At 63.8% G+C, this 225,327-nt stretch carries 214 protein-coding genes and 2 tRNA genes (2 of these 216 cut by a window edge); 101 read left to right on the top strand and 115 right to left on the bottom strand.

The features are described 5' to 3' along the window. Positions 1 to 972, top strand: partial view of a trypsin-like serine peptidase gene (locus D3242_RS17345; RefSeq protein ID WP_038649740.1) — the 3' portion only. Its footprint begins 123 nt before the window's first position; the window shows 972 of its 1,095 coding nt (coding positions 124-1,095); its start codon lies off the left edge, out of view; the stop codon is at positions 970 to 972. A gap of 169 nt (positions 973 to 1,141) precedes the next feature. Then, the gene (locus D3242_RS17340) at positions 1,142 to 2,950 is read left to right on the top strand and encodes an MORN repeat-containing protein (protein WP_223217856.1); all 1,809 of its coding nucleotides are present in this window, start codon (positions 1,142 to 1,144) and stop codon (positions 2,948 to 2,950) included. A 197-nt stretch (positions 2,951 to 3,147) separates the two neighbouring features. Here the strand turns inward: D3242_RS17340 and amrB are convergent, their stop codons facing one another. The 5 genes from amrB to D3242_RS17315 form a co-directional block, all read right to left on the bottom strand. Continuing rightward, positions 3,148 to 4,833 (bottom strand): AmmeMemoRadiSam system protein B, encoded by a 1,686-nt coding sequence (gene amrB / locus D3242_RS17335; protein ID WP_064980904.1) that lies wholly within the window; start codon positions 4,831 to 4,833, stop codon positions 3,148 to 3,150. Then, positions 4,830 to 7,862, bottom strand: a complete 3,033-nt coding sequence (locus D3242_RS17330) for a caspase family protein (protein ID WP_223217857.1) — start codon at positions 7,860 to 7,862, stop codon at positions 4,830 to 4,832. The genes amrB and D3242_RS17330 overlap by 4 nt, the downstream gene beginning before the upstream one ends. 2 nt (positions 7,863 to 7,864) lie before the next feature. Continuing rightward, positions 7,865 to 8,572: a DUF4760 domain-containing protein gene (locus D3242_RS17325; RefSeq protein ID WP_019861242.1), complete on the bottom strand. Its 708-nt coding sequence runs from the start codon at positions 8,570 to 8,572 to the stop codon at positions 7,865 to 7,867. Next, positions 8,569 to 8,949 (bottom strand): hypothetical protein, encoded by a 381-nt coding sequence (locus tag D3242_RS17320; protein WP_019861241.1) that lies wholly within the window; start codon positions 8,947 to 8,949, stop codon positions 8,569 to 8,571. Before D3242_RS17320 ends, D3242_RS17325 begins: the two co-directional genes overlap by 4 nt. 119 nt (positions 8,950 to 9,068) lie before the next feature. Continuing rightward, on the bottom strand, positions 9,069 to 11,270 hold the full coding sequence (locus D3242_RS17315; RefSeq protein WP_171880353.1) for a caspase family protein: 2,202 nt from the start codon (positions 11,268 to 11,270) through the stop codon (positions 9,069 to 9,071). A 245-nt stretch (positions 11,271 to 11,515) separates the two neighbouring features. Between D3242_RS17315 and D3242_RS17310 the strand changes: the two genes are divergently transcribed. Further along, entirely contained in the window at positions 11,516 to 11,920 is a 405-nt protein-coding gene (locus D3242_RS17310) for a Fur family transcriptional regulator (RefSeq protein ID WP_027047405.1), read from the top strand. A gap of 33 nt (positions 11,921 to 11,953) precedes the next feature. Here D3242_RS17310 and polA read toward each other — a convergent pair whose 3' ends face one another. After that, positions 11,954 to 14,917, bottom strand: coding sequence for a DNA polymerase I (gene polA / locus D3242_RS17305; protein ID WP_064980899.1), 2,964 nt, complete (start codon positions 14,915 to 14,917; stop codon positions 11,954 to 11,956). 444 nt (positions 14,918 to 15,361) lie between these two features. Here polA and D3242_RS17300 point away from each other — a divergent pair, with 444 nt between their 5' ends. The 8 genes from D3242_RS17300 to D3242_RS17265 all read left to right on the top strand — a co-directional run bounded on the left by D3242_RS17300 (position 15,362) and on the right by D3242_RS17265 (position 22,446). Further along, a complete protein-coding gene (locus D3242_RS17300; protein ID WP_064980898.1) occupies positions 15,362 to 16,747 on the top strand; it encodes a M20/M25/M40 family metallo-hydrolase in 1,386 nt (461 codons plus the stop codon). A gap of 77 nt (positions 16,748 to 16,824) precedes the next feature. Continuing rightward, positions 16,825 to 17,445: a ribonuclease D gene (locus tag D3242_RS17295; protein WP_019861235.1), complete on the top strand. Its 621-nt coding sequence runs from the start codon at positions 16,825 to 16,827 to the stop codon at positions 17,443 to 17,445. Between the two features lie 93 nt (positions 17,446 to 17,538). Then, positions 17,539 to 17,742 (top strand): hypothetical protein, encoded by a 204-nt coding sequence (locus D3242_RS17290; protein WP_064980897.1) that lies wholly within the window; start codon positions 17,539 to 17,541, stop codon positions 17,740 to 17,742. 108 nt (positions 17,743 to 17,850) lie between these two features. Next, positions 17,851 to 18,105, top strand: coding sequence for a GlsB/YeaQ/YmgE family stress response membrane protein (locus tag D3242_RS17285; RefSeq protein ID WP_019861233.1), 255 nt, complete (start codon positions 17,851 to 17,853; stop codon positions 18,103 to 18,105). Positions 18,106 to 18,130: 25 nt separating this feature from the next. Continuing rightward, a complete protein-coding gene (locus D3242_RS17280; RefSeq protein ID WP_019861232.1) occupies positions 18,131 to 18,277 on the top strand; it encodes a hypothetical protein in 147 nt (48 codons plus the stop codon). A gap of 320 nt (positions 18,278 to 18,597) precedes the next feature. Further along, entirely contained in the window at positions 18,598 to 18,978 is a 381-nt protein-coding gene (locus D3242_RS17275; protein WP_019861231.1) for a hypothetical protein, read from the top strand. A 355-nt stretch (positions 18,979 to 19,333) separates the two neighbouring features. Beyond that, positions 19,334 to 21,604 carry a transglycosylase domain-containing protein gene (locus D3242_RS17270; RefSeq protein ID WP_064980896.1) on the top strand — a complete coding sequence of 757 codons (2,271 nt, stop codon included), beginning with the start codon at positions 19,334 to 19,336 and terminating at the stop codon, positions 21,602 to 21,604. 89 nt (positions 21,605 to 21,693) lie between these two features. Continuing rightward, complete coding sequence (locus tag D3242_RS17265; protein ID WP_019861229.1) at positions 21,694 to 22,446, top strand: SDR family NAD(P)-dependent oxidoreductase; 753 nt, start codon at positions 21,694 to 21,696, stop codon at positions 22,444 to 22,446. A gap of 23 nt (positions 22,447 to 22,469) precedes the next feature. Here the strand turns inward: D3242_RS17265 and D3242_RS17260 are convergent, their stop codons facing one another. After that, positions 22,470 to 23,390, bottom strand: a complete 921-nt coding sequence (locus D3242_RS17260) for a zinc-binding dehydrogenase (RefSeq protein ID WP_064980895.1) — start codon at positions 23,388 to 23,390, stop codon at positions 22,470 to 22,472. A gap of 102 nt (positions 23,391 to 23,492) precedes the next feature. On the opposite strand from D3242_RS17260, the gene D3242_RS17255 reads away from it, so the two are divergent. Continuing rightward, positions 23,493 to 24,299, top strand: coding sequence for an AraC family transcriptional regulator (locus D3242_RS17255; protein WP_064980894.1), 807 nt, complete (start codon positions 23,493 to 23,495; stop codon positions 24,297 to 24,299). Here the strand turns inward: D3242_RS17255 and D3242_RS17250 are convergent, their stop codons facing one another. Next, positions 24,300 to 26,084 (bottom strand): cation:proton antiporter domain-containing protein, encoded by a 1,785-nt coding sequence (locus tag D3242_RS17250; protein ID WP_064980893.1) that lies wholly within the window; start codon positions 26,082 to 26,084, stop codon positions 24,300 to 24,302. A gap of 213 nt (positions 26,085 to 26,297) precedes the next feature. Then, on the bottom strand, positions 26,298 to 26,747 hold the full coding sequence (locus tag D3242_RS17245; protein ID WP_019861223.1) for a baeRF12 domain-containing protein: 450 nt from the start codon (positions 26,745 to 26,747) through the stop codon (positions 26,298 to 26,300). A 384-nt stretch (positions 26,748 to 27,131) separates the two neighbouring features. On the opposite strand from D3242_RS17245, the gene cysG reads away from it, so the two are divergent. From cysG to D3242_RS17210, 7 genes are all read left to right on the top strand, one after another. After that, a complete protein-coding gene (cysG, locus tag D3242_RS17240; RefSeq protein ID WP_019861222.1) occupies positions 27,132 to 28,583 on the top strand; it encodes a siroheme synthase CysG in 1,452 nt (483 codons plus the stop codon). Beyond that, complete coding sequence (locus D3242_RS17235) at positions 28,580 to 28,873, top strand: DUF2849 domain-containing protein (protein ID WP_019861221.1); 294 nt, start codon at positions 28,580 to 28,582, stop codon at positions 28,871 to 28,873. The genes cysG and D3242_RS17235 overlap by 4 nt, the downstream gene beginning before the upstream one ends. A 45-nt stretch (positions 28,874 to 28,918) precedes the next feature. Further along, a complete protein-coding gene (locus D3242_RS17230; protein WP_019861220.1) occupies positions 28,919 to 30,589 on the top strand; it encodes a nitrite/sulfite reductase in 1,671 nt (556 codons plus the stop codon). After that, positions 30,564 to 31,328: a phosphoadenylyl-sulfate reductase gene (locus D3242_RS17225; RefSeq protein WP_064980892.1), complete on the top strand. Its 765-nt coding sequence runs from the start codon at positions 30,564 to 30,566 to the stop codon at positions 31,326 to 31,328. Before D3242_RS17230 ends, D3242_RS17225 begins: the two co-directional genes overlap by 26 nt. 170 nt (positions 31,329 to 31,498) lie before the next feature. Next, complete coding sequence (locus D3242_RS17220; RefSeq protein WP_019861217.1) at positions 31,499 to 32,029, top strand: DUF934 domain-containing protein; 531 nt, start codon at positions 31,499 to 31,501, stop codon at positions 32,027 to 32,029. A 96-nt stretch (positions 32,030 to 32,125) separates the two neighbouring features. Beyond that, a complete protein-coding gene (locus tag D3242_RS17215) occupies positions 32,126 to 33,733 on the top strand; it encodes a GMC family oxidoreductase (protein WP_019861215.1) in 1,608 nt (535 codons plus the stop codon). A gap of 184 nt (positions 33,734 to 33,917) precedes the next feature. Continuing rightward, complete coding sequence (locus D3242_RS17210; RefSeq protein ID WP_010911510.1) at positions 33,918 to 34,538, top strand: DJ-1/PfpI family protein; 621 nt, start codon at positions 33,918 to 33,920, stop codon at positions 34,536 to 34,538. 169 nt (positions 34,539 to 34,707) lie between these two features. Here D3242_RS17210 and D3242_RS17205 read toward each other — a convergent pair whose 3' ends face one another. Continuing rightward, entirely contained in the window at positions 34,708 to 35,730 is a 1,023-nt protein-coding gene (locus D3242_RS17205; protein WP_027047402.1) for a fatty acid desaturase, read from the bottom strand. A gap of 89 nt (positions 35,731 to 35,819) precedes the next feature. Continuing rightward, positions 35,820 to 36,020 (bottom strand): hypothetical protein, encoded by a 201-nt coding sequence (locus tag D3242_RS33950; RefSeq protein WP_019861213.1) that lies wholly within the window; start codon positions 36,018 to 36,020, stop codon positions 35,820 to 35,822. 238 nt (positions 36,021 to 36,258) lie between these two features. Here D3242_RS33950 and grpE point away from each other — a divergent pair, with 238 nt between their 5' ends. Together grpE and D3242_RS17190 are read left to right on the top strand one after the other, a co-directional pair. Continuing rightward, positions 36,259 to 36,891, top strand: a complete 633-nt coding sequence (grpE, locus tag D3242_RS17195) for a nucleotide exchange factor GrpE (protein WP_019861212.1) — start codon at positions 36,259 to 36,261, stop codon at positions 36,889 to 36,891. A gap of 117 nt (positions 36,892 to 37,008) precedes the next feature. Further along, positions 37,009 to 37,641 (top strand): trimeric intracellular cation channel family protein, encoded by a 633-nt coding sequence (locus tag D3242_RS17190; protein WP_019861210.1) that lies wholly within the window; start codon positions 37,009 to 37,011, stop codon positions 37,639 to 37,641. A gap of 71 nt (positions 37,642 to 37,712) precedes the next feature. On the opposite strand, the gene olsB is transcribed toward D3242_RS17190, so the two are convergent. From olsB to D3242_RS17160, 6 genes are all read right to left on the bottom strand, one after another. Then, on the bottom strand, positions 37,713 to 38,588 hold the full coding sequence (gene olsB, locus D3242_RS17185; protein ID WP_010911504.1) for a l-ornithine N(alpha)-acyltransferase: 876 nt from the start codon (positions 38,586 to 38,588) through the stop codon (positions 37,713 to 37,715). A 285-nt stretch (positions 38,589 to 38,873) separates the two neighbouring features. Then, positions 38,874 to 41,162, bottom strand: coding sequence for a PAS domain-containing hybrid sensor histidine kinase/response regulator (locus D3242_RS17180; protein ID WP_019861209.1), 2,289 nt, complete (start codon positions 41,160 to 41,162; stop codon positions 38,874 to 38,876). 142 nt (positions 41,163 to 41,304) lie between these two features. After that, positions 41,305 to 42,294 carry an acrylyl-CoA reductase (NADPH) gene (gene acuI, locus D3242_RS17175; protein ID WP_064980891.1) on the bottom strand — a complete coding sequence of 330 codons (990 nt, stop codon included), beginning with the start codon at positions 42,292 to 42,294 and terminating at the stop codon, positions 41,305 to 41,307. Positions 42,295 to 42,351: 57 nt separating this feature from the next. Beyond that, positions 42,352 to 42,843 (bottom strand): signal peptidase II, encoded by a 492-nt coding sequence (lspA, locus tag D3242_RS17170; protein WP_064980890.1) that lies wholly within the window; start codon positions 42,841 to 42,843, stop codon positions 42,352 to 42,354. 13 nt (positions 42,844 to 42,856) lie between these two features. Then, complete coding sequence (locus D3242_RS17165) at positions 42,857 to 43,714, bottom strand: TrmH family RNA methyltransferase (protein WP_064980889.1); 858 nt, start codon at positions 43,712 to 43,714, stop codon at positions 42,857 to 42,859. After that, positions 43,715 to 44,794 (bottom strand): RsmD family RNA methyltransferase, encoded by a 1,080-nt coding sequence (locus tag D3242_RS17160; RefSeq protein ID WP_038649694.1) that lies wholly within the window; start codon positions 44,792 to 44,794, stop codon positions 43,715 to 43,717. A gap of 135 nt (positions 44,795 to 44,929) precedes the next feature. Here D3242_RS17160 and D3242_RS17155 point away from each other — a divergent pair, with 135 nt between their 5' ends. From D3242_RS17155 to D3242_RS17145, 3 genes are all read left to right on the top strand, one after another. Next, positions 44,930 to 45,619, top strand: a complete 690-nt coding sequence (locus D3242_RS17155; protein ID WP_019861204.1) for a helix-turn-helix transcriptional regulator — start codon at positions 44,930 to 44,932, stop codon at positions 45,617 to 45,619. Between the two features lie 77 nt (positions 45,620 to 45,696). Further along, the gene (locus D3242_RS17150; RefSeq protein WP_064980888.1) at positions 45,697 to 46,092 is read left to right on the top strand and encodes a VOC family protein; all 396 of its coding nucleotides are present in this window, start codon (positions 45,697 to 45,699) and stop codon (positions 46,090 to 46,092) included. After that, positions 46,089 to 46,526: an EVE domain-containing protein gene (locus tag D3242_RS17145; RefSeq protein WP_064980887.1), complete on the top strand. Its 438-nt coding sequence runs from the start codon at positions 46,089 to 46,091 to the stop codon at positions 46,524 to 46,526. The genes D3242_RS17150 and D3242_RS17145 overlap by 4 nt, the downstream gene beginning before the upstream one ends. On the opposite strand, the gene lhpI is transcribed toward D3242_RS17145, so the two are convergent. The 4 genes from lhpI to sppA form a co-directional block, all read right to left on the bottom strand. After that, complete coding sequence (gene lhpI, locus D3242_RS17140; protein ID WP_064980886.1) at positions 46,523 to 47,488, bottom strand: bifunctional Delta(1)-pyrroline-2-carboxylate/Delta(1)-piperideine-2-carboxylate reductase; 966 nt, start codon at positions 47,486 to 47,488, stop codon at positions 46,523 to 46,525. The genes D3242_RS17145 and lhpI overlap by 4 nt on opposite strands. A gap of 37 nt (positions 47,489 to 47,525) precedes the next feature. Further along, positions 47,526 to 47,882, bottom strand: coding sequence for a DUF1049 domain-containing protein (locus D3242_RS17135; RefSeq protein ID WP_019861201.1), 357 nt, complete (start codon positions 47,880 to 47,882; stop codon positions 47,526 to 47,528). Between the two features lie 36 nt (positions 47,883 to 47,918). Further along, positions 47,919 to 48,203, bottom strand: a complete 285-nt coding sequence (locus tag D3242_RS17130; RefSeq protein ID WP_006200394.1) for an integration host factor subunit beta — start codon at positions 48,201 to 48,203, stop codon at positions 47,919 to 47,921. An 80-nt stretch (positions 48,204 to 48,283) separates the two neighbouring features. Continuing rightward, positions 48,284 to 49,240, bottom strand: a complete 957-nt coding sequence (gene sppA, locus D3242_RS17125) for a signal peptide peptidase SppA (RefSeq protein WP_038653367.1) — start codon at positions 49,238 to 49,240, stop codon at positions 48,284 to 48,286. Between the two features lie 358 nt (positions 49,241 to 49,598). Between sppA and lptC the strand changes: the two genes are divergently transcribed. The 6 genes from lptC (at position 49,599) to ptsN (ending at position 54,867) form a co-directional block, all read left to right on the top strand. Beyond that, positions 49,599 to 50,312, top strand: a complete 714-nt coding sequence (gene lptC / locus D3242_RS17120) for an LPS export ABC transporter periplasmic protein LptC (RefSeq protein ID WP_019861199.1) — start codon at positions 49,599 to 49,601, stop codon at positions 50,310 to 50,312. After that, positions 50,299 to 50,895, top strand: a complete 597-nt coding sequence (locus D3242_RS17115; protein ID WP_019861198.1) for an LptA/OstA family protein — start codon at positions 50,299 to 50,301, stop codon at positions 50,893 to 50,895. Before lptC ends, D3242_RS17115 begins: the two co-directional genes overlap by 14 nt. Next, positions 50,895 to 51,713 (top strand): LPS export ABC transporter ATP-binding protein, encoded by an 819-nt coding sequence (gene lptB, locus D3242_RS17110; protein WP_019861197.1) that lies wholly within the window; start codon positions 50,895 to 50,897, stop codon positions 51,711 to 51,713. The genes D3242_RS17115 and lptB overlap by 1 nt, the downstream gene beginning before the upstream one ends. A gap of 252 nt (positions 51,714 to 51,965) precedes the next feature. Beyond that, a complete protein-coding gene (gene rpoN, locus D3242_RS17105) occupies positions 51,966 to 53,492 on the top strand; it encodes an RNA polymerase factor sigma-54 (protein WP_064980885.1) in 1,527 nt (508 codons plus the stop codon). Positions 53,493 to 53,758: 266 nt separating this feature from the next. Next, a complete protein-coding gene (gene hpf, locus D3242_RS17100) occupies positions 53,759 to 54,343 on the top strand; it encodes a ribosome hibernation-promoting factor, HPF/YfiA family (RefSeq protein WP_019861195.1) in 585 nt (194 codons plus the stop codon). Positions 54,344 to 54,402: 59 nt separating this feature from the next. Next, complete coding sequence (ptsN, locus tag D3242_RS17095) at positions 54,403 to 54,867, top strand: PTS IIA-like nitrogen regulatory protein PtsN (protein ID WP_019861194.1); 465 nt, start codon at positions 54,403 to 54,405, stop codon at positions 54,865 to 54,867. Positions 54,868 to 54,938: 71 nt separating this feature from the next. On the opposite strand, the gene D3242_RS17090 is transcribed toward ptsN, so the two are convergent. Both D3242_RS17090 and D3242_RS17085 read right to left on the bottom strand, forming a co-directional pair. Further along, on the bottom strand, positions 54,939 to 55,196 hold the full coding sequence (locus D3242_RS17090) for a BQ00720 family protein (protein ID WP_032920755.1): 258 nt from the start codon (positions 55,194 to 55,196) through the stop codon (positions 54,939 to 54,941). A gap of 64 nt (positions 55,197 to 55,260) precedes the next feature. Further along, positions 55,261 to 55,686, bottom strand: coding sequence for an Hsp20 family protein (locus D3242_RS17085; protein ID WP_013893014.1), 426 nt, complete (start codon positions 55,684 to 55,686; stop codon positions 55,261 to 55,263). Positions 55,687 to 55,942: 256 nt separating this feature from the next. Between D3242_RS17085 and D3242_RS17080 the strand changes: the two genes are divergently transcribed. Next, positions 55,943 to 56,884 (top strand): nucleoside hydrolase, encoded by a 942-nt coding sequence (locus tag D3242_RS17080; RefSeq protein WP_019861192.1) that lies wholly within the window; start codon positions 55,943 to 55,945, stop codon positions 56,882 to 56,884. 174 nt (positions 56,885 to 57,058) lie between these two features. Here the strand turns inward: D3242_RS17080 and D3242_RS17075 are convergent, their stop codons facing one another. The 8 genes from D3242_RS17075 to D3242_RS17040 form a co-directional block, all read right to left on the bottom strand. Then, positions 57,059 to 57,673 (bottom strand): LysE family translocator, encoded by a 615-nt coding sequence (locus D3242_RS17075; RefSeq protein ID WP_019861191.1) that lies wholly within the window; start codon positions 57,671 to 57,673, stop codon positions 57,059 to 57,061. Positions 57,674 to 57,780: 107 nt separating this feature from the next. Continuing rightward, on the bottom strand, positions 57,781 to 59,226 hold the full coding sequence (locus D3242_RS17070) for an amidase (RefSeq protein WP_064980883.1): 1,446 nt from the start codon (positions 59,224 to 59,226) through the stop codon (positions 57,781 to 57,783). A 1-nt stretch (position 59,227) separates the two neighbouring features. Continuing rightward, on the bottom strand, positions 59,228 to 60,133 hold the full coding sequence (locus tag D3242_RS17065) for a ribokinase (protein ID WP_027047399.1): 906 nt from the start codon (positions 60,131 to 60,133) through the stop codon (positions 59,228 to 59,230). Positions 60,134 to 60,337: 204 nt separating this feature from the next. Next, on the bottom strand, positions 60,338 to 60,820 hold the full coding sequence (locus D3242_RS17060; protein ID WP_064980881.1) for a hypothetical protein: 483 nt from the start codon (positions 60,818 to 60,820) through the stop codon (positions 60,338 to 60,340). Then, complete coding sequence (locus D3242_RS17055; RefSeq protein WP_064980880.1) at positions 60,795 to 61,316, bottom strand: hypothetical protein; 522 nt, start codon at positions 61,314 to 61,316, stop codon at positions 60,795 to 60,797. Before D3242_RS17055 ends, D3242_RS17060 begins: the two co-directional genes overlap by 26 nt. Further along, positions 61,283 to 61,675, bottom strand: a complete 393-nt coding sequence (locus tag D3242_RS17050) for a hypothetical protein (protein ID WP_019861186.1) — start codon at positions 61,673 to 61,675, stop codon at positions 61,283 to 61,285. Before D3242_RS17050 ends, D3242_RS17055 begins: the two co-directional genes overlap by 34 nt. A 20-nt stretch (positions 61,676 to 61,695) precedes the next feature. Next, entirely contained in the window at positions 61,696 to 62,166 is a 471-nt protein-coding gene (locus D3242_RS17045) for a hypothetical protein (RefSeq protein ID WP_038649659.1), read from the bottom strand. A 218-nt stretch (positions 62,167 to 62,384) separates the two neighbouring features. Next, the gene (locus D3242_RS17040) at positions 62,385 to 63,263 is read right to left on the bottom strand and encodes a methylated-DNA--[protein]-cysteine S-methyltransferase (RefSeq protein WP_064980878.1); all 879 of its coding nucleotides are present in this window, start codon (positions 63,261 to 63,263) and stop codon (positions 62,385 to 62,387) included. Positions 63,264 to 63,478: 215 nt separating this feature from the next. On the opposite strand from D3242_RS17040, the gene D3242_RS17035 reads away from it, so the two are divergent. After that, positions 63,479 to 64,294 (top strand): class I SAM-dependent methyltransferase, encoded by an 816-nt coding sequence (locus D3242_RS17035; RefSeq protein ID WP_064980877.1) that lies wholly within the window; start codon positions 63,479 to 63,481, stop codon positions 64,292 to 64,294. A gap of 86 nt (positions 64,295 to 64,380) precedes the next feature. Here the strand turns inward: D3242_RS17035 and D3242_RS17030 are convergent, their stop codons facing one another. After that, a complete protein-coding gene (locus tag D3242_RS17030; RefSeq protein ID WP_064980876.1) occupies positions 64,381 to 64,875 on the bottom strand; it encodes a DUF2244 domain-containing protein in 495 nt (164 codons plus the stop codon). Positions 64,876 to 64,897: 22 nt separating this feature from the next. On the opposite strand from D3242_RS17030, the gene nth reads away from it, so the two are divergent. Further along, positions 64,898 to 65,710, top strand: coding sequence for an endonuclease III (gene nth, locus D3242_RS17025; protein WP_064980875.1), 813 nt, complete (start codon positions 64,898 to 64,900; stop codon positions 65,708 to 65,710). A gap of 12 nt (positions 65,711 to 65,722) precedes the next feature. On the opposite strand, the gene D3242_RS17020 is transcribed toward nth, so the two are convergent. The 4 genes from D3242_RS17020 to D3242_RS17005 all read right to left on the bottom strand — a co-directional run bounded on the left by D3242_RS17020 (position 65,723) and on the right by D3242_RS17005 (position 69,492). Beyond that, entirely contained in the window at positions 65,723 to 67,231 is a 1,509-nt protein-coding gene (locus tag D3242_RS17020) for a tripartite tricarboxylate transporter permease (protein ID WP_038649644.1), read from the bottom strand. 9 nt (positions 67,232 to 67,240) lie between these two features. After that, the gene (locus D3242_RS17015; RefSeq protein WP_019861180.1) at positions 67,241 to 67,714 is read right to left on the bottom strand and encodes a tripartite tricarboxylate transporter TctB family protein; all 474 of its coding nucleotides are present in this window, start codon (positions 67,712 to 67,714) and stop codon (positions 67,241 to 67,243) included. A 90-nt stretch (positions 67,715 to 67,804) separates the two neighbouring features. Next, the gene (locus D3242_RS17010; protein ID WP_038649638.1) at positions 67,805 to 68,782 is read right to left on the bottom strand and encodes a tripartite tricarboxylate transporter substrate-binding protein; all 978 of its coding nucleotides are present in this window, start codon (positions 68,780 to 68,782) and stop codon (positions 67,805 to 67,807) included. Positions 68,783 to 69,033: 251 nt separating this feature from the next. After that, on the bottom strand, positions 69,034 to 69,492 hold the full coding sequence (locus tag D3242_RS17005; RefSeq protein ID WP_064980874.1) for a DUF2214 family protein: 459 nt from the start codon (positions 69,490 to 69,492) through the stop codon (positions 69,034 to 69,036). Between the two features lie 317 nt (positions 69,493 to 69,809). Between D3242_RS17005 and D3242_RS17000 the strand changes: the two genes are divergently transcribed. Beyond that, positions 69,810 to 70,349, top strand: a complete 540-nt coding sequence (locus D3242_RS17000) for a GNAT family N-acetyltransferase (protein ID WP_019861178.1) — start codon at positions 69,810 to 69,812, stop codon at positions 70,347 to 70,349. 22 nt (positions 70,350 to 70,371) lie between these two features. On the opposite strand, the gene D3242_RS16995 is transcribed toward D3242_RS17000, so the two are convergent. Both D3242_RS16995 and D3242_RS16990 read right to left on the bottom strand, forming a co-directional pair. Continuing rightward, entirely contained in the window at positions 70,372 to 72,846 is a 2,475-nt protein-coding gene (locus D3242_RS16995) for an EAL domain-containing protein (protein ID WP_038649632.1), read from the bottom strand. A 280-nt stretch (positions 72,847 to 73,126) separates the two neighbouring features. Continuing rightward, on the bottom strand, positions 73,127 to 73,897 hold the full coding sequence (locus D3242_RS16990; RefSeq protein ID WP_038649629.1) for an IclR family transcriptional regulator: 771 nt from the start codon (positions 73,895 to 73,897) through the stop codon (positions 73,127 to 73,129). Positions 73,898 to 74,078: 181 nt separating this feature from the next. Here D3242_RS16990 and D3242_RS16985 point away from each other — a divergent pair, with 181 nt between their 5' ends. The 5 genes from D3242_RS16985 to D3242_RS16965 all read left to right on the top strand — a co-directional run bounded on the left by D3242_RS16985 (position 74,079) and on the right by D3242_RS16965 (position 79,306). After that, on the top strand, positions 74,079 to 75,056 hold the full coding sequence (locus D3242_RS16985) for a Bug family tripartite tricarboxylate transporter substrate binding protein (protein WP_064980873.1): 978 nt from the start codon (positions 74,079 to 74,081) through the stop codon (positions 75,054 to 75,056). 137 nt (positions 75,057 to 75,193) lie between these two features. Beyond that, positions 75,194 to 75,730 (top strand): tripartite tricarboxylate transporter TctB family protein, encoded by a 537-nt coding sequence (locus D3242_RS16980; RefSeq protein WP_038649623.1) that lies wholly within the window; start codon positions 75,194 to 75,196, stop codon positions 75,728 to 75,730. Positions 75,731 to 75,734: 4 nt separating this feature from the next. After that, positions 75,735 to 77,258: a tripartite tricarboxylate transporter permease gene (locus tag D3242_RS16975; protein ID WP_064980872.1), complete on the top strand. Its 1,524-nt coding sequence runs from the start codon at positions 75,735 to 75,737 to the stop codon at positions 77,256 to 77,258. A 15-nt stretch (positions 77,259 to 77,273) separates the two neighbouring features. Next, the gene (locus D3242_RS16970) at positions 77,274 to 78,458 is read left to right on the top strand and encodes a CaiB/BaiF CoA transferase family protein (protein WP_064980871.1); all 1,185 of its coding nucleotides are present in this window, start codon (positions 77,274 to 77,276) and stop codon (positions 78,456 to 78,458) included. Further along, positions 78,455 to 79,306 carry a citryl-CoA lyase gene (locus D3242_RS16965; protein WP_064980870.1) on the top strand — a complete coding sequence of 284 codons (852 nt, stop codon included), beginning with the start codon at positions 78,455 to 78,457 and terminating at the stop codon, positions 79,304 to 79,306. The genes D3242_RS16970 and D3242_RS16965 overlap by 4 nt, the downstream gene beginning before the upstream one ends. 89 nt (positions 79,307 to 79,395) lie before the next feature. Here D3242_RS16965 and D3242_RS16960 read toward each other — a convergent pair whose 3' ends face one another. Both D3242_RS16960 and D3242_RS16955 read right to left on the bottom strand, forming a co-directional pair. Then, positions 79,396 to 79,872: an NUDIX hydrolase gene (locus D3242_RS16960; protein WP_064980868.1), complete on the bottom strand. Its 477-nt coding sequence runs from the start codon at positions 79,870 to 79,872 to the stop codon at positions 79,396 to 79,398. A gap of 125 nt (positions 79,873 to 79,997) precedes the next feature. Next, positions 79,998 to 80,336 (bottom strand): hypothetical protein, encoded by a 339-nt coding sequence (locus D3242_RS16955; protein WP_019861167.1) that lies wholly within the window; start codon positions 80,334 to 80,336, stop codon positions 79,998 to 80,000. A 444-nt stretch (positions 80,337 to 80,780) separates the two neighbouring features. Here D3242_RS16955 and D3242_RS16950 point away from each other — a divergent pair, with 444 nt between their 5' ends. After that, positions 80,781 to 81,359, top strand: coding sequence for an invasion associated locus B family protein (locus D3242_RS16950; RefSeq protein ID WP_027047394.1), 579 nt, complete (start codon positions 80,781 to 80,783; stop codon positions 81,357 to 81,359). Between the two features lie 115 nt (positions 81,360 to 81,474). On the opposite strand, the gene coaBC is transcribed toward D3242_RS16950, so the two are convergent. The 3 genes from coaBC to ubiE form a co-directional block, all read right to left on the bottom strand. After that, positions 81,475 to 82,944, bottom strand: a complete 1,470-nt coding sequence (coaBC, locus tag D3242_RS16945) for a bifunctional phosphopantothenoylcysteine decarboxylase/phosphopantothenate--cysteine ligase CoaBC (RefSeq protein ID WP_064980867.1) — start codon at positions 82,942 to 82,944, stop codon at positions 81,475 to 81,477. A 91-nt stretch (positions 82,945 to 83,035) separates the two neighbouring features. Next, positions 83,036 to 84,610 (bottom strand): 2-polyprenylphenol 6-hydroxylase, encoded by a 1,575-nt coding sequence (gene ubiB, locus D3242_RS16940; protein WP_064981679.1) that lies wholly within the window; start codon positions 84,608 to 84,610, stop codon positions 83,036 to 83,038. 67 nt (positions 84,611 to 84,677) lie between these two features. Next, positions 84,678 to 85,454: a bifunctional demethylmenaquinone methyltransferase/2-methoxy-6-polyprenyl-1,4-benzoquinol methylase UbiE gene (gene ubiE, locus D3242_RS16935; RefSeq protein ID WP_019861163.1), complete on the bottom strand. Its 777-nt coding sequence runs from the start codon at positions 85,452 to 85,454 to the stop codon at positions 84,678 to 84,680. Positions 85,455 to 85,588: 134 nt separating this feature from the next. Between ubiE and D3242_RS16930 the strand changes: the two genes are divergently transcribed. The 3 genes from D3242_RS16930 (at position 85,589) to D3242_RS16920 (ending at position 87,998) form a co-directional block, all read left to right on the top strand. Further along, on the top strand, positions 85,589 to 86,563 hold the full coding sequence (locus D3242_RS16930; protein WP_064980866.1) for an adenosine deaminase: 975 nt from the start codon (positions 85,589 to 85,591) through the stop codon (positions 86,561 to 86,563). A 125-nt stretch (positions 86,564 to 86,688) separates the two neighbouring features. Continuing rightward, positions 86,689 to 87,318 carry a uracil phosphoribosyltransferase gene (gene upp / locus D3242_RS16925; protein WP_010911460.1) on the top strand — a complete coding sequence of 210 codons (630 nt, stop codon included), beginning with the start codon at positions 86,689 to 86,691 and terminating at the stop codon, positions 87,316 to 87,318. A 116-nt stretch (positions 87,319 to 87,434) separates the two neighbouring features. Next, positions 87,435 to 87,998 carry a TIGR02281 family clan AA aspartic protease gene (locus D3242_RS16920; protein WP_064980865.1) on the top strand — a complete coding sequence of 188 codons (564 nt, stop codon included), beginning with the start codon at positions 87,435 to 87,437 and terminating at the stop codon, positions 87,996 to 87,998. Here D3242_RS16920 and deoA read toward each other — a convergent pair whose 3' ends face one another. From deoA to D3242_RS16890, 6 genes are all read right to left on the bottom strand, one after another. Next, positions 87,999 to 89,318 carry a thymidine phosphorylase gene (gene deoA, locus D3242_RS16915; protein ID WP_064980863.1) on the bottom strand — a complete coding sequence of 440 codons (1,320 nt, stop codon included), beginning with the start codon at positions 89,316 to 89,318 and terminating at the stop codon, positions 87,999 to 88,001. Then, positions 89,318 to 90,127 carry a purine-nucleoside phosphorylase gene (locus D3242_RS16910; RefSeq protein WP_064980861.1) on the bottom strand — a complete coding sequence of 270 codons (810 nt, stop codon included), beginning with the start codon at positions 90,125 to 90,127 and terminating at the stop codon, positions 89,318 to 89,320. Before D3242_RS16910 ends, deoA begins: the two co-directional genes overlap by 1 nt. A 30-nt stretch (positions 90,128 to 90,157) precedes the next feature. Next, positions 90,158 to 90,550: a cytidine deaminase gene (gene cdd, locus D3242_RS16905; RefSeq protein ID WP_010911456.1), complete on the bottom strand. Its 393-nt coding sequence runs from the start codon at positions 90,548 to 90,550 to the stop codon at positions 90,158 to 90,160. Positions 90,551 to 90,718: 168 nt separating this feature from the next. Then, positions 90,719 to 91,690 carry an ABC transporter permease gene (locus tag D3242_RS16900; protein WP_010911455.1) on the bottom strand — a complete coding sequence of 324 codons (972 nt, stop codon included), beginning with the start codon at positions 91,688 to 91,690 and terminating at the stop codon, positions 90,719 to 90,721. 1 nt (position 91,691) lies between these two features. Next, on the bottom strand, positions 91,692 to 92,831 hold the full coding sequence (locus tag D3242_RS16895; RefSeq protein WP_019861158.1) for an ABC transporter permease: 1,140 nt from the start codon (positions 92,829 to 92,831) through the stop codon (positions 91,692 to 91,694). Then, entirely contained in the window at positions 92,828 to 94,360 is a 1,533-nt protein-coding gene (locus D3242_RS16890) for an ABC transporter ATP-binding protein (protein WP_010911453.1), read from the bottom strand. Before D3242_RS16890 ends, D3242_RS16895 begins: the two co-directional genes overlap by 4 nt. 218 nt (positions 94,361 to 94,578) lie before the next feature. Here D3242_RS16890 and D3242_RS16885 point away from each other — a divergent pair, with 218 nt between their 5' ends. Both D3242_RS16885 and D3242_RS16880 read left to right on the top strand, forming a co-directional pair. Beyond that, positions 94,579 to 94,785 carry a SlyX family protein gene (locus D3242_RS16885; RefSeq protein ID WP_169627215.1) on the top strand — a complete coding sequence of 69 codons (207 nt, stop codon included), beginning with the start codon at positions 94,579 to 94,581 and terminating at the stop codon, positions 94,783 to 94,785. A gap of 22 nt (positions 94,786 to 94,807) precedes the next feature. Next, positions 94,808 to 95,206, top strand: coding sequence for a hypothetical protein (locus tag D3242_RS16880; RefSeq protein ID WP_064980860.1), 399 nt, complete (start codon positions 94,808 to 94,810; stop codon positions 95,204 to 95,206). 56 nt (positions 95,207 to 95,262) lie between these two features. Here the strand turns inward: D3242_RS16880 and D3242_RS16875 are convergent, their stop codons facing one another. From D3242_RS16875 to D3242_RS16865, 3 genes are all read right to left on the bottom strand, one after another. Beyond that, the gene (locus tag D3242_RS16875; protein WP_010911449.1) at positions 95,263 to 96,252 is read right to left on the bottom strand and encodes a BMP family lipoprotein; all 990 of its coding nucleotides are present in this window, start codon (positions 96,250 to 96,252) and stop codon (positions 95,263 to 95,265) included. A gap of 219 nt (positions 96,253 to 96,471) precedes the next feature. After that, positions 96,472 to 96,795, bottom strand: a complete 324-nt coding sequence (locus tag D3242_RS16870; protein WP_038649588.1) for a hypothetical protein — start codon at positions 96,793 to 96,795, stop codon at positions 96,472 to 96,474. A 133-nt stretch (positions 96,796 to 96,928) separates the two neighbouring features. After that, positions 96,929 to 97,648 (bottom strand): hypothetical protein, encoded by a 720-nt coding sequence (locus tag D3242_RS16865; protein WP_223217858.1) that lies wholly within the window; start codon positions 97,646 to 97,648, stop codon positions 96,929 to 96,931. Between the two features lie 367 nt (positions 97,649 to 98,015). Between D3242_RS16865 and D3242_RS16860 the strand changes: the two genes are divergently transcribed. From D3242_RS16860 to D3242_RS16845, 4 genes are all read left to right on the top strand, one after another. Further along, positions 98,016 to 98,105: transfer RNA gene (locus D3242_RS16860), tRNA-Ser, on the top strand. 116 nt (positions 98,106 to 98,221) lie between these two features. Continuing rightward, positions 98,222 to 98,476 (top strand): hypothetical protein, encoded by a 255-nt coding sequence (locus D3242_RS16855; RefSeq protein ID WP_038649551.1) that lies wholly within the window; start codon positions 98,222 to 98,224, stop codon positions 98,474 to 98,476. A 336-nt stretch (positions 98,477 to 98,812) separates the two neighbouring features. Beyond that, positions 98,813 to 100,072, top strand: coding sequence for an acyltransferase family protein (locus D3242_RS16850; protein ID WP_038649548.1), 1,260 nt, complete (start codon positions 98,813 to 98,815; stop codon positions 100,070 to 100,072). 210 nt (positions 100,073 to 100,282) lie between these two features. Continuing rightward, positions 100,283 to 100,585 (top strand): DUF982 domain-containing protein, encoded by a 303-nt coding sequence (locus D3242_RS16845; RefSeq protein WP_038649545.1) that lies wholly within the window; start codon positions 100,283 to 100,285, stop codon positions 100,583 to 100,585. Between the two features lie 147 nt (positions 100,586 to 100,732). Here the strand turns inward: D3242_RS16845 and D3242_RS16840 are convergent, their stop codons facing one another. Together D3242_RS16840 and D3242_RS16835 are read right to left on the bottom strand one after the other, a co-directional pair. Then, on the bottom strand, positions 100,733 to 100,930 hold the full coding sequence (locus D3242_RS16840; RefSeq protein WP_064980856.1) for a hypothetical protein: 198 nt from the start codon (positions 100,928 to 100,930) through the stop codon (positions 100,733 to 100,735). A gap of 155 nt (positions 100,931 to 101,085) precedes the next feature. After that, positions 101,086 to 101,322, bottom strand: a complete 237-nt coding sequence (locus D3242_RS16835; protein ID WP_019861147.1) for a DUF6894 family protein — start codon at positions 101,320 to 101,322, stop codon at positions 101,086 to 101,088. Positions 101,323 to 101,543: 221 nt separating this feature from the next. Between D3242_RS16835 and D3242_RS16830 the strand changes: the two genes are divergently transcribed. After that, positions 101,544 to 102,263, top strand: coding sequence for a Crp/Fnr family transcriptional regulator (locus D3242_RS16830; protein WP_027047391.1), 720 nt, complete (start codon positions 101,544 to 101,546; stop codon positions 102,261 to 102,263). Between the two features lie 175 nt (positions 102,264 to 102,438). Here D3242_RS16830 and D3242_RS16825 read toward each other — a convergent pair whose 3' ends face one another. Beyond that, on the bottom strand, positions 102,439 to 102,936 hold the full coding sequence (locus tag D3242_RS16825; protein ID WP_027047390.1) for a YciE/YciF ferroxidase family protein: 498 nt from the start codon (positions 102,934 to 102,936) through the stop codon (positions 102,439 to 102,441). A gap of 432 nt (positions 102,937 to 103,368) precedes the next feature. Between D3242_RS16825 and kdpF the strand changes: the two genes are divergently transcribed. The 7 genes from kdpF to D3242_RS16790 are packed head-to-tail and all read left to right on the top strand — an operon-like array spanning position 103,369 to position 111,537. Continuing rightward, positions 103,369 to 103,458: a K(+)-transporting ATPase subunit F gene (gene kdpF / locus D3242_RS16820; protein WP_019861144.1), complete on the top strand. Its 90-nt coding sequence runs from the start codon at positions 103,369 to 103,371 to the stop codon at positions 103,456 to 103,458. Positions 103,459 to 103,478: 20 nt separating this feature from the next. Further along, a complete protein-coding gene (kdpA, locus tag D3242_RS16815) occupies positions 103,479 to 105,182 on the top strand; it encodes a potassium-transporting ATPase subunit KdpA (RefSeq protein ID WP_064980854.1) in 1,704 nt (567 codons plus the stop codon). Between the two features lie 7 nt (positions 105,183 to 105,189). After that, a complete protein-coding gene (locus D3242_RS16810; protein WP_064980853.1) occupies positions 105,190 to 105,399 on the top strand; it encodes a hypothetical protein in 210 nt (69 codons plus the stop codon). After that, positions 105,396 to 107,489, top strand: coding sequence for a potassium-transporting ATPase subunit KdpB (kdpB, locus tag D3242_RS16805; protein ID WP_064980851.1), 2,094 nt, complete (start codon positions 105,396 to 105,398; stop codon positions 107,487 to 107,489). Before D3242_RS16810 ends, kdpB begins: the two co-directional genes overlap by 4 nt. Before the next feature lie 11 nt (positions 107,490 to 107,500). After that, positions 107,501 to 108,064 carry a potassium-transporting ATPase subunit KdpC gene (kdpC, locus tag D3242_RS16800; protein ID WP_019861140.1) on the top strand — a complete coding sequence of 188 codons (564 nt, stop codon included), beginning with the start codon at positions 107,501 to 107,503 and terminating at the stop codon, positions 108,062 to 108,064. Between the two features lie 57 nt (positions 108,065 to 108,121). Further along, positions 108,122 to 110,851, top strand: a complete 2,730-nt coding sequence (locus D3242_RS16795; protein WP_038649535.1) for a sensor histidine kinase — start codon at positions 108,122 to 108,124, stop codon at positions 110,849 to 110,851. Then, positions 110,848 to 111,537: a response regulator transcription factor gene (locus tag D3242_RS16790; protein WP_038649532.1), complete on the top strand. Its 690-nt coding sequence runs from the start codon at positions 110,848 to 110,850 to the stop codon at positions 111,535 to 111,537. The genes D3242_RS16795 and D3242_RS16790 overlap by 4 nt, the downstream gene beginning before the upstream one ends. A gap of 22 nt (positions 111,538 to 111,559) precedes the next feature. Here D3242_RS16790 and D3242_RS16785 read toward each other — a convergent pair whose 3' ends face one another. The 8 genes from D3242_RS16785 to D3242_RS16750 all read right to left on the bottom strand — a co-directional run bounded on the left by D3242_RS16785 (position 111,560) and on the right by D3242_RS16750 (position 117,785). Then, a complete protein-coding gene (locus D3242_RS16785; protein WP_064980850.1) occupies positions 111,560 to 112,996 on the bottom strand; it encodes an MFS transporter in 1,437 nt (478 codons plus the stop codon). A 368-nt stretch (positions 112,997 to 113,364) separates the two neighbouring features. After that, positions 113,365 to 113,850 carry a DUF992 domain-containing protein gene (locus D3242_RS16780; RefSeq protein WP_032920750.1) on the bottom strand — a complete coding sequence of 162 codons (486 nt, stop codon included), beginning with the start codon at positions 113,848 to 113,850 and terminating at the stop codon, positions 113,365 to 113,367. Between the two features lie 87 nt (positions 113,851 to 113,937). Beyond that, positions 113,938 to 114,414, bottom strand: coding sequence for a DUF992 domain-containing protein (locus tag D3242_RS16775; protein ID WP_019861134.1), 477 nt, complete (start codon positions 114,412 to 114,414; stop codon positions 113,938 to 113,940). A gap of 208 nt (positions 114,415 to 114,622) precedes the next feature. Then, positions 114,623 to 115,465 carry a tetratricopeptide repeat protein gene (locus tag D3242_RS16770; protein ID WP_019861133.1) on the bottom strand — a complete coding sequence of 281 codons (843 nt, stop codon included), beginning with the start codon at positions 115,463 to 115,465 and terminating at the stop codon, positions 114,623 to 114,625. A 144-nt stretch (positions 115,466 to 115,609) separates the two neighbouring features. Beyond that, positions 115,610 to 115,876, bottom strand: coding sequence for a 30S ribosomal protein S21 (gene rpsU / locus D3242_RS16765; protein ID WP_010911429.1), 267 nt, complete (start codon positions 115,874 to 115,876; stop codon positions 115,610 to 115,612). Positions 115,877 to 116,052: 176 nt separating this feature from the next. Beyond that, complete coding sequence (locus D3242_RS16760; protein ID WP_064981678.1) at positions 116,053 to 116,439, bottom strand: SET domain-containing protein; 387 nt, start codon at positions 116,437 to 116,439, stop codon at positions 116,053 to 116,055. 111 nt (positions 116,440 to 116,550) lie between these two features. Next, complete coding sequence (locus D3242_RS16755; RefSeq protein ID WP_027047388.1) at positions 116,551 to 117,309, bottom strand: SDR family oxidoreductase; 759 nt, start codon at positions 117,307 to 117,309, stop codon at positions 116,551 to 116,553. Positions 117,310 to 117,416: 107 nt separating this feature from the next. Continuing rightward, on the bottom strand, positions 117,417 to 117,785 hold the full coding sequence (locus tag D3242_RS16750; RefSeq protein ID WP_064980848.1) for a YrdB family protein: 369 nt from the start codon (positions 117,783 to 117,785) through the stop codon (positions 117,417 to 117,419). Positions 117,786 to 118,000: 215 nt separating this feature from the next. Here D3242_RS16750 and D3242_RS16745 point away from each other — a divergent pair, with 215 nt between their 5' ends. From D3242_RS16745 to D3242_RS16710, 8 genes are all read left to right on the top strand, one after another. Continuing rightward, complete coding sequence (locus D3242_RS16745; protein ID WP_032931625.1) at positions 118,001 to 119,254, top strand: sarcosine oxidase subunit beta; 1,254 nt, start codon at positions 118,001 to 118,003, stop codon at positions 119,252 to 119,254. A 2-nt stretch (positions 119,255 to 119,256) separates the two neighbouring features. Further along, positions 119,257 to 119,679 (top strand): hypothetical protein, encoded by a 423-nt coding sequence (locus D3242_RS16740; RefSeq protein ID WP_064981676.1) that lies wholly within the window; start codon positions 119,257 to 119,259, stop codon positions 119,677 to 119,679. Between the two features lie 11 nt (positions 119,680 to 119,690). Continuing rightward, the gene (locus D3242_RS16735) at positions 119,691 to 119,987 is read left to right on the top strand and encodes a sarcosine oxidase subunit delta (protein WP_019861127.1); all 297 of its coding nucleotides are present in this window, start codon (positions 119,691 to 119,693) and stop codon (positions 119,985 to 119,987) included. Further along, positions 119,984 to 122,977, top strand: coding sequence for a sarcosine oxidase subunit alpha (locus D3242_RS16730; protein ID WP_064980847.1), 2,994 nt, complete (start codon positions 119,984 to 119,986; stop codon positions 122,975 to 122,977). Before D3242_RS16735 ends, D3242_RS16730 begins: the two co-directional genes overlap by 4 nt. Continuing rightward, positions 122,970 to 123,554, top strand: a complete 585-nt coding sequence (locus D3242_RS16725) for a sarcosine oxidase subunit gamma (RefSeq protein ID WP_019861125.1) — start codon at positions 122,970 to 122,972, stop codon at positions 123,552 to 123,554. The genes D3242_RS16730 and D3242_RS16725 overlap by 8 nt, the downstream gene beginning before the upstream one ends. Positions 123,555 to 123,613: 59 nt before the next feature. Next, positions 123,614 to 123,844: a hypothetical protein gene (locus D3242_RS16720; protein ID WP_027047386.1), complete on the top strand. Its 231-nt coding sequence runs from the start codon at positions 123,614 to 123,616 to the stop codon at positions 123,842 to 123,844. Between the two features lie 78 nt (positions 123,845 to 123,922). Beyond that, positions 123,923 to 124,708, top strand: a complete 786-nt coding sequence (locus D3242_RS16715) for a ThuA domain-containing protein (RefSeq protein ID WP_019861121.1) — start codon at positions 123,923 to 123,925, stop codon at positions 124,706 to 124,708. A gap of 16 nt (positions 124,709 to 124,724) precedes the next feature. After that, complete coding sequence (locus D3242_RS16710) at positions 124,725 to 125,774, top strand: Gfo/Idh/MocA family protein (RefSeq protein ID WP_019861120.1); 1,050 nt, start codon at positions 124,725 to 124,727, stop codon at positions 125,772 to 125,774. Positions 125,775 to 125,816: 42 nt separating this feature from the next. Here D3242_RS16710 and D3242_RS16705 read toward each other — a convergent pair whose 3' ends face one another. Continuing rightward, positions 125,817 to 126,665: an SDR family oxidoreductase gene (locus tag D3242_RS16705; RefSeq protein ID WP_064980846.1), complete on the bottom strand. Its 849-nt coding sequence runs from the start codon at positions 126,663 to 126,665 to the stop codon at positions 125,817 to 125,819. 94 nt (positions 126,666 to 126,759) lie between these two features. On the opposite strand from D3242_RS16705, the gene D3242_RS16700 reads away from it, so the two are divergent. After that, positions 126,760 to 127,683, top strand: a complete 924-nt coding sequence (locus D3242_RS16700) for an AraC family transcriptional regulator (protein WP_064980845.1) — start codon at positions 126,760 to 126,762, stop codon at positions 127,681 to 127,683. A gap of 48 nt (positions 127,684 to 127,731) precedes the next feature. Here the strand turns inward: D3242_RS16700 and D3242_RS16695 are convergent, their stop codons facing one another. The 6 genes from D3242_RS16695 to D3242_RS16670 form a co-directional block, all read right to left on the bottom strand. Continuing rightward, on the bottom strand, positions 127,732 to 127,980 hold the full coding sequence (locus D3242_RS16695; RefSeq protein WP_064980844.1) for a DUF680 domain-containing protein: 249 nt from the start codon (positions 127,978 to 127,980) through the stop codon (positions 127,732 to 127,734). Between the two features lie 188 nt (positions 127,981 to 128,168). Beyond that, a complete protein-coding gene (locus tag D3242_RS16690) occupies positions 128,169 to 128,813 on the bottom strand; it encodes a TetR/AcrR family transcriptional regulator (RefSeq protein ID WP_019861116.1) in 645 nt (214 codons plus the stop codon). Between the two features lie 103 nt (positions 128,814 to 128,916). Further along, complete coding sequence (locus tag D3242_RS16685; protein ID WP_064980843.1) at positions 128,917 to 129,693, bottom strand: SDR family NAD(P)-dependent oxidoreductase; 777 nt, start codon at positions 129,691 to 129,693, stop codon at positions 128,917 to 128,919. Between the two features lie 12 nt (positions 129,694 to 129,705). Next, positions 129,706 to 130,740 carry a phosphotransferase gene (locus D3242_RS16680; protein WP_064980840.1) on the bottom strand — a complete coding sequence of 345 codons (1,035 nt, stop codon included), beginning with the start codon at positions 130,738 to 130,740 and terminating at the stop codon, positions 129,706 to 129,708. Next, positions 130,737 to 131,222 carry a MaoC family dehydratase gene (locus D3242_RS16675; RefSeq protein ID WP_019861112.1) on the bottom strand — a complete coding sequence of 162 codons (486 nt, stop codon included), beginning with the start codon at positions 131,220 to 131,222 and terminating at the stop codon, positions 130,737 to 130,739. Before D3242_RS16675 ends, D3242_RS16680 begins: the two co-directional genes overlap by 4 nt. A 38-nt stretch (positions 131,223 to 131,260) precedes the next feature. After that, positions 131,261 to 132,076 carry an SDR family oxidoreductase gene (locus D3242_RS16670; RefSeq protein ID WP_064980838.1) on the bottom strand — a complete coding sequence of 272 codons (816 nt, stop codon included), beginning with the start codon at positions 132,074 to 132,076 and terminating at the stop codon, positions 131,261 to 131,263. 114 nt (positions 132,077 to 132,190) lie between these two features. Between D3242_RS16670 and D3242_RS16665 the strand changes: the two genes are divergently transcribed. The 6 genes from D3242_RS16665 (at position 132,191) to D3242_RS16640 (ending at position 138,101) form a co-directional block, all read left to right on the top strand. Further along, on the top strand, positions 132,191 to 133,432 hold the full coding sequence (locus tag D3242_RS16665; RefSeq protein ID WP_064980836.1) for an acyl-CoA dehydrogenase family protein: 1,242 nt from the start codon (positions 132,191 to 132,193) through the stop codon (positions 133,430 to 133,432). A gap of 52 nt (positions 133,433 to 133,484) precedes the next feature. Then, positions 133,485 to 134,522 (top strand): zinc-binding dehydrogenase, encoded by a 1,038-nt coding sequence (locus D3242_RS16660; protein ID WP_064980835.1) that lies wholly within the window; start codon positions 133,485 to 133,487, stop codon positions 134,520 to 134,522. A gap of 217 nt (positions 134,523 to 134,739) precedes the next feature. Continuing rightward, the gene (locus D3242_RS16655) at positions 134,740 to 135,906 is read left to right on the top strand and encodes a glycosyltransferase family 87 protein (RefSeq protein ID WP_064980833.1); all 1,167 of its coding nucleotides are present in this window, start codon (positions 134,740 to 134,742) and stop codon (positions 135,904 to 135,906) included. Beyond that, positions 135,899 to 136,879 (top strand): glycosyltransferase family 2 protein, encoded by a 981-nt coding sequence (locus D3242_RS16650; protein WP_064980832.1) that lies wholly within the window; start codon positions 135,899 to 135,901, stop codon positions 136,877 to 136,879. Before D3242_RS16655 ends, D3242_RS16650 begins: the two co-directional genes overlap by 8 nt. Continuing rightward, positions 136,876 to 137,694, top strand: a complete 819-nt coding sequence (locus D3242_RS16645) for a ChbG/HpnK family deacetylase (RefSeq protein WP_038649500.1) — start codon at positions 136,876 to 136,878, stop codon at positions 137,692 to 137,694. Before D3242_RS16650 ends, D3242_RS16645 begins: the two co-directional genes overlap by 4 nt. After that, positions 137,691 to 138,101, top strand: coding sequence for a GtrA family protein (locus D3242_RS16640; RefSeq protein WP_064980830.1), 411 nt, complete (start codon positions 137,691 to 137,693; stop codon positions 138,099 to 138,101). The genes D3242_RS16645 and D3242_RS16640 overlap by 4 nt, the downstream gene beginning before the upstream one ends. A gap of 3 nt (positions 138,102 to 138,104) precedes the next feature. Here the strand turns inward: D3242_RS16640 and D3242_RS16635 are convergent, their stop codons facing one another. The 3 genes from D3242_RS16635 to D3242_RS16625 all read right to left on the bottom strand — a co-directional run bounded on the left by D3242_RS16635 (position 138,105) and on the right by D3242_RS16625 (position 143,423). Continuing rightward, complete coding sequence (locus D3242_RS16635) at positions 138,105 to 141,236, bottom strand: efflux RND transporter permease subunit (RefSeq protein ID WP_064980829.1); 3,132 nt, start codon at positions 141,234 to 141,236, stop codon at positions 138,105 to 138,107. After that, positions 141,233 to 142,393 carry an efflux RND transporter periplasmic adaptor subunit gene (locus D3242_RS16630; RefSeq protein WP_064980827.1) on the bottom strand — a complete coding sequence of 387 codons (1,161 nt, stop codon included), beginning with the start codon at positions 142,391 to 142,393 and terminating at the stop codon, positions 141,233 to 141,235. Before D3242_RS16630 ends, D3242_RS16635 begins: the two co-directional genes overlap by 4 nt. A 202-nt stretch (positions 142,394 to 142,595) precedes the next feature. Then, positions 142,596 to 143,423 (bottom strand): MurR/RpiR family transcriptional regulator, encoded by an 828-nt coding sequence (locus tag D3242_RS16625; protein WP_020629035.1) that lies wholly within the window; start codon positions 143,421 to 143,423, stop codon positions 142,596 to 142,598. A gap of 136 nt (positions 143,424 to 143,559) precedes the next feature. Here D3242_RS16625 and D3242_RS16620 point away from each other — a divergent pair, with 136 nt between their 5' ends. From D3242_RS16620 to D3242_RS16565, 12 genes are all read left to right on the top strand, one after another. Beyond that, complete coding sequence (locus D3242_RS16620; RefSeq protein WP_038649489.1) at positions 143,560 to 144,378, top strand: N-formylglutamate amidohydrolase; 819 nt, start codon at positions 143,560 to 143,562, stop codon at positions 144,376 to 144,378. Between the two features lie 21 nt (positions 144,379 to 144,399). Next, positions 144,400 to 145,956, top strand: coding sequence for an amino acid permease (locus D3242_RS16615; protein WP_019861096.1), 1,557 nt, complete (start codon positions 144,400 to 144,402; stop codon positions 145,954 to 145,956). 86 nt (positions 145,957 to 146,042) lie between these two features. Further along, positions 146,043 to 147,413, top strand: coding sequence for a glutamine synthetase family protein (locus D3242_RS16610; RefSeq protein WP_064980825.1), 1,371 nt, complete (start codon positions 146,043 to 146,045; stop codon positions 147,411 to 147,413). 84 nt (positions 147,414 to 147,497) lie between these two features. Beyond that, positions 147,498 to 148,886, top strand: coding sequence for an aldehyde dehydrogenase family protein (locus D3242_RS16605; protein WP_064980823.1), 1,389 nt, complete (start codon positions 147,498 to 147,500; stop codon positions 148,884 to 148,886). 17 nt (positions 148,887 to 148,903) lie between these two features. Beyond that, positions 148,904 to 150,076 (top strand): iron-containing alcohol dehydrogenase, encoded by a 1,173-nt coding sequence (locus D3242_RS16600; RefSeq protein WP_019861093.1) that lies wholly within the window; start codon positions 148,904 to 148,906, stop codon positions 150,074 to 150,076. A 242-nt stretch (positions 150,077 to 150,318) separates the two neighbouring features. After that, a complete protein-coding gene (locus D3242_RS16595; protein WP_019861092.1) occupies positions 150,319 to 151,425 on the top strand; it encodes an ABC transporter substrate-binding protein in 1,107 nt (368 codons plus the stop codon). Between the two features lie 64 nt (positions 151,426 to 151,489). Then, positions 151,490 to 152,407 (top strand): ABC transporter permease, encoded by a 918-nt coding sequence (locus D3242_RS16590; RefSeq protein ID WP_019861091.1) that lies wholly within the window; start codon positions 151,490 to 151,492, stop codon positions 152,405 to 152,407. Then, positions 152,404 to 153,195, top strand: coding sequence for an ABC transporter permease (locus tag D3242_RS16585; protein WP_027047382.1), 792 nt, complete (start codon positions 152,404 to 152,406; stop codon positions 153,193 to 153,195). The genes D3242_RS16590 and D3242_RS16585 overlap by 4 nt, the downstream gene beginning before the upstream one ends. 15 nt (positions 153,196 to 153,210) lie before the next feature. Continuing rightward, complete coding sequence (locus tag D3242_RS16580) at positions 153,211 to 154,275, top strand: ABC transporter ATP-binding protein (RefSeq protein ID WP_019861088.1); 1,065 nt, start codon at positions 153,211 to 153,213, stop codon at positions 154,273 to 154,275. 227 nt (positions 154,276 to 154,502) lie between these two features. Further along, the gene (locus D3242_RS16575; RefSeq protein WP_064980822.1) at positions 154,503 to 156,056 is read left to right on the top strand and encodes a cation:proton antiporter; all 1,554 of its coding nucleotides are present in this window, start codon (positions 154,503 to 154,505) and stop codon (positions 156,054 to 156,056) included. 215 nt (positions 156,057 to 156,271) lie between these two features. After that, on the top strand, positions 156,272 to 157,180 hold the full coding sequence (locus tag D3242_RS16570; RefSeq protein ID WP_064980820.1) for an endonuclease/exonuclease/phosphatase family protein: 909 nt from the start codon (positions 156,272 to 156,274) through the stop codon (positions 157,178 to 157,180). Positions 157,181 to 157,186: 6 nt separating this feature from the next. Further along, positions 157,187 to 158,032 (top strand): EamA family transporter, encoded by an 846-nt coding sequence (locus D3242_RS16565; RefSeq protein ID WP_019861084.1) that lies wholly within the window; start codon positions 157,187 to 157,189, stop codon positions 158,030 to 158,032. Between the two features lie 7 nt (positions 158,033 to 158,039). On the opposite strand, the gene D3242_RS16560 is transcribed toward D3242_RS16565, so the two are convergent. From D3242_RS16560 to D3242_RS16495, 14 genes are all read right to left on the bottom strand, one after another. Beyond that, on the bottom strand, positions 158,040 to 159,257 hold the full coding sequence (locus tag D3242_RS16560) for an MFS transporter (protein ID WP_064980818.1): 1,218 nt from the start codon (positions 159,255 to 159,257) through the stop codon (positions 158,040 to 158,042). A 90-nt stretch (positions 159,258 to 159,347) separates the two neighbouring features. Beyond that, a complete protein-coding gene (locus D3242_RS16555) occupies positions 159,348 to 159,665 on the bottom strand; it encodes a Dabb family protein (protein ID WP_038649472.1) in 318 nt (105 codons plus the stop codon). Positions 159,666 to 159,678: 13 nt separating this feature from the next. Then, a complete protein-coding gene (locus D3242_RS16550; RefSeq protein ID WP_038649470.1) occupies positions 159,679 to 161,307 on the bottom strand; it encodes a GMC family oxidoreductase in 1,629 nt (542 codons plus the stop codon). An 11-nt stretch (positions 161,308 to 161,318) separates the two neighbouring features. Beyond that, positions 161,319 to 162,080: a 3-ketoacyl-ACP reductase gene (locus D3242_RS16545; protein WP_064980817.1), complete on the bottom strand. Its 762-nt coding sequence runs from the start codon at positions 162,078 to 162,080 to the stop codon at positions 161,319 to 161,321. Beyond that, complete coding sequence (locus D3242_RS16540; RefSeq protein WP_064980815.1) at positions 162,077 to 163,579, bottom strand: GMC oxidoreductase; 1,503 nt, start codon at positions 163,577 to 163,579, stop codon at positions 162,077 to 162,079. The genes D3242_RS16545 and D3242_RS16540 overlap by 4 nt, the downstream gene beginning before the upstream one ends. A gap of 5 nt (positions 163,580 to 163,584) precedes the next feature. Beyond that, positions 163,585 to 164,700 carry an ABC transporter ATP-binding protein gene (locus tag D3242_RS16535; RefSeq protein WP_019861075.1) on the bottom strand — a complete coding sequence of 372 codons (1,116 nt, stop codon included), beginning with the start codon at positions 164,698 to 164,700 and terminating at the stop codon, positions 163,585 to 163,587. Positions 164,701 to 164,720: 20 nt separating this feature from the next. Beyond that, entirely contained in the window at positions 164,721 to 165,665 is a 945-nt protein-coding gene (locus D3242_RS16530; protein ID WP_064980812.1) for a carbohydrate ABC transporter permease, read from the bottom strand. Next, positions 165,662 to 166,612, bottom strand: coding sequence for a carbohydrate ABC transporter permease (locus tag D3242_RS16525; protein ID WP_027047381.1), 951 nt, complete (start codon positions 166,610 to 166,612; stop codon positions 165,662 to 165,664). Before D3242_RS16525 ends, D3242_RS16530 begins: the two co-directional genes overlap by 4 nt. 153 nt (positions 166,613 to 166,765) lie before the next feature. Continuing rightward, positions 166,766 to 168,019: an ABC transporter substrate-binding protein gene (locus D3242_RS16520; RefSeq protein ID WP_064980810.1), complete on the bottom strand. Its 1,254-nt coding sequence runs from the start codon at positions 168,017 to 168,019 to the stop codon at positions 166,766 to 166,768. A gap of 58 nt (positions 168,020 to 168,077) precedes the next feature. After that, on the bottom strand, positions 168,078 to 169,589 hold the full coding sequence (locus D3242_RS16515) for an aldehyde dehydrogenase family protein (RefSeq protein WP_064980808.1): 1,512 nt from the start codon (positions 169,587 to 169,589) through the stop codon (positions 168,078 to 168,080). A 14-nt stretch (positions 169,590 to 169,603) separates the two neighbouring features. Continuing rightward, a complete protein-coding gene (locus D3242_RS16510; protein WP_064981672.1) occupies positions 169,604 to 170,380 on the bottom strand; it encodes an enoyl-CoA hydratase/isomerase family protein in 777 nt (258 codons plus the stop codon). After that, positions 170,373 to 171,974: an acyl CoA:acetate/3-ketoacid CoA transferase gene (locus D3242_RS16505; RefSeq protein WP_019861070.1), complete on the bottom strand. Its 1,602-nt coding sequence runs from the start codon at positions 171,972 to 171,974 to the stop codon at positions 170,373 to 170,375. The genes D3242_RS16510 and D3242_RS16505 overlap by 8 nt, the downstream gene beginning before the upstream one ends. After that, positions 171,971 to 172,987, bottom strand: coding sequence for a Gfo/Idh/MocA family protein (locus tag D3242_RS16500; protein ID WP_081295876.1), 1,017 nt, complete (start codon positions 172,985 to 172,987; stop codon positions 171,971 to 171,973). Before D3242_RS16500 ends, D3242_RS16505 begins: the two co-directional genes overlap by 4 nt. Further along, a complete protein-coding gene (locus tag D3242_RS16495) occupies positions 172,984 to 174,042 on the bottom strand; it encodes a LacI family DNA-binding transcriptional regulator (RefSeq protein WP_019861068.1) in 1,059 nt (352 codons plus the stop codon). Before D3242_RS16495 ends, D3242_RS16500 begins: the two co-directional genes overlap by 4 nt. 242 nt (positions 174,043 to 174,284) lie before the next feature. On the opposite strand from D3242_RS16495, the gene D3242_RS16490 reads away from it, so the two are divergent. After that, positions 174,285 to 175,439: a dihydrodipicolinate synthase family protein gene (locus tag D3242_RS16490; protein WP_064980807.1), complete on the top strand. Its 1,155-nt coding sequence runs from the start codon at positions 174,285 to 174,287 to the stop codon at positions 175,437 to 175,439. A gap of 102 nt (positions 175,440 to 175,541) precedes the next feature. Here the strand turns inward: D3242_RS16490 and D3242_RS16485 are convergent. Together D3242_RS16485 and cpdR are read right to left on the bottom strand one after the other, a co-directional pair. Continuing rightward, positions 175,542 to 175,616 (bottom strand) — tRNA-Val (locus tag D3242_RS16485). A 116-nt stretch (positions 175,617 to 175,732) separates the two neighbouring features. Next, on the bottom strand, positions 175,733 to 176,095 hold the full coding sequence (cpdR, locus tag D3242_RS16480) for a cell cycle two-component system response regulator CpdR (protein WP_006199474.1): 363 nt from the start codon (positions 176,093 to 176,095) through the stop codon (positions 175,733 to 175,735). Between the two features lie 163 nt (positions 176,096 to 176,258). On the opposite strand from cpdR, the gene D3242_RS16475 reads away from it, so the two are divergent. Both D3242_RS16475 and hisN read left to right on the top strand, forming a co-directional pair. Further along, positions 176,259 to 177,200, top strand: coding sequence for an N-formylglutamate amidohydrolase (locus D3242_RS16475; protein WP_027047377.1), 942 nt, complete (start codon positions 176,259 to 176,261; stop codon positions 177,198 to 177,200). 314 nt (positions 177,201 to 177,514) lie between these two features. Then, positions 177,515 to 178,288 carry a histidinol-phosphatase gene (hisN, locus tag D3242_RS16470; protein ID WP_064980805.1) on the top strand — a complete coding sequence of 258 codons (774 nt, stop codon included), beginning with the start codon at positions 177,515 to 177,517 and terminating at the stop codon, positions 178,286 to 178,288. Positions 178,289 to 178,318: 30 nt separating this feature from the next. On the opposite strand, the gene D3242_RS16465 is transcribed toward hisN, so the two are convergent. From D3242_RS16465 to D3242_RS16455, 4 genes are all read right to left on the bottom strand, one after another. Beyond that, a complete protein-coding gene (locus tag D3242_RS16465; protein ID WP_064980803.1) occupies positions 178,319 to 179,149 on the bottom strand; it encodes a helix-turn-helix transcriptional regulator in 831 nt (276 codons plus the stop codon). A 108-nt stretch (positions 179,150 to 179,257) separates the two neighbouring features. After that, complete coding sequence (locus D3242_RS16460; protein ID WP_064980801.1) at positions 179,258 to 179,503, bottom strand: DUF1127 domain-containing protein; 246 nt, start codon at positions 179,501 to 179,503, stop codon at positions 179,258 to 179,260. 3 nt (positions 179,504 to 179,506) lie between these two features. Beyond that, positions 179,507 to 179,662, bottom strand: coding sequence for a hypothetical protein (locus D3242_RS33545; RefSeq protein WP_019861062.1), 156 nt, complete (start codon positions 179,660 to 179,662; stop codon positions 179,507 to 179,509). Positions 179,663 to 179,827: 165 nt separating this feature from the next. Beyond that, positions 179,828 to 180,805 carry an alpha/beta fold hydrolase gene (locus D3242_RS16455; RefSeq protein ID WP_027047374.1) on the bottom strand — a complete coding sequence of 326 codons (978 nt, stop codon included), beginning with the start codon at positions 180,803 to 180,805 and terminating at the stop codon, positions 179,828 to 179,830. A 481-nt stretch (positions 180,806 to 181,286) separates the two neighbouring features. Here D3242_RS16455 and D3242_RS16450 point away from each other — a divergent pair, with 481 nt between their 5' ends. Then, on the top strand, positions 181,287 to 181,754 hold the full coding sequence (locus tag D3242_RS16450) for an Hsp20 family protein (protein ID WP_010911365.1): 468 nt from the start codon (positions 181,287 to 181,289) through the stop codon (positions 181,752 to 181,754). An 85-nt stretch (positions 181,755 to 181,839) separates the two neighbouring features. Here D3242_RS16450 and D3242_RS16445 read toward each other — a convergent pair whose 3' ends face one another. Further along, positions 181,840 to 182,892, bottom strand: a complete 1,053-nt coding sequence (locus D3242_RS16445) for a threonine aldolase family protein (RefSeq protein ID WP_019861060.1) — start codon at positions 182,890 to 182,892, stop codon at positions 181,840 to 181,842. 494 nt (positions 182,893 to 183,386) lie between these two features. On the opposite strand from D3242_RS16445, the gene gltB reads away from it, so the two are divergent. Together gltB and D3242_RS16435 are read left to right on the top strand one after the other, a co-directional pair. Continuing rightward, positions 183,387 to 188,132 (top strand): glutamate synthase large subunit, encoded by a 4,746-nt coding sequence (gene gltB / locus D3242_RS16440; protein ID WP_064980799.1) that lies wholly within the window; start codon positions 183,387 to 183,389, stop codon positions 188,130 to 188,132. A gap of 143 nt (positions 188,133 to 188,275) precedes the next feature. Continuing rightward, positions 188,276 to 189,730: a glutamate synthase subunit beta gene (locus D3242_RS16435; RefSeq protein WP_019861058.1), complete on the top strand. Its 1,455-nt coding sequence runs from the start codon at positions 188,276 to 188,278 to the stop codon at positions 189,728 to 189,730. A gap of 29 nt (positions 189,731 to 189,759) precedes the next feature. Here the strand turns inward: D3242_RS16435 and D3242_RS16430 are convergent, their stop codons facing one another. Together D3242_RS16430 and D3242_RS16425 are read right to left on the bottom strand one after the other, a co-directional pair. Continuing rightward, a complete protein-coding gene (locus tag D3242_RS16430) occupies positions 189,760 to 190,989 on the bottom strand; it encodes an SGNH/GDSL hydrolase family protein (protein ID WP_064980797.1) in 1,230 nt (409 codons plus the stop codon). Between the two features lie 124 nt (positions 190,990 to 191,113). Further along, complete coding sequence (locus tag D3242_RS16425) at positions 191,114 to 192,337, bottom strand: lytic murein transglycosylase (RefSeq protein WP_064981670.1); 1,224 nt, start codon at positions 192,335 to 192,337, stop codon at positions 191,114 to 191,116. A gap of 212 nt (positions 192,338 to 192,549) precedes the next feature. Here D3242_RS16425 and galU point away from each other — a divergent pair, with 212 nt between their 5' ends. Continuing rightward, entirely contained in the window at positions 192,550 to 193,455 is a 906-nt protein-coding gene (galU, locus tag D3242_RS16420) for a UTP--glucose-1-phosphate uridylyltransferase GalU (protein WP_010911358.1), read from the top strand. A gap of 55 nt (positions 193,456 to 193,510) precedes the next feature. On the opposite strand, the gene D3242_RS16415 is transcribed toward galU, so the two are convergent. Then, positions 193,511 to 195,295: an outer membrane beta-barrel protein gene (locus D3242_RS16415; RefSeq protein WP_064980795.1), complete on the bottom strand. Its 1,785-nt coding sequence runs from the start codon at positions 195,293 to 195,295 to the stop codon at positions 193,511 to 193,513. A gap of 207 nt (positions 195,296 to 195,502) precedes the next feature. On the opposite strand from D3242_RS16415, the gene D3242_RS16410 reads away from it, so the two are divergent. Next, positions 195,503 to 196,504 carry a KpsF/GutQ family sugar-phosphate isomerase gene (locus D3242_RS16410; RefSeq protein ID WP_064980792.1) on the top strand — a complete coding sequence of 334 codons (1,002 nt, stop codon included), beginning with the start codon at positions 195,503 to 195,505 and terminating at the stop codon, positions 196,502 to 196,504. 216 nt (positions 196,505 to 196,720) lie between these two features. On the opposite strand, the gene D3242_RS16405 is transcribed toward D3242_RS16410, so the two are convergent. The 8 genes from D3242_RS16405 to D3242_RS16370 form a co-directional block, all read right to left on the bottom strand. After that, the gene (locus D3242_RS16405) at positions 196,721 to 197,185 is read right to left on the bottom strand and encodes an NfeD family protein (protein ID WP_019861052.1); all 465 of its coding nucleotides are present in this window, start codon (positions 197,183 to 197,185) and stop codon (positions 196,721 to 196,723) included. A 20-nt stretch (positions 197,186 to 197,205) separates the two neighbouring features. Next, the gene (locus D3242_RS16400) at positions 197,206 to 198,156 is read right to left on the bottom strand and encodes an SPFH domain-containing protein (RefSeq protein ID WP_019861051.1); all 951 of its coding nucleotides are present in this window, start codon (positions 198,154 to 198,156) and stop codon (positions 197,206 to 197,208) included. A gap of 121 nt (positions 198,157 to 198,277) precedes the next feature. After that, positions 198,278 to 199,489: an NAD(P)/FAD-dependent oxidoreductase gene (locus D3242_RS16395; RefSeq protein WP_064980790.1), complete on the bottom strand. Its 1,212-nt coding sequence runs from the start codon at positions 199,487 to 199,489 to the stop codon at positions 198,278 to 198,280. Between the two features lie 154 nt (positions 199,490 to 199,643). Beyond that, entirely contained in the window at positions 199,644 to 200,708 is a 1,065-nt protein-coding gene (hemH, locus tag D3242_RS16390; protein ID WP_038649425.1) for a ferrochelatase, read from the bottom strand. 146 nt (positions 200,709 to 200,854) lie between these two features. Next, positions 200,855 to 202,972, bottom strand: coding sequence for a bifunctional metallophosphatase/5'-nucleotidase (locus D3242_RS16385; RefSeq protein ID WP_064980788.1), 2,118 nt, complete (start codon positions 202,970 to 202,972; stop codon positions 200,855 to 200,857). Between the two features lie 190 nt (positions 202,973 to 203,162). Further along, positions 203,163 to 203,540, bottom strand: a complete 378-nt coding sequence (gene omp10 / locus D3242_RS16380) for an outer membrane lipoprotein Omp10 (RefSeq protein ID WP_027047370.1) — start codon at positions 203,538 to 203,540, stop codon at positions 203,163 to 203,165. A gap of 182 nt (positions 203,541 to 203,722) precedes the next feature. Next, on the bottom strand, positions 203,723 to 205,168 hold the full coding sequence (locus D3242_RS16375) for a homospermidine synthase (protein WP_064980786.1): 1,446 nt from the start codon (positions 205,166 to 205,168) through the stop codon (positions 203,723 to 203,725). A 185-nt stretch (positions 205,169 to 205,353) separates the two neighbouring features. Next, on the bottom strand, positions 205,354 to 206,100 hold the full coding sequence (locus tag D3242_RS16370) for an SDR family NAD(P)-dependent oxidoreductase (protein ID WP_064980783.1): 747 nt from the start codon (positions 206,098 to 206,100) through the stop codon (positions 205,354 to 205,356). A 108-nt stretch (positions 206,101 to 206,208) separates the two neighbouring features. Here D3242_RS16370 and D3242_RS16365 point away from each other — a divergent pair, with 108 nt between their 5' ends. Continuing rightward, positions 206,209 to 207,087 (top strand): LysR family transcriptional regulator, encoded by an 879-nt coding sequence (locus tag D3242_RS16365; protein WP_019861044.1) that lies wholly within the window; start codon positions 206,209 to 206,211, stop codon positions 207,085 to 207,087. Between the two features lie 4 nt (positions 207,088 to 207,091). Here the strand turns inward: D3242_RS16365 and D3242_RS16360 are convergent, their stop codons facing one another. The 6 genes from D3242_RS16360 to D3242_RS16335 all read right to left on the bottom strand — a co-directional run bounded on the left by D3242_RS16360 (position 207,092) and on the right by D3242_RS16335 (position 213,215). Then, positions 207,092 to 208,024, bottom strand: a complete 933-nt coding sequence (locus D3242_RS16360) for a heme-dependent oxidative N-demethylase family protein (RefSeq protein WP_064980781.1) — start codon at positions 208,022 to 208,024, stop codon at positions 207,092 to 207,094. Beyond that, complete coding sequence (locus tag D3242_RS16355) at positions 208,021 to 208,308, bottom strand: YciI family protein (RefSeq protein ID WP_064981668.1); 288 nt, start codon at positions 208,306 to 208,308, stop codon at positions 208,021 to 208,023. The genes D3242_RS16360 and D3242_RS16355 overlap by 4 nt, the downstream gene beginning before the upstream one ends. A gap of 14 nt (positions 208,309 to 208,322) precedes the next feature. After that, positions 208,323 to 208,985, bottom strand: coding sequence for an aminotransferase class IV family protein (locus tag D3242_RS16350; protein WP_064980779.1), 663 nt, complete (start codon positions 208,983 to 208,985; stop codon positions 208,323 to 208,325). Further along, entirely contained in the window at positions 208,934 to 210,091 is a 1,158-nt protein-coding gene (locus tag D3242_RS16345; RefSeq protein WP_394811852.1) for an aminodeoxychorismate synthase component I, read from the bottom strand. Before D3242_RS16345 ends, D3242_RS16350 begins: the two co-directional genes overlap by 52 nt. A gap of 157 nt (positions 210,092 to 210,248) precedes the next feature. Next, a complete protein-coding gene (locus D3242_RS16340; protein ID WP_064980775.1) occupies positions 210,249 to 211,016 on the bottom strand; it encodes an NADH dehydrogenase in 768 nt (255 codons plus the stop codon). A 360-nt stretch (positions 211,017 to 211,376) separates the two neighbouring features. Beyond that, positions 211,377 to 213,215 (bottom strand): M3 family oligoendopeptidase, encoded by a 1,839-nt coding sequence (locus tag D3242_RS16335; RefSeq protein ID WP_064980773.1) that lies wholly within the window; start codon positions 213,213 to 213,215, stop codon positions 211,377 to 211,379. Between the two features lie 159 nt (positions 213,216 to 213,374). Between D3242_RS16335 and D3242_RS16330 the strand changes: the two genes are divergently transcribed. Both D3242_RS16330 and D3242_RS16325 read left to right on the top strand, forming a co-directional pair. Beyond that, positions 213,375 to 214,910: a sigma-54-dependent transcriptional regulator gene (locus tag D3242_RS16330; RefSeq protein ID WP_064981666.1), complete on the top strand. Its 1,536-nt coding sequence runs from the start codon at positions 213,375 to 213,377 to the stop codon at positions 214,908 to 214,910. A 606-nt stretch (positions 214,911 to 215,516) separates the two neighbouring features. Beyond that, positions 215,517 to 217,355, top strand: coding sequence for a peptidoglycan L,D-endopeptidase MepK (locus D3242_RS16325; RefSeq protein WP_223217859.1), 1,839 nt, complete (start codon positions 215,517 to 215,519; stop codon positions 217,353 to 217,355). Between the two features lie 454 nt (positions 217,356 to 217,809). Here D3242_RS16325 and D3242_RS16320 read toward each other — a convergent pair whose 3' ends face one another. Then, positions 217,810 to 218,703, bottom strand: coding sequence for an AraC family transcriptional regulator (locus D3242_RS16320; RefSeq protein ID WP_064980769.1), 894 nt, complete (start codon positions 218,701 to 218,703; stop codon positions 217,810 to 217,812). 130 nt (positions 218,704 to 218,833) lie between these two features. Between D3242_RS16320 and D3242_RS16315 the strand changes: the two genes are divergently transcribed. Continuing rightward, positions 218,834 to 219,583, top strand: coding sequence for an SDR family NAD(P)-dependent oxidoreductase (locus D3242_RS16315; RefSeq protein WP_019861030.1), 750 nt, complete (start codon positions 218,834 to 218,836; stop codon positions 219,581 to 219,583). A 12-nt stretch (positions 219,584 to 219,595) separates the two neighbouring features. Here D3242_RS16315 and D3242_RS16310 read toward each other — a convergent pair whose 3' ends face one another. Next, on the bottom strand, positions 219,596 to 220,234 hold the full coding sequence (locus tag D3242_RS16310; RefSeq protein ID WP_027047366.1) for a 2-dehydro-3-deoxy-phosphogluconate aldolase: 639 nt from the start codon (positions 220,232 to 220,234) through the stop codon (positions 219,596 to 219,598). Positions 220,235 to 220,425: 191 nt separating this feature from the next. Here D3242_RS16310 and trhO point away from each other — a divergent pair, with 191 nt between their 5' ends. The 4 genes from trhO to D3242_RS16295 all read left to right on the top strand — a co-directional run bounded on the left by trhO (position 220,426) and on the right by D3242_RS16295 (position 223,269). Beyond that, positions 220,426 to 221,355, top strand: a complete 930-nt coding sequence (gene trhO / locus D3242_RS16305) for an oxygen-dependent tRNA uridine(34) hydroxylase TrhO (RefSeq protein ID WP_019861028.1) — start codon at positions 220,426 to 220,428, stop codon at positions 221,353 to 221,355. Between the two features lie 117 nt (positions 221,356 to 221,472). Then, positions 221,473 to 222,213 carry a tellurite resistance TerB family protein gene (locus D3242_RS16300; protein ID WP_019861027.1) on the top strand — a complete coding sequence of 247 codons (741 nt, stop codon included), beginning with the start codon at positions 221,473 to 221,475 and terminating at the stop codon, positions 222,211 to 222,213. Positions 222,214 to 222,337: 124 nt separating this feature from the next. Further along, positions 222,338 to 222,517 (top strand): hypothetical protein, encoded by a 180-nt coding sequence (locus D3242_RS33300; RefSeq protein ID WP_147377466.1) that lies wholly within the window; start codon positions 222,338 to 222,340, stop codon positions 222,515 to 222,517. Then, complete coding sequence (locus tag D3242_RS16295; protein WP_019861025.1) at positions 222,514 to 223,269, top strand: SDR family oxidoreductase; 756 nt, start codon at positions 222,514 to 222,516, stop codon at positions 223,267 to 223,269. Before D3242_RS33300 ends, D3242_RS16295 begins: the two co-directional genes overlap by 4 nt. 21 nt (positions 223,270 to 223,290) lie before the next feature. Here the strand turns inward: D3242_RS16295 and D3242_RS16290 are convergent, their stop codons facing one another. Beyond that, positions 223,291 to 223,665: a YciI family protein gene (locus tag D3242_RS16290; RefSeq protein ID WP_019861024.1), complete on the bottom strand. Its 375-nt coding sequence runs from the start codon at positions 223,663 to 223,665 to the stop codon at positions 223,291 to 223,293. A 149-nt stretch (positions 223,666 to 223,814) separates the two neighbouring features. Continuing rightward, positions 223,815 to 224,999, bottom strand: a complete 1,185-nt coding sequence (locus D3242_RS16285; RefSeq protein WP_064980762.1) for a pyridoxal phosphate-dependent aminotransferase — start codon at positions 224,997 to 224,999, stop codon at positions 223,815 to 223,817. Between the two features lie 83 nt (positions 225,000 to 225,082). Between D3242_RS16285 and D3242_RS16280 the strand changes: the two genes are divergently transcribed. Then, positions 225,083 to 225,327, top strand: partial view of a GNAT family N-acetyltransferase gene (locus D3242_RS16280; RefSeq protein WP_027047365.1) — the 5' portion only. 442 nt of this gene lie beyond the right edge of the window; only the first 245 of its 687 coding nucleotides appear in the window; the start codon lies at positions 225,083 to 225,085; the stop codon falls past the right edge of the window.

Genomic DNA, 225,327 nt, shown 5'->3' with positions numbered 1-225,327 from the left:
GTTACTTCAGGCGACTTCAAGGCCGGCCGGGCAAAGCCGATCACGACACCAAAGCTTACTGATGAAGACAGCCGTGCCGCGCCGCTCACCGACGAGAAGGCGGCAGTCAAATCCTATGGCATCGTCGGGCGTTCCGCCGATGGCAAGGAGATCAAGATCGAGCCGAGCGAAGCACTGCGCGAGCTCATCATCAAGGAACTGAATGCGCCGGCCAATGGCGCGGACGGGGCTGAGCGCAAGACCGAGGACCCTGGGCTCGGCGAAGGCGAAGCCGGGCGTCAGGTTTTCGGTCCCGACGATCGCGAGCAGGTCAGGAACACCAAGACCTATCCGTTCTCGGCCATCGGCTATCTCGAAGCCAAATCTCCGAAGACGGGCAGCTATGGCAGCTGCTCGGCAACGCTGATCGGCCCGCGCACGGTGCTCACCGCGGCACATTGCCTCTACAGCCATGAGGACAAGGACTGGCTCTCGGAATATCTGTTCGTGCCAGGCCTCAACGGCAGCACTGCCGACGACGCACCGTTCGGCGCCTTCGCCTATGAAAGCGCCTATGTGCTGCAGGGCTTCATCGACAACTACCAGGGTTACTACGGCTCGGTGATCCCGTGGGATCTCGGCATCATCACGCTGAAGCAGGATGTCGGCACCAACCTCGGCTGGCTGGGCTACGCCAATTATGACGATCTCGGCGACTTCACCGCCAACCTCGTCGGCTATCCCGGCGACAAGCCGATGGGCACGATGTGGAAGGCGAGCTGCGAAGTGCATGCCGAGAACATCGCGCCGGAATATTTCCAGTATGATTGCGATACGTTCCCAGGGTCGAGCGGCAGCTCGGTCTATGCCTACGACACCAAGTCCAAGCAGCGCATCATCACCGGCGTCAACGTGGCGGAAAGCCCCGAGGCGAACACCGCGGTGCGCCTGAACGCCGCTAACGTCCAGTGGATCAACAGCCTGTACAAATAGGCACTGCGCGTTCGCGGTGAAGGCAAAGGCGGCGGGTCGATCCTGCCGCCTTTTTCGTGCCGATTCTTCCCTCATGGCTTCCCTTGCACGAGGCCGGCGCCCCGACTACGCTTGGCTTGCCAAGGGGCGAGGCGTCCAGGGGGCTTGAGGGATGGGGCGGACAAGGGCAGTGTTCGGGGTCGCGGCCGCATCGATGCTGGGCGCGATGATGCTTTCACCGGCTTTTGCCGATCCCGCCCGTGTCGGCGGCGCCTGGGCGGAGCGCGTGCAGATCCTCTATCAGGCCGACACACGCTCGGTGCTGCGCAGGACCGTGCGTGTGTGGGATTTCCATCCCGAGAAGAACCTCGACTTCGTCTGGGAGCCGGCCGCGGGCCGCTCGCCTGATAAGACGATCGCCGAGGACGGCACCGTCAACGGTAAGGGCAGGCTGGTGTGGCGGGTGCGCGGCTCGGCGAGCTATGACCCGAAGACCGTCTACTCCAGCTATTTCGGTGATGTCAGGAACGGCCGGCCCGACGGGCAAGGCCGGCTCGAATTGCGCTCAGGCGAGGTTTTCGACGGGCATTGGCTTGGCGGAGAACTCAACGGCGAAGGTATCCATGTCGATGCCGAAGGCAACCGCTATGAGGGGCAGTTCGTAGACGGCATTCCGAATGGCGAGGGCCGGTTGCTGTCGAAGACAGGCGAGATCTTTGCCGGCTCTTTTGTCGGCGGGTTGAAGAACGGCAAAGGCACCACGCGGCTCCCCGGCGGCACGGTCTATGAATCGCAGTGGGTGATGGGCAAGGAGGTCGGCGGCACGCGTCCAGACGTTCTGGCCGATGCCAAGGTCGGAGGCCTCCTCAAGGCGCAGGCCAGCGGCGGCGATGCAGGCAAAGTCGAGATCGGCGTCATCGTTGACCAGCGCATGACCCAGCAGGCCGACATGAAATACCAGCACCTGGTGCGCGACGAGGACATCGCGATCTATCCGGAAGACACCCTCTACAACGACGCCTGGAACGGCACCGGAACGGTCAATACCACCAATGTCTATGAAGGTGCGACCTGGGAGGACACGCCGGCCTTTGCCGAGGTCGACCTGACGACGACGGACGAGTTCAGGGTCAAGCTCGACAGCCTGGAAATGAAGGTCGCTGCCAGCGACGCCTACCGCAAACCGATGTTGTCGATCTCGGAGCATTTCGGCTGCATCGGCTTCCGGCCCGATTTCTCCATCGTCAACAATGGCTGGGGCGACGCCAAGGACATGAAGATGTCGGTCCAGTTCACCACGGTGGACGAAGAAGGCAATCCGACCGGGCAGCCAAGCCGCATGTTCACCAAAGACATCGGCGGTTTCAGCGATGGCGTCGACGTGTCGATCAAGAGCGTGCTCGACGAGGCCGGCGTCGACACGGCAAGCCTTGAGACCGGGCGTTTCCCCTGTCCCTCGGTCGATAGCCTCAATGTCTGCCGCAGCCAGCTCACCAACAAGATCAAGTTCGGTGAGGTCGGCGACTATCTTGGCAATTTCAACCAGGCGATGACGCTGAACGCGATCGGCAAGTTGGACTATTCCTGGGCGGACGATCAGGGCAATGTCTACCAGCAGAGCGAGCCCTTCCGCGCCCAGATGACCATGGCGGTCTTCGAGACTCCCGAATCGATGGCCGAATGCGGCGATGGCGGTGGCGGCAGCCCGGAAGCGATGCGCTACCAGAACATCGAATTCCCGATCGGCAAGCACGACTACACGATCGCCATGCCGGTGCGCGGCAACAAGACTGTCAGCGCCTATACGGCGCGGCTGAAGATGTGGTCGGCGATGTCGTCGATCCACAGTTTCAGCATCGCCGCGCATTTCGCCGACGGCAGCGTGCGCGAGAGCAAGCCGGTGACCTTCTTCTATTTCCGGCCGAAGCAATCGCTGTTCGAGACCAGGACCGAACCGGCGGCGTGCTATCTACCCCGCCAGATGATGGGCTGCGGCTAAGGTATGTCGATATTCAGGTGAGGCCGGTCTGCAAACGGCTGATACCTGCGCTTCCCCGTTATACTGCGTCGCAGTAGAACTGTGCTCACGTACGAAAAGTACGCTCCGCTCCGGTTCTCGGTGTCAGCCGTTTTCGACTCGGCCTGACCTGAATCTCAACACACATTCAGGTTCTTCACGTCGAAAACGGCAGTCGCCTATTTGCGACCCATCTCGAAATAGTTGGGCAGTGGGATGAGCCTGGCAAAGATCGTGCCTTGGGAAAAGACACGCAATTCCAGCATCGAACCTGAGGAGCGTTGCGCACTCTGGTCGAACAGGAAATTGCCGAGCGAATAGACCTCTGCCACATCGCCGCCGGCAACCGGGACGATCGCCTCACTCGAGACATGCGGATGGCCGCCGACAATGGCCGAGACGCCGCGCAGCCGCATCCCATCGGCAAGCATCTCTTCGCGCGCCGACGGTTCGGTCTTGTACTCGCGGCCCCAATGGACGAAGGCGACGACCGGGCGCTGCGCATTTTCGTGCAGCAGCCGGTCGAGCAAGGCGGAGGTGAGCAGGTCGGTGTTCTTCGAACCGTTGGTGTCGATGTCGGTCAGGCCGACAAGGTCGACATCGGCCAGCGCCAGCGTCTCGCCCTGGCCGAAATGCGGGATGCCGGCTTCGTCCAGCGCGCGCAGCGTCTCGGCATAGCCGGACGGGCCGAGATCATAGGCGTGATTGTTGGCGAGACTGACGCCGGCGACATGCAACCGCTTCAGCATGCTGACGGCGAGGTCTTCCGGCATGGCCAGCGTCATGTCGTCAATCGCTTCCGGCACGTTGGGCAGGATGACGCCTTCGAGATTGACGATCAGCGGCCGCGCTCCGGTCAGCGAAAGGATGCTGTCGACGATCTTGTCGGCAACGCCGTCGCGGACCAGGATCTTCTTCATGGCACGACCGAAATTCACGTCACCAGCGAGATAATAAATCCTGTCCTTTGGCCGCGCCGGGTTGTTGAAGCCGGGACCGAAGGCGCCGAACAGCGCCACGACATAGCTGGTGGTGCGCTCGACATAGTCGGACGTGTGTTCCTGCGAGTTCTCGTTGGCGACCACCAGCGGCTGGGCGCCGAACAATTCGCGCTGCAGCCGGGTCTGGATGTAGAGCGCGCCGACGGAATCGGCATGATCGGGCTGACGCAGGGCCGCTATGCCGTCGAGCGATCCGGCGGCCAGCATGTTCAGCGTCTGCTGGTCGAAACGCCTGGAATCATGCTGGGGCAGATAGTGCGAGAAGTCAGTGGATTCGACGATCAGCGTGTCCTGGTCGACGAGCGGTTTCAGCGCCTCGGCCAGCCGGTCCCAGTCGCCGCGCTTCGCCTTCACCGACATCGCCACCGGCACGATCTTCGCCTCGGGGAAGTAGTGATGCAGGAAGGGCAGCATGGCGCGTACGCCATGTTCCTTGTCGAACAGGCAGGATTCCTCGAGCATGTCGCCGTGGGCTTCCAGAAGGCGCACGGCATCGGTGTCGGCGGCCACCGGACCAAGCACGGTGTCGAAGCCGCGCGCCGTGGTGGCGTAGAGCTTGTGCGTCTTGTGGAAATGGTCCGGCGACAGGATGACGATGCGCTTGTAGCGAAAGCCGGACGCTGCATGAAAACCCAGTGCCACGAGGTCGGCGGCCAGCAGGTGATGCGGCACGGTGATGCCGGTCAGCCGCTGGTTGGAGGGCCGGACAGCAGCGACGCTGGCGATGGCGTCCTTGAACAGCGTGGCGTCGTCGTAGAACGTCCGGAAGTTTTCGGTTCCGGGCGGGCAGGCGATCGGGGCGGCCTGTGCCGTGCCGCCGAGAACCAGGGCGAACATGATGACCGTCAGCAGGCGGGCTATCACGGCTCGGCCAACACGATGTTCTCCACGCCGCCGACATAGTAGAACGGCTTCTGCTTCGACGCCGTCAGCCGCACCACTTCGTGCGAAATGAAATCGGCGAGCCCGAACAGCGTGACGCCGCCATCCGAGGTCTTCGCCTTGCCGCGCAGGCCTTCGAGGATCGAATAGGTGAAGACGCCGTGCCCGAGCTCCGGCAATTCGGCGGCGGTGTTGTTGGCCGCGGTCGCCGAAAACACGACGATGCGCGCGTCCTGCGCGTCCTTTTCCAGGCGCGGATTGAAGGCGTTGGCGGCATGGCAGGTGTCGAGCAGCATGAAGCGCATGCCCTTGGCCCGCTCGACCGATTTCTGGACGTCACCCCAGTCGACAAGCGAAGAGCGCTTCCAGCGGTCGGCATCCTGTTTGCGGCCATCGGTCGGGATGAAATAGTAATCCTCGTCGATGTTGATGCCATGGCCGGCGACGAAAACAATGGTGGTGTCGTGTTCGCCAGGCCTGTCGAGGAAATCGGCAAGCTGGTCGTCGATCGTGTGCGAGTCCGGCTCCATGATGTTGTCGGCGCTGGCGACGGTGTAGGTCTGTTGCGCCTTGTCGGGGCTTTCGTCGAGCGCCTCGCGGTTGACCAGAACCAGCGTCTCCATCGACGAGAACAAAGGTGCCGATTTCTGCGCAACCACCTTGAGGAACTCGGTGGCGTCGTCGACGGGGTAGCGCAAATCGCAGGCATGGCCGGAACAGGCGTCGGTCAGGAACGGATATTTGTCGACGCCGATCACCGCGACATAGAGCTTGCCCTTGGCCTCGGCCTTTTCAGTCTTCCTTGCCAGCGCCGTCACGCTGCGCTCGGTCAGATAGCCATATTCGTTGATGCCGGTGATGCGGATAGTGTTTTGACCATCCTCGACCGGCACCTCGACTGTTGTCTTGTTGCCGTCGACCGAGCGCGTCGCGATGTCGCCGACATTGCGGCTGTTCGACAGGATCGAGAAGCCGGCGACATCGGCTCCGGCTTCCTTGGTGCCTGTGATTTCGACGGCGACATAACCGTCGCGGACCTTGCTCTGGTCGTCGGCGAGGCGAATGCCGAATTCCGGCGGCTTGCGCTGCAAGAGCTTCTGCAACTCGTTGTCGACGCCCGGCCGCATCTCCTGGACTGCCTGTTTGGCGCTGCGCAGGATGATGGCGCGGCGCACCATTTCCGGGCTCCAGAGGTATTTCTTCAACTGGCCGGCGCGGATGAAGCGGCCTTCATGGTCACGGTCCTGGTTGACGTGCCAGCCGATCAGCTTGTCTCCCTCGTCGGAGGAATAATAGTAGCCTTGCGGCATCCAGGCGATCCATTGTGAGCCGGCAAAGAACATCGACACGATCAGCTCGTGCGTCTTCAGGTTCCACAGCCTCACGGTCTGGTCGGCGCTGCCGGTGACCAGCAGGCCGGCTTTCTCCGAGGCGACCATGGCGTTGATTTCGCCGGTGTGGCCGGTGAATTCGCCGGAGACCCTGGCGGTCGCGGCCTTGTATTCCAGCAGCGTGCCGTCATTGCCGCCGGTGATCAGGCCAAGCCCGTTGTCGATCAGCGTGAAGGCGGAATGGGCAAAGCCGTTGGTGGCGTCGTTCTCGATCGAGCGCACCACCTTGCCGCCATTGGCGATCTCCAGCACCGCGTTCTCCAGCGCGTCCTTGCCGCCCACCGTGGCGTGCAGGGACCACTCGCCATCGCTCAGCGCGGCGCGGGCAAACGAGGCCGGCTCGGTCAGCGGCTGCGGGTCATCGAAGAACCGCTCGGTTGTGGGCAACTCCAGCCTCTTGTCCAATGCGCCCAATTGTTCCGGGCAAGCCACGCGCTCGGGGCAGGGGTTGGCGTTGCCCCAGGCGATGATGCCGTTTGCCGGATCGATGCCGATAGCGGTCACCGGTTCGCCCACTCCTTGGAGCAAGGCCTTGCGTTCGCCGGTCGCCGGGTCCCAGACTTGGATGGCGTTGCGGGTGCCGCCGGCCGTCGCCACCAGCGAGCCGCCGGCATTGGCGGCGCTGGCATAGACCGTGCCGTCATGGCCGCTGTAGTCGAGCAGCTTCTCGCCGCTGTCGGTGTTCCAGACGACGGAGCGGTGCTTGTCGGCGCAGCGATAGCCGCAGGAGGCGACCAGCCGCGATCCCTTGGCGAAGGTCAGCGAGCCGATGAGGAAATCCTGCTTGGGCATGGCGCGCACCAGCGTCCCGTCGGCCGCGCGCCAGAGCTGGACCTGGCCGTCCTTGCTGCCGGTGGCAAACAGGCTGCCGTCCTGCGAGATCGCCAGCGCCAGCACACTGACGTCCCGCAACGGCTCTGTGTCAGCGGGCAAGGCGATCTCGTCGCCCTTGGCGACATCCCACAACCGGATGCCATTGTCGGTCGTGGTCGCCGCCAGCCGGGTTCCCGCGGCGGCGAAAGCCAGCTTGTCGATGTGCCAGGAATCGGCGTCGAGCTTCTTGTCCAGCGTCCAGCCCGTCGCTGATTTGTCGTCGAGCCGCCAGAGATAGACTATGCCGTCGCCGCCGCCGGCAGCCAGTATCTTGCCATCTGGAGAGAAGGCGAGGTCGTAGGTCGCGTAGTCGGCGGCCTTGAGAACGGCCTTCATCTTGCCGGTGGCGAAGTCGAACAGCCTGATGTCGCCATAGGGCGGCTTGTCGCCGAGACCGGCGCCGAAATAGCCGCCGGCGGCGATCGTCTTGCCGTCCGGCGAGACCGTGACCGCGAAGATCTTGCCGTCGCTGCCATTGCCGAGATAGCCGCGAATGGTGCGTAGCGTCACGCCGCTCTGCCAGTCCCAGATGCGGATGGTCTTGTCATCGGATGCCGAGACAACGTCCTCGCCATCGGGGGTGAAGGCGAGGTCGGCAATCCGTGCGGTATGGCCTCCGGTGTCGAGGTCGAGATGGAAATCCGGGGCGTCCTCGGCGCGGGCGGCAGAGGACGTGATCAAGGCTCCAGCCATGGCCAGCCAGCGGCAGGCACGCATGAGGCGCAAGGTGATTCCGGGTTTCCCCATCGCTATTTGGCTTCGCCCGCTGGTTGCCCGTTGCCAACATAGGCCTCGATCGCCGTGGCAAAAGTCGGCGAACCCGCCTTGCGCTGCTTGTCGACATAGCCGGCAAAATAGCTCCAGAAGGAGACGGCGTAGTCGCGGAAATAGGCATCGGTCACCTTGCGTGAGCACAGGTCGCCGTCGACGCAGAAGGACAGCCGGTTGAGGAAATAGACAATGCGGTCGAAATTCTCGCTGAAGTCGGCGAGCGGCATGTCGCCGCCGGAGGCGCTCATCGCCTCGATGCCGATGCGCTGGCGGAACACCTGTTCCTCGGTCGGCGAAGGATTGGCGCTGAGCAGATTGTCGTATTTGGCGTTGAGGGCGGCAAGGCGATCCTTCAACGCCCGTTGTGCCTGCTGATAGTCCTTGGTTTCCCAGAGCTCGACCAGGGACATGGTCTGCTCGACGCGCTTCTGCTCCTGGTTCGCCAGGAATTGATAGACCGAGAATGCCAGGGTGAAGATGATGGCGAAACGCACCAGCATGCCCGACCAGGCATAGACCAGCATGCGCCAGTCGCGATCGGTGAAGGGATTGCTCTCCTTCTTGATCTCATGGCTGCTCGGCCAAGGAAAACCTTCGGTGGTTTCCGGCAGCGTCTCCTTCGCCGCCGGCGCCTTTGCGGGCGCGGCCACCGGTGTCTGCTTTGTCGTGCCCCCCGGCTTCTTCATTTGCAGCTGTCCAGTTCGATGGTGGCGGAGGGATCAAGCACCACGCCCGGCGCTTCAAGCTGCTTTTTCAGACATGCCAGCTGCGGGCGCGAAACAATGAACTGCATGTCCGGCTCCGCCGGCGCCTTGTTCGGCGACGGCAAGGCCTCGACCACGCCGCGCGAGGCGCAGCTCGAGAGGTCGACCACCACCGCGTCACTGCTGGTCTTGGCGAACTGGTCGTACTGATCGAGGAAGCACGTCGCCAGTTCCGAATTGATGACCACCTGCTTGGCGCAAAGGCCGCATGTGTCCTGCGCAGACGCGTTGACGATCAGCAACAGGCCGCCGGCAAGTCCGGCAACCGTCGTGCGCCAGGAGAAAAAAGACTTCTTCACAATCGATCCTATCTGCTTCGTCAGTCGCTGAACCCTTGGCCGCGGCTGGGGATGTTCTCATATCGCGCCGATCGCGCAAGAGCCCGATATACCAGGCCGTGCGGCCTTGGAGCCGGAGTTCAGGCGCGCGGCACCGTCTCCATCGGGAAGATCATCACCGCCCCCTTCGGGCCGCTCTTGTCGGCAAGCCGCATCACCGAGCGGGTCGGCGGCGCCAAGCCGATATCGGCGAGCATGTCGGAGAAGCTGGCGGGGCCGAGGCCGCGCGTCATCGCCGCGACGCCGTCCTGCGCCAGGAAGCTCAAATCCTCCTTCTCGCTTTCCGGCGGCGCCTCGGTCAGCACCGCGATCATCCGTTCCATGCCGAAGCTGGTGTCGGTGAAGGCGAGCAGCCCTTCCTCCAGCGTGGCCTGCGGTGCCAGGCGTTCGGCGACGATGTGGGTGATCGAATAGTCGCTGCCGACATAGAGCACGTTGATGTCGACCAGCTGGTCCGAGCTGTTCTTGGCCAGCACATGCACCTCGTCGCCCGGCGAGACACGCGGCACCGCGGAAGCCTGCAGGGGCTCGAGACCATCCTTGTCGCGGCGCTTGACCTGGAACTGGACGTCGACATCCTCGGGCTTGTAGTCGGAGGCGGCCGCCAGACGCGACAGCCCGGTGGCGCGGAAGATGGTGCGCAAATTCCTGGTCGTGGCGTCGACCAGCTTCTGGCGGTCATCTGGATGGATAATGATCAGCGGCGGCTTGCTGCCGTCCTTCAGCGTCACGTCACCCGACGCCGGCAGGAACCACAGCGCCGGCTTGTCTGACGCGTCCTTGCCGGCGCCGGCAATGGCATTCTCGCGCATCACGGCAAAGCGCAGCTCGGCGCTCTTGCCTGGGTCGACCAGTTCGATGTTGAAGCCGGTTTCCTTGGCCGTGGCCAGTTCGTCGAGAACCGAATTGACGAGCTCGGCTTCTTTCTCCAGCCCCTTGGTCGGGGTCGGCCGCGCAACACTGAGCCTGTAGTCGACGGCGATCTCCGCCACCCGCGCATAGGCGTTGGCAGGAATATCGGCGAGTTTGAGTGCCGGCTTTTTCTCGAACTCGACCGGCTTGACGCGGCTTTCCAGGTTCTTGGCCGACTGCACCTCGACGTAGCCGACCGCGTCGGATAGCGACGACAGCGCCGACGGCAGGATGGCAAGCTTGCTGCCAGGCGTGAGGCGATGCAGCAGGCCCGCACCGATCGTCGCCTCGCCGTCCTTGACGACGATGGGCCACTGCATGACGGCGTCGGTCTTGTCGGTGCCGAAGACGCGGGCGTCGAGTTCGCCCTCGAACAGCGGCGTTGGCCGGGTGCGGCTGTCGGCTGAATATTGCTGCAGCACGGCCTGGCCGAGCTGGCGATAGGTAATGTTGGGGTTTTCGGCGAGCTTCGACAGGATGGTGAAGGTGAAGAGGCCGAAGCGCGGCGCATCCGCCGTGCCCTTGGGCAGCGGCATCTCCGGCGTCGTCTCCACCGTCTGGGCCGCATAGAAGGCGACCAGCTTGCCCTTGGTGATGGGTTCGCCGCCGGTCGGCGTCAGGTTGAAGGCGGGCTTGCGCGCGCCATTCTCGTCGAGGCCGCGCGAGGCGCTTGCGACCGTGTCCTCATAGGCCTTGAGGGTCGCCGCCCTTGCAGCCTCGTCGCCGCCCACCAGGTCGGCGAATTCGACCTTGCGCTCCAGTTCGTCGTCGACTTCGACGGCGCGCGTCGCGGTGCCGGAATGGCAGCAGTCGAAGACCGCCCAGACAAAGGCGCCTTTGTTGCGGATCGCGTCGAGCGCGTCGCCGATCTCATTGTCGACCAGCGCGTTCGGCACGCCGGCATCGCGATTGATCCATTTCTCGATGTCGACGGGCAGGAAGATCTCGTCTAGCCCGTCGGTCTCGTCGCCCTTGACCCTTTCGGGCTGCTGGGCGCCGTGGCCGGACAGATGCAGATAGACGAAATCGTCGCGCTGAACCTTGGCGGCAAGGTCGGCGAGTGCCGCCTTGATCGCCGCATGGGTCGGCAAGCCTTTGGCACCGGGCACGTCCTTGGCGAGCAGCGTGACGTTTTCGGGCGCGAAGCGTACCGGGTCGGGTACGTTCTTCAGCAGGTATTCGTGCACCAGGCCGGCATCGTTCTTCGGCCCGATCAGCCAGTTCCTTTGCGGCAGGGCAGGATATTCGGTGCAGGCGACCAGCAGCGCGTGATAGGTGCGCGATGCCGCCAGCGCCCGGAACGAGAGCGTACCGGCCGCCACGAGCGCGGACGTGCCGACAAGCAGCGTCCGGCGTGTCAATTTGATCATATTGCTTCCCCAAGCCCGATCGAATTTCCCAAGCGAAACCACCCTCGTCGAGGATTTTGTCAGTATTTTGAACGTCGCTGCGCCATCAAACCTGCCGTCGTCAAATGCGCCGGCACGTTATCGATCGGTCAGGGACAACAACAGAAGAGTAGCAAAGACGACGGTTCGTCGCTATCTGAATGGGATCAGGCGGTTTGCGCGGGCAAACAGCCTGGAGATGGCGCAGGACAAGTTGGAACCGGACCATGGCGGCAAGGGATGTGCTGACGAAGAACCAGTTGTGCGTGCTCGAGAAGCTCGAGACCGCCAGCGGACCGCTCAGCGCCTACACCTTGCTCGACCAGTTGCGCGAACGCGGTTTTCGCGCGCCGCTGCAGGTGTATCGCGCGCTCGACACGCTGGTGAAGTCCGGCTTCGTGCACCGGCTGGAAAGCATCAACTCCTTCGTTGCCTGCGCCGAGCCGCATGATCACAGCCATTCGATGACCGCCTTCGCCATCTGCGACACATGTGGGCAGGTGACCGAGATGTCGGACCATGATGTCGACCACCGGCTGAACGAATGGGTCCATTCGACCGGCTTCGCCGCCAAGAAGGCGGTCATAGAATTTCGCGGGACGTGCGCGAAGTGCCGGGCTGTGGCCGCTTAGGTCTTCTCTTCGTAGGATGACGAAGCGTTGGCGCTAATGCGCCTCATCCCAGTTGTTCGCGGCTCGCGCGTCGACATGGAGCGGCACCGACATTGAGACCGCCGGCATCGCCGCGTTTTCCATGACGTGGCGCACGACTGGGATCGTCGCTTCGACTTCGGCCTCGACCGTCTCGAAGATCAACTCGTCGTGCACCTGCAGCAGCATGCGGGCCGACAGTTTCGCCTTGTCCAGCGCTTCCTCCATGCGCACCATGGCGCGGCGGATGATGTCGGCGGCGGTGCCTTGCAGGCGGGCGTTGATCGAGGCGCGCTCGTTGAACGCGCGCAGCGACGGGTTCGAGGAGCGGATATCCGGGTAGTGGATGCGGCGGCCGAAGATGGTTTCGACAAAGCCATTCTCGCGGGCATAGGCCTTGGTCTCTTCGATGTAGTCGCGGATGCCGGGGAAGCGCTCGAAGTATTTCTTGATGTAATTGCTCGCTTCCTCGCGCGGGATCGACAGCTGGTTGGCAAGGCCGAAGGCGGAAATGCCATAGATGATGCCGAAATTGATCGCCTTGGCGCGACGGCGGACTTCCGAAGGCATGCCCTCCACGGGGACGTTGAACATTTCCGACGCGGTGATGGCGTGGATGTCGGCGCCGTCGGCGAAAGCCTGCCGCAGTTGCGGAATCTCGGCGACATGGGCGAGCACGCGCAGTTCGATCTGGCTGTAGTCGGCCGAGACCAGCCGGTTGCCCTTGTCGGCGATGAAGGCGGTCCTGATCTTGCGGCCTTCGGCGGTGCGCACCGGAATGTTCTGCAGGTTCGGGTCGGAGGACGACAGCCGGCCTGTCGTCGTCGCGGCCAGCGCGTAGGAGGTGTGCACGCGCCTGGTGTCGGGATGGATGAAGCCGGGCAGCGCATCGGTGTAGGTCGATTTCAGCTTGGTCAACTGGCGCCAGTCGACGATCTTGCGCGGCAGTTCGTGGCCTTCGGCGGCGAGGTCTTCCAAAAGCTGTGCCGAGGTCGACCATTGGCCGGTCTTGGTCTTGGAGCCGCCGGGCAGGCCCATACGGCCGAACAGGATATCGCCGAGTTGCTTGGGCGAGCCGATGTTGATGCGCTCGCCGATGAGCTGGTAGATCTCCTCTTCCAGCCGGGCGGCACCCTGCGCGAGTTCGCCCGAAAGCCTGGACAGGATCTGCCGGTCGACCGAAATGCCGCGCTGTTCCATGCGCGCCAGAACCGGCACCAGCGGCCGTTCCAGCCGCTCATAGACCGAGACCAGGCCCTTGGCGGCAAGCCGTGGCTTCAGCACCAGCCACAGACGCAACGTGATATCGGCGTCTTCGGCGGCGTGCGCCGTCGCCTTGTCGATGTCGACCTGGTCGAAACCGACCGAGCTCTTGCCGGAGCCGGTTACGTCCTTGAGCTGGAGCGGGGTATGGCCAAGCCATTTCTCGGCAAGCTGGTCCATGCCGTGACCGTGCGGGGTACCGGCATCGAGCACGTAGGAGATCAGCATGGTGTCGTCGAAGGGCGCGACATCGATGCCGTAACGGCTCATGATGACGAGATCGTATTTCAGGTTCTGCGCGATCTTGAGGACGGATTTGTCCTCGAGCAGCGGTTTCAGCACCGCCAGCGCCTCGCGGAGAGGTATCTGGTTTTCGAGCGCGCCGCCGCCGAGCAGGTCGCCACTGCCGCTCTTGTGGGCAAAGGGAATATAGCCGGCGCGGCCGGGCGCCGTGGCTATCGCCATGCCGATCAGTTCGGCCTGCATCGGATCGCCGGATGTCGCCCTGACGTCGAAGGCGGTGACGCCAGCCTCCCGCGCCTCGGCGACCCAGACTTTCAAGGTCGCGATATCGCGAATGCAGAGATAGGCCGCCGTGTCGATCCTGCCAGTCGCCGCGCGCTCCAGCCGCATGGCCGAGAGCAGGGAAGGGGTATCGCCTTGCTTGGCGGCGTCCACCGTCGGTGTAGTGGTCGCATCACCGTTGGCCTGGCCTGCCTCGGCACCGCTGCGGACCACAACCGGCGCTCCGGCGCCGACATCGGGGCCGTGGGCATGGTCGGCGCGCTCGACGATCACCGCGACGGCCTGGACGTCGCTGGCCTCGGTGCTCGTGGCTTCCGCCACGCGGCGGGTCAGCGAGGTGAATTCCATGGTCTTCAAGAAGCCGATCAGCTTCGGCCCGTCCGGGGCATGCAGGACGAAGTCGTCCAGCCCCTCGGCCACCGGCACGTCGTTCTTCAGCGTCACCAGCTGGCGCGAGATCAGCGCCTTGTCGGTGTTGGCGATGATCGATTCGCGCCTCTTGTCCTGCTTGATCTCGCCGGCGCGGGCGAGCAGCCCGTCAAGGTCGCCAAATTGCTCCAGCAGTTGCGCCGCCGTCTTCGGGCCGATGCCGGGCACGCCGGGCACATTGTCGACGGAATCGCCGGTCAGCGCCTGCAGATCGACCATCTTCTCCGGCGGCACGCCCCATTTCTCGATGACCTCGGGAATGCCGATCTGGCGGTCCTTCATCGGGTCGTACATGCCGACCGTATCGCCGACCAGCTGCATCAGATCCTTGTCGGAGGAGATGATGGTGGTGTCGCCGCCGGCTTCGCGGGCCAGCCGGCAATAGGTGGCGATGAGATCGTCGGCCTCGAAGCCTTCCATCTCGATGCAAGGCAGGTTGAAGGCCTTGGTCGCCTGTCGGATCAGGCCGAATTGCGGGATCAGGTCTTCAGGCGGCGCCGAACGGTTGGCCTTGTATTCGGGGTAGAGGTCGTTGCGGAAAGTTTTCGAGGAATAGTCGAAGATGACCGCGAAATGCGTCGGCACAATGCCTACATCGGTATTGCGGGCATCCTGCATCAGCTTCCACAGCATGTTGCAGAAACCGGAAACAGCACCGACAGGCAGGCCGTCGGATTTGCGCGTCAGCGGCGGCAGTGCGTGATAGGCCCGGAAGATGTAGCCCGAGCCGTCGATGAGGAAGAGATGATCGCCTTTTTTCATGCCGGCAGGGATAGCGCGGCGCGGTGGCTTGGTCCATGCCAAACACATCGCCAGATATCGGTTCCGTCAACACCCTGACAGATCGGGGCGTGCAAGCCCGATCACGGGCACGTTACAAAAGTGTAACGTTGGTGCCCTTGAATCGCCACGTTCAGAGACCCAAATACATGCCATCGGCAGTTTTCGCCGAAGTCCGGAGCAAGGCCCGTCCCCCGCCTATCCCGGACAACTGCGGCAGCCTATCCCCCCTCTCCGGGCTGCCGCATCGTTTCGAGTATGAGGCCGCCGTGGTTCCCCCTCCACCACGGCGGTCTTTTTTTGGCCCGCGGCAGCGGACTTTTTTGGCCTGCGGCGGCCGACTGGCGCCGTGGTCCAACACTCCCGGGCTTTTCGTTTCGCCGCTCTGCCTTTACGGTTCCGGCACTGAATCGAAAGGCTTCACAAATGTCCGCAGTTTCCTCCGTCCTCGACCGTCTCGACCAGAATCTCGACCAGAGCCTGGAGCGCCTGTTCGGCCTGCTCAGGATCAAGTCGATCTCCACCGATCCGGCCTATGCCGCCGACTGCCGCAAGGCGGCGGAATGGCTGGTGGCGGAGCTGAAGCTGATCGGCTTCGATGCCAGCGTGCGCGACACGCCGGGCCACCCGATGGTGGTTGCGCATCATGAGGGGCCGGCAGGCGCCCCACATGTGCTGTTCTATGGCCATTACGACGTGCAGCCGGTCGACCCGATCGAATTGTGGGAAAACGATCCGTTCGCACCAGCGGTGAAGGAGGTTGGGTCTGACCACAAGGTGATCACCGGGCGTGGCTCTGCCGACGACAAGGGTCAGCTGATGACATTCGTCGAGGCTTGCCGCGCCTGGAAGCAGGTGCATGGCAATTTGCCGTGCCGAGTCACCATCCTGTTCGAAGGCGAGGAGGAGTCCGGCTCGCCTTCGCTGAAGCCGTTCCTCGAGGCCAATGCCGCCGAGCTCAGTACCGATTTCGCGCTTGTCTGCGATACCGGTATGTGGGACCGCGAGACGCCGTCCATCTGCGTTTCGCTGCGCGGGATGGTTGGCGAAGAGGTGACGGTCAAGGCGGCTGACCGCGACCTGCATTCGGGGCTTTATGGAGGTGCCGCCGCCAATCCGATCCGTATTCTGGCCAAGGTGCTGGCTGACATCCACGACAAGGATGGCCACATCACCATTCCCGGCTTTTATGACGGTGTCGAGGAAACACCAACACAGGTGCTGAAGTCTTGGGAAAGTCTCGGCGAGACGGCCGAGACTTTTCTCGGCCCTGTCGGCTTGTCGATCCCTTCGGGCGAAAAAGGCCGCTCGGTGCTGGAACTGACCTGGGCACGGCCGACCGCCGAGTTCAACGGCATCATCGGCGGCTACACTGGAAAAGGCTTCAAGACGGTGATCGCGGCGGAAGCCTCGGCCAAGGTGTCGTTCCGCCTCGTTCACAAGCAGGATCCAAAGAAAATCCGCGCTGCCTTCCAGAAATTCGTCAAGGAGCGCATTCCGGCCGACTGTTCCGTCGAATTTCACCCGCATGGCGGCTCGCCGGCAATCCAGCTTTCCTATGACTCGCCGTTCCTGGCCAAGGCCAAGGACGCGCTGTCGGACGAATGGGAGAAACAGGCGGTCACGACCGGCAGTGGCGGATCAATCCCGGTTGTCGGCGATTTCCAGACCTATCTCGGTATCGAGTCCCTGCTGGTCGGCTTCGGCCTCGACGACGACCGCATCCACTCTCCCAACGAGAAATACGAGCTGTCGTCGTTCCACAAGGGCCAGCGCTCCTGGGCGCGCATTCTCGATGCGCTGACACGCTGAGCGGCGGAAAGTCGTTTTCCTGTTGATTTTTCACCGGATCGCGGCGAGGACGGGGAACGCCGCGACCGGAGAAGACCATGGCCGACATCCGTTTCCACAAGCATGATTTGCCCGACCTTTCGCATTACAACGTCGGGGCGGTAGCCATCGACACCGAGACGCTGGGTCTGAACCCGCATCGCGACCGGTTGTGCGTGGTGCAGATATCGCCTGGCGACGGCAGCGCCGACGTCATCCAGATCGCACCGGGCCAGAAGAAGGCGCCGAACCTCGTCAGCCTGCTGAAGAACCGCAACGTGACGAAGCTGTTCCATTTCGGACGCTTCGACATTGCCGTGCTCTACAACGCCTTCGGGGTGATGCCCGAGCCGGTGTTCTGCACCAAGATCGCTTCGCGGCTGACCCGCACCTATACCGACCGGCACGGGTTGAAGGACATCTGCTTCGAGCTTCTCGGCGTCGGTCTGTCCAAGGCGCAGCAATCATCGGACTGGGCGGCCGAAACGCTGTCGCCCGAGCAGCTCGAATATGCCGCCTCCGACGTGCTCTATCTGCACCGGCTGCGGGATGTGCTGGCCGGGCGGCTGGCGCGCGAGGGGCGGACCAAGGAGGCCGATGCCTGCTTCCGCTTCCTGCCGACGAGGGCCAAGCTTGACCTGATGGGCTGGGACGAAGAGGATATCTTCGCGCACAGCTGACGACTTGAGAGCCTGCTGGCCGGTGGCCGACTGGAACCAGACGCTGACCGCCGCGTTTTGTCGGCGCAGTTCAACGGCTAAATGGGGGATAGGATGGCCGACCGAAAGCCGATATCGACAGCTCCGACCGATGGCTCCAAGGTCTCCATCATGTGGCAGGACGGCGACGGCGTCATCAACGAATCCATCGGGCAATACCGTGATGATGGCTGGTGGGTCTACACCGACAGCCACACGCAAAAGAAGGTCGAGCCGACCAGCTGGCGGCCCGCTTCCAGCGACGACGACGATCAATGAGCGCCGCTGGCGGGGCCAGCTGCTTTCGAATAGCCTGAAGCCGTTGATATCGGGGCCGATTCGGAGCCTTCCGCTCCGCGCTCGCCCCCTTGCTCGGAGGAAATCGGCATGGGCGTAGAAAGCCTTCTCGTCTTCATCATCATCGGTGCCATCGCCGGCTGGCTTGCCGGTCTCATCGTTTCCGGTTTCGGCTTCGGCCTGATCGGCAACATCATCGTCGGCATCGTCGGCGCGTTCATCGCCGGCTGGCTGTTGCCGCGGATCGGCTTCTCCATCGGCGGCGGCATCATTGCTTCCATCATCCACGCCACGATCGGCGCCATCATCCTTCTGGTGCTGGTCAAGGTACTGAAACGAGCCTGAGGCTCCAAACGACAAAGGGCGCGCCATGAAGCAGAATACGCTCTATCTCATCATTGGCGCGCTCGTCGTCGTGGTCATCGCGCTCGGCGTCTATGTCTACCGCGAGCAGACCAAGCCGAAGGGTGTCGAGCTCAAGATTGACGACAAGGGCATTTCGATCCAGCAGAATTGAGCCTGCCGTCGACCGGCGGCGCGGCGCCGGCCGTCCTGTGCGGCAGGCCAGTCCTGCGGAAGTCGGCCCGAAGGCCTTGATATCGACCGGTCGAACAGCATCGTGGCGGTGACCTGCGAGGACCAGACGCTGGCCCTTTTGGCGCTGTCGTCGATACTCGGAGGAGTTGGAAATTGCCGGCAGGACGGGGCCATTGCATCGGCGTAGTGCGGGACGAGCGATTGTCCCGGCATGGAATTAGAATGACGGATCGGCGCTCCGGCGCTATAATGTCGACACAGGGCGTTTGGGATCAACCAACCTATTGCTAGGAGGTTGTCATGAAACACCAAACACTAGACCAACTGCATGCAGTGGCCGAGGTCAACATACAGCCGGTGATGAGCCGAACCCAACGTCTGATGCGTTGGGCCGAGCTTCTTGAACGTGAGCCCAGCCGGCTCCTGACCGCGCTTGCCGGGACTGAATACCGTGCGCCGGCGGAACGCGATGTCATGCGAGGCGATGGCTCGCCGATAGCGGTTGCCTTCACAGACCCCATATTGCACGACGAGGGTCTGAAAGACGACAGCTATGGCGAAGCCAAGCGCTTCTTCGAGCTGACCGACCATCAACTGCACGAGATCGTCTGCTACTGCCATGTCGGCGAGGTCATGCAATCGTCGAGGGCAGCGCTCTCGGTTCGTGCGGCGATCGGCTGACGCGTGCCCACCAGGTGATCGCCTGGTGACGAGTGATTTGGGACGCGGTCGAACGCGAGGCTGCGACCATTTGCGATCGCGCCCCAACACGGAACATGTCCGCGACCGCCTGGGTCGCGGCGAGGAATGGCTGGGCCTTGGCGCCCGGACAAAATGCTAGGCGAGGATTGTTCCATCGCGGCGGGCGCGACCGTTTGCTGGCGCCAAAATCAGGGCTCGAATAGCGCGATCACTGCCGGACCCCAGGCATTTGATTATCAATCGCTTTGAATTTTTCCGACTTAACCCGCCCTTAAATCGCCGCATCTACTCTGCAACCGGAGCGCCATAGGCACCGGGGACAGCAAGCGCAGGCATGGCGAACCGCAAAGATAGCCGCATCGAGCCCAGTTTCGAGGGACCGCCACAGGCGCGATCCCAGCCTGGTCTTTCGGTGAGCGAGGAGGACCGCGTCGTGCCGAGCAACCGCAAAGCCTCCGCAAGGCGCAAATCGTCGAAGGCGAAATCGTCGCGCGGCGGGCGTGGCAGGAGCCGGCGCGGCCTGTTCGGCGTGCTCGGCCGCCTGTTCTACTGGTGCTTCGTGCTTGCCATCTGGGGCGGCATCGCGGTGGCGGGCGTCGTCGTCTATTACGGTGCCAAGATGCCGGCGGCCACCACCTGGTCGATCCCCGACCGCGCCCCCAACATCAAGATCGTCTCGGCCGATGGCCAGTTGCTCGCCAATCGCGGCATGAGTGGCGGCGAAGCCGTCGGCCTGCACGAAATGTCGCCTTACATTCCCGAAGCCGTCATCGCCATCGAGGACCGCCGGTTCTATTCGCATTTCGGCGTCGATCCGATCGGCCTGTCACGCGCCATGGTGACCAACCTCATCGGCGGGCATTTCTCGCAGGGCGGTTCGACGCTGACGCAGCAATTGGCCAAGAATCTGTTCCTGAAGCCTGACCGCACGCTGGAGCGCAAGGTGCAGGAGGTGCTGCTGGCGCTGTGGCTGGAGCACAAGCACACCAAGGACCAGATTCTCGAAATGTACCTCAACCGGGTCTATTTCGGCTCCGGCGCCTTTGGTGTCGAGGCGGCTTCGCGGCGTTATTTCGGCAAGAGCGCGCGTGACGTCACGCTCTCGGAAGCAGCGCTGCTTGCGGGCTTGCTGAAAGCGCCGTCGCGGCTGTCGCCGGCGCGCGACCCAAAGGCCGCGGAGGAGCGTTCACAGCTCGTGCTCGCGGCCATGCGTGAAGAAGGCAAGATCAGCGACAAGGAGCTGAAGACAGCGCTCAGCGCGCCAGCGACGCGCGCGCCGTCCTACTGGACCGGCTCGGAAAACTATGTCGCCGACACGATCATGGAAGAACTGCCCGACCTGATCGGCGACGTGCGCGGCGACATCGTCATCGACTCCACCGTCGACCTGAACCTGCAGAAGCTCGCCGAGCAGTCGATCCGCCGGCTGATCGACGAAAGCGGCAAGAAGCTCAACGTCACCCAGGGCGCGCTGGTGTCGATCGACGATTCCGGCGCGGTGCGCGCCATGGTCGGCGGCTACGACTATTCGACCAGCCAGTTCGACCGCGCTTCCGAAGCGCGCCGGCAGCCGGGCTCGGCGTTCAAGCCGTTCGTTTATATGGCGGCACTGGAAGCCGGCCGCACGCCAGACAGCATCCGCAACGACGCGCCGATCAAGATCGGCAACTGGACGCCCGACAATTACGGCGGCAAGTATTTTGGCAAGGTCACGCTGGCGACGGCGCTGGCCAAGTCGCTGAACTCGGTCGCCGCGCAGCTGACCATGGAGGTCGGGCCGAACGCGGTGGTGGAAGCGGCGCACCGCATGGGCATCCAGTCCGAACTGCAGGCCAACACCTCGATCGCGCTCGGCACCTCGGAAGTGACGCCGCTGGAGCTGACGTCGGCCTATGTGCCGTTCGCCAATGGCGGCTACAAGCCCGATATCCACTTCATCCGCCGCATCACGACCGCCGAGGGCAAGGTGCTCTACGACAGCGGTGGCGGCAGCGCGCCGCGTGTGGTGAAACCCGAGATCGTCGGCATGATGAATTCGATGATGACCGGAACCGTCGAGGTCGGCACGGCCAAGAAGGCGGCCTTCGCTTGGCCGTCGGCCGGCAAGACCGGCACCAGCCAGAATTCGCGCGATGCTTGGTTCGTCGGCTACACCGCCAATCTCACCACTGGTGTGTGGTTCGGCAATGATGACGGCACGGGGATGAAGAAGGTCACCGGTGGAGCGCTGCCGGCGCAGGCCTGGCACGAATTCATGGTCGCCGCACACGAGGGCGTGCCGGTGCGGCCGCTGCCCGGCACCTGGAAGTCGACGCCGGCCGACACGATCGTGCCCGACGACATACCTTCGGCCGACAACAACCAGCCAGCGCCGGTCCCGTCCGCGTCGGTTGGCCAGCAGGCGCCGTCGGCACAGCCGACCCAGGCGGCAGCGCCGGCCCGCGTGGCGCGGCCTGCCCAGACCGTCGATGCCGATGGCTTCAACATGCCGGCGGACGACGGCACCACCGCTTCGGTCGGCCATCCGGTGCCGCCGGGCAATGTTGGCGGTCCGCTGAAGAAGAGGAAGCAGACCTCGATCCTGGATATTCTGGGCGGCGGCTGAGGCGGACGCTCCGGCAGTTCGCAGCGGCGTCAATCCGCCTCTCGCCAGCGCCACGGTGTTCGGCTACACCTCCGGCCGGAGACCGCGACATGGCTGAACTCGACACCCGAAAAACCATCGTGCTGACCGGCGCCAGCCGCGGCATCGGCCATGCCACGGTCAAGCGCTTTTCACGCGAGGGCTGGCGCGTCATCACCTGTTCGCGCCAGGCTTTCGCCGAGGATTGCCCGTGGCCGGCCGGCCCGGAAGACCATATCAAGGTCGATCTTGCCGATCAGGAAGATGTCGGCATCGCCGTCTCGGAAATCCGCCATCGGCTCGAAGCACATGGCGGCCAGCTCAATGCGCTGGTCAACAATGCCGGCATTTCGCCCAAGCTCAAGGACGGCAACAGCCGCATGAACTCGATCGACACGCCGATGCATGTCTGGCGCGACGTGTTCCAGGTCAATTTCTTCGCGCCAATCATGCTGGCGCGCGGCCTGTTCAAGGAGCTGGCGACGGCCAAGGGCTCGATCGTCAACGTCACCTCGATCGCCGGCACCCGCGTGCATCCCTTCGCCGGCACCGCCTATGCGACATCGAAGGCGGCTCTCGGCTCGCTGACGCGCGAGATGGCGCATGACTTTGGTCCGCATGGCATCCGGGTCAACGCCATCGCGCCAGGCGAAATCGACACGGCGATCCTGTCGCCGGGCACGGAAAAGATCGTCGAGACGATCCCGCTCAGGCGCCTCGGTACCACCGCCGAGGTCGCCGACATCATCTTCTTCCTGTGCTCGCAGCAGGCCTCCTATGTGACCGGCTCGGAAATCCACATCAACGGCGGCCAGCACGTGTGAGTGAGGACTTCGGCGGGGGTTGCTCATCCGGCGACCGTGAGAACAGCCTTGCCGCTGAAGCTGCGCTGCCGCAGGGAGTCCAGGGCCTGGGCGATGTCCGTCCATGGCACGGTCAAGGCGACGCGGGTTTCCAGCCGGCCGGCCGCGACCAGGGCGAGCAGCGCGGCAATGTCGGCGCCAATGCCTGAGCCGGACGTGTAGTAGGCGAAGGTCTGAAGCCTCGCTCCCTCATGGCCCGGAACGAACTGGCGGAAGCCAATGGGCGTGAGCTCGCCACTGCTTGAACCGAACATGACGATGGTCCCGCCGGGCGCGACGTGTTCGATCGCGCGGGCGAGGCTTTCGCCGCCGACCGACTCGGTGATCAGCGAAAATGGTCCCTCGGCCAGCTCGATCGCCTCGACCACCTGCTCGGCTCCGAGATCGCGGAGATCCCCGGCATGCCGGGCGGCGGCGACCGCGGTCACCAAGGCACCTTGTTCGCGGGCGATCTGGATCTGGAAACGGCCGACTGCGCCGCTCGCGCCGGTGATCAGCACCTTTTGGCCAGCCAGGTCACCGCCATGGCGCAACGTCCTCATCGCCGTCGTGCCCGCCACGGGGAGCGTGGCGGCGGAAACGAAGCCGACCTCATCCGGCAGGACGGCGAGACGGGCGGTCGGAACGGCGACGCGTTCGGCCCAGCCGGCCTCGTCGACCAAAGCCACGACCCGCGCGCCCTGGGCTGGCCCGGAGCCATCCGCTGCCGCCCGTTCGACGATCCCGACAATGTCCTGGCCGGGTATCCAGCCGTCCGCACGTATGGTGAGCAGGCGCAGTTCGCCGCGGTTCAACGAGGTTGCGCGGACGGCGACCAGAGCCTCGTTCGCGCAAGGCTGTGGCTCGTCCACCTCGGCGAGTTTCAGTCTGACGGCATTGTCGGAAGAGATGGTGAGCGCGAGCATGGAGTACACCTTTGCCAATTGGCGAGAACGGCTCGAGCCTACCGATTTATGCTGACGAATAATCTAGATATAAAGGCAATTCATCGCTAAAATCTGTCAATCATGAGACAGCCGCTCCGTTACCCATGGCTCGATTTCGACGTCGATGACATCGTTGCTCCGGCGATTGCCGTGCGCGTCGACGTCACCGAGACCAAGGCCGAGGTGTCGCAGCATTGGCACCGCAAAGGGCAACTCGTCTTCGCGCTCAGCGGCGGCGTCACCTGCCGCGTTCCCAGCGGCCTCTGGATGGTGCCGCCGCATTGCGGCGTGTGGGTGCCGAGCCGCATGCAGCACAGCAACATCGCGACGGCCAATGCGCGGATTTTCTTCGTCTACATCGAGCCGGGCGCGGCTGCGCTGCCGGATCGGTGCTGCACGCTTTCGATCTCGCCGCTGCTGCGCGAGCTTATCATCGAACTGTCGGACTGCGCGCCTGTTGACGCGCGGTGCGCTTTCCTGGGAAGCGTCCTGCTTGCCGAACTGCCTGATATGCCTCTCCAGCAATTGCATCTGCCGTTCTCCTCCGAGCCGCGCCTGAAGCGGATCGCCGAATCGCTGGCGAACGATCCTGCCGACCGCAGCACGTTGGCCGAATGGGGAAAACGCGTGGCGCTCAGCGAGAGCAGTCTTGCTCGTCTCGTCGTCAAGGAAACCGGCTTGAGCTTCGGCCGCTGGCGCCAGCAATTGCACTTGATCGTTGCGATAAGGGAACTGGCTTCGGGTGCCACCGTTCAGCGGGTTTCGGGTGATCTCGGCTATGAGTCCGTCACGGCCTTCATCACCATGTTCAAGAAGGCGCTCGGCAAGCCTCCCGCGCAATATCTCAGCAGCATCGCACGCAATGGCGGTTCTGCCTTCGTGGCGTGATCACGCGGCGGACGGTTCGGTCGCAGATGGCTTGTGACCGAGCACCTCCTCGACGATGCCGCGCGCGATTTCGCGCTCGCCCATGATCACCGCGTCGGCGCCGAGCCCCTTGAGATGCTCGACCTCGGCATCGGAATGGGCGCGGGCGACGACGTTGATGCCGGGATTGGCGGTGCGCGCCCTGAGCACGATCTGGCCGGCTTCGAACGCATTGGGGATGGCGAGGATCAGCCGGCTGGCGCCTTCGGGATTGGCGGCGGCGAACACTTCGGCGTTGGCGGCATTGCCGGCGACGCTCTCGACGCCATCGGCCTTCAGCTTGGCCAGTGTCTTGTCTGCGTCCTCGATGACGAGGAAGGGCAGCGCTGCTTCTTTCAGCGCCGCGCCGACAAGGCCGCCGACACGGCCATAACCGATCAGGATGGCATGGCCGGTAAGCGCCGTCTTCGGCGGCGGGCCGTCTTCCTTTCTGGCTGTTGCGGCGACCGAGGCGACCTGGCCCGGTTCGGTCGCCGGACCGACCGGCTTGGCGTCGGCCGGCGGCGCCGTCCTGGCGGCACGGGCCTCCAGCCATGGCTTCATCCAGTCGATGACCAGGAACATCAGTGGGTTGAGCACGATCGACAAGATGGCGCCGGCCAGGATCAGGTCGCGGCCCTGTTCTGGCAGAAGTTTCAGCCCGACGCCGAGTTCGGCCAGGATGAAGGAGAATTCGCCGATCTGGGCAAGGCTGGCCGAAATCATGAGGGCGGTCGCCAGGGGATAGCCGAAGGCGACGACGATGACGAACGCCGCCAGCGACTTGCCGATGACGATGATGGCCAGTGTCGCCAGGATCGGCAGGCCGTTGCTGAGCAGGCTGAACGGGTCGAACAGCATGCCGACCGAGACGAAGAACAGCACCGAGAAGGCGTCGCGCAGCGGCAGCGATTCTTCGGCCGCGCGATGGCTAAGCTCGGATTCGCTCATGATCATGCCGGCGAAGAAGGCGCCGAGCGCCAGCGAGACGCCGAACAGTTTCGCCGCGCCGAAGGCGACGCCGAGCGCAATGGCGAGCACCGAGAGACGAAACAGTTCGCGTGACCCGGTATGGGCGACGTAGTGCAGAATCCACGGAATGACCCGGCGGCCGACCACCAGCATGACGACGACGAAGGCGGCGACCTTGGCGAGCGTGATGCCGACGACGCCCCAGATGCCGTAGCTGGCCGGCAGCGACAGCAGGCCGCTCGAATGCACATCCGCCTGTTCCTGGCCACCCAGCACGCCGGCAAGGGCTGGCAGCAGCACCAGCGCCAGCACCATGGCCAGATCCTCGACGATCAGCCAGCCGACGGCGATGCGGCCGCGTTCGGTCTCGATCAGCCGGCGTTCCTGAAGCGCGCGCAGCAGCACCACGGTCGAGGCGACCGACAGCGCCAGGCCGAACACCAGCCCCGCGCCCATCGACCAGCCGAGCATCCAGGACAGTCCGGCGCCGAGTGCCGTGGCAAAGCCGATCTGGACGATGGCGCCGGGCACGGCGATGGCGCGGACCGACAGCAGGTCCTTCAGCGAGAAATGCAGGCCGACGCCGAACATCAAGAGGATGACGCCGATTTCGGCCAGTTCGTTGGCCAGGCCGGCATCTGCGACGAAACCGGGCGTATTCGGCCCGACCAGGACGCCGGCTACGAGATAGCCGACCAGCGGCGGAATGCGGAAACGGTTGGCGAGAGCCCCGAAGACGAAAGCCAGCCCCAGACCGGCGACGATGGTGGCGATAAGGGGCGTGTCATGCGGCATTGTCTATGGAGCGCCTTTCAAGTTTGCGATGTCGGATGTGCGCCGCCCTGAGCCGCCGCCTGTTTTGCAATATGGTGGAAGGGGTGACGGTGATGCAACCCGCAGGGTGCGAAAATCGACGGTGCGGCGGCAAAATGCTCGACCGGCGGCAGAGAGGCCGGCGGTCCGTTTCGCGCTCACTGTGGCATTGGCTTTGGGATCCATCGCCTGCGGTCAGGCTGCCTGCAGCATGGCCTCGATCTCGGAGATGGCGTGGTTGGTCATGGTTTTTGGAATTTCAGCCGTCACCTTGTCACCGACCGCCTTGTGCAGCTTCTTGCGCATGGCGCCGAGCATCACCGGCGGGGCGACAAGCACGATGCTGTCGAACTCACCACCATGGGCGAGTTTGTACAGGCGGGCCGCGATCTCTTCCGCGAAGCGTTCCTTGCCGATACGGTGCCAGTCGGTATCCTCGACAGCGCTGCGGTGCACGGACGGGCCGTCATTATACCGGCCGGGGCTGTCGCTTCCCTGTTCACGGGTGGGCGGGTTCTCCTGTTCCATCACCTGCACGACTTCGAGATTTGGAAACTTGTTGTCGCCGGCATTCTTGAGCAAGAGCGCTTTTTCACCGTCGGCCACCAGGACCCAGATGCCGTGCCTCAGTTTGATTGTGTCCATGAAAGCGCTCCTTTTTGATGAATGGCTACGCTGCGGAACGCGTATCAACCCGGCAACGTTCCAACCCCTCTCCCGCAAAGCGACGGCGGCGCCGCCGGCGGTTGAACGGGCGATCGGTAAGCGGGCGACATTAATCTACTGAGTTGGTAGAAATTAGAAAAAACTGTTTTGCCAGATAGGGGGCAGGTGGCTAAAAAGACCTGAAATCAAGGCTCGCTTCAGCGGCTTGAATCCGCCCGCACCCCAGATGTGGAATATTTTTCTCCTGCCTTTCGCAGTTGCGAAAAAGCGATTGCCTGCCATCACAGGATGCGCGAGTGCTTTGCTTCTGGTTTTTCGCGCCCGGGCGTAAAACTGCGACACTGTTCTCGGATTGCTTTTCCCATGCCGCAGGCCAATGCCAAGCTCAATGCCTTCCCCGTCTTCGTGCGGGTCGAGGGCGAAGCCGTGGCCATTGTCGGCGGTGGCGACGAAGCCCTGGCCAAGGCGCGGTTGATCGGACAGTCGAGCGCGGTGCTGCGCATCATCGCTCAAAATGCCGAGCCGGAGCTGCTTGCCTTCATCGCTCAGTCCGGCGCCAGCCATGTCGCGGCAGCTTATGACGCCTCGCAGCTGGAAGGCGCGGTCATGGTGTTTGCCGCCAGCGGCGATGAGACGCTCGACCGCCGCGTCGCGGCGGACGCGCGCGAGCTGGGCATTCCGGTCAATGCCGTCGACCGGCCGGAACTCTGCGACTTCTTCACCCCGGCGCTGGTCAACCGCGCGCCGGTCGCCATTGCCATCGGAACCGAAGGTGCCGGCCCGGTGCTGGCCCAGATGCTGCGGGGCCGCATCGATCAGATGCTGTCGCCATCGCTCGGTTCGCTGGCGACGCTCGCCGCTTCGCTGCGTGGGGCAGCCGAGAAATTGCTGCCGAAAGGCAATGCCCGCCGCCGCTTCTGGAACAGTTTTTTCCAAGGTGCGCCTGCCCATGCCGTGGAAGCCGGCCAGCTGTCGCAGGCCCATGACGCTGCCGTGGATCTGCTGTTGTCGAACGCACCCGCTTCGGGCCACATCGCGTTGGTTGGCGCTGGTCCGGGCGCCGAGGATCTGCTGACGTTGCGTGCGCATCGCCTGCTGATGGAAGCCGACGTCATCGTCCATGACGCGCTGGTGCCGGAGGCGGTCGTCGCCATGGGCCGCCGCGATGCCGAGCGTCTGCCGGTTGGCAAACGCAAGGGCTGCCACAGCAAGAGCCAGGCCGAAATCAACGCGCTGCTGGTGGAGCTTGGTCAGCAGGGCAAGCGCGTGGTGCGGCTGAAGTCGGGCGATCCGCTGGTGTTCGGCCGCGCCGGCGAGGAAATGGCGGCACTGCGTGATGCCGGTATCGCCTATGAGGTGGTTCCGGGCGTCACCGCGGCCTTTGCCGCGGCGGCCGATTTCGAACTGCCGCTGACCTTGCGCGGCGTCTCCTCATCCATGGTGTTCACCACCGGCCACGACCTCAAGGGCAATTCATTGCCCGACTGGGCCAAGCTCGCGATTTCCGGCGCCACCGTCGCCGTCTATATGGGCCGCTCGGTGGCGGCCGAAGTCGCCGGCCGGCTGATCGAAGCAGGCCTGTCGCCGGACACGGCGGTGGCCGTGGTCGAGAATGCCAGCCTGGCCAACCGGCGCCGTTTCCACGGCACGCTGGCTGACCTGCCGTCGCTGGAAGCGCGTGGCGATCTTTCCGGGCCGGTCATGACCATTATCGGCGATGCTGTCGCCGGCGCCAATTTTGAACGGTCCGAGCCGCTTGCGGCACATAGGAATGAAGGCGCGGCCAAAGCCGCCGCAGAGAGAGTTCAGCCATGAAGATACTGACCGCCAACCGCCTGACGGATGGCATCGCCGTCTGGTACGCCGATGGCGGCTGGGTTGAGACGGTGGGCCAGGCCGATCTTGCCCATGACAAGGCGGCCGAGGATCGCCTTGAGGCGATCGGCGCCAAGGCCTATGCCGACAATGAAGTGGTCGACGTCAATCTGATCGACGCGGAAGTCGTCGACGGTGTCGTCGAGCCGGTGCGGCTGCGTGAAAAGATCCGCGCCGCCGGCCCGACCATCCGCGGCGATCTCGGCAAGCAGGCCGAGCGGGCGGCGTAGCCAGGTTTTGAGTGAAACGGGCGGACGCGCCCTGAAAGACGAAGCATGTACCGTTACGATGAGTTCGACCACGATTTTGTCCAGGCCCGCGTCGCCGAGTTCAGCGACCAGGTCCAGCGCCGGCTGTCCGGCGAGATATCGGAGGACCAGTTCCGGCCGCTGAGGCTGATGAACGGCGTCTATTTGCAGCTGCACGCCTATATGCTGCGCATCGCGGTGCCCTACGGCACGCTGAACGGCAAGCAGCTGCGCATGCTCGGCCATATCGCCCGCAAATACGACAAGGGCTACGGCCATTTCACCACGCGCCAGAACATCCAGTTCAACTGGCCGGCGCTGTCGGACATTCCGGCGATCCTGGCCGATCTGGCAAGTGTGGAGATGCACGCCATCCAGACCAGCGGCAACTGCATCCGCAACGTCACCGCCGACCACTTTGCCGGTGCCGCCGCCGACGAGGTCGCCGATCCGCGTCCCTATGCGGAGATCCTGCGGCAATGGTCCTCGGTGCATCCGGAATTCTCGTTCCTGCCCAGGAAATTCAAGATCGCGGTGACCGGGGCAGAGCGCGACCGCGCTGCTATCCAGACGCACGATATCGGCCTGCACCTGAAGAAGAACGCCGCGGGCGAGCTTGGCTTTGCCGTCTATGTCGGCGGCGGCCAGGGCCGTACGCCGATGGTGGCACGAAAGATCCGCGATTTCCTGCCGGAAGCCGATCTTCTGTCCTACTGCACGGCGATCCTGCGCGTTTACAACCTCTATGGCCGCCGCGACAACAAGTACAAGGCGCGCATCAAGATCCTGGTGCACGAGACCGGCGTCGAGGAAATCACCCGCCAGGTCGAGGCCGAGTGGCAGGAATTGAAGGACGCCGAGCTGAGGCTGCCGGATGCCGATATCCGGGCCATCCAAGCCTATTTCGCGCCGCCGGCGCTCACTGATCGGCCGGAAGGCGACCAGGCGGTCAAGCTGGCGCGTCTCGATTCCAAAGGCTTCTCGGAGTGGCTCGACCAGAATGTGGTGACGCATCGCCATCCCGACTACGCGGCGGTGACGATTTCGCTCAAGGGCATCGGCGAGGTGCCGGGCGATGCTTCCGACAGCCAGATGGAGGCGGTCGCCGACATCGCCGAGACATACGCTTTCGACGAGCTGCGTGTCAGCCATGAGCAGAACTTGATCCTGCCGCATGTGGCGCGCGCCGACCTCAAGGCGGTCTATGACGCGCTGGTCGATATCGGGCTGGCGACGGCCAACTCCAATTTGATATCGGACATCATCTCGTGCCCCGGCCTCGACTATTGCGCGCTGGCCACCGCACGCTCGATCCCGATCGCGCAGGAAATCTCGCAACGCTTCGCCTCGCTGGAGCGGCAGCGCGAGATCGGCGAACTGAAGCTGAAGATCTCCGGCTGCATCAATGCCTGCGGCCATCACCATGTCGGCCATATCGGCATCCTCGGCGTCGAGAAAAAGGGCTCCGAGCTCTATCAGGTGACGCTGGGCGGTTCGGCCGACGAGAACACCTCGGTCGGCGAAATCATCGGCCGCGGCTTCTCGTCGGAAGAGATCACCGACGCCATCGAGCAGATCGTCGAGACCTATCTCGGCCTTCGGCTCAACCCTCAAGAAAAATTCATCGACGCCTACCGCCGTGTCGGTCCCGCGCCGTTCAAGGAGGCGCTCTATGCTGGCGAAACCAAGGCCGCTTGACCACATCGCCGATGCCGATGACGGCGTCGCCGCCAAGGCGGCGGGATTTGACGCGCTCTATGGCCATCTGAAGCCGATCGAGATCATCGAGCGCTCGGCCCGCGAACTGTTTCACGACGAGATCGCTGCCGTGTCGTCCTTCGGGGCGGATTCGGCGGTGCTGCTGCACATGATCGCGGAGATCGACCGCACGCTGCCGGTCATCTTCCTCGACACCGGCAAACATTTCGAGGAGACGCTCGGCTATCGCGACGCGCTTGTCGCCGATTTCGGCCTGACCAACATCCAGGTCATCAAACCCGAGGAAGCGGCGCTCGCGCGGATCGATCCGACGGGCAATCTGCACCAAAGCAACACCGATGCCTGCTGCGACGTGCGCAAGGTAGAGCCGCTGGCGCGTGGCGTGGCGCCGTTTCGTGCCTGGTTCACCGGCCGCAAGCGCTTCCAGGCCTCGACACGGGCAGCGCTGCCGGTGTTCGAGGCGGTCGGCGCGCGCATCCGCATCAATCCGCTGGCGCACTGGACGACATCGGACCAGGCCGACTACATGCGGGCGCACGCGCTGCGCGAGAATCCGCTGGTCGCCTATGGCTATCTGTCGATCGGCTGTTTCCCCTGCACCCAACCGGTGCAGCCGGGCGAGGATGCGCGCAGCGGCCGCTGGGCCGGTCATGCCAAGACCGAGTGCGGCATTCACCTGTCGGGGCTGGAAGTGTCGCTGACCGACGCATCACTATAGGATGTGCTGATATTCAGGTGAGGCTGGCCTGCAAACGGCAGCTTCCTGCGCTTCCGGTGCTCACGTACTTCAAGTACGCTCCGCTCCGGTTCTCGGAAGCCGCCATTTTAGGCGCAGCCTGACCTGAATCTCAACACATCCTTGGCTCGTTTGAATATTTAGGAATTTTGATGACCGAAACGACGACACCGGAGACCCGGCTCTGGACCCCGCAGGGTTTTCGCGAGGACGAGTGGGCTCATGCCGAAAGTGCCGACGCGCTGTCCGGCAATGGCCGCTTCATCCTGCCGCTGCAGGCGTTCCTCGACCTTGATCCGGAGGTGCGCCGGTCCGCCAAAGAGCGGCTCGGCGTGGTGCTGCAGCCCGGCGATCAACTCGAGAAGATAGCCGACCTTCTCGACCAGCTGTCGCTGGTGGCGCTGGTCTTCCCGGCCTTCAGCGATGGGCGCTCCTTCTCCAAGGCCGAACTGCTGCGCAGCCGCTACCACTTCGAGGGTGCCGTTCGCGCCACCGGCCAGGTGCTGGTCGATCCGTTGCCGCACATGCTGCGTCTCGGCTTCGACGAGTTCGAGATTTCCAACCCGGTGCTGCTGAAGCGCCTGGAAGAGGACCGCACCGGCGGCTTGGGGCTTTACTATCAGCCAGCCGCCGTGCCGGAGCCCAAGGGCCCGAAGTATTCCTGGCGGCGCGTTCGCAGCTGACGTAGGGGTAATTCCACCCATCTTTACATAGGCCGAAATCGAGCCTTCTCTTGGTCATCCGGACGGAAACATCCGCCGGGTACGAGGGAGGAAGTCATGGATTTCGACTATGTCATCGCCGGTGGCGGGTCCGCCGGCTGCACGCTTGCCGCGCGGCTGTCCGAAGATCCATCGAAAACAGTCTGCCTGATCGAAGCCGGCGGCGCGGGCAGCAACCTGCTTATCCGCGCGCCGGCAGGCATCATCGCACTGTTGCCGGGTCGGCCGAAGATCAACAACTGGGCGTTCGAGACTGTGCCGCAGCAGGGTCTTGGCGGCCGCAAGGGCTACCAGCCGCGCGGCAAGGCGCTGGGCGGATCCAGCGCCATCAACGCCATGCTCTACACGCGCGGGCACCGCGGCGACTATGACGAATGGGCCGATCTCGGCTGCGACGGCTGGTCATGGGACGAGGTGCTGCCCTATTTCCGGCGGGCGGAAGGCAATCAACGCGGCGCCGATGCCCTGCATGGCGGTGACGGGCCGCTGCGGGTTGCCGAGCAGCAAGAGCCACGTCCGCTCTCCCGGGCCTTTGTCGAGGCCTGCGGCGAAAACCAGATCCGCCGCAACGATGATTTCAACGGCGTCGAACAGGAGGGTGCCGGGCTTTATCAGGTGACGCAATTCTGGGGCGAACGCCGCAATGGCGAGCGCTGCTCGGCGGCCGCTGCCTATCTGCAACCGGCCATGAACAGGTCGAACCTTACCGTCATCACCGGAGCGCATGCCACGGCGGTCATCCTCGATGGCAAGCGCGCCACCGGCGTGCGGTATCGCGCGGGGAAGGGCGAAGCCGTCGCGAAAGCCAGGCGCGAGGTGATCGTCTGTGGTGGCGCCTTCGGTTCGCCTCAGCTCCTGTTGCTGTCAGGCATTGGCCCGGCTGCCGAGCTCGCCGTGCATGGCATTCCGGTCAGGCATGAACTGCCCGGTGTTGGCAAGAACCTGCAAGATCACCTCGATTTCATCATGGGCTGGACGTCTAGGGATGCCGACATGATGGGCATCGGCCTGCGCGGCCTACCTGGCCTGCTGCGGCACATGCTGCGCTGGCGGAAAGATGGCGGCGGCATGATCGCCACGCCCTATGCCGAAGGCGGTGCCTTCCTCAAATCCGATCCGGCGATCGAACGGCCCGACCTGCAACTGCATTTCTGCATCGCGATCGTGGATGATCATGGCCGGAAGCTGCATATGGGATATGGCTTTTCCTGCCATGTATGCGTGCTGCGGCCGCATTCGCGCGGCGAGGTCGGGTTGTCGACTCATGATCCCATGGCACCGCCGCGCATCGATCCGCGCTTTCTTTCGGACGAACGCGATGCCGGGCTTTTGCTCAAGGGGGTCAGGATGATGCGCGGTATCCTGGAGGCGCCGGCGCTGGCCAGATATCGCCACAAGGAGATCTACACCGCCGGTGTTTCGAGCGACGCGGAACTGATGTCCCACATCCGTGCCCGCGCCGACACTATCTATCACCCGGCCGGCACCTGCAAAATGGGCGTCGACGAGCTGGCGGTGGTCGATCCGCAACTGCGGGTGCACGGGCTCAAGGCCTTGCGGGTCGTCGACGCCTCGGTGATGCCTACGCTGATCGGCGGCAACACCAACGCTCCGACCATCATGATTGCCGAGAAGGCGGCGGACATGATCAAGGCGGCGGCCTGACTGCGGCTCTGGTCGAACCAGCGAAGCTATTTTCGTCTGCCGAGAAGCGCCTTCTGTCGAGAAGGCGGAAAACTGGTCATACCAATTTGGCGATTTGCGCTTTCCCTTTGACCCTGCTGTCCTTAGAATAGGCAATATTATTTCACGACCCGAAATAAATATGGCCGCAAGGGAGGAACCGGGAATGGCTGGCAAGAAGATATTGATGCTCGTTGGCGAGTTCAGCGAGGAGTATGAGATTTTCGTCTTTGAACAGGCCATGCATGCCGTCGGCCACACCGTGCATGTCGTCTGCCCGGACAAGAAGGCCGGCGATGTCCTCAAGACATCTCTGCACGACTTTGAAGGCCACCAGACCTACACGGAAAAGCTCGGCCACGACTACATCCTCAACAAGACGTTTTCCGAGGTGGACCCGGCCAAGTATGACGCCGTCTACGCGGCGGGCGGGCGCGGTCCCGAATACATCCGCATCGACAAGCGGGTGCAGGCGCTGGTGCGGCATTTCCACGAGGCCGGCAAGCCGATCTTCACCATCTGCCATGGCGTGCAGATCCTGATCGCGGTCGATGGTGTCGTGCGGGGCAGGGAAGTGGCGGCACTCCACTATTGCGAGCCGGAAGTGACGTTGGCCGGCGGCATCTACATCGACGTCGCGCCGACCGGCGCCCATGTCGATGGCAATCTGGTGTCAGCCAAGGGCTGGCCGGGCCTGTCCAACTTCATCCGTGAGTGCCTGAAGGTGCTTGGCACCGAAATCCGGCATGGCGAGATCCTGATGCGCGAAGAGCGCCAAGCCGCCTGAACAGGGTTTGCTTCCGCCGCCGCCCCACGGCGCGGCGGTCGTCTTTCTAGGGCGTTTCCCCGTTTCACGGAAACGGCGAACCGCTCTAACTCTATGTTTTGACGCAATTCCCAAGGGAAAGCGCCATGCGCTTCTCCCGGGAAACCGCTCACACTTTTCCTGGAATGCTCTACATCGTCGCCCGTGCCTCGCGGAACGACACCAGCTTGCGGCGGTTCTCGTCCCACAATGCCAGTTTGACGCAGCGCAGGCTGTCGAGCAGCGTGACGCGACCGATGCCGCGCAGTTCCGGATAATCGCGCAGCACTTCCTGCAGCCGGTAGCCCGGCACCTTGGCGGAGAGGTGGTGGACATGATGGACGCCGATATTGCCGGTGAACCAGTTCAGCACCGGCGGCAGGTCGTAATAGGACGAGCCGTGCAAGGCGGCATGCTGGAACTCCCAGTCGTCATCCTTTGCCCACTCCGTCTCCTCGAACTGGTGCTGGACGTAGAACAGCCAGATGCCTGCCGAGCCGGCGAGAATGACGATCGGCAGATGGACGACCAGGAACGCACCGGGACCGACGGTCCAGATAAGCAGGGCCGCCGCAAGCGCGATGGCGAGATTGGTGGTCATCGACGACACCCACGGCGTCAGGCCGCCGCGCATCATGCCGATGGGCAGCCTTTGCGAGAAGATGAACAGCCAGATCGGCCCAAGCCCAAACATCACCAGCGGATGGCGATAGAGCCGATAGGCGAGGCGCCCGCGCCAGGACAATTGCCGGTATTCGGCAACGGTCAGCGTCGTGATGTCGCCCATGCCGCGCTCGTCGAGATTGCCGGCGCTGGCATGATGTGTCGCGTGGGCGCGCCGCCAGCAATCGTAGGGCGTCAGCGTCAGGACGCCGAGCGCGCGGCCGATCCAGTCGTCGGCATAGCGGTTGGCGAAGAAGGAGCCATGGCCGCAATCATGCTGGATCATGAAGATGCGCACCAGGAACCCGGCGGCCGGGAGGATCAGGATCAGCCCCCACCAATGGCCATAGGCATAGGCGGCCGAGGAGAGCGCCCACAGCGTGGCGAAGGGAATGAGGGTGATGGCGAGTTCGACGGCGCTGCGTCGCCGGTCCGGCTTCTTGTAGCGCGCCAAGATCTTCAACCAGGCACGCTTGCTATTGGCGGCCGCATCGGGGGAAATCATGTTCATCAGGAAGCATAGGCGCGGCATGTGGCTACCGCAAGGCAGCCATCACGCAAAATTACTGTGCGTAATTGTCGCGTAAAGAGCGGCGAGAGCTATTGCCGCCGCAATCTGGTACCGCCATCCTCGACCCGATCGAGGCGGTCGAGCAATTGCCTGAAGCGGTCGTGAGTATCGGTTTCGATGCGGAAAGCCGGCAAGGTACGCAGAAAACGCGTCATCGCCTCGGCACCGAACTGGCGCCGGACTTCTGCGGCGAGCCTTTCTCCCTTTTCAGCCTTGTTGCGGGTCATCATTTCAAATCCTGTGTCGGCTCCGAAACTCCTGCAGTAGGGGAATGGTTCCCGCATCACGTTTCCGTGGCAAGCCAAGCCGGCAAGTACAGTAAACTTTGAATTAAAATATAAGCATCGCCATTGATCACCGCCCAGGTCCGGCCAAAGGCTCAATGGTCGCTTACCCCTTGATTTTTGGCTGCCAAACCTCGATATCGGGCACAAAATCCATACCATTCGAGATTGACGGGAAACGGCGATGAGCGACCAGGCAAAAGACGAACGCGCGCCCAGTGAAGCCGAGGCGGTCGAGGCCAATGCCGAGCGCACGGAAGGCAGCATTGACGGCGACTACGAAGCGCTTGTGCGACTGCTGAAGGAAAATGAAGAGCTGAAGGACCGCGCGCTGCGCGTTGCGGCCGAGATGGAGAACCTGCGCCGCCGCACCGCGCGCGACGTGCATGACGCGCGTACCTATGCGGTTGCGAATTTCGCCCGCGACATGCTGTCGGTGTCGGACAATCTGCGCCGCGCGCTGGACGCCATTCCGGCGGAGGCCAAGGCCTCGGGCGACGCCGGCTTCAAGGCGCTGATCGAAGGCGTCGACCTGACCGAGCGCGCCATGCTGTCGGCGCTGGAAAGGCATGGGGTCAAGAAGCTCGCGCCGGAAGGCGAGAAGTTCGATCCCAATTTCCATCAGGCCATGTTCGAAGTGCCCAATCCCGATGTCCCGGCCAACACCGTGGTCCAGGTCGTCCAGCCGGGCTATTCGATCGGCGAGCGCGTGCTGCGTCCGGCCATGGTCGGCGTCGCCAAGGGCGGCCCGAAGATTGCCGCCGAGGCGCCGGTCGAGCCGGGGCCGGTGAATGAGCAGGCGGAGAAGGATGCGTAGCTAGGGGTTAGGCAGTAGGGCAGTAGGGCAGTAGGGAATAAGGCAGCCGTATCAATCGTGCGGCTTCGTGCTATTCATGCGCAGTCCCTAATCCCTACTGCATACTCCCTTACCGCCATGAATCCCATCGCCCTTCTCGATTATGCCGGCGTCGCCGTCTTTGCGGCGACCGGGGCGTTGGCTGCTTCGCGAAAGCAACTCGACATTATCGGTTTCCTGTTCCTGGCCAGCGTCACCGGCATCGGCGGCGGCACGTTTCGCGACCTCATCCTCAATGTGCCGGTCTTCTGGGTGGGAAACCGCGACTATGTGCTGATCTGCGCCGTGGTGGCGGTCCTGGTCTTCTTCACCGCGCATCGCGTCGAATCCCGCTACAAGCTGTTGCTGTGGCTCGACGCCATCGGGCTGGCGGCCTTTTCGGTGATGGGCGCGGCCAAGGGGCTGGCCATCACCGGTTCGCCGGTGGTTTCGATCATCACCGGCATGCTGACCGCGACCTTCGGCGGCATATTGCGCGATCTGCTTGCCGGCGAACCATCGGTGCTGCTGAGGCCGGAGATCTACGTCACGGCCGCTCTGGCGGGCGCCGCCATCTTCACATTGGGTGACGTCGCCGGATTGCCGCAGATCGTCTCGGGGTTGGCCGGCTTCGTCGTGGCGCTCGCCGTACGCGGCGGCGCGCTGCGTTTCGGCTGGTCGTTTCCGTCGTACAGGAGCCGGCCGGGAAGGCGGCCGGAGGATATTCCGTAAGGAGGGGGATAGGGAATAGTCAGTAGTGAGTGGTCAGCGAAGCGTGTATCGTAGCGTCTTGCCTACTGCCCTTACGCCGCAAAGCGTTGCGCTTCCCCGCCATAGTAGTTGACGTAGCGGGCGCCGATCTCCTTGACCGGCATCACCACGAAGACGTCGACGGTCGAGAATTCGCGGTCGATGACGCAGCCGTCGCCGATGCGGGCGCCGACCCTCAGATAGCCCTTCACCAGAGGCGGCATCGCCGCGATCGCCGCCTTGGTGTTGACCGCCTCGATCGGCATCAGGTCCATGGAGCAATAGCGCCCGGACACCGCGCGCACATCCCAGGCCGAATTCGTGCGGCAGTGATGGGCGAGATAGGTGAGCGCCTCGGCATGCGCCGCCGGCACAGTGCCGTGGAAGGAAGCGCAGCCGGTCATCACGCCGATTTCGTAGTGATTGATGTAGGCCCAGATGCCTTGCCACAGCGCCTCGATGGTGCGCTTCGAGCGGTATTCCGGCAGAACGCAGGATCGGCCGAGCTCAAGGAAACGCTGGCCGGGATGGCGGGCGATGAGCTTGGTCAGCTCGAATTCGCCTTCGGAATAGAAGCCCCCGGCGGCGGCCGCGATTTCTTGCCGCAGCAGCCGGTAAGTGCCGACGATGCGGCGGTGTTCGGGGCCGGAAATCGAATTGTCGAAGACGAGCAGATGATCGCAGAGCGGATCGAACCGGTCGGCGTCGCGGCGGTCCTGCACCTGGAACAGGTCCTTGCGGGCGCCAAGCTCGTCGTAGAATACGCGGTAGCGCACTTCCTGCGCGGCCGCGATCTCGGCCTCGTTGCGCGCGAGCCGCACTTCGAGATTGCCGATACGGCCGAGTGCCGCGCCCTTTATGACGGAATCGACATTACGCCCGGCGAGCAAGGCGCTGCTGGCGTTCGGCCGAGTGTCACATTCCGGCATAACTGTATGCACGAGTGATTCTCCTTCGAGCCATCCCTCTTGGCACGGGGATACGGTGTAGGTGCAACAGGATTGTGACAGTACCGTGATAAGGCGTCGCGGGCAATACTTCGTCGGCTGGCGAAAACGGTCAACCGGCTACGTTAGGGGAGGAGAGGCGAGGTGCGTCTCGCGTGCACGGATCAAGTCGCCGCGCCTCAAACCCTTGTTTTCATGGATGTCGCCCTCGGGAAATCGGGGCCACTTTGGGTTGGCATGCATCAGCCGCGGCTGGAAAAAAGCAGATCAAGCAGCAACCTGGCCCTCGACGGCGTTGACAAGCGCATCCGGGTCGAGCGGCTTGGTGACGAAGCCGCTGGCGCCGTGGGCAAGCACCGCATGGCGGGTCTTTTCCTGGCTGTCGGCCGACAGCACCATGATCGGCACGGGCGGCGCCGATGTCTCTTCCTCATGGCGGCGGATCGCGGCAATGGCGTCCAGCCCGTCCATGACCGGCATATGCAGGTCCATCAGCACCACGTCGAAGCGGTGCTTGTGTCCGGCGCTGGTGACGGCCTCGACCGCGGCCTTGCCATTGCCGACTACCTTGACGCGGTGTCCCGCCTTCAACAGCGTGGCGCGGGCCAGCATGGCATTGATGTCGTTGTCCTCGGCGATCAGCACGGACAAGCCCAACTGGCGGTCGCTTGAAGCGCGCAGCGCCGGGGTGCGGCGCTTTTCCGGCTGCGGCTGGGCAAGAGCCGGCGCATGGCTGGTCAAAAGAACACGCAAAAGTGTTCCACCGCGCACCGGCCGGGCCAGGAAGGTCGCGTAGCCGCTGGCGCGGAACTCGCCAAGCATGCCTCGGTCGGTCGGCGCGATCAGCGTGATGGCTTCGCAATCGGAAAAGCCGCCTTGGCGCAACCGCTTGAGCACTCTCCCATCGCTCTCCTCCATGGCCGCGTCGACGAGAAGCACGTCGCAGCCCTCGGCCAGGGGCACGGCCTGAGCCACGGTCGTGGCGATACCGGCCGTGCCGCCATTGGCGCGGATGGTGCGGGCGATGGCGTCGGCCTCGACGGCGTTTCTGGACAGGATCACCGCGCGCCTGCCGGCAAGCACGTTCTGCCGGCCCTGAGGCGCCTCGGTGGCCTCCGTCGCCGGGATTTCGAAGACGAAGTCCGACCCTTGGCCAAGCCGGCTGGAGACCGAAATCGTGCCGCCCATGGCAGTCACCAGCCGCTTGGAGATAGCAAGTCCGAGCCCCGCTCCGCCATGTGCGCGTGTCGAGGTGCCGTCGGCCTGTTCGAACTCCTCGAAGATACGCTCCATGTCCTCTTCGCGCAGGCCGGGACCGGTGTCGGTGATGGTGAAGCAGATGCGATCGCTGGTCTCGGTGCGGGCGCGCGCGATGCTGACCAGCACGCCGCCGCCGTCGGTGAACTTGATGGCGTTGCCGATCAGATTGAGCAGCACCTGCCTGACCCGGCCTGGATCGGCTGTGATCAATTGCGGTACATCCGGTTCGACGTGGCAGCCGAGCCCAATACCCTTCGCGAAGGCGCGCGCGGCGAGCAATTCGATAATGTTGTCGGCGATCTCGCGCACCGACATGGGCTGCGGTTCCGGATCGAAGCGACCGGCCTCGATCTTGGAATAGTCGAGCAGGTCCTCGATCAGGGCGAGCAGGGCGCTGGCCGAGGTCGAGATGGCGCCGACATAGGTCTGCTGTTCCGGCGACAGGCTGGTATCGGCGAGCAGCCTGGCCATGCCCATGATGCCGTTCATCGGCGTGCGGATTTCATGGCTGACCGTGGCGAGGAAGCGCGATTTGGCCTGGCTTGCGTATTCGGCGCGCTCACGCGCGGTGATGAGCGAGGATTCGGCGCGCTTGCGGGCAGTGATGTCGCGGGCGATGGCGCGATGCGATGCCGTGCCGCTGTCTTTGTCGCGCACCGACAGTTCGATCCAGGAGAACCAGCGCGGGCCGCTTGGCGTGCGGATGGCGACGTCGGTGGAACTGAGGCACTCATGGTCGGAAAAGGCGGCATCGGGGACGATGCCGACCTCGATGCCAAGTTCGGCCAGGGTCTTGCCGGCAAGATCGCGCTGATCGGCTTCGACCAGATCGGCGAACACCTTGTTGGCATAGACAATGTGGCCGTCGCGATCGCGATGGATGACGAGGTCGCCCAGCGCATCGATGAGACCGCGAAAGCGCTCCTCGCTTTCCTGCATTTCCCACATGCGGTCGGCCAGCGTCTCGATCTCGGCGCGGCTTCGGGCGGTGGTCTCGTCCAGCAGTACCACGGTACGGTGGACGCTGCGTCTGGCATGGAAATGCATGGCCAGGCCGGCGAGGCCGGTTGCCAGCAAGGCGAGGCTGATGAAGATCGGCGCCCCCGTCAGATGCGCGAGGCCCGCCAGGACCAGGATGGCAACGAAGGTGAGCAGCGGCAGGCCTTCCCGCCTGACCAATTGCTGCTCGGGCACCAGCGGCGGCGCGGCGATGAACCGCCGCGCCGCCGCTGGCGCCGCAACCGCATCGACATCGTCGCCCTTGTTCGCCTGTTGGCTGTCGGATTCCGCGATCATGCGAAACCCTTGCCAGACAGAGATTATGGAAAATTGCGGCGGATCGTTCGAATTTTAGTGGATAGGCGTTTTTGTCCCGACAGCAGCGGATTCGCCACCGGATTAGGCGATCCGTCCGCTGGCTGGAGCCCGCGAGGCGGGCTTACATGTCGACGACGACGCGACCGCGGATCTTGCCGTCGACGATGTCGCGCGCGGCATCCATGATGTTGTCGAAGCCGATGGTCGTGGACAGGCTGGCGAGCTTTTGCAGGTCGAGATCGGCGCCGATGCGCCGCCAGGCCTCGAGGCGCACGGCCTTCGGCGCCATCACCGAATCGATGCCGAGCAGCGAGACGCCGCGCAGGATGAAGGGGGCGACGCTCGACGGCAGGTCCATGCCGCCGGCCAGGCCGCAAGCCGCGACGGCGCCGCCATAGGAAGTCATCGACAGCACATTGGCCAGCGTGTGGCTGCCGACCGAATCGATGCCGCCGGCCCAGCGTTCCTTGGCCAGCGGCTTGGCGGGCTGGCTGAGCTCGTCGCGCGAGATCACCTCGGCGGCGCCGAGATCGATCAGATAGGGGCTTTCGGCATTGCGTCCGGTCGACGCAATGACGTGGTAACCCAGGCTGGACAGGATGGAGACCGCGACCGAACCGACGCCGCCGGCGGCACCTGTCACCACCACCGGGCCGCGATCGGACAGGATGCCGTGCCGCTCCAGCGCCATGACGCAGAGCATGGCGGTATAGCCGGCGGTGCCGACCGCCATCGCGTCATGAGCGCTGATGCCTTCCGGCAGCGGCACCAACCAATCGCCCTTGACTCGGGCGCGCCCGGCATAGGCGCCGAAATGCGTTTCACCGACACCCCAGCCATTCAGGATGACCTTGTCTCCCTTGCGCCAGTCGGGATTGGAGGACGAGATGACCGTGCCGGCGAAGTCGATGCCCGGAACCAGCGGCCAGCGGCGGATCACCGGCGCCTTGCCGGTAATGGCCAGCCCATCCTTGTAGTTCACCGTCGTCGCCTCGACCGCGACGGTGACGTCACCCTCCATCAGGTCGGCCTCGGTGAGGTCCGTCATGGCGACCGACTGTTTCTTGTCGGCGTCGCGCGAGACGAGGATGGCTTTGAATGTTTCGGACATCTTTTTCTCCGCGCGCTTGCTTGGCGTCCTGGATTGTGCGGCGATGGCCGCGTCGGGTCAATCTTTGGAAGGCTTGGTGTTCGAAGGCTCGCGGCGCCAGCCGATGAGTTCGTCGAAGACGACCAGTGCCGCGCCCACGGAAATGAAGGCGTCGGCGAGGTTGAAGACGGCAAAGGACCAGACCGGCGTGTGGAACAGGATGTAGTCGATGACGTGGCCGTAGACGGCGCGATCGATCAGATTGCCCAGCGCGCCGCCGATGATCAGGGCAAAGCCGGTGCGGGCGACGACATGGCCCGATGGCGTGCGGGTGGCGAGGTAGAGCACGAAAGCCACGACCAGAACGGCGATGACCACCAGGCCGGTATCGCCGAAGGAGGAGAACATCGAGAAGGCGATGCCGGTGTTGTAGGTGCGAAACAGCGCCAGGAAGGGCACCAGATCGAGCTTTTCCTGGAATGGCAGGCCGGTCTCGACCAGATGCTTGATCCACTGATCGAGCGCGATGGCCGCGACGACGAGCAGCGCGTAGGGGGACCATGATCTCACGGGCGGGCAACCTTCATTGCTGGTCGGCGATTGGCTCGAGCTTCAGCGCGCCGCGCCGGATCTCGAACAGCATGATGCCCGTGGCGACGGCGAGATTGAGCGAATCTGCGCGGCCCGCTTGCGGGATCCTGAGCAGACGGTCGCAACTCGCCGCCAGGCTTTCGGGCAGTCCCTGTTGCTCATTGCCCATCATCAGCAGCACGGGCCCACGGGAAAAATCGACCGAGCGATAGTCGACCGCACCTTTCAGATGCGTGCCGGCGACAAGGCCAGAAAAGCCGCCGCGCCAGGCAAGGAAGGCCTCGGCCGTTGCCTTCGCCACCGGCACGGCGAAGATCGAACCCATGGTGGCCCGCACCGTCTCCACGGAAAATGGATCCGTCGTGTCGCCGACCAGGATGACACCCTTGGCGCCGACGGCATCGACGGTGCGGATGACGGTGCCGAGATTGCCGGGGTCGCGCACCCGATCGAGCGCCACCCAGACATCGCCATTGTCGGCGCGGATATCCCTGAGGGCGAGGAATCTCTGCGAAAAAACGCCGACCACCATTTGCGGATTGTCGCGGCGGGTGATGGCGACAAGCACCTTTTCCGACACTTCGAGCACCGTGCCGCCGGCGGCAACCGTGCGCGCCGCGACCTTTTCCACCGCAGGGTTGCCGCGCCCGGCCTTGGCGAACACAAGCGTCCTGATCTGCCAGCCCAGGTCGAGCGCATCGATGACCAGCTTCAGCCCCTCCGCCATGAAGGCGTTCTGCTGGTCGCGGAATTTCTTCAGAGCGAGTGCCTTGATGTCCTTGATCAGCGGATTGGCGAGGCTGGTGACTTCCTTCACCTGGCCTGGTGCGCCCACATGCCGTTCGTTCATTCAGGCCACCCAACGCGAAAACAATGAGGTCGAAAGCGCCCTGCCGGCGGACTTTTCGCGGATGATCAGCTCACCCGATTCAACCCTGCCGCCCATGCCGGCGAAGGTGTCGCGCATCAACGCGTGGATGGCGAAGAAGGAGGCGCGGATCGAATAGGCGGTCAACACCACGGCAAGCGGCTTCGGCGTCAGGATCGCGCGGCAGAGATCGGTCAGGGCAGGCAAATCCTCGAACAATTGCCAGACCTCGCCCTTGGGGCCGCGGCCATAGGCCGGCGGGTCGAACAGGATGATGTCGTAGCGGCTGCCGCGGCGTTCCTCGCGCTCGGCGAATTTCACCGCATCGTCGACGATCCAGCGGATCGGCTTGCTGCCCAGCCCGGCCATCTCCTGGTTCTCGCGAGCCCAACCGATCGCCTTCTTCGAGGCGTCGACATGGGTGACCTCGGCGCCGGCGCGGGCCGCCACCAGCGAGGCGAGACCGGTATAGCCGAACAGATTCAATACTTTGACCGGCCGTTTGGCGGCTGCGATCAGCCCGGCCATGTGGTCCCAGTGCGAGGCCTGCTCGGGAAAGACGCCGACATGGCGAAACGAGGTGAAACGGCCGAGATAATCGATGCCGTCATGCTTCATCGGCCAGGTCTCGCCGAGCGGCATCTTCGGGAAACGCCAGCGGCCGATGCCCTCTTCGTCGGTGTCGCCGGTGAAGATGGCGTCGGCACGCTCCCAGTCCCTCGCCGGCAAGGCCTTCTGCCAGATCGCCTGGCCCTCGGGCCGCACGATGCGATAGGGGCCGTATTGTTCGAGTTTCTGGCCGGCGCCGCTGTCGAGCAGCGCATAATCGGCATTCGGCGCCACTTCTAGAATCAGCGGAAGCTGCTCGGCGGGCAGGGCGCCGTCACGGCGGGCAAGGATGCGCGGGGCTGAATTCGGTGCGGACTGGCTGTCCGGTTTCGCGTCACGCGGTTCGCGCGGCCTGGGGTCTGGCCGACCACGCGTCTCGTGCGGACGCACCTCTCCGGTTCCGCTTTTCGCGGTCGGGCGGTTGTCGCGGCGTTTGTCGCGAAAAGACTTCAAGCGGGAGCATCTCCGAGCGGCGTGCCGCTTTTGGCATGAGGACAGCGGCGGTGCAACCAAGTCTGCCACAGCCACCGCTGCTGTTCATGTCGGCCAGCGATGGACCAATGTCAAAGAAACAGGCAAATCTGCCGCATGTCCCGCTCCGAACGCCTGCTCGACCTCATACAGTGCCTGCGCAGGCACCGCCGGCCGGTGAGCGGACGGGTGCTGGCCGATGAGCTCGGGGTCTCGATCCGCACGCTCTACCGCGACATTGCCACGCTGCAGGGGCAGGGCGCGCCGATCGAGGGCGAGGCAGGGCTGGGCTATGTGCTGAAACCCGGCTTCATGCTGCCGCCGCTGATGTTCACCGACGAGGAGATCGAAGCCATTGTGCTCGGTTCGCGCTGGGTTGCCAAGCAGCCGGACCAGCGTCTCTCAGTCGCTGCCGCCAATGCGCTTGCCAAGATCGCGGCCGTGCTGCCGGACGATCTGCGCGAGGATCTCGATGCCTCGACCCTGCTGGTCGGGCCGCCGATGACGGCGATTGAAGGCATAGACCTCGGCGTCGTGCGGCAAGCCATCCGCAACGAGCGCAAACTCGGCTTTCTTTATCGCGATGCCGGGGGTGCTGCTTCGCAACGTGTGGTCTGGCCGTTCGCGCTCGGCTTCTTCGACAAGGTGCGGGTGGTGGTGGCGTGGTGCGAGATGCGGCAGGATTTCCGGCATTTTCGCACCGATCGCATATCCGGCCTCGACGCCATCGATGCGCGCTATCCGCGTCGCCGCCAGGCGCTGCTCAAGGAGTGGCGGGCGACGCTCGACAAGCCACGCGGCCCATGAAGGCTACTGCCAAAATCTGACAGTAGCCTATTCTATATCAGCCAAGTCGAAACGTCGAAACAGCTTGGAGAACAGATATGGCCACCCCGAATTTCGTCATCCTCTATGTCGACCAGCCGCTCAAGAGCGGCGCCTTCTACAGCGCGCTGCTGGGTCGCGAGCCGGTCGAAAGCGCGCCGACCTTCGTGCTGTTCGTGCTCGACAACGGCTTCAAGCTCGGCCTCTGGTCGCGCCATACGGTCGAGCCGGCGGCGGCTGCGTCCGGTGGCGGCGGCGAGATCGTGTTTGCGCTGGAGACGCCGGACGCGGTCGACGCTACCCATGCCGACTGGTCAAGGCGCGGTTTGAAGATCCTGCAGACGCCGACCGACCTGGATTTCGGCCGCACTTTCGTTGCGCTCGATCCCGACAACCACCGCCTGCGCGTCTACTGGCTGTCCGACGGACAACAGGCCGATGGAGAACAAAAATGAGCGCCTATTGGATCGCCGTGGCGTCGGCCGAACATGTCCGGCGCGGCCGCAAGGACGGTTTCATGCAGGTCAACCACGGCAAGGCGGCGCCGCTGCGTCGCGTCAAACCCGGCGACGGCATCGTCTACTATTCGCCGACCACAATCTTGCGCGAAAAAGACGGCCTGCAGGCGTTCACGGCAATCGGCACGGTGCGGGACGGCGAACCCTATCAAGGCGAAATGGGCGGCGGCTTCACGCCGTTCCGGCGCGATGTCGAATGGGCGACGGCTGAAGAAGCGCCGATCAAGCCGTTGCTCGAACGGCTGGACTTCACCGCCGGCAAGTCGAATTGGGGATATCAGCTGCGCTTCGGCCTGTTCGAAATCACCGATCACGATTTTCGTCTGATCGGGGAGGCAATGGGTGCCGAAACGCAGGGCGCAGTGAGCTAGGCCTTCAGCGCGTTATAAACGGCAATGCCGGCGGCGAGGTCCTCGAGTGCCGCGCCGACCGACTTGAACAGCGTGATCTCATCAGCGCTTCGGCGACCTTCGCCCTGGCCGCGCGCCAGTTCGTGCAAATCGGCGACGATGGCGTCCGGCTTCAGCACGCCGGAGGCCAGCGGCTGGACGATGTCGCCGGCTTCCTTGGTGGCGCCGGAGCGGGTGTCGACATAGACGCGGGCGCGGGCGATGGCATCGTCATCACTTTCACGCATCGTCGGGGTGAAGCCGCCGACCAGGTCGACATGGGTGCCTGGCCGCAACAGAGCGCCCTTGATCAGCGGCGTGGTGGTGATCGTCGCCGAGGAAACGATATCGGCCTCGCCAAGTTCGGCATCGAAGTCGGTCGCGGCACTGGCCGCAAAGCCGTCGGCGCGCAAATCGGCCGCGACCTTCTCGGCGTTTGCCGGGGTGCGGTTCCAGATGCGGATGGTTTTGATCGGCCGCACGGCCGAATGCGCCTTGGCCAGGAACGGCGACAGGGCGCCCGCGCCGACCACAAGCAGCCGCGAGGCGTCATCGCGGGCAAGGTAGGACGCCGCCAGTGCCGAGGCGCAGGCGGTGCGCCACTGCGTCAGCCGCTGGCCGTCGATCAGGGCTTCCGGTTCGCCGGTTGCGCCATCGAGCAGCAGATAGAGCCCCATTACGGCGGGCTTGCCGATGGCGTTGTTGTCGGGCGAGACGGTGACGATCTTGACGCCGATATGGCCACCGGAAGACGTGCCGGCGGCGTTGAAATCGGTCCATGCCGGCATCAGCAGCAAGGTCGAGGCCGCACCATCGGGTCGTTCGACCGCGTGATGATGCCTGACCGGCTGCACCGCACCCTCGCGGAATGCCGTGCGCAAGGTCTCGACCAGTCCAGGAAAGGTCAGTGCATGATCGACCTCGGCGGCCGAAATGGTCAGCATGAAAGGCTCCGTGGAACGAAAGGCACCGGGGGACGGCTTAATTGGTCGGCTTTGGCAATGCCGATCCTTGGGCCGATCCCTGGGTTGATCCTTGCGGCACTGATGGCGCGCGGCTGACCGCCTGGCGCAGGTTTTCCGCCTCGACGCCGCGCTGGCGCGCCAGTTTGCGGTAGCGGCCCTGCTTGACCCAGGTCGCCAGGCTGCCGACGATCATGCCGATGGCAAGCGCCAGGAACAGGAAAATGAACAGCGGCAAGGTGAGCGTCAGCTTCGGATTGCCGGGATTGAACGGGTCCAGCGTGAAGGCGACGAGTTCGCGGTTGGCGACGGCCAGCGCGATCAGAATGATCGCCAGGGGCACGAAGACCACGATGAGCATGAAACGATTGAGCATTGTGTTTTCCGTCGGCAGCTGGCGCTGTAGCCGCGCCTACTTGCCGCCGTTCAGCCTTTCGCGCAGTTCCTTGCCGGTCTTGAAGAACGGCACCCACTTCTCCTCGACCTCGACGGATTCGCCTGTGCGCGGGTTGCGGCCGGTGCGGGCGGGGCGGTTTTTCACCGAAAAGGCACCGAATCCGCGCAACTCGACCCGGTTGCCTTCAGCGAGAGCGTCGGTGATCTCGTCGAAGATCGCGCCGACGATGTTTTCGACGTCGCGCAGGAAAAGATGCGGATTGCGCGTGGCAATAATCTGCACAAGTTCGGACTTGATCATCAGACGGGTCCCCGTGAAAGCAGTTCGGTCAAAATTATGAGGATGATTTTATTGGCTTTTTCAGCTGTTCCAAACGGCGCTCAAGGGTGCCAGACAGAAACGAGGCCGTCAAGAAACAAGCGGTCGGCGCCAAGTTCGTGGATGACATCACTGCTGTAGTCCGGCAGGCCGAGTGCGCTGCCGAGCGTTTTCACCATGGCTTTTGACCACAGGAAGCTGCCGCGCCGCTCCGTGTCCTTCCATTCGACCACCTTGAGCTTGGCGTCAACGCCCTTGGTCGCCAGCCAGTCGATCGCCTCGGTTTCGCCGCCGACGGCGTCGATCAGCCCGTTGGCGACACCCTGGCGGCCGGTGAAGATCGATCCGTCGGCAAGCGCCAGCGCCTGTTCGTGGGTCATCTTGCGGCGTTCGGCGACGATGCCGACAAACCAGTCGTAGCTGTCGAGGATGAGCTTGCGGACCATGGCGCGCTCGTCGTCATTGGTCGGCTTGAAAGGAGAGGGCGAAGCCTTGAGCGGCGAGGATTTCACTTCCTCCAGCTTGATGCCGAGCTTGTCCATCAGGCCGCTGACGTCGGGATACTGGATCAGCACGCCGATCGAACCGACGATCGAGGTCTTGCGGGCGACAATGTGGTCGGCCGCGCTTGCGATCATATAGCCCGCCGATGCGGCGAGCGTGCCGACTTCGGCCACAACCGGCTTGTCGGCTGCCACCTTGCGCACTTCCTCGTAGATCGATTCACCGCCGACGGTGGTGCCGCCGGGTGAATCGATCGCCAGGATCACGCCCTTCACCTTCGACGACTTGCGGATGTCTTCCAGACGCTTGATCAGTTCCTCGTCCTCGGTGATCGTGCCTTCGATCCTGACCTTGGCGATATGGTCGACAGCCGAGCCGCCGAGATCGTCGCGATAGAACCAGGCCGACAGCGCGATCACTCCGAGGGCGACGATGCCGATGGCCGCAACACGCCAGAATGTCAGCTTGCGCCGCAAACGGCGGCGGTCGATCAGGTCGTCGGCTCTCAATGCCATGGTCAGCCTCACAGTCGGCGGGAAGAGACGCTTTTAGACCATGATGTCTTCATCGGGAAGCAGTTCCGTCTTGCCTATGGCGCGGCAATCCGCCCGCGGTGACTCCAACACTGTCCTTTTTGTGACTGGCCTGTGCAAGGGGCGCGAGGTAAAGGGGAGGAGCAGCGGTGATGAAAAAAGGCGCAGGCGCGCCCATTTCTGCTATGAAGTACCGGCTGTTGTGCCGACCTCGTTTTCGTTTGTACAACTACAGTTGTCACATTTTTGCGGTTTTCGTGGGCTTGTGCTTGCTTGAGAGTGCCGGCCCCCCACCTATAGGCGGTGTTCCTTGGCGGGCAGGGTCTAGAAGAAAGCAGTCATGTTAGCGCGATCGAATGAATCGACCAGCCCCGAGACGGCGTTGGCTCCCCCGGCGGATGGCTGGACGCGGGGCGACGCGTTCGACCGCGCCCAGCGTCATTCGCGCCGCGTGCGCGTGCTCAAATTTGCCGTGCCCCTGGCCGCGGCGCTGATCGCCGTCGCCTTCCCGATCTATTCCTATCTGGCCGCCCCCGTCTCGGTCGCGGTGCAGTCGGAAGGTGCGGCCTTTTCCAATGGCAAGCTGGTGATGGCCAATCCCAAGCTCAACGGTTTCACCAAGCAGAAGCAGCCCTATTCGATGACAGCCCTGCGGGCGATCCAGGATGTCAATACGCAAGGCATCATCGAGCTCGAAGGCATAGACGCCAAGGTGCCGGTCGGGCCGGACAATGTCGCTGCCATCAAAGCCTCGCACGGTATCTACGATCGCGACGGCAATACGATGAAAATGACCAGCGACGTCATGATCACCACGACAGACGGCATGCAAGCCAAGTTCAAATCGGTCTTCCTCGACATGGGCAAAGGCACTATGAAGACGGACGACCCCGTCGACGTCAGCAGTGGCGGGTCGCAGATCACAGCGGATTCCCTGTCGGTCCAGGACAATGGCAAGATCCTGGTGTTCGAGAAGAGGGTGCGCGTCAACATCGACCCCGCCAGCGTGAAGGCGGCTGAGGCAAAGGGCGAAGAATCGAATGTGGCACAATAGTTCGACACGGCTTGCGGCCGCAACTTCGGCGCTGCTTCTGCTGGGCCTTGTGCCGTCGCTGGCGCAGTCGGGTGCCAGCAGCCAGTCCGGGCTCAAATTGTCCGGCGACAAGCCAATCCAGATCGAAAGCGACAAGCTGGAGGTGCGGCAGGCCGAGAACGTCGCCGTGTTCACCGGCAACGTCACCGTCGTCCAGGGGCCAACCCTGCTCAAGGCCGGCAAGATGACGGTCTATTATGTCAAGGATCCCAACGCGGCCGCCAAGGGCACCGAAGCGGCGGGTGCCGCAATGACCGGCTCCGCCAACATCGATCACCTCGAAGTCAGCAGCAAGGTCTACATCAAGTCGGATGATCAGGTTGCGACGGGCGACAATGGCACCTTCGACATGAAGACGCAGGTGCTGGTCCTGTCCGGCAAGGAAGTGGTGCTGTCGCAAGGCCCCAACGTGCTCAAGGGCTGCAAGCTGACCGTGCAAATGAAGACTGGCCTAGCCAACGTCGACGGTTGCGGGGGACGTGTCATCATGTCGATGACGCCGCCGAAATCGGATGCGCCAAAGGCGGGAGCGACGAACCCCTGATGGCCAGCCTGTCATCGCTGACGGCGCGTCTTCCGGGACGCGCCGCAGCCAAGGTTTCGGCTCCGGCCACGATCACCGTCGACAAGGCGAAGTTCAAGGGAACCTTGATCGCCAAGGGCCTGACCAAGAGCTACAAGGGCCGCAAGGTGGTCAGCGGGGTCACGCTCGGCGTGCGCGCCGGCGAGGCCGTCGGGCTGCTCGGCCCCAACGGCGCCGGCAAGACGACCTGTTTCTACATGGTCACCGGCCTCGTGCCGGTGGATGAAGGCACGATCGAGATCGACGGCTTCGACGTCACCTCGATGCCGATGTATCGTCGCGCCCGCCTCGGCATCGGCTATCTGCCGCAGGAGGCGTCGATCTTCCGAGGCCTCAACGTCGAGCAGAATATCCGCGCGGTGCTCGAAGTGGTCGAAAAGGACCGCAAGGTGCGCGAGCGCAATCTCGACGAACTGCTCGAGGAATTCCACATCAGCCATCTGCGCAAGGCGCCATCCATGTCGCTCTCCGGCGGCGAGCGGCGGCGCCTGGAAATCGCACGCGCGCTGGCGACACGCCCGGCCTACATGCTGCTCGACGAGCCCTTTGCCGGCATCGATCCGATCGCCGTCGCCGATATCCAGCAGCTGGTGCGCCATTTGACGGCGCGCGGCATCGGCGTCCTCATCACCGACCACAATGTGCGCGAGACGCTCGGGTTGATCGACCGTGCCTACATCATCCATGCCGGCCAGGTGCTGACCCATGGCCGTGCCGACGAGGTGGTGGCGAACCCGGATGTGCGGCGGCTTTACCTCGGCGAGGGCTTTACGCTCTGACCTTTTTCTCATGCAATTCCGGGCGGACCATCGTTTCCGGAGATTTGCCTTAGGCGTGAAATTTGTTTCCTGACACGATTTTTTGCGTGTCGCGGGCTGATTTTTCGCGATTTTGCTCCGAGATAACGCTCCGGTAAGCGGCTTTTGCTAGGCTTTGCCTTGACAAGCAAAAGCCGGGCCAGTTTCTATGGCCGGCTGCCGAATTCATTTCGGGAGGCGCGGACGCGTAGAGGAGGCGTTTGAAACCGAACCATGGCGTTGGCGGCGAAACTACAGCTCAGACAGTCCCAGTCGCTGGTGATGACGCCGCAGCTGATGCAGTCGATTCGGCTGCTGCAGTTCACCCATGTCGAGCTTGAGCACTTCATCGACGAGGAGATCGAGCGCAACCCGCTTCTGGAGCGCGCCGAGCCGCAGGATGACGCCGCGAGCGACCAGATGCAGAAGATCGAGGCCGAGCCGCAAGCGGCCGCCGAGGGCGACTGGTTCGAGAACGAGGCTGGGTGGAGCGCCGAGGCGATCTCGGAAAAACTCGATACGTCGCTGGAGAACCTGTTTCCTGACGATCCCGGCACCAGCGAGCGGCTCGGACCCGACCTGACGGCGCAATGGAAATCGGCTTCCGGCAATGGCGGCGGCGCTTCATCCGAGGGGCTCGACGCCGGCGATATGGCGGCGAGCGCCATCACCTTGCGCGACCATGTCGGCGAGCAGATCGCCCTCGCCTTCGTCGATCCCGCGGCGCGGCTGATCGCAGGCGAACTCGCCGATGGCCTCGACGAGACCGGCTATGTCAGGGCCGATCTCGAGGAGATCGCCATGCGTCTGGGCACCGATGCGGCGAGCGTGGCCAAGGTGCTGGCGGTGTGCCAGACTTTCGAACCGACCGGCCTGTTCGCCCGCGACCTTGCCGAATGTGTTTCGCTGCAGCTTGCGGCGCGCGACCGTCTCGACCCGGCGATGAAGGCTCTGGTCGCCAATCTCGAGCTTTTGGCGCGGCGTGATTTCCAGACGCTGAAGCGGATCTGCGGCGTCGACGAGGAGGATCTGCTCGACATGCTGGCCGAAATCCGGGCACTCGATCCGCGCCCGGGCATGGCGTTTTCGGGTGGCGCCAGCGACGCCATCGTCGCCGATGTCGAGGTGCGCGCCGCCAATGACGGCAGCTGGACCGTCGAACTCAACGCCGAAACGCTGCCGCGCGTGCTGGTCGACCATATCTATTTCGCCCAGGTGTCGCCGCATGCGAAGAACCAGGCGGAAAAGGATTTCCTGGCCGAATGCCTGCAGAACGCCAACTGGCTGACGCGCAGCCTCGACCAGCGGGCAAAGACCATCCTCAAAGTGGCCTCGGAAATCGTGCGCCAGCAGGATGCGTTCCTGGTCCACGGCGTGCGCCAGCTGAAGCCGCTCAATTTGCGCACGGTGGCCGACGCCATCGGCATGCACGAATCGACCGTCAGCCGCGTCACCGCCAACAAATACATGCTGACCCCGCGCGGCGTGTTCGAACTGCGCTATTTCTTCACCGCCTCGATCGCCGCATCGGGCGGCGGCGACGCGCATTCCTCGGAAGCGGTGCGTGACCGCATCAAGCAGATGATCGACGAGGAGAAACCCGTCGATGTCCTTTCGGATGACGCGATCGTCGACATGCTCAAGGAGAGCGGCGTCGATATTGCCCGGCGCACGGTCGCCAAGTATCGGGAAGGCATGAATATTCCGTCGTCGGTGCAGCGCCGGCGCGAGAAGCGGGCGCTCGCCAGCGCCGGGCGTTAGGCGCCTACGATTTTCCACAGCTTTCGAGCTTCATTGACAAGCCGCGGGGAAGTGGCTAGAAGCCCGCCCGCATGAGACGGGCCCGATGCCCGCTAGCGGATGGTCCGTCACGACAATGGCCTCGGGACGGTCAAAAAGGCGGCTTGTGATCAACCGGAAAGTTCGGATTTAAATCGGCGCGAGTGACGCCGCAAAGCTTGTGCGCACGGATCACGAGTATAAACTCGGGCCAGTTTGAAGCCTGAGCAAGGAAGGTCAGTTTTCAGATGAATCTGCGCATATCGGGAAAACACATGGATATCGGCGATGCGTTCCGCACACGCATCAACGATCGTGTCGGCGAAGCGATCGGCAAATATTTCGATCGCGGCTTTGCGGGGCACGTCACCGTCATCAAATCGGGCTCGCGCTATTCGGCGGATTGCATGATCCGGCTGGATTCCGGCGCCTCGCTGCAGGCCACGGGCGATGCCCAGGATCCGACGCTGGCCTTCGAGGCCGCGGCCGATCGGCTGGAGACCCGGCTTCGGCGCTACAAGCGCCGTCTCAAATCGCACAATTCGGGCAACGCCAATGGCGAACTGACCGACATCGCCTATACGGTGATGGCGCCGCTCGCCGATGACGACGAGGAGATCCCGGAGGATTTCGCGCCGGCCATCGTCGCCGAATCAACCATGACGCTGAAGACCATGTCTGTGGCCTCCGCGGTCATCGAGCTCGATACCAAGGACAGTCCGGTGTTCGTTTTCCGCAACGCCGGAACCGATCATCTCAATATCGTCTATCGCCGGCCCGACGGAAACATTGGCTGGATCGACCCGTCCACGACCAAGGTCGCACAGGGATAAAAGCCAGCCGCACGAGGGGTGGGGACTGGCCACGGCAGGCGAACAAGGGATTTTCAAGCATGGATCTGAGCGATCTTATCAGCGTTCCGGCGATTTTGCCGGCGTTGAAGGCGAACTCCAAGAAGCAGCTTCTGCAATTGCTTTCCGAACGGGCGGCGGCGATTTCGGGTATTCCGGAGAGGGAAGTGTTCGACACCATCCTGCAGCGTGAGCGGCTGGGCTCGACGGGCGTCGGCAATGGCATCGCCATTCCGCACGGCAAGCTCGCCGGCGTGAAGCGCATCGCCGGTGTTTTCGCCCGGCTGGAAACGCCAGTCGATTTTGAGTCGCTGGACGACCAGCCTGTCGATCTGGTGTTTCTGCTGCTGGCGCCGGAAGGGGCGGGCGCCGATCATCTGAAGGCCTTGTCGCGCATCGCACGCGTGCTGCGCGACGCCGACACGGTGGCCAAGATCAGGGGGACGCGCGATGCCGCGGCGATCCACGCGCTGTTGTCTGACACGCAGGCCTCGCACGCCGCCTGAATCTGGATTTTGAAAAAGGCTGCCAAGGGCCGCCGCGAGCGGCCCTTTTCGTTTCAGCCAACCGGTCGCTCTTAGTGGATGGCGACGGTGGTCAGGTCGTTTTCCATGGCGCCGGCCAGTGCGCGGTCACGCGCGTCGGAAAGCAGGATCGGCTGGCCATTGGCGGCAAACAGCGCCCATAGTTCCAGGCCGGGCGCAATTTCGCCGATGTTGGGGAAGCGGCCGAGCAATTCATCGCTTGAGACCTTGCGCAGATAAGCGACCGAGCCTTCGCCGAGATGGGCGAATTCACCGCTGGTCATGGTGATATTCTCGTCAGTTCTGGTCATTTCAAGCCTCCTTGGCGCGAGGACGCCGCTCAAGGCCATCCCGCATGAGAGCCATCGGTGAAGATCAGTCTTTCACCGATATATTTATTTTCCGTACCAGCCGTTCGGACTCCGGGCGATCGAGGTCGATCGACAAAAGGCCGTTCTTCAGCTCTGCCGCGATCACGCGCATGCCGTCGGCCAGCACGAAACAGCGCTGGAACTGGCGCGCGGCTATGCCGCGATGAAGGAATTCGCGCTCGGTGTCGTCGGTCTGACGGCCGCGCACGACCAGCTGGTTTTCCTCCGTTGTCACATCGAGATCGCTTTCGGCGAAACCGGCGACGGCGAGCGTTATGCGCAGCCTTTCGGCCTTGCCGTCGGCACCGCTGAGGCGCTCGATGTTGTAGGGAGGGTAGCTGTCACCGGACTTCGCCAGACGCTCCAAGGTCTTTTCCATGGCGTCGAAACCAAGGAGAAGCGGGCTGGAGAAAGGCGTCATTCGGCTCATGTTACACTGTCCTCTCAAGAGCGACATAAACTGGAAAAACCCGGATGGCATTTTTCCCGATGGCCTTGATATGGTCCGCCCCGCGACCAAGTTCAAGCCATCACAAGACCCGCCCAAAAAGACCAAGCCTTGGACTCACAGGAATAATCGACATGGCGCTTGAAACGACGCGCGGATGCAAAGAGAAGCGCTGCGGTCGTCCTTCAGGCGTGCGATCGATCCGGTGAGCTCACGGCCTCCCAAACAAGGAATTGAAATGCCCCAATCCCGCAAGATCATCATCGACACCGATCCCGGCCAGGACGATGCCGTCGCCATTCTCTTGGCGCTCGGCAGCAGCGAACTGGAGATCGTCGGCATATCAGCCGTTGCCGGCAACGTGCCGCTGAAGCTTACCGAGAAGAATGCCCGCAAGATCTGCGAACTGGCCGGCCGCCCGGAGGTCAAGGTCTATGCCGGCGCCATCCGTCCTTTGGCGCGCACACTGGTCACCGCCGAGGAAGTGCATGGCAAAACCGGCCTCAACGGCCCGCAATTGCCCGAACCGACGATGAAATTGCAGGAGCAGTATGCCGTCGATTTCATCGTCGAGACGCTGATGAAGGAAGAGAGCGGCACCATCACGCTCTGCCCGCTGGGGCCGTTGACCAACATCGCCCTGGCGCTGATCCGCGAACCGCGGATCGCGCCGCGCATCAAGGAAATCGTGCTGATGGGCGGCGGCTTCTTCGAGGGCGGCAACGTCACGCCCGCGGCCGAATTCAACATCTATGTCGATCCGCAGGCCGCCGATCTGGTGTTCAAGTCCGGCATCCCGATCGTGATGATGCCGCTCGACGTCACCCACAAGGCGCTGACCACCACCAAGCGCATCCAGGCTTTCCGCGCGCTCGGCACCAAGGTCGGCATCGCGACCGCCGAGATGCTGGAATTCTTCGAGCGTTACGACGAGGGCAAATACGGCACCGATGGCGGCCCGCTGCACGACCCCTGCGTCATCGCCTACCTCCTGAAGCCGGAGCTGTTCAAGGGCCGTAACTGCAACGTCAGCGTGGAGACCGCCTCGGAACTGACCATGGGCATGACCGTGATCGACTGGTGGGGCGTCACCAAGCGGGAAAAGAACGCCATGGTGATGCGCGACATCGACCATGACGGCTTCTTCGCGCTGCTGGTCGAGCGGCTGGGGCGGCTTTAAAAAAGCTCCCTTCTCCCCGTTCACGGGGAGAAGGCCCCGGCAGGGGGATCAGGGGCGGCGCAGACGTTGATATTTTACCCGCGCTGCCCTCACCCGATCAGTTCGCGACCACCATACCGGGGCGAGCCGCCTGTCTCGCCCGTCCCCCGTGATCGGGGCGAGGGAAGGGAGTTTCTACTTCGACCTCGAAAACGCCAGCCACAGGCCGCCGCCGACCAGAAAACTGCCGCTGATCCTGGACATGAGCTTGATGCGGCTGGCCGACAGCAGGCGCCCGGCGCGGCCGGCGGCGAGTGCGTAGGTCGAATCCGACATGGCGGCGAAGATCATGGCGGTCAGGCCCATGACGATGATCTGCAGCGAGTAGTTGCCTTGCGGCGCGATGAACTGCGGAAAGAAGGCGCCGAAGAACACCAGCGTCTTGGGATTGCTCAGCGCCACCAGCAGGCCTTGCAGGAAGAAGCCGCCGCGCGGTTTTCTCGCCGTTCCGTCGGCGTTCAGCGTGCCCTTGGAGCGGAACATCTGCACGCCCATCCAGATCAGGTAGGCGGCGCCGATCAGCCTGACCCATTCGAACCAGTGGCCCATGCCCGCGATCAGCGTGTTGAGGCCGATGCCGACAATGGCGATCATGATGGCAAGCCCGGCCTGCGTGCCGGCGACGTTGGCCAGACCGGCGCGGGTTCCATGGCGGATGCTGTTGGCGATGATCAGCGTGACCGTCGGTCCCGGCACCAGGATGATGACGATGCAGGCGAGAACATAGGCGGCGTAGAGTTCCAGCGACATGGATTTTTCCCTCGGAGTGCCGCCGACGCGGCGCGACTGGGACAATCAATGCATGGCCGCAGCCTCCACGCAAGACGTCCGAGAAGCACCTCGCCGTCGTATGCGCGTCAGGCGCCGGCAGGCCAAGGCAGTGTCGCCTCATAGGCGGCCGCCGCCCTCAGCACAGCGAGATCGCCACGCGGCCGGCCTATCAGCTGCATGCCCATTGGCCGACCCTTGTCGTCGAAGCCGACCGGCACGTTGACCGCCGGGCAGCCGCCAAGCGTGGCGAAGGCTGAAACCTGCATCCAGCGGTGATAGCTGTCCATCGGCCGTCCCGCGACCTCACTGGGCCAGTGCATGCCGACGTCGAAGGGGAAGACCTGCGCGGTGGGCAGGGCGATGAGGTCGAATCGGTCGAAGATCGACAGCAGCATCCGATGCCAGGAGGTGCGCACGACCGAGGCCGCGCGGATCTGCGGCGCCGTCAGCCGCATGGCGTTCTCGATTTCCCATATGGCTTCCGGCTTCAGCAAGCCTCGTCTGGATGGATCGTCATAGTGGACCTTGAGGGCGCAACCGCTGCTGGCCTGGCGCAGCGTCACGAAGGCCTGCCAGAGCGCCTCGAAGTCGAAATCCGGCAGCAAGGGCTCCGCTGGGAAGGATGCATCCGCGAACCGGCCGAGAGCCGCCTCGCACAGATCGAGAATGCCCGCCTCGATCGGCAGATGGCCGCCGAGGTCGCCGAACCAGGCGACGCGGCCGCCCGTCGAGGGCGGTGCAAGCCCTTCGAGGAACGAACCCGGTTTCTCATAAGACAGGGGCGCCTGCGGATGGTAGCCCGCCTGCACGTCGAGCAGCAGCGCCATGTCGGCGACGTTGCGGCCCATCGGGCCTTCGACACCCATCTGCGCGTGGAAGACCTCAAGATCGGGTCCGGCGGGAACAAGCCCTTGCGACGGCCGGAAACCGTAGACATTGTTCCAGCCTGCCGGATTGCGCAGCGAGCCGCCGAAGTCGCTGCCATCGGCGACGGGCACCATGTCGAGCGCCAGCGCCACCGCCGCGCCGCCGCTCGAGCCGCCGGCGGTGAGCGCGGGATCGAAGGCGTTCAGCGTCGGCCCGAAGACATTGTTGTAGGTGTTGGAGCCGAGCCCGAATTCGGGGACATTGGTCTTGCCGATGATGATGGCGCCGGCGTTGCGGATGCGCTCGACGAAGAAATCGTCTTCCTGCGGCACGAAATCGGCGAAGATCGGCGAGCCGAAGGAGGTTCTGAGGCCAGTCGTCGAGGCGAGGTCCTTGATGGCGATCGGCAGGCCGAAGAGTGTCCCGGTTTCGCTCGCCTGCCTGGCATCGGCTGCATCGGCCTCGCGCAGGATATCGCCGCGATCGCGCAACGAGACGATGGCGTTGACCTGCGGGCTAACCGCTTCGATGCGGTCGAGGAAGGCCGTCACCACCTCGCGTACGGACAGTTTCTTGCGACGGATGGCGCCGGCAAGCTCGATAGCGGACAGGCGGCAGATATCGCCGGCCGGCGGCACAGCGTGTTTCGTCTCAGGGCGCATCATTTCAGCTGACGTCCTGCAAGGCTTGATCGACATCCCTGGCCAGCGGGATCGACGGCTGGGCGCCGGGCTTGAGACATGCGAGCGAGCCCGCCGCACCGGCTCGCGCCAGCGCCTTGTCGAGCGCAAGGCCGGACGACAGGCCGGCAGCGAAGTAGCCGCAGAAGGTGTCGCCGGCGGCGACTGTGTCGACAGGCGTGATCTTCATGGCCGCAACGGTGAGGAAATCGCTCGGCGTCGCCGCCATGACGCCATCGCCGCCGAGGGTGACGACGATGGTGCGGCCGGTTTTCGCGGCAAAGTCGCGCATGCGTGCCGCACGGTCGCGGCCGTTCAGCGCCAGCGCCTCGCCATAGAGGTCGAACTCGGTCTCGTTGGCGACGGCATAATCGGCCTTGCCGAGGAAAGCCGCCGCGTCGCCCTGGAAAGGAGCGGTGTTGAGCACGGTGATGGCGCCGGCGGCCCGTGCCTGTTCGAGTGCCGCATCGACGGTCGCCAGCGGGATCTCGTGCTGGAGCAGCACGACATCGCCCTTTTTCAGGAAGGCCTTGGAGAGGTCGCCGGGCACCACGGAAGCATTGGCGCCGGGAACCACGGCGATGATGTTCTCGCCATCGGCACCGACCATGATCAGTGCCGTTCCGGTCGAGGCAAAGGTTTCGCCCACGCCCGACAGGTCGACCATGGCCTCGCGCAGCAATGCCAGCGCCTCGCCGGCGAAACTGTCCTTGCCGACGGCGCCGACCATGCGCACCGGGACACCGGCGCGCGCGGCGGCAAGCGCCTGGTTGGCGCCCTTGCCGCCGGGCGCCGTGGCGAAACCGGAACCGCTCACCGTTTCGCCGGGGCTCGGCAAGCGGTCAACTTTGGCGATAAGGTCGAGATTGATCGAGCCGATGACGACTATCAAGAAAGTGCCTCCCTGCCAGCGCTGGCCGGAAATCAGGATCGACTTTCGGAAAGCACGATGTGGATCGAGATCCACAATGTGGATCGAGATGGCGAGGTGCGCCGGTGCATCCGTATCTATGCGCCGTCACCCCGGTGCGGGGAAGCTAGCGCGTCATGCGATGAGTTGCCAGACCATGTGGATGTCAAAAAGCGATTTGTCGCCTCACTCGCAGCGCACGGTGACGGTGCCCTGATAGCTGCCGGCGGGAAAGATGCCGCTCGACTTGGTGGCGGTGAGATCGACCTGCAGGGCGTGGGTACCGTTGGTGACCCTTTGCGGCACGCTTCCGTTGATGTCGACCCCCGAGCCATCGAGCCGGAAGACAGAGGCGAAAGTGACGTTGGTGCCGCCGCCGCTCGGCGCGGACGAGAATGCGGCAGGCGCCGGCGCCGAAACCGAATAGCAGTCGAGCAAGTTGAGGATGGAGCACAATAGGGAGCTCGCCACCACGGTGGCGCTGGCGCTCGATCCGCCTGCCTGTTTGGAGCTCAGTATGCTGATGGCCGGATTTGCGGTCATCGTCCCCGATGCCCCGACCATGATTGTGCAGGTGCCGATGATCACAGCTTGCGCGGGAAGGCAGAAGCCGGCAAGGGCTGCCATCGTAAGCAGCGCGCGACTATTTCTTTTTCTTTTTCTTGCCATCGCTGTTTCCGGTCCTGATGGTCCAGCCTTCGTTGGCCCATCCAGGTGACGCGGCCGCGGTGGCGGGAGCGCTGGTGGCCACGCTTCCCGTCGGGCCGTCGCCGCCGAGGCCCATTTTGAGCAGTTTCAGCTCCAGTTGCAGGCGCTGGACTTCCAGTTCGTAGAGGCGGCTGCAATCGAGGCGTTTCGGTGTGCGCCCGATCGGGATCACCACCCGGCCATAGGTCGCGACGCCATTGTCCGTCTGGTTGTTGCCTCTGATCACGCCGAGATCGACATAGGCACCGGAACCGGAAACGGCGGAACGGCAAGTGGTGCCGTCCGAGGCATGGACCTCGTCCTGGCCCTGGGGCAAGGTGACGCCGGGCAAATTGAAGCCGTTCTCGTTCTGGTTGAGATTGTAGATCTGGTCCTGGGCCTGGGTTGGAGCGGTGCCTGCCACAGCAGCCGCGAGTGCCAGCGTCAGGACTTGCGGTGCCCAAAAAACTTTCCGCATATCTGCGCCCTTATCTGCGTCTGCTGGTTGGGGAAGGGGATGCTTTCGGTACAGATACGCACTTTACGCTCGGCAGCGCCGCCGAAGGGCACGACCACAAGGACCGGACGGGAAGCCTGGGCACCGAGCTGGAAGGCAGCCGGTGATATCCTGGCGTCCACCGGCTGAAAATCCTGATCGTAGACGTGGATTTCGATCTTGATCTTCTGGTCGTATGGATTGGCCGGGAAGACACGAACCGCGAAGACGTCGGTGAAACTGTTGACCTCGCCGCGCATCGGCGACATCGACTGGGCCGCAGCGGCAGCGGGGATCAGGCCGACGGCCAGCGCCGTCGCCAGGGGTCCAAAAAATTTCAAGGATGCCTCCTTCCCGGGCGCTACTCGCAGCGCAGCGTTACCGTTGCCTGATAGTTGCCGTTGGCGAAGCGGTTGCTGCCGCCCTTCGTGCCGGCGAGATGGACCGAAACGAGGTCGGCGCCGGGTGTGCTGATGGCGGTCGCGGAACCGGTCTCGACGATGGAGTGCGCACCGGCGGAAGAGTAGGTTGGTGTCCAGGTGGTCGATGTCGTGTCGGCCGACGGCACCGTCGTGGCGGTAACCGGATCGACGCTCACCGACACGCCGCCTGTCGTCGTCAGCGTGACGGTTCCGGCAGAGCCGCCGCTGTTGTGGGAACTGAGTGTCTGGAGGTCGGGACTGACCGTCATCGTGCCGTTGGTGGCAATGACAAGCGTGCAGGTCGGGGTGATCGTGCCATTGAAAATGACATTTTGCGTCGCAGCCAATGCAGGCTGGCCCAGACACGCGACCAGCAAGGTTGCACCGAAGGCGGTGCGAAACAACTTCATCGAGACCTCCTATTAAGTCGGATCGCCCGAATTAACAGGAGTCATGATCGCTTTATCGTGGTTAATTTAGCGTAAACTAAAATAATTCGCGGAAATAACATCTTATAAAAACCGAAGGTTGTCCCCGGTTGTATCGTGAATTTCCGATAGAGCCCAAGTAATACTTTCCGCTTTCCAAGATCTGTAAATTTCTTCGCCGAAAACTGGAAAAACGATATTTATGATGACACTTGACCTGCCTCCCAGCCAAGGATGGCGCGCTTGCGGGTCAGGCCCCAGTGGTAGCCGGTGAGGTCGCCGGACTTGCCGATGGCGCGATGGCAAGGCACCACGAAGGAGAGCGGGTTGGCGCCATTGGCGGCGCCGACCGCGCGGCTGGCGCTTGGCGCGCCGATGCTGGCGGCGATCGAGGAATAGGTGCGAGCCTTGCCCATCGGGATCTGCAGCAGCGCCTCCCAGACGCGAACCTGGAAGTCGGTGCCGATCATGACGACATGCAGCGGCTGGTTGGGGCGCCACAGCGTCGGGTCGAAGATGCGCGCGGCGTAAGGACCGGTCGCGGCCAGGTCCTCGACATAGATGGCGTTCGGCCAGCGGCTGGACATGTCGGCGAAGGCGGCGCGCTCCTCGCCGGGGTCGCTGAAGGCGAGGCCGGCAAGCCCGCGGTCGGTGGCCATGATCAGGGCGGTGCCGAAGGGCGAGGGATGGTAGCCGTAGCGGATGGTGAGGCCGGCGCCGCGCGTCTTGTAGTCGCCCGGCGACATTGCCTCATGGGTGACGAACAGGTCATGCAGGCGGCCAGGGCCGGACATGCCCAGTTCGAACGAGGTTTCGAGCAGCGGCATGCCGGAATCGAGCAACCGGCGGGCGTGGTCGAGCGTCACCGCCTGCAGGAAGGCTTTGGGCGACAGGCCGGCCCAGCGGGTGAAGAGTTTTTGCAGGCCGGTTGGCGTCTCGCCGACTTCCTCGGCAAGCTCCTCGAGCGAAGGCTGATCGCGATAGTCGAGGCTGATCTTCTCGATGGCGCGGCGCACGATCTCGTAGTCGCTGCCTTGCGGCGTGATGTCCTTTTTGAGGACGGCTGTCTGTGTGGTCATCGAACTGTCTCCTTGGCCAGGAATATCGCCCCTTGGGGCGGCGATCGCCACCCGAAACTTGCCTTCTTGCCGCGCATACCCAGATAGACTCGGGGTTTCGAGAGCCTGTTCCATCCCGATGGGTCGGGATGGGGCTCTCTCTTTGTGTTCGAGCATGATGTTTTCCGAAAACCGGTATCCACTTTTCGGGATCATGCTCCTGCCAGGAGTCGCTCATGGCTGGCGAGAAAGTGCATCTGACCGGGGCAAAGGAAACCTTGCTGATGACGCTGTACGGCAAGGCGCTGGAGAGCCGGTTGCCCCATTCGCTGCTTGGGGATCATTTCGCCGACGAGGCGGTGCGCAAGATCGACTATGACTTCTCCAGGCTCAAGGTCGACGAGAATCTCGGCATCGGCCTGGCGATCCGGGCCAAGACACTGGACGTTCGTGTAGAGGATTTTCTGGCCAGAAATCCCGGCGCCATCGTGCTGCATCTGGGCTGCGGGCTCGATACGCGCATCTTCCGTGTCGATCCGCCACCAGGCGTGGACTGGTTCGATGTCGACTATCCCCAGGTCATCGAACTCAGGCGAAGACTTTACCCGTCACGCGACCGTCATCATCTCATCGCTTCGTCGGTGACCGAGCCCGGCTGGCTGGCCGAAGTGCCCCGCAACCGCCCGGCCATCGTGGTGGCGGAAGGGCTGACGCCCTATCTTCCCGCCGATGAGGGGCTGCGCCTGGTTTCGCGGCTTGTCTCGCATCTTGCCGGCGGCGAGCTGATGTTCGACGCCTACAGCCGTTTCGGCCTGACGCTGCTTCGTCTCAATCCCACCATCAAGGCGACTGGCGCCGAGGTTCACTGGGCGATCGATGATCCGCACGAGCTGGAGCTGGCGGTTCCGAAACTGCGGTTCGTCGAGGATATTTCCGCCTACATGCCCGAACACGCCGCCCGCATGGGCTGGCCCGCCAAACTCTTCGTTCGCCTTTGGAAACACATTCCGGCGCTGCGCAAGGTCGGCAGGCTTCTGCGCTATCGGTTCTAGAGCAATTCCAGGAAAAGTGTGAACGGTTTTCCCGGGAAAAGCGCGTAGCGCTTTCCCTAGGGAATTGCGTCAAAACAAAGAGCCGTTTAGCGCGCCTTGGCGGTCGCCAGCGCGCGCGAAAAGGCTGTCGCAAAGCTCTCGCGGGACTCGGGGTCGAGAAAGCCGCCGATCGGCACGTTCTGGCCTTGGCCTTCAACCGTCATTTTGGTGATGCCGATCTCGGCGTGACGGGCGACCGAAAACCGGGCCCAGAACGGGTTGAAGCGGTGGGCTTCCGATTTTCCCGAAGGGGCCGTCTTGCGGATGTCGAGGGTGGTACGCGAGACCGATACCTCCTCGCGGGCGCGGGCGGCGCGGTAGTTGACGCGGAAGGCGATGTAGACGGCGACCACGTCGAGACCGAAGAAGCCGAATACCGGCCAGGCGCCGCGCGACAGGAAGAACGCGCCGGTCGCCAGCCAGCCGAACGACAAAGCGCCCATCAGGACCAGGAAGCCTGTCCTGCCAAGCGACCGGTGTGGGGTCAGCAATGCGTGAAAGAAGGGCTCGTCGGCCTGGAACGAGGCGTTTGTGTCGCTCATGACAGGATATTATAGGAGGGAAATGGCGAGCCCCAAGTCCAAAGATTCTTCCATGCCCGAAAAAGAATTGCCGCCAGGACGGCGCGATGGTTCCAATGCCAAGCCGCGCCCACGGCCGGTGCGGCGGACGTCGCGCTACGGTCCGGCGGAAGTGCACGAGATCTTCCGCCGGTTTTCCGTCCAGCGGCCGGAGCCGAAGGGTGAGCTCGAACATGTCAACGCGTTTACGCTCTTGGTGGCGGTGGTGCTTTCGGCGCAGGCGACCGATGCCGGCGTCAACAAAGCGACAAGGGCCTTGTTCAAAGCCGCCGACACGCCGCGGAAGATGCTGGCGCTGGGCGAGGCCAAGGTCGGCGACTATATCAGGACCATCGGTCTGTGGCGCAACAAGGCCAAGAACGTCATCGCGCTGTCGGAAGCGCTGATCCGCGACCACGGCGGGGAAGTGCCCGACAACCGCGACCAGCTGGTCAAGCTGCCAGGCGTCGGGCGCAAGACCGCCAATGTCGTGCTCAACATGGCCTTCGGCCAGCATACGATGGCGGTCGACACGCATATTTTCCGGATTGGCAACCGGCTTGGCCTGGCGCCCGGCAAGACGCCCGAACAGGTCGAGCAAGGGCTGCTGAAAATCATCCCGGACGAATATATGCGCCATGCGCATCACTGGCTGATCCTGCATGGGCGCTATGTCTGCAAGGCGCGCAAGCCGGATTGCCCGGCCTGCGTCATCGCCGATATCTGCAAGGCTGAGGAGAAGACGACCAGCATTCCGGCGCCCTTGGTGCCGATCGCTCCGCTCGATCCGGTGGACGAGGTTCAGAGCCAAGGCTGACTGGCCCGGGCTTCAACTCTCCTCCACGAACACCTCTTCGCGCTTCTTCTTGACCGAGGGCAGGAAGACGATGACGAGCACGGCCAGCGCCACCAGCAGCAGGCCGGCGCTGATCGGCCGCGTCAGGAAGGTTGAGGCGTCGCCGCGCGACAGGATCATGGCGCGGCGCAGGTTTTCCTCGAGCAGCGGGCCGAGCACGAAGCCGAGCAGCAGGGGTGCCGGTTCGCAGCGCAGCTTGGTGAGGACATAGCCGAGCAGGCCGAAGAAGGCGACGGCATAGAGATCGAAAGCATTGGTGTTGACGCTGTAAACGCCGATCGAGCAGAACGCCATGATGATCGGGAAGAGCACGTAATAGGGGATCGTCAGCAGCTTCACCCAAAGGCCGATCAGCGGCAGGTTGAGGATGATCAGCATCAGATTGCCGATCCACATCGATGCGATGATGCCCCAGAACAGCGCCGGCTGCTCGGTGGCGACATTGGGGCCGGGCACGATGCCCTGGATGATCATGGCGCCGATCATCAGCGCCATGACAGGATTGGCCGGAATGCCCAGCGTCAGCATCGGGATGAAGGAGGTCTGGGCGCCGGCATTGTTGGCCGATTCCGGTCCGGCGACGCCGGCGATGGCGCCCTTGCCGAATTCCTGCGGGGTTTTCGACACGCGTTTCTCGACCGAATAGGAGGCAAAGGCCGCAAGCACCGCACCACCGCCGGGCAGAATGCCGAGCGCCGAACCGATGATGGTTCCGCGCACGATGGGTGCTGCCATACGCTTGAAGTCGTCGCGGGTCGGCATCAGACCGGAGACCTTGCTGATCAGCACCGAGCGCTCATGCTCGTTTTCAAGGTTGCGCAGGATCTCGGCGACGCCGAAGACGCCGACCGCCACGGCGACGAAATTCAGTCCGTCGGCATATTCGCGGATGCCAAGGGTGAAGCGCGGCGCGCCGGTGTAGATGTCGGTGCCGACGATGCCAAGCAGCAGGCCGAGCACGACCATCGCCAGCGCCTTGACGATCGAGCCATGGGCGAGCGCGATGGACGAGACGAGGCCGACGATCATCAACGAAAAATACTCCGCCGCGCCGAACTGCAGGGCTATCGCCGTCAACGGCGGGGCAAAGACGGCGACGAGGAAGGTCGACACCGTGCCGGCGAAGAACGAGCCGATCGCGGCGATCGCCAATGCCGCCCCGGCGCGGCCCTGGCGGGCCATCTGATAGCCGTCGATGGCGGTGACGGCCGACGAGGATTCACCGGGCATGTTGATGAGAATGGCGGTGGTCGAGCCGCCATACTGGGCGCCGTAGTAGATGCCGGCAAGCATGATTAGGGAAGAAACCGGGTCGCCGATCTGGAAGGTGATCGGCAACAGCATGGCGATGGTTGCGGTGGCGCCGATGCCGGGCAGGACGCCGATCAGCGTGCCGAGCAGGACGCCGATCAGGCAGAAGCCGAGATTGGCCGGCGTCGAGGCGGTCGAAAAGCCGAGCGCGAGATTGTTGAGCAAGTCCATGTCAGCGTCTCACAATGCCAGCCATGAGGGCAGCCAGGGGCCGAAGCGCTGGAACGGCAGGCCGAGCGCGTAGCTGAAGACGAGGACCGAGAACAGCGTCAGGCCAGCCGACAACACGAGCGCGGTGAGCGGCTTCATGCGGCCGCTGGCGAAGGCGGCGATCAGCGCCGTCAGGAAGATCGACGGCACGAAGCCGAGGCCGCGCACCGTCAGGCCGAAGAAGATCGGCGCCGGCAGGATGAACAACATGCCGCGCCACGCCACTGGGCCGATCGGCTCGCCCTCGACGCGTATCGCCTGGACGAGGATGATGGCGCCTAGCAGGATCAGCACGATCGCCAGGACCAGCGGGAAATAGCCCGGCCCCATGCGCAACGCCGTGCCGATTTCGAGGCTGAGCGACTGCAGCGCGAAGAACGCACCGAAAAAGATGAACAGCGCGGCGCACAGGCCGTTGGTCCTGTCGATTGCGAAAGGTTTCATGACGGTCCTCCCAGGCGCTGGAGCCTGCCGTTGCAAATGGGAAATCGGATCGAAGCGAACGGGGCGCCGCGGGCGCCCCGTTTCAAGCCATCAGTCGGCGTACTGGCCGGCGGCTTCGATGATCGGCTTCCAGCGCGCGATCTCGCTTTCCAGCTTGGCCTTCAGCGCCGCCGGCGTCGCGTCGGCCTCCGATGACGGCCTGGTGCCGAGTTCGGCGAAGCGGGCGATGACGTTTGGGTCCTTCAGGGCAACCTGGAGCGATTTCGACAGGCGGTCGGTGATCTCGGCCGGCGTGCCCTTCGGCGCATAGAGGCCGTGCCAGATGCCGACCTGCACCGCGGGGAGGCCGGCTTCGATCGTCGTCGGCACATCCTTCAGCACGTCGAGGCGCTCCGGCGAGGTGACGGCATAGGCCTTGATCGTGCCGCCCTGGATCTGCTTGGTGGTGTTGGTGGTCTGGTCGCACATAATGTCGACCTGGCCGCCGAGAAGATCGGTCATGGCCGGGCCGGTGCCCTTGTAGGGCACGGTGACCAGCGGCGTGCCGATGGCGCTCATGAACAGCATGCCGCACAGATGCGAGGCCGCACCGATACCGGCATTGGCGACGGTGATGCTGTCCTTGTTGGCGTTGGCGTAGTCGACAAGCCCTTTCAGATCGGTCGGCGGAAGATCCTTGCGGCCGATGATGGTCATCGGCACTTCGGTCACCAGGCCGACATATTCAAAGGCGTTCAGCGTGTCGTAGGCCAGCTTTCTGTAGAGCGTCGCACTCGTCGCCATGCCGATGTGATGGAGGAGCAGCGTGTAGCCATCGGGATCGGCATTGGCGACGCGGCCCGCGCCGAGCGTGCCGCCGGCGCCGCCGACATTCTCGACGATGACCTGCTGGCCGAGATCCTTCGACATGGCTTCCGCGACGAGCCGGGTGACGGTGTCGGTCGGACCGCCTGCCGCAAACGGCACGACAACGGTGATGGTACGTTCGGGATAGGATTGTGCGTCGGCGGCGAACGAATAAAGCGTGACGGCCGCGGCGGCGGCCAGAGCGGCAACAAATTTTCGCATCGTAATTCTCCTCCGGGATATGAATAAACCGCTGCGCGGAACTCCTCTCAATGCCGGCCGCGGATGAAACAACAACCAGCGCAGGCCAATAGATTGCAATCGGACTCAAATGGCAAACTGGGATATCCGCGGCAGCCGGCACGCAACGGATAGATGTTCGAACCACAAGGCGGGATCCGAAACGGTCGATAGTCGACCGGCTTCGGCAAATGCCGATTGCAGACCCTACTCGCTCACGTTCTATTCCAGATCTATTGGTAGCCGTAACCGCGCGCCATCGCCGCCGCGAAGACCGGGATCAGCAGGAAGACGAAGGCCTCGGCGCGGATATAGGTCTTCACCGAGGCCAGTTCGCCCGCCGGCACGGCGAAGGCGGGATTGGCGCTGGCCTGCCGGTTCCAGGAAATGAAGCGCACGGTCGGGATGATCGACAGCAGGCCGACAATGCCGAATGCCGCCATCTTGGCCCAGAACATCCAGTTGTAGACGTAGAACTCCCAACCCTTGAGGCCCCAGAAGACACGGCCGATGCCGACGATGATGATGAGTGAGGCGATGATGCCATAGTGGCGGTCGATGCCCGCGAGTCGCTTGAGGGCTACGGCGGGCAGGTCGCCGCGGATCAGCACGAATTCGGCGCCGATGATCCCTGCCAGGGAAAACACCAGCAGATGATGGATAATGGCAAGCACAAGGTCGGTCGTGTCCATGTTTCTTTCCTTGGGTTGAGCACGCGTCTGAAAAGGTCGCGCCGCAAATGTGCTGAATCAGCCTGCCGGGAAATTAACACCGTCGGGCAGAATTCCCATAGAAGCTGAATCCCTGGTCTTAGGCGGCGTTGACGCTCGGTCCAGGCACGTTAGGTTCGCAGGCATGACCGGTCTGGAACGCCCCCTGTATCCGATGGCCTGGCGCGGCTGAAGATCTGCTTCGGGCTGCTATTCTGGATGATGGCGAGTCGTCCGCTGGCCCTTGCACCGCAGGGGCAATTTGCTAAGCGCGGACAAGATCAGCGAGGCAAAATCCCATGAACAACCGCAAAGTGACCGTCGCTCCCGTCATCGAGACGCAGCGAACCATTCTGCGGGCGCACCGGCTGGAGGATTTCGACGCCTATGCAACAATGTGGGCCGACCCGGCCGTTACCCGCTTCATCGGCGGCAAGCCGCGCACGCGCGAGGAAAGCTGGATGCGCTTCCTGCGTCATGCCGGCCTGTGGTCGCTGCTCGGCTACGGCTTCTGGGCGATCGAGGAGAAGGCGACGGGCCGCTTCGTCGGCGAGGCCGGGTTTCACGACCTGAAGCGCGACATGGAGCCGTCGATCGAAGGCATTCCCGAGGCCGGATGGGCGCTGGCGCCGGAAGTGCACGGGGCAGGCCTCGCCACAGAGGTCGTCGGCCGTGTCCTGGCCTGGGGCGAAGAAACCTTCGGACGGGTGAAAACCGTCTGCATCATCGATCCCGAGAATACCGCCTCGTTGAATGTCGCTGACAAGGTCGGCTATCGCGAGGTGTTGCGGACCACCTATCATGACGCGCCGACCGTGCTGCTGGAGCGGCTGTCCTGAACGGCATTGCAGATCCGGTAGACTAGCCCGCCTTGCGGCGCAGCTTCCGCGCCAGATCGGCCCATGGATCGACGCTTTCGACGGCCGGCGTGACGCCTCGGCCTAGCAGCACCGTCGAGGCATCGAACGGCGTCGGTCTGGCGATCCCATAGCCCTGGGCATAGTCGACGCCGATGGTCTTCAGCGCGGCGGCGATACCGTCGCTCTCGACGAACTCGGCGATGGTGCGCTTGCCCATGACCTTGCCGATGTGGTGGATCATCTCGACCATGGCGCGGTCGATGCGGTCGTCCAGCATGTCCTTGACGAAGCTGCCGTCGATCTTGAGGTAGTCGACCGGCAGGTGCTTCAGATACGCGAAAGACGACATGCCGGAGCCGAAATCGTCGAGCGCGAAGCGGCAGCCCAGGCCGCGCAGATCGGCAATGAAGCGCATGGCGTTGGTGAGATTGGCGATAGCGCTGGTTTCGGTGATCTCCAGGCAGATCATGGCAGGCGAAATGCCATGGATGAGGAATTGCTCGCGCAGGAAGCCGAGAAAGCTTTCGTCGCCGAAAGTCGCGCCGGAAAGATTGATGGCGCATGTTGCGATGGGCGGCGTGCGCGGATCGGCCTGCCGGGCGGCCAGGATGCGGAAGGTGTTGCGCACCACCCAGCGGTCGATCGACGGCATCAGGCCGTAGCGCTCGGCCGCGGGAATGAAACTCTGCGGGGTGACGAAGCTGCCATCTTCGTCGGTCAGCCGCAACAGGATCTCTATATGCGCTCCAGCCTCGACGACGTCGTCGTTGAGCGGCCAGATTTCCTGAGCATGAAGCCGGAAACGGTCTTGCTCCAGCGCGGCGTGCAGGCGCTGCACCCAGGCCATCTCGCCAAAACGCTCGCGCAAGTCGACGTCGCCATCGCTGTGGATCTGGACGCGGTTGCGGCCCTTTTCCTTGGCCATGTAGCAGGCGACGTCGGCGGCCCGTAGCGTTTCCTCGATCGTCACCTGCGCATTGGCGATCTCCACCATGCCGACACTGACGCTGGTGTTGAACGGCCTGCCATCCCAGACGAAATGCAGGTTCTGCACCGCCGCGCGCAGCCGTTCGGCGATGTCGCACGCTTCGTTGGCTCCACAATCGACGAGCAGCACGCCGAACTCATCGCCGCCCAACCGTGCCAGCACGTCGCCCGGCCGCAAATCGCAGGTCAGCAGCGCCGAGATCTGGCGCAGCAACTGGTCGCCCGCCGCATGGCCGCACGTATCGTTGACCAGCTTGAACTGATCGAGATCGAGATACATCAAGGCGTGTTGCCGGGGCTGGCCCTGCAATTCGACGATGGTCCTTTCCAACCGGCTTTCGAAATCGCGCCGGTTGGCGAGCCCGGTCAACGCATCATGCGAAGCCTGCCACGAAAGCCGCTCGATATAATCCTCTTCGCGCGTCATGTCGTGGAAGGCGAGCACGGCACCGACGACCTCACCGGAAACGAGCAGCGGTGCGCCGGTCAATGCGACGGGAACAACAGAGCCGTCCGGCCGCTGCAGCAATTGTGGACGGGCGCTGGACCGGCGCGCTTCGCCGGCCAGGAGACGCTCGACCAACTGCGTTTCTTCAACGCCGGTGTCCTTGTCGACGAGGCGAAAGAACGCTGCGATGGGTTTGCCCCTGGCAGTGCCGAGCGGGCATGCCAGCAGCTTCTCGGCAACCGCATTCATGTAGTCGAGCCGCCCGTCGCGGCCGGTGCAGACGACGGCCTGGCCGATCGAAGCCAGCGTGATCTGGGCGCGCTCGCGCTCGGCATTGAGCGCCAACTGGAAGGCCTGGCGCTGCGCCAGGAGCTTGCGCGTGCGCCACACGGCAAGCAGGATCAACGATGCGGCCGTGACGAGATTGGCGAAGGTAAGCAGCATCCGGATGAAGCGCGATCCTTCGCCGAGACTGTCCGAGAAAGCCTTGGACAACGGGGTGACCTGATGATCGAGCCGATGGATTTCCGCTTTCCAGGCGCCGATCTCGGCTGCCGACGCCGGCCCCTTGCCCAGCGTCGCATGCATCGTATCGCCGAGCCGCTGGATGGCGAGGATCATCGTGTCGGCCGCTGCCCAGTCCCGAATGGCGGTGTCGAGATAGCTGAAGTTCCGGAAATTCTGGAAAAGCCAGATCATCCCGGCGACGTCGTCCGGGTGGTTTCTGCCTTGCAGGAAGCCTGCCCGCGCGGCCTCTGTATCGGGCTCGGGCTGCTCCAGCGCCAGGCGGGCCGAACGGTCGGCGAGCGGAACGGCGATCGCTTCGCGATACTCGCCGAAGAACTCCTCATTGCCGGTGTCCGCATAGAGGCTGAGGAAATAGATGGCGTGCTTTTGCCCCTTGGACCACTGGCTTTCGCCGCCGACATAGGCGCGAACCGCCGAAAGGGTGTGTAGGCTGAGGCTGGCGACCAGCGCCTGGATGAGGACGACGGCGATGAACGGCCAGACGAGCCCGAGAAGACGGGGGCTGGCGTCCATCGATGACGGCTTAGAATCCACGGACGTGCCATGATCCTGTCAGCGCGTCTGTCCGACTGTTTCACCCGTCGGTTGAGACGATTTTCTTCTCTCATGTCGCTCAAATGGCGACAACAAGCGGGTATCACGCGGGACTTAACAGCAAATAAATAGTTCCGTCCTCTATGAGCCTTTTCTTGATTTGGGTAGCCGAATATTACGCCACGTCAAGTGACTGCTTCGAGTTGAATCGGGTTGTATTCGAAGCTTATCGGTCCTTTTCCGGGCCGCAACCGCGCGGCTAGCGCACAGTCTCCGTTGCGAGACTTGCCTGTTCGAGCATCGAGGCATCCTCGCCAAAGGCACGGGTGGCACGGGCTGCCGCCTCGAGCAGAGGCCGTTTCATGCGCTCGAGGAAGGCGGCATCGACGCGCGTGCTGGGACCAGCCAGCGTCAGCGCGCCGAGCAGCACACGCCCCGGTCCGAATACCGGTGCCGAGATGCCCGCCGTTTCGGGATCCCGATCGCCGACGGCGAGGCAGTTGCAGGTCCGGCGTATGGTCTCATAGGGTTCGCCCGGCTGGCCGGAAAACGCCGCAAGCACGCGGCCGCCGGAGCCGAGAAGCAAAGGCAATACGTCACCCTCGCGGATCGTGTAGCGGATCGGATGCTTGGATTCGACGCGGTAAAGACAGGTGCGGACGTCGCCCGAGCGGACATAGAAGGCAACGCTCTCCCAACTGCGCTCGGAAAGGTCGCGCATGATCGGCAGCAGGATGTCGACCGCCACGACCGAACGCTGATAGAGCGTGCCCAGCCGGAAGGTTGCAGGCCCGACGCGATAGCGCCCGTCGTCCAGCCGCTCGAGCAGTTGCCCACGCAGCAGCGAACTGGCCAGCCGCAGGATCGTGCTCTTGTAAAGACCGGTGCGCGCCGCGATTTCCGCCAGGCTGAGCGAGCGATCGGCCGTGGTGAAGGCATCGAGGATGGCAATCGCCCGATCAAGGGCCGCGACACCTTCGGCGGACGCGCGCCGGCTTACAGCATCAGTTGATCTGCTTGGTGAGTCCATTGTGGTTCCAACCCCGAGATGCCCGAGGGCCAGTCTGTCGCGCTGCCGGGGCGTTCTGTCCAGCAGAATATCGTTCCCGTTGACAGAACTCGGTAACATCTGCTTGAACTCGATCACGGGTCTGTGAATGCAGGCGCGTTTGGCAGGCACCGGAGGAGGTGTCGCGATCTGGAGGAATCCCATGCTGAACAGACGCAGATTTTTGATGAGCACGGCGGCTGCAGGCGCTGCCGGCCTTGCAGGACTTCATCTCACGCCCGCTTTCGCCGAAGGGGCACCGCAGATCCAGATATTCGTTCCGGCGGCGCCCGGCGGCGGCTGGGACCAGACGGGGCGCACGATGGATCAGGTGATGCGCGCAGAGAAGCTGATCTCCGGCTCGCAGATCACCAATGTCGGCGGCGCCGGCGGCACGGTCGGGCTGCCGCAATTCATCAGCCAGTGGAACGGCAAGGGCAATTCGCTGATGGTGGCCGGCATGGTCATGGTCGGCGCCATCATCGCCAACAAGGCCGCCAACAATCTGACGCAAGTCACGCCGATCGCCCGTCTCACCGGCGAATTCGAGGCCCTGGTGGTGCCGGCGGAGTCGCCCTTCAAGACGGCCGCCGATTTCGTCGCCGCGCTGAAGGCCGATCCGACGAAGGTTCCCGTCGCCGGTGGTTCGGCCGGTGGCTCCGACCACATCCTGTTCGGCCTGATCGCCAAGACGGTAGGCGTTCCGGCGACCAATCTTTCCTATGTGCCGTTCGCCGGCGGCGGCGAGGCCTTGTCGGCGCTGCTCGGCAATCAGGTGGCGGCCGGCATTTCCGGCTTTGGCGAATTCTCCGAACAGGTCAAGGCCGGCGCGCTCAGGCTGCTCGCCATCTCGGCCGACAAGCGCCAGGACGGCATCGACGCGCCGACGCTGAAGGAAGCCGGCATCGATGTCGAACTGTTCAACTGGCGCGGCGTCTTCGCGCCCCCTGGCGTGTCCGACGCCGACAAGGCGGCGATGATCACGCTGGTGGAGGCCATGGCCAAGAGCGATGCCTGGGCGACCGAATGCAAGAACCGCAACTGGACGCCCATCCTGCTCACCGGCGACGACTATGCGAAATTCGTTGCCGAGGATTCGGCGCGTATCGAAGCCATCCTCAAGGATCTCGGCCTCGCCTGATTTCCCCAGGGGACGGCGCGAGCCGTCCCTTATTTTCTCAAGTCCGCCGATCGCATCGCAGATGAGATCGGTCATGGACTGACAGCATGAAGGCCGATGACAGCCGTCTTGGCCCGTAATCCTGGGGAGGACATTCCATGAGCACCATCAACCAGCCGACGGCGCCCTCGCGCCTTGCCGTGCCGGAATTGCTTGTTGGCATCGGGCTTCTCGCCTGTGCCGGCGCTGTCGCCTGGCAGACGCTGGCGATCCCGGTGTCGCCGCTCTACTCCAAGGTCGGCCCGACCGTCTTTCCCTACCTCACCATGGTCGGCCTGATGGTGCTTGCGCTGCTGCTCATCCTCGCCGCGTTTCGCGGCGGATGGCAGCCGGAGGAGGAAAAGGAAACGCCGACCGATTGGAGGGCGATGGGCTTTGTCGTCATCGGCCTTCTGGCCAACCTGCTGCTCATCCGGCCGCTCGGCTTCACGGCGGCATCGGTGATCATGTTCGTTCTCGTCTGCTACGGCTTCGGCAGCAGGCATACGCTGCGCGACGCGCTCACCGGCCTTGTCCTGGCGCTGGCCGCCTATTTCGGCTTCGCCAGGGCGCTCGGCGTCAACATCGGTGCCGGCTTCATCGAGAACCAGCTGAACACGGTGATCGACGCGATTGCCGGCGCGTTTGGGGCGTGAGACCATGAACACGCTCGAACAACTCGCCCACGGCTTCTCGGTCGCCTTCACCCCGGTCAATCTTCTGTGGTGCCTGCTCGGCACCACGCTCGGCACCGCCATCGGCGTGCTGCCTGGCCTCGGGCCGGCGCTGACCATCGCGCTGCTTCTGCCGATCACTTATCAGGTGGCGCCGGAAGCGTCCTTCATCCTGTTCGCCGGCATCTATTACGGCGCCATGTATGGCGGCTCGACGACGTCGATCCTGCTCAACACGCCAGGTGAAAGCGCCACCATCGTCACCGCGCTGGAGGGCAACAAGATGGCGCGGTCCGGCCGTGGGGGTGCTGCCCTTGCCACCTCGGCTATCGGTTCGTTCGTTGCCGGCACGCTCGGCACGCTGGGTGTCGCCTTCCTGGCGCCGGTGGTGGTCAAGTTCGCGCTGGCCTTCGGGCCGGCCGAATATTTCTCGCTGATGGTGCTGGCCTTCATCACGGTTTCGGCCGTGCTCGGCTCGTCCTCCGTGCGCGGGCTCACCAGCCTGTTTGCCGGCTTCGTTATCGGCATGATCGGCGTCGACCTGCAGACTGGCCAGCCGCGCTTCACCTTCGGCACGACCGAACTGCTCGACGGCGTCGACGTCATCATCGCCGCCGTCGGCCTGTTCGCGGTCGGCGAGACGCTCTACATGGCCTCGCGCCGCTATGCCGGCAAGGACGAGATCGTGCCGCTGAAAGGCTCGCTCTACATGACCGCGGCCGAATGGGGCCGCTCGTGGAAGGCCTGGCTGCGCGGTGCGGCGATCGGCTTCCCGATCGGCGCCATGCCGGCCGGTGGCGCCGAAATCCCGACCTTCCTGTCCTATGCCATCGAGAAGAAGCTGTCGAAGCACAAGGAGGAATTCGGCACGGTCGGCGCCATCGAGGGCGTTGCCGGTCCGGAGGCCGCCAACAATGCGTCGGCCGCCGGCGTGCTGGTGCCGATGCTGACGCTCGGCCTGCCGACCTCGGCGACGGCGGCGATCATGCTGTCGGCGTTCCAGAGCTACGGCATCAATCCCGGGCCGCTGCTCCTGACGACGCAGGCCAATTTGGTCTGGGGCCTGATCGCCAGCCTGTTCATCGCCAACGTCATCCTCGTCATCCTCAATTTGCCGCTGATCGGACTGTGGGTGCGGCTGCTGAAGATCCCGGCTCCGCAGCTCTATGCCGGCATCCTGGTGTTCGCGACCGTTGGCACCTACGGCATCTCGCAATCGCCCATCGATCTCGTGATCCTCTATCTCCTGGGGGCGGCGGGCTTCCTGATGCGGCGCTTCGATTTCCCGACCGCGCCTGTGATCATCGGCATGATCCTGGGACCGCTCGCCGAAACCCAGTTCCGCCGGGCGATGACCATCTCGAATGGCGATTGGTCGGTGTTCTACAAGCATCCGCTGTCGCTGACGCTGCTGACGCTCGCCTTCATCGGCCTGGTCGGGCCGCATTTCTGGGCCTTCATCGAGCACCGCCGGCGGCGCGGGCCGGAGCATGTGCCGGGCGATGCCTGATCGATTTGAGACGATATGACAGACCTGCTTTCCGGTATCCGCGTCCTTGACCTGACCAATGTTCTGGCCGGGCCCTATTGTGCCTATCAGCTGGCGCTGCTGGGGGCCGACGTGATCAAAGTCGAGGGACCGCAAGGCGGCGACCTGGCGCGTCAGCTCGGCGGTTCGCCAAGGCTCAACCAAGCCGGTATGGGCGCCTCGTTCCTGGCGCAGAACGCCGGCAAACGATCTGTCATGCTCGATCTGAAGACAGAAGCCGATCGCGAGCGTTTCCTCGATCTGGTCGCCAGTGCCGACGCGCTGGTGGAGAATTTCCGCCCCGGCGTGATGGATCGGCTTGGCCTCGGCCATGAGGCGCTGAAGGCTGTCCGCCCCGGTCTCGTCTATTGCGCGATATCGGGTTTCGGCCAGACCGGGCCGATGCGCGACAATCCCGCCTACGACCAGATCATCCAGGGCCTGTCGGGCATCATGAGCATCACCGGCACGCCGGAAACGGCGCCGCTGCGCGTCGGCTATCCGGTCGCCGATACGCTGGGCGGGCTAGTCGGCGCGTTCGCGATCGCATCGGCGTTGGTCAGGCAGAAGACAACGGGCGAGGGCGCCTTCCTCGACGTCTCGATGCTCGAATGCACGCTTTCCGCGCTTGGCTGGCCGGTGTCGAACTATCTGACGGCAGGGGTCGATCCCAGGCCGATGGGCAATGAGAACATGACGGCGGCACCTTCCGGCGCCTTTCGTACCGGCGATGGATTGCTCAACATCGCCGCCAACAAGCAGGAGCAGTTCGTGACGCTTTGCCGGCTGATTGGACGGCCGGAACTGGCGTCCGATCCTCGCTTCGCGGAGCGCGAGACGCGCAAGAAGAACCGTGCGGCGCTGAAAACCGAGATCGAGGACGCCCTGACAGATGCTCCGGCGGCCGCCTGGGAGGAAAGATTGAACCGGGCAGGCGTGCCGGCGGGCCGGGTGCTGACGATCCCGCAAGTGCTGGCCGAGCCGCAAGTGCTCGAACGCCAGGTGACCGCCAATTTTGACGATGTCGCCGGGATGGACAGGCCGCTGACCGTTCTGCGCGGCGGCTTCATGGTCGATGGCGCGGCGCCGTTGCCGACGAAGCCGCCACCGGCGCTCGGCGAGCATATGGATGAGATTTTCGCCGGCCTGTCGCCGCGCGCCAAGGCAAAGGCACGGGCATGAGCGACGCGGAGAAGAAGTCAGGCCGTGAGCGCGGCGAGGAATGGTGGCAGACTGGCATCATCGAGATGAGCCCCGGCGTCATCCGGCTGCGCGGCTATGAAATCCAGGACCTGATCGGCCGTGTCTCCTTCCCGGCGATGATCTGGCTGATGTTGCGTGGTGAATTGCCCAGCGAAGACCAGGCGGCACTGCTCGGCATCGCGCTGGGCGCGGCGGTCGACCATGGGCCGCAGGCGCCGTCGATCGCCATCGCCCGCATGGCGGCAACCTGTGGTGTCGGCATCAACAGCGCCATGGCCTCGGCCATCAATGTGCTCGGCGACGTGCATGGCGGCGCCGGCGAACAAGCGCTGTCCTTCTACGGGGATATCGCTGTGGCGATCGATGGCGGGATGGCGCTGGGGGAGGCGGTCTCGGTACGGCTCGACCGGTTCTTCGTCGAGGAAAAGGGTTATGTGCCGGGGCTCGGCCACCGCTTTCACCCGGTCGATCCGCGCGCGCCGCGCCTGTTGGAACTGACCCGCGAATTTGCCGCGCGTGGCGTCGTCAATGGACGGTTCGCCGACATCGCCAAGGTGATCGAGGCGGAGGTCGCACGCCGCAAAGGCAAGAGGATGCCGCTCAACATCGATGGCGCCACGGCCGTCATCTATGGCGAACTCGGCTTCCCGCCGCCGCTGACGCGCGGGCTCTTCGTGCTGTCACGCTCCGTCGGCATCCTGGCGCACGCCTGGGAGCAGTCGCAGCAGAGCGAGCGCAACAAGGGGCCGCTGCCGCGCGAATGGTTGTGGGCCTATACCGGCATGCCGGTACGCCCTCTTCCCGAAGAGGGCGGTACGAGCGGCTGAGGAATTGTCCTGTTGTTTTGACGCAATTCCCAAGGGAAAGCGCTACGCGCTTTCCCTTGAAAACCGTTCACACTTTTTCTGGAATTGCTTTAGGTCGCGTCGGTCGGCGTGGGCTGGGGAAGTGTCAGGGTCTTCACCAGCGTCGAAAGATCCGGTTCGTCGATCAACATCGCCGCGTCGGCCGGCGTCAGCCAGGCCCGCTGTCGCCGCTTGGCCTCCTGCCAGTTGGCCAGTTCCTCGGTCACTTCAAGCAGGTAGACGATGACGTCGACATGGACAAAGCGGTTGGCCAACCGCTTCCAATAGGAATAGGTGCCGGCCGGCTGCTTCAGGGTCTTGCCAAGCACGCCGGCTTCTTCCATCGCCTCGATGGTCGCGGCCTTGCGTCCGTTCTTGCCTTTCATCGGCCACCCCTTGGGGACGATGAAGCGTCTCGTCGTTCTCGACGTGACCAGCATCACCTCGAAACTCCCATCCGCGGTCAAGCGAAAGGGGATCGCCGCCACTTGGCGGATTCTTTCCCCTTTCTTGGCCCGGCGTACGGCCTTTTTCTTCGTGGTTGTCATCTGCAATAGTCCAGTCGGTCAGTGCCCCATAGCGTGACGTGGCGCCTTTGCAAACCCAAACTGCCGCAGGGGCACCCTCAAGGTCCCCTACCATGTAAGTCGGCTAAATAAAAGAAGCCCGCCTGTCAGCGGCAGGTGCTCACGGCCGTGTTGCCGATGATCTGCGTCTGGCAGCCCGGCCTGACCCGCGGCACGACCGGCGGTGGCTGCTGGACGATTACGCGGTCCTGGTCGCGGTACTGCTGTTGCTGCAACTGGAATTGCTGCCGCTGAATGCGGCTCTGCAAGGCCTGCAGATCGTTCTGCTGGATCAGCGCGTTGCTGTTGATCGCGGGATTGGCCACCTGCGCGGAAGCGGGCAGCGCAAAGCCGGCCACAAAAGTCGCGGCCAGCACCGCCGATGCAAATCTCATCGATAGTCGACGCGCCGACGTCGGCATATTCCCGCGAAAAATCCTGTTCATTCCCGCAATATAGGGTGTTTGTCCGGCGATGCCATGGCTGGTCCATCTGTTACCTTGAAATCAATCGCGACCCCGCCGTCCGGCCTGCGGCCACGGATTACAGGCAACGCCAGCGCTGGAGACCGGAACGGACATCGCATTTAGTGAGATTGCCAGCGTTGCCTCTATGGAAGGCCGGGAGTGGAGTTCTCCAACACAAGAAGCGGGAGATCGAAGGTCGCTTCGCGGCGGCGCAGATTCTGCCCGGCAACCTCGCATTGCACTTGACGGAAGCGATCGATTCGCCGCTCTATCGGGTCGGCGCCGGCCTCGGGCTGAATGGCGCCCGCATGTCCGTCAGGTACAATGGCGCCTTCGGGGAAACGGTCAACAGAATACAGTCAGCTGTCTCTCAAAGTCAGTTTCCAGGCTGGCTCGAGGCGGAGCCGGGCGGGAGAGGTCTTGATGAGGAAATACGCGTATTTGGTTGCGATGCTGGGTGCGGCCTGCATCGCCGGTGTGCCGGCAGTGGCCGCGCAGACCAAAGGCGACAAGGTGGCGGCTCCGCCCGCCGCAGCCGATGCGCCACAACTGCCGGGCGGGGCATCGGCCTTGTCCGAAACCCATGGCGACTGGACGGTCAATTGCCAGATATCGGGCACGAACAAGGTCTGCAGCCTGTCGCACCAACAGTTCAACAAGCAAAGCAACCAACGGCTGCTGGCGATCGAACTGTCGAGCAAGACCGGCGATGACGCGACAGGCACTCTTGCCCTGCCGTTTGGGCTGGCGCTCGCCAAGGGCGTCACCCTGACCATCGATGACCAGAAGCTGGACGGCAGCCTGGCATTCAACACTTGCCAGGCCGTCGGCTGCCTGGTGCCGGTGGCGTTTGACGCCAATGTCGCGCCGCTGCTCAAGAACGGCACGACGCTGAAGATCGACGCCTTCGCGGCGGATACGGGACAAGCGGTGAGCTTTTCCATTCCGCTCAACGGTTTCGGCGGCGCGCTCGCCCGCACGGCGGAGCTCTTGTCAAACTGACGGCTCAGTCCGGAATCGGATGCGCGGCGTCCAACTGGCGCCGCATGTAGTCTTTGCTGTTCGCAATTCCCTAGGGAAAGCGCTGCGCGCCTTCCCGGAATTGCTCCAATACACGTCAAACGACTGTTGTTTTCAGCCGCTCGGCAATGAGGGTGGCGAGCCGCGCCGCCACCTCGTCCTTGGTCATTTCGGGCCATTCCTCGACGCCGGCCTTCGACACGATCCGCACCCGGTTGCGATCGCCACCCATGACGCCTGAAGGGCCGATGCCGCTTTCGTGCGACACATCGTTGGCGACGATCAGATCGGCGCCTTTCTTCGCGAGCTTTGCCTCTGCGTTGCGCAAAAGATCCTGCGTCTCGGCGGCAAAGCCGACGACCAAACCGGGTCGCTGGCTGTGGTGGCCGACGCCGGCAAGGATGTCGGGGTTCTCGACCATGCGCAGCACCGGCGGTCCTTCGCCCGCCACCTTCTTGATCTTTTCGCCGGCCGAATTCTCGCTGCGCCAGTCGGCGACGGCGGCCACGAACACCGCGGCATCGGCGGGCAAAAGCTGTTCGACCGCATCGCGCATCTCTTGCGCGCGCTCGACATGGATGGTTTTCACACCGGCTGGATCGGCAATGCTCACTGGGCCGGAGACAAGGCGCACATCGGCGCCAAGCCTTGCCAATGCGGCGGCGATGGCGTGGCCCTGCTTGCCGGAGGAACGGTTGGCGATATAGCGCACCGGGTCGATCGGCTCATGCGTCGGGCCTGAGGTGACGATGATCTTGCGACCTGCCAGAGGCCTGGGGCCGGTATCGAGCCGCGCTTCGACCGCGGCGACGATCTCCGGCGGCTCGGCCATGCGGCCTTCACCGGCTTCATTGCTTTCGGCCATTTCGCCTCTGGCCGGGCCGACGAAAGTGACGCCGTCCTTGCCCAAGGTCGCACGGTTGCGGCGGGTCGCGGCATGCCACCACATTTTCGGGTTCATCGCCGGCGCCATCAGCACCGGCTTGTCGGTGGCCAGCAGCACGGTGGAGGCCAGATCATTGGCATGGCCGTTGGCGAGCTTGGCCATCAGATCGGCGGTGGCGGGCGCCACGACCAGAAGATCAGCCTGGCGCGACAGCCTGATATGGCCGACATCATGCTCGTCATTGCGATCGAACAGTTCGGTGAAAACGTGATCGGCCGACAGCGCGCCAACCGACAGGGTGGTGACGAATTCCTGTGCAGCCGCTGTCATCACCACCCGAACCGCCGCTCCGCGCTCACGCAACCGGCGGATCAGGTCCAGCGCCTTGTAGGCGGCGATGCCACCGCCAATGATGAGCAGGATGCGCTTGCCGGAAAGCGTTCCCCGCGGAAGGATCTTGCCCGCAGGGGCCGCAACCGGGGTTGCCGCATTGTGCGTGCTGGTCAGTTCGCGCAAGGTCTTTTCGATCTGGTCTATGCGGGCAGGCCCGATCTGGCCGTCGACAGCGGCCCGGATCATCACCCGCGCCTGTTCTTCCATGGAACGGTTGTTTTCCGCCGCCAACCGGCGCAGCAACTCCTTGACCTCATCGTCAAGGTTGCGGATCGTGATGCTTGCCATGTGATTGCACTTTGCTCATGCCGACCGACGGCAATGATAGCAATGCAATCAACTCGCCGCAAGTTGTGAGCTCGAGCTTCGATTTCCAGGCCTAAAGAATCTTCCAGGCGATATAGACCAGCGTCAATGCGATCACCCATAGCGCGACGCGGCCGGAGCGGCTGTAGCGCGCCTCGGCCTTGCCGATGGCACGCGCCGTGGTCTCGTCGAAACGCAGGCCGTGCTCGGCCATCAGGTCGATCTCGCGCGACAGCCGGTCGGTGCGCGCGGCAAGCTCCGGCGCTTGGCGGGCCAGTGTCAGCAGCGCCTTGGCGCCGTCGCGCGCATCGATCATCATGCTCCGCGGGCCAAGGTTTCCGGCGATCCAGCCGCCGACCACCGGCTCGGCGGTTTTCCACATGTTGAAGGCCGGATCGAGTGTGCGCGCCACGCCTTCGACCACGACCATGGTCTTCTGCAGCAGGATCAGCTCCGGCCGTGTCGCCATGTCGAAGAGTTCGGTCACCTCGAACAGCAGCGTCAGGAGCTTGGCCATGGAAATGGTCTCGGCCGGCTGGCCGTGGATCGGTTCGCCAATGGCGCGGATCGCTTGCGCGAAGGCCGCGACATTGTGCTGGCGCGGCACGTAGCCGGCCTCGAAATGCACTTCGGCGACGCGCAGATAGTCGCGCGTGATGAAGCCGTAGAGGATTTCGGCGAGGAAGCGGCGCTCTTTCTTGCCAAGACGTCCGGCTATGCCGAGATCGACGGCGACGATGGTGCCGTTGGCCTCGACGAACAGGTTTCCCGGATGCATGTCGGCGTGGAAGAAGCCGTCGCGCAGCGTGTGGCGCAGGAACGACTGGATGAGATTGGCGGCGATCGCCTTCAGATCGTGGCCGGCCTCCTCCAGGCCTGCGATGTTGTTCATCTTGACGCCGTCGACCCATTCCATGGTCAGCACGTCACGGCCGGTGCGTTCCCAGTCGACGGATGGCACGCGAAAGCCCGGATCGTCCTTGGTGTTCTCCCCAAGTTCGGAGAGTGCCGCCGCCTCGAGGCGCAAATCCATCTCGATCTTGGTGGTCTGCGCCAGCGTCTCGGTCACCTCGACAGGCCGCAACCGGCGCGAGGAGGGGATATATTTCTCCTGCAGGTGGGCGGCAAGGAAATAACTCTCGAGATCCTGGAAGAAGCGGCGGCGCACGCCGGGCCGGATGACCTTCACCGCGACTTTGGTGGCAGCGCCGTCATGAATGGCTTCGGCGGCATGGACCTGGGCGATCGAAGCGGCGGCGACGGGGTCGCCGAACTCGGCGTAGAGATCGCCCACCTTGCGCCCGAGCGAGGCTTCGATGGCCGCGACCGCCTCGACCTTCGGGAAGGTATGCATCTTGTCCTGCAACATGGCGAGATCGAGCGCCATGTCGTTGCCGACGACGTCGGGCCGCGTCGCCAGGAACTGGCCGAGCTTGACATAGGACGGGCCGAGCCGGACCACCGCCTTGGCCAGCCGGTCGCTGCGCTCATAGGCGAGCGCGCGGCGGCGGGTGAACAGCCGCGCCAGCCGCCACCCGAATTTCGGCAGGCCGGAGAGTTCCTCGCCCGGCAGGGCGGCGATGACGCCCTCGCGCACCAGCACCCAGCCGGCCCGCGCGAGCCTGAAACCGGCGCCGACGCTGCTCATGGCCGCACCCGGGCCGGTCCTTGCGACCGGCATGAGCCATATCGGGGATGAGAAATGCGGGCCAGAATCAAAGCTTCCAGCCCGAATGAAGCGCGGCAATACCGCCGGAATAATTGCGGAAGGAAACGCGGTCGAAACCGGCGCGGGAAATCATTGCCGCAAAATTCTGCTGGTTGGGGAATTTCGCGATCGATTCAACCAGATAGGAATAGGGCTCGCCGTCGCCGGTGACCATCTTGCCGATCTTGGGGATGGCGTTGAACGACCAGGCTTCATAGGCCTTGTCGAGCAGCGGCATCTCGACCTCGGAAAATTCCAGGCACAGGAACCGGCCGCCGGGCTTCAGCACGCGGAACGCTTCTGCGAGCGCGACATCGATGCGCGGCACGTTGCGGATGCCGAATGCGATGGTGTAGGCGTCGAAGGTGGCGTCAGTGAAGGGCAGTTCCTCGGCATTGGCCTCGACGAAATCGGTGTTGCCGGACAGGCCCTTCTTTTCGGCGCGGTCGCGGCCGACACCGAGCATCGAGCCGTTGATGTCGAGCACGGTGGCGTGGGCGTTGCCATGGCTGGCATCGACGATGCGGAAGGCGATGTCGCCAGTGCCGCCGGCCACGTCCAGGACCTTCCAGCCCTGCCGCTTCGGCGGATTGAGCCAGGTGACCATGGCATCCTTCCACAGCCGGTGCAGGCCGGCCGACATCAGGTCGTTCATCAGGTCGTAGCGATTGGCGACCTTGTGGAAAACATCGTTGACCAAGGACTGCTTCTCGCCTTCCCCCACACGCTTAAAACCATAGGAGGTTTCCATGCCGCCCGCGGCCGTGGTTCTCTCAACTGACATTTTTTTGATCCGTCATAAAACCGGCGGGACCATAGCCGATCGATGCTGTGGGCGCTATTGTTTAAGGCGCGGTGTTCAGCCGCGCTTCCAGGTGGTGGGTTTTCAAGACCTGGACTGACCGACGGGATGTTTGAATGCCTTTGAAAGCGGAACTGCACTGCCACATTGAAGGGGCAGCGGCGCCTGAGCTCGTCATCCGCCAGGCGCAGAAATACGGCAAGGATACCGCGCCCTATATCCAGAACGGTTCCTTCGTCTGGCACGATTTTACGTCGTTTCTCGCGGCTTACGACTTTTCCGCCGATCTGTTCCGCACCGAAGAGGATTACGCCCGGCTGGCCGACCACTATCTGACCAGCCTTGCACGCGATGGCGCCATCTATTCTGAAGTCTTCACCTCGCCGGACCATGCGACGAAAGCCGGGCTCTCGCCCAAGGCCTATACCGACGCGCTGGGCGAAGGCATGCTGCGCGCCAAGGCCAAGACCGGCATAGAGGGCCGCATGATCGTCACCGGCGTGCGCCATGTCGGCGTGGAATCGATCGAACGGGCGGCACGCTTCGCGGCGCGCTGCGGGAATCCGCTGGTCACCGGCTTCGGCGTTGCCGGCGACGAGCGCATGGGCGAGATGGAGGACTATGTCCGGGCTTTCGAGATCGCCCGCGAGGCCGGGCTCGGCATCACCATCCATGCCGGCGAACTGACGGGCTGGGAGACGGTCCAGGCGGCGCTTGACCATATCCGCCCCTCGCGCATCGGCCACGGCGTGCGCGCCATCGAGAACCCGGACCTTGTCCGCCGCATCGCCGACGAAGGCATCGTTCTGGAGTGCTGCCCCGGCTCCAACATCGCGCTCAAAGTGTTCGACAGTTTTGCCGACCATCCGTTTCCCGCCTTGCAGGCCGCCGGCTGCAAGGTGACGCTCAACTCCGACGATCCGCCCTATTTCTGGACCTCGCTGAAGCGCGAGTATGATCTCGCGGCGGAGCATTTTGCGATGAGCGAAAAGGCGCTTGCCGCCGTCACCAAAACCGCCATCGAAGCCGCCTTTGTCGACAGAAAGACCAAGGCGGCACTTCTTGCCCGGCTGAACGGAGCGGCGCGCTGATTTTCTTCCGACAAAGCTGTGGTCGATGGGGCCAAGCGGTTCCTTGGCCGGTCCATAGTCGCTAGGGTCCTTCCAGCTGCCTGAAGCGCGTCCGCGCGCCGGGCGACACGCATCAGGAGAACATCATGAAGGGCGTCACCGTCGTCGACCACCCGCTTGTCCAGCACAAGCTGACCATCATGCGTAAGAAGGAGACGTCCACGGCCGGTTTCAGGCGGCTGTTGCGCGAGATATCGCTGCTGCTCGGCTACGAGGTCACGCGCAATCTCGAGCTGACCACGACGACCATCGAAACGCCGATCGAGACCATGGAAGCGCCGACGCTGGAGGGCAAGAAGCTGGTGTTCGCTTCGGTGCTTCGCGCCGGCAACGGTCTGCTGGAAGGCCTGCTCGACCTGGTGCCGGCGGCGCGCGTCGCCCATATCGGCCTCTATCGCGACCACGAAACGCTGGAAGCGGTCGAATATTTCTTCAAGGCGCCGAGCGATCTCGCCGACCGGCTGGTGATCGTCGTCGACCCGATGCTGGCGACGGCCAATTCGGCGATCGCGGCGATCGACAAGCTGAAAGGGCGCGGCGCCACAAATATACGCTTCCTCTGCCTTTTGGCGGCACCCGAGGGCATCGAGCGCTTCACCAAGGCCCATCCGGACGTTCCGGTCTTCACCGCGTCCATCGACCGCCAGCTCAACGAGAAGGGCTACATCATGCCCGGCCTGGGTGACGCCGGCGACCGCATGTACGGGACGAAGTAGTAACAGGTTGCCTGGTACGATTTACCAAGCGTTTACGCAAAGACATGGTTTCGGCGCCCGTTAAAGTGGCGAACACCATCCGGCGATAATGAATCGGCTCTCACAAAGGCCGATCCATGCTGCGCAAGCTTCTCATCCTCAGCGTCTTTGCCGGGACATCGGCATCGATCCCGGTCATCTATCAGTCGAATCCGCAGATATTCGAAAACCTGCTGAAATCGACGGTGACGGCCAGGCCCGAGGTCGAGGCACAACCGCAGGTCAGCCTGGCGTCGGTTCCCGACAGACCGGCCGCGCCGCTGCCGACCGGCCGCAAGGTCGCCGTCACAGCGGACGGGCGCGGACATTTCTCGACCACCTTCAAACTCAACGGCCGTCAGGTCGACGGGATGATCGACACCGGCGCGACGCTGGTCGCGGTCAATACGTCGACGGCACGCAGGATCGGGCTGTCGCTCAATCCGTCCGATTTCAGCCATGAGGTCAACACCGCCAACGGCTCGATCAAGGCGGCCGTGGTGATGATCGACCGGCTGCAGATCGGCAGCATCAGCGTCGAAGATGTGCGGGCCATCGTGCTCGACGACAGGGCGCTCAGCACCAACCTGATCGGCATGAGCTTCCTCAACCGGCTCGGCAAATATCAGGCCGAAAACGGTACGTTGCTGCTTGTCCAGTAGTCAACCGCGCGGCAGGATCCGCCGCATGACGGTTTTGTCCGCCGGTGGTTTCGAGGCGCCGATCGCATAAGCCGAAAGCACAGTCGCGGCCGCCGCCTCGGCATCGGAGGGCAAGCGGGCGTGGATCAGTGCCAGTGCGTCTCCGGCACGGACTTCAGCGCCTATGGGCAGCAGCCTGGTGATACCGACGCTGGGATCGATCTTGTCGTCGGGCCTCGTGCGCCCGCCGCCCAGGCCAACCACCGCAAGGCCGATGTCGCGCGTGGCGATGCCGGAGACGAAGCCGTCCGTCGTCGCCCTCACCACCAATTCCGTTGGCGCCACGGCCAGATATTTCTCCGGCTTCTCGATGAAATCCGCCGGGCCGCCGAGCACCGCCACCATGCGCGCGAAGGTGGCGGCGGCGCGGCCGCTGGTGAGCGTCTCTGTGGCGCGCCGCAAGCCGTCCTGGTTGGACGACACCAGTCCCGCCGACTGCAGCATTTCGGCGGCCAGCGCCAGCGTCACATCTTCCAGCCGCCGGTCGCGCAGGCGGCCGGTGAGGAAATCGACGGCGTTGCGCACCTCGACGGCATTGCCGGCGGCCGAGGCCAGCGGCTCGTTCATGCCGGTGATCAGTGCCGAGACCTTCAGTCCGGCGCCGCTGCCGACCTCGACCAGGCTGTTGGCGAGCGCGGTTGCGTCGCGCGACTTCTCCATGAAGGCGCCATTGCCGACCTTGACGTCGAGCACCAGCGAGCCCAGGCCGGCGGCCAGCTTCTTCGACAGGATCGAGGCGGTGATCAGCGGCACCGATTCCACGGTGCCGGTGACGTCACGGATGGCATAGAGCCGGCGGTCGGCCGGCGCCAGATCGGCGGTCTGGCCGATGATGGCGCAGCCGGTTTCCAGCACCGCCTGACGAAACAACGCGATATCGGGCTGGCTGATGTAGCCGGGGATCGCATCCATCTTGTCCAGCGTGCCGCCGGTATGACCGAGGCCACGGCCCGAAATCATCGGCACATAGGCGCCGCAGGCGGCGACGATCGGCGCCAGCATCAGCGAGACATTGTCGCCGACACCGCCGGTCGAATGCTTGTCGGTGACCGGGCCGGGCAGGTCCGACCAGTCGAGGACATCGCCGGAATCGCGCATGGCCAGCGTCAAGGCCACGGCCTCGTCGCGGTTCATGCCGTTGAAGAACACCGCCATGGCGAAAGCCGCGGCCTGGCCATCGGTGACGGCGCCCGAGGTCAAGCCGCCGATGAAGGCAGCGATTTCACCGGCCGAGAGCCTGTGGCCGTCTCGCTTGTGGCGGATGATTTCCTGCGGAAGCATCAGCTCTCCAGCAGTCCGTCGCGGAACATTCTGTACAGGACCGTTGCCAGCCGCGACCCGCCGACTGGCGCCATGTCCTTGGTCTCCTGATGCGAAAGCTCGGCTCCGGTCATGCCGGCCGCCAGATTGGTGATGACCGAGCAGGCGGCGACGCGCAGGCCGAGGAAGCGGGCGAGAATGACTTCCGGCACGGTCGACATGCCGACGGCGTTGGCGCCCATGATGCGCGCCATGCGGATTTCGGCCGGCGTTTCGAAGCACGGGCCGGAAAACCACATATAGACGCCCTTGTGCAGCGCGGTGCCGGTCGCCTTGGCGGCGCGTTCGATCGCCTTGCGGATGCCGGCATCGTAGGCTTCGGTCAGGCCGACGAAGCGGCGGTCGCTGGGCTCGCCGATCAGCGGATTGCTGCCGGAGAAATTGATATGGTCGGTGAGCATCATCACCGAGCCCGGCGGCATGTCCGGGTCGACCGAACCGGCGGCGTTGGTGAGGATCAGTTTGGTGATGCCGATGCCGGCGAGCACTTCCAGCACCGGGCGCATCGCTGCCGCGTTGCCATGCTCGTAGTAATGGGCGCGGCCGGACAGCATCAGCACCGGCTTTCCGGCAAACAGGCCCGCCACCACTTCGCCGGCATGGCCGCTGACGCCGCTCCGGGGGAAACCGGGCAGGTCGGCATAGGGGACGCGGATCGGGTGCTCGATCCGGTCGACAAGGACGCCGAGGCCAGATCCCAGCACCAGCGCCGTCGACGGCGCCAGGCCGTCCAGCCTTTCGATCAGATGGTCCACCGCCTTTTCGGTCATTGCAGCCCGCTCTTCATTTGAGCCAATTCCTCATTTCAGGATGTCGCCGCGGAAACCATAGGGCAGCATGTCACCCATGGTCACGGTCTCGGCCACGCCCGTATTGTCGCAGAGGTAGAGTTTTGTGTCCGGCTGGCAGAATTCGGCCAGCCGCTGGCGGCAGCCGCCGCAAGGCGAACATTTGGCCATGCGTTCGGCAAGGACCGCGATTTCCACGATCTTGCCACCGCCGCCCATGATGTAGTGGCCAAGCGCGGTGGTCTCGGCGCACCAGCCTTCAGGATAGGAAGCGACTTCGATGTTGGCGCCGGTGAAGACGCGTCCGTCCTCGGTGCGCAAGGCGGCGCCCACCGGAAATTTCGAGTAGGGCGCATAGGCCTTGGCCATGGCGGTCCTGGCCGCTTCGAACAGATCATGCGACATTACAGTTGTTCTCTCCGATGATCGTGTCCAAAACCCGGCGCGAGGCACACGCCGGGCCGTCAAACCTTAAAGCGCGTCGCGTCGAAACGGATTCAGGCGACGCGCTTTAACTCTTTGTTTTATGCATGTCGTTCTCCCAAAACCGAGGTCACTTTTGGGCGACATGCATCAGCGTTCCTTGACGTAGGGCACGCCGCCGGCGCGCGGCGGGATGGCCTTGCCGATGAAGCCGGCGAGCAGGATGACGGTGAGGATATAGGGCAGCGCCTGCATGAACTGCACCGGCACCTTGCCGATGATCGGCAGCGGCGAGCCCTGCAGGCGGATCGCCGCCGCGTCGAGGAAGCCGAACAGCAGGCAGGCGAACATGGCGTTGACCGGCTTCCACTTGGCGAAGATCAGTGCCGCCAGCGCGATATAGCCCTTGCCGGCGGTCATGTCCTTCACGAAGCCGCCATTCTGCACCATCGACAGATAGGCGCCGGCGACGCCGGTGAGAATGCCGGTGCAGATCAAGGCCCGGTAGCGCAGCCAGGCGACCGAAATGCCGGCGGTGTCGACAGCGGCCGGGTTCTCGCCGACGGCGCGCAATCTGAGGCCAAAGCGGGTGCGGAACAGCACCCACCACGTGAACGGCACCATCAGGAAGGCGAGGTAGACCAGCAGCGAATGGCCCGATATCAGTTCCGCATAGATCGGCCCGATGATCGGCACGTCCCTGACCGCCTCGGCGCCGGGCCAGACAATCGCGTCGAACCGCTCGCCTGGCTGCAGCGCCGGCGTGCGCCCGCCCTGCTGGAACCAGGCCTGACCGAGGATGATGGTCGATCCGGCGGCGATGAAATTGATCGCCACGCCGGAAACGATCTGGTTGCCGCGGTGGGTGATCGAGGCAAAGCCGTGCACCATGGCGAAGGCGACCGAAATCAGGATCGCCATGCCGAGGCCGATAAAGGCCGAATGGAACACGGAAGCAGCGGCGGCGCCGGCGAAGGCGCCGACCAGCATCTTGCCTTCCAGCCCGATGTCGAAGATGCCGGAACGCTCGGAAAAGAGGCCGGCGAGACAGGCGAGCAGCAGTGGAACCGACAGGCGGATGGTCGAGTCCAGTATCTGCACGATGGCGATAAAGACATCCATCTCAGGCGCCCTTTCCCTTGACCGCTTCCATGCCCACCGACCTCGGACTGAACGAGGCGAACAGCGCCTGGATGTAAGGCCTGAACATGTGTTCGAGCGCGCCGGCGAACAGGATCACCAGGCCCTGGATGATGACGATCATGTCGCGGCTGATCGCCGGCATTTCGAAGGCAAGTTCGGCGCCGCCCTGATAGAGCATGCCGAACAGGACCGCCGCCAGCACGATGCCGACCGGATGCAGGCGCCCCATCAGCGCCACGGCGATGCCGACGAAGCCGGCGCCGGAGACGAAGTCGATCGCGACATTGTGCTGATCGCCCATCACCGGATTGAGCGCCATCATGCCGGCCAGCGCGCCCGAGATCATCATCGCGGTGATGATGATGCGGGTTTCCGAAATGCCGGCATAGCGCGCCGCCTTGGGGCTGTGGCCATAGGTGCGCATCTCATAGCCGAGTTTGGTGCGCCAGATCAGCAGCCAGACCAGGAAGGCCATGAGCAGCGCCAGCAGGAAGGTGACGTTGAGCGGCGCCGAGCGGATCTTGGCGCCGAACAGCTCGATGATCCAGTTGAGTTTCGGCAGTTCGGCGCCGGCAAGGAAGTTGCGGGTCTGCGGTGCTTGCGACCCCGCCGGCTTCAGCGGTCCGACCAGCAGATAGACCATGATCGAGGCGGCGATAAAGTTGAACATGATAGTGGTGATGACGATGTGCGAGCCCCGCTTGGCCTGCAGATAGGCGGGGATCAGCGCCCACAAAGCGCCCACAAGCGCCGAAGCGACGATGGCCATCGGAAATGTCAGCCACCAGGGCAGCACGCTGTCGAACGACAGGCAGACGATGGCGATGCCCAAGCCCGCAATATAGGCCTGTCCCTCGGTACCGATGTTGAACAGGCCGCAATGCGCCGCCACAGCCACCGAAAGCCCGGTGAAGATGAAGGTGGTGGCATAGAAGAGGGTGAAGGCGATGCCGGTCCCCTTGCCGAAGGCGCCCTCGACCAGGATGACGGCGGCGCGGAACGGGTTCTCGCCGACCAGGAGCACGACGAAGCCGGCGACGATGAAGGCCACCGCCAGGTTGATCAGCGGGATCAGCCCATAATCGGCCCAGGCCGGCAGTTTGGCGTATGGCGTGCTCAAAGTGCTGCCTCCTGGCGCTCGACGCCGGCCATCAGCAGGCCAAGCTCGCCCTCGGTCGCTTCCGGACCGCGCTCACCGACGATGCGGCCGGCAAACATCACCAGGATGCGGTCGGAGAGCGAGCGGATCTCGTCGAGCTCGACCGAGACCACCAGCACGGCCTTGCCCTGGTCGCGCATCGCGATCAGGCGCTTGTGGATGAATTCGATGGCGCCGACATCGACGCCGCGCGTCGGCTGGCCGACGATCAGCACGCCTGGATCCTGCTCCATCTCCCGCGCCAGCACGATTTTCTGCTGGTTGCCGCCGGAGAAGTTCGCCGTCTTCAGGCGCGGATTGCCGGGCCGGATATCGTATTTCTCGATCTTGTCCTTGGCGTCGGCCATGATGGCATCGACGTTAAGGAATGGCCCTTTGAGATAGCGGGGGTCGTCGTGATAGCCGAGGATGGAATTCTCGTTCTCCTCGAAAGCCAGCACCAGCCCGACATGGTGCCGGTCCTCCGGCACGTGCGCCAGCCCTCGGTCGCGCAATTCGCCCGGATCGGCGGCACCCGTGAGGTCGATCGGCTTGCCGTCGAGCATGACCGAGCCTGAAACGGCATGCCTGATGCCGGAAATCGCCTCGAGAAGTTCGGATTGGCCGTTGCCGGCGACGCCAGCGATGCCGACGATCTCGCCGGCGCGCAGGTCGAAGGAGATGTCGTCGACCATGGTGACGCCACGCGAATCCTTCACTGTCAGGTTCTTGACCGCGAGCTTGACGGCGCCGGCTTCCGCTTCGCCCTTTTCGACCCTCAGGAGCACCCGGCGCCCGACCATCAGTTCGGCCAGTTCTCCCACCGTCGTCTTGCTGGTTTCGCGCGTCGCCACCATCGTGCCTTGGCGCATGACCGAGACATTGTCGGTGATGGCCATGATCTCGCGCAGCTTGTGGGTGATCAGCACCACCGTCTTTCCCTGTTCCTTCAATTGCTTGAGGATGCGGAAAAGGTGGTCGGCCTCGGCCGGCGTCAAGACGCCTGTCGGCTCGTCGAGAATGAGGATCTCGGCGCCGCGATAGAGCGCCTTGAGGATTTCGACACGCTGCTGCAGGCCGACCGGCAATTCCTCGATGATGGCGTCGGGGTCGACTTCGAGCCCGTATTCGCGCTCCAGCCGCTCGAGTTCCGAGCGCGCCTTGGCGATGCTGCTTTTCAAGAGGGCATCGCTTTCGGCGCCGAGAATGATGTTTTCCAGCACCGAGAAATTGTCGACCAGCATGAAATGCTGGTGCACCATGCCGATGCCGAGCGCGATCGCGTCATTGGGAGTCTTGATCGATGCCGGCTTGCCGCCGACGCGGATTTCGCCGCTGTCGGCCTGGTAGAAGCCGTAGAGGATCGACATCAGCGTCGACTTGCCGGCGCCGTTCTCGCCGACGATGCCGTGGATGGTGCCGCGCGCGATCTCCAGATTGATGTCGCGGTTGGCGCGCACGGCGCCAAAACTCTTGTTGATGCCGATCAGTTCGATTGCGGCTTGCGCCATGCAGCCAGTCCCACTCTTATTTTTTTATCGCTTGGTCAAAATGCCTAGCATGACGCCCCGCCCGTGCCAATTGGCCGGAGCAGTATCCACTCTCGGCAAATCCCGGTGCGCTTGTCAATTTCCAACGTGTCCGCAGGCTTCATATTCGCTAATATGACGGCGTCGAAATTCGCATCACGACGCAAGGCATTGTGGTGCAAGATCAGGGACTGCGAATGATCATGCCCGCCGACCGGCTGACGACGCTGGAAATCCGCGCCGCCGAGCAGGAAAGGACCATCGAGGAACTGTCGGGACAGATCGCCGAGCAGTGGACGGTGATCGAGCGCATGCAGCGCAAGCTCGACGCGCTGACCGATCGCTTCCTGGCGCTGGAGGAGCAGGCGGCGCCGGACGTGCCGGTGACCAAGCCGCCGCATTGGTGAGGACGAGGGGAGGGTACAAGCCATGGTCGGTGAAAGGGATCGTATCGCGCGAGCCGGCGACTACGTGCTCGGCCTGATGAACGATACCGATCGCGAACGGGCCGAGCGCGATCTGGAGATAGACCCTGCCTTCCGCGACGCGGTGCTGCAGCTTGCCGAACGCATGCATGTTTTCGACCGCGCCGAAAAACCTGCCTTGCCTGCCAATCATTGGGCGCTGGTGACGCAACGCCTCGCCGAATTGCCACAGATGCGCAGCGTTGGGCTCGGCAATGATGCCAAACCGCGAACCGTGATCCGAAGCCTGTCCCGGTCACCATACGGCGTTGGCGTGCATTCACTTGGCGGCCGGCGCGGCGCCGTCATCGCTATCGTGCTGATCGCGGTGTTCGCGCTCGGCTATTTCGTCGGAAAACTATAGGCCGACGCAAAACCGCCGGGTTTTCACCCGGCGGTTCGCAAATCGGTGTCTGCCGATCAATAGGGGCAGGCGTTGTCGGTCGTGTAGTCGTGCACCTGGATCTTGCCGGCGATGATGTCGGCCTTGGCCTTTTCCACGGCAGCCTTCATCTCGTCGGTCACCAGTGCCTTGTTGTTGTCATCCATGGCGTAGTCGACGCCGCCTTCCTTGAGGCCGAGATTCTCGACGCCACCCTTGAAGGTGCCGTTCTTGCCATCCATGAAGGCGGTGTAGACGGCAACGTCGACGCGCTTCATCATCGAGGTCAGCACCTTGCCGGGCTGCAGGCCATTCTGGTTGGAATCGACGCCGATGCCGAGCTTGCCGGCATCAGCCGCCGCCTGCAGCACGCCGACGCCGGTGCCGCCGGCCGCGGCGTAGACCACGTCGGAGCCCTGGTCGATCTGCGTCTTGGCGATTTCGCCGCCCTTGGCTGGATCGTTCCAGGCAGCCGGGGTGTCGCCGGTCATATTCTGGATGACGTCGGTCGCGCCGGCCGACTTGGCGCCGCCGACATAGCCGCATTCGAACTTGCGGATCAGCGGGATGTCCATGCCGCCGATGAAGGAGACCTTCTTCGACTTCGATGCCATCGCGGCCATGATGCCGACGAGGTAGGAGCCTTCATTCTCCTTGAACACCAGCGAGCGGACGTTGGGCAGGTCGACGGCATCGTCGATGATGGCGAAGTTGAGATCGGGATATTCGGCCGCGACCTTCTTCAGCGCATCCTCCCAGGCGAAGCCGGCCATGACGATCGGGTTGTGGCCGTCCTCGGCGAAGCGGCGCAGCGCCTGCTCGCGCTGCGAGGCGTTGGACACTTCGAACTCGACATAGGGCGTGCCGGTCTCGGTCTTGAACTTCTCGGCGCCATGGAAGGCAGCCTCGTTGAAGGATTTGTCGAACTTGCCGCCCAGATCATAGAGGATGGCCGGCTGGACATCCGCGGCGAAAGCCGGAAGAACCATTGCGGTTGCGGCCAGGAGGCCGAGAACGATACGTTTCATGTGATCCACACCCTGTCGGTTATTTTTTCCGTTACGCCCCGCCTGCCTGCCCGGTTCTGCGGCAGGCATGCGACGTCAGCCAGGAGTGTATTCCCCTCCCGCTCGGCGGCAATCTGGCACGGCCCGAAACAAAATTCACGCGGAATTTTGACCTTTTGGAAAAGCGTGCCAGGGGCAGCCCGCGCCGCAGCTCGATCTTTGCCGAGCGGCCTTTGCCGATCAGTTGGCGGCGAATTGGCCGGTGCGCCGCTGGCGCCTGTAGCCGATGGCGTAGAGCAGGAAGGCCAGCACCGCGAACACGGCAAATCCCGGCTGGTCGAGCACCCGAGCGATGACGCCATCCCACAAAAGCGGACTGGCCTTGGCGCGGACAAAGGTTTCGAAGGCCGCCCGCGTGTCCGGCGAGACCGCCAGCCAGCTGGCGTTGAGCGGGGTCAGCACAAGCGCCGAAGCCGCCACCGTGCGCGTCGTGTCGATCACCGCCATGATGACGGAGACCGACAGCGCGACCATCGCGGCAAGGCGGAAAATGAAGCGAAACATCCAGGCTCTCCCCCGGCCGATCCTGGTGCTTTCCCAAGGAATCTCCGGCACGTGTCCCGAAACGAGAAATAGAATTTGTCTGGCCCGCCCGCAACCGCGATACGCGAATTTGAAGGCCCGCGCTTCTCCGTCCCTATGCCACAGGCTTGCGCCTGCGCCGATGGACGAGCCAGACGGCGAGAATGCCGCCGGCAATGGCGCCGACCACCAGCCCGGCCAGGCCGATGAAGGCGGCGAAATAGCCGCAGCCGCCCTCGAAGCAGCTCACCTCGGCGACATCGGCGATCACCGAGCCGGCGAAGAAGCCGACCAGGGCACCGATGATGGCGCCGAGAATGATGCCGAGCAAGGCGGCAATGATGGAAACGAAGACCGGCGGCGCTTCGGTTTGCGGCCTGGCGTAGGCGGTCCCGGCGCCGGAACCGGGGCGCAGCAGGTAGATGCAAAGCAGGCCGATGCCGATCTCGATGGCGGTGATGCCGAGGCTCCTGGCGGAGAAGACGAATTCCGGCACGGTCAGCACATAGGCCTGTCTCGCCAGCACCCAGACGATGGTGGCGATCTGCCAGATGGTGAAATGGTGGGGGAAACGCCCTGAACGGCCAAAGGCGAGGCCGAGCAGATAAAGCCCCCACAGGATGGTGATGACATTGGCGACGAGCCCGCCAACGAGGAAATAGAAGATCTTGTCGGGCAGGCCGGAATTGCCGACCAGCCACCATGCCGACGCCAGGCCATAGACCGACCACGCCATGACGAAGATGAGCCAGCCCACCGGGACGTAAAAAAGGTCGCCGCCCGGGCGGCCGGCCGGCGCCTGCCCTTTGTCCGGTCGTTCGCTGCTCGATGTCATGTCCGGACTATGCCCCCGCAAAGCCTCTGCCTCACTCGACAGGCGGCCGGCGGCGAAGTCAAGCGCGGCGGCTCTTGCGGCCTTGCCTGTGCACATCATTCGGCGCCGGCGCCCCCGGAAACCGGTGCGGCGACCGCATCGCGAACCGCCAAGTGGCCGGCAAAGCGAATAGAGTGCCGTTATGGCTTGGCATTCGGCGCGGGATCGACTAGATGAGCCCCGCGCCTGTTGCTTCGACGGCTCAGGTGCCGGGGAAGGATGTCCGCTGGTTGGGCGGCGTCCATGGCGCGGACACTCCGCGCCGCGCCCCCAAGGAGATGCATCTCCCCAACCCGCGCGGCGAAACCGGCCGGCGCGAAGGCAGGACGGAGAGGTGGCCGAGTGGTTGAAGGCGCACGCCTGGAAAGTGTGTTTACGGGAGACCGTAACGCGGGTTCGAATCCCGCTCTCTCCGCCAGCGTTCCAATCGCTGATGATCTCGGTGTCAGCCACAAGCGATCCAAGGGTCTGCGACCTAGAGGGTACCCCCAAGGCCTCAGGGGAACGATCCGCTACGTTATGAGTTAGCACTTCATGATGTACACCCTGGAGCATAACGGGCGCGGTGCGATGGCCGATCTCATGATCTTGGAACTGGCCAAGGCCAGACAGCGAGTCAAGCGGGCGGAGGTCACCCTCAGGCGCGCCAAGGAAATGCTGGACGAAGATTGCGGGGTGGGAATCAATATTGCGCTCTGCGGCAGGATAAGAGCCGCTCAGCGGCGTGTCATCGAGGCCAGAGAGCGCCTGACGAAGATCGATCCACTCGCGAACTCCAATTCTACATGATTTGGTCTACATGATTTGGGATTCGTTCGGCTCAGGAGTAGCGCCGTGTGCGCCACGGTCGGCGCAGTCACTGAGATTGTGATCTTCTCCATACTGGTTGTCGTCGCCGTCTTCCGCCTCCACAATTCCCGCTCCAGCACCGCAGTAACCATGCCGAAGTAAGCGCGGCGACCAGTAAGCGCTGCGCATTGTGCACGGCCTTTTGCTCGACAAGTCTTCGCAGGGCCAATGATTGTTGGTTGGCGGATGGTGGCGAGCGCTTGTGCCGGCTCCGGGCAAGGTTGCATAGTCCAACAACGCGACTCAGCGCGCTGTGCGCATCGGCTCGGAGCAATCGTGGTTGGACTTTATGACATCTGGCCCGCTTTTGTGGTCGTCGCGCTGCTTTGGCCGCTTGCGGGCATGCCGCTGTTTCAGCGGGTAGGTTTCGGATCGAACTCCTCCAGGGTGCGGGCAATAGACGGAATGCGAGGCTATCTGGCGCTTGCCGTCGTGCTTCACCACGCCGTCATCTACCATGAAATGCTGGTGACCGGCGCATGGAAGTATCCGCCATCGGCTTTCTATGGCCCGCTGGGACAGGTGGGCGTATCCTTGTTCTTCATCATCTCGGCCTATCTGTTCTGGGGGAAACTGCTGTCGGCAAAGTCCCCCGTGGAATTTCCGACGCTGTTGCTCAAGCGGGCTTTCAGGATCGGGCCTCTCTATGTTGTGGCCGTCGGCACGGCGATGGCTTTGGAGGTCGCCGATGGCGCGATCGACTATTCGGCCTTCGCGACTTACGAGCGGGCATTTTTCAATCTGCTGTTCGGTGTCTTCGGCTACGTTCCGCTTTCGAGTTCCCGCATCTGCGTATTGGCCTGCGTAACCTGGACCTTGCCCTATGAGTGGCTGTTCTATTTCAGCCTGCCGATCGCGGCGATATTCAGCCGGCATCCGGTGGCCCGCATAGGCTTGCCAGTCGTTCTCCTGGCTTTTTCAATTCTCATGTCAGTGAACGGAGGCAGCCCCGCCTACGGCTATCTGGGACTTTTCGCGGGCGGAATGTTGTGCGCAACGCTTGAAGCACACGGCCTGCTGGTGAAATGGCATCGGCACGCCTTGTCCGCCGTCGCCCTGGCGATGCTGGTGGGTATCTTCGTCATCTATAAGACCGCCTATGCGCCGGGGCCGATGCTGCTGTGTATTGCCACCTTCTTCCTGGTCGTGACGGGCGCTGATTTCTTCGGTCTGCTGACGGCCTCCCGCTCAGTGCGGCTGGGTGAGATCAGCTTTGGCATCTATCTCTTGCAAGGGCTTGCCTTCGTCTCGACATTCTCCATCGCGCCCCTGCGGGCCTTCGCCATGGACAACGCCGCCCAATATTGGCTCGTGATGTTGATTGCGATGGTGCTTCTGGTCCTCATGGCACTGGTCGCGCATCTTGTGGTCGAAAAGCCGGGCGTCTCGCTGGGAAACCGTCTTGCGGCAGTTCTTCGCCTGTCGACGCAGCGCGAGGTGCGTGAGACGACAGCCGCTGACGCAGGGCAGCCCTGGCGCATCCGGGACGTTTCACAAGACAGTCTGCAGGCCGCGCATAACGCCCAGGAGCGATGATTCCCTGGCCATTTGACCGCCCGGCCTGATTGGCCTGGGCTGGCGTGAACAATGGGTTGTGCGGGCATGGCGATCAGAGCACGACCGCCGCATTTCATATGAAAGCTCCCGGCCTGGAACCTCTTGGCCCGCAGCGCGTTTCACGGCGTCCCGTCCGTGGACCAGCCCGGATATTTCTCCTGGCGCTGCTTATAATCAGGAGCCTGCTTCATGCACGACAAGCTGTTTCATTCACCGGTCGCAGTGACCGTGGGCCTCGGCTTCAAGCGCGAGATTGCCTCGCTGGCCGAAATGCACGATTTCCTGACCGATTGGACGACCTCGCGCCGTGGTCCCCTTTACCGCAATGCCGTCGAGGCGTGTGGCCTTGCGCTGGAAGGCTGTATCACCAGGGACGAGGCGCGCCATGCGCTGGTCGAATTCGCACAAGCAACCGGCATCCTCTGGCCCGAGATCGAGCCGGTCATCGTGGCGCGCGCCGTCGCGCGCGGCTATGGCGGCTACGCCGCCTGAGTTTGAGGCCACCTCCCGGCGTGACGACCAACGCCGCCACCACCGAAAGCCCGGCTTGGCCTTCCCGAGCCGGGCTTCGCTTTATTGCAAGACGATCACAAGGATCGCCTTTGTCCACCAATGATGTTTGCCCAGCGGTGTAGGCGATCAACCTTTCGAATGCGCGCGCCGACGCGTCGGCTTGGGCCTCGTCGGATCGGGCTCTTGCGATGACTGCGCTGCGAGGCGCAGCTGTCTCAGCCTGGCTGTTTTTTCCTCGCGGGCCGCCCGCTCGGCATCGATCACGATCTGCGATTCACGCTTGGCGCGCTCATCGCGCTGGGTGTCGACTTTTGCACGGACCATGTGCTGCTAACTCCATTACGAGCCGGCGTTGGTTTGGAACAAATCGCCGCCTCCACCATCTTCCGGCCCCGCATGGTGCAGCGTTGCCGCAGGGGCGGCGATTACAAATGATGGTTGGAAAACTTTTGTCATCGATGTTCCGGGATAGAGAGATGTCAGTCACACCAGCCTGATGAGACAACGAGCGATGCCTCGAATACCTGGTGTCCGTCCTCGTCGCGTACCTTGACGGTGATGGCGGTGTGGTCGTTTTCGATGATCTCGTCGCGGACGATGTCGGGCAGAATACGGATCGCTTCGCGCCTTAGGCGTTCGCGCGTCTCGAAGACCTGGCCGTCATCATCGACCGTCAGACCGTCGCCATTGTAGAGGTCAAGATAATATCGAGGCATGATGGGCTGAACCTCAGACTGATGAAATGGCGAGATGTTCAACCGACAATTCGCGGACCAGCCAGTTGTTCCATCAGAGGCGGCATTTGCGGTGGAACAAGCAGCCCTAACAAATGTTAATGCCTGTCAGCGGCGAAAGGCTTAGTGCAGCCGAAGCCGCCTTTGCTTCCGACAGAACAAGATGGCGATCGGCTGCCGAAGCCCTTTCGCCGGAGATTGCGGTGCTTGAATCCCTCTATCTGAACCTGGGGCAGCATGACGCGCTGTCAGACGCCGAGAAGGCGCTGCTAGCCGGCGCCATGACGTTCGAGAGGCATTTCGCCACCGGCCAGGACATCGTCGCATCGGGGTCGCGGCCGACCTATTCGACGCTGATCCTCGACGGGCTGGCGGCGCGCTACAAGGTGCTGGAGAATGGCGGCCGGCAGTTCACCTCTTTGCAGGTGTCCGGCGATTTCGTCGATCTCCACGCTTTCCTGCTCAAGACCATGGATCACGGCATCGTCGCTCTGTCGCCCTGTCATGTCATGTTCGCGGACCATAGCCGGCTTCGCACGATCACCGAGCAGGCGCCGCACCTGACCCGGCTGCTGTGGCTGGACACGCTGGTCGACGGCGCCATCCACCGCGAGTGGATCGTCGCCATGGGGCGGCGCTCCAAGACCTCGCATCTGGCCCACCTCGTCTGTGAGCTCTTCGTGCGGCTGCAGGTGGTGCAGCGGACCAACGGCATGAGCTTTCACCTGCCGCTCTCGCAGGCTGAACTGGCCGATGTGCTCGGCCTGTCGGTGGTGCACATGAACCGGGTTATCGGCGCCTTGCGCAAGGTCGGAGTCGTCAACTGGGCAAACCACACCGTGACCATCCTGGATTGGCACCGGCTGCAGGAAATCGCCGAGTTCGATCCCACCTATCTCAGCATGATGCGGGAGCCGCGCTAAGGTATATCGATATTCAGTTGAGGTCGGGCTGCAAACGATAGCTTTCTGCGCTTCCAGTGCTCACGTACTTAAGTACGCTCCGCTCCGGTTCTCGAAAGCCATCGTTTTCGCCGCGACCTGACCTGAATCTCGACACACCTTGGGCCGATCAGGTGCGCCCTCCGATCTTGCAGATTTATGCTGCTTCGGCTGCCACGTTGACCGCCGACTCCGCGATCTTGGTCAGGGCCTCGTCCGTGGCCTTCTCTTCCTTCAGCGTTGCTTCGAGAAGCGTCACGGCTTCGTTCAGGCCGAGTTCGCCGGCCCACGTCCTCAGCGTGCCATAGCGTGAGATCTCGTAGTGCTCGACCGCCTGCGCGGCGGCCAGCAGACCGGCATCGAGCGCGGGAGATCCCTTGTACTCGTCCATGATCTCGGCGCCCTCTTCGGTGATACCCATGATGGCCGCACAGGTCTTGCCGACCGGCTTCTTGCCGATCACGCCGAAGACTTTCTCCAGTCTCGCGACGTGGCCCTCGGTCTCGGTGCGGTGCTTTTCGAAGGCGGCCTTCAGCTCGGCGCTTTGCGCGGCCTTGGCCATTTTCGGCAGTGTCGCCAATATCTTCTTTTCGGCGAAATAGATGTCCTTCAGCGTGTCATGAAACAGGTCGTCGAGCATTTTCTGCTTTGCCATCGTCATATCCTCTGATGCGTGAACCCTCAGGCCGACAATCTCCCGCAGGATGATTCGTTCCATCCACGCCGCATAGCGCGGTCGAGCGGTCCAACCCGACAAATCCTCATCGGGACGCCATCTCCCCCGACCCCGACGGGCCGGCAAAAACCTTTATAAAATTCCTATTTCTTTCCGCCCCGCGCCGTCTCGAACCTTTATGGCGATCGGGTCCATATTCCGCATGAGAAAAACGTCGGACGCCGCCAATCGGAATGCGGCGCGCCGTTTTCACGTAATTGCAGGTCTGCTCCGGCAGATGCCGATTAGAGAAATCAAAGCAAGGAACAAGCACAATGGACATCATTGTTCTCGGGATAGGGGTTTTGTTTTTTGCCCTATCCTTGGCCTACGTCAAAGCCTGCGACAGAATTTGAGCTGAAGGATCGAGCCATGCTTTTCGATTACATCCTCGGCGGCGGCGTGACCTTGTTCCTGCTCGCCTACCTCACATACGCCCTCGTTCGTCCAGAACGCTTCTGAAGGCACGGAAAGCCACAGCCATGACACTGAACGGTTGGATACAGATCCTTGTCTTCTGCGGGATCATCGTTTTGCTGACGAAGCCGCTTGGCTTCTACATGCACCGCGTCTTCAACGGCGATCGCACGCTGCTTTCACCGATCTTCGGCCCGCTCGAGCGCGGGCTCTACCGCATTTGCGGCACCAGCGAACGCGAGGAACAGCACTGGACCGCCTATGCGGTGGCTTTGCTGCTCTTCAACCTTGCCGGGTTCCTGGTGCTTTATGGCCTGCAGCGCCTGCAGGGCAGTCTGCCCTACAATCCCGCCGGCATGGGCGCTGTCGACCCGGCGCTCGCCTTCAACACCGCCGCCAGTTTCGTGACGAACACCAACTGGCAGAACTACGGCGGCGAAAGCACGATGTCCTATCTCCTGCAGATGGCCGGGCTGACGGTCCAGAATTTCGTTTCGGCGGCCACCGGCATTGCCATCGCCATCGCACTGATCCGCGGCTTTGCCCGCGCCTCGGGCAAATCGATCGGCAATTTCTGGGTCGATATGACCCGCTGCACGCTCTACGTGCTCCTGCCGCTCTGCATCGTGCTCACCCTGGTCTATGTCTGGCTCGGCATACCGCAGACGCTTGGGCCTTACGTCGACGCCACCACGCTGGAAGGCGCCAAGCAGACCATCGCGCTTGGCCCGGTCGCCTCGCAGGTCGCCATCAAGATGCTTGGCACCAATGGCGGCGGCTTCTTCAATGCCAATGCCGCGCATCCGTTCGAAGATCCCGACGCCATCTCGAACCTGATCCAGATGGTAACGATCTTCGCGCTGGGTGCTGCGCTGACCAACGTCTTCGGCCGCATGGTCGGAAACCAGCGCCAGGGCTGGGCGATCCTGGCGTCGATGGGCGTGCTGTTCATCGCCGGCGTCGCCGTCTGCTACTGGGCGGAGGCCGTGGGCAATCCGCTGGTCCATGCGCTGGGCATCGACGGCGGCAATATGGAAGGCAAGGAAACTCGCTTCGGCATCGCCCTGTCGGCGCTGTTCGCGGTCATCACGACGGCCGCTTCCTGTGGTGCCGTCAACGCCATGCATGACAGTTTCACCGCGCTCGGCGGCATGATCCCGCTCATCAACATGCAGCTTGGCGAGGTCATCGTCGGCGGCGTCGGCGCCGGCTTCTACGGCATCCTGATGTTCATCGTCGTTGCCGTCTTCGTCGCCGGCCTGATGGTTGGCCGCACGCCCGAATATCTCGGCAAGAAGATCGAGGCCAAGGAGGTCAAGATGGCGATGCTGGCCATCCTGTGCCTGCCGCTCGCCATGCTGATCTTCACGGCGATCGCCGTTGTCCTGCCGAGCGCCGTGACCTCGATGGCCAATGGCGGTCCGCACGGCTTCTCCGAGGTGCTCTATGCCTACACTTCGGCGGCGGCGAACAACGGTTCAGCCTTTGGCGGCCTCAGCGGCAACACGCCCTGGTACAACATCACCATCGGCATCGGCATGTTGATGGGCCGCTTCCTGGTCATCATCCCGGCGCTCGCCATCGCTGGCTCGCTGGCGGCGAAGAAGACCGTTCCGGCTTCGGCCGGCACCTTCCCGACCGATGGGCCGCTGTTCGTCGGGCTGCTGATCGGCGTCATCGTCATCGTCGGCGGTCTCACCTTCTTCCCGGCGCTCGCCGTCGGGCCGATCATCGAGCACCTCGCGATGATCCATGGGCAAACCTTCTGAGGCGACCATGCCCTTGTTCAGCAGCAAGCGTCGCAAGACCCGGCCGCCGGCCGGCAGCGAGGGGGAGGCAAAGCCTCCTCCCTTCCCGACCGTGTCTACGTTCCTGGGCATTGCGGCCGTCATGATCGTGATCTGGCTGCTGGTCTATGGCCCACCCTTTTCGGCATCCAATCACCCGGTGCCGCCCAACAACACTGAAGCCGGAGCTTCAAAATGAGCCAGTTAAAATCAACCGCGATCATGGATGCCCGCATCCTGTGGCCCGCCATTGGCGGTGCCTTCCGCAAATTCGACCCGCGCACGCTGGCCCGCAACCCGGTGATGTTCGTTGTCGCCATCGTCTCGGCGCTGACGACGGTGCTGTTCGTCAGGGACCTCATCACCGGCGGCGGCGACCTGCGCTTCACATTGCAGATCATCATCTGGCTGTGGTTCACGGTGCTGTTCGCCAATTTCGCCGAGGCCGTCGCCGAGGGGCGCGGCAAGGCGCAGGCGGATTCGCTGCGCAAGGCGCGCACCGAGACCCAGGCCAAGCTCCTGGCCGGCGAGGACAGGAGCAAGTTCAAGCTGGTGCCCGGCACCAGCCTGAAGGTCGGCGACATCGTCCTGGTCGAAGCCGGCGACATCATCCCGTCCGACGGCGAGGTGGTGGAGGGTGTGGCCTCGGTCAACGAGGCGGCCATAACAGGCGAATCCGCGCCGGTGATCCGCGAATCCGGCGGCGACCGCTCGGCGGTGACCGGCGGCACGCAGGTGCTGTCCGACTGGATCCGCGTGCGCATCACCGCCGCCGCCGGCCACACTTTCCTCGACCGCATGATCTCCCTGGTCGAAGGCGCCGAGCGCCAGAAGACGCCGAACGAGATCGCGCTCAACATCCTGCTGGTCGGCATGACGCTGATCTTCGTGCTGGCCACGGCCACCATCCCGAGCTTTGCGTCCTATTCCGGCGGCTACATCTCGGTGACCGTGCTCGTCGCCCTGTTCGTCACCCTGATCCCGACCACCATCGGCGCGCTGCTGTCGGCCATCGGCATCGCCGGCATGGACCGCCTGGTGCGCTTCAATGTGCTGGCCATGTCGGGCCGTGCCGTCGAGGCCGCCGGTGACGTCGACACGCTGCTGCTCGACAAGACCGGCACGATCACGCTCGGCAACCGCCAGGCGACCGAGTTCCGCCCGGTCAAGGGCGTCACCGAACAGGAACTGGCCGACGCGGCGCAGCTTGCTTCGCTCGCCGACGAAACGCCGGAGGGCCGTTCGATCGTCGTGCTGGCAAAGGAGAAATACGGCATCCGTGCCCGCGACATGGCGACATTGCACGCCACCTTCGTACCCTTCACCGCGCAGACCCGCATGAGCGGCGTCGACATTGACGGTTCCTCGGTGCGCAAGGGCGCGGTCGATTCCGTGCTCGCCCATGTCAACCAGACGACCGTGGCCAGCCACGCGACACGGCCGAACAGCGACTCGGTTCGGGATCTGCAGGCGATCGCCGACGAGGTCGCCAAGTCCGGCGGCACGCCGCTGGCGGTGGAGCGCGACGGGCGGCTGCTCGGCATCGTCCACCTCAAGGACATCGTCAAGGGCGGCATCCGCGAGCGTTTTGCCGAGCTGCGCAAGATGGGCATCCGGACGGTGATGATCACCGGCGACAATCCGATGACGGCGGCGGCCATCGCGGCGGAAGCCGGCGTCGACGATTTCCTGGCCCAGGCCACGCCCGAGGACAAGCTCAAGCTGATCCGCGACGAGCAGGCCAAGGGCAAGCTGGTCGCCATGTGCGGCGACGGCACCAACGATGCGCCGGCGCTCGCGCAGGCCGATGTCGGCGTCGCCATGAACACCGGCACGGTCGCCGCGCGCGAAGCCGGCAACATGGTCGATCTCGACAGCGACCCAACCAAGCTCATCGAGATCGTCGAGATCGGCAAGGCGCTGCTGATGACGCGCGGCTCGCTGACCACCTTCTCGATCGCCAACGACGTGGCCAAGTATTTCGCCATCATCCCGGCCATGTTCGCCGTCTTCTACGTCGCGCCGGGCCAGACCACCGGTCCGCTGCAGGCGCTCAACATCATGCATCTGGCGACGCCGCAGAGCGCCATCCTGTCGGCCATCATCTTCAACGCGCTCATCATCATCGCGCTGATCCCGCTGTCGCTGCGCGGCGTCAAATACCGGGCGATCGGCGCCGGTGCGCTGCTCAGCCGCAACCTTCTCGTCTACGGCCTGGGCGGCATCATCGTGCCGTTCGTCGGCATCAAGATAATCGACATGGCCGTCACGGCCCTTGGCCTTGCATAAGGATCATTCCGATGCTCAAGCAAATCAGACCCGCGATCGTCATGATCGTCTTCTTCACCGTGCTGACCGGCCTGGTCTATCCGCTGGGCATGACCGGCATAGCGCAGGCGCTGTTCCCGCGTCAGGCCAATGGCAGCCTGATCGAGAAGGACGGCAAGGTCATCGGCTCCGAGTTGATCGGCCAGGCCTTCGCCAGCGACAAGTATTTCCACGGCCGGCCTTCGGCGGCGGGCAATGGTTACGACGCCACGGCCTCCGGCGGCAGCAATCTCGGCCCGACCAACCCCAAGCTGATCGACCGCATCAAAGGCGACGCCGAGAAGCTGAAGGCGGAGAATCCGAACCAGCCTGTGCCGATGGACCTGGTGACGACGTCGGGCAGCGGCCTTGATCCGCAGATCAGCCCGGAAGCCGCCTATTTCCAGGTTCCGCGCGTCGCCAGGGCAAGGGGCATCGACGAAGCCAAGGTCAAGGCGCTTGTCGACGGTCAGGTCGAGAGCAGGGAACTCGGCTTCATGGGAGAGCCTGTTGTCAACGTGCTGGCGCTCAACCTGGCGCTGGACGCCGCTAAATAGGTGATGGCGAGGTCCGGGGATCGACAGCATCCCCGGACCTCTCCATGATCGATCCTGATGCCGGACGACAGAAGCAACGAAAACCGACCTTCCCCCGACGCGCTGCTCGAGCATGCCGAGCGGGAGGGACGCGGCCGCCTGCGGATATTCCTCGGCGCTGCCCCCGGTGTCGGAAAGACGTACGAAATGCTGATGTCGGGCCGAGCCAGGCTGGCCGACGGCATCGATGTGGTGATCGGCGTTGTCGAGACGCATGGCCGCCGGGAAACCCAGGCGCTGGTCGAGGGCTACGAAGTCATCCCCCGCCGCAAGGTCGACTACAAAGGACGCGCCCTCGACGAGATGGACATCGACGCCATCCTCGCCCGGCGCCCCGCATTGGTTCTCGTCGACGAACTTGCCCACACCAACGCGCCGGGCAGCCGCCATCCCAAGCGCTATCTCGACGTCCAGGAGATCCTGGCGCGCGGCATCGACGTCTACACGACGCTCAACATCCAGCATGTCGAAAGCCTGAACGACGTCGTCGCGCAGATCACGCGGGTCAGGGTGCGCGAGACGGTTCCCGATTCCATCATCGACCAGGCCGACGATGTCGAGATCATCGACCTGACGCCCGACGACCTGATCAAGCGGCTGGAAGAGGGAAAGGTCTATTTCCCCAACACGGCGCAGCGCGCCATCGAGAACTATTTCTCGTCGGGCAATCTGACGGCGCTGCGCGAACTGGCGCTGCGCCGCACCGCCCAGCGGGTCGACGAGCAATTGCTCAATCACATGCAGTCGCATGCCATCCAGGGCCCGTGGGCGGCCGGAGAGAGAGTGCTCGTCTGCGTCGACGCGCGTCCGGGCGGTGCGGCCCGCATCCGCTACGCGCGCAGGCTGGCCGACCGGCTTCGCGCGCCATGGACGGCGCTGCATGTCGATACGCCGCGCTCGGCCGGCATGTCCGAGGAAGACAAGGACCGGCTCGCCACGCTGATGCGCCTTGCCGAGCAGCTCGGCGCCGAGGTGACGACCATTCCCGGCCAGAATGTCGCGCAGGACATCGTGCGCCATGCAACGGCGAACAATTTCACCCATATCGTGGTCGGCCGGCCGACCCGGTCGCGCTGGCGCGAACTGATCGAGGGCTCGCTCACCTATGATTTGATCCGCAATGCCGGCGATATCAGCGTCCACGTCATTTCGGGGACCGAGCGGGATGCCGAGGCGACCTCCAGAAGGGTCAAGGCGGCGGCCGAGCAGAAGCAATTCCAGATCTGGCCCTACCTGCTCGCCACCACCTATGTCGCGGGTTCATTGGCCGTCAGCGCCGTCCTCGACCAGTTTCTCGACGTCCGCAATCTGGCGATCGTCTTCCTCCTGGCGGTGCTGACATCGGCGGTGGCCGGCGGTCTTTGGCCGGCGCTCTATGCATGCTTCCTCAGCGCCCTTGCCTTCAACTATTTCTTCCTCGAGCCGCGCTACACGCTGACGATCCGGGATCCCGAGAGCATCGTGGCGCTCGCCGTCTTCCTTGCCGTGGCGGTGATCGCCAGCAATCTCGCCGCGCGCATGCAGCGCCAGGCCGTCGCCGCCCGCTCGCGGGCACGGGCCACCGAGGATATCTACCTCTTCTCCAAGAAGCTCGCCGGCGCCGGCACACTCGACGACGTGCTGTGGGCCACCGCCTTCCAGATCGCCTCGATGCTGAAGCTGCGCGTCGTGCTGCTGCTGCCCGAAGACGGCACCATCACCGTCAAGGCAGGCTATCCGCCGGACGACACGCTGGCCGAGGCCGACATCGCTGCAGCCCGCTGGGCCTGGGAACACAACCGCGCCGCCGGGCGCGGCGCCGACACGCTGCCTGGCGCCAAGCGTCTTTATCTGCCTTTGCGGACCGGGCGCACCGCGATTGGTGTCGTCGGCCTCGACAATGACAAGCAGGGCCCGCTGCTGACGCCCGAGCAGCAGCGCCTGCTCGACGCGCTGGCCGACCAGGCGGCGGTGGCGATCGAACGCATCCAATTGGTCGCCGATGTCGACCGCGCCAAGCTCGCGGCCGAAGCCGACCGGCTGCGCTCTGCCCTGCTGACCTCGATTTCGCATGATCTGAAAACGCCGCTCTCGGCGATCATGGGAGCGGCCGGCACGCTCAAGGAATTCGCGCCGGATCTGCCCGAGCAGGACCGTGCAGAGCTGCTGTCGACGGTGATCGACGAATCGGAACGGCTGAACCGCTTCATCGCCAATCTGCTCGACATGACCAAGATCGAGTCCGGGGCGATGGAGCCGAACTATGCCTTGCACTATGTCGGCGATATTGTCGGCACGGCGCTCAACCGCGCCCGCAAGATCACCAGCGAACACAAGATCGAGGTCGATATTCCGCCCGAATTGCCGATGCTGAAGCTCGATCCCGTGCTGTTCGAGCAGGTTCTGTTCAACCTTCTCGACAATGCGTCGAAATATTCGCCGTCCGGCTCGACGATCCGCGTGCAGGGATGGGCCGACAATGGATCCGTCATCGTGCAGATCATGGATGAGGGGCCGGGCATTCCGGCGCATGATTTGGAACGTGTGTTCGACACGTTTTACCGGGTGCGCAAGGGCGATCAGGTGCGCGCCGGCACGGGCCTTGGCCTGTCGATCTGCCGCGGCTTTGTCGAATCGATGGGCGGCACCATCTCGGCCGCCAACCGGACCGACCGCCCAGGGGCCGCGTTCACCATCAGGATGCCGGTGCCGACCGAAGCGTCCGATGTCGGCAATCGCGGCGAGACCAGCATGGATCGGCCTTCATGACAAATTCGAATGTCAGGATACTGGTCGTCGATGACGAGCCGCCGATCCGCAAGCTGCTTCGGGTCGGCCTCGGCAGCCAGGGCTATGCCATCAGCGAGGCGCCGAACGCCAAGGTGGCGATCGAGCTGATGGAACAGGAAAAGCCGGATCTGGTGCTGCTCGACCTCGGCCTGCCTGGCATGGGCGGCCATGAGCTCCTGCGCAAATGGCGTGACGAGGGTCTCGACATTCCCGTCGTCATCCTCTCCAGCCGCACCGACGAGGCCGGCATCGTCAATGCGCTCGAACTCGGCGCCGACGATTATGTCACCAAGCCGTTCGGCATGAACGAACTGGTGGCGCGCATCCGCGTGGCGTTGCGGCACAAATTTCAGCAACAGGGCGAGAAGCCTGTGTTCCAGAGCGGCGACCTCAGCGTCGATCTGGTCAAGCGCATCGTCAAGGTCGAGGGCAAGGAGATCAAACTCTCGCCGAAGGAATACGACATATTGCGCATCCTGGTGCAGCATGCCGGCAAGGTGCTGACCCACCATTTCATCCTGAAGCAGATCTGGGATGATTCGACCGACGTGCAGTATCTCCGGGTCTATGTCCGGCAGCTCCGGCAGAAGATCGAGAAGATCCCCGATCAGCCGCGCTACATCACCACCGAGACCGGTGTCGGCTATCGGCTGCGTGTCGATTGAGACAGCTCGAATTGAACCTGTGTCAGCCGATGGCTTCCAGCGGCCGGTTTGTGGCCGCCGACGTGCGCAAGGCGGCGAGACAGCCGAGGATGCCAAGCGGCACGAAGGCAAGGAACAGCCAGCTCGCGACATTGGCCGCGGCGTCGTGGCTCAAGCCTTGCGAAAAGCCGCTGGCATTGGCGACGATGCCGGCAAGGGCCGCCCCCACGGCGTAGCCGATGCGCTGCATGGTCGGCACTGCGGCGGAGGCAATGGTCTGCTCGTCAACCGGGGCGGAGGCGACGATGACGCGGGTCAGGAAGGGCCAGGCAATGCCGAAGCCGCCGCCCTGCAACAAGGCGCAAATAAGGATCAGCGGGATGGAGCCCAGGGGGATTGTATAGGCAAAGCCGGCGATGCCCGCCGCGATCATCAGCGCGCCGGTGACAATGATCAGCCGCTCACGCTGCGGCGGCGCGTTGGCGACGAGGATCGACAGGATCGACCAGGCGATCGATTCGGCGGCGATGATGTAGCCGGTGGTCAAAAGCGGAATGTCGTGCAGGCTGGTCAAAAGCAGCGGCCCATAGACGCCGAAAGAGCAGGTCGCGACGGAAAAGGCGGCGACCATTGTCATCCCGGCACCGACCGGCGTGCGCCACGAAAACAGCCGCGCCGGGAACAGCCGCGAGCGCGGCTTCAGCGCGTCGATGGTGAAGAACAGCGCGAGCCCGGCGAGGCCCAGAACGATCAGCAGCGAAGAGCGCAGCAGGGCGATGTCGACGCCGGCCGAGGCGATCAGCACCACGGCGACGGCAAGGCAGGCAAGGGCGGCGAAGGGGAAAGGCGGGGCCTTGCCGGCGCTCGTGCTGGGTTTCTTCGCCTCCGGCGTGTTCAGCACCAGGAAGCTTGCCAGCGCCATGGCGGTGCCGCCGAGGGTGAAGACACCGAAGGCCCAGCGCCACGACAGGAATTCGGTCATGATCGCGCCCAGCAAAGGGCCGCTGAACGCCGCGACGCCCCAGATCGCCGACATGATGCCGAAGAGCTGCGGCCAGATGGCCCGCGAAAACAGCCGCTCGACCGAAACGAAGGCCAGCGATACCAGCGCGCCGCCGCCCAGCCCCTCGATCAGCCGGCCGGCGAGGAACAACTGCATGGAAGGCGAGGTGGCGCAGATCAGCGCTCCTGCGGCGTAAAGCAGGGCCGCGACCACCATATTGGTGCGCAGCGCCACATAGCTCACCAGCCGCCCGGCGGCGGCACCGGCGACGATGGCGCCGAGCTCGTAGATCGCCAATGACCAGCCGACGAGTTGCACCCCGGCCAGTTCGCCGACCATGGCCGGCATGACGGTTGCCACCATCGTCTCGTTGGTGGCGTGCAGCAGGATGCCGAGGCTGATGAAGCAGAAGCGCGCCAGGTCGCCGCTCGCCCACAATGCGCGCCAGTCGACCCTGTTTGTGCTGATTTCAGTCATGTCTACCCTTTTGCATATCTCGATGCCAGCGCACGGCACCAGAAGCCAGCAAGGCTTTCCGGCAGGACCATACGCATCAGGACTGCGCGCCTCATAGACGCGCTGTCCCCGTCTGGGCAGGCTTGTAGGACCTCAACCGCGGTTGAGCTCAAGCGGTTCGTTTCGGTGGACCATCGCAACGGTAGAGATTGGCCGAAGCCTCTCAACTTCGTCATCCCTGGGCGAAGCAGGAGCGAAGCTCCGTCGCGGAGAGCCTGGGATCCATTCCGTGACCTTGGTCGTGGAGTGCACGGTGCAGAATTCTGGACTGTGGCGGCGCGCAGTCCCCGGCATGGATCCCTTGGTGAGCGAGCACCTTCGTCTTGCGATCAATTCTCGGTGCTGCGCAGCTGGAACTGGCTGACGCCGATGGCGAGATTGATGCCGGTCTGCGTCTGCAGGCTGAGCGGCTGGAGGGTGAAGGCCTGCGAGGAGCCGCCGACCAGGAGATTGGCGCCTGCGCCGACGGCCGCCGTCACCTCGGCGCTGGCGCCGATATAGTCGCCCGCCAGCGCACCCGGCGCGTAGATGTTCTTCAGCGGCGTCAGCACCAGCCAGCCCATCACCGCCTGTTTTGTCGTGCCGATGTCGAGGCCGTATTTGTTGACGGCGCCGAAATAGGCCTCCGGCGCGAAGCTCTTGTCGGTCGGGGTGAAGGTGCAGCTCAGGTCCTTGGTCGAGCCGAAGATGAAGCCGGTGCCGCCGCCTATGGCGCATTCAAGGGTACCGAGTTCGATGCCTCGGTCCTGCGCCTGCGTCTGTGTCGCGCCGAGCACGAGTGCGATCACGGCAGCGGCGATGGCTGTCTTCGGCATGGCGGTCCCCCCAAAATCAAAACGGCGCGGAACCATCCTATATGGTTCCGCGCCGCAAGGTAGAGAGGAGCGCGTGGCTCCGTTCGATCACTTGAGCGAGTGGATCAGCTGAAGCGAGGTCACGGCCACGGCGAGGTTGACGCCGGTCTGCGCCTGGACGCTGAGTGGCTCCAGCATGAAGGCGCCGTCGAAGCCGCCGACCAGCAGGTTGGCGCCACCGCCGGTGACGACGCTCGCCTCGGCGTTGACGCCATAATAGCTGCCGGCAAGGTCGCCCGCATCGCGGTCACGGGTCGCGGCAAGAACCGCCCAGACAAGCTGGCCCTGATGCGTCTGGCCCAGATCGACACCGATCTTGGAGATGACGCCGGTGTAAATCTCCGACGGGCCGTGGTGGTAGGGACGGAAGACGCAGGACACGCCCTTGTTGGAGGCGACAATGTAGGCGGTGCCGCCGTCGATGGTGCAGTCGAGCGTGCCGAGCTGCAGCTTTCCGGCGCTGGCCGGAGCGGCAGCGAACACGGTCGTTGCAAGGGCAGCGGCGCAGACGAGTTTCTTGATCATGGGAGGGTCCTTTCGCAAATCGCTTGGAATAACGGCTTGAGTGACCAGACCGTTCCGCCGAAAACTTGGCGCGAACAAGGCAAGGATTGACGGCTTAATGCGGGGGTTAACGCGCGGTTGCCGGATCGGCGGCGATCTTCAGCCCTGCGTGTCCTTTCGGACACGCAGACGTCCCCACAATGCTTAGCCGGATCTGCTAAAGCCGATATCAGCTGACGCGGGCGAGGCCGTCCTTGGCCGGCTGGTAGCTGGGGTTGAGGCGGACGGCTTCCTTATAGGATTTCGCCGCCTTTGCCTTGTCGCCGCGCCGCTCGTAGATGAGCGCCTGGTTGGCCCAGGCCTCGGCGTTCTGGCCGTCGAGCTTGATGGCCATGTTGAAGTCGGAGAAGGCGTTGTCCTCGTCGCCCGTCGCCAGATAGGAAAGGCCCCGGCCGTTATAGGGCTCGGCCGCATCCGGTGCCAGCGAGATGGCGGTCGAGAAATCCTCGATGGCGAATTTGTGCTGGCCCTGGCTTTGATAGATCAGGCCGCGATTGTGGTAGGCGCGGGCGTCCGTCGTGTCGAGCTGGATTGCCTTCTGGAAGTCGTTGAAGGCGTCCTGGGTGCGGCCCGCTTTGCGGTAGAGATTGCCGCGGCCGATATAGGCGGCGTCATAATTGCCGTTGATCTGGATCGACTTGTTGTAGTCGTCGAGCGCGGCCGCCTGATTGCCGAGGAAGCGCTGGATGAGCGCGCGGTTGGAATAGGCCTGGTAGAAATTCGGATTGAGCTGGATGGCCTGGTTGAAGTCCTTGAGCGCCGCCTGATACTGGCCGCCGCGGCCATAGGCCGAGCCGCGCACATTGTAGCCTTCGGGATCCTGCGGATTGCGCTGGATGACCGCCGACAGCGAGGAGATGTTCTCGCTCGACCCCTGCGCCTTGTCGATGTTGTTGAACTCGCCGGTCGGGCCCGACGTCTGGCAGCCGGCCAGCACCAATCCGGAAAGCAGGGCTGCCGTCAGGGCGAAACCACGCAATGCGGTCCCGCGCTCCACGCTCATTGCGTTCATGTCTGCCCTGTCCTCACTTCAAGCCGCGTCGCTCAGGTCCGGATCCCCCCTCCGGGCCGGGTCACAATCAAAATAAAAAGGTGGCGGCGATTCCGCATCGCGCCACCTTGGTATCCTTCGAAAAGGACGAAATATTGGCGATAATCAGCGCGGCGGACGCGCTGCGCCAGCAGCACCACCGGCAGCCACCGGACGCGGCGTCATCGGCAGCAGGCCTTCGCGCTGGGCGCGCTTGCGGGCCAGCTTGCGAGCGCGGCGCACGGCCTCGGCCTTTTCGCGGGCGCGCTTCTCGGACGGCTTCTCGTAGTGACCGCGCATCTTCATTTCGCGGAAAATGCCTTCGCGCTGCATCTTCTTCTTGAGCGCGCGAAGCGCCTGATCAACGTTATTGTCGCGGACGAGTACCTGCACGGGCAATCCTGTCTTTCGGGTTTGATATCAACAGGCAAGTAGCCATAGCCACTAGCCTCCGCGGCGGTCGACACCACGAATTGTGGCGGCTGATAGCAGAATCAGGCCGCGCTGTCCACAGTCGAAATGCAGGACGACAGCCAAATTGCCACGGTCGCCCCGAGATAGGGCTCCAACTACGCCGTGGCCAGGTGCAGCCGCTCGAAATCCTCGAAGAATTCGCCGTAGTCACAAGTGATCTCTTCGCCGGCGGCGATGTCGCGTGTCGCTGTCGCGCCACCATATTGCGAAAAATCTGTGTTCGGCGTCGCCGAATGGTTCATGAAGCGGCCATTGTCGACCTCATAGACCATGAAGCCCGGCCGATCCGGGCTCGGATAGGCATAGCGGTCGAGCAATTCCTTCAGAGGCTGGGGTGCGGCCTCGTATTTGTCCATCGGGATCAGCCGGTCGAAATCCGGATCAAGCCGCCAGATCGAGGCGCCCTTCCGGATCGGCTCGGCGGCGAACATGCCGACGCCCTCGATTGCGCTGGCGGCCACATAGGTTCGGATCAGCATCATGGTTTCGGGACCCGTTTCGACATGAAACGGAATCGCCAAATCGCGCGGAAAAAGCAAGACCGGCTGCCTGCGTCAAAGCGGCGAACCGGCCTGTTCGCCGCAAAAAAACCTTCACGTCCGGTTGATCGAGACCCCGCCGTCGGCAAACAGCGCGGTTCCCGTGGTGAAGCTCGAAGCATCGGAGGCGAGGTAAAGCGCCGAGCGGGCAATCTCTTCCGGCTGCGCCATGCGTTTCAACGCATGGATGCCTTCGACGAAAGCGCGGGCTTCGGGCGTCGTTGTCGTCGCGCCCGGTGTGTCGGTGCCGCCCGGCAGCAATGCGTTGACGCGCAGGCCTTTCGGGCCGTATTCGGCGGCCAGAACCTGTGTCAGGCCGATCAGGCCGGCCTTGGCGGCGGCGTAGGCGGCCATGCCCGGCATGCCTGCGGTGTAGCCGACAAAGCTCGAGGTGAAGATCAGCGAGCCGCCGCCGCGCTCCAGCATGGCCGGTATCTGATACTTCGCGCCGAGAAAGGCGCTGGTCAGATTGATGTCCATCGTCTCGTGCCATGCCGCCGGCATCATGTCGGGCAGGGGCGCCATCAAGCCGACGGCGCCGGCATTGTTGAAGGCGATGTCGAGGCCGCCGAAGCTTTCGACTGCCAGATCGACAAGCGCCTTCGCATAGGCTTCGTCCCTGACGTCGCCGGCAAGCGCGATGGCCGTGCCGTCCGCGCCCGATATGTCGGCGACAAGCGTATCGAGCTCGGCCTGACGACGGGCCGCGACGACAAGCTTTGCACCTTCGTCGGCGAAGAGTTTTGCCGTGGCGCGGCCGATGCCGGAACTGGCGCCGGTGACGATGGCGATCTTGTTGGCGAGTGCGAGCATTTTGGGCATCCTGTTTTTCGCGCCGGTCTCGCCGGCAATCGGGATGCTTGGTCGCAGATGGGGCAGGTCGGAGCCACCCGATACCTGCCAAGGAGCGCCGTCCTGAGCTATTGCTTCAGCAGCCAGCCCAGCCGGTCGAGCGAAAATGCGTAGCTGATGGCGATGAGCAGGGCGACGACGATGCCCGTGGTCGTGCGACCCGCGCCATAGAATCCGGCAGCACCGCCGAACAGGATGACGAGTTCGAGCGCCAGCCGCACCGTGCCTGGCACCGGCACCGGTGCGCGACCCGACCGGCTTGGGTCGTTGAGCACCGCGAAAGTACCCCACAGCACGGCCGCAACGAGCGGCAAGGCGAACGCGAGGACCCAGCGCCACCATCCCTGGGAAAGGTGCCAGCCGGCAATGCCGAGGCCGAGCAGGGCGGCAAGCTCCAGCAGGAAGCGCAATGTCAGATTCCACCAGGCATTGCCCATTTTCGTCCTCCAGAATCGCGCGACGGACAATGTGGCTGAATGCACCCACGGCAGCCAGCCCGCACGGGTCTTTTTCGTCGTGGCGCAAAACGGCAAGCGCCGTCGCAAACAGCGCAAGGGTGGAAGCGCTGTTTCGCTAGTGATACACCTCGCGCGCCGGGCCGAACAAAAGCCCGGCTGCAATCCGCGAGATCTGTTGGCGCGAGGCTGGGACGTTGAAAAAATATTCGGTATTCGCCATCGCCCGCGAGGCCATGCGTGGCCACAAGGGCTGGGAGGAACAATGGTCCTCGCCTGAGCCCAAGAAGGAATACGACGTCATCATCGTCGGCGCCGGCGGCCATGGGTTGGCCACCGCCTACTATCTTGCCACGGTGCATGGCATCACCAATGTCGCGGTGCTGGAAAAGGGCTGGCTGGGTGGCGGCAACACCGGCCGCAACACCACCATCATCCGCTCCAATTACCTCTATGACGAGAGCGCCGGCATTTACGACCATGCGCTGAAGCTGTGGGACGGGCTCTCCCAGGAGCTCAACTACAACGTCATGTATTCGGCGCGCGGCGTCATGATGCTGGCGCACAATGTGCACGACATCCAGGTGCTGAAACGCCATGTCCACGCCAACCGGCTGAACGGCATCGACAATGAATGGCTGTCGCCGGAGCAGGCGAAGGAATTCTGCCCGCCGCTCAACATCTCCAGGGATGCGCGCTATCCGGTCGTCGGTGCCGCGCTGCAGCGGCGCGGCGGCACGGCGCGCCATGACGCGGTCGCCTGGGGCTATGCACGCGGCGCTTCGGCGCGCGGCGTCCACATCATCCAGAATTGCGAGGTCACCGGCGTCAAGCGCGCCGCCAACGGCGCGGTCATGGGCGTCGACACGACGCGCGGCTTCATCGGTGCCAAGAAGGTCGGCGTGGTTGCCGCCGGCCATTCCTCGGTCATCATGAACATGGCCGGCGTGCGCATGCCGCTGGAAAGCTATCCGCTGCAGGCGCTGGTGTCGGAGCCGGTCAAGCCGGTCGTGCCTTGCGTGGTGATGTCGAACACGGTGCACGCCTATATCTCGCAGTCCGACAAGGGCGAGCTGGTGATCGGCGCCGGCACCGACCAGTATGTCTCCTATTCGCAGACCGGCGGCCTGCACATATTGCAGCATACGCTGGACGCCATCTGCGAGATGTTCCCGATCTTCACGCGCATGAAGATGCTGCGCTCCTGGGGCGGCATCGTCGACGTGACGCCCGACCGCTCACCGATCCTGGCCAAGACGCCGGTGCCGGGACTCTACGTCAATTGCGGCTGGGGCACGGGCGGCTTCAAGGCGACGCCTGGTTCGGGCCACGTCTTTGCCCACACCATCGCCAGGGACGATCCGCATCCGATCAACGCGCCCTTCACCATCGAGCGCTTCCGCACCGGCCGCCTCATCGACGAGGCGGCGGCGGCGGCGGTGGCGCACTGATGATGATGGCCGAGATGGCTGTCGCCATGCCGCTGATGCTGGCGGGGGAACAAGGCATGTTCCATTTGCCCTCGGCGGACGAAGTCCGCACGCAACCGATCAGCCGCGCCGGAAACGAGGCCAACTGGCCGTTTTCCGTTGACGACGGCATATTGGCTTGCGTGTGGAGCGGCGGCCAGAAGGTGGTGATGTTCGTGGAGAACAGACCTTCCGATCTGGACGAGGACGATCCATTCGACCCACGCCGCGTGATCGTCACGACCGATCCGATGCAACTCACCATCGGCAACATGGCGTATCGCGACCTGTTTCGTCCGGCCGCAAGTGTCGAGGAGCGTATCCGGCTCGTCGCGCCGTTTGCGGCTATGGGCCAGAAGCTTTGCGACCAACCCCCCGGCGCCCGCGTCGGCCACGGCGAATTGTAGGAACAAACAGAATGCTTCTCATCCGCTGCCCCTATTGCGAGGAAGAGCGCCCGGAACTCGAATTCCGCAACGCCGGCGAGGCGCATATTGCGCGCTCGGCCAACATGGCGGGCGAGAGCGACGACGATTTCGAGAAGTTCTTCTTCATCCGCTCGAACCCCAAGGGCATCATCTATGAGCGCTGGCGGCACATGCATGGCTGTGCGCGCTTCTTCAACGCTGTGCGCGACACCGTCACCGACAAGTTCGTCATGACCTACAAGGCCGGCGAACCCAAACCCGCCAAGCTCCCGGGAGTTGCCAAATGAGCGGCGCGTTCCGCATTCCGAGAGCCGGTCGCCTCAGCCAGGCCAAGACCGCGCGGTTCAGCTTCGACGGCCAGTCCTATACCGGCATCGAGGGCGACACGCTGGCCTCCGCACTGCTTGCCAATGGCGTGCATCTGGTCGGCCGCTCGTTCAAGTACCACCGGCCGCGCGGCTTCCTGTCGGCCGGCGCGGAAGAACCCAATGCGCTGGTGCAGATCGTGCGTGACGACGCGCGCAAGACGCCGAATGTGCGCGCCACCGTGCAGGAGCTCTATGACGGGCTCGCCGCCAATTCGCAGAACCGCTGGCCGTCGCTGTCCTTCGACGTCGGCGCGGTCAACGACCTGGCATCACCGCTGTTTTCGGCCGGCTTCTACTACAAGACCTTCATGTGGCCGAAGGCGGCCTGGAAAAGCCTTTACGAGCCGAAGATCCGCGAAGCGGCCGGCCTTGGCGTCTCGCCCGACAAGCCCGATCCCGACCATTATTCGTCGCGCTACGCGCATTGCGACGTGCTGGTGCTGGGCGGTGGTGCGGCCGGCCTCGCGGCGGCCTTAGCGGCAGCGGAAACCGGCGTGCGCGTCATCCTCGCCGACGAGCAGGCCGAATTCGGCGGCAGCCTGCGTTTCGAGACAGGGGCGAAAATCGACGGCCAGGACGGTTTCGTCTGGGCGCAAGCGGCGATCGCTAAGCTCACAGCCATGGATAATGTCCGTGTGCTCTCGCGCACCACGGCCTTCGGCTATTACGCGCAGAATTTCGTCGGGCTGGTCGAGCGCGTCAGCGACCATTTGAAGGCTCCCGGCCACGAGTTGCCGCGCGAGCGGCTTTGGCAAGTACGCGCCAAGCGCGTGGTGCTGGCGTCTGGCGCCATCGAGCGCCACATGGTGTTCGCCAACAACGACCGGCCGGGCATCATGCTGGCGGGCGCGGCGCGTACCTTCCTCAACCACTATGGCGTGGCGGTCGGCAGGAATGTCGGCGTCTACACCGCCAATGATTCAGCCTATGCGGCGGCGATCGACCTGAAGAAGGCCGGCGTCAACATCGCGGCGATCGTCGATCTGCGCGACAACCCGACGGGACCGGTGATCGACGAGGCGCGGGCGCTCGGCATCGAGATCAATTTCGGCCGCGCGGTGATCCGTGCCGGCGGCAAATTGCGCGTGTCCTCGATGACCGTGCAGCCGAAGAATGGCGGCGGCGAGCGCACCATTTCCGTCGATGCGATCCTGATGTCGGCCGGCTGGACACCGTCGGTGCATCTGTTCTCACAGTCACGCGGCAAGGTCGCCTTCAACGACGAAACCAAGCGCTTCGTGCCGGGCACCTATGCACAGGATTGCGTTTCGGTCGGCGCCTGCAACGGCACCGACGGCTTGTCGGCCACGGTGGACGAAGCCTATGCGGCTGGCGCCATGGCAGCCAAGGATTCCGGCGCGAAGACCGCCAAGGGCACAAAGCCTAAGGTCGACGCCTCCGAAAGCTGGTCGCGCGGTATGCTGGGCGCGGCGCCTGGCGCCGGGCCGGACACGACGGTGAAGGCCTTCGTCGATTTCCAGAACGACGTTACCGCCAAGGACATCCGCCAGGCGGTGCATGAAGGCATGCGCTCGATCGAGCACGTCAAGCGCTTCACCACCAACGGCATGGCGACCGACCAGGGCAAGACCTCCAACATGCACGGCCTGGCGATCGCGGCGGAGACGCTCGGAAAGCCGATCCCGGAAGTCGGCCTGACCACGTTCCGCGCGCCCTACACGCCGGTCACCTTCGGGGCGATCGTCAGCCATGCGCGCGGCCCGCTGTTCGACCCGACGCGCAAGACGGCGATCCATCCGTGGGCGGAGGCCCAAGGTGCCGTGTTCGAGGATGTTGGCCAGTGGAAGCGCGCCTGGTATTTCCCCAGGGCCGGCGAAGACATGCACGCGGCGGTCGACCGCGAATGCGTCGCGGTGCGCAAGACCGCCGGCCTGTTCGATGCCTCGACGCTCGGCAAGATCGAGGTGGTCGGGCCGGATGCGGCCAAGTTCATGGAGCTGCTCTACACCAATCCGTGGGAGAAGCTGGAGCCCGGCCGTTGCCGCTATGGCATCATGCTGCGTGAGGACGGCTTCATCTATGATGACGGCGTCGTCGGCCGTCTGGCGCCGGACCGTTTCCATGTAACGACGACGACCGGCGGCGCGCCGCGTGTCATGAACCATATGGAAGACTATCTCCAGACGGAGTTTCCGCATCTCAATGTCTGGCTGACCTCGATCACCGAACAGTGGGCGGTCATCGCGGTGCAGGGGCCGAAATCGCGCGACATCATCGCACCGCTTGTCGAAGGCATCGACATGTCGGATGAGGCGCTGCCGCACATGTCGGTGCGCGAAGGCAAGATCTGCGGCGTGCCGACAAGGCTGTTCCGCATGTCGTTCACCGGTGAGCGCGGCTTCGAGGTCAACGTGCCGGCCGATTACGGCCAGGCCGTCTGGGAAGCACTGTGGGCCGAAGGCCAGAAGCATGGCGCCACCGCCTACGGCACTGAAACCATGCACGTGCTGCGCGCCGAAAAGGGCTACATCATCGTCGGCCAGGACACGGACGGCACGGTGACGCCGAACGATGCCGGTCTCGACTGGGCGGTCGGCAAGAAGAAGACCGATTTCGTCGGCATCCGCGGCATGGCACGGCCGGACCTGGTCGCCAAGGGCCGCAAGCAATTGGTCGGTCTCAAGACCAAGGACCCGAAGGTGGTGCTGGAGGAAGGCGCGCAGATCGTCGAGGATCCGAAGCAGGCAATCCCGATGAAGATGATCGGCCACGTGACGTCCAGCTACTGGTCGCAGAATTGCGGCCGTTCGATCGCGCTGGCGCTGGTTGCCGGCGGCCGTGACCGGATGGGCGACACCCTCTATGTGCCAATGCCGAACGGGGTGATCGAAGTGGAGGTTACCGGGATGGTGTTCTTTGACGAGACGGGAGGCCGCCTCAATGGCTAAGGCTGCTGCAAAGAAGACGGCTGCGGCCGCATCGCCTTCAGTCGACCGCCGTCCGGCATTGGCTGGACGCACTACGACGGCGACCGGCGTAAAGGTTGAAGTGCTGCCGCCAGCCGAGCGCATCTCGCTGCGCGCGCCGGAGGCTTCGGTCGCGGCGCTGTCGAAGGCGCTTGGCCTGACCTTGCCGAAGAAGCCGAAGACTTCCGCGTCGAAGGGCGGGCGCACCGCTCTGTGGCTCGGCCCCGACGAGTGGCTCGTCATCGACGAGGGCGGAAACGATCCACTCGCCGATTGTGCGACGGTCGCCGCGCTTCATTCGGCGGTCGGCATTTCACACCGTAACATCGCGATCTCCGTCACCGGTCCGGCGGCCGAAGCCGCGATCAATTCGGGCTGCCCGCAGGACCTGTCGCTCGACGCCTTCCCGGCGGGCGCGGCTTCGCGCACCATCCTCGGCAAGGCCGAGATCGTGCTGTTGCGCACGTCGAACGACGCCTTCCGGGTCGAGTGCTGGCGTTCGTTCTCGGACTATGTCTTTACTTTCCTGTCCGAGGGAGCCCGCGACGCGGCTGGCTGACCCGGAACGTTTTGCCGCCCGCGTTCGTTGTGCGGCAACAGGTCGAGGGAGAAGTGTCGATGCCGTCGAAGTCCGTGCCGAGGTTGCCACTCAAGAAGACGTCGGCCGTCCGCTCGCTTGAGCACGAGCAACACGAAGCGTCAAGCGCGGAAGAGGAGCTCGAGGAGGGCCTCGAGGACACGTTCCCGGCCAGCGATCCGGTGTCCATCACCAGTTCGGCGATCCCCGGCGCGCCCGCCAAGCCGGGCAAGGCCAAGACCGTTCCTGGTCGAAAATCCCGCAAGCCCTGATTTTCCGCAATTTTGGCCGAAGGCATCTTTCCAAGGTATCGCCAGATGGGATATTCAAAGCGCTTTGGAGGAGGAAAAATGCCGATAAAAGCTGTTGTCTGGGGCGAGAACGTCCATGAACAGACCAATGCCGCCGTCCGCGACCTCTATCCCTTGACCATGCATGGCACGATCGCCGCGGCACTCAACCAGGACAAGGGCATCGAGGCGACGACCGCCACCTTGCAGGAACCCGAGCACGGGCTGAGCGAGAAGCGCCTGGCCGCCACCGACGTGCTTTTGTGGTGGGGCCATGCCGCGCATGGCGAGGTCAAGGACGAGATCGTCGAGCGCGTGCAGAAGCGGATCTGGGAAGGCATGGGGCTGATCGTGCTGCATTCCGGCCATTACTCGAAGATATTCAAGCGGCTGATGGGCACGCCCTGTTCGCTGAAATGGCGCGAGGCGGGTGAGCGCGAGCGGGTCTGGGCGATCAACCGCGGCCACCCGATCGCGCAAGGCATCGGCGAATGCCTGGAGATCGGCGAGACGGAAATGTATGGCGAGCCCTTCGCCGTGCCGGAGCCGCTGGAGACGGTGTTCGTCTCCTGGTACGAGGGCGGCGAGGTGTTCCGTTCCGGGCTGACCTACCAGCGTGGCGCGGGCCGCATCTTCTATTTCTCGCCCGGCCACGAGACCTATCCGATCTATCACAATGAGGGCGTGCAGCAGGTGCTGCGCAATGCCGTGCACTGGGCGCACAATCCGGCGCCCGCATGGTCCGGCATCACCAATGCGCCGAACGTGCCGACGGACAAGGCCAAGGAGAAGATCGTGCAGAAGGGCCTGCGCCTGCATGCCGATGGCGACAAGGGTTTGAGTTGATGGGGGACCTGATCTGATGCATCGCCTGCTCTTGCTCGGCACCGGCTGGATCGCCGGACATCATGTAGAAGAGTTCGCAAAGGTTCCTGGCTGCAGCATTGTCGCCTGTGTCGATCAGCTGCCTGGCCGCGCGGCGGCGTTTGCCGCTGCCAACGAGATCGGCGCTTCTTTCGAGAGCCTTGAAGCGGCGATCGCCTGGGGCGATTTCGACGCCGCCATCAACGCCACTCCGGACGGTGTGCACAAGGCGACGACGCTGGCGCTGCTTGCCGCGGGAAAACATGTCTTTTGCGAAAAGCCGCTCGCGCCGAACCATGCCGATGCGCTTGCCATGACCGAAGCGGCCGAGGCCGCCGGCCTCGTCAACATGGTCAATCTCACCTACCGCAATTCACCGGCGATCCAGGAAGCACGGCGTCTGGTGTTGGCGGGCGCGATCGGCGAATTGCGCCATGTCGAGGCGAGCTACAAGCAGAGCTGGCTGGTCAGCAAATCCTGGGGCGACTGGCGCCTCGAGGACAAATGGCTGTGGCGGCTGTCGACCCGGCACGGGTCGACCGGGGTTCTGGGCGATGTCGGCATCCACATCCTGGACTTCGCCACCTATGGCGCGGCCCAGGATATTGTCAGCCTGCACGCCGATCTGGTGACGTTTCCAAAGGCCGAGGGCAACCGGATCGGCGACTATGTGCTGGACGCCAATGACAGCGTGGCGATGACGGCACGGCTGGCATCCGGCGCACTGGCGACGATCATGGCGAGCCGCTACACAACCGGCCATGGCAATGACCTGTCGCTGGCGCTGCATGGCACCAAGGGAGCGCTCAAGGTCGAGACCGATGGCAAGGCAGCGCGGCTGTCGGCGTGCCTGGGAGAGGACGTCGATGTTCAGCTCTGGCGCGAGCTGGCCCTGCCGGATGTCAAGCGCAACGCCCGGCGGTTTGTCGACGCGCTGGATGCCGGGCAGAATGGTGCCCCGTCCTTCCGGCGCGCCGCCGACATGCAGAAGCTGATCGACGCTGCCTTCGAGAGTTCGGCGAGCAGGCTGCCGATCTCGGTCGGCTGACATCCGGCCATCGCAGCGGTTGGCAGCCTTGGCTCAAAGCGATCAGCCAGGATTGCCGTCGCGCCAGGCGGTCTGTCCCATCAACCGGTTCATGGTCGACAGATACTCGTCTTCCGAGGTCGACCAACGCAACCTCGCCATTTCCTCGGTGTCCGGACCGGCGAGATAGCGCAGGCGGTTTGATGGATCGGTCGCCGCCGCATGGATTGTCGCAACGACCTGTTCTTCATCCGCATCCGGGAGCGGGTAGTTCATCATCGACCGCATCATGTGGTCGAAGTAGGGCTTGTATTCTGCCGGCACGGAAACGGCCTGTGACGCCTCCATGGTGTTGGCGGTGAAACTGGTGGTGCGCATGGCGCCGGGTTCGACCAGCTTGACCAGGATGTTCTGCGATTCAAGTTCGTAGGACAGCGATTCCGACAGGCCTTCGACGGCATGCTTGGTCGCGGTGTACAGCGCCAGCAGTGGTACGGCCGCCAGCCCGACGCCGGAGGTGATGTTGACGATCGTGCCGCCGCCATGATCACGCAGATGCGGGATGACGGCCTGCATGACATTCATCACCCCGAAAACATTGGTCTCGAAAATGCCGCGGATCGTCTCCTTCGCGGTCGCCTCGAAGATCGAAACGACGCTGATGCCGGCATTGTTGATGACGGTGTCGATATGCCCAAATCGCGCGATCCCGGCGGCAATGGCGCTCTCTATGCTGGCTGGGTTGGTGACGTCGAGAGGCAAGACAAGCATTTGCTCGGGATAGCCGGCGGCGAGGCTCTGGTCCGGCTTGCGCATCGTGGCGATGACGTTCCAGCCTTGGGCCGCGAAGTGCCTCGCCGTGGTCTTGCCCAGTCCGGAGGAACAGCCGGTGATGAGGACGGTCTTGGTCATTCACATAACTCCTTGAGGTTATGCGGGTGATCTAGGTAAAACTTTTGGGCTGATCTATAATGGAAAATGCCAGTTAAATTACGGATCGTCTCATTTGGACCCCTTGACCGATATCATCGCCCTGTTGCGCCCAAGGACGCTGCTGCTTGGCAATCTCGCAGCAACCGGTGAGTGGGGCATCCGCTCGCCATACCAGACCGACCCCACCTTCTATCTGGTGACCGAAGGTGAATGCTGGTTCGAGCCAGACTATGCCGAGGCGGTGCGGGTGTGCGCGGGGGATTACCTCCTGGCCGCGCAGCCGTCTTCGGTGTGCTTCGTCAGCCACCCCGGCGCCAAGCTCGTCCTGTCCGACACCGAGTTCAAGCAACGCAATACGGTCAACAATGAGCTCAGGGTCGGCACACTAGCGGAAGGCCCGACGACGCGCATCCTTGGCGGCCTGATCCTGTGCGACCCGGCCAATGCCGATCTGCTGTTCGGTCTGCTGCCACGCTTCACCCATATACGGGCGGCGGAGGAAGTCGGGGAAAGGCTGGGAAGCCTGATGCGCATCATCGTCGATGAGACAAACGCTGCACGACCGGCCAGGGACATGGTGCTGTCGAGGCTGATCGAGGTGATGCTGATCGAAACGCTGCGGCGGGATGGCGCGCGGCGCGCGTTACAGCCTCAGGGACTGCTTGGCGGCCTTGCGGATCCGAAGCTGGCGAGGGCGCTCGCCCACATCCATGCGGATGTCGGCAGAGCGTGGACGGTCGCCGAACTCGCCAGAAGTGCCGGTATGTCACGCTCGCGCTTTGCGCGGCGGTTCACCGATATCGTCGGGGCGGCACCGGTCGAATATCTGCTGGCGTGGCGAATGGCGCTGGCCAAGGATGCCTTGCTGCATAGCCACAAACCGCTCAGCCAGATCGCCGCCGATGTTGGCTATCAATCGGCTAGTGCCTTCAGCACCGCCTTCAGCGGCAAGGTTGGCTGCGCACCAACTCAATATCAGGCGCAGAACCTGGGGTAGCTATCTCGTCCATGCCCGGGGAAACCCCGGGCGGGTATGCGGTCGACCTTAGAACGCGCTTGGCAGGATCCAGGGATTGATGCTGATGCCAAGGCGCAGGCCCTTGCCTTCAGCGGTATTTTCCGCGGTGCCCTTCTTCTCGACCGAGCCGGTCGAGGCGCAATCCAGCTTCACATTGGTCTTGGTGTCGACACAGGTCGCGGCCGGCAGGTGCTTGACCGGCCGGGTGGTGCCGGCGGCGAAGGCCGAACCGGAAAGTGCCACCACGGCGGCGAGGGCGAGGAGTGTCTTTTTCATCGTCAGTCTCCGTTTTCGACGGGTGAATTTCTTCCGTACATGTACGGTGCTGCGTACAAATACGACTGCCGATCGCGAAGTTCAAGTCAAGATCGTACGCGTACGATAAATTCTTTGTTAACCAAAAATTTGCCCTCGGTTTGGTCCGAAAGGGTGGCGAGGAAGCGTGGAAACGAAGGAGATGTCGTTCAGCAGTTGACCAATGTATCGGTCAATGGCGGTACGTTCTGGGTGCTCAGTGCGGCCAGTTGGAAATCGCACATGCGTTTCACGAATGCCTGCGGGTCGCCGAAGGGGTAGAAGGGAAAGGTGATCAGCAGCGAGATCGTGCCGTGGCCAACCGCCCACAACATGGTGGCGATGGCGCGCGGATCGCCTTGCAATTTTCCGGCGGCGACGCAGGCTTCGACCCGCGTGATCAGCACCTTCATCGCCGGGTTGGCCTCGTGCATTTCTTGAAAACTCCGACCTTCCGGCGGCCTGGTCTTTTCGGTCATGAAAACGGTGCGGTATTCATTGGGATTGCCGAGGCCGAAGGCGGCATATTCGGTCATCACGGCCTGCAAGGCCTCGACCGGATCGTCGGACGGATGCTCCTCGATACGGCGGGCAAGCGTTTCGAAAGCGTCCTCGGCCAACGCGAACAGAATGTCCTGCTTGTCGGCGAAATAGGAATAGACCGACATCGGCGCGTAGCCGACCCGCTTGGCCAGTTTGCGGATGGTCAGGCCCTCATAGCCTTCTTCCTGAACGAGCTTGTGCGCGGCCGCGACCAGTTCGGAACGCAGTTCGGCCTTCTGTTTCTCGCGGCGTTTCTGCACGCTCAGCGGCAAATCCGGTGCCTTTCGGTCGTGTCTGGGGTTGGTTGTATCCGGCTAAATTATATACGCTGTACGGAAACGGACAAGGGCACGGGAAGTTCCCAAACGGCATGGCTCAGATGGCGCCGACGCCGCCGTCTATGGCCAGCGCATGGCCGGTCATGAAGGAGTTGGCCGGGTCGGCGGCGAACAGGATGGCGACGGTGACTTCATCGACTTCCGCCACGCGTTTCATCGGCACGCCGCGTGTCAGTTCGGCCAGCGCCTCTACCTCCGGCATACCGGAGGCGCGCACGAAACTGTCCACCATTGCCGTCCTGGTGTGGGCCGGGCAGATGGCGTTGATGCGCACACCCTTGGTCGCATATTCGGCGGCCGCCGATTTGGTCAGCCCGACGACGCCATGCTTGGCGGCGGCATAGACCGAGAGTTTCGGCGCGCCGACCAGTCCGGCAACCGAGGCGATGTTGACGATGGCGCCGCCCCTGGCTGTCGCCTTGAACTGCCGCTCCATCTGCGGGATCTGGTGCTTCATGGCATAGAAGACGCCAAGCAGGTCGATCTCAAGCACACGGCGGGCCTCGTCCGACGGAACCTGCGGCAGGCGCACGAAACTCTGGACGATGCCGGCATTGTTGACGGCGACATCCAGCCTGCCGAATCTTTCGACCGCCAGCCGGACCAGATCCTCGGACAGTTTTTCGTCGGCCACGTTACCGGCCAGGATCGCCGTCTCTGTGGGCAAGGTTGCGGCGAGATCTGCGAGCGCCTTCTCGTCGATGTCCGATAACACCAGCCGCGCGCCCTCGGTGGCAAAGCCTTTCGCGGCACCCTGGCCGAGGCCGCCGGCGGCACCTGTGATCAGCACCGTTGCTCCGTCAAAGCGGCCCATAATTGCTCCCCGTCATGTCTGCTTGTCGATCAGTCTGGCGGCGAGATGCGACAGCAGCTTCACCGCCTCGCCATAGGTCCTGGCCTTTTCGGGATTGGAGGCATTGCCGTCCAGCGCGCGCTTGTAGACACCCTGGCAGATCGCCGCCAACCGGAAGAAGGAGAAGGCGAGGAAGAAGGTCCAGTTGCCGATGCCGCCGAGCCCGCGCCGCCGGCAATAGGCAGCGATATAGTCTTCCTCGGAAGGCAGGCCGAGCGCGGCGCGGTCGACGCCGCCGAGGCCGCGAAAGCCGGAAGCATGCGGCAGGCGCCATTGCATGCATTGATAGGCGATGTCGGCGACGGGGTGGCCTGATGTCGACAGTTCCCAGTCGAGCACCGCGATGACCCTTGGCCGGTCCGGCGCGAAGATCAGATTGTCCAGCCGGTAGTCGCCATGCACCAGCGATACCAGGCCGTCATCCGCGGGCAGGTGCGTTTCCAGCCAGGCGATCAGTCGGTCCATGTCGGCAATTATGGCGGTTTCGGAGGCGCGGTACTGGCTGGTCCAGCGTGCCAGCTGCCGTTCGAAATAATTGCCCGGCCGGCCGAAATCGGAAAGACCCACCGCGTCGACATCGACATCGTGCAGGGCCGCGAGCGTGCCGTTCATGGCGTCGTAGATGGCGGCGCGTTCATCGTTGTCACGTGCCTCGGGCAATGCCGGATCCCAGAAGATACGGCCGTCGAGGAAATCCATGACATAGAACATGCGGCCGATCGGCGAGTCCTCGGCCGACAGATGCAGCATTTCGGGCACTGGCACGGCGGTGCCGGCAAGCGCCTTCATCACGCGGAATTCGCGGTCGACCTGATGCGCCGACTTCAGCAACTGCCCCGGCGGCTTGGCGCGCAGCACATAGCGGCCGCTGGCCGCCGTGATGAGATAGGTCGGGTTGGACTGGCCGGATTTGAATTTTTCGATTGAAGCAAACCCGGAAAAGCCGGGGATTTCCGCCTTGAGGTAAGGCGCAAGCGCTGCCTGGTCGAGCGCGTTGGGGTCGTTCATGCGGTCTCGGGCTGGCGTTCGATCAGCGTCAGCGTCAGCCAGCGGGCGGTCAGGGCCGGTTTCTTCGAACCCTCTATCTCGATCGTCACGTCGTGCGCCGTCTGCACCCAGCCCGAGGGTCTCACCTTGACATCGGCCAGCACGAAACGGGTGCGGATGCGCGCGCCGGTCTTCACCGGGGCCAGGAAGCGCAGCGAATCGAAGCCGTGATTGACGCCCATCTTGCCGTTTTCCAGCGGCGGCATGGTCTCGAAGGTCATTGCCGACAGCAGCGACAGCGACAGGAAACCATGCGCGATGGTGCCGCCGAAGGGCGTCTCGCGCTTGGCCCGCTCGGGATCGCAATGGATGAACTGGTGATCGTCGGTGGCGTCGGCGAACTGGTCGATCATCCGCTGCGTCACCACCCGCCACGGCGAAACGCCAACCTCCTTGCCGACACTGGCCAGAAGCACATCGAGACTGATCGGTTCCACGCTCATGTCCTCCAGTTCACTCCGGCTTCTATGGCCGGAAAATGTCATTCCTTGAACAAGGTCAATCCATGCTGCACCGACTGCCCGCCGTCGATCGGCAGGATGGCGCCGGTGACATAGCTGCCTGCACGGCTGCACAAATAGAGCGTTGCGCCGGCAATGTCATCCGGTGCGCCGATACGGCCGATCGGAACATGGCCGCCGACATGTTTGGCCTGCTCATCGGTACCGGTGGCAAAGGCCGTCATGCGGCTTTGGAAAGGGCCGGGGGCAAAGGCGTTGACGGTGATGCGGCGGGCGGCGAATTCGAGTGCGAGCGTACGCGTCAGATGATGCACCGCGGCCTTGGACGCCGTGTAGGAATAAGCGTCGTCGGCCAACGGCTGCGTCCCCATCACCGAACCCAGGTTGATCACCCGGGCCGGATCGGCGTCGCTGGCGGCGGCTTCGAGCAGAGGCAGCAATTCGCGGGTCAGGTGGAAGACGGCGGTGACATTGACGCCGAACACCTTGGCCCATGCCGAATAGGGAAAACTCTCCAGCGGCGCGCCCCAGGAAACGCCGGCATTGTTGATCAGGATATCGAGTTTGGCGGTCCGCGCCTTGACCTCGGCGACGAGTGCGGCGATGCCGGCCTCGCTGGAGACGTCGCCGGCGAAGCCCTCGGCCCGGCCGGGGGCGCCGAGCCCGTTCAACGCATTGGCAACCTGGATGCAATCCTCGCCCTTGCGCGAAGCGATCATGACGCTGGCACCGGCCTTGACCAGCGCTGTCGCCGCCATGCGGCCGATACCGGTCGCCGCGCCCGTCACCAGCGCGGTCTTGCCGGCCACCGAAAACAGCTCGTCGAGATAGGCCATTCCAGTCCTCCACGCTTTGCCCTGGGCAAAGAGTTCGCGTTGACAAGGCTATCCGAAGTACGGTCATCCTTGCCACGGGTAAATTGCCGGGCCTCTATGAAGGGTTAGCGACCGATGACGGAGATGAATCTCGGCATGACTGAGCGGCTGAAGCCGATCCACGCGCGCGTCGCGGCCATGGTGCGCGACGAGATCATGCCGCTCGACAAGGAATTCTTGGGCGAGGTGGGCAAGGCGGGCGACCGCTGGGTCTACAGCCCACGCCAGAGCGAAATCCTCGAAGGATTGAAGAAGACCGCCAGGGAGCGCGGTCTGTGGAATTTCTGGCTGACAGGCTCGGAACGCGGCTACGGCCTGTCCACCGTCGAATACGCTTATCTGGCGGAGGAGATGGGCAAGGCGCATCTCGGCGCCGAAACCTTCAATTGCTCGGCGCCGGACACCGGCAATATGGAGGTGCTGGAGCGCTACGGCTCGGCCGACCACAAGAAGGTCTGGCTCGAGCCGCTTTTGGATGGAAAAATCCGCTCGGCCTATCTGATGACCGAGCCTCATGTCGCCTCGTCCGACGCCACCAACATTTCGATGCGCTGCGAGAGGCAGGGCGACGATTATGTGCTCAACGGCGAGAAATGGTGGGCCTCGGGCGCCGGCGACCCGCGCTGCGCTATCTACATCGTCATGGTGCGGACCGGCGGCGAAGACGAGCCTCAGCACCGCCGCCATTCGATGATCCTGGTGCCTTCCGACACAAAGGGCGCGACCAAGGTCCGCGCCATGCAGGTCTATGGCGACGACGACGCGCCGCATGGCCATATGCACCTGCGCTTCGACAATGTCAGGGTACCGGCAGCGAACCTGATCCTCGGCGAGGGCAGGGGGTTCGAGATCGCGCAAGGGCGGCTCGGTCCCGGCCGCATCCATCACTGCATGCGTGCCATAGGCCAGGCCGAGATGGCGCTGGAGATGCTGTGCCAGCGCTCCGTGCGCCGAGAGGCCTTCGGCCAGAAGCTGGCGAAACTCGGCGCTAATTTCGACATCATCGCCGAATGCCGCATGGAGATCGAGATGGCCCGGCTGCTCTGCCTCAAGGCGGCGTGGATGATCGACCAGGGCGATGCGCGCGCCGCTGCGCCCTGGATCAGCCAGATCAAGGTCATCGCGCCGCGCGTCGCGCTGAGGATCACCGACGAGGCGGTACAGATGTTCGGCGCGCAAGGCATCAGCCAGGACACGCCGCTGGCGCGGTCGTGGACGCATCTGAGGACATTGCGCCTTGCCGACGGCCCTGACGCCGTGCATCGCCGGCAGGTGGCGCGGTCGGAGCTGAAAAAGTACACGCAGGAGAAGCTGTGAGCAGCCGCCGCTAGACCACGAGTGTTCTGTCAACAACCAAGGAGTGTCGCCGATGACCATTCCCTCCGAAATGAACGCGTTGCTCCTGGTCGGCGACGGCTACACCAAGACGCCAAGCGGCAGTGCGCTCGAGGCGATGGAGCCCTATCTCGTGCCGGGCCGCATCGCGGTGCCGGTGCCCGGACCGAGCCAGGTGCTGATCAAGGTCAGCCTGGCCTCGATCAACCCCTCCGATGTCGCCTTCATCAAGGGTCAGTACGGCCAGCCGCGCGCCAAAGGCCGGCCGGCCGGCTTCGAGGGTGTCGGCACGATCGTCGCCGGCGGTGACGAGCCCTATGCCAAGAGCCTCGTCGGCAAGCGCGTCGCCTTCGCCACCGGCCTCAGCAACTGGGGCTCGTGGGCTGAATATGCCGTCGCCGAGGCGGCAGCCTGCATTCCGCTGCTCGATACGGTGCGCGACGAGGACGGCGCGGCGATGATCGTCAATCCGATTACCGCCATCGCCATGTTCGACATCGTCAAGCAGGACGGCGAAAAGGCCTTCGTCACGACCGCCGGCGCCAGTCAGCTTTGCAAGCTGATCATCGGCCTGGCCAGGGAGGAAGGGTACCGGCCTATCGTCACCGTGCGCCGCGATGAGCAGATCGCGCTGCTGAAGGAGATCGGCGCTGCCCATGTGCTCAACGAGAAGGCGCCGGATTTCGAGGTCATGCTGCGCGAGGTGATGAAGGCGGAGCAACCGCGCATCTTCCTCGATGCGGTCACCGGGCCGCTGGCCTCGGCCATTTTCAATGCGATGCCGAAACGGGCGCGCTGGATCATCTATGGCCGGCTCGACCCTGACGCCACCATCATCCGCGAGCCCGGCCAACTGATCTTCCAACACAAGCATATAGAGGGTTTCTGGCTGAGCGAATGGATGCGGCAATCTAGGGAGCGGCGCGGTCCGGCGATCCTTGAAGCGCAGAAGCGCTTTTCCGACGGGCGCTGGTCGACCGACGTGACGGCCGTCGTGCCGCTCGCCGAGGCGATCGCGCGGGTGCCGGCGGAACTGGCCAAGCCCAACGGCAAGGTTTTCATCCGGCCTTGATGCTATACGAAGCCACGCCGGAAGCCCGAATACGAGGCTTTCGGCGCGTCTTTCCCGTTAGGACGCCCGCGCGTCCGGCCATCCGCAGCGGCCCGCCGAGATCACAACCGCGCTCTTCAGCCCCCTATGCCTCGCCGCTTTGTCCGTGATATGCCGCCGCCATCGAATGCCGGGACCGTGCTGGACTGAGCTGTTCCGAGTGTTGTGGGGTGTCTTGATGACGATATCCAAGCCGGTTTTCGACCGTTTGGGATTTGGCCTGTGGATCGGGGCGTTCCTGATCGTCCTTGTCCTGGTCTTGTGGTCTCCCCACACGCGGACGGTCTGGCAAGCCTACATTGACGGCAGCGAGGCGTTGCTGGCCCGACAGCCGCTCTACAATATTCAGTCCGAGATGGGATATCTCTACGCGCCGGCCTTTGCGGCGCTCTACGTTCCGTTGGTGAAACTCGGTCCGCATCTGGGCGGCCTGGTATGGCATACTATCGGCTTCGCGGTGCTGACCTTTGCCGCGATACGGCAGGTGCGCAAGCTCGGCGGCGGGGAATTGCCGTGGCTGCTTTCCTTTGGGCTGTTCCTCGCCCTGCCGATGGCTTTGGCGGCGATCCGCAACGGCCAGGCGACGATCCTTTTGACTGGCGCCTGCTGGCTTCTCACTTTGTCGGCGCTCGAAGGACGGCGTGCCGAAACCTTCTTCTGGGCCTCGGTCGCCATCATCGCCAAGCCGACCGCGATCATCATGCTTTTGTTGGTCGGCGCCCTGCGCCTGCGGCTGATACCGGTGCTGGTGCCGGCGGTGCTGTTCGTGCTCGCCTTGCCCTATGCGTTCGCACCCGCTAGCTATCTCAACGACCAGTATCGTGTTTTTGGCGGGATGCTGACCTCGATGGCCGTCGACAACACCAGCCACTTTGTTCCCACCGATTTCACGGCCCCCTTCACCAAAATCGGGCTCCCCATGCCGGAATCCGGCGCAACCATCGTGCGCATGGTCATGGCCCTGTTCACGCTCTCATTCGTCATCTGGTTCGATCGCAAGCTTGAACGCGGGACGGCTGGTCTCGCCATCTTCCTGACGGCGACATTTTACATGTGCGTCTTCAACCCGCGCGTCGAGCCCAACACCTATGCCATGATCGCCGTGCCTGCCGGTCTCGCTATTGCCTTGTTGTGGCGCGAGGAACGAGGCGGTGTCCTGGCTTCGGTGCTGTCCGTGATGCTGTTCCTGACAGGATTGACCGGAGTCGAGCGTCATATCCAAGATTTAACGTACCCTTGGTTCCGGCCGATTGCGGTCACCGTTATCGCTGGCTTCCTGATCTGGTGGTTCTGGGCCAAGACGGGAGGCAAGGTCATGAATGAAAGGCCTGTCGCAAATGGCTGAGTCGCGGCCCGTTCTCGATATTGTCGCGCCGTTCTTGAACGAGGCGCAGTCCGCATCGGCCTTTGCCGCATTGCTTGACAAGCTCGAAGCCGAGGTGTCGCAGCGCTTCGGCATGGAAGTCCACAAGATCCTCGTGGATGATGGCAGCAGCGACAATGGCGCCGAGCGGTTTTCACAGGCGCTGTCGGGTTCCTGGGAGATCGTGCGGCTCAGCCGCAATTTCGGCAAGGAGGTCGCGGTGCTCGCCGGTCTCGACCAGTCGCGCGGCGACATGGCGCTGGTCATGGACGCCGACCTCCAGCATTCCATGGACACCAGCCTGAAGATGATCGCCGAACTGGTGGAAAATCCCGATATCGATGTCGTCTACGCACAGAACGACCGCCGCGAAGCCAGTTGGCGGCGCAGCCAGCTGGCGAAGCTGTTCTACAGCCTGATCAACAGCAGCCAGCGGTTCGACATCCCAGAAAATGCCGGCGACTTCCGCGTCATGCGCGGCGCCGTGGTGCGCGCGCTGACCAGCCTGCGTGACAAAAGGCGCTTCAACAAGGGCCTGTTCGCCTGGGCCGGCTTCCGCCAGAAAGCCATAGCCTATTCACCGGAGAACCGTGTCACCGGCAAGTCGAAATGGAGCCGGCTCAACCTGATCGCGTTCTCGCTGGAAGGGTTTACGTCCTTCTCCGTCATCCCGCTGCGCATCATCAGCCTGAGCGGGATGCTGGCGGCGTTGGCGGGCATCTTCTACGGAGCCAAGGTGTTCTTCGAGGTGCTGTTCTACGGCATCGCCGTCCCCGGCTATCCCAGCCTCATGGTCGCCGTCGTCCTCCTCGGCGGCCTCAATCTCACCTTGCTTGGCCTGATCGGTGAATATGTCTGGGTCACGCTTTCGGAAAGCAAGGATCGGCCTGTCTATATCGTGCGCGACGTCGTGCGCGGCGTTTCGGACAGGCCGCCAGGCGCATCTGGCGCATGACGCGGCGCATTCGCCTGATCGCCGACGATTACGGCCTGGCGCCCGGGGTTTCCGCTGGAATTCTCGACTTGCTCGATCGCGGCCGCCTGACCGGCACCAGCTGCATGACCGGCTTTCCGGAATGGCCCGATGCGGCGGAGCGTATCAAGCCGCTATGCGGCCGCGCGGCGGTGGGGCTGCACCTGACCCTCACCGACCAGCCGGCCGTCACCGGCCGGTCGAGCCTGGCGCCGCAAGGCCGGCTGCCGCCGCTGCGTTCGCTGGCACTGCCGGTCCTGCGCGGCAGCATTGACGAGCGGGATGTCCGTGCCGAGCTCGACGCGCAGTACAGCCGCTTCGTCAAGGCGCTTGGCCGCCGACCTGACTTCATCGATGGGCACCAGCACGTGCATTTCCTGCCTGTCGTGCGCACATGGCTGCGGGCGCATTTTTCCGAAGCCGGCGGCCAGCCGGCGCTGCGTGGCGCTCCGGCGTTGGGCGATGCCGTCGTCGCGCCGAAGGTCGCGGCAATTGCCGCCGTGGCCGCCGGCTTCAACCGCTCTATGGCGCGCGTCGGCTTCACTCTTTTCGAGCCGCTCGCCGGCATCTATGACTGGCGGCAGCCCGAACGGTTCGCGCCGGTTCTGCAGGCCGCAGTCGAGACACTGCCGGAACGAGGCCTGTTCATGTGCCATCCCGGCCATGTCGACGACACGCTGCGGGCGCGCGACCCGATGCAAGGCGTGCGCGAGGTGGAATACGCGGTGCTGGCCTCCGACGCGTTTGGTGCAAGCCTCGCCCGCGCCGGCGTCGAGATCATGGACGGCAAGGGATGAGCGGCGCCGACCAGCCTCGCCGTTCGACCGGCAGCAAGATCGTGCGCTTCGCCATAGTCGGGCTGGCGAACACGGCCATCGACCTCGCTGGCTTTTTCCTGCTGCTCAAGCTGCATGTTGCGCCGCTGCCGGCCAACGTCATCTCATGGTCGATCGCCGTCATCTTCTCTTTCGTGGCGAATGGCTTCTGGTCGTTCGAGCGCAACCAGGCCATCCGGCTGCATGACGCCTTCCTGCGTTTCGTCTCGCTTGGGGCGTTGATTTCGCTCGGCGTCTCCAGCCTGTCGATCGCGCTGTTCGCCGGTATTGCCGGCGTGTGGCCGGCGAAGATCGGCGGTGTCATCGTGGCGGCGGTGCTGAATTTCCTTGCCGCGCGCTGGTCGATCGAAGGCCGGTTGCTGAAATAGCAGCTACTGCGCCGGCTCCACACCGACATAGGCGGCTTCCTCGAGCTCACGCTTGAGGCGTGTTTCCTCATGGGTCTTCGGTGTGACGAAGCGGCCAAGCAGGAGATAGGCGACCGGTGTCAGGAACAATGTCGAGACGGTGGCCAGCCCCAATCCGCCGACGATGACCCAGCCGAGCGCCACACGTGCCTCGGCACCCGCGCCCGCCGCCAGCACCAGCGGCACGCCGCCAAGGATGGTGCAGATCATCGTCATCATCACCGGCCGCAGGCGGATGGTCGAGGCCTGCTCGATCGCCTCGCGCACGCTGAGCCCGCGATCACGCAGCTGGTTGGCGAACTCGACGATGAGGATACCGTTCTTGGCCATCACGCCGACCAGCAGCACCAGGCCGATCTGGCTGTAGGCGTTGAGGCTGGTGCCCGACAGCAGCAAGGCGAAGATGGCGCAGGCCAGCCCAAGCGGCACCGTCGCCATGATGATGACGGCGCTGACGAAGCTTTCGAACTGGGCGGCCAGCACCAGGAGGATGATGACCAGCGCGAAGCCGAAGATGGTGACCATGGCGCTGTTGGTTTCGCCCAGCGTGGCGGCTTCGGCCAGCGGCAGGATGCGGCTGCCCGGCGGCAAGAGCGGCGTGGCGATCTCCTCGGCGCGGCTCAGCGCGTCGCCAAGCGCGAAATTACCCGAGAGGTTGGAGGTGATGGCAACCGATGGCTGCTGCTGTTCGCGCGACAGCGATGGCGGCACGGCGCGCTCGGTCAGCGTGGCTATGGTCGACATCGGCACGAAGCGGCCGTCTCCCGTCTTCAGGAAGACGTTTTCCAGATCGGTCGGATCGTTGATGGGATTGGTGGTCGAGACCAGTTTTACGCCATAGCTGCGGTCGGCGATGTAGACGTCGACGACATCGTTGCCGTCGAGCATGGCCTGCATGGTGTTGGCGAGCCCCGTGATGTCGATGCCGAGGTCGGAGGCGCGCTCGCGGTCGATGGCGACGGCCAGCTGCGGCTGCGTCGGGTCGATCGACAGGCGCGGCGTCTGGAAGCGCGGGTCCTTCTGCATCTCGGCGATGATCTTCACCGCCGCGTCGCCGAGCGCCTTGCGGTCGTTGCCGACCAGCGCGAATTGCAGGCCGTTGCCGGCGCCACGGATGCCGAGGCTGTTGGGCTGCACCGGGAAGATGCGCACACTCGGCACTTGCTTGGTGAGCTGGCTGATCTCGGCCATGATCTCCTGCTGGCTGCGGCTGCGCTCGTTCCAGGGCGCCAGCGTCATCACCATGAAGCCGGAATTGTAGGAGCCGTTCTGGCCGGCATTCTCGAAGGTCGAGCGGATCTCGCCGGAATCGCGCATCGGCTGGATCAGCTTCTCGATCTTCTGCATCTGCTGCGTCGTATAGTCGAGGCTGACGCCTTGCGGCGCATTGATTCGCAACAGCACGGCCGCGCGGTCCTCGGTCGGCGTCAGTTCCTGGCGGATGGTGCCGAACAGGGTGAAGGCGGTGCCGGCAAACAGCACCGCGACCAGAACCACGATCCAGGGCGCATCGAGGCAAGCGTGCAGGGCGCGCTTGTACGCGGTATTCAGGACGCCGCCGATACGGGCGCCGATGCCGTGGCCGCCCTCGTGGTGAAGCGAGGCGCCGGTCAGCATGCGCGAGGCGAGCATCGGGCATAGCGTAAGCGCCACCACGCAGGACAGCAGCACCGACATGGCAAGCACGAAGCCGAATTCGCGGAACAGGCCGCCGGTCTGGCCGGGCAGGAAGGAGATCGGCACGAAGACGGCGACCAGCGTCAGCGTCGTGGCGACGACGGCGAAGAACACTTCCTGCGCGCCGAGCACGGCGGCCGCACGCGGCCCCATGCCCTCGTTGCGCCGTCGCACGATGTTTTCAAGCACCACGATGGCGTCGTCGACGACAAGGCCCGTCGCCAGCACCATGGCAAGCAGCGTCAGGATGTTGACGGAGAAGCCGGCCAGATAGATGGCGGCGATGGTGCCGATCATGGCGACCGGCATCGACAGGCCCGGGATCAGCGTGGCGCGCCAGTCGAGCAGGAAGATGTAGATGACGATCAGCACCATGGTCACCGACAGGCCGAGCGCGATCTCGACCTCGTGGACCGCGCCCTTGACGAAGACGGCGTCGTCGCTGGTGATCTTGATCGCCATGCCCTTGGGCAGGTTTTCCTGCAGTTTGGCGACGGCGGCCTGAACGCCGGTCGAAATATCAAGCGTGTTGGATTCCGCCTGGCGGATGATGCCGATGCCGATGCCGGTCTTGCCATCGGAGCGCAGCGTGGTCTGGCCGACATCGGGACCGAGCGTGACGGTGGCGACGTCGCGTATGCGCGTCGTGCCGCCGATGATGATGTTTTCGAACTCCTCGGGCGTGGTCACGTCGGCCGTGGTGCGGACGATCAAGTCCTGGTTGGTCGTGGTGATCGACCCGGCAGGGGAATCGAAGGCGACCGAGGCCAGGGCTGTCCTGAGGTCGGCCACGGTGAAGCCGAGGCTGGCGAGCTTGTTCTGGTCGACGTCGATGCGGAAGATCTTGTCGCGGTCGCCATAGACCTGAACGTCGGCGACGCCGGGCACGGCTGCCAGTTCGTCCTCGATCTGGTCCTGCACCACCACGGTCATGTCCTGGACCGACATGTTGTCGGACGTCACAGCCAGCCGCATCACCGCATCGGAATTGGCATCGGCCTTGACGATGCGCGGCGGATCGGCGGTGTCCGGTATCTGGTTGGCGACGCGGCCGACGGCATCGCGCACGTCGGAGGCCGCGACGTTGAGGTCGACGCCGTCGTTGAACTCGATGGTGACGCGGCTCTGGCCGAAGGAGGAGGAAGACGAGATCGACTTGACGCCGGAGACGCGTGCCACCGCACCTTCGATCGTGTCGGTCAGCTCGCGGTCGACGGTTTCGGCCGCGGCGCCCTGGAACGTGGTGGAAACGGTGACCACGGCGCGGTCGACGTCCGGAAGTTCGCGGATCTCGACGCCGTAGAAGGCGGCGAGGCCGGCAACCGCGATGAGGACGTTGAGCACGAAGGCCATGACCGGCCTGCGGATGAACAGCGCGGTGAAGCCGGTATCGCTGGCGGCGTTGACGGGTCCGGTCATGAGCCTTCGGCGGTGTTGGCGGCGCGCTGCTCCTGGCCGGCGATGCGGACCTCGCCGCCCTCGCTGACGCTCTGCGTGCCTTCGGTGACCACCATGTCGCCGCTGTCGATCTCGGCATCGATCAGCACGGTCTCGGTGTTGCGCTGGATGATGCGCACCGGCACGCGCTTGGCCTTGCCGTCCTCGATCTGCCAGACATAGGCGCCGTCCGAGCCCCACAGGATCGCCAGCGGGCTGACGGCGGGATAGGTCTCGCCGGGGAATTTCATGGTGATGGAGAACGACATGCCGGCGCGCAGCGAATCGGCGGGATTGGCGATCTTGGCCTTGACCAGCAGCGTGCGGCTCTTCTCGTCGATGTGGTTGTCGATGGCCGACACCGTGCCGGTATAGGAGCTGCTCGGATTGGCGATCGGCGTCGCCGTCAGTTGCGCGCCGACCTTGACGGCGGCGGCAAAGCGCTCGGGCACCTGGAAATCAACCAGGATCGAGGAGCGGTCATCGAGCGTGGCGATGGCCGACTGGTTTGTCACATAGTTGCCGGCGGAGATCGGCAGGATGCCGACAGTGCCTGATATCGGTGCCAGGATCGACCGGCGCTGCAGCGCAAGCTCGGCGTCCTGCAGCGCCAGCTTGGCGCCCGCCAGAACCACCTCTGCATCGGCCACCGCTACCGGCGTCGCGGCATTGGAGGCGCGCAGCGATTTGACGCGGTCGAGCTTGGACTGCGCATCCTGCAAAGCGAGGTTGGCCCGGTTCTGCGCGATGATTTCGGTCTCGGAATCGAGCGTCGCAATGATCTGTCCCTTGTCGACATGGCTGCCGGATTCGACCAGCAATTCGGCAAGGCGGCCGGAACTGTAGGAATTGACGGTCACGGAAGCGTTGGCGCGGCCAGTGCCGATCGCCTGGAGGCGGTCGTTGATGACAGCCGAGGCGGCCGGCGATGCAACGATGGTGGCAATCCGGGCGCCGTTGCGCGCCGCCTGACGGGAGCCAGCCGCCGCCGTGTCCTTGGCAGGAGGTGTGGCGCCATAGGCCCAGTCGATGCCCCAGCGCGCCAGCACTTGCGGAGCGCCGGGGTAGAAGCGCGCCCACGCCGCCGTGGCTGCGACCACGATCACAAACGCAAGGACAATCTGTTTCCAGCTCGGCATCGACACTCCAGCGGCAAGAATCGCCCGCCGGTTCCAGGTGGAAGCGGATGCAGCGACGATACGGGCTGGCGGCGAAAACCGGCCACGCCACATCCCGGTATCACCGGTTTATGGCAATTATCACGCAATCGTGCACATTAAATCTCGGTAACGTGAATTCGAGATGCCCGCCTGGCGCGGATGCGATTGGCTGGTGACCTTGCTAGCGCAGGCCTTCCATTTCACGGATGCGCCGGGCGCCGTCGGCCTCGAGCTGTCTGGTGACGGCGCCGATCAGCGTTTCGACGACGACGAAGAGCGCGGCCGAGGAATCCCACGCGGACGGCACCGCGGTTCGTCCGGCGATGACATGGCGGGCAAACCGGGCGATCGGCGAAAGCCACTGGTCGGTGAACAGCACGATCTGGACCCCGCGCTGATGCGCCTTCTCGGCGAAACGGACGAGGCTGTCCTGGTAGCGCCGGATGTCGAAGATCACCAGTACGTCGCGCTTGCCCATGTCGATCAGCCGGTCGCGCCACATGCTCTCCTGGCCGGCGAGGTGAAAGACATCGGGCTGGATGACGGCAAGGTGGGCGGCCATGTAGCGCGCCAGCGGATCGGTGAAGCGGCCGCCGATGAGGAATGTCTTGCCACGCCGGTCGGCAAGCCGTGCCGCGATGTCCGTCAGCTGCTTGTCGGAGAGGTGGCGGAAGGTCTCGCGCATATTGTCGAGCGTCGCTTCCAGCATTGGCGAGACCGTGCCGCCGCCGGGCGAGGGCGGGTTGAGCGTTCGTATGGCCGGAGACTGCAGCTGCGCCGCCAATTCGTCCTGCAGGCTCGACTGGAACTCCGGATAGTTCTGGAAGCCGAGCCGGGCCACGAAGCGCAGGATCGTTGGCGAGGAGACGCCGGCCGCGGTCGAGAATTCGGCGACCGTCTTCAGGCCGATCATCGGATAGCTGGCGATCAGCGTCTGCGCCGCTCGCCGCTCGCCGGCCGGCATCGTGCCGATGCGGTCGGCGATCAGTTCGGCAATGCTGGAAATCATCTTTTCCCCCACCCCTTGGCTTGGCCCATGAGATCGCATTTGACAAAGCCGGGTAAACTGTATGAAATCATCCATAGGGACGCAATGAGGCAAAATACGTAACATACGATACAGCGCTCCCCGGGGACGGCAGACTATGGAGAAAGCACGGCCCGCCAGCCTTGCATCGTCCGATACCGTGAGGGTGACGAACCCGGGCGGATCGAGCCCTTTCGTGCTGACCTGCGACCACGCCTCCAATTTCCTGCCCGCCGAATTCGGCACGCTCGGCCTTGCCGCCGAAGACCTGTCCCGCCACATCGCCTGGGATCCAGGTGCGCTGCCGGTGGCAACGCGCATGGCGCAAGCGCTCGATGCGACGCTGGTCGAAACCCGCATTTCGCGCCTCGTCATCGACTGCAACCGGCCGCTCGACGCGCCGGACCTCGTGCCGCCGATCAGCGAGACGACATCCATACCGGGCAATGCCGGCCTGTCGGAAAAGCAGCGCGCGGAACGGATCGCCCTATCATGGCAGCCGTTTCACGGCACCATCGAACGCATCGTCGAGGAACGGCTGGCGCGCGGCCAGGAGACCCGGCTGGTGTCCGTGCATTCTTTCACGCCGGTCTACAAGGGTCACGACCGGCCCTGGCATATCGGCATCATCCATGACGAGGATCGCCGGCTGGCGTCGCCGCTGATATCGGCGCTCAAGCGACTTGCCGGCATCACCGTCGGTGTCAACGAACCCTATTCGCCGGCCGATCGCGTCTATTTCACGCTGGAGCGGCATGCGCGCTCGCGCGGGTTGCCCTGCGCGATGATCGAAATCCGCAACGATGAAATCTCCGGTGAGACCGGGCAGCGGAAATGGGCGGATCTGCTCACAGGCATTTTTTCGGATCTGGAACCAGAGGAGGCCACGCGGCCCAGATCGCATTCAGTCAGAAAGTCAGTCCAATCGGCCAGCTGAGAAACAAACAGGGGACTTCCAATGGCAGCACCGGGTTATACAGACGTTGACAAGGCGGAGGACGTAAAGCACCTCCACAGCATGGGCTATGCCCAGGAACTGGAGCGGCGTCTCAGCCGCTTTTCGAATTTCGCGGTTTCCTTCTCCATCATCTGCATCCTGTCGGGCGGCATCAATTCGCTGGCGCAAGGCACGTCGGGCGCGGGCGGCATCGGCATCGGCATCGGCTGGCTGGTCGGCTGCTTCGTGTCACTGACCTTCGCTGTTGCGATGTCGCAGATCAGCTCGGCCTATCCGACGGCCGGCGGCCTCTATCACTGGGGTTCGATCCTCGGCAACCGCGGCACCGGCTGGGTGACGGCCTGGCTCAACCTGCTCGGCCTGATCACCGTGCTCGGCGCCATCAACGTCGGCACCTGGACGTTCTTCGTCGGCGCCTTCGGGCCGGCACTCGGCATCGAGGGCACGCTGACCAACCAGATGATCTTCCTGGTCGTGGTCACCGGCCTGCAGGCGCTGATCAATCATCTCGGCATCAAGCTGACGGCAAAGCTGACCGACTTCTCGGGTTATTTGATCTTCTTCGGCGCGATCCTGATCGCGGTGGTCTGCCTGATTTCGGCCGAACATTGGGATTTTAGCCGCCTGTTCACGTTCCACAACTACTCGGGTGACGCAGGCGGCGGTGTCTGGCCGTCGGTTTCGAATGCCTGGGTGTTCGCACTTGGCCTGTTGCTGCCGATCTATACGATCACCGGCTACGACGCTTCGGCACACACGTCCGAAGAAACCATCAAGGCGGCGTCTTCCGTGCCGCGCGCCATGGTGATGTCGGTCGTCTGGTCGGCGCTCTTCGGCTATCTGTTCCTGGTCGCTTTCGTGCTGATGATCCCGAACATGGACGACGCCGCCAAGCAGGGCTGGAACGTGTTCTTCTGGGCTTTCGACCAGCGCGTCAGCCCCGGCGTCAAGGAATTCGTCTATCTCGTCGTGTTCGTGTCGCAGTTGCTGTGCGGTCTGGCCACGGTGACGTCGGCATCGCGCATGATCTTCGCCTTCTCGCGTGACGGCGGCCTGCCCGGCTCGGCGGCACTCGCCAAGGTCAGCCCGACCTATCGCACGCCGGTGGCGGCGATCTGGACGGCGTCGATCCTGTCGGTGCTGTTCGTCTGGGGCTCGACGCTGGTTTCGGTCGCCGGTACCTCGGCCTACACCATCGTGGTGTCCTGCACCGTCATCTTCCTGTTCCTTTCCTTCACCGTGCCGATCGTGCTCGGCATGCTGGCCTGGGGCACGCCGAAGTGGGACAAGATGGGGCCGTGGAACATGGGGCGCGGCGTGTTCATGCTGTTTGCCTTCCTGTCGATCGTGTCGATGATCCTGATCTTCGTCATCGGTATCCAGCCGCCGAACGACTGGGCGCTCTACATCACCGTCGGCTTCTTCATCCTGACGGCGATCGTCTGGTTCGGCTTCGAGCGCAACCGCTTCCAGGGCCCGCCGCTCGGCGACATCATCGCGGCACGCCAGGCAGCGATCAAGGCAGCGGAACAGGCGGTCGGCGAAACCGGCCACTGACATCTCCTATCAAGGCCATGGCCGGCACGTGCCGGCCATGGTTTCATTTATCCCTTTCAATGACCAAGCGCTGGAGTGCCACAGGAATGGCCGGAAATTTCTCGTTCGATCAGTTGAAGAAGGCGGTCTCCAGCGGTGAGATCGACACGGTGCTGGCCTGCATCGTCGACATGCAGGGGCGGCTGGCGGGAAAGCGGTTCCTGGCGCAGTACTTCGTCGATTCCGCGCATGACGAAACGCATGGCTGCAACTATCTGCTGGCCGCCGACATCGATATGGAACCGGTGCCCGGCTACAAGGCGGCAAGCTGGTCGAAGGGCTATGGCGACTTCGTCATGAAGCCGGACCTGGCGACGCTGCGGCGCATTCCGTGGCTGGAGAAGACAGCGCTCGTGATCTGCGACGTGCTCGATCACCACACCCATGACGACCTGCCGCATTCGCCGCGCGCCATCCTGAGGAAGCAGGTCAAGCGGCTCTCCGAGCGCGGCTATATCGGCTATTTCGCTTCCGAACTCGAATTCTACCTGTTCAACGAGACCTATGATTCCGCCCGCAAGAAGCACTGGCAGGGCCTAGATACCGCCTCGCCCTATATCGGCGACTATCAGATCGGCATCACCACCAAGGAAGAAGGTGTCATGCGCCGGCTTCGGAACGAGATGGAAGCCGCCGGCATCCCGATCGAGAATTCCAAGGGCGAATGGGGCCCGGGCCAGGAAGAGATCAATGTGCGCTATGCCGAGGCGCTCGACATGGCCGACCGCCACGTCATCCTGAAGAACGGCGCCAAGGAAATCGCCGAGTCCGAAGGCAAGGCGATCTCCTTCATGTCCAAATACAATTACGGGCTCGCCGGCAACTCCAGCCACATCCACAATTCGCTGTGGAGCGCCGACGGCAAGACGCCATTGTTCTTCGACAGGAAGGCGGACTGGACGCTGTCGACGCTCGGCCAGCAATGGGCGGCGGGGCAGTTGAAATACGCCAAGGAGTTCACCTGGTTCCTGGCGCCCTACATCAATTCCTACAAGCGCTTCCAGGCCGGCACCTTCGCGCCGACCAAGATCATGTGGAGCGAGGACAACCGCACCGCCGGCTTCCGCCTGTGCGGCGAGGGCACCAAGGGCATCCGCATGGAATGCCGCATCGGCGGCGCCGACCTCAACCCCTATCTCGCCTTCGCGGCGCTGATCGCCGCCGGGCTCGCAGGCATCGACGAGAAGCTCGAACTGCAAAAGCCGTTCGTCGGCGATGCCTACCAGGCGTCTCGTCTGCCTGAGATTCCGAAGACGCTGCGCGACGCCACCGAGACGCTGGCCAAGTCGAAGATGCTGAAACAGGCGCTCGGCGAGGACGTGCTCGAGCATTATGTCCACACCGCCAAATGGGAGCAGTTCGAATACGACCGCCGCATTACGGATTGGGAACTGCACAGGGGGTTTGAGCGGTACTAAGCAGTGTCGGCGCCGCCCCCTGGCCATCGCAGGATGGCGGGCGGCGTCAAACCCAAGATTTCATGAAGTGCGAGGACTGAAGGAATGACCGAAACGGTCAAGTTGAAATCCCCCATCGACGGCTCGATCTACGCCGAGCGGCCCGTGGCAACGGACCAGGCGGTCAATGCCGCGGTCGAGCGCGCCAAGGCGGCGCAGGAGAAGTGGGCGCAGGTACCGATCGTCGAGCGCGGCAAGTACATGCTGGCGATGCTCGAAGCGCTGGTGGCGATGACCGACGAGATCGTGCCGGAGATCGCCTGGCAGATGGGGCGGCCGGTGCGCTATGGCGGCGAGTTCGGCGGCGTCAAGGAACGTACCAATTACATGGTCGAGATCGCCGAACAGGCGCTGAAATCCGTGCCGGCCTCAAACCCGAAGGATGGGTTTCGCCGCTATGTGAAGAAGGATCCGCTCGGCGTCGTCATGGTGATCGCACCGTGGAATTATCCTTACCTGACCGCCGTCAACACCATCGTGCCGGCGCTGATGGCCGGCAACGCCGTCATCCTCAAGCACGCGGCGCAGACGCTGCTCGTCGGCGAGCGTTTTCAACAGGCCTTCGACAAAGCGGGCCTGCCAAAGGGCGTGTTCCAGAATGTCGTGCTCAACCATGCGCAGACCGAAAAGCTGCTCGGTTCCGGCAAGATCGACCATGTGAACTTTACCGGTTCGGTCGGCGGGGGCCGCGCCATCGAAAAGGCGGCGGCAGGCACTTTCATGACGCTCGGCCTCGAGCTTGGCGGCAAGGACCCGGCCTATGTGCTGCCCGACGCCAAGATGGACCATGCGGTTGCCAATCTGGTCGACGGTGCCTTCTACAATTCCGGCCAGTGCTGTTGCGGCATCGAACGCGTCTATGTGCACGAGAAGGTCTATGACGAATTCGTCGAAGGCTTCATCGCCGAGACGAAGAACTATGTCGTCGGTAATCCGCTGGAACAGGCAACGACGATGGGGCCGATGGCGCAGGCGCGCTTTGCCGACCTGATCCGCGAGCAAAAGGCCGAAGCGCTGCGCAAGGGCGCCAAGGCGCACATCAACATGAAGGTGGCTGACGACAAGGCCGGTTCGCCGTATCTCGCGCCGGAAGTGCTGACCGAAGTCGACCACCAGATGAGCGTCATGCGCGAGGAAAGCTTTGGCCCGATCGTCGGCATCATGAAGGTGCGCAATGACGAGGAGGCGATCGCGCTGATGAACGACAGCGCCTATGGGTTGACCGCCTCGATCTGGACCCGCGATACCGAACACGCGGTGGCGATCGGCAACCGCGTCGAAACCGGCACGGTGTTCATGAACCGCTGCGACTATCTCGATCCGGCGCTGGTCTGGACCGGCGTCAAGGACACCGGCAAGGGCGCGGGACTGTCGGCCATCGGCTATGACAATCTGACCCGGCCGAAATCCTTCCACCTGCGCGAAGCCATCTGATTTATCGAAAGACAAAAATGTCCAAGCTCATCTCCAAATGGAACTACCCCACCACTGTCCGCTTCGGCGCCGGGCGCATTCAGGAACTGCCTGAGGTGCTCGCGGCCACCGGTATCAAGCGGCCGCTCTTCGTCACCGATCCGGGCCTGGCGAAACTGCCGGTCGTCGCTTCGACGCTGAAAATCCTCGACGATGCCAAGGTGCCTTACGGCGTGTTTTCCGAGGTGAAGCCCAACCCGGTCGATTCCAACCTCACCGCCGGCATCGCCGTGTACAAGAAGGGCAAGCATGACGGCGTCATCGCCTTCGGCGGCGGCTCGGCGCTCGATCTCGGCAAGCTGATCGCCTTCCAGGCCGGCCAGACGCGGCCGGTGTGGGATTTCGAGGATGTCGGCGACTGGTGGACGCGCGCCAATTCGGATGCGATCGCGCCGATCATCGCCGTGCCGACGACGGCCGGCACCGGCTCGGAAGTCGGCCGCGCCGGCGTCATCACCAATGAGGAGACGCACACCAAGAAGGTCATCTTCCATCCGAAGCTCCTGCCGGCGATCGTCATCGCCGATCCGGAACTGTCGGTCGGCATGCCCGCCTTCATCACCGCCGGCACCGGCATGGATGCGCTTGCCCACTGCCTCGAGGCCTATTGCGCGCCGGGTTACCATCCGATGGCTGACGGCATCGCGGTGGAGGGCATCCGGCTGGTGTTCGAGAACCTGCCGAAGGCCTATGCCAACGGCAAGGACCTGGTCGCGCGCGCCCATATGATGAGTGCCGCCGCCATGGGCGCCGCCGCTTTCCAGAAGGGGCTGGGTGCCATCCACTCGCTGTCGCATCCGATCGGCGCGCTCTACGACACCCATCACGGCATGACCAACGCGGTGTTCATGCCCTATGTGCTCGCCTTCAACCGTGACTCCATCGAGGAGCGTATCGCCCGGCTCGCCGCCTATTGCGGCATCAAGGGCGGCTTCGATGGGTTCGCCAAGGCGATCATCAAGCTGCGCAAGGAGTTGAAGGTGCCGCACGCGCTGCCGGGCCTGATCAAGGGGCTCGACATGGACAAGAAGCGCAAGGCGCTGATCGCCGACATGGCGGTGGTCGATCCGACGGCTGGCGGCAACCCGGTCAAGCTGACCAAGAAGGCAGCGCTGACGCTGCTGGAAAACGCTATCGCCGGCACGATCTGACGGCATCGTCATTGCCGAAAATTGATCTGGAAATTCAGGGCTAACCAAGGGGGAAGGATGAAATGCAAGGCGGAAAGTGATTAGCCGGAAAAATAAGTGATGGCTAATTGCTACAGCCCGTTAAAAAGAGTTAACTTTTTCTGCTGCCGGCCAATGGTTTCATAAAGCTTTCATCTGGCTGTCACATGAAAACGATACCGCATCGCAGGCGTCCAACGGCGTCAGTTCAACGGAGAGAACACATGTTCAAATTCACGGGGAAGGTGCTTTCCCTCTCGGCCGCGACCCTTATGGTGTCGTCGGTGATTTCGTCCGCGGCTTCGCTGGACGATCTCGTCAAGGCCGCGAAGGCTGAAGGCCAGCTCACCACCATCGCGCTGCCGCATGACTGGTGCGGTTACGGCGACGTCATCGCCGGCTTCAAGGCGAAGTATCCGGAAATCACCATCAACGAGCTCAACCCCGATGCCGGCTCCGGCGACGAGGTCGAGGCGATCAAGGCCAACAAGGACAACAAGGGCCCGCAGGCTCCCGACGTCATCGACGTCGGCCTGTCCTTCGGCCCGACCGCCAAGGCCGACGGCCTGCTGATGCCTTACAAGGTGTCGACCTGGGACTCGATCCCAGACAGCGCCAAGGATGCCGATGGCGCCTGGTACGGCGACTATTACGGCGTTCTGTCGTTCATGGTGAACAAGGACCTGATCAAGGAATCGCCGAAGGACTGGGCCGATCTCCTGAAGCCGGAATTCGCCAACGCCGTAGCCGTCGCCGGTGATCCGCGTGCTTCGAACCAGGCCATCCAGGCGGTGTACGCCTCCGGCCTGTCGACGGGCGCCGCTGCCGGTGAAGCCGCCGGCAAGGCTGGCCTCGACTTCTTCAAGAAGCTCAACGCCGCCGGTAACTTCGTCCCGGTCGTCGGCAAGCCGGCAACACTCGCCCAGGGCCAGACGCCGATCCTGATCAACTGGGACTACAACGCGCTTGCTGGCCGCGACACGCTGAAGGGCAACCCGCCCGTCGACGTCATCGTGCCGAAGACGGGCGTCGTCGCCGGTGTCTACGTGCAGGCGATCAGCGCCTTCGCGCCGCACCCGAACGCTGCCAAGCTGTGGATGGAATACCTCTATTCCGACGAAGGCCAGATCGGCTGGCTGAAGGGCTATTGCCACCCGATCCGCTTCAACGATCTCGCCAAGAACGGCAAGATCCCGGCGGATGTGCTGGCCAAGCTGCCGCCGGCGGAATCCTATGCCGCCGCCGCGTTCCCGACGCTCGACGAGCAGGGCAAGGCCAAGGAAGCCATCAGCAAGAACTGGGACGCCGTTGTCGGCGCCAACGTCAAGTAGCACTTGAAATCCACCGGGCGGTCGCAAGGCCGCCCGGCCTTTCCTCGAAGACGGTAGCCGGCGCATGACCGATCTTACGCTTTCAAATCGAACGATTGCCTCCAAGCCCGCGCCGCCCAACGAGGCGACCGCATTTCGTCTGCCGACGCAATGGATCGGCGTGGCGCCCTTCTTCATCTTCGCGCTGATGTTCCTGATCCTGCCCACGATCTATCTCGTGATCGGGGCTTTCCAGAACAGTGATGGTCAGCTTACGTTCGACAACATTCTGCAGCTGGTCAGCGATCCGTCGATCAGCAGTTCCTACTGGGTTTCGATCAAGATCAGTTTCTGGTCGGCCATCATCGGCGCGTTTGCCGGGCTGGCAATAGCCATCGCCATCGTGCGCGGCGGACTGCCAAGCTGGACGCGCTCCGCGACCCTGACTTTCTCCGGAGTCGCCTCGAATTTCGCCGGCCTGCCGCTGGCCTTCGCCTTCCTGGCCACGCTCGGCCGCGTCGGCATCGTCACGACGCTTCTGCGTGATGTCCTCAACATCAACATCTACGCAATGGGCTTCAATTTCCTCACCACATCGGGCCTGATCGCGGTCTACCTGTTCTTCCAGATCCCGCTGATGGTGGTCATCATCGTGCCGGCCATCGACGGGTTGAAGAAGGAATGGGGCGAGGCGGCGGCCACGCTCGGCGCTACGCAGGCGCAGTATTGGCGCATGGTGGTCATCCCGGTGATATGGCCGAGCTTCCTCGGCACCGTCATTCTTCTCTTCGCCAATGCCTTTGGCGCCATTGCCACGGCCTACGCGTTTGCCGGCCCGGCGCTCAACATCGTCCCCATCAAGCTCTACTCGCAGATCAATGGCGACGTGTTGCACAATCCGCAGCTCGGCTACGCCATCGCCTTCGGCATGATCGTCATCACCGGCCTGGCCAATGTCTTCTACATCTGGTTCCGGACTCGCTCCGAAAGGTGGCTGAAATGAAGTCGGGAAAATTCTGGGCCTGGGTCGTCTTCATCGTGGGTGCGGCGTATTTCTTCATCCCGCTGGCGGCGACGGTCGAATTCTCGCTGCGCATGCGCCGCGGCGTCCATTCCTTCGATGCCTATCAGATCGTGCTGGGCGACGCGCGCTTCCAGTCGACCTTCCTGTATTCGGTGGTCGCCGCGATCTTCACCATCATCCTTGGTGTGCTGGTCGTCGTGCCGGCGGCCTACTGGATCCGGCTGCGTCTGCCGCAGCTCAGGCCGGTCGTCGAATTCATCACGCTCTTGCCGCTGGTCATTCCGGCCATCGTCATCGTTTTCGGCTATATCAGGATGTACGGCTCGAATTCGCCGCTGCCGTTCCTTGGCAGCAACATGGGCGCCAATGCCTTGCTGGTGATCGGCTATGCAACGCTGGCACTGCCTTACATGTATCGTGCCGTCGATACCGGGCTGCGCACCATCGACGTGCGGACCTTGACGGAAGCAGCGCAGATCCTGGGCGCCGGCTGGGGCACGATCATCGGCCGCGTCATCCTGCCCAATGTGCTGATCGCCGTGCTGTCGGGTGCCTTCCTGACCTTCGCAATCGTCATTGGCGAGTTCACCATGGCCAGCCTGCTGAACCGCCCGGCCTTTGGGCCGTACCTGCAGAACATCGGCGCGAACCGCGCCTATGAACCGGCAGCCCTTGCCATCATCGCCTTCGCCATTACCTGGGGCTGTATGTCGCTCATCCAGATCCTGTCCCGGTTCGCGCCGAAGTCGTCGAACCGCCCGAATTGACCTGAGAGAAAAGCCATGGCCGAGCCATTCCTGTCCATCCAGCACGTGCGAAAGTCCTACGGTTCCAACACCGTGGTCCAGGACTTCAGCCTCGATGTCGAGCCGGGCGAGTTCGTCTCGTTCCTCGGACCGTCCGGTTGCGGCAAGACCACCGTCCTGCGCATGGTTGCCGGCTTCGAGGATCCGTCGGCCGGCAAGATCGTCGTCGCCGGCAAGGACATTACGCGGCTGAAGCCCAACCAGCGCAATGTCGGCATGGTCTTCCAGGCCTACGCGCTGTTTCCCAACCTGACCGTGGCGCAGAACATCGCCTTCGGGCTGAAGGTTGCCGGCATGAACAAGGCCGATGCCGACAAGCGCGTCGCCGAGATGCTCGACATGATCAAGCTGCCGCAGATGGCCGACCGCTATCCCTACCAGCTCTCGGGCGGCCAGCAGCAGCGCATCGCGCTGGCGCGTGCGATCGCGCCGAAGCCGAAGCTGCTTTTGCTCGACGAGCCGCTGTCGGCGCTGGATGCCAAGGTGCGCGTGTCGCTGCGCGAGGAAATCCGTTCGATCCAGAAGAAGCTCGGCATCACCACCATCTTCGTCACGCATGACCAGGAAGAGGCGCTGTCGATCTCCGACCGCATCGCCGTCATGTATGGCGGCAAGGCCGAGCAGGTCGCCACGCCGTTCGAGATCTACAACCGGCCGGCGACCAAATTCGTCGCCAATTTCGTCGGCACGCTCAACGTGCTCGAAGGCAAGGTCACCGATGCCGCGGCCGGCACGGTTCAGGTCAACACGCAGGAAGTCTCGCTCAAGGGCAAGCTCAACGGCTCGAAGTCCGGCGACACGCTGTCGCTGGCGCTGCGGCCCGAGGCGATTTCGCTCGGCCGCCAGCCCGGCCGTGACTCCAGCCTGACCGGAGAGATATCCGAAGTGCACTTCCTCGGCTCGGTGATCCGGGTCCGCGTCGGCATCGGCGGCAATACGGTGTCGCTCGACACATTCAACAACTCGGCCACGCCGCCACCGGCGGTCGGCGAGAAGGCCGAGATTTCGTTTTCATCGGGCGACATGCTGGTCTTGCACTAGCGGAGCCAACGTCATTCCGCGGCGGTCTCTGATGCGCCGAACAACGCATCTTGATCGTCGATGCTCGCAACCCTCGATGCCGTGGGTTCGGTGTCTGTCATAACCAACCGTCGGCACCGCCCCTCAGTTGGTCACTTTTAAATCCCTGGCAGGCCAAGGCTTCGACAATCAACAGTATCCTGCCTCGGGGTACTGCCAACCGTTGCTCTTCGCCGCTACGATGAGCCATGGCCCTTTTTGAACTCACCCTTGTCCTGCTTTTGACAGCTGTCGCGCTGACGGCGCTGTCGCGGCGGCTGGAGGTCCCCTATCCGTCGCTACTGGCACTGGCCGGGGTTGGCATCGCCTTCGTGCCTGGCGCACCGATGATCGAGATCGATCCGGAACTGGCGCTTGCCCTGTTCATCGCGCCGGTGCTTCTCGATGCAGCCTATGACACGTCGCTGCGCGACCTGAAGCGCTACCGGCTGTCGCTGCTGCTCTTGGCGCTTGGCGCCGTCATCTTCACCACTGTCGTGGTTGCCTTCGTCGGCTGGAAGATGGCCGGCTTGCCGATCGCGGCGGCGATCGCGCTCGGCGCCATCGTCGCGCCGCCGGATGCGGTGGCGGCGAGTGCCGTTCTCGGGCAATTCAAGGTGCCGCACCGCATCACCGCCATCCTGCAAGGCGAAAGCCTGCTCAACGATGCCACCGCGCTCTTGATCTACCGGCTGGCGGTTTCGGCGGCACTCGGCTCCATCATGCTGAGCAACGCCATTCCGGTGATCCTGCTCTCGACGATCGGCAGCCTGATAGCCGGTTATCTGCTTGGCCGCCTCTCGCTGCTGACGCTAACCCGTATCGAGGATGCGGCGAGCAGCACCGTGGTGCAGTTCGCCGGGACGTTCGGCGTGTGGATACTGGCCGACAAGCTCGGTCTTTCCGCCATCATCACCATCGTCGTCTACGCCATCACGATTGCGCGCAGGGCGCCGCGCCGCATGTCGGCGAGACGTCGTGTCAGCACCTATTCGGTCTGGGAGTCGGCGGTGTTCGTTCTCAACGTGCTGGCTTTCGTGCTGATGGGCCTGCAGGCACGGTCGATCGTCGGCCGGCTCTCCGGCGAGGGGCAAGGCGAAGCCTTTCTGTTTGCCGCTACGGTGCTGGTTGTCGTCATCGTGGCGCGCCTCGTCTGGGTGGCGAGTTATGTTGCGATCATCCGATGGTTTGCCCGTCTCGGCGGCGAAGACAGCAAGCGGGATTTGCCGACATTTGGCGGCGCCGTGCTGGTCGGCTGGTGCGGCATGCGGGGGCTGGTGACGCTGGTGGTGGCCATTGCCCTGCCGGCCGGCTTTCCCGAACGCGACCCGATCGTGCTTGCCGCCTTCGCGGTGGTTCTGGGCACGCTGGTGCTGCAGGGGATGACGCTGAAGCCTGCGCTGCGGATACTCAACTTCGATCCCGACAGAACCGTCGACAATGAGGTTGCGCAGGCGCGCGTTGCCGTCATGCAGGCCGCACTCGACGTGCTGAGCCGCAAGACATCGGCCGCGGCGGCTGTCGTGCGCGAGCAGTACGAGGCTCAGCGCGTGATCGCGGAAAACCCGGAAGACGCACAGGCGGCAACCGAATACGACCGGCTGCGCCTCTACGCCATCAACCGCCAGCGCGACACGCTGGAGGAATTGCGCAGCAACGGCACGATCGGCGACGAAGCCTATCACCGGCTGGAGGAAGAGATCGACTGGGCGGAACTGGCGGCATCGCCAGCGGGCCGATTCCAGCCATTGACCACCGATTAGGACGGTTCTTCGACGGAGCTGAACCGCTTGCGTTGGTTGGATGCCTCGCGGCGTTTTCCGGCGGGCGGAGGATACCGGAGCGGTCCGGAATCGGTGCATGATCGCGCGGCGGGGCATGGGGGACGCTTCTGGCACAAGCCGCTTGCATTCTCCTGCACATTGCAAGCAATCCACTGAGCGGCTACTGCCATCACCGAAGGTGAGCCGGGTAAGCAATGAAGCTGGTCAGCTACAACATCCAGTACGGGTTCGGCAGCGACGGCCGCTACGATCTTTCGCGCGCGGCGCGCATCGTCGACGGCGCCGACATCATTGCCTTGCAGGAGGTCGAGCGGCACTGGCAGCGCAGCCATTTCGACGACCAGCCGGAGCTGCTGTCGCGCCTGCTGCCGGACTATCACTGGGTCTACGGCCCGGCCTTCGACATGGACGCCAGCGAGCGACGGGATGGTCGCCTGGTCAATCGGCGCCGGCAGTTCGGCACCATGGTTCTGTCGAAACTGCCGATCGTCTGGTCGCGCCTGCATGTGCTGCCGATGCACCGGACGCTCAGGCCGCTCAACACACGCAACGCGGCGCTCGAATGCATGATCCGTACGCCGGTCGGCCCGGTGCGGGTACTGTCCTTGCATCTCGCCCATATCGCCGCCGAGGAGCGGCTGGAGCAGATCGACTATCTGCTGGCCGAGCACCGCCGTGCGCCGTCAGACAGCGGGCCGTGGAGCGGTATCGATGACGAGCCTTCGCGCAACTGGACCAGCGGCGAAGCCGAGCCGGAAAATCCGCTGGCGGCGATCTGGATGGGCGATTTCAACATGGAGCCGGGCAGCGCCGAATACCGCCGCATCGTCGGCAGCACGCCCTATCATCGGGGTGCTGCCTATCTCGACGGCTTCGTCGATGCCGCCGTCGTGGCGATCGAACCCGCTGATGACTTCCACACGCATGAGAAGATCATCGACGGCAGGCTGGCAAAGCGCCGGCTCGACCACTGTTTCGTCGGCGGGATGTTCGCGGGGCGGGTCCGCTCGGTCGCATCCGACATAGGCGAAGTGGCGTCCGACCATTTCCCGGTCCGAGTCGACATCGATCTCGAAACGCCGCTCGGCTTGGGAGGTCGATAGACCCGAATGACGCTTTTCGTCTTCTTCGCGGTGCTTGCCGCAGCCGCCATGCACGCGATCTGGAACGCGCTGGTCAAGGTGCATCTCGACCGCTTCCTGTCGATCACGCTGATGACATTGGGCATGGGGTTTGCCGCGCTGTTCGTGCTCCCTTTCGTCGAATTCCCGAAGGCCGAGGTCTGGCCATTCATTCTCGCTTCGGTGGTCTTCCACATGGGCTACCGAACCTTCCTGATCGGCGCCTACAAGGCCGGCGATTTCGCCCAGACCTATCCTCTGGCGCGCGGCACGGCACCGCTGCTGGCAGCACTTGGTGGCATCGTGGTGGTGCAGGAGGTGCCGGCACCGTTTGCCATTCTCGGCATCCTGCTTTTGTCGGCCGGCACGCTGGTGATGTCGTTTCGCGGCGGCGCGCATCTGGAGAAGCTCAACCTGCGCGCCGTCGGTTTTGCACTCGGCACGTCGATCTTCATTGCCAGCTACACACTGTCGGACGGCAGCGGCGCGCGGCTGGCGGCGACGGCGCAAAGCTACGCGGCCTGGCTGTTCGTCTGCGACGCGACATGGGCGCTGGTGCTGTGCCTCATCTTCCGCGGGCCGCAGTCACTGCCCGTGCTGGCGCGCGACTGGAAGGCCGGGCTGTTCACCGGCGTGCTCAGCGGCGCGGCCTACTGGATCGTGATGTGGGCGATGACCAAGGCGCCGATCGCCTCGGTGGCATCGCTGCGCGAAACCTCGATCCTGTTCGCCATGCTGATCTCGGTCTATGCGCTTGGCGAGAAGATGACGGGCTGGCGCGGCGCTGCCGCGCTCAGCATCGTTGCCGGGGTTATCGCGCTGCGGCTGGGTTAGGCCGCACTCAACCCAGGACTGTCATCACCTGGCCGCGTCGTTCCGGGCTGAAGCGGATGACGACGATGATGCAGACGGCGACCACGCCGGCGAAAAGCGCCAGCGCATAGCCGTAGCTGCCTCCGGCCGCCTCCGCTATGCCCGCCTGATACGGTCCGCCATAGGATGCGGCAAGGTTGCCGGCCTGATAGATGAAGCCGGGCAAGGTCGCGCGGACCGCACCCGGCGACAGTTCGTTGAGATGAACCGGGATGACGCCCCAGGCGCCCTGGACGGCCACCTGCATGACGAAAGCGCCGATGGCCAACATGAAGGGCGTGGTGCTGTAGGCCCATAGCGGGATCGACGGCAGGGCGATCAGGCAGGCAAGTGTGATGGCGTTGACGCGGCCGATCCTCTCCGACAGCGCGCCGAAGGCCAAGCCGCCGACGATGGCGCCGATATTGGCGACGATGGTGATCCAACTCACCGTGTGAGGATCGAAGCCATGCTGCTTCTTCAGGAAGGTCGGGTAGAGGTCCTGCGTGCCATGGCTGAAGAAATTGAAGAACATCATCAGCACGACGGCATAGAGCGCGACGCCCCAGTGCTTCTGCAGCGTTTCCAGGAGACCCGGTCTGACCGATTTCCGCGCCTCGACGAAGGCCGGCGATTCCGGCACGTGCGAGCGGATGAAGAGCACGATCAGCGCCGGCACGAAGGAGAGCAGGAACATGGCGCGCCAGCCGATCGTGTAGCCGCCGATCGTCTGCTGGTAGAGCAGGCCGTAGACCACCGCCGCTAGGAGGTAGCCTGCGGGATAGCCGCATTGCAGGATGCCCGATACGAAGCCGCGCGCGCTGGGCGGGATGGATTCCATGGCGAGCGAACTGCCAAGCCCCCATTCGCCGCCCATGGCTATGCCGAACAAAGCGCGCAGGGCGAGGAAAATGCCGAGATTGGGCGAGAAGGCGGCAAGCGCGCCGATCACCGAATAGCTGACGATGTTGAGCATGAGGATGGGCTTGCGCCCATATTTGTCGGCGAGCATGCCAAAGAAAAACGCGCCGATGAAGCGCGTTGCCAAGGTCAGGAACAGTGCCTTTGAGACTGCCGGGACATCGGTGTGGAATTCACTCGCAATATCGGTGAGCAGGAATGTCAGAAGGAAGAAATCAAAAGCATCGAGCGTCCAGCCCAGGAATGATGCCAGAACGGTTTTCTTCTGCTCGACGGTGAGATTCAAGGCGTCCTCCTTTGGTGCCCCCAAAGGAACGATATGTCGCCCCGCTCGCAAAAGAGAACAGCGATCAGCCGGCTTTCGAAGAACCGGCGGTCACTTTTTCGTAAGGTCGAGGTCGAAGACCATCAATCCGTCCGTGCCGCCCTCGAGTGCGGCGACCAGCCGGGCGCCGGCGCGCTGATGAGCTTCATGGACGAGATAGGCGTCGCGGGCGGCGGCATCGCGGAAATCGATGGTGAAGCCATGGCCGAAGCCGCGCGCGAAAGGCTCGGGACTGACATTGGCACTGAAGTGGACGGTGTCCATGCCGTCGATCACCTTTCGAAGCGCCTCGAGGTCGGCATGGATCGCCGCGCGCTCGCTTTCGGGGACATCGCCGCGAAACCGGGCGAACACACAGTGCCTGATCATTCTTTCATCCCCTTCAAGCGGCCCGGTTGCCGGAAAACACCGCCGGCGGCAGCGGTTCACGGCCGAGGATCAGGTCGGCACCCTTTTCACCGACCATGATGGTCGGTGCATTGGTGTTGGAGGAGGGCACGCGCGGCATCACCGAGGCGTCGCAGACGCGCAAGCCTTCGATGCCGCGCAGCCGCAAATCCGGCGTCACGACGGCCATCTCGTCATGGCCCATGCGGCAGGTGCCGACAGGATGGTGATCGGTCTTTGCGCTGCGGCAGGCGTAGTCGAACAGTTCGTCGTCGGTCGCCAGCGACGGGCCGGGCAGCACTTCGCGCAGCACGTAAGGGGCAAGGGCCTTCTGCCGCATGATTTCGCGCGCCAGCCGCAACCCCTTGATCGACATGGCGCGATCGTAGGGATCGGACCAGTAGTTGGGATCGATTAGCGGGTGGTCGGCCGGGTCGGCGCTCTTCAGCCGCACCGTGCCGCGCGAGCGCGGCCGCAGGAAGGCCGAGTTCAAGGTGACGCCCGGATTGTTCAGCTTCTCGACGCCGGCCTCGATGCCGGAGCCCAGGCCGAGATGGAACTGGATGTCCGGCGAGGCGGCGGTCGGGTCGGCGTACCAGAAGCCGCCGGTCTCGAACAGGCTGGAGGCCACAGGCCCCTTCTTCAAAAGCAGATATTGCAGGCCGGCCCAGGCCGTGCGGTGCAGCTTGGCGTAGTTGTCATAGGTGTGGTCGCCGGTGCATTCGGCGATGACGAACAGATCGAGATGGTCCTGCATGTTGGAGCCGACGCCAGGCAGGTCATGCACGGGTGTCACGCCCACCGATTTCAGGTGGTCGGCCGGACCGATGCCCGATTGCATCAAAAGCTTCGGCGAGCCGATGGCGCCGGACGAGACGATCACCTCGCGCCCGGCGCGCAGGATATTCTTCTCGCCGCCCGGCCGGTCAACGACTTCAACGCCGACGGCGCGACCTTTCTCGACGACGATGCGGGTCACCAGCACATCGGTTCTGACCGTCAGGTTCTTGCGCGGGCGGATCGGCTTGAGATAGGCCACCGAGGCCGAGGAGCGGCGGGCGTCCTTCTGGGTGAGCTGGTAATAGCCGACGCCTTCCTGGTTGGCGCCGTTGAAGTCCGGGTTGAAGGGGATGCCCATCTCCTGGCCGGCACGGAAATAGGCTTCGCAGATCGGTAGCGGCGAGATCGGGTTCGACACGCCGAGCGGCCCCTGGTCGCCGTGAAAATCGTTGGCGAAACGCTGGTTGTTCTCGGCGCGCTTGAAATAGGGCAGCACGTCGCGATAGCCCCAGCCGGCGAGACCCTCTTCCTTCTCCCAGGCGTCGTAGTCGCGGGCATTGCCGCGCGTGTAGATCTGGGCGTTGATGGAGGAGCCGCCGCCGACCACCTTGGCCTGCGTGTACCAGAAGACGCGGTCCTTCATGTTTTTCTGCGGCACGGTGGACCAGCCCCAGGAGGCGATGCCCTTGGTCATCTTGGCGAAGCCCGCCGGCATATGGATGTAGGGATGCCAGTCCTTGCCGCCGGCTTCGAGCAGCAGCACGGAATTCAAGGGATCCTCGCTCAGCCGGTTGGCCAGAACACAGCCGGCCGGGCCGGCGCCCACGATGATGTAGTCGGTCATGTCGTTTCCACCTATAGCCGCGGCACGGAGAGCGCGCCGTCGACATTGATGATCGAGCCGGTCGAAAAGCCGAGCCTTCCGGCGGCAAGCGTCGCCACCACCGCGCCGATGTCTGAAGCTTCGCCCCAGCGTTTGGCCGGCACCAGCCCGCTGTCGATCAAGGCATCGTATTTGGCGGTCACGCCTGCCGTCATGTCGGTGCGAATGATGCCAGGACGCAATTCGAATACGCCGATGTTCTCGGGCGCGAGCCTGAGCGCCAGGTTCTTCACCCACATGGAAAGCCCGGCCTTCGAGATGCAGTACTCGGAGCGCTCCGGCGAGGCCATCTCGGCGCTGACCGAGGTGACGGTGATGATCGATCTTGTGTGGCCGCCGGGTGTGGCCAGCATTGCCTTGGCGACGGCCTGGCTGAGGAAGACCGTGCCGCGCAGGTTGATGCCCAGCGTGCGGTCGAAATTTTCGGGCTTCAGCTCCAGCAGATCGCCGCGCACCACGGCGCCGACGCCGGCATTGTTGACGAGGCAGTCGATGCGGCCGAAGACGTGGATGGCCGTGTCGATCAGCGGGGCGTGAGCGGACAAGTCTGCGATGTCGCAAGTGATATAGGCTAATTTCGCGCCGCGTGCTGTGATACCAGTGGCAAGGTCATCCGGCGCTTGTTCGGCAAGGTCGGCAACGAGGATGTCAAAGCCGGCATCGGCTAAAGCCTCGGCGCAGGCCAGCCCAATGCCGCGCGCGCCGCCGGTGACGATGGCCGCGGGGCGGGTCATGCGGCAAGCTCCACCGTGCGGATATGGTCAGCCACCCGCAACGCCTGAGCGGCGATCGACAGCGCGGGATTCACCGCAGCCGAGTTCGGCAAAAAACTGCCGTCGACGACGAACAGGTTCCGGTGGTCGAACGACCGGCAGAACGGGTCGAGCGGCGATGTCGCCGGATCGTCACCCATCTTCACCGTGCCGCATTGGTGCGATGGCGTGCGCTTGTCGAAGGGACGTGACAGCACGATGGGGTAGCCGCAGGCGCGGAAGTTTTCGCGCATCACCTTGGTCAGGCCGTCGAGCGACTGCATGTTGGAGCGCCGCCACTGCATGACGATGTCCTTGCCGTCGACCATGATACGGCTTTCGGGATCGGGCAGGTCCTCGCACATCAGGTACCAGTCGACGGCGTGGCCGGCCATGTAATCGAGCGCGAATTTGGGCATCGTCTTCACATTGGCCTTGAGCATGTTGCCGTCGATCTTGCCGAGCAGTTGGACATTGCCGAGCGGTTTGCCGCCCTTGCCGTCCGACAGATAATAGTCGTTCAGCATCAGTGTCTTCTGGTAGACGGCATCGTTCCTGCGGCGCGGATCGATGGCCAGCATGGCGCTGGAATTGTGGTTCATGAAATTGCGGCCGACCTGGTCGGAGCGGTTGGCGAGGCCCTTGCCATCGGGTGAGGGCGAGCGCAGGAGGATGACGGCGGAATTGACCGCGCCTGCGGACAGGATGACCAGCTTCGGCGACACTTTCTTCGCCTCGCCGTTCTGGCGGTAGTGGATCGCGACGATGCTTTTGCCATCGGGTGCCGCCTCGAGATACTCGACGTAGCAGCCGGTCTCGAGCCGGATGTTGCTATCCCTAAGCGCCGCCGCCAGCGGCGCCGTCTGGGCGTCCATCTTGCCTTGGCCGGTGTTGGGAAACGCATCCCAGCCGGTTTTACCTTCCTTCAGCCAGGTGTCGATGTCGACGCCAAGCGGCAGCGAGGCTGGGTGCAGCCCGACACCTTTGAGTTCGGCGCGGGCGCGGGCAATCGACGCTTCGTCGGGTACAGGTTTGAAGGGGTAGGGAATCGAGTGGAACGGTTCGGTCGGGTCCTCGCCTAGCGCGCCGCGCACGCGAAACAGCTGCTCCGCCTTGGAATACCAGGGCTCGAACTCATCATAGGAAAACGGCCAGGCGGGCGAGACGCCGCCGAAATGCTCCATGGCCGAAAAATCTTGCCTGCGGTAGCGGATCAGCACCGCGCCGTAGAATTTCGAATTGCCGCCGACATAGTAGTAGTTGCCGGGATTGAAGGCGGCACCGCCGGCTTCGCGCCACATCTCCTTCGGCCGGTAGTGGCCGTCGACGAAGATCGAGCGGGTGTCGCGGGCATGCGGGGTTGCCGGCAAGGGCTCGCCACGCTCCAGCATCAGGATCGAGGCGCCGCCGCCGGCCAGGCCGGAGGCGATCGTGGCGCCGCCAATGCCGGAGCCGATGATGACGATGTCCGGATTTGCCATGGCCGTCAGCGGATGCGGTTCTCGGTCGCCGGATCGAAGAACACCGCCTTGGTCAGGTTGAAGGCGAGCGGCGTGCTGGTGCCAGGCTGGATGTTGGCGTCGGCACGCAGCCGCGCCACCACGCCCTTGCCGCCGAGATTGGTGACGGCGAAGGTGTCGGAACCTGCCGGCTCGACGACCTCGATATGCAGGTCGGCGGTGGCGATGTTCGAGGCGTTGCGTTCGGCGCCCTCCGGATCGGTCAGCGCTTCCGGCCGCACGCCGAAAATGATCGGCTTGCCCTGGAATGCCGAGAGACCCGCCGGCGCATTGGCCATCGGCAGCGTGATCGGCTCGCGCGCCTCGCGCTGCAGCACGACAGACAGCGCATTGCCCGATGTGGCGATGGTCGCCGGGATCAGGTTCATGGCCGGCGAGCCCATGAAGTCGGCGACGAACAGGTTGGTGGGGTTGTTGTAGATCTCGGCCGGGGTGCCGAACTGCTGCACCTCGCCGTCGCGCATGACGGCGATCTTGGTCGCCAGCGTCATCGCCTCGATCTGGTCGTGGGTGACGTAAACGATGGTGGTGCCGGTCGTGGCGTGCAGGCGCTTGATCTCGATGCGCATGTCGACGCGCAGCTTGGCGTCGAGGTTGGACAAAGGCTCGTCGAACAGGAAGAGTTTGGGGTCGCGCACCAGCGCCCGGCCCATGGCGACGCGCTGGCGCTGGCCGCCCGAAAGCTGGCTAGGCTTGCGCTGCAGGAGATGGCCGATCTGCAGGACCTTGGCCACCTTGTCGATCGCTTTCTGGCGCTCGTCGGCCGGCACACCGCGCATTTCCATGCCGAAGGAGATGTTCCCGGCCACCGTCATGTTGGGGTACAGCGCGTAGCTCTGGAACACCATGGCGATGTCGCGCTTCGAAGGGTGCAGATCGTTGATGGCGCGGCCGTCGACGCGAATCTCGCCCTCGGTGATCTGCTCCAGTCCGGCGATGGTGTTGAGCAGGGTGGACTTGCCGCAGCCGGACGGACCGACCAGCACCAGGAAGCCGCCCTTTTCGAGTTCGACATCGATGCCCTTCAGGATCTCAACATTCCCGAAGCGCTTCTTCAGCCCATCAATTTCCAGAAAAGCCATGGTCGTTCCTTCTGAATTGGTCAGCCTTTGACCGCGCCCGCCATCAGCCCGCGCACGAAATAGCGGCCGGCGACGACATAGACGATCAGGGTGGGCAGAGCCGCGATCATCGCGGCCGCCATATTGACGTTGTATTCGACGACGCCGGTCGAGGTGTTGACGACATTGTTCAGCGCCACCGTCATCGGCATCGCGTCGCCGGTGCCGGCATAGGCCGAAGCGAACAGGAAGTCGTTCCAGATGTTGGTGAACTGGTAGATCACCGTGACGACGAAGATCGGCATAGAGTTCGGCAGCATGATGCGGCGGAAGATCTGGAAGAAGGAGGCGCCGTCGACCTGTGCCGCCTTGATCAATTCGGTGGGGAAGGCCTCGTAATAGTTGCGGAAGAACAGCGTGGTGAAGCCGATGCCGTAGACGACGTGGACGAAGACGAGATTGACCGTCGAATTGCCGAGGCCGAAGCTGGTTCCGACCGAGTTCTGCAAGGTCACCCCGAAGCGGCCGACGCTGCCAAGGATCGTCGCCATCGGCAGCAGTACCGACTGGAACGGAATGAAGCAGGCGAACAGCATCAGCCCGAACACCAGCGTCGCGCCGCGAAAGCGCCATTTGGTCAGCACGTAGCCGTTGAGGGCGCCGAGCATGGTCGAGATCAGCACGGCCGGAACCACCATCTTGATGGAGTTCCAGAAATAGCCCTTGATGCCGGCGCAGGTGAGGCCGACGCAGGTCTCGCCCCAGGCCTTCAGCCACGGGTCGAAGGTCGGCGCCTTGGGCAGCGCCAGCATGTTGCCGTTCTGGATCTCGTCCATGGTCTTGAACGAGGTGACCAGCATGACGAACAGCGGCATCAGGTAGAACAGCGCGAAGAGCGCCAGAAGCCCGTAGATGACGATACGGTTGACGAGCTTGGTGTTGATGCCGCCGGAGGCCTGGCGGGCAGGGGTGGCGACAGCGCTCATCGCGGCTTCTCCCTGAGTTCCGAATAGAGATAGGGCACGATGATGGCGACGATGGTCATCAGCATGATCACCGCACTGGCCGATCCGACAGCCATCTCGTTGCGCTTGAAGGTGTATTCGTACATGAAATTCGAAGGCAGCCAGGCCGAGCCGCCGGGGCCGCCGGAGGTCAGCGCCACGACAAGGTCGTATGACTTGATGGCGAGGTGGGCGAGCACGATGAAGGCCGACAGGAAGATTGGCCGCAGCAGCGGGATGACGATGCGGCGGTAGAGCTGGAAGGTTGTGGCGCCGTCGATCTGCGCTGCCTTCATGATCTCGCCGTCAATGCCGCGCAGGCCGGCCAGGAACATCGCCATGATGAAGCCGGAGGCCTGCCAGACGCCGGCGATGACCACGGTGTAGATGACGAAATCCTTGTTCTTGATCCAGTCGAAATGAAAGCTCGTCCAGCCCCATTGATGCAGCGTCTGCTCGAGGCCGAGACCGGGATCGAGGAACCATTTCCAGGCGACGCCGGTGACGATGAAGGACAGCGCCATCGGATAGAGGTAGATCGGCCGCAGCACGCCTTCGCCGCGGATCTTCTGGTCGAGCAAGATGGCCAGGAACAGGCCGAGCGCCAGGCAGATCAGGATGTAGAGAAAGCCGAAAATACCCATATTGGTTATCGACGTGTACCAGCTCGATGGCGGGTCGGTGTCGAAGGTCCAGCCCCACAGCCGCTGATAGGCGCGCGAACCTGTGATGACGTAGGACGGGAAGGTCTTGGAATTGGTGAAGGACAGATAGATCGTCCACAGGATGAAGCCGTAGACGAAGACGATGGTGATGGCGAAGCTCGGCGCCAGAACGATCTTCGGCAAGGCGTCCTGCAGGCGCGAGCGCACAGAGGTGCGTGACCGCTCCGGCGTCAGCTTGATCTGGCTTGTTGCTACTGTGCTCATGAGCTCCTCCCGTTTCGGGTCGTCCGTGCTGCGCCGTCAGGCGGCAAGGCGGCCCCGTGTATACGGGTCTTGGGTCGGCATGGTGTCGAGCCGGCCAATCCTGAGATAAAACCTTCCCCGCCGAGGCGGGGAAGGTGATTTCGAGCGTTGCGCTTACTTGGCGTCGTCGATCGCCTTGACCAGTTCGGTCACGGCCTCGTCCGAGGTCTTGATCTGACCATGGACGAACTTCGAGACCACGTCCTTGTAGGCATTGGCGACAGCCGGCGGGGCGCCATAGCCCTGGGCCAGCGAGCCGAACAGCGTGCCGCCTTCATTGGCCTTCTTCAGGTCGGCGATGCCCTTCTTGCCGCAAGCGTCGAAGTCGGTGTCCGGAACGTCGGTACGGGCCGGAACCGAACCCTTGACGACGTTGAAGGCCGACTGGAAGCTCTTCGACAGGGTGGCGGTGGCCAATGCGACCTGGGCGGCCTTACGGTCGTCCGGAACGTTGAACATGCCGAACATGTCGGAGTTGTAGATCACGGAGCCGTCGGTGCCCGGGAAGCGATAGCACAGGAAGTCGGTGCCCGGGGTCTTCTTAGCGGCGTGGAATTCACCCTTGGCCCAGTCGCCCATGACCTGCACCAGGGCATCGCCCTTGATGACCATGGCGGTGGCAAGGTTCCAGTCGCGGCCCGAGAAGTTCGGGTCGACATAGGTGACGAGTTTGGCGAGGTTGTCGAACGACTTCTTCATCGTGTCGGACTTGAGCGAGGCGTCGTCGAGGTCGTTGAAGGCCTTTTTGTAGAACTCGGGTCCGCCGGTCGACAGGACGACCGAGTCGAACATGGTGGCTTCCTGCCAGTTCTGGCCGCCGAGAGCGAGCGGGATCACACCCGCGGCCTTGGCCTTGTCGAGCAGGGCGACGAAGTCGTCGAAGGTCTTCGGCTCGGTGCCGCCGATCTTTTCCATGACGGCCTTGTTGATCCACAGCCAGTTGACCGAGTGGACGTTGACCGGAGCCGCGACCCACTTGCCGTCATAGACCGAGAATTTCTGCAGGGCCGCCGGAACCGACTTGTCCCAGCCTTCCTTCTTCGCCGTCTCGGTCAGGTCGCCCATCACGCCGGCCGCGGCATAATCGAGCACGGTGTAGCCGAGCATCTGCGAGGCGGTCGGATAGTTGCCGGCCGCGACCATCGCCTTCAGCGCGGTCATGGCAGCATCACCGCCGCCGCCGGCGACCGGAACGTCCTTCCAGGCATAGCCTTCCTTGGCCAGGTCGCCCTTCAGCACGTTGAGGGCAGCCGCTTCGCCGCCCGACGTCCACCAATGCAGCATCTGCACTTCCTTGACGTCCGCGGCGTGCGCCGAGAAGGCAAAGCTCGTCGCAAGAGCCGTTCCGATAAGCAGTTTGCGCAACATGTACTTCCTCCCTTGTTGCATTACACGACCGGTGGAAGCCCACCGGGTTCTTCCCAACTCAGCCGACCCACCATCCGGTGCGCTGGCCGCGATGAAACTGGATTGTCTTTTCCTCGGTATAGTCCTCGACGGCGCGTTTGCCGAGTTCGCGTCCGAGACCGGACTGCTTGTAGCCCCCGAAAGGCAGCTCGGGATAACCTTCCATGAATGTGTTCACCCAAACCGTCCCCGAACGCACCCCACGCGCCACCGACATGCAAGTGTCGATGCTGGCGCTCCACACGCCTGCAGACAGACCATAGGGCGTGTTGTTGGCGATGTGCAACGCCTTTTCAATCGATTCAAAAGTGAGCACGGAGAGCACCGGGCCGAACACTTCCTCACGCGCAATCGCCATGTCCTCGGTGACGTAGCGTAAGATGGTCGGGTCGAGATATTGGCCGGCATTAGAGGCCAACTGCTTGCCGCCGCTGAAGACATTGCTGCCTTTGCCTGCCGCTGCCGCAACGTAATCCGTCACCTTGGCCAGATGGTCGGACGAGATCATTGCGCCGACCTTGGTTTGCTCGTCGAGCGGGTCGCCGACTTTCACCTTGGCTGTGAGCGCCTTGACGGCATTGAGAAAATCGTCGGCGATCGCCTCGTGCACGATCAGCCGGCTGCCGGCATTGCAGCATTCGCCGGCATTGAAGAAGCCGCCGAACACGGCCGCGTCGGCGGCGGCCTCGAGGTCGGCATCGGGAAAGACGATCTGGCCGTTCTTGCCGCCAAGCTCCATCGAGACCTTCTTCAGCGACTGCGCGGCGGACGCCATGGTCATCTTGCCGACGCGGGTCGAGCCGGTGAACGACACCATCTCGACCAGGGGGTGGCTGACCATCGGGGCGCCGACATCGGCGCCCAGACCGGCGAGGATGTTGACGACGCCGGCGGGCAGGCCGGCTTCGAGCAGGATGTCGCCCAGCACGAAGGTCGAGGCCGAGGTCATTTCGCTCGGCTTGACCACCGCCGTGCAGCCGGCGGCGAGCGCGAAAGGCAGTTTCTGGCTGACGATGAGGAACGGGAAATTCCACGGCGTGATGATCGACACGACGCCGATCGGCTCGCGCACGACCACGCCCAGCATCGCATCGCCGAGATTGGCGTAGCTCTCGCCATGCAGCGTGCGTGCAAGCGAGGCGGCATAGCGCCAGATGTCGACGGCGCCGCCGATCTCACCGCGCGCCTGGGCGATCGGCTTGCCGGATTCGAGCGCGTCGAGCCGGGCGATGTCTTCCAGCCGTGTCTCGATCAGGTCGGCCGCCTTGAAAAGGATCGCGGCGCGCTCGCCGGCCTTCATGCGTGGCCATGGGCCGGTCTCGAACGCCTTGTGCGCGGCCTGCACGGCCGTTTCGACCTCGGCCTCGCCGGCCTGCGCATAGCGCGAAACGGTGAAGCCGTGGCCGGGGCTCTTGCGTTCCAGCGTGCGGCCGTCGCGAGCATCGACGTGCTTGCCGTCGATCAGCAGCCGATAATTTTTCGGCGCGGTTGAGGCCTCGGCGGGCATGGCGATGTTGAGGGGTGCGTTCATCAGGACTGTTTTCTCTAGCTTCTTGAAAATGCTGGCTTCTGCTTGGCCTTGAAGGCGTCGACGCCGGCCTTGAGGTCGCCGGTGAGCGCGATAAAGCCGCTGGCCAGCGCTTCGGTGGCGGCCGCACTTTCCTCGCCCTCGGCCACCGCGATCATCAGCTTGGCCGCTTCCGTCGCCAGCGGGCCACGTTCGGCGATCTTTTCCCCCCAGCTCTTGGCTTCGTCGAATGCCTTGCCGGTTTCGGTCACCCGATCCACCACGCCAAGGGCCAGCGCTTCGGGAGCGAGGAGTATCTCACCACCCAAGGCCATGCGCCGCACCGTCTGCGCGCCGAAGCGGCGCACGGCGCGCTGCGTTCCGGACCAGCCGGGGACGACGCCGATCAAGGTTTCGGGGAAGCCCAATTTCACATGCGCCTCGGCGACCCGGAAATCGCAGGCGACCGCCAGTTCCAGCCCGCCGCCCAGCGCATGACCGGACAGCACGGCGATCGTCGGTTGCCGCAGCCGCGCCAGCCGGTCGAACACGCGGTGACCATAGCGCACCCATTGCACCTGGAAATCGGCGGCGCTCATCGCACCCCAGGCCTCGACATCGCCGCCGGCGCAAAAGCCCTTGCCTTCGCCGCGCAAGAGCACGACGCGCACGCCTTCGGCCATCTCTGCCTCGTCGAGCGCGGCTTCCAGCGCCCTCAGCATCGGAATGTCCAGCGCGTTGAACTTTTCCGGGCGGCGCAGCGTGACGATGCCGATGGCGCCGTCCCTTTCGAATATGACGAGGCGCTCAGCCATGCGCGTCTCCGAGCGAGGCGCCGCCATTCAGCGACAGGCCGATCGGCCGATCCTGGTAGAGTGCCGCCGGCGTTACCTTGAGGTCGTTGGCGACACCGAGCGGCATCTCGGCCTGCGCCAGGACATCGCGCTCGAGGTCGATGCCCGGCGCCAGCTCGGTGACCATCAGGCCGTCGGGCGTCAGCTTCATCACGCAGCGCTCTGTAACATAGGTGATGTCCTGGCCTTGGGCGACGGCGCGCTTGCCGGAAAACGAGATGTGCTCGACCTCGTTGACCACCTTCTTGACCTTGCCCTCCTGGTCGATGTGGATGCCGCCATCGGCCAGCGAAAGCTTGGCGCCGGCATTGAAGAAGCCGGAGAAGACGATCTTCTTCGCCCGCGCGGTGATGTCGACAAAGCCGCCGGCGCCGGCGGTGACATGCGGCCGCGCCGACAGTTTCGACACGTTGACCGAGCCGTGGCGGTCGATTTGCAGGAAGGACAGCAGCGAGGCGTCGAAACCACCGGCCTGGAAATAGATGAACTGGTGCGGTGAGGGCATGATCGCCTCGGCGTTGGAGGCGCAGCCGAACTTGAAGTCGAGCAGCGGCACGCCGCCGACCGCGCCCTGCTCGATCACCCAGGTGACCTTGCCGTGCTGGCCTTCTTCCAGAAGGATGCGCGGCACGTTGGCCGAGATGCCGAAGCCGATGTTGACGGCCATGCCGTCGCGCAATTCCATGGCGACGCGGCGCGCGATCACCTTCTGCACGTTCATCTCGGCGTTGCGGAAGGTCGACAGCGGCCGGAAGATCTCGCCCGAAATCGCCGGGTCGTAAGGCGTCAGCGTCGTCTGCAACTGGTCGGGCGCGACAACGATATGGTCGACCAGCACGCCGGGCACGCGCACATCATGCGGCTTTAGCGTGCCGTTCTCGACGACGCGCTTTACCTGTGCGATCACGACGCCGCCATTGTTGCGGGCCGCAAGCGCCTGTTCGAGGCCGCCGAGATAGGCGCCTTCATGTTCATAGGTGAGGTTGCCGCGCTCGTCCGCCGTGGTGGCGCGGATGATCGAAATGTTGGGCACGATCGAGCGGAAATAGAGCCATTCCTCGCCGTCAAACTGCTGTACCGAGACGATCGGCTCGCTGGCCGCCGCGTTCATGGCGCAGCCCTGATGGCGCGGGTCGGCGAAGGTGTCGAGACCGACCTTGGTCAGCACGCCCGGCCGTTTGGCGGCGGCCTCGCGGTGCATGTCGAACAGGATGCCGGACGGCACGTTGTAGGCGGCGACCGAATTGTCGCCGATCATTTTCCAGATCTGCGGCGGCTCGGCGGAGGAGGGGCCGGACGGGTACGAACCGCACAGCGTGCGCTTCAACAGGCCGGGCTTGGCCAGATGATCGATGCCCTTGATGCCGTACATGTCGCCCGCGGCGATCGGGTGCAGCGTGGTGATGTTCTTGGGATGACCTTCGCTATCGAAGCGCTCGCCGATGGCGGCCAGCACCGCGTCCGGACAGCCGAGTCCGCTCGACGACGACACGGATACCGTCATGCCATCCTTGATCAGGCTGGCTGCCTGCGCTGCGGAAACGACCTTGCTCACTTCATGCTCCCGAGTTTCGGGTCGATCTTGACGGCCTTGCCGGAGCTGGCCGATTGCAATGCCGCCTCGGCTGCAGTGAGCGACCAGACGCCGTCCTCGCCGGTGGCGGCAGGCTGGCCCTTGCCGAGGATCGCGGCATGCAACTGACGCACCGATCTGACGTAGAGGTCCTCGCGATCGAAGCTCAGCTGCTCCTCGCCCTTGGCCGTGCGCAGCAGCACCGAGCCGTCGGGCTTCTGGGTCATCACATCGCTGGCGATCAGCGAGCCTTCCGAACCATGCACCTCGAAGCCGGTGCCGGCGAATTTGGTGGTGAAGCCTTCATGCGACTGAGCGATGAGGCCCGACTTGAAGCGCCAGATGCACATGGCGCCGTCTTCCAGTCCGCCGCCGGCCATGCCGGCCGATTGCGTGAAGGCCGAGACCTCGACCGGATCGTCGCCGAGCACGAAGCGCAGCGTGTCGGCATCGTGCACCGTGATGTCGAGCACCACGCCGCCGCCGGCTTCCGGCTTGGTGATGCGCCAGCCCTGCAGGGTCTCCGGCAGATAGACGGAATGGAAGACGCGTGCGGCGATCGGCTTGCCGATGCGCCCCGATGCGATGGCCTCACGCATGGCGCGATGCGCGCCGGCGTTGCGCAGATGATGGTTGGTGCCGAGCACGATGCCGGCCGCCCTGGCTGCCGCCACCATTTTTCGGGCGTCGGCGCTGGTCAGCGCCAGCGGCTTCTCGCACAGCACATGCTTGCCCGCCTTGATGGCGGCTAGCGCCTGGTCGAGATGCAGCTCGTTGGTAGTCGAGATGTAGACCGCGTCGATGTCGGACTTCAGCAAGGCATCCAAGGTCGACACGGCGGATGGAATGCCGTTTTCCCTGGCATAGGCCGTGGCGCGTTCCGGATTGGAACTCATCACCGCCGCGATCTCGCCACCCTCTTGCGCGCGGATGGCGTTGATCATGAACTGCCTGGCGATCGTGCTGGCGCCGATCAACCCCCATTTGACACTCACGCGGCGCCTCCCGTTCCCGTCGGCCTGTTTCGCGTGCGGAGATCCGGACCGCAGCTTTCCCTGACCACGAGATTGACCGCGCCGATATGGTCTTCGGCCCGCGTGGTGCGCGACTGGATCAGCTTGAGCATGACGTGAGCGGCGCGCTCGCCGAGGCCGGCTGTGTCCACCGCGACGCTGGTCAGCGCCGGCATGTAGTGTTCGGCCTCGACCACGTCGTCGAAGCCGACGACGGCGAAATCCGGTCCCGGCTCAAGCCGGCGCTTGCGCAACGCCAGCATCACGCCAAAGGCGACGGCGTCGTTGAAGCAGAGAGCCGCGGTCGGCGGTTCAGCCATCGTGAGAGCGGTATCCAGGCAGGCGAGGCCGCCTCTGCGGTTGGTTTCGCCCTCGACGACCAGCACGTCGCGGGCGGAGATGCCCAGCGTCTCGCAGGCCTCGCGAAAGCCGCCCAGCCGTTCCTGATAAACCACCAGATCCGAGGTGCCGCCGAAGAAGGCGAGCCGGCGATGTCCTTTGGCGATCAGATGAGCCGCGGCAAGATAGGCACCGCGATGATTGTCGGGCGCGATCACAGGGATGCGGCTTTCGGGCAGGCGGCGCATGGCGAAGACCACCGGCACGCCCGCCAATTCCAGCCGCCGGAAAGCGCCTGGCGTGGTGCCGCGCGCCGGTGACACGATGAGCCCGGCGACGCCTTGTTCCATCAGTGACTTCAGCACCTCTTCCTGGCGCACCGGATTCTCCGCCGTATTGGCGATGAATGGCACGATGCCGGCCGACTGGAAGACGCGTTCCATGCCGACGGCCAGTTCGGCGAAGAATGGGTTGGTGAGGTCGTTGATGACCATGCCGATGACGTTGGAATGGGCCTTGCGCAGATTGGCGGCGCCGCGGTTGTAGACATAGCCTACATCCTCGATCGCCTTGCGCACCTTGACCGCGGTTTCAGGCCGGATCAGCCCGCTGCCCTGGAGCACGAGCGATACCGTCGATTTGGACACGCCCGCCTCGCGGGCAATGTCGAATATCGTGGCCTTGGCCCGGCTGGCCATCTCGATGCGTCCTCCCAGTTTTCCCAATCGAATTTATTGGAACGTTCTAATCACTGGTTCAATCTTGAGTCAATCGCGAATTTTTCTCAGCCGCAAAAACTGATTGTTCGTACTCAAATGGCCCATCAGGAAAGGCTTCGTGTGCTGCAGCGCAGCATTTGCCGCCAACTTCGCCCCGAATCTTAAAGGTTCTTGATTTATTGGAACGTTCCATTTAATAGGCGCTGCGAAGGGAGAGGTCGATGGATATTGTCTTGCCTGCCGAAGGTGGACGCAACGCCCGCTACGCGCTTGTTGGACAGCCGGTGCAGCCGGCGATCGGCGCACGGTTTTCACGCGTCGCCTATGCCGCCGCGCATGTCGTTGCCGATCCCCTCGAAATGACCGATCCATGGTCGCGGCCCGCGGTCGACTGGGACAGGACGATGGCGTTCCGCCATCATTTGTGGCGGCTCGGCTTCCGCATTGCCGAGGCGATGGACACCTCGCAGCGCGGCATGGGTTTCGACTGGGCCAATGCGAAGGAATTGATCCGCCGCTCGATCGCCGAGGCGCGCACCGTCGAAGGCGCCGATCTTGCCTCGGGTGCGGGAACCGATCATCTGGCGCCGGCCGCTGCCGGGACGCTCGACGATGTGATCGCGGCCTATGACGAGCAGTTCGCCTTCATCGAAGGGCAGGGCGGCAAGGCGATCATGATGGCCAGCCGCGCCTTGGCGGCTGTCGCGAAGGGGCCGGACGATTATGCGCGCGTCTACGACCGCATCTTGAGCCAGGCCTCCGGCAAGGTCATCCTGCACTGGCTGGGTGACATGTTCGACCCTACCTTGAAGGGCTATTGGGGCAGCCGCGATTTCGAGACCGCGCTCGATACGGTGGTCGCCATCATCGAACGCCACGCAGACAAGGTCGAGGGCATAAAGATATCGCTTCTCGATGCCGGCAAGGAAGTCGCGCTGCGTAACCGGTTGCCGGACGGCGTCGTGATGTTCACCGGTGACGACTTCAACTACCCCGAACTGATCGCCGGCGACGGCAACAGGCATTCGCACGCGCTGCTTGGCATTTTCGACGCCATCGCGCCGGTCGCCAACGCCGCCCTGGCAAGGCTCGCCGTGGGCGACCGCGCCGGCTATGACGCGCTGATGGCGCCGACGGTGCCGCTATCGCGAAAAATCTTCGAGGCGCCGACCGAATATTACAAGGCCGGCATCGTCTTCATGGCCTGGTTGAACGGCCACCAGGACCATTTCACCATGGTCGGGGGCATGCAGTCGGCGCGCGGCATCCGCCACTACGCCGAAATCTTTCGCCTTGCCGACCAGGCAGGCCTGCTGGCCGATCCTGACCTTGCCGTATCACGGATGAAGAACCTGTGTGTCGTCGCAGGCATCTAAGCCGAACGAGACGTTTTCGATCACTATCGAGCGAAGGCAGAGCTACGTGGTGCTGCGGGGGAGCCGCAGCTGCGTGCGTGATACCGAAAGTCTGAGATTGGATGGTGGGCGTGACAGGGATTGAACCTGTGACCCCTGCAATGTCAATGCAGTGCTCTCCCGCTGAGCTACACGCCCATCCGAAGCCGCGCATACACCATTTTTGGTCGGGCGCGTCAATAGCGAGAAAAAGGAAAGAAGGCGTCGTCTCGCCGCACCGGCAAACAGATGCCGATGCCTCGGTTGAAGGCGGCTCAGGCCGCCTGCAGCATCTTCTCGACCTCGTTGACGAGATCGCGCAGGTGGAAGGGCTTCGACAGCACCTTGGCGTCTTTCGGCGCCTTGGAATCCGGGTTCAGCGCAACGGCGGCGAAACCGGTGATGAACATGACCTTGAGGTCGGGATCGATCTCGGTGGCGCGACGCGCCAGTTCGATGCCGTCCATCTCCGGCATGACGATGTCGGTCAACAGCAGCGAGAACGGCTCCTCGCGCAGCCGCTCATAGGCGCTGGCGCCATTGTCGAAATCGCTGACCTGGTAGCCGGCGCGTTCCAGCGCCTTGACGAGGAAACGACGCATATCGTCGTCGTCTTCCGCCAGAAGAATGCGTGCCATGATATCCCGTCCGAATCACCCGCCCGAGACTGCCGCCCAGGCAGCCCGTTAACCATCCTGTATATGAGGCGGTGACGGTAAACATCAAGTGAATGCTGCGAAGCATTATCCGCATTCGGCGGGGCGATGCGGATGGCGAAATGCTGGACATGCGGCCAGCAAGGTGGCACTTTCATACCATGATGCATCGGTGTTTTCGGGTTCGTGCAAATTGAAGACGGCAGCCGAGGATTTTTCGGTCGTTCAACCCTTCGAAATCCGATCGGGCGTCGAACAGCGCGTCCCCTTCCTGTTCAACTCACCACATAGCGGCCGCTACTATCCGGAACGCTTCCTCGCCATGGCGAGGCTCGACCGCAACGCCATCCGCCGCTCGGAAGATTGCTACGTCGATGAATTGTTCGGCGGCGCCGTGGCGCTTGGCGCGCCGATGCTGGCGGCGAATTTCCCGCGCGCCTATCTCGACGTCAATCGCGAGCCTTGGGAACTCGACCCGCGCATGTTCGCCGAGCCGGTGCCGTCCTTCTGCAACATCCGCTCGGCGCGGGTGGCCGGCGGACTTGGCACGGTGCCGAAGCTGGTGGGCGAGGGGCTCGACATCTATTCCGGTCGCCTGCCGCTCGCCGAAGCCGTCGCCCGCATCGAGGCCGTTTACAAGCCCTATCATGAAACGCTGAAGCGGCTTTTGACCAGGACCCATGCCCGTTTCGGCTTTGCCGTGCTGATCGACTGCCATTCGATGCCGGCAAGCATCCGTGTCGGCGACAGCGGTCTGCGGCCGGACTTCATCATCGGCGACCGTTTCGGCATCTCGGCCACCGCTGCCCTGACCGAGACGGCGATCGGCCTGTTGACCGCGATGGGCTATACCGTTGCCCACAACAAGCCCTATGCCGGCGGCTTCATCACGGAGCACTATGGCCGCCCGGCGCGTCATCTGCATGCGCTGCAGATCGAGGTCAATCGCGGGCTCTACATGAATGAACGGACGTTCGAGAAGACTGCCGGCTTCGACGCGCTGGCCGATGATCTGACGCGATTTTCAGCGGATCTGATGGCGATGCCCGACCATCACTTCATCGACCTGCCGCTGGCCGCGGAGTGAAATAGCCGGCCCGAGGCGCAGGCGTAAAAAAAGACCGCATCGTTTGCACGATACGGTCGAAGTCTAGGGAGGAAACGCCCAAGGAGGGCATGGACAGGAAACCCTGTCCGAGGTTGAGGGTATTGTGCGGTGCACAAATGTCAAGCGATCTTCAGGCTTTTTTAATTCAGAGTGATGTGGAAATTGCGTTTCGATGACGCAGATGTGACATTCGGGCAACAGATGTCGCCGCGAATAAATCGATAAACAGGCTTGTTTTGGCGGGAAAGTGTCGGCAGAGCCCGGTGAGGCACTCGGCAATGCGGGAGAATCAGTTGGACATCAGCATCCATTTCATGCGCCGCATCGCGCAGGCGGCAGCGGTCGAGACCCTGCCGCGCTTTCGCGCCCAGGGTGCCGTCGCCAACAAGGAAAAAGGCAGTTTCGACCCGGTCACGGAAGCCGACCGCGAGACCGAACGCGCCATCCGGGCGCTGATATCGGCGCAGTATCCCGACCATGGCATTCTCGGCGAGGAGCATGGCAGCGAAAACACCTCCAGCCGGCATGTCTGGGTGATCGATCCGATCGACGGCACGCGCGCCTTCATCTCCGGCCTGCCGGTGTGGGGGACGCTGGTCGGGCTGACCGTCGACGGCGACGCGGTCGCCGGCATGATGGCGCAGCCTTTCACCGGCGAGCTGTTCTACGCCAACGCCTCGGGCTCGCACTATGAGGGGCCGGGCGGTCCGCGCAAGCTTTCGACCCGCAAGACGACAAGGCTCGACGAGGCGACGCTGTTCACCACCACGCCGGCACTGTTCAAGGGCGAAGCGCGCACGCGCTATGACGCGTTCGAGAAACAGGTGCAGCTGGCCCGCTACGGCGCCGATTGCTATGCCTTCGCCATGATCGCCTCGGGGAGCGTCGACATCGTCGCCGATCCCGGCCTGAAACCCTACGACATCGTGGCGCTGATCCCGATCATCGAGAAGGCGGGCGGCGTCGTCACCACCTTCGATGGCGGACCGGCGGAAAAGGGCGGCGATGTGCTAGCGGCGGCGACGCCGGAGCTTCACGCGGCGGCCATGGCTGCCCTGCGCGGCTGATATCTCCGCGCTTTCTTTGAAGCCGTTGCTTCAGCGCGATCTGATCGAGCGCTGGAATTCCGCCGGTGTGCGTCCATAGGCCTGTCTGAACGACGCGCTGAAATGGCTGTGGCTGGAAAAGCCGAGGTCCATGCCCAAAGCGGTCAGATTGTCGTAGCGGCCAAGCAGGTCGAGCGCGCGCGCCAGCCGCAGGCGCAGATGATAGCGATAGAGCGGGATGGCCTCGACCTGCTGGAATATTTGCGTCAGATAGACCGGTGAGACTCCGACCTCGGCGGCAATCTCGGCCAGCGTCCAGCGCCGCGACAGATCCGACGCCAGCACCAGCTTGGCGCGGTCGACCAGCTTCTGCCGTCCGGGGCTGGCGCCCGCGACGTGCGAAGTGCGCTCGCCGAGCGAGCGCCGCACCAGCGTTAGCGCCAGCGTCTCGGCCTCCAGCGTTTCGGCGACATTGCGGCTCAGGCTGTGGCGCAACAGCGCCACCAAGGCCTGCGCGCGCGGATCGATGCGCCGGCGCTGGCGGCGAAACGCCAGGACACCACCGGCGCGCAACTGCTCCTGCGGCGCCAGTTCCCGCAAGTGGCCTTCCTCGATGACAAGGTCGAGGCAGGCATCGCCGCCTTCGACAGGGTGGCTGATCTGGTAGGCCTCGGCCTCGTTGAAGAATAGCAGCTGGTTGGCTTCCGCGACCGCATCATTGCGGCCGACATGGCGCACGAAGACGCCGCGATAGGCAAACACCAGATGCGTCGCCGACGTGCACTCCTCATCGCTCCTGTGACGGCATTCGCCGCTGCAGACGACATCCCGCACCCTGACAGTTCCGGTGTCCATAAGGAGCTGAACCTTGAATTGCGACATGGCCGTTGCGCTCTCCCCTCGTGCCGGAAACTGATTCCGGCATTGCGATGGGCACTTTAGGCAAGCGGCCTGCCCAATCTTGTCAGGAGACTTTCTCGCTGGGGCTGCTCAATCCCATGAGCGGCGCCTGAACTCCGAATAGGCTTGGCCGCGTGACAGACCGATGTCCTTGAGCTGTTCGTCGGTCATTTCCAGCAAGGCAAGCCGGCTTCGGCGCTTCTCCATCTGGCGGGCGAGCCATCTCGCCGCCGCGATGCATTGGGCGTGCAAGGCGTGCAGGGTGGTTACGGTGTGGACTGGCGGCATCTGGGCCTGGCCAGCCAGGCGTTGTGCCGCTGCGTGATCGGTGCGCATGACTCATTCCTCGCTCACGCCGGCCGCCGAGGCGCCGGCCTCGTTCAGCGCCGTCGCGCATTCCTCGCAGCAGACCTCGACGGTCTTGCCGCCGACCTTGACGCGGATCGGGTTGGCATCCAGCTGGCAATCGCAGGCGGCGCAGGTTTTCTCGGTCATGATCTCATCTCCATGGCGTTCAATTCGACGCATTGAGATGAGCATTTCGGGGTGGGGGCGGGCTGTCAGAATCTTTAGCGGTTTGCCGCCGCGAGGGGCGGCTGGCCGATCATCCTGACAACGGTGTGTCAGCTATGCCGGCCTTCGAAGGAACCGCGGTGCCGGTCAGGCCGTCGGATCGTCCGAGCCAGGAATGAAGGCGTCGAATGCAGCGAGGAATTGTTCGCGGTAGAGGTCGACCTCCTGCAGGATCTCGTGCTTGGAGCCGTCGATCATCAGCAGCGAGCCGAGCCTCAGGCTTCTGGCGTAGGCCTCGACCGCCCTGGTCGAGACGACCTGGTCGGCGCCAGCGGCGATGATCAGCAGAGGCACCTGTATCCGCGCCATGAAGTCGGGGTCGCTCACCGCTTCCGACGCCTTTGCCGCTGCCTGCAGCCAGCGGATCGTCGGACCGCCAAGCGCCATTCGCGGATACTCTTCGTAGATGCGCGTGTTGCGGCGATAGCGGCGCGGATCCGACGTTACCTTATTGGCCTCGAAAGGCAGCGTGTGTCTGGGCCGCGGACCCCAGGCGGCATAGAGCCGGCCAAGGCCCAGAATGCAGAGGACCGAACAGATACGGCGGACCGTCCGGATCGAGACCGGCAGGTCGGGCAGGGTCAGGAACGGCGCGATCAGCACCATGCGCCGCACGCGATTGACCATGGACGGCGCGGCAAGAAGCGCGATCACGGCTCCGGCTGAATGGGCGAGGATGTAATACGGCCCGCGGCAATCGGGCAGCACGATCTCCTCGAAGAACTGCTCCAGATCGGCCGTGTAGTCGCGGAAGGACCTGACATAGCCGCGCTGGCGATCGCGGATCAGCCGGTCGGAATCGCCCTGGCCGCGCCAATCGAGCGTGGCGACGCCAAAGCCGCGGGCGGCAAGGTCGCGGATGGTTTCGAAATATTTCTCGATGCACTCGTTGCGGCCGGACAGCAGCACCACGGTGCCCCGCATCGGGCGCGCCACCGCCGCGAACAGGCCATAGCGGATCTTCTTGCGGTCGCGGGTGACGAAAAAGCCTCCGGTGGCGTTTTCTGGCCGCGGATTGTCCTCGGATTCGTGGAAAAGCGGCGTGTCTTGGAGAAGGTCCGTCATGCGGCGCTTTGTGCTCGGCGTCTTCAGGTGCCAGCCTGTCCCGGCTGGCCTCGTCAAGGTGATAGACGCCAATGCATCAAAAGCAAAGCAAATCCGGCTTGTGCCGGGATCGTAACGGGGAAGGCCGGAAGCCGCTCGAAGGCGTGCTTCCGGCCCCTGTCGATCCGGGAGGAAGGGACGTTAACACCCGGTTCGGCCTCGTTGCGGCACCTTTATAAAACCCGGCGCCGCCAATCCTTGATCTTGGTGCCACTTTAGCGGCGGCTGTCTGAACGGGCGCCGAAGCGCCGGTTCATCTGCCGTTCATCAAGGGGCAACCCATCCAGTTTTTGCCGCCGGGCGAAATCTTGAAATGCATTGGGGCGCTCCCCAAATGTGGAATGCGGTCGCCAATGTCGGGGCCGCTGGTCCTGCCGAAACGCCGCTTACGGGTTTCGCACCGGCCATACGCAAACCATGTTGCTCAACAGGAGAACACCTCATGCGTCACGTTGATTTTTCCCCGCTTTACCGTTCGACCGTCGGCTTCGACCGTCTCTTCACCATGCTGGATTCGCTTGCGCAGCCCGATGGCGCGCAGACCTATCCGCCCTACAATATCGAGCGCACCGGTGAGGATTCCTACCGGATTTCCATGGCGGTTGCCGGCTTCTCGGACGAGGAAATCTCGATCGAAGCTCACCGCAACGTGCTGACCGTGAAGGGTGAGCGCAAGGACGAGGGCAACGGTGAAGGCTCCGAGCTGCTCTATCGCGGCATTGCCTCCAGGGCCTTCGAGCGCCGCTTCCAGCTTGCCGACCACGTTGAAGTCGTCGGCGCCACGCTGAAGAACGGCCTGCTCTTCGTCGACCTCAAGCGCAACATTCCCGAGGAACTGAAGCCGCGCAAGATCGCGATCACCTCGGCCCCGGCCAAGGCCAAGCAGATCGAGGCCAAGACCGCTGCGTAATGTAGCTTAGGAATAGAACCGTCTCCTCCCGAGACGAAAGCGGCGCCGAGAGGCGCCGCTTTTTTGTTGATCGGCAGATGGATTGTTATCCGGCGATCAACTTGCCAAAGCGGTCGACTTCCTCGGCTGACGTCGCGAAGCTGGTGACGAAACGATAGAGCAGCTCGTCCTCGCCGATATGGCCGTCAAAGCCGTGCGGCTTGTGCCAGTCGTAGAAGGCGGCGCCGGCAGCCTGCAGCCTCTCGGCCTCGGTCTTCTTGATCACGGCGAACACCTCGTTGGCCTGCGGCAGCCAGGCCAGCTTCGCGTGGGCCGAATCCTCGATCGCCGCCGCGAGGCGGGCGGCCATGGCGTTGGCGTGGCGCGCTGTGTCGAGCCACAGGCCGTCCTTGAAATAGGCTTCGAACTGAGCGGCGACGAACCGCGACTTCGAAAACAGCTGGGCGGCGCGCTTGCGCAGGAAGGCCAATTCCTTGGCGCGGTCGAGGTCGAACAGCACGATCGCTTCGGCGCACCAGCAGCCATTCTTGGTGCCGCCGAAGGACAGGATGTCGACACCGCGCTTCCAGGTCATTTCGGCCGGCGTCGTGTCGAGCGCGACCAGCGCATTGGCAAAGCGGGCGCCATCCATGTGCAGCGGCACGGAATGCCGTTTTGCGATGGCCGAAATCGTCTCGATCTCATTCAGGCCGTAGATAGTGCCGACCTCGGTCGACTGGGTGATCGAAACCGCCATTGGCCGTCCCCAGTGGACGATTTCGGGCGCGAAGCGGCCAATGGTCCGCTCCAGATTGTGCGCGTCGATCTTGCCCAGTGCGCCGTCGACGGCGTGCAAGCGCGCGCCGCCGGAAAAATACTCCGGCGCGCCGCATTCGTCTTCGATGACATGCGATTCGCGGTGGGCAAAGGAAATGCCGCCAGGTTTGTTGAAGGTGGTCAACGACAGCGCGTTGGCGGCGGTGCCGGTCGCTACGAAGAACACCGCGACCTCGCGTTCGAAAATCTCATTGAACCTGATGTAGACCGCCTGGTCGAGCGCGCCGTCGCCATAGGCGGTGGCAAAGCCGCCGGCCGCGGCCGACAGGCCGGCAACGATGTTGGGATGGGCGCCTGCCCAATTGTCGGAAGCGAAGAACATGCATCTGCCTATGTCTGGGGAAGATCGGGGTTTTGGGGAAAATCGGCCGGAGTTGAACGGTTTCATGCGCCAACCGCAAGGGCCAGATGCCCGAAAACCGTTAAAGCCAGCCAAGCCGACAGGGCAGGGATCGGCGACTGAAGCTTACGTTTTTCCTCAACGTCACGTAATTTTATGTCGCGGAACGCTCAAGTTTTTTGTGAATCGGTCTTGTGTGCGTCGGGGAATTCTGCCATAAAAATTTAGGACAGTAGTGCTGTCTTATTTTGTCGCACAAAACAGGCTGGATTGGCGTAACATATTGGCCTCTCCGGCTGTTGCTGCGAGCGACAGGTGGACGGCCAGACTCTGGCCTGTACGATACCAGACGCGAACCATGCGGAAAGCCGCCTGGTTCGGCAAGGATTTCGCAAGACGTGCCGCAAGGATCAGGGTGAGCCAAGCGCTTGCCGAGGCAAACCAGCGCCTGAAGGGCTGGAACGGAGGACAGGACAATGACGGACATGACGCTCTCTGCGACGAACGGCCAGGCCGCGCAGACGAAAGCGGCTGCCGTCAAAAATACGCCGCGAACCGACATTGGCCGAACTGATATTGGCCGAACCGGTTTTGCCCCTCGGGGCCTCTACAATCCGCGCAACGAACATGATGCCTGCGGCGTCGGTTTCATCGTCAACATGAAGGGCGTGAAGTCGCATCAGATCGTCAAGGACGGCCTTGCCGTGCTCGAAAACCTGACGCATCGCGGCGCTGTCGGCGCCGACCCGCTGGTCGGCGACGGCGCCGGCGTGCTGGTGCAGCTTCCGGACCAGTTCTTCCGTGAGGAGATGGCGGCCCAGGGCATCGAATTGCCGCCGGCGGGCCAATATGGCGTCGGACACTGGTTCATGCCGCAGGACGCAGCACTTCGCGCCCATATCGAGGACATCATCGCCGAATCGGCGCAGTCCGAAGGGCTGCCGCTCATCGGCTTCCGCGACGTGCCCGTCGACAATTCGTCGCTGTCGAAGGCACCCGACATCGTCGCGTCCGAGCCGTTCCATCGCCAGGTCTTCATCGGCCGCACATCAGATATTCCCGATGACGAGGAATACGAGGCCCGGCTCTATCTGCTGCGCAAGGTCATCTCGGGCCGTATCTATGCCGAGAACGACAACAAGGACATCGGCGCCTATTGCGTGTCGCTGTCGGCGCGCACCATCGTCTACAAGGGCATGTTCCTGGCCTATCAGGTCGGCGCCTATTACAGGGATCTCAAGGACCCGCGCTTCGAGACCGCGCTGATTCTCGTCCACCAGCGTTTCTCGACCAACACCTTCCCGTCATGGAAGCTGGCGCATCCCTACCGCATGGTCGCGCACAATGGCGAGATCAACACGGTGCGCGGCAACAACAACTGGATGGCGGCGCGCCAGGCCTCGGTCGATTCCGAGCTGTTCGGCAACAACATCTCGAAGCTGTGGCCGATCTCCTATGACGGCCAGTCCGACACGGCGTGCTTCGACAATGCGCTCGAATTCCTGTTCCAGGGCGGTTACAGCCTCAGCCACGCCATGATGATGCTGATCCCGGAAGCCTGGGCCGGCAACAAGCTCATGGATGCCGACCGCAAGGCTTTCTACGAATACCATGCCGCCCTGATGGAGCCGTGGGACGGGCCGGCCGCGGTCGCCTTCACCGATGGCCGCCAGATCGGCGCCACGCTCGACCGCAACGGCCTGCGCCCCGCACGCTACATCGTCACCGACGATGACCGCGTCATCATGGCTTCCGAAGCCGGCGTGCTGCCGGTGCCGGAGGAGAAGATCGTGCAGAAGTGGCGGCTGCAGCCCGGCCGCATGCTTCTGATCGACCTTGCCAAGGGCCGCATCGTGCCCGACGAGGAGATCAAGTCGGAGATCGCCACCAGGCATCCCTACAAGACCTGGCTCGCCAACACGCAGCTCATCCTGGAAGATCTGAAGCCGGTCGAGCCGCGCGCGCTGCGCAAGGATGTCAGCCTGCTCGATCGCCAGCAGGCGTTCGGCTACACCCAGGAAGACACCAAGCTGTTGATGTCGCCGATGGCGACCACCGGCCAGGAAGCCGTTGGTTCGATGGGCACCGACACGCCGATCTCGGCGATGTCGGACAAGTCGAAGCTGCTCTACACCTATTTCAAGCAGAACTTCGCCCAGGTCACCAACCCGCCGATCGACCCGATCCGCGAGGAGCTGGTGATGAGCCTGGTATCCTTCATCGGGCCGCGGCCGAACATCTTCGACCTGGTCGGCAATTCGCGCCGCAAGCGGCTCGAAGTGCGCCAGCCGATCCTGACCAATGGCGATCTGGAGAAGATCCGCTCCATCGGGCATACCGAGGACCGTTTCGACACCAAGACCATCGACATCACCTATGGCTCGAACGAGGGCGCTGCCGGCATGCAGGGCGCTATCGACCGCCTGTGCGAACGCGCCGAGGCGGCAGTCGCCGGCGGTTACAACATCATCATCCTGTCCGACCGCCAGCTCGGCCCGGACCGCATCGCCATCCCGGCGCTGCTGGCGACGGCTGCGGTGCACCATCACCTGATCCGCAAGGGGCTGCGCACCTCCGTCGGCCTGGTCGTGGAATCCGGCGAGCCGCGCGAAGTGCATCATTTCTGCTGCCTTGCCGGCTATGGCGCCGAAGCGATCAACCCCTATCTCGCCTTCGACACGCTCACCGACATGCACCAGCGCGGTGAGCTGCCGGAAGAGGTCGACGCCTACGAGGTCGTGTCGCGCTACATCAAGTCGATCGGCAAGGGCATCCTCAAGGTGATGTCCAAGATGGGCATCTCGACATATCAGTCCTATTGCGGCGCGCAGATCTTCGACGCCATCGGGCTGAAGACCGATTTCGTCGAGAAGTATTTCACCGGCACGGCGACGCTGATCGAAGGCGTTGGGCTGGACGAGGTCGCGGGCGAAACCGTCAGCCGCCACACGGACGGTTTCGGCAATGATCCGGTGCTGCGCAACAGCCTCGAAGTCGGCGGCGAATATCTCTTCCGCATGCGCGGCGAGGCGCATATGTGGTCGCCCGACGCGGTCGCCACCTTGCAGCACGCCGTGCGCCAGGGCTCGTGGGAAACCTTCAAGGAGTATTCGGCGCAGATCGACAGCGAGACTGCCCGCGCGCAGACCATACGCGGCCTGTTCAAGATCAGGCTGGCGGAGGAGACCGGCCGCAAGAAGGTCGCGCTCGACGACGTCATGCCGGCGGCCGAGATCGTCAAGCGCTTCTCGACCGGGGCGATGTCGTTCGGCTCGATCTCCAGGGAAGCGCACACCACGCTGGCGCGCGCCATGAACCAGATCGGCGGCAAGTCGAACACCGGCGAGGGCGGCGAAGAGGCCGACCGCTATTTGCCGCTGCCCGGCGGCGGCAAGAACCCGGAGCGCTCGGCGATCAAGCAGGTCGCCTCGGGGCGGTTCGGCGTGACGGCCGAATATCTTGTCAATTCCGATGTCATGCAGATCAAGGTGGCGCAGGGCGCCAAGCCCGGCGAGGGCGGCCAGCTGCCCGGCCACAAGGTCGATGCGACCATCGCCAAGGTCCGGCATTCGACGCCGGGCGTCGGCCTGATCTCGCCGCCGCCGCATCACGACATCTATTCGATCGAGGATCTGGCGCAGCTGATCTATGATCTGAAGAACGTCAACCCGGCGGCCGACGTGTCGGTCAAGCTGGTGTCGGAAGTCGGTGTCGGCACGGTCGCGGCCGGCGTCGCCAAGGCGCGCGCCGACCACATCACCATTTCGGGCTATGATGGTGGCACCGGTGCCTCGCCGCTGACCTCGCTCAAGCATGCCGGCAGCCCGTGGGAAATGGGCCTGGCCGAGACCCACCAGACGCTGGTGCTGAACGGCTTGCGTTCGCGCGTTGCGCTGCAGGTCGACGGCGGCTTGCGCACCGGGCGTGACGTCATAATCGGCGCGCTGCTCGGCGCCGACGAGTTCGGCTTCTCGACCGCGCCGCTGATCGCGGCTGGCTGCATCATGATGCGCAAGTGCCACTTGAACACCTGTCCGGTTGGCGTCGCCACCCAGGACCCGGTGCTGCGCAAGCGCTTCAAGGGCACGCCCGAGCATGTCATCAACTTCTTCTTCTACGTGGCGGAAGAGGTGAGGGCGCTGCTGGCCGAGATGGGCTACACCCATATCGACCAGATTATCGGCGACAGCGATCTTCTGGAAAAGCGCGACGTGATCCAGCACTGGAAGGCGCGCGGCCTCGACTTCTCGAAGATGTTCTACAAGCCCGATGCGCCGCACGAAGCGGTGCACTGGACCGAGCGGCAGAAGCACCCGATCGACGACGTGCTCGACCGCAAGCTGATTGAACTGGCCAAGCCCGCACTGGAGGCCAAGCAGCCGGTCAAGATCGAGGTGGACATCCGCAATGTCGACCGTTCGACCGGCGCGATGCTGTCGGGTGAAGTCGCCAAGCGCTTCAAGCACAAGGGCCTGCGCGAAGACACGATCCAGGTGAAGCTGACCGGTACCGCCGGTCAGTCCTTCGGCGCCTTCCTGGCGCGCGGGGTCTCGTTCGAGCTTGTCGGCGCCGGCAACGACTATGTCGGCAAGGGCTTGTCGGGCGGGCGCATTGTCATCCGGCCGCCGGAAGAGGCGAGGATCGTGGCGGCCGACTCCATCATCGTCGGCAACACGGTGCTCTACGGCGCCACCGAGGGCGAAGCCTATTTCGCCGGTGTCGCCGGCGAACGCTTCGCGGTGCGCAATTCGGGCGTCGCCACCGTCGTCGAAGGCGTCGGCGACCATGGCTGCGAATACATGACCGGCGGTGTCGTCGTCGTCATCGGCAAGACCGGCCGCAACTTCGCCGCCGGCATGTCGGGCGGCGTCGCCTACGTGCTGGACGAGGCCGGCGATTTCGCCGAGCGCTGCAACATGGCCATGGTCGAATTGGAGCCGGTGCCGGAAGAAGACGACCTGATGGAAAGGCTGCTGCATCATGGCGGCGATCTCGACCACAAGGGCCGCGTCGACGTGTCGGGCGACATGACCAGCCATGACGAGGAACGGCTCTACCAGCTGATCTCGAACCATGTGCACTATACGGGTTCGGTGCGCGGCCGCGAAATCCTCGACGACTGGACGACGTTCCGGCCGAAATTCCGCAAGATCATGCCGGTCGAATACCGCCGCGCGCTGATCGAGATGGAACGCATGCGCATGGGCGTCGCGGCCGAATAGATTTTAAGAGAATTGCCGGGGAGCCCAGGCTTCCCGGCCCCTTTCATCGACAGTTTGACCTCGGGCGCAAGGTTGCCATGGCTGCCTCAAGAGGTTAACGGGTGCGGCGAAAACCGCACCATCTGGACAGCAGGAACTGGACTATGGGCAAGGTAACAGGCTTTCTCGAAATCGACCGGCAGGTGCACAAGTACCAGCCGGCCTCCGACCGCATCCGGCACTTCCGCGAGTTCACGCTGCCGATGTCGGATAAGGAGGTCGAGAAACAGGCCGCGCGCTGCATGGACTGCGGCATTCCGTTCTGTCACGGGCCGACTGGTTGTCCGATCCACAACCAGATCCCGGACTGGAACGACCTCGTCTACAACAGGGACTGGGACAACGCGATCCGCAACCTGCACTCGACCAACAATTTCCCTGAGTTCACCGGCCGCATCTGTCCCGCCCCTTGCGAGGAAGCCTGCACGCTGAACCTCGAGGACATTCCGGTCGCCATCAAGACGGTGGAACAGGCGATCGCCGACAAGGCTTACGAGACCGGCCACATCAGGCCCTATCCGCCGGAGAAGAAGACCGGCAAGCGGGTCGCCATCATCGGCTCCGGCCCGGCCGGCATGGCAGCCGCACAGCAGCTCGGCCGCGCCGGCCATGACGTCCATGTCTATGAGCGCGAGAGCCGCCCGGGCGGGCTGATGCGTTACGGCATTCCCGACTTCAAGATCGAGAAGCACTATATCGACCGGCGCATCGAACAGATGCAGGGCGAGGGCGTGACCTTCCATTGCGGCGTCAATGTCGGTGTCGACAAGCCCGTCGCCGAACTGCTCGCCGAACATGACGCGGTGCTCTATTGCGGCGGCTCGGAAACGCCGCGTGCGGCCAACATTCCGGGCGACGATCTCGGCGGCGTGCATGACGCCATGCCCTATCTGGTGCAGCAGAACCGCCGCGTCGGTGGCGAGCCGATCCAGTCCGTGGCATGGCCGTCGCACCCGATCATCGCCGGCGGGCAGCATGTCGTCGTCGTCGGCGGCGGTGATACCGCCTCCGACTGCGTCGGCACCGCCTTCCGCCAGGGCGCGGTGCGCGTCACCCAGCTCGACATCCGCCCGCAGCCGCCCGAGAAGGAAGACAAGCTCGCGGTGTGGCCCTACTGGGCGACCAAGATGCGCACCTCGTCCTCGCAGGCCGAGGGTGCGGAACGCGAATTCCAAGTGGCGACGCTCGAATTCATCGGCGAGGACGGCCAGCTGACCGGCGTCAAATGCTGTGAGGTCGACGAGAAGCGCAAGCCGATCGCCGGCACCGAATTCGTCATCCGCGCCGATCTCGCCTTCATCGCGATCGGCTTTGCCGGACCGGCGATGGTGGGCGTGGCGAAGGAACTCGAGGGTGAGATGAAAATCGTCACAGACAGCCGCCGCTCGCGGAATGTCGAGGCCAATGACCGCGACTACAGGACCAGCGTCGACCGGCTCTATGCGGCGGGCGACGTGCGCCGCGGCCAGTCGCTGGTCGTCTGGGCGATCCGCGAAGGCCGCCAGGCGGCGCGCTCGATCGACGAGGCGTTGATGGGGGCGAGCGTCCTGCCGCGCTGAGACCGCTTGATCTCGGACGCTCCGAGTGATTAAGGGGTGATCGCCGTCGTCGTGTCGGTCGCCGCGGCTGTCGCCGGCGGCTCGGCTTTCGGCGGCCATGAGAAATCGTCGGCGCGGCCGGGCGCGGCCTCCGGCGCCTTGCCTTCGATCACCAGCCGCTCCCCGGGAAGAGCCGGATTGGCGTTTGCCGGCGGGGCGGCGCCGAGCAACTCGGTGCCGCCGTCGAGCGCCGGGTCGCTGAGCAGCATGGGTGCGGTGCGGTCGATGACAATGGGTGCCGCGGCCGGCGCCGGTGCCTCGACGGGCGCGCCCGCAGGTGCTGTCGCCGGGGCCACGCTGCCGGGTGTGGCCAGGCCTAGGATCTTCATCAGCGGCTTTTCGGTGTAGAAGGCGAGCTTGCGCTTGCCGGCCTTGGAGACGTTGATGCCGTCATCGGCGCGCAGCCGCACCGGCTGGCCGTTCATGTCGGGGCCGTTGGTGACGAAGGCGCCGTTCTCATCGACGAAGCCGTCCCAGACATCGACGAATTCGCCGCCATGGTTTTCGGCGGCCTGATGGTAGATGTCGTTGAAGGCCAGCATGTCGGAGGTCATCTTCGGCACCCGGAAGGCCGGCATGCCGACCCACAGGAAGGGCACCTTGGCGGTGGCGATGGCCTTGCCCAGTTCGTCGGTGCGGCGCTCATATTCCTTGGTCCAGTTCTCGGACCGGGGCTGCTCGCGCACGTCCCCCACCTTCATCTGCTGGCGGTCGTTGGAGCCCAGCATGACGACCACGGCGGTCGGTTTCTCGGTCTCGATCAGCGATTTGATCTGTTCGGGCCAGTTGTAGAAATCATCGCGCACGAAGCCGGATGAACCATTGGAGCGCGCGACGATCCTAACGGCTGGGTTGTCGGCAAAGGCTATGTCCAGGCCTTCGGCGAGGCCCGACGCCATGAAGTCGCCGACGACCAGGACGATGCGGGCGTCTGGCGCCTTTTCCGCTATCGGTGTTTGTGGCTCGACCGGCGCACGCGGAACCCTTGGTTTACGCGGCTTTGGTTTTGCCTTCTGGATGTCGAGCGGCGGCTCGACCCGCTCGCTGCGGCGCGGAAAGAGAAGGTCGCGCAACGACCATCCGCGATCTTGCTGCGGCTGCTCCTGCGCCATGGCCGGTACATGGAAGGCGCCGGCGGCGCCGATCGCCAGCAGGACGATCGCCAGAAAAAGGATCGGCGTGCGACGAGCAAGGATCGCGATACGCGCGGCCGGAACCAATCACTCCTCCATCCCCTTGCGCCTGATTCCGCAAACCGGAGCCGGTTTTGCGGCCGGGCGCAAGTTCAAATTGCCATGGCGCCTGATATGCGCGCCCAAAATGCGCGCGGCGCTGTGGCCGGCTCTATTTTTGCCTGAGCCATTTGAGCACTTCCATGCTCGGGTAGCCGTCCTGGGTCAAGCCGACCTTTGCCTGATAGGCCATGATGGCGGTCTTTGAGCCGTCACCGATCTTGCCGTCGAACTTCCCGTCGTAAAGCCCGTGCTGCGAAAGCCGCTTCTGCAGCTCCTGCCGTTCCTCGAAGGTGAGCTTGGTGAAGGGCCGCTTCCAGTCCTGGACAAGGCCGTTGCCACCGGCGATTTCGTCGGCAAGAAGGCCAACGGCCAGGGCATATTTGTCGGCATTGTTGTAGGCCTTGATGACCGAGAAATTCCGGATCATCAGGAAAGCCGGCCCGCCACGGCCGTCCGGCACTTTCAGCGTCGCCTTGTCGGTGAGGTTCTTGAACGGCTTGCCGCTGGCCCTGACGACGCCAAGCGCCTGCCATTGCGCCAGCGTCTTCGATCCGCCCGGCAGCTTGCCGGCCGGTATCGTGACTTCGTAGCCCCAGGTCTTGCCGGCCTGCCAGCCATTCTTCTTCAACAGATTGGCTGATGTCGCCAGCGCATCGGGGATGGAATTCCAGATGTCGCGCTTGCCGTTGCCATCCATGTCGACGGCATAGTGCTGGTAGCTGGTGGGGATGAACTGGGTCTGGCCCATGGCGCCGGCCCAGGAGCCCATCAGATGGCTTTCATCGATGTCGCCGGTCTGCAGGATTTTCAGGGCCGCGACCAGCTGGGTGCGGGCATATTTCGACCGCTTCGGGTCGCCATAACCCAAAGTCGCCAGCGACCGGATGACGTTGCGCATGATGTCGTCGCGCTTGAGGATCTCGCCATAGTTCGATTCCATCGACCAGATGGCCAGCAGAATGTAGCGATCGACGCCGAACCGCGCCTCGATCCTGTCCAGCCACGGCTTCCACTTCTTCGCCATCTGCTGCCCGACGGCGACAGACTGGTCGTGGACGCGATTATCGAAATAATCCCAGGCGGGCGCGGTGAATTCAGGCTGGGTGCGCGCCTTCTCCAGCACCACCGGATCGGGCTCTTTGATGTCCCTGAAAGCCTGGTCGTAGACAGCGCCGGAAACGCCACCGGCGACGGCAGTGGCGCGGAAGCTGGCGACCCATTGCCGGAAACCGGCATCGGCGAAAGCGGGTCCGGCAGGCATCAGCAGAGCGAGCGAGAGGCTGGCGGCCGTCATGACGCTGGTGAAACGTTTTGCGGCATTGCGAACGGACATGTTTTCCTCCTTCTCTGTCTCAGGAAAGACCATTCATCGCCGAACCGGGTTAGGAATTAGTTTACCATAGGTGCCGCTTGGAACGAAAAGACACCTCGATGCTTTAACCGGTGGAAGTTTCCCTCACCCGCCCCCACTAATCTTCAATTCCGGCGTGAAAATGTCGCGGGACAGGGATTGCGGAGCCGGCCAGCAAACGGATAATTGAAAGCATGAAGAGAGTTCGCAAGGCAGTTTTCCCGGTCGCCGGTCTCGGCACGCGGTTCCTCCCGGCCACCAAGGCCGTTCCCAAGGAAATGCTGACCGTCGTCGACCGGCCGGTCATCCAGTATGTGGTGGACGAGGCGCGCGAGGCGGGCATCGAGCATTTCATTTTCGTGACCGGCCGCAACAAGGCGGTCATCGAGGACCATTTCGATATCCAGTTCGAGCTCTATGACACGCTGGCCCAGCGCGGCAAGGACGAGCAGCTTGCCCGCCTGCAGCGCCTGCAGCCGGCGCCGGGGCAGACCAGTTTCACCCGCCAGCAGGTGCCGATGGGCCTCGGCCACGCCGTATGGTGCGCGCGCGAACTGGTCGGCGACGAGCCGTTCGCGCTGTTGTTGCCCGACATGATCATGCAGTCGGAAAAGAGCTGCATGAAGTCGATGGTCGAGCTTTACGAGGAAACCGGCAACAACATCATTGCCGTGCAGGAATGCGACCCGGCGGAGGCCCACAAATACGGCATTGTCGGCCGTGGCGAGGATACGCATCACGGCTTCCGCATCACCGAGATGGTGGAGAAGCCGAAGACCGGCACGGCGCCCTCCAACCTCTACATCAACGGCCGCTACATCCTGCAGCCCGAGATCTTCAAGATCCTCGAAGGCCAGGAAAAGGGCGCCGGCAACGAAATCCAGCTCACCGACGCGATGCTGAAGCTGGAGAAGCAGCAGGCTTTCTACGGCTACCACTATCAGGGCCGCACCTTCGACTGCGGTTCCCCGGAAGGTTTCGTCGAGGCCAATGTCGCCTTCGCGCTGTGGCGCAGCGACATGAAGGAGAACATGGCCGGCGTCATCCGCACGCTTCTCGACGAGATGACGCCATCGGAGCGGCGAGTCGCGGTATCTTAGCTGGATGGGTAATGCCAGCGCGAGCGGCTGACCGCCCCTCCTGCGCACGCGTGTTTCAGCGCTGCACTTTCAGGCCGAGGTAGATGCTGTTGGCAGTGTAGTCGCGGCCGGGCAGGTTGCTGGTCAGCTTTTCGGTTCTCACCCGGCTGGTGAGGCCGGCATAGCGGTTCAGCCACCAGGTCAGCCCGGTCTCTGCGCTCAAGATCCTGTCATGGCCGTCGATGCCGACATAGTCGCGCCAGTCGAGGCCCAGGGCCGCGTTCGCTGTAAGGTTGGCGCGGATCTGCCGTTCGGCCGTCAAGCGGCCGGAATAGAGGATATCGCCGCTTTCACCCGCCGTGGTGGTGGTCTCGACAGTGGTCTTGCCGGTCAGGCCGATCGTCGTTCCGCGCTCCGGCGACCATTTGAGATCGGCGTTGACGGTGGCGCCGGAAATCGCCTCCAGGCTCTTGTCGTCGATCGCTTCCCTCAGCCAGCCGGCCGAGAACTCGCCGGAGAGCTTCTCACCCATGTCGAGTTGCAGGCCGGCGCGAGCGCCAAGGCGGGTCGAGGAACGCTCGAAGCCTTCATTGTCGATGCGCTGATCGTAGGCCCGTCGGCCGACCTCGATTTCGGTGAACGGGGTGAGGGCCGGAGAGATTTCGTAGCCGGTGCGCAAGGTTGCCGTGTAGAGCGTGTTGTCCTGATCCTTCTGCGACAGCGTGGTGCCGTCCGAAAGCTCGGCGTCGCCGTAGAAGTCGTGCGAGACCGCGCCGGTCAACGTGTATTGCATCTTGCCGACCGCTTTTTCGACGCCAAGGCTGCCGTCGATCGTCTGCCGCAGCGGCTGGGTACTGACGCCGGCAATGGCGTTGGGCGAGGACGCCGTTTCCGGCACGGCTTCGTAGCCGAGCTTGGCGATGGCGCGCAGTTCGTTGTCGAGGTCGACATTGAGCTGGCCTTCGATGCGGCCCTGCGCATCGTGAACCCGGTAACCCGACACCGTATCGCGGAACAGGCCATAGCCGTCGATGGTGGCGGAGTTTTCGCGCCAGTCGGAGACGGCGGTAAAGCGCAACGCTGTCTCAGACAGCAGCGCCGAGGTGCCGGCACTGCTCGAATCGCCGTTTGTGGTGGCGGTCAACCCCTGTTCGATCGATGGCCGGATGACGAAGGAACCCCATTTGACGCCGGTGGGCGCGAAGGGGTCGTCCTCGGCTTTCTTGTTCTGGCCCTCGATGGCGGCGGTACGCTCGGCGCCGGGGTCGAGTTTTTGCCTATCGGCGCTGTCGACGGTGAGAGCACGGCGGTTAGCCGCTTCCTGGTCGGTCGTGGCGCTGTCGGTATCGTCGGTCGCGGCTTGAGTGGTGTCCGTGGTCGCGGTCGCCGCCTTCTTCTTCTTCGACTTGTCGGCCGTCTTGGTGCCCGTTTTGGTCCTGTCCTGATCCGCCGCGTTCTGGCTGGCGCTTGACGGACGGCGGCGAGGCTTGGGCGGCGTCGGATTGTCGGTGGCCGTGTCGTCGGTCGCCTGCGGCGGATCGAAAATGCTGCCGGTGGCGGCATCCGTGCCCGTGTCGTCGGGGACAGCGCCGGCGCTGGCCGGCAAATAGGTGCGCGGCGGCGCATCGTCCTGCGCGGTGTTGGCCGACTGTTGCTGGCCCTGGGTGGCAAGGGCGAGCTGCCTTGCCTTGCGCTGCTGGTCGGACAGGATCGCCGATTCGGAAACCTCGCCGCGCAGCTCCGTTTCCTGGGCGTGGAGAGGTGCCGGGCGAAGCAAGGCAAACATGCTGGTCGCCAGCAACAAGGTGCATACCGCCTTGCCCCGTCGTCCACTCGATTTTTCTGGCTGGGCCCCGGACATCGCCACCACTGCTTGCGCGGCGCTGTGCGCGCCATACTTACCGAACCGTAAATGCGGATGGTTAACGGAGGGTTGAGGCGGCGATCGTTCGCCCGGTTAAAGTGCCGCTGTTTGCGGGATCCTGTGACCTGTCCGAAGCCTCCGCCGCCTGGTGCCAGCGCCATTTCTGTTGGACAGGCGGGCGGCAACGCGCTAATCGCATCATCCATGCATGGCAGACCCCTCGATAAGAAGCCCCTGGACAGGCAAGCGTCGATCGATTCGGCACTGAGAACGGTGGCGACCGAGCAGGCCGGCATCGCCGCCCTTGCCGAGGCGCTCGAGAACGGACTGGCCGCGCCTTTCGCGCAGGCCGTCGACATGATTTCGAAGATCGAAGGCCGGCTGATCGTCACCGGCGTCGGCAAAAGCGGCCATATCGGCTCGAAGATCGCGGCGACGCTGGCTTCGACCGGCACGCCGGCCTTCTTCGTCCATCCCGTCGAGGCCAATCATGGCGATCTCGGCATGATCGCCAGGGATGACGCCATCATCGCCATCTCATGGTCGGGCGAGAGCAAGGAGATGCTCGGCATCGTCGCCTATTCCAGGCGTTTTTCCATCCCGCTCATCGCCGTCACATCGGGCGAGACATCGGCGCTGGCGCGCGCGGCCGATGTGGTGCTGCTTTTGCCGCGCACCCCCGAGGCCTGCCCGCACGGGCTGGCGCCGACGACGTCGACGCTGCTGCAGCTGGTCATCGGCGATGCGCTGGCGATCGCTCTGCTCGAGGCGCGGGGTTTCACGCCGGACCATTTCCGCACCTTCCATCCCGGCGGCCAGCTCGGCGCCAATTTGACCATGGTCTCCGAGATCATGCGGGTCGGCGACCAGATGCCGCTGGCCGTGCTCGGCACCAAGATGCCGGAAGCGGTGATGACGCTGTCGCAGAAGAAGGTCGGCTGCGTCCTGATCGTCGACGCCAATGGCGAACTGGCCGGGATCATCACCGACGGCGATGTCGCGCGCAATTTGCACCGCAATCTGGCCGACGTCATCGTCGAGGAGGTGATGACCCGCACGCCCAAGACGGTCGATCCGCAGACGCTTGCCGGCACGGCGATCGCGCTGCTCAACGAGCACAATATCGGCGCGCTGGTGGTGACCAGGAACAACATGCCGCTGGGCGTGGTGCATTTCCATGACCTGCTGCGCATCGGCGCCGCCTAGGCATGCCGATATTCAGGTGAGGCCGGTCTGCAAATGGCTGATAGCTGCGCTTCGCCGTTCTACTGCGTCGCAGTAGACTGGGCTCACCTACAAAAAGTACACTCCGCTCCGGCTCTCGTAAGCCACCTGGTTTGGTCGCTTCGCGCCCGTCTTCGAGTCCGGCTTGGCCTGACCTGAATCTGAGCATGCTTACCGAGGTGGGTGCGCTGTGAAAGTTCAGACGCGTTCCACTGTAAGCTCCAGGTCTGTATCCGCGGCACCCGTCACGCGTACCTGTGTACCGGCCGGCAGGTCAGGCCCGGAGACTCGCCACAGCGTGTCGCCGAGCTTGATGCGGCCGCGGCCGTCCTTGATCGGCTCGGCAAGCGTCGCCATGCGGCCGACCATCTGGGCGCCGCGCCGGTTGAGCAGCGGCTGGTCGGTTGGCTGGTCGCGCCCGCCCATGAGTTTCTTGCCGACGAAGGCTGAGACCAGCGAGAGCGCCAGGAAGGCAAGGACCTGGACCTGCCAGCTCCAGATCGCCGCATCCCAGATCAGCAGCGACACCGCGCCGATGATGAGCGCGGCGATGCCGATCCACAGCATGAAGAAGCCCGGCGCGATGACCTCTACGACCAGCAGCACGAAGCCCAGGACCATCCAGTTCCACGGGCCGAGTTCGGAAATGATGCGATCGAACATAAGAGTGACCTCCTACGAACTCAGTTGTCGCTCGGGCGCACGACCGGGGGGCGGGCGGCTTGGCGCTGTGCGCCGGTCGTGCCCTCGCTGCGGAAGACTTCCTTGGCGATCTCGCCGATGCCGCCGAGCGAGCCGATCAGCGACGACGCCTCGAAAGGCATCAGCACGATCTTGCTGTTGGTGGCGGTGCCGATCTTGCCCAGCGCCTCGGTGTATTTCTGCGCGACGAAGTAGTTCAGCGCCTGCACGTCGCCCTTGGAAATCGCTTCCGAAACCACCTGGGTGGCGCGGGCTTCGGCCTCAGCCGAGCGTTCGCGCGCCTCGGCGTCGCGGAAGGCGGCTTCCTTGCGGCCTTCGGCCTCGAGGATCTGCGACTGCTTGAGGCCTTCGGCGGCCAGGATCTGCGCACGCTTGTTACGCTCGGCGGTCATCTGGCGGCCCATCGATTCGATGAGGTTGGCCGGCGGGTTGATGTCCTTGATCTCGACGCGGGTGATCTTGATGCCCCACGGATGCGCCGCCTCGTCGACGACGCGCAGCAGGCGCTCGTTGATGGCGTCGCGGTTGGACAACAGCTCGTCGAGGTCCATCGAGCCCATGACGGTACGGATGTTGGTCATCGTCAGGTTGAGGATGGCGTTCTGCAGGCCGGCAACCTGGTAGGCGGCCTGTGCAGCATTGAGGATCTGGTAGAAGGCGATCCCGTCGACACCGACGATGGCGTTGTCGCGGGTGATGATTTCCTGGCTCGGCACGTCGAGCACCTGCTCCATCATGTTCATCTTGGCGCCAATGCGGTCGACGAACGGCGTGATGATGTTGAGGCCGGGGCTCAGTGTCCTGGTGTAACGGCCAAAACGTTCGACCGTATAGTTGTAGCCTTGGGGAACTGTCTTGATGCCTTTGAACAGCACCAGCACGACAAGCGCGACAAGAACAACGACCGCAATATCGAAACCACTGAAATCCATTTGGCTCTCCCTCAGAAGCGGGCCGCGAGAGCCATTCCCGCGCAGCCGACTTCGCCAAAGACTTAAGTGTGTTTCAGGAGCGTTACAATCAGGTGATGAAGGATTGTTTGTGGGTCTGCACTCACCGGTTGAAGGCAAACAGCTCCGCATCCATGTCGGCGAGTCCCTTGATCGAAGCCGAAACAATTTCGGAAGCGATGCGCGAGAAGGTGATGCCGTTGCCGCCGTAACCCATGACGGCATGGATGCGCGGATGGCGGGGGACGGCGCCGATATAGGGCAGGCCGGTGCTGGTTGTGCCGAAGGAGCCGGTCCAGGCGAATTCAGGCCTGACGTCGAGGTGCGGGAACAACTGGCCCAGCTTGTCGGCAATTCGGGCACTCTTGTCGGCGATCAGTTCGTCGCGCCGCGTCTCGTCGACAAAGTCCTCGTCCTCGCCGCCGCATATGACCCTGCCGTCGGCCGTCGAGCGCATATAGAGATACGGGTCTGACGCTTCCCAGATAAACGCCGGACCCGGCCAGAGTTTTCGCGGTTGCGGGCGCGTCGCGATCGCCCAGGTCGAAATGATCCGGTGGGCCGCCGCCGGCACGATGTCGACCAGTTCGTAGCCGGTGGCCAGAACGACATGCCGTGCCGTGATGCTGGGACCGTCTTTCGTGGCCACGATCACCTCGTCGGCACTGTCTTCGATCACCGTCGCCTCGACGGGAGCGAGGAAGCGGGCCTTGCGCTCCAGCGCCTTGAGCAGCAAGCCGGCCGTCAGCTTGCGCGGGTCGAGCGCGATGTTGCCGTGGCTGAGGATGGCGCCGCCGCGGTTGATGCGGAATGTCTCCGCCAGCGGCTGCGGCGTCAGATAGGTTGCGGCAATGCCCGCCTGCCGCCGCGCTTCGGCTTCCTCGCGCAGCTCCGACGGACCGAGCACCGTGCCGGCCAGATAGAGCGACTGGGTGCGGCGCAGGCGACAATCGATTGCGAGATCCTCGATACGGCCAGCGAGGTTGGAAACGGCGAGGCGCGAGCGGCGCCAGGCCTGCTGTGCCTTGGCCTTGCCGATCATCTTCGAGAGCGTTGAAAGCGGCTGATCGATTTCAAACTGGACCAGTGCCGTGGTCGCAGCGGTCGAGCCTTTCAGCGGCCCGCGCCGGTCGATGCAGATCACCTGATGCCCGTCCGCCGTCAGCGCCTCGGCCATCATGGCGCCGCTGATGCCCATACCGATGATCAGGACATCGGCCTTGACGTCGCGGGTCAGCGCCGACGCCGGCACGGCAGGCGCCCGATAGGCGGACCAGACGGGCCGGCCGGTTCTGAGGTCGAGTTTGCGGGGCATCGAATTCTCCGAAGGTGCGCCTCAACGCCCCGCAGTGGCCCTTGTTCCGGTTAGAGCGGCGAGCCGCTCTAACTCTCTGGTTGACGAAATTCCCAAGGGAAAGCGCTATGCGCTTTTCCCGCAAAACCGTTTCACATTTTTCCTGGAATTTCTCCTAGACCCAGCCGGACAGTTCGCGCCGCACCATCGCCTCGATCACCGCCATGCCCTCGGCACTGTCATTGAGGCAAGGGATATGGGCGAAGTTCTTGCCGCCGGCGTGATGAAAAGTCTCGGCTGCCTCGCGGCCGATCTCGTCCAGCGTCTCGATGCAGTCGACGGAAAAGCCGGGATTGACGATGGCGATGGATTTGACGCCGTCCTTGCCCAGTTTCTCCACCGTCTTGTCAGTGTAGGGCTGCAGCCATTCCTGGGCGCCGAAGCGGGACTGGAAGGTGGTTATCAGCTTCTTTTCGTCCCAGCCGAGCCTGTCGCGCAACAGCCGGGTCGTCTTGAGGCAGTGGCAATGGTAGGGATCACCTTTTTCGAAATAGGGCCTTGGGATGCCGTGGTATGAGGCGATGACCACTTCCGGCTCGAAATCCAGCGTCGCGAGATTCTGCTCGATCGAACGCGCCAGCGCCTCGATATAGACCGGCTCGTCATAGTAAGGCGGCACGCTGCGGATGGCGGGGGCCGCGCGCATCTTCATCAAGGCGCGAAACAGCTGATCATTGGCGGTGGCCGTGGTCGTCGCGGAGTATTGCGGGTAGAGCGGGAACGAAAGAATGCGGTCGCAGCCCTGTGCGACCAGACTTTCGGCGACACTCGCGGTCGAAGGATTGCCGTAGCGCATCGCCCAGTCGACGACGACATTGGGCAGGTCGCGCAACGCCTCGGCCAGCTTTTCGCCCTGGGCGCGGGTGTAAGTGCGCAGCGGCGACTCGTTCCTTTTCTGGTTCCATATCCGGGCGTAGTTGGCGCCGGACTTCTTCGGCCGGGTGGTGAGCACCAGGCCATAGAGGATCGGATACCAGATCGCCCTGTTGAGTTCGATGACGCGCGGATCGGACAGGAATTCCCTGAGATAACGCCACATCGGCTTGAAGTCGGTGCCGTCAGGCGTGCCGAGATTGATCAGCATGACACCGACCTTGCCGGTCTTGACCGGCGGATGCCCGGCCGGCAGTGGGCCAAGGGCCTTCGCGGCTTTGGGATCGACAGCGATTGTGAGCGTCATAGGGGTTCTCCAGGAGGCGCGAACCTAATCATCCTGCGCGGGCTTTCAATGTCGCGTCTGGCCGCACCTTAACGCGTGTCGAGCTGAAAACAGAACACCCGCCCGGTTTCCCAGGCGGGTGTTGAATGGCAAAAGGCGAAGTGACGTTACTTCGCCGGGATGGTCAGCGTCGCGCCGGGCATCAGCCGGTGCGGCCTTTGACCCTTGTTGGCCTCGTAGATGAGTTTCCACTTGGTGGCGTCGCCATAGGCCTTCTTGGCCAGATCCCAATAGGTGTCGCCGGTAACGATGACATGGCTGCCTGTTGCCGGTGCGGCTTCAGCGGGCTTTGCCGGTTCTGCCGGCTTGGCGGGTTCCGCCGGCGCCGGTGCTGCCGGTGCAGGGGTGGCCTCGGCGGGCTTTGCCGGCTCGGCTGGTGCGGGTGCTGGAGCCGCGGGAGCCGGCGCGGCCGGTGGCGCAGGTGCATTCTCCGTCGATATGGCAGGCGGCGTGTTGGCGATATTGCCCGAATTGGCGGGCAGTTCGGGCATTGCCGGTGCCGCTTCGGCGGGCTTTGCGGCCTCGGCGGGCTTGGCAGGTTCTGCTGGCGCGGGGGCAGGCTTTGCCGGCTCTGCAGGCTTGGCCGGTTCCGCTGCCGGGGCCGCCGCGACGGTCGCGGCGATCTCGGTGATGCGGCCGTCGAGCTTGGGCGTGTAGGGCCGGTGGGCGCCGAGATAGTCGGCCACGACCTGTTCGAGACCGGGGCCGTAGTCGTAAGCATTCTTGGCCTTTTCGGCGAAGACCTTGTAGCCGTCGCCGCCCTGGCGCACGTAATTGTTGGTGGCGACGAGATAGTCCTTGTCGGGCTTGATCGGCGTCCAGGCGCCGTTCTCCATGACCTCGACGGATTTGACGCGGCCGGCATTGGGCGCGACCGATTTGTCGAAGGCGTATTTGAGGCCAGCCACCTGTGGGAAGCGCCCTGCGCCGTCCTCGATCTGGCTGAGGCCGCTTTCGAGGCCGGCGACCAGGTCCTTGCCCGAAATCTGGAAGGTCGCCAGCGTGTTCTGGAACGGCAGCACGGTCAGCACCTCACCCATGGTGACGGTGCCCTTGTCGATCGAGGCGCGCAGGCCGCCGCCATTGGAGATAACGATCTCGACGCCCTGTCCCTTGACGCGGTCGAGGATGGCGTCGGAGACAAGGTTGCCCATCGCGCATTCCTTGGCGCGGCAATTCTCGCGGCTGCCGTCGATGACGTCGGTGGTCTCGGCCACTTCCTTGTTCTTCAAAGCCTCGATCGGCGCGCCGAGTTCCTTGATACGGGCGAGCACGGCGGGATCGGGCGTGATCGACTTGTCGAGAAAGATCGGGTCGCCGCTCGCCGACTTGACGACGCCATTGTCGTCGAACACCACCTTGAACTCGCCGAGATATTTCGAATAGGAGGCCGCCTGCACCACCGGCACCTTGTAGCCGCCGGGGTTGTCGACCATCGTCGGGTAGGGGCCCGCCGCCTTCGGATCGGTGTTCGACAAGAGCGTATGGCTGTGGCCGCCGACAACCACGTCGATGCCCGGGATCTTGGCGATGATGTCGCGTTCCCTGTTGTAGCCGATATGGGTCACGGCGATGATCTTGTTGACGCCTTGCGCCTTCAGCTTCTCGACCTCGGCGGTAATCGATTTGACGTCGTCCGCGATTGCGATGTTGGGACCGGGCGAGGCGAGTTCGGGCGTGTCGTTGGTGACGGCGCCGACAATGCCGATCTTCTGCCCACCGACCTCCACGACGATCGACGGCTTGATCTTGCCGGCCGCGCCGGACTTGTCGTTGGGCACGACATTGGCACTGACGATCGGGAATTTTGCCTTGTCGAGGTAAGGCACCAGCGCGCTCTCGCCATCGTCGAATTCATGGTTGCCGAGGGTCACCGCGTCGGGTTTCATCTGATTGAGGAATTCCTCCTCCACGGTGCCCTTGTAGGTGGTGTAAAACAGCGATCCTTGGAAGCTGTCACCCGCATTGAGCAGCAGCACGTTCTGGCCTTCGAGCTTCTTGCGCTCCTGGGCGATCGCCGTGATCAACCGGCCGGCGCCGCCGATGCATTCGCCCTTGGTCTCCTCGTCGGCCGAACAGGTAGACTCATATTTGTTGTTGCCTTCGATGCGGCTGTGCCAGTCATTGAAATGCAGGATATTCAATGTGTAGTCGGCAAAGGATGCGCCGGCCGACAGGCCAAGCGTCGATGCGGACAGGGCGGCAATGGCGGCAAGCTTTTTCATCTTCGTCTCCCGGTGGGCTGATCGGAGGCGTTTAACGCCCTTGCTTGACTGGGGTATAACAACCAGCGTTTTGACCATGTTCCCATCGCGTTCCGGCTGACGCAAGCGGAAATGCCGCCACTTTTTGCAGGCGCAAAAAAGGGCGGCGGCCAATCGGCCGCCGTCCCCAATGTGTCCTGTGTTTGCCGGTTCAGGCGCGTCGCGTCAGCACGAAGTTCTGGCCGGACGAACTGGTGCAGTTCAACTGGCTGGTGGAGATCAGCAGGCAGTTGAAGCTGACTGGCGTCTGGCGGATCAGCGACGTCCCGTTGATCTCGACCGAAGTGGCGCCGGTCATCGTGTAGCTGCCATCAGCCAGCTTCTGGCCGGTGTCGGTGGCGACGGTCGTGAACTTGCCGCCGGTGAAGGTCGACAGGCCGGTGCCCTTGGCATCGATCCACGAGCCCTCGACGCCTTTCGGCGCGGCCGCCATCGGCGGTGCGTCGGGACCGCTTGTGGTACAGGCGGCAAGCATCATGGCAAAGGAACCCGCCACGCCGATCGAAAGAACTTTGCGCGCAATAGTCATCTGAAATCCTCTCCAAACGCATCGGCCCAAAAATCGGTTTCGATTTTGGCAGGCACGATGCGAACGTCCAAAGTGCTGGAACGGGCGTGCGTCCCGCAAGACGCGCGCTGCCCCAGGCCGCATCTCTTCAATCGCCCGATTTCCGGGCGATTGCAAGGCAATGGCGCATGGTGCGCAGGGTGCTATCGGACGAGGATGTTGCGGAATTGCCACGGATCGCTGCGGTCGAGGTCCTCCGGGAAGAGGCCCGGGCGTCGGTCGAGCGGCGTCCAGTCGGTGTAATGGCCTTCGACCGGTCCGAGATAGGGCGACTGGACTTCCAGGCAGCGCTTGTAGTCCATCTCGTCGGCTTCGACGATGCCGGCATCGGGATTTTCCAGTGCCCAGACCATGCCGGCCAGAACCGCCGAGGTGACCTGAAGGCCGGTGGCGTTCTGATAGGGCGCCAGCTTGCGCGCCTCGGCCAGCGACAGGTGCGAGCCATACCAGTAGGCGTTCTTGTCGTGGCCGTAGAGCAGGACACCGAGTTCGTCGACGCCGTCGACCAGTTCGTTCTCGTCGAGCACATGGTGCACCGGCTGAGGCTTGCCGGCGGCGCCGAACATCTCGTCCAGCGACAGGATCGCGTCATTGCAGGGATGGTAGGCGTAGTGGCAGGTCGGCCGGTACTGGACCTTGCCCTTCTTTGAGCGAACGGTGAAGAAATCGGCGATCGAGATCGACTCGTTGTGCGTCACCAGCAGGCCGTATTGCGCGCCCGGCGTCGGGCACCACGAGCGCACGCGCGTGTTGGCGCCGGGCTGCTCCAGGTAGATCGCGGCCTTGGAGCCGTGCTTATGCTTCTTGGCGTTCTTCGGCATCCATTTCTCATGCGTGCCCCAGCCGAGCTCGGCGGGCTGCAGGCCTTCGGAAATGAAGCCCTCGACCGACCAGGTGTTCCAGAACACATCCATCGGCTTCGGCTTCTTGGTGCGCTGGGTGTCGCGCTCGGCGATATGGATACCCTTGACGCCGGCCTTCTTCATCAGCTTGGCCCAGCCCTCGCGGTCTTCCTGCGCCGGCTCCGAGAACTCGAGGCCAAGATCGGTGGCGAGGTTGACCAGCGCCTGCTTGACGAACCACGAGACCATGCCGGGATTGGCACCGCAGGTGGAGACGGCGGTAGCACCACCGGGCTTGTCCTGCTTCTCCTGGATCATCGCCTCGCGCAGCGCATAGTTCGTGCGGCTGGCATTGTCGGCCTTGGCGTCGAAATAGAAGCCGAGCCACGGCTCGACGACGGTGTCGATGTAGAGCACGCCGAGCTTGCGGCAGAGCCGCATCAGGTCCACCGAGCCGGTATCGACCGACAAATTGACGCAAAAGCCCTGGCCGCCGCCATTGGTCAAAAGCGGCGTCAAAATTTTCTTGTAGTTCTTCTCGGTCACCGCTTCCTGGACGAAAGCGATGCCGCGCTCGTCGAGCAGCTTGCGGTCGGTGTCGCGTGGGTCGAGTACCGTCATGCGCGACTTGTCGAACTTGAAATGGCGTTCGATGAGCGGCAGCGTCCCCCGTCCGATCGAGCCGAAGCCGATCATCACAACAGGGCCGGTGATCTCACCGTAAACGGGCCAGTTTTCATTCGCCATTTTATCGAGCACTCCTCAAAAAACACTCCGGAACAGCCGCTTGGCCGCGGCGCGACAAACCATAGATCATTGTCACAATAAAGGGAAAAGCAGCGAAACGCCTGGGAACGCAGCTGTGGAAGTGCTCGGCGATGCCACCGGGAGGCGATGGCCTGCCCGATGGCGGATGTTGAGCCGGCGTCGTATCAGCGAGCGCCGCCGGACGCGTTGATGCGTTCGCCGGTAAGCCACGCTGCCTCGTCCGAGGCGAGGAAGGCCACGGTCGGGGCGATGTCGTCCGGCTTGCCGAAGCGCTGGCCGAGGGGGACGCCAGCGATCAGCATATTGCCGAAATCGGTGCCGACCATGCCTTCGGTCATTTCGGTATGGGTATAGCCAGGCGCCACGATGTTGACACGGATGTTGCGGGCTCCGAGTTCTCTCGACAGGCTGAGCGTCAGCGTATCGATCGCGGCTTTGCTGGCGGAATAGAGGCTGGTGTTCGGCACCGGGTTCCAGCTCGAGATCGTGCCGATGTTGACGATGCTGCCGCCGGTCTCGGGGAAGTGGCGCATGGCCGCCTTGGTGGTCAAGATCGTGCCCAGCACATTGGTGTCGAACAGCCGCCGATAATCCGCCTCACTGGTTTCCTCGAAAGTGCCGAAGCTGGCGGTCGCGGCGTTGTTGATCAGAATGCTTGGCTTGCCGAATGCGATCTCGGCGGCCTCGAACATCTTCTCGACTTCGGCGGCCTCGGCCACGTCACCCTGAACCGCGGTCGCCTTGCCGCCGGCGGCGACGATCTCCTTGACCGTGCGTTCTGCAGCCTCACGGCTGGAGGCGTAGTTGACGACGACGGCGGCGCCTTCCGCCGCCAGCCGTTTGGCGATGCCGGCACCGATGCCTCGCGCGGCACCGGTGACGATGGCGACCTTGTTGTTGAGCTTGCCCATTTTGGTTCTCCGAATGGATGGATGGATTTGACATCAAGCCAATTGGCTATTCCCAAACGGGTCAGGTAGAGTGAATTTCACCATATAACTAATTCCAGGGTGGAATAGATGGACAGGCTTATGGCGATGAACACCTTTATAAGGGTCATCGAAACCGGTTCGTTCTCGGCGGCCGCGCGGCATTTGCGCGTCGGGCAGCCAGCCGTCTCGAAGGCCATCGCGCAGCTCGAGGAACGGCTCGGCGTTCGCCTGCTGTCGCGCACCACCCGAGGTCTCTCGCCGACCGATGCCGGCGTCAGCTTCTATGAAGGCGCCAAGCGCGCGGTCGACGAGGCCGACGAAGCCGAGAACACGGCGCGTGGCACTGCGGCGGCGCTTACCGGGTTGCTGCGCATCGGTACGTCGGTGACCTTCGGCCGCCTGCATGTCGTGCCGAGGCTGAAAGCCTTCCTGGATGCTCACCCGAGGCTCGACGTCGAGGTGGCGATGGACGACAGGAACGTCGACCTCGTCGAGGAAGGGGTGGATGTCATGCTGCGACTGGGTGAAAGCTTCGCTCCCGCTCATATCGGGCGCAAGATCGCCACCTGTCGTCGTCTCGTGGTGGCGGCACCTTCCTACCTGGCACGCGAGGGCGAACCCATCGCGCCGGATGAGCTGTCGCGGCACGAGGCGATCCTTTTCGTCCGGGCAGGCACTTCCAATCGCTGGACATTCCGGCGAGGCGCCGAAGAGGTTTCGCTTGCCGGCCAAGGGCGGCTGCGCGTGACTTCCGCCGAAGGGATACGTGAGGCAGTACTTGCCGGCATCGGCTTCACGGTCGGCTCCGAATGGATGTTCGACGCGGAACTGCGCAGCGGTGCGGTACGGCCGATCCTGGTGGACTGGGCGCTGCCGCCTGTTGAATTGTGGGCGCTGTTTCCAGCCGGACGCAAGGCCAGCGTCAGGGCAAGGACATTCGTCGAGTTCCTGGCCAGCAGCCTGTAGCGGCTTAGCGCGTCATCGTCTTCAGATGTTCGATCAGCCGGTCGCGGTCCGATGTCAGGCCCTTATAGTCTAGCTGATCGAGATCGAGCGCTTCGAGCTGGGCGGCAAAGGACAGTGCGAGCGTCGCCCGGTCCGGGTGCCGCGCCAGCACGGCGAGCGGGTCGAGATGGATGCGGATGGTGAACAGGATGTCGCGTGAGGACGGCAGCTTGCGCAGCGTCTGCCGCTCGACGCGGATGAAGGCGTGCGCCTCGACGTCACCGTCGGGGAAGCGTGTCGGCCGGTTGGTGGCGCGGTCGATGCGCTCGACATTGGACAGCGGATGGTAGAGCGCATTGTCGGCCTGGATCGACCAGTTGAAGCGCTCGACCGCCTGTCCCTGCAGGCCGTCGAACATGCGGTTGATCAGTTCGGCGGGACGCGTGCCCGGACCGAAACCGGGCACGGGCTCGTGGATTTGCTGCAGCGGCTTGCCGAATTTTTCGAGCAGCGACCAGGACGAAGGAAAGCACAGCGAGCCGGCGGCGAGCCGCCAGCCGCTGTCGTCGCGGCGCATCAGGATCAGGTCTTCCTGGACCAGCAGCGAGGCCGCGACCAGCGGCGCGTCGGCAAGATCCGAAGGCAGAGCAGGGTGGTTCGCGGCGCCCACCACCGCGATGCCCGCATCGGTGCGGCGATGGGTGCGCGGAAATCGCTCCGGCAAATACGCGCCGAGCAAGTCGAGCACTTCCCGCTGGGCATCCCGCGTGCCGTCCTCCTCGACGAAAACCCGGTCGGGGATTTGGGCATAAAGCCGGCGCTTCTCGGCGAGATAAGGCAGAAGATGGCCGTCGACCTCGATCCAGTTTGCCGGCTCAAGCGGCTTCAGCCCGATGTTGAACAGCTTCGACGAGCCGTCATAAGGGGTGTGGGTGGGCAGGGCCTCGACCAAACTCATGCTTCCTTGAGAGCGTCGAGACCGGTGGCGGTCATCCTGGCCAGGAATTCGGTGACCGCGTAATCCGCGGCGCCGGCCTTGGCGAAGGGGTCGGCAGCCAGCCTGGCATCGAGGATCTCGCGCGGGCATTGCGCGATAATGATGCCGCCGGTCCGCGGTTTCTTCGGCCCGGAAGCGACGAATATACCATCCGAATAGCAGCCCTTCAGCCATTCGATATGCGCCGCCTGCAAGCGGTCGATCTCGGTCAGGGGCACTTTGTAGTTCAGCGAAACGACGAACATGGCGTTATCCTGGTTCACACAAGCTTTGCGGGAATCAAGCCGCGCAGCGAATTGCCGACAAAGAGTGCCTTGGCCGACTTCAGATCGTCGTAGCTGTAGATTGCTTCTTCCGCCCGGCCTTCATCCAGAAGCTCGGCGCGCAATACGCCAGGCAGCAGGCCGCAATCGAGCCGGGCCGTTGCCAGCACGCCGTTGCCGAAATCGGCGAAGACATTGGTGATGGTGCCTTCGCAGATTTCGCCGCGCTCATTGACCAGGATCACCTCGTCGGCCTGGGTGACGAGATACTCGGAACGGGCATGGGTGTAGAGCTGGCGCCGGCTGGTCTTGTGGCGCAGCAGCGTATTGCCTGAGTCGAGCCGCGTCCGCGCCAGCCGCAGCACCCAGACCTTGTCGGCGGCGAGCGGTTCGTAGGGCTGTGCCGAGGCCGTCGCGTCGCCGTTGCGTGCCAAAGCGAGCCGCGTGCGCATGGCGGTTCGGGCGCCATCAAGGGCGTCGCTCAACACCTCGGCTATCCGTTGCGGATCGCAGGCGAAGCCGAGCTCCGCCGCCGAGCCATAGAGGCGTGCAAGGTGGCGATCGAAGCGCAGGAAGCCCGTCCCGGGCTGCCAGCGCATGGTTTCGATCAGCTCGAAATCGGCGGTGTCCCCGTCGCGAAGCGGGCTTTGAGCAGACACTCCTGATACTCCTCCTCGGGCGTCGAATCGAAGACGATGCCGCCGCCGACATTGTAGACGGCCTCGCCGCTGGCAAAGAGCGAGATGGTACGGATCGCCACGGAAAAGCGCATCGTGCCCCCCGGTGCGATCCAGCCGATGGCGCCGCAATAGACGTCGCGCGGCGTGCTCTCCAGATCGTGCAGGATCTCCATAGCGCGAATCTTCGGCGCGCCGGTGATCGAGCCGCAGGGAAACAGTGCTGCAAACACCTGGCGAATGGTGAGACCCGGCAGCAGCTTCGCCCTGACGTCGCTCACCATCTGGTGGACGGTCGGGTAGCTCTCGATGCGGAACAGTTCCGGCACTTCCAGCGTGCCGACCTCGCTGATCAGCGAGATATCGTTGCGCAGGAGGTCGACGATCATCCGGTTCTCGGCCTGGTTCTTCTCATCGTTGCGCAGGAAGGTCTTCTGCCGCTCGTCCTCGGTCTTGGTCGCGCCGCGCGGGGCCGTGCCTTTCATCGGATGCGTTTCGATCATCCCGGCCGCATTGATCTCGAAGAACAGTTCGGGCGAGCGCGACAGCACGATGGGATCGCCCAGCGTCACCAGCGCGCCGTACTTCACCGGCTGGCGTTCGGTCAGCGCATCGAAGGCGGCAAGCGGGTCGCCCGACCATTGCGCCTGCACCGGAAAGGTCAGGTTGCCCTGGTAGCAATCGCCTTGCCTGATGTGCTGGTGCAGCCGCGAGAAGCGTTTCTCATAGTCCTCGAATGACCAGGCCGCCCGCGCATCGAAGATCGGGCCGTTCGGGGCTGCTGCGTTGCGTGGCGGCACCGCTTCTTCGACCGGAGCATCGAAAGCACCGAGGCAGATCAGCGGCGCGCGACGCCCCTTGGGCAGCAAGGGAACGAGTTTCGGCTCGAGCAGATAACCGGCCTCGTAGGAGAAATAGCCGGCCAGCCATTTGCCGGCGTCGTGCGCGGCCTGCGCTGCTTCCAGCGCCGCCTGGAAATCCCGGGCCTCATGCGCCACGATGATATCGGCCGGCCGGTCGAATACGAGCTGACGCGCGCTTTCGTCGTTGCGGAAAATGGCGGCGGGCAGGGACATGGGGACCAGGATCGATGAAGCCGTCGATCGCTCTATATGGGGGGCCGCTCGCGTGCAATCGAGGGAACGGCACCTTGCCCCTCAAAGCCGACCTCGTGGCGACCTTGCCTGCCAAAAAGAAATCAGCGGGGCCTGTGGCCCCGCCGGCTTGATGATCTGCCTTTGCCGCTCAGGTGTTGCTGGCGGTTCCGGCTGTCGGAAACTGCTTGGCGAATTCCTTCTCGTCGCCGGCGGCGAGCAGCTTGGCTTGGTCGATCCAGCGTTCGCGGGCGATGCGGCCGTCGAAGTTCATCACGTCCTCGATCCGCTTGATGTCGGCTGCGGTCCAGGCGGCGATCTGGGCGAAGGTGGTGACGCCCTGCGCCTTGAGCAGCTTCTCGTTGACCGGGCCGATACCGATCAGCCGGCGTAGGTTGTCGGGCTTGTCCGCCGCAGGCTTGGCTGCCGCCGGTGCGGCCTTCTTGGCGGCTGCCGGCTTGGGCGCGGCCGAACTCTTTGCTGCCGAAGCCGTGGAGGCAGCAGGTTTGCTCGCGGCGGGCTTGGCGGCCGCGGGCTTCGGTGCAGCCGACTTGGCGGCGGCAGCCTTCGCCGGCGCCGCCTTCGCGGCTGGTTTGGCAGGCGCAGCCTTGGCCGCCGCCGGAGCGGATTTGGCTGCCGCCGGCGTTGACATCAGGGCGGCCGGCGGCTGACTGGCGGCCTTTGCTCCACCCGTCTGCGCGTCGCGCAACTGGCGCTCGAGGTCGGCGCGGGTCTTGCCGCATGCATTGAGTTCGCCGGTCAGGCGATCGCTGTCGGCACGCAGCTTGTCGCGCTCGCCGCGGGTGCGGTCGAGGTCGCCGCGCAAACTGTCGAGCTCACCACGCAGGCGACCCCAGATGAACCAGCCAACCAAAACGCCTACAAGGAACGCCAGGACCACGTAGAAAAAAGTGCCCATTGTCTCTCTCCAGTCAGATCCGTCTGCCGTGGGTCATGACCTTCGGCGATGGACTACTCGGTGATGGTTCCGCGGGTTCGCAGAACAGCCGGCTTCGGTTCGAGCTGTCGGCGATCGGCTTCTCCAGCCCATGGCCAACGGCCGTTGTCGCGTTCGCCTGAGCGTCAGGACCGGCTGAGATTCTCCCTCGCCGATCCGCATAGGCTCCGGCTGAGCTTGCGGCGAAGGCTATCATAGAGCTTGTGGAAAGCTATGGGAAAAACTTCCGCCTAGAGTTCTTCAAGAACAAATATTTAGCGAAAGAACAGTGCCGTTCCAACATGCATTCCGGCTAAACTGTTCTTTGCAAGCGAGAGCGTCTCAGCCGTCGAGCATTTCCAGTTCATCGATCAGGCCGCTGATGACACCGAGCCCGATCTGCCAAAAGGCGGGATCGGTGGCGTCGAGGCCAAAGGGCGCCAGAAGCTGCGAATGATGCTTGGTGCCGCCGGCGCGCAGCATCTCGAAATACTTGTCCTGAAAACCGCGCTCGGCGTTCTGGTAGACGGCGTAGAGCGAGTTCACCAGGCAGTCGCCGAACGCATAGGCATAGACGTAGAACGGCGAATGAATGAAGTGCGGGATGTAGGTCCAGAACACCTCGTAACCCTCGCGCAGCTTGATCGCCGGGCCGAGGCTTTCGGCCTGCACTTCCAGCCAGAACTGGCCGAGCCTGTCGGATGTCAGTTCGCCGTTGCGGCGCTCGGCATGCACCTTGCGCTCGAATTCGTAGAAGGCGATCTGGCGCACCACCGTGTTGATCATGTCCTCGACCTTCTGGGCGAGCATGGCCTTGCGCTCGCGCCGGTCGGTGGTCTGCTCGAGCAGCGAGCGGAAGGTCAGCATCTCGCCGAAGACCGACGCCGTCTCGGCCAGCGTCAGCGGCGTAGAGGCCATCAGCGCGCCCTGGCCGGCGGCCAGCACCTGGTGCACGCCGTGGCCGAGTTCATGCGCCAGCGTCATCACGTCGCGCGGCTTGCCCATGTAGTTGAGCAGCACATAGGGATGGGCCGACGGCACGGTCGGATGGGCAAAGGCACCTGGCGACTTGCCCGGGCGCACCGGCGCGTCGATCCAGTTGCGGTCGAAGAAGGTGCGCGCGATCTCGGCCATCTCGGGCGAGAAGCGCTGATAGGCGGACAGCACGGTGTTGCGTGCTTCGTCCCAGCCGATCACGGATTGCGGCGTCTCCGGTAGCGGCGCGTTGCGGTCCCAGTGGTTCATCACGTCCATGCCGAGCCAGCGCGCCTTCATCGCGTAGTAGCGATGCGACAGGCGAGGATAGGCCTCGCGCACCGCGGTGGCGAGGGCGTCGACCACGCCGCGCTCGACGCGGTTGGCGAGATGGCGGGAATCGGCAATGTCCTCGAAGCCGCGCCAGCGGTCGGAAATTTCCTTGTCCTTGGCCAGCGTGTTGGTGATCAGGGTGAAGGTGCGCAAATTCCTGCGGAAGGTCGCGGCCAGCGCCTCGGAGGCGCGGCGGCGCACCTCGCCATCGGCATCCTGCAGGCGATTGAGGGCTGGCTCCAGCGTCAGTTCCTCGCCGTCGACGTCGAAGCGAAGGTCGGTCATCGTCTCGTCGAACAGGCGGTTCCAGGCGCCGCGCCCGGTGATCGACTTCTCGTGGAAAAGCTGCTCGACGCGGTCCTCGAGCTGGTAGGGTTTGTCCATTCTGAGGTCGAGCACCCAGGGCCGGTAGTGGCCGAAAGCGGGATCGCTGGTGAGCGCGCTTTCGATCGCGTCGTCGTCGATCAGGTTCAGTTCAAGCGCGAAGAACAGGAGATGCGCGCTGGCGTCGGTCATCTTCTCCTGGATGTCGCCATAGAGCTTGGCACGCTGCGGATCGGCGGTGTTGCCGGCATAGACGAGGCCGGCATAGGAGACGATGCGGCCGATCAGTTCCTCCAGCGCCTCGTAGGCGACCAGCGCCTCGCCCAGCTTGCCGGCGCCGCCGCGCCCGGCCTCGGCGGCGAGCGTGCCCTTCCAGCGGGTCTCGAAAGCGATCGCGTCGGCGGCTGCCCTGGCGATGTCACGCTTCAGTTCCGGGGCTTCCATGCCGGCATAGAGGTCGGCAAGGTTCCATTCCGGCAGATCGCCAAGCTCGGCCGCGCCCTGACCGGACGCCGGTGCCGCAAGCCGCCGACCAAACATCATGCGCATCGACAATACCTTCTGTGAAATATGAGGTCAGAATCAAGGGGATCAGGCAAGCCGGTCAAATCGTAAGGAATTCGTTCACCGGGTTTTTTGAAACCTTATTTAGAACCCTGTGCCAAGATGATCCATGGGGATTTCGGGCGCGGGCAGTTCAAGACAGTCATGACAGGTTCCATACTCATAGTCGATGACGATCCCGTGCAGCGCCGGCTGCTCGAGGCGGCGGTGACGCGGTTCGGCCACACGGCAATCGTCGTCGACGGCGGCGAGGCTGGCCTCGATGCGCTCGACGGGCTTGGCGCCCGCGACATCTGCGTGGTCATTCTCGACCTGGTCATGCCCGGTCTCGACGGCATCGGCGTGCTGAAAGCGATGCGCGAACGCGACATCACCGTCCCGGTCATCGTGCAGACCGCCCAGGGCGGCATCGACACCGTGGTGTCGGCGATGCGCCACGGCGCCTTCGATTTCGTCGTCAAGCCGGCGTCACCCGACAGGCTTCAGGCCTCGATCGCCAATGCACTGAAAGTCGAAGCGGTCGAGGGCGAGGTCAAGCGCACGTCGCGCAAGCGCGGCGGATTGCTGACGTTCAGGGACATGATCACCCACAGCCCGGCCATGGACAGGGTGATACGCCTCGGACAGAAAGCGGCCGGATCCAACATCCCGATCCTGATCGAAGGCGAATCCGGCGTCGGCAAGGAACTGGTGGCGCGCGCCATTCAGGGCAGCGGCGACCGTCGCTCGAAACCCTTCGTCACCGTCAATTGCGGCGCCATTCCCGACAATCTGGTCGAATCGATCCTGTTCGGCCACGAGAGGGGCTCCTTCACCGGTGCCACCGACAAGCACACCGGCAAGTTCGTCGAAGCGCATTCGGGCACGCTGTTCCTCGACGAGATCGGCGACCTGCCGCTCGACGTGCAGGTCAAGCTGTTGCGCGCCGTGCAGGAGGGCGAGGTCGATCCGGTCGGCGGCCGTTCGACCGTCAAGGTCGATATCAGGCTGATCTCGGCGACGCATCGCAACCTCCTGCAGCAGGTCAAGGACGGCAAGTTCCGCGAGGACCTGTTCTACCGGCTCAACGTCTACCCGATCTTCGTGCCGCCGCTGCGCGACCGCCGCGACGACATTCCGCATCTGGTCACGCATTTCATGGAAAAGGTGGCGCCCGCCGACCCGCGCCATCGCCTGCAAGGCATTTCGCCGGCAGCGCTTGCCGTGCTGGAGGCCTATGACTGGCCCGGCAACATAAGGCAGCTCGAAAACGCCGTCTTCCGCGCCTCGGTGCTGTGTGAAGGCGACGTGCTCGATGTCGATGATTTTCCGCAGATCCGCGCGCAGGTGGAAGGCACCGTCAATCTCGAAACGGACGACGCGGTACCTCGCCTGTCATCGCCTCCGGAACTCCGCGATGAGGGGGACCTGGTCGGCGATGCCGCTCCAGCCGCCGAGCAGGATCGGCCGACCCTGCTTCAGCCCAGATTCGGCACGCTGCGGGCGCTCGACGAACGCGGCAATGTGCGGGCGCTGGCCGATGTCGAACTCGAGATGATCAAGCTCGCCATCGACCATTACAACGGCCAGATGAGTGAAGTCGCCCGCCGCCTCGGCATCGGACGCTCGACGCTGTACCGCAAGCTCAAGGAATACGGCATCGACCCGGAGACGGGTCGTGTCGACCGCCTCGCTTCCTAAGGTGCGTTGATATTCAGGTGAGGCCGGCCTGCAAACGGCGGCTTCCTGCGCTTCCCAGTTCTACTGCGTCGCAGTAGAACTGTGCTCACCTACGAAAAGTATGCTCCGCTCCGGTTCTCGGTATCAACCGTTTTCGGCTCGGCCTGACCTGAATCTCAACAAAACTTGGGAGCGCTGGATCTCTTCCAAAAACCAGGTTCGCGTTTCCGGCACAAGGCCGGGACCAGCTTGCAATGGCAGGATTGGCCCTCTATCGGGGTTTCGTCTGGAATATGGCATGCCTGTGGACAGCTCTGTTCACGCATTAACGCTAACGGTAACAGATCGTGTTCGGCCAAAGCCGGAATCCTGATCTAAACCAGCGGTTTACCAAGAAACCTTGTGAACAATTTTTGACGGGATATCGCCATGGTGTTACCGCATTTCGGCTTCAATAAGCGATGATTAACCATTAGGATCGATATTCGGATGTGAAAACGACACATCCGTTTGGGCAAATCCGGGGACAAACGGCAGCCTGCAAGGCCTTTTGATTTGAACAGAATCGAACGACTCAAAAACGGGCGTCATGATCATTTGAGCGTCTGGCCGAGATGGCTGGCAGCGGTGATTGTCGCTTTTGGTTTTGTTGCCGCGGCGGCCACCGGCGCCAGCGCCGAAACACGTACGCTGAAGCTTTATCACCTGCACACGCACGAAAAGGCCGAGATCGTCTACAAGCGCAACGGCCGCTACGTTCCCGAGGGCCTGCGCAAGATCAACATCATCCTGCGCGACTGGCGCCGCAATGAACCGACCAAGATGGATCCGCGCTTGCTGGACCTGGTCTGGGAGGCCTATCGCGAAAGCGGCGCCACCGACTATATCCAGGTTGTGTGCGGCTACCGTTCGCCGGCGACCAATTCGATGCTGCGCAGCCGCAGCCGCGGTGTCGCCGAGAAGAGCCAGCATATGCTCGGCAAGGCGATGGATTTCTATATTCCCGGCGTGCCGCTGAAGAAGCTGCGCAACATCGGCCTGAAGATGCAGGGCGGTGGCGTCGGTTACTACCCGACCTCCGGTTCGCCATTCGTCCATATGGATGTCGGCAATGTGCGCCACTGGCCCGGCATCAGCCGCCAGGAACTGGTCAGCCTATTCCCCAACGGCAAGACGCTGCATGTGCCGAGCGACGGCCGTCCGCTTCCCGGCTATGAGCAGGCGATGGCCGCCTACAAGGCACGCAAGGGTGCTGGTATGCCCAATGTCGAGCTTGCGAGTGCTGGCGGCAGCGGCAAGAAATCCGGTGGCTTCCTTTCCGCTTTGTTCGGCGGTGGCGGCGACGACGAAGCCGACGACAGCGCCGATGTCGAGACCGCTTCGGCTGCCCCCGCGCCCAAGCCCAGAAACCTGAAGCCGGCCGCGACCGCCAAGAGCGGCAACCTGCCGGGCATCGCCATCGTGGCGCCCGAGAATGCGCAGCGCGCCAACGTTCCGCAGATTGCCGACGAGCAGGCGCCGGAACCGGAAAAGGATACGCCGGAAACGATCATCGCCGCGCTGCCGGCCAAGGAGATTCCGCTGCCCGATTTCGCGCCGCGGCCGAAGGCCGATGTCGGCGCGCAGCCTGAGAACGTTCCGTTCGCCATGGCGGACGCGACGGCTACCACCGAACAGGCCGTGGCGACCGCGCAGGCGCCGGCGAACATGCCGTTCGGCAAGGCTGACCCCGCAGCGCTCGCGGCGGCGGCTGCCGCCGATCCGGCGCAGGTTGCCGTCAACAATATCCCCGTGCCGACATGGCGTCCTGAACGCACGCTGCCGGCGGATCTCGCGCCGCCGCCCAGTAAGGATGTGCTGATGGCGCTGGCGGATACGGCCGAAAAGGGCAAGACCGCGACGGATGCGTTCTCGGTGCTACCCTCGGCGCGGCCCGAGCCGGCCAAGCCGGACGCCGTCAAGGCCGTGCTCGACGAGGCCAACGCCCAGGTCGGCAATGCCGACGAATACAAGCAGGTCGGCAATGCGGACGAATACAAGGTTGCGTCGCTCTCCGAAGAGCCGCGCTCGGCCTTCAACGATCCGTCTTACGTCGATGTCGCCTCGCCGCGCCAGGCCGTTGCCGCCCGTCCGGCCGGTTCCGATCCGGCCGCAGCGATCGGCGCCGGCGTGAAGACAACCCGCAAGGAAGCCAGGGCCACCGCTCGCGACCAGAAGCCAGGCCCCAGGGCCATGGTGGTCGCCGCGGCGCCCCAGGCCGCCCGCTGGGCGCTGACCAGCGGCGACAACGTCGCCACCGTTTCGAGCGCGACGACGGCGCCGGGCTATGCCTACAACATCGTGCATACGCCGCCGAGCGAGGTCTATACGGCCGGCTTCCAGACCGACGCCCAGGCGCCAGATCCCAGCCGCTTCACCGGCAACGCCGTCAAGTTCCTGTCGGTCGCCCGCTTCCAGACGAAGTAGCGGCTGGCCAGATAAAACAGAAGCCGCGCTGGGCAACCGGCGCGGCTTTTTGCTTTTCAGGTTGCGGCAGATGCGATGCCGTGATGTTGGGCATCACACGCGGCTGAACTTCTCGTGAGGCCGGAACGGCACCCTCATTTCCGGGTTAGTGTGTGTGCGTTCCAACCTGAGGATATTCATGAAGAAGATTCTACTGGCGTCAGTTCTGGCATTGGTTGCAGCATCTGCCGCGATCGCTCCATCGCAAGCCGAAACCGTGATCATTAAGAATGGCAAGCATCACTGCAGGACTAGGCTGGTCACGCATTGGGTGCACCATCACAGGGTGACCGAGAAGGTCAGGGTCTGCCACTGATCCGGAACCGATAGGATCCGGGAGAATTGGCCCGGTCGGCGGGAGTCGGCCGGGCCTTTTCGTGCCAGCTGATGCAGCGCGTAGGTCTGGTTGCGAGCCTTAGTCGATTTCCAGCGTGGCTGCCTCGCCTCTGGCCAGAAGCCGTGCGGCGTCACGCGCCGGCGGCAATCCGAAATGGCGCGCATATTCCCGGCTGAACTGGGATGCGCTTTCATAGCCGACGGCAAAGGCGACACGCGCGGCGCTGCCCGGTTCTGCTATCAGCAGATGACGCGCCTCCAGCAGCCGGACCTGCTTCTGGTACTGTATCGGGCTCATGGCCGTCGCCGCCTTGAAGTGGCGGTGGAACGAAGCGTTGCTCATATGGGCCAGCGCGGCCAGTTCCGTCACATCGATAGGCTCGTTGTAGTGCGATCGTATCCAGGCGGTGGCGCGGCGGATCTGCGACAGGCGGCCGTCAGCGCGCGCGAGCTGACGCAGCTTGGCGCCTTGCGGCCCCTGCAGCAAGCGAAACGCGATCTCGCGTTCGAGCATGGGCGCCAGCACCGGAATTTCGGACGGACGGTCGAGCAGCCGCAGCATGCGGCGCCAGGCATCGAGCAGTTCGTCATCCAGCCGGTTGGTCACGAAGCTGTCGCCGTCGACCGCCGGCTTGTGGTCGATAAGCAGGCTGGCGATCAGCTCGACATCGAGGGCGAAGGCGATGGCCATGTAAGGACGGGCGCTGCTCGCCTCGATCAGCTGGCTGGTGGCGGGCGTCTCCACCGCATAGACGAAATAGCTGCCGGCGCCGTAGCGAAGCGTGCGGTCGCCGATCAGCACAGTCTTCGCACCTTGCAGCACGAACAGCACCGTCGGTTGGCAAAGCTCGGGCAGCGGCGGGGTCGGAACCTCGCTGCGGCCGATCGTAACCCGCGGGATGGCCGTCTTTGTGCGCCGCCCATGCGCATGGCGGCCGGCGATCGCGATCAGTTCCTGCAGGGCGTCTTCCATGTCTTCAGCATTGCCGATCCATGCAGGCCGCGCAACCGGTTGAGAGGATTAGGCAAGAAGACGCGAGTATCCGGCGCGCCAAATCGGCCGGCGCACGTCATGTCTGGGTTTCAAAGAAGGAGATGTGGGCATGACGACGAAAACGAATGCGCTGATCACCGGGGCCAACAAGGGCATCGGCCTCGAAACCGCCCGCCGGCTGGCGGCCATGGGGTTCAAGGTCTGGCTCGGCGCCCGCGATGCCGAGCGCGGGGAGGCTGCGGCAAGGGTGTTGCGCAATGAAGGGCTCGACGTCGAATGGCTCGCGCTCGACGTCGCCAGCGACGACAGCGTCGCGGCGGCGGCCAGAAACTTGACGGCGCAGGTCTCCAGCCTCGACGTGCTGGTCAACAATGCCGGCATTGCTCCAGGCTATGTCGACGCGCTCGGACCTGACGGCCGCTACGAACGGCCGCCAAGCCGCGAGGATGTCGCCGACATGCAGGCCACCTATGACGTCAACGTCTTCGGCCCGGTTCGCGTCACCCAGGCCTTCCTGCCGCTGCTCCTGGCTGCGCCGGCCGCCCGTATCGTCATGGTCAGCAGCTATCTCGGCTCGATCGCGCGCGCCGCCGGCAACATCCAGTCGCCCAATGTCATGGGCTACGGCAGCTCGAAGACCGCACTCAACGCCATCACCGTGGCGTTTGCCAGGGAGCTTTCGCCGCGCGGCATCATGGTCAACGCCGCCGCTCCCGGCTACACCGCGACGGACCTCAATGCCCACAGAGGCGGCCGTACGGTGCAGCAGGCCGCCAGGGTCATCGTGCATCTGGCGACGCAAGAGGCTGGCGGGCCGACCGGCGGCTATTTCGACGAGAACGGTCCGTTGCCCTGGTGAGTGAGGGCCAGGCTATTTCCTGAGCTGGCTGGCAGCGCGTGCGAGCGCTTCGATCTCGTCCCATTTGCCGGCCTTGACCATGTCGTCGGGCGCGACCCAGGAGCCGCCGACGCAGATGACGTTGGGCAGGCTGAGGTAGTCGGCGGCGTTCTTGCCGGTGATGCCGCCGGTCGGGCAGAATTTCACGTCGGCCAACGGCGAGGCGAAAGCCTTCAGCGAGGCGATGCCGCCGGACTGCTCGGCCGGGAAGAATTTCAGGAAGCGCAGACCCGCCTCGCGCGCGGCCATGATCTCGCCGGGCGTGATGGCGCCGGGCAGCAGCGGAACCTCGCTGTCGGCGGCGGCCGCCAGAAGCTCGCGCGTGATGCCGGGGCTGACGATGAAGCGCGAGCCGGCTCTGGCCGCCTCGTCGAACTGCCTGCTGTCCAGAATGGTGCCGGCGCCGACAATGGCTTCCTCGACCTCGGCCGCCACCCGCCGGATCGCTTCCAGCGCGTCGGCGGTCCGCAGCGTGATCTCGATCGCCGGCAGGCCGCCACGTGCCAGGGCACGGGCCAACGGCACGGCGTTGGCGACATCATCGATCTTCAGCACCGGGATGACCGGCTGGCCGTTGAGGAGCGACAGGAGTTTTTCGGTCTTGCTGGGCATCTGCCTCTCCATAGCCAAGGGGTGATTTCAACCGATTAGCAGACGGGTGTTTGCCTGTCCACGAAACCGGTCGCGTCGCGATGTCACGCGCCGCCAGGCAGCTTACGGGCTCCATCCCGACAGGGCCATGAAAGATACCCAAGTCCGTTTCGCCTTGAATCGGCTTTTACGAGCGTCTAGTTGCTCTGGCAATGACACCGTCCGACCCATCCCAGCCCGTCCGCGTCGCCGCGCTCTACCGGTTTGCCCGGCTCGACGCCTTCGAGACGCTGCGCGCGCCGCTCGCGGCCTTCTGCTGCGGACGCGGCATCAAGGGCACGCTGCTCCTTGCGCATGAAGGCATCAACGGCACCGTCGCCGGCAGCGAAGAAGCGATCGCCGAGCTCATCGACTGCATCGAAGCCATCGACGGGTTGGCCGGCCTGGAGGTCAAGTTCAGCAGTGCCGCGGACATGCCGTTCCACCGCATGAAGGTGCGGCTGAAGCGCGAGATCGTTACCATGGGCGTCGAAGATATCGACCCAGTGGCGAGTGCCGGCACCTATGTCGCGCCCGCCGACTGGAACGCGCTGATTTCCGAGCCCGACACGATCGTCATCGACACGCGCAATGCCTACGAGGTTTCGATCGGCACGTTCAAGGGCGCGGTCGATCCGGCGACCGCGAGCTTTCGCGAGTTCCCGGGCTGGGTGGAAGCGCACCGGGAGGAGCTCGAGGGCCGCAAGGTGGCGATGTTCTGCACCGGCGGCATACGCTGCGAAAAGGCGACCGCCTATGTCAAGTCGCTCGGCTTCAAGGATGTGTTCCATCTCAAGGGCGGCATCCTCAAGTACCTCGAGGAGGTTCCGGCGGAGCAGAGCCTGTGGCAAGGCGAGTGCTTCGTCTTCGATGAACGAGTTTCGGTGTCGCACGGTCTCGCCGAGGGTGACGCGCAACTCTGCCGTGCCTGCCGCCATCCGCTGACGGCGAGTGAGTTGGCATCGCCCAGATATGCCGCAGGCATTTCTTGCCCGCATTGCTTCGACGCCCGCACCGACGAGGACCGTCAGCGCTACGCCGAGCGCCAGCGGCAGGTCGAGCTTGCGCAGGCGCGGGGCAAGGGGCCGCATATCGGGTCCTGATCCGGGCGAGGGAGCCCGGCAAAGCGGCGGCCTGTCATTGCAATGTCAGGTTTCGGGACCTACGTCTTCGGCGTTCGAAACCTGCCCGTTCGGCCGGGCAAAAGCTGGAGGCACTGAATGTTCGATCCCAAGAAGCTTCTCGACGATCTGCTCGGCTCGCAAATTCCTGGCACCAGCGGCACCGTCCGCGACAAGGCGGGTCAGGCCGTGCAGATGGCCAAGGACAACCCGCTGGCCGCCGGTGCCTTGGCAGCGGTGCTGCTTGGAACAGGGGCCGGCCGCGAGGTGACAGGTGCCGCGGTGAAGCTGGGTGGATTGGCAGCGATCGGCGGCCTCGCCTACAAGGCCTACCAGAACTACAAGGCCGGCAACGCCCCGGAGCAGGCGCCCGCCGCCGGCGAACCGGAATTGCTGCCGCCGCCCAAGGACACCGCCTTCCATCCGTCGCAGGCGCCGCAGGGCGAGGATGAATTCACGCTGACCCTGGTGCGGGCGATGATCTCGGCGGCCAAGGCCGACGGCCATGTCGACGACGAGGAGCGCAAGAAGATCGCCGGCAAGCTCAGCCTTTCGGGGATCGACGCCGATGCCGAGAAATTCCTGATGGCGGAGCTGGAACGGCCGCTCGACCTCGACACGCTGGTGGCGGAGGCCAAGACCGACGCGCAGAAGCTCGAACTCTACACGGCATCGCGCCTCACCATCGATCCCGACACGCGCGCCGAGCGCGGCTATCTCGACCTGCTTGCCGGCCGGCTCGGCCTGCCGGACGCGCTGGTCGACCATGTCGAGGCGACGGTCTCGGCGGCCAAGGTTCCCGCAACTAAGGCCGGGACTTCGCCCAACCCACGCTGGTAAGGGTCAGATCGGGACAGGCCGCCTTTCCGCGTTAACCTTTCGTTAACTCAGGAAGCGCATGATTCTACACAGTCGGATCGGCTTTTCCTCCTCCCAAGCCCGGTTCAGATCAGGGCGGTCGCCAATGACCGCCCTTTTTGTCGACCCATGCTGGGCGTTCTCCGAAAATCGCGCACCATTTTTAGAGGGCATGTTCGTGCTGGTCCGCTTGCCATCGCTGCCGTCATTTGCGATGCCTTCTGCCGAGCCAAATCCTGAAAATCAGGCGGGCACGCTCGGCGCTGCCGGAGGACATCTGCCATGACCGAAGAAAGAACCGCCATCGTCACCGGCGCCGGCACGGGCATCGGCAAGGGCGTCGCCACGGCGCTGCTCAAGGCCGGCTGGAACACGGTGTTCTGCGGCCGCCGCAAAGCGGTGCTGGATGCCGCGATCGTCGAGGCCGGCCGGACCGAGGCCAAGGCACTGGCGGTCGCCTGCGACATCAGCAAGGCCGGCGAGGTCGACGATCTGTTCGAGACGGTGGCGGAAGCCTTTGGCCGCGTCGACCTGCTCTTCAACAATGCCGGCATGGGTTACAAGTCGACGCCGATCGACGAGATCCCGGTCGAAGTGTGGAACGATATTGTCGGCGTCAATCTCACCGGTTCGTTCCTGTGCGCCCGTGCCGCCTTCGGTGCCATGCGCAAGCAGCGGCCGATGGGTGGGCGCATCATCAACAATGGTTCGGTGTCGGCCTATGCGCCGCGCCCGGGCTCGGTGCCCTATACGGCGACCAAGCATGCCATCACCGGCCTGACCAAGACGCTGGCGCTCGACGGCCGGCCCTACGACATCGCCTGCGGCCAGATCGACATCGGCAATGCGCTGACCGACATGGCGCAGCCGATGACCGTCGGCGTGCCACAGGCCAATGGCTCCATCGCCGCCGAAGCGGTGATGGATGTCCAGCACGTCGCCGATGCCGTCGTCCACATGGCCAGCCTGCCGCTCGAGGCGAACGTACTGTTCATGACCGTGATGGCAACCAAGATGCCGTTCGTCGGGCGTGGGTAAGGCCGGGCTTTCGCCGCCGGCTCATTTGCCCGCCAGCGGCGCGCCGGGCTTGAAAAGCAGAATGGGCCTGATCTCGTAAACGGCGGTCGGATTGACACGGCGAAGGTCGCGGGCGATCGCGATGGCCTCGTCCCGCGTGGCGCAGTCGACGACATAGAGGCCGAGCAATTGTTCCTTGGTCTCGGCGAAAGGACCGTCGATGACCACGCCGTCGCCCGGACCGCGCAAGGTGAAGGCATCCTGTGTCGCCCCCAGCCGCGCGGACGGTCCAAGCGTGCCTTCCTCACGAAGCCTTGTGTTGATCTTCAGCAGCTCGGCCATCAGTGCCGCATCTTCCTGCGGCGTCAGCGCCTTGATCGCATCTTCCACGTGATAGGCAAGGATTGCATAAAACATACGAGGAACCTCACTTCGATCCTTATCCGAGGACCGTAGCCGTTCTCGAGATGCACGCCCAGTCTTGGCCGCTTGCCTGCGGACGGCTCATGACACCGCCATGGCAGCCGGCCACAAACCATCCCGACCCGCGCGGCAGACGCCAAGCCTCACTTGGCGAGGAACGCCCCGATCCGTTCCAGCGCGCGCAAGATGTTCTCCTCGGAGTTGGCGTAGGAGAGCCTGACATAGCCTTCGCCGAGAATGCCGAAATCGGGGCCGCCGATCAGCGCCACGCCGGCGTCGTCGAGCAGCGCGGAGGCGAGCTTCTTTGCCTTCCAGCCGGTCTTCGAGACATTGGGGAAGGCGTAGAACGCGCCCTTGGGCGTGATGCAGGAAATGTTGGGCAAGGCGTTCAGCCCCTCGACCACGACCTTCCTGCGGCGGTCGAAGGCGCGCATCATCGTGTCGACATCGTCCTGCGGGCCATCGATGGCCGCGATGCCGGCGAACTGGCTCGGCGCGTTGACGCAGGACCAGCAATTGACCGCCAGCTTGCGCACCTTGTCGTAGAGATGGGCACCCTTGTCGCCGTTCGGCCAGATCGACCAGCCCATGCGCCAGCCGGTCATCGCCCAGGTCTTGGACCAGCCATTGAGCACGATCAGCCGGTCGCGGATTTCGGGGAAGCCGAGCAGCGAGCAATGCGTCTCGCCGTCATAGGTCATGACGTCGTAGATCTCGTCGGAGAGGATGGCGACATCGGGGTGCTTCTCCAGCCCCTTGACCAGCTTCTCGATTTCGGCGCGCGGCGTGACGCCGCCGGTCGGGTTGGCCGGCGAGTTGAGGATCAAGAGCCTGGTCTTGGGGGTGATCAGCGCCAGCGTCTCTTCTGCCGAAAAGGCAAAGCCGTTTTCCTCTCGCATCGGCACGGGAATGGGGGCCGCGCCGGTGAATTCGATCATCGAGCGGTAGATGGGAAAGCCGGGGTCGGGATAGAGGATCTCGGCGCCGGGTTCACCGAACATCAGGATGGCGGCGAACATGGTCGGCTTGCCGCCCGGCAGGATCATCACCGTCTCGGGCGAGACCTCGACGCCGGTGGTGGTCAGCGTGCGCCGCACCACCGCCTCGCGCGTTGCCAGAAGCCCGTTGGCGGGCGTGTAGCCGTGGTGGCCGTCACGCAGCGCCTTGATCGCGGCCTCGACGATGTGCTGCGGCGTCTTGAAGTCAGGCTGGCCGATGCCGAGATTGACGATGTCGCGACCCTGTTGGGCCAGAGCAGTCGCCCTCGCGAGCACCGCGAAGGCATTTTCCTCGCCGAGACGGTCGAAGGCCGAAATCGTGTGGAGCATTTTTCCCGTCCGTGTGGTTCTTACTGTGGGGTTGCGTTTTTGTGAGCTTCGGCCCGCAAAAGTCAAACGGATTGGAGTCTTCGGTGTCGGAAAATCTCAAAGATTGGCAACCGCGCCCGCGACCCGAGCGCAAGGCGATCGACGGCCGCTATGTCAGGCTCGAACCGCTGAGCGCCTCAAAGCACGGTGACGGGCTCTATGAAGCGTCTTCCGTGTCCGATGTCGACGGCCGCTTCGCCTGGCTGCCCGACTATCCGCCGGAAACCCGCGCCGCCTTCCAGCCCTGGCTGGACAAGGTCGAGGCGAGCGAAGACCCGCTGTTCTTCGC

Source organism: Mesorhizobium jarvisii (assembly GCF_003601985.1).
GTDB lineage: Bacteria > Pseudomonadota > Alphaproteobacteria > Rhizobiales > Rhizobiaceae > Mesorhizobium > Mesorhizobium jarvisii.
This window is presented reverse-complemented; position numbering and strand designations above follow the sequence as displayed.

What these genes read in the sequence shown, in the direction of transcription:
- D3242_RS17265 (WP_019861229.1), top strand. Translation starts at nt 21,694, where the DNA reads ATGGCTGAACTCGACACCCGAAAAACCATCGTGCTGACCGGCGCCAGC.
- D3242_RS17005 (WP_064980874.1), bottom strand. Translation starts at nt 69,492, where the DNA reads ATGGACACGACCGACCTTGTGCTTGCCATTATCCATCATCTGCTGGTG.
- D3242_RS17055 (WP_064980880.1), bottom strand. Translation starts at nt 61,316, where the DNA reads ATGCGGAAAGTTTTTTGGGCACCGCAAGTCCTGACGCTGGCACTCGCG.
- D3242_RS16385 (WP_064980788.1), bottom strand. Translation starts at nt 202,972, where the DNA reads ATGAAAAAGCTTGCCGCCATTGCCGCCCTGTCCGCATCGACGCTTGGC.
- kdpB (WP_064980851.1), top strand. Translation starts at nt 105,396, where the DNA reads ATGAGCCAGTTAAAATCAACCGCGATCATGGATGCCCGCATCCTGTGG.
- D3242_RS17045 (WP_038649659.1), bottom strand. Translation starts at nt 62,166, where the DNA reads ATGAAGTTGTTTCGCACCGCCTTCGGTGCAACCTTGCTGGTCGCGTGT.
- D3242_RS16790 (WP_038649532.1), top strand. Translation starts at nt 110,848, where the DNA reads ATGACAAATTCGAATGTCAGGATACTGGTCGTCGATGACGAGCCGCCG.
- deoA (WP_064980863.1), bottom strand. Translation starts at nt 89,318, where the DNA reads ATGCTTCCGCAGGAAATCATCCGCCACAAGCGAGACGGCCACAGGCTC.
- D3242_RS16465 (WP_064980803.1), bottom strand. Translation starts at nt 179,149, where the DNA reads ATGTCGCAATTCAAGGTTCAGCTCCTTATGGACACCGGAACTGTCAGG.
- D3242_RS16590 (WP_019861091.1), top strand. Translation starts at nt 151,490, where the DNA reads ATGACCGATCTTACGCTTTCAAATCGAACGATTGCCTCCAAGCCCGCG.
- D3242_RS17245 (WP_019861223.1), bottom strand. Translation starts at nt 26,747, where the DNA reads ATGGACACAATCAAACTGAGGCACGGCATCTGGGTCCTGGTGGCCGAC.
- D3242_RS17250 (WP_064980893.1), bottom strand. Translation starts at nt 26,084, where the DNA reads ATGCCGCATGACACGCCCCTTATCGCCACCATCGTCGCCGGTCTGGGG.
- D3242_RS17220 (WP_019861217.1), top strand. Translation starts at nt 31,499, where the DNA reads ATGACCGAAACGACGACACCGGAGACCCGGCTCTGGACCCCGCAGGGT.
- D3242_RS17165 (WP_064980889.1), bottom strand. Translation starts at nt 43,714, where the DNA reads ATGAACGAACGGCATGTGGGCGCACCAGGCCAGGTGAAGGAAGTCACC.
- D3242_RS16995 (WP_038649632.1), bottom strand. Translation starts at nt 72,846, where the DNA reads ATGGACGCCAGCCCCCGTCTTCTCGGGCTCGTCTGGCCGTTCATCGCC.
- D3242_RS16320 (WP_064980769.1), bottom strand. Translation starts at nt 218,703, where the DNA reads ATGGAAGACGCCCTGCAGGAACTGATCGCGATCGCCGGCCGCCATGCG.
- D3242_RS17030 (WP_064980876.1), bottom strand. Translation starts at nt 64,875, where the DNA reads ATGAGCGACACAAACGCCTCGTTCCAGGCCGACGAGCCCTTCTTTCAC.
- coaBC (WP_064980867.1), bottom strand. Translation starts at nt 82,944, where the DNA reads ATGGCAAGCATCACGATCCGCAACCTTGACGATGAGGTCAAGGAGTTG.
- D3242_RS16720 (WP_027047386.1), top strand. Translation starts at nt 123,614, where the DNA reads ATGCCGTCGAAGTCCGTGCCGAGGTTGCCACTCAAGAAGACGTCGGCC.
- D3242_RS16645 (WP_038649500.1), top strand. Translation starts at nt 136,876, where the DNA reads ATGACGCGGCGCATTCGCCTGATCGCCGACGATTACGGCCTGGCGCCC.
- D3242_RS17205 (WP_027047402.1), bottom strand. Translation starts at nt 35,730, where the DNA reads ATGAACATGATTTCCCCCGATGCGGCCGCCAATAGCAAGCGTGCCTGG.
- D3242_RS17310 (WP_027047405.1), top strand. Translation starts at nt 11,516, where the DNA reads ATGGCGGCAAGGGATGTGCTGACGAAGAACCAGTTGTGCGTGCTCGAG.
- D3242_RS16780 (WP_032920750.1), bottom strand. Translation starts at nt 113,850, where the DNA reads ATGCCGAAGACAGCCATCGCCGCTGCCGTGATCGCACTCGTGCTCGGC.
- D3242_RS16890 (WP_010911453.1), bottom strand. Translation starts at nt 94,360, where the DNA reads ATGGCGCAAGCCGCAATCGAACTGATCGGCATCAACAAGAGTTTTGGC.
- D3242_RS16540 (WP_064980815.1), bottom strand. Translation starts at nt 163,579, where the DNA reads ATGGCAAATCCGGACATCGTCATCATCGGCTCCGGCATTGGCGGCGCC.
- cysG (WP_019861222.1), top strand. Translation starts at nt 27,132, where the DNA reads ATGCCGCAGGCCAATGCCAAGCTCAATGCCTTCCCCGTCTTCGTGCGG.
- kdpC (WP_019861140.1), top strand. Translation starts at nt 107,501, where the DNA reads ATGCTCAAGCAAATCAGACCCGCGATCGTCATGATCGTCTTCTTCACC.
- D3242_RS16870 (WP_038649588.1), bottom strand. Translation starts at nt 96,795, where the DNA reads ATGTTTCGCTTCATTTTCCGCCTTGCCGCGATGGTCGCGCTGTCGGTC.
- D3242_RS17295 (WP_019861235.1), top strand. Translation starts at nt 16,825, where the DNA reads ATGGCCGACATCCGTTTCCACAAGCATGATTTGCCCGACCTTTCGCAT.
- D3242_RS17000 (WP_019861178.1), top strand. Translation starts at nt 69,810, where the DNA reads ATGAACAACCGCAAAGTGACCGTCGCTCCCGTCATCGAGACGCAGCGA.
- D3242_RS16785 (WP_064980850.1), bottom strand. Translation starts at nt 112,996, where the DNA reads ATGACTGAAATCAGCACAAACAGGGTCGACTGGCGCGCATTGTGGGCG.
- D3242_RS16875 (WP_010911449.1), bottom strand. Translation starts at nt 96,252, where the DNA reads ATGAAACGTATCGTTCTCGGCCTCCTGGCCGCAACCGCAATGGTTCTT.
- lhpI (WP_064980886.1), bottom strand. Translation starts at nt 47,488, where the DNA reads ATGCTGACCATTTCGGCCGCCGAGGTCGATCATGCACTGACCTTTCCT.
- sppA (WP_038653367.1), bottom strand. Translation starts at nt 49,240, where the DNA reads ATGGCATTGAGAGCCGACGACCTGATCGACCGCCGCCGTTTGCGGCGC.
- D3242_RS16435 (WP_019861058.1), top strand. Translation starts at nt 188,276, where the DNA reads ATGGGCAAGGTAACAGGCTTTCTCGAAATCGACCGGCAGGTGCACAAG.
- D3242_RS17150 (WP_064980888.1), top strand. Translation starts at nt 45,697, where the DNA reads ATGGCCACCCCGAATTTCGTCATCCTCTATGTCGACCAGCCGCTCAAG.
- D3242_RS17285 (WP_019861233.1), top strand. Translation starts at nt 17,851, where the DNA reads ATGGGCGTAGAAAGCCTTCTCGTCTTCATCATCATCGGTGCCATCGCC.
- D3242_RS16415 (WP_064980795.1), bottom strand. Translation starts at nt 195,295, where the DNA reads ATGTCCGGGGCCCAGCCAGAAAAATCGAGTGGACGACGGGGCAAGGCG.
- D3242_RS16370 (WP_064980783.1), bottom strand. Translation starts at nt 206,100, where the DNA reads ATGGGCAAGCTCAACAACAAGGTCGCCATCGTCACCGGTGCCGCGCGA.
- D3242_RS16575 (WP_064980822.1), top strand. Translation starts at nt 154,503, where the DNA reads ATGGCCCTTTTTGAACTCACCCTTGTCCTGCTTTTGACAGCTGTCGCG.
- D3242_RS16290 (WP_019861024.1), bottom strand. Translation starts at nt 223,665, where the DNA reads ATGTTTTATGCAATCCTTGCCTATCACGTGGAAGATGCGATCAAGGCG.
- D3242_RS16555 (WP_038649472.1), bottom strand. Translation starts at nt 159,665, where the DNA reads ATGATCAGGCACTGTGTGTTCGCCCGGTTTCGCGGCGATGTCCCCGAA.
- D3242_RS17330 (WP_223217857.1), bottom strand. Translation starts at nt 7,862, where the DNA reads ATGGGGAAACCCGGAATCACCTTGCGCCTCATGCGTGCCTGCCGCTGG.
- D3242_RS16910 (WP_064980861.1), bottom strand. Translation starts at nt 90,127, where the DNA reads ATGACCGAAAAGGCGGTGGACCATCTGATCGAAAGGCTGGACGGCCTG.
- D3242_RS17155 (WP_019861204.1), top strand. Translation starts at nt 44,930, where the DNA reads ATGTCCCGCTCCGAACGCCTGCTCGACCTCATACAGTGCCTGCGCAGG.
- D3242_RS17135 (WP_019861201.1), bottom strand. Translation starts at nt 47,882, where the DNA reads ATGCTCAATCGTTTCATGCTCATCGTGGTCTTCGTGCCCCTGGCGATC.
- D3242_RS16685 (WP_064980843.1), bottom strand. Translation starts at nt 129,693, where the DNA reads ATGGGCCGCTTTGACGGAGCAACGGTGCTGATCACAGGTGCCGCCGGC.
- D3242_RS17145 (WP_064980887.1), top strand. Translation starts at nt 46,089, where the DNA reads ATGAGCGCCTATTGGATCGCCGTGGCGTCGGCCGAACATGTCCGGCGC.
- D3242_RS16610 (WP_064980825.1), top strand. Translation starts at nt 146,043, where the DNA reads ATGGCCGGAAATTTCTCGTTCGATCAGTTGAAGAAGGCGGTCTCCAGC.
- D3242_RS16845 (WP_038649545.1), top strand. Translation starts at nt 100,283, where the DNA reads ATGCACGACAAGCTGTTTCATTCACCGGTCGCAGTGACCGTGGGCCTC.
- D3242_RS16855 (WP_038649551.1), top strand. Translation starts at nt 98,222, where the DNA reads ATGATGTACACCCTGGAGCATAACGGGCGCGGTGCGATGGCCGATCTC.
- D3242_RS17235 (WP_019861221.1), top strand. Translation starts at nt 28,580, where the DNA reads ATGAAGATACTGACCGCCAACCGCCTGACGGATGGCATCGCCGTCTGG.
- D3242_RS17230 (WP_019861220.1), top strand. Translation starts at nt 28,919, where the DNA reads ATGTACCGTTACGATGAGTTCGACCACGATTTTGTCCAGGCCCGCGTC.
- rpoN (WP_064980885.1), top strand. Translation starts at nt 51,966, where the DNA reads ATGGCGTTGGCGGCGAAACTACAGCTCAGACAGTCCCAGTCGCTGGTG.
- D3242_RS17275 (WP_019861231.1), top strand. Translation starts at nt 18,598, where the DNA reads ATGAAACACCAAACACTAGACCAACTGCATGCAGTGGCCGAGGTCAAC.
- D3242_RS16770 (WP_019861133.1), bottom strand. Translation starts at nt 115,465, where the DNA reads ATGAACGCAATGAGCGTGGAGCGCGGGACCGCATTGCGTGGTTTCGCC.
- D3242_RS17280 (WP_019861232.1), top strand. Translation starts at nt 18,131, where the DNA reads ATGAAGCAGAATACGCTCTATCTCATCATTGGCGCGCTCGTCGTCGTG.
- D3242_RS16360 (WP_064980781.1), bottom strand. Translation starts at nt 208,024, where the DNA reads ATGAGTTTGGTCGAGGCCCTGCCCACCCACACCCCTTATGACGGCTCG.
- D3242_RS16975 (WP_064980872.1), top strand. Translation starts at nt 75,735, where the DNA reads ATGAACACGCTCGAACAACTCGCCCACGGCTTCTCGGTCGCCTTCACC.
- D3242_RS16490 (WP_064980807.1), top strand. Translation starts at nt 174,285, where the DNA reads ATGGATATTGTCTTGCCTGCCGAAGGTGGACGCAACGCCCGCTACGCG.
- D3242_RS16410 (WP_064980792.1), top strand. Translation starts at nt 195,503, where the DNA reads ATGCATGGCAGACCCCTCGATAAGAAGCCCCTGGACAGGCAAGCGTCG.
- D3242_RS17130 (WP_006200394.1), bottom strand. Translation starts at nt 48,203, where the DNA reads ATGATCAAGTCCGAACTTGTGCAGATTATTGCCACGCGCAATCCGCAT.
- D3242_RS17290 (WP_064980897.1), top strand. Translation starts at nt 17,539, where the DNA reads ATGGCCGACCGAAAGCCGATATCGACAGCTCCGACCGATGGCTCCAAG.
- D3242_RS17115 (WP_019861198.1), top strand. Translation starts at nt 50,299, where the DNA reads ATGTGGCACAATAGTTCGACACGGCTTGCGGCCGCAACTTCGGCGCTG.
- D3242_RS33545 (WP_019861062.1), bottom strand. Translation starts at nt 179,662, where the DNA reads ATGACCGAGAAAACCTGCGCCGCCTGCGATTGCCAGCTGGATGCCAAC.
- lptC (WP_019861199.1), top strand. Translation starts at nt 49,599, where the DNA reads ATGTTAGCGCGATCGAATGAATCGACCAGCCCCGAGACGGCGTTGGCT.
- D3242_RS16650 (WP_064980832.1), top strand. Translation starts at nt 135,899, where the DNA reads ATGGCTGAGTCGCGGCCCGTTCTCGATATTGTCGCGCCGTTCTTGAAC.
- D3242_RS17010 (WP_038649638.1), bottom strand. Translation starts at nt 68,782, where the DNA reads ATGCGAAAATTTGTTGCCGCTCTGGCCGCCGCCGCGGCCGTCACGCTT.
- D3242_RS16295 (WP_019861025.1), top strand. Translation starts at nt 222,514, where the DNA reads ATGACCGAAGAAAGAACCGCCATCGTCACCGGCGCCGGCACGGGCATC.
- D3242_RS16775 (WP_019861134.1), bottom strand. Translation starts at nt 114,414, where the DNA reads ATGATCAAGAAACTCGTCTGCGCCGCTGCCCTTGCAACGACCGTGTTC.
- D3242_RS16520 (WP_064980810.1), bottom strand. Translation starts at nt 168,019, where the DNA reads ATGTTGCGCAAACTGCTTATCGGAACGGCTCTTGCGACGAGCTTTGCC.
- D3242_RS16315 (WP_019861030.1), top strand. Translation starts at nt 218,834, where the DNA reads ATGACGACGAAAACGAATGCGCTGATCACCGGGGCCAACAAGGGCATC.
- D3242_RS16760 (WP_064981678.1), bottom strand. Translation starts at nt 116,439, where the DNA reads ATGATGCTGATCCGAACCTATGTGGCCGCCAGCGCAATCGAGGGCGTC.
- D3242_RS17190 (WP_019861210.1), top strand. Translation starts at nt 37,009, where the DNA reads ATGAATCCCATCGCCCTTCTCGATTATGCCGGCGTCGCCGTCTTTGCG.
- D3242_RS17035 (WP_064980877.1), top strand. Translation starts at nt 63,479, where the DNA reads ATGGCTGGCGAGAAAGTGCATCTGACCGGGGCAAAGGAAACCTTGCTG.
- D3242_RS16620 (WP_038649489.1), top strand. Translation starts at nt 143,560, where the DNA reads ATGGAGAAAGCACGGCCCGCCAGCCTTGCATCGTCCGATACCGTGAGG.
- D3242_RS16670 (WP_064980838.1), bottom strand. Translation starts at nt 132,076, where the DNA reads ATGGCCTATCTCGACGAGCTGTTTTCGGTGGCCGGCAAGACCGCGCTG.
- D3242_RS16285 (WP_064980762.1), bottom strand. Translation starts at nt 224,999, where the DNA reads ATGCTCCACACGATTTCGGCCTTCGACCGTCTCGGCGAGGAAAATGCC.
- upp (WP_010911460.1), top strand. Translation starts at nt 86,689, where the DNA reads ATGAAGGGCGTCACCGTCGTCGACCACCCGCTTGTCCAGCACAAGCTG.
- D3242_RS16585 (WP_027047382.1), top strand. Translation starts at nt 152,404, where the DNA reads ATGAAGTCGGGAAAATTCTGGGCCTGGGTCGTCTTCATCGTGGGTGCG.
- kdpA (WP_064980854.1), top strand. Translation starts at nt 103,479, where the DNA reads ATGACACTGAACGGTTGGATACAGATCCTTGTCTTCTGCGGGATCATC.
- D3242_RS16510 (WP_064981672.1), bottom strand. Translation starts at nt 170,380, where the DNA reads ATGGCTGAGCGCCTCGTCATATTCGAAAGGGACGGCGCCATCGGCATC.
- D3242_RS16725 (WP_019861125.1), top strand. Translation starts at nt 122,970, where the DNA reads ATGGCTAAGGCTGCTGCAAAGAAGACGGCTGCGGCCGCATCGCCTTCA.
- nth (WP_064980875.1), top strand. Translation starts at nt 64,898, where the DNA reads ATGGCGAGCCCCAAGTCCAAAGATTCTTCCATGCCCGAAAAAGAATTG.
- D3242_RS16600 (WP_019861093.1), top strand. Translation starts at nt 148,904, where the DNA reads ATGTCCAAGCTCATCTCCAAATGGAACTACCCCACCACTGTCCGCTTC.
- D3242_RS16980 (WP_038649623.1), top strand. Translation starts at nt 75,194, where the DNA reads ATGAGCACCATCAACCAGCCGACGGCGCCCTCGCGCCTTGCCGTGCCG.
- D3242_RS16340 (WP_064980775.1), bottom strand. Translation starts at nt 211,016, where the DNA reads ATGGGCACTTTTTTCTACGTGGTCCTGGCGTTCCTTGTAGGCGTTTTG.
- D3242_RS16455 (WP_027047374.1), bottom strand. Translation starts at nt 180,805, where the DNA reads ATGACGGACCTTCTCCAAGACACGCCGCTTTTCCACGAATCCGAGGAC.
- D3242_RS17085 (WP_013893014.1), bottom strand. Translation starts at nt 55,686, where the DNA reads ATGAGCCGAATGACGCCTTTCTCCAGCCCGCTTCTCCTTGGTTTCGAC.
- D3242_RS17255 (WP_064980894.1), top strand. Translation starts at nt 23,493, where the DNA reads ATGAGACAGCCGCTCCGTTACCCATGGCTCGATTTCGACGTCGATGAC.
- D3242_RS16625 (WP_020629035.1), bottom strand. Translation starts at nt 143,423, where the DNA reads ATGATTTCCAGCATTGCCGAACTGATCGCCGACCGCATCGGCACGATG.
- D3242_RS16930 (WP_064980866.1), top strand. Translation starts at nt 85,589, where the DNA reads ATGCCTTTGAAAGCGGAACTGCACTGCCACATTGAAGGGGCAGCGGCG.
- D3242_RS16660 (WP_064980835.1), top strand. Translation starts at nt 133,485, where the DNA reads ATGACCATTCCCTCCGAAATGAACGCGTTGCTCCTGGTCGGCGACGGC.
- D3242_RS17315 (WP_171880353.1), bottom strand. Translation starts at nt 11,270, where the DNA reads ATGATCAAATTGACACGCCGGACGCTGCTTGTCGGCACGTCCGCGCTC.
- D3242_RS17040 (WP_064980878.1), bottom strand. Translation starts at nt 63,263, where the DNA reads ATGACCACACAGACAGCCGTCCTCAAAAAGGACATCACGCCGCAAGGC.
- D3242_RS16810 (WP_064980853.1), top strand. Translation starts at nt 105,190, where the DNA reads ATGCCCTTGTTCAGCAGCAAGCGTCGCAAGACCCGGCCGCCGGCCGGC.
- grpE (WP_019861212.1), top strand. Translation starts at nt 36,259, where the DNA reads ATGAGCGACCAGGCAAAAGACGAACGCGCGCCCAGTGAAGCCGAGGCG.
- ubiB (WP_064981679.1), bottom strand. Translation starts at nt 84,610, where the DNA reads ATGAGCAGCGTCGGCGCCGGTTTCAGGCTCGCGCGGGCCGGCTGGGTG.
- D3242_RS16335 (WP_064980773.1), bottom strand. Translation starts at nt 213,215, where the DNA reads ATGCGCATGATGTTTGGTCGGCGGCTTGCGGCACCGGCGTCCGGTCAG.
- D3242_RS16545 (WP_064980817.1), bottom strand. Translation starts at nt 162,080, where the DNA reads ATGACCCGCCCCGCGGCCATCGTCACCGGCGGCGCGCGCGGCATTGGG.
- D3242_RS16880 (WP_064980860.1), top strand. Translation starts at nt 94,808, where the DNA reads ATGGTCGGTGAAAGGGATCGTATCGCGCGAGCCGGCGACTACGTGCTC.
- gltB (WP_064980799.1), top strand. Translation starts at nt 183,387, where the DNA reads ATGACGGACATGACGCTCTCTGCGACGAACGGCCAGGCCGCGCAGACG.
- D3242_RS17180 (WP_019861209.1), bottom strand. Translation starts at nt 41,162, where the DNA reads ATGATCGCGGAATCCGACAGCCAACAGGCGAACAAGGGCGACGATGTC.
- D3242_RS16640 (WP_064980830.1), top strand. Translation starts at nt 137,691, where the DNA reads ATGAGCGGCGCCGACCAGCCTCGCCGTTCGACCGGCAGCAAGATCGTG.
- D3242_RS16580 (WP_019861088.1), top strand. Translation starts at nt 153,211, where the DNA reads ATGGCCGAGCCATTCCTGTCCATCCAGCACGTGCGAAAGTCCTACGGT.
- D3242_RS16565 (WP_019861084.1), top strand. Translation starts at nt 157,187, where the DNA reads ATGACGCTTTTCGTCTTCTTCGCGGTGCTTGCCGCAGCCGCCATGCAC.
- galU (WP_010911358.1), top strand. Translation starts at nt 192,550, where the DNA reads ATGAAGAGAGTTCGCAAGGCAGTTTTCCCGGTCGCCGGTCTCGGCACG.
- D3242_RS16970 (WP_064980871.1), top strand. Translation starts at nt 77,274, where the DNA reads ATGACAGACCTGCTTTCCGGTATCCGCGTCCTTGACCTGACCAATGTT.
- D3242_RS17020 (WP_038649644.1), bottom strand. Translation starts at nt 67,231, where the DNA reads ATGGACTTGCTCAACAATCTCGCGCTCGGCTTTTCGACCGCCTCGACG.
- D3242_RS16445 (WP_019861060.1), bottom strand. Translation starts at nt 182,892, where the DNA reads ATGTTCTTCGCTTCCGACAATTGGGCAGGCGCCCATCCCAACATCGTT.
- D3242_RS17215 (WP_019861215.1), top strand. Translation starts at nt 32,126, where the DNA reads ATGGATTTCGACTATGTCATCGCCGGTGGCGGGTCCGCCGGCTGCACG.
- D3242_RS16675 (WP_019861112.1), bottom strand. Translation starts at nt 131,222, where the DNA reads ATGAGCGTGGAACCGATCAGTCTCGATGTGCTTCTGGCCAGTGTCGGC.
- D3242_RS16965 (WP_064980870.1), top strand. Translation starts at nt 78,455, where the DNA reads ATGAGCGACGCGGAGAAGAAGTCAGGCCGTGAGCGCGGCGAGGAATGG.
- D3242_RS17090 (WP_032920755.1), bottom strand. Translation starts at nt 55,196, where the DNA reads ATGACCAGAACTGACGAGAATATCACCATGACCAGCGGTGAATTCGCC.
- D3242_RS16665 (WP_064980836.1), top strand. Translation starts at nt 132,191, where the DNA reads ATGACGGAGATGAATCTCGGCATGACTGAGCGGCTGAAGCCGATCCAC.
- D3242_RS16330 (WP_064981666.1), top strand. Translation starts at nt 213,375, where the DNA reads ATGACAGGTTCCATACTCATAGTCGATGACGATCCCGTGCAGCGCCGG.
- acuI (WP_064980891.1), bottom strand. Translation starts at nt 42,294, where the DNA reads ATGTCCGAAACATTCAAAGCCATCCTCGTCTCGCGCGACGCCGACAAG.
- D3242_RS16740 (WP_064981676.1), top strand. Translation starts at nt 119,257, where the DNA reads ATGATGGCCGAGATGGCTGTCGCCATGCCGCTGATGCTGGCGGGGGAA.
- ptsN (WP_019861194.1), top strand. Translation starts at nt 54,403, where the DNA reads ATGGATCTGAGCGATCTTATCAGCGTTCCGGCGATTTTGCCGGCGTTG.
- D3242_RS16865 (WP_223217858.1), bottom strand. Translation starts at nt 97,648, where the DNA reads ATGACATCGAGCAGCGAACGACCGGACAAAGGGCAGGCGCCGGCCGGC.
- D3242_RS16355 (WP_064981668.1), bottom strand. Translation starts at nt 208,308, where the DNA reads ATGTTCGTCGTTTCGCTGAACTACAAAGTGCCCCTGACCGAGATCGAC.
- D3242_RS16730 (WP_064980847.1), top strand. Translation starts at nt 119,984, where the DNA reads ATGAGCGGCGCGTTCCGCATTCCGAGAGCCGGTCGCCTCAGCCAGGCC.
- D3242_RS16550 (WP_038649470.1), bottom strand. Translation starts at nt 161,307, where the DNA reads ATGACCGACTACATCATCGTGGGCGCCGGCCCGGCCGGCTGTGTTCTG.
- D3242_RS16535 (WP_019861075.1), bottom strand. Translation starts at nt 164,700, where the DNA reads ATGGCTTTTCTGGAAATTGATGGGCTGAAGAAGCGCTTCGGGAATGTT.
- D3242_RS16655 (WP_064980833.1), top strand. Translation starts at nt 134,740, where the DNA reads ATGACGATATCCAAGCCGGTTTTCGACCGTTTGGGATTTGGCCTGTGG.
- D3242_RS16710 (WP_019861120.1), top strand. Translation starts at nt 124,725, where the DNA reads ATGCATCGCCTGCTCTTGCTCGGCACCGGCTGGATCGCCGGACATCAT.
- D3242_RS16900 (WP_010911455.1), bottom strand. Translation starts at nt 91,690, where the DNA reads ATGGATGTCTTTATCGCCATCGTGCAGATACTGGACTCGACCATCCGC.
- ubiE (WP_019861163.1), bottom strand. Translation starts at nt 85,454, where the DNA reads ATGTCAGTTGAGAGAACCACGGCCGCGGGCGGCATGGAAACCTCCTAT.
- D3242_RS16795 (WP_038649535.1), top strand. Translation starts at nt 108,122, where the DNA reads ATGCCGGACGACAGAAGCAACGAAAACCGACCTTCCCCCGACGCGCTG.
- D3242_RS16395 (WP_064980790.1), bottom strand. Translation starts at nt 199,489, where the DNA reads ATGCCCCGCAAACTCGACCTCAGAACCGGCCGGCCCGTCTGGTCCGCC.
- D3242_RS16840 (WP_064980856.1), bottom strand. Translation starts at nt 100,930, where the DNA reads ATGGTCCGTGCAAAAGTCGACACCCAGCGCGATGAGCGCGCCAAGCGT.
- D3242_RS17070 (WP_064980883.1), bottom strand. Translation starts at nt 59,226, where the DNA reads ATGATGCGCCCTGAGACGAAACACGCTGTGCCGCCGGCCGGCGATATC.
- D3242_RS33950 (WP_019861213.1), bottom strand. Translation starts at nt 36,020, where the DNA reads ATGATGACCCGCAACAAGGCTGAAAAGGGAGAAAGGCTCGCCGCAGAA.
- D3242_RS16460 (WP_064980801.1), bottom strand. Translation starts at nt 179,503, where the DNA reads ATGCGCACCGATCACGCAGCGGCACAACGCCTGGCTGGCCAGGCCCAG.
- cpdR (WP_006199474.1), bottom strand. Translation starts at nt 176,095, where the DNA reads ATGGCACGCATTCTTCTGGCGGAAGACGACGACGATATGCGTCGTTTC.
- D3242_RS17225 (WP_064980892.1), top strand. Translation starts at nt 30,564, where the DNA reads ATGCTGGCGAAACCAAGGCCGCTTGACCACATCGCCGATGCCGATGAC.
- D3242_RS16835 (WP_019861147.1), bottom strand. Translation starts at nt 101,322, where the DNA reads ATGCCTCGATATTATCTTGACCTCTACAATGGCGACGGTCTGACGGTC.
- D3242_RS16990 (WP_038649629.1), bottom strand. Translation starts at nt 73,897, where the DNA reads ATGGACTCACCAAGCAGATCAACTGATGCTGTAAGCCGGCGCGCGTCC.
- cdd (WP_010911456.1), bottom strand. Translation starts at nt 90,550, where the DNA reads ATGTCGCATGATCTGTTCGAAGCGGCCAGGACCGCCATGGCCAAGGCC.
- D3242_RS16310 (WP_027047366.1), bottom strand. Translation starts at nt 220,234, where the DNA reads ATGCCCAGCAAGACCGAAAAACTCCTGTCGCTCCTCAACGGCCAGCCG.
- D3242_RS17210 (WP_010911510.1), top strand. Translation starts at nt 33,918, where the DNA reads ATGGCTGGCAAGAAGATATTGATGCTCGTTGGCGAGTTCAGCGAGGAG.
- D3242_RS16950 (WP_027047394.1), top strand. Translation starts at nt 80,781, where the DNA reads ATGAGGAAATACGCGTATTTGGTTGCGATGCTGGGTGCGGCCTGCATC.
- D3242_RS16365 (WP_019861044.1), top strand. Translation starts at nt 206,209, where the DNA reads ATGGACAGGCTTATGGCGATGAACACCTTTATAAGGGTCATCGAAACC.
- D3242_RS16515 (WP_064980808.1), bottom strand. Translation starts at nt 169,589, where the DNA reads ATGAACGCACCCCTCAACATCGCCATGCCCGCCGAGGCCTCAACCGCG.
- hemH (WP_038649425.1), bottom strand. Translation starts at nt 200,708, where the DNA reads ATGACGCTCACAATCGCTGTCGATCCCAAAGCCGCGAAGGCCCTTGGC.
- D3242_RS16680 (WP_064980840.1), bottom strand. Translation starts at nt 130,740, where the DNA reads ATGAACGACCCCAACGCGCTCGACCAGGCAGCGCTTGCGCCTTACCTC.
- D3242_RS16955 (WP_019861167.1), bottom strand. Translation starts at nt 80,336, where the DNA reads ATGAACAGGATTTTTCGCGGGAATATGCCGACGTCGGCGCGTCGACTA.
- D3242_RS17270 (WP_064980896.1), top strand. Translation starts at nt 19,334, where the DNA reads ATGGCGAACCGCAAAGATAGCCGCATCGAGCCCAGTTTCGAGGGACCG.
- D3242_RS16375 (WP_064980786.1), bottom strand. Translation starts at nt 205,168, where the DNA reads ATGGCGAATGAAAACTGGCCCGTTTACGGTGAGATCACCGGCCCTGTT.
- D3242_RS17015 (WP_019861180.1), bottom strand. Translation starts at nt 67,714, where the DNA reads ATGAAACCTTTCGCAATCGACAGGACCAACGGCCTGTGCGCCGCGCTG.
- olsB (WP_010911504.1), bottom strand. Translation starts at nt 38,588, where the DNA reads ATGCCGGAATGTGACACTCGGCCGAACGCCAGCAGCGCCTTGCTCGCC.
- D3242_RS16405 (WP_019861052.1), bottom strand. Translation starts at nt 197,185, where the DNA reads ATGTTCGATCGCATCATTTCCGAACTCGGCCCGTGGAACTGGATGGTC.
- D3242_RS17080 (WP_019861192.1), top strand. Translation starts at nt 55,943, where the DNA reads ATGCCCCAATCCCGCAAGATCATCATCGACACCGATCCCGGCCAGGAC.
- D3242_RS17300 (WP_064980898.1), top strand. Translation starts at nt 15,362, where the DNA reads ATGTCCGCAGTTTCCTCCGTCCTCGACCGTCTCGACCAGAATCTCGAC.
- D3242_RS17260 (WP_064980895.1), bottom strand. Translation starts at nt 23,390, where the DNA reads ATGCTCGCGCTCACCATCTCTTCCGACAATGCCGTCAGACTGAAACTC.
- D3242_RS16630 (WP_064980827.1), bottom strand. Translation starts at nt 142,393, where the DNA reads ATGCCGAGCTGGAAACAGATTGTCCTTGCGTTTGTGATCGTGGTCGCA.
- D3242_RS16825 (WP_027047390.1), bottom strand. Translation starts at nt 102,936, where the DNA reads ATGGCAAAGCAGAAAATGCTCGACGACCTGTTTCATGACACGCTGAAG.
- D3242_RS16400 (WP_019861051.1), bottom strand. Translation starts at nt 198,156, where the DNA reads ATGGATTTCAGTGGTTTCGATATTGCGGTCGTTGTTCTTGTCGCGCTT.
- kdpF (WP_019861144.1), top strand. Translation starts at nt 103,369, where the DNA reads ATGCTTTTCGATTACATCCTCGGCGGCGGCGTGACCTTGTTCCTGCTC.
- D3242_RS16605 (WP_064980823.1), top strand. Translation starts at nt 147,498, where the DNA reads ATGACCGAAACGGTCAAGTTGAAATCCCCCATCGACGGCTCGATCTAC.
- D3242_RS16525 (WP_027047381.1), bottom strand. Translation starts at nt 166,612, where the DNA reads ATGAGCACAGTAGCAACAAGCCAGATCAAGCTGACGCCGGAGCGGTCA.
- D3242_RS33300 (WP_147377466.1), top strand. Translation starts at nt 222,338, where the DNA reads ATGACCGCCCTTTTTGTCGACCCATGCTGGGCGTTCTCCGAAAATCGC.
- D3242_RS16635 (WP_064980829.1), bottom strand. Translation starts at nt 141,236, where the DNA reads ATGACCGGACCCGTCAACGCCGCCAGCGATACCGGCTTCACCGCGCTG.
- D3242_RS16530 (WP_064980812.1), bottom strand. Translation starts at nt 165,665, where the DNA reads ATGAGCGCTGTCGCCACCCCTGCCCGCCAGGCCTCCGGCGGCATCAAC.
- D3242_RS16695 (WP_064980844.1), bottom strand. Translation starts at nt 127,980, where the DNA reads ATGAAAAAGACACTCCTCGCCCTCGCCGCCGTGGTGGCACTTTCCGGT.
- D3242_RS16595 (WP_019861092.1), top strand. Translation starts at nt 150,319, where the DNA reads ATGTTCAAATTCACGGGGAAGGTGCTTTCCCTCTCGGCCGCGACCCTT.
- D3242_RS16715 (WP_019861121.1), top strand. Translation starts at nt 123,923, where the DNA reads ATGCCGATAAAAGCTGTTGTCTGGGGCGAGAACGTCCATGAACAGACC.
- D3242_RS16750 (WP_064980848.1), bottom strand. Translation starts at nt 117,785, where the DNA reads ATGGGCAATGCCTGGTGGAATCTGACATTGCGCTTCCTGCTGGAGCTT.
- D3242_RS16920 (WP_064980865.1), top strand. Translation starts at nt 87,435, where the DNA reads ATGCTGCGCAAGCTTCTCATCCTCAGCGTCTTTGCCGGGACATCGGCA.
- D3242_RS16985 (WP_064980873.1), top strand. Translation starts at nt 74,079, where the DNA reads ATGCTGAACAGACGCAGATTTTTGATGAGCACGGCGGCTGCAGGCGCT.
- D3242_RS16450 (WP_010911365.1), top strand. Translation starts at nt 181,287, where the DNA reads ATGCGTCACGTTGATTTTTCCCCGCTTTACCGTTCGACCGTCGGCTTC.
- D3242_RS16570 (WP_064980820.1), top strand. Translation starts at nt 156,272, where the DNA reads ATGAAGCTGGTCAGCTACAACATCCAGTACGGGTTCGGCAGCGACGGC.
- D3242_RS16755 (WP_027047388.1), bottom strand. Translation starts at nt 117,309, where the DNA reads ATGCTCGCACTCGCCAACAAGATCGCCATCGTCACCGGCGCCAGTTCC.
- D3242_RS17075 (WP_019861191.1), bottom strand. Translation starts at nt 57,673, where the DNA reads ATGTCGCTGGAACTCTACGCCGCCTATGTTCTCGCCTGCATCGTCATC.
- D3242_RS16615 (WP_019861096.1), top strand. Translation starts at nt 144,400, where the DNA reads ATGGCAGCACCGGGTTATACAGACGTTGACAAGGCGGAGGACGTAAAG.
- D3242_RS16735 (WP_019861127.1), top strand. Translation starts at nt 119,691, where the DNA reads ATGCTTCTCATCCGCTGCCCCTATTGCGAGGAAGAGCGCCCGGAACTC.
- omp10 (WP_027047370.1), bottom strand. Translation starts at nt 203,540, where the DNA reads ATGACTATTGCGCGCAAAGTTCTTTCGATCGGCGTGGCGGGTTCCTTT.
- trhO (WP_019861028.1), top strand. Translation starts at nt 220,426, where the DNA reads ATGACACCGTCCGACCCATCCCAGCCCGTCCGCGTCGCCGCGCTCTAC.
- D3242_RS16495 (WP_019861068.1), bottom strand. Translation starts at nt 174,042, where the DNA reads ATGGCCAGCCGGGCCAAGGCCACGATATTCGACATTGCCCGCGAGGCG.
- D3242_RS16705 (WP_064980846.1), bottom strand. Translation starts at nt 126,665, where the DNA reads ATGACCAAGACCGTCCTCATCACCGGCTGTTCCTCCGGACTGGGCAAG.
- D3242_RS16300 (WP_019861027.1), top strand. Translation starts at nt 221,473, where the DNA reads ATGTTCGATCCCAAGAAGCTTCTCGACGATCTGCTCGGCTCGCAAATT.
- polA (WP_064980899.1), bottom strand. Translation starts at nt 14,917, where the DNA reads ATGAAAAAAGGCGATCATCTCTTCCTCATCGACGGCTCGGGCTACATC.
- D3242_RS16960 (WP_064980868.1), bottom strand. Translation starts at nt 79,872, where the DNA reads ATGACAACCACGAAGAAAAAGGCCGTACGCCGGGCCAAGAAAGGGGAA.
- D3242_RS17060 (WP_064980881.1), bottom strand. Translation starts at nt 60,820, where the DNA reads ATGGCAAGAAAAAGAAAAAGAAATAGTCGCGCGCTGCTTACGATGGCA.
- D3242_RS17325 (WP_019861242.1), bottom strand. Translation starts at nt 8,572, where the DNA reads ATGAAGAAGCCGGGGGGCACGACAAAGCAGACACCGGTGGCCGCGCCC.
- D3242_RS16425 (WP_064981670.1), bottom strand. Translation starts at nt 192,337, where the DNA reads ATGTCCGTTCGCAATGCCGCAAAACGTTTCACCAGCGTCATGACGGCC.
- lptB (WP_019861197.1), top strand. Translation starts at nt 50,895, where the DNA reads ATGGCCAGCCTGTCATCGCTGACGGCGCGTCTTCCGGGACGCGCCGCA.
- hpf (WP_019861195.1), top strand. Translation starts at nt 53,759, where the DNA reads ATGAATCTGCGCATATCGGGAAAACACATGGATATCGGCGATGCGTTC.